This window comes from uncultured Alcanivorax sp. (genome assembly GCF_947258575.1).
Classification (GTDB): Bacteria; Pseudomonadota; Gammaproteobacteria; order Pseudomonadales; family Alcanivoracaceae; genus Alcanivorax.
Genome location: NZ_CAMYIV010000011.1, coordinates 57672 through 287232 on the forward strand (window position 1 = coordinate 57672; position 229561 = coordinate 287232).

Annotated in this window: 208 protein-coding genes and 2 tRNA genes (2 of these 210 only partly in view); 139 read left to right on the plus strand and 71 right to left on the minus strand. The window is 59.1% G+C overall.

The features are described 5' to 3' along the window. Together Q0Y02_RS11365 and Q0Y02_RS11370 are read right to left on the minus strand one after the other, a co-directional pair. Nucleotides 1-747, minus strand: partial view of an aldehyde dehydrogenase family protein gene (locus Q0Y02_RS11365; RefSeq protein WP_297768241.1) — the 5' portion only. The gene continues 687 nt to the left of window position 1, outside the view; only the first 747 of its 1434 coding nucleotides appear in the window; it begins with the start codon at nucleotides 745-747; its stop codon lies off the left edge, out of view. 117 nt (nucleotides 748-864) lie between these two features. Then, nucleotides 865-2505, minus strand: a complete 1641-nt coding sequence (locus Q0Y02_RS11370; protein WP_297768244.1) for an acetolactate synthase large subunit — start codon at nucleotides 2503-2505, stop codon at nucleotides 865-867. Nucleotides 2506-2809: 304 nt separating this feature from the next. Here Q0Y02_RS11370 and Q0Y02_RS11375 point away from each other — a divergent pair, with 304 nt between their 5' ends. Further along, the gene (locus Q0Y02_RS11375) at nucleotides 2810-4519 is read left to right on the plus strand and encodes an amidohydrolase (protein ID WP_297768248.1); all 1710 of its coding nucleotides are present in this window, start codon (nucleotides 2810-2812) and stop codon (nucleotides 4517-4519) included. Nucleotides 4520-4569: 50 nt separating this feature from the next. On the opposite strand, the gene Q0Y02_RS11380 is transcribed toward Q0Y02_RS11375, so the two are convergent. From Q0Y02_RS11380 to Q0Y02_RS11390, 3 genes are all read right to left on the minus strand, one after another. Further along, complete coding sequence (locus Q0Y02_RS11380) at nucleotides 4570-4782, minus strand: hypothetical protein (RefSeq protein ID WP_035248960.1); 213 nt, start codon at nucleotides 4780-4782, stop codon at nucleotides 4570-4572. A 302-nt stretch (nucleotides 4783-5084) separates the two neighbouring features. Continuing rightward, on the minus strand, nucleotides 5085-6374 hold the full coding sequence (locus tag Q0Y02_RS11385; RefSeq protein ID WP_035248944.1) for a ribonucleotide-diphosphate reductase subunit beta: 1290 nt from the start codon (nucleotides 6372-6374) through the stop codon (nucleotides 5085-5087). Between the two features lie 135 nt (nucleotides 6375-6509). After that, the gene (locus Q0Y02_RS11390) at nucleotides 6510-9392 is read right to left on the minus strand and encodes a ribonucleoside-diphosphate reductase subunit alpha (RefSeq protein ID WP_297768261.1); all 2883 of its coding nucleotides are present in this window, start codon (nucleotides 9390-9392) and stop codon (nucleotides 6510-6512) included. 646 nt (nucleotides 9393-10038) lie between these two features. Here Q0Y02_RS11390 and Q0Y02_RS11395 point away from each other — a divergent pair. The 5 genes from Q0Y02_RS11395 (at nucleotide 10039) to Q0Y02_RS11415 (ending at nucleotide 16529) form a co-directional block, all read left to right on the plus strand. Then, entirely contained in the window at nucleotides 10039-10761 is a 723-nt protein-coding gene (locus tag Q0Y02_RS11395) for a response regulator (protein WP_062816885.1), read from the plus strand. A gap of 35 nt (nucleotides 10762-10796) precedes the next feature. Continuing rightward, entirely contained in the window at nucleotides 10797-12413 is a 1617-nt protein-coding gene (locus Q0Y02_RS11400) for an ATP-binding protein (RefSeq protein WP_297768267.1), read from the plus strand. 221 nt (nucleotides 12414-12634) lie between these two features. Next, nucleotides 12635-14125, plus strand: a complete 1491-nt coding sequence (gene glpK, locus Q0Y02_RS11405) for a glycerol kinase GlpK (protein ID WP_297768270.1) — start codon at nucleotides 12635-12637, stop codon at nucleotides 14123-14125. A gap of 173 nt (nucleotides 14126-14298) precedes the next feature. Further along, complete coding sequence (locus Q0Y02_RS11410) at nucleotides 14299-15429, plus strand: GGDEF domain-containing protein (RefSeq protein WP_297768273.1); 1131 nt, start codon at nucleotides 14299-14301, stop codon at nucleotides 15427-15429. Then, complete coding sequence (locus tag Q0Y02_RS11415; protein ID WP_297768276.1) at nucleotides 15426-16529, plus strand: GGDEF domain-containing protein; 1104 nt, start codon at nucleotides 15426-15428, stop codon at nucleotides 16527-16529. Before Q0Y02_RS11410 ends, Q0Y02_RS11415 begins: the two co-directional genes overlap by 4 nt. A 158-nt stretch (nucleotides 16530-16687) precedes the next feature. On the opposite strand, the gene Q0Y02_RS11420 is transcribed toward Q0Y02_RS11415, so the two are convergent. The 3 genes from Q0Y02_RS11420 to Q0Y02_RS11430 form a co-directional block, all read right to left on the minus strand. After that, nucleotides 16688-17740, minus strand: coding sequence for an ABC transporter ATP-binding protein (locus tag Q0Y02_RS11420; RefSeq protein ID WP_297768279.1), 1053 nt, complete (start codon nucleotides 17738-17740; stop codon nucleotides 16688-16690). Nucleotides 17741-17839: 99 nt separating this feature from the next. Then, on the minus strand, nucleotides 17840-18748 hold the full coding sequence (gene argF, locus Q0Y02_RS11425; RefSeq protein ID WP_297768283.1) for an ornithine carbamoyltransferase: 909 nt from the start codon (nucleotides 18746-18748) through the stop codon (nucleotides 17840-17842). Continuing rightward, nucleotides 18745-19926: an aspartate aminotransferase family protein gene (locus Q0Y02_RS11430; RefSeq protein ID WP_297768286.1), complete on the minus strand. Its 1182-nt coding sequence runs from the start codon at nucleotides 19924-19926 to the stop codon at nucleotides 18745-18747. The genes argF and Q0Y02_RS11430 overlap by 4 nt, the downstream gene beginning before the upstream one ends. 226 nt (nucleotides 19927-20152) lie before the next feature. Between Q0Y02_RS11430 and Q0Y02_RS11435 the strand changes: the two genes are divergently transcribed. The 5 genes from Q0Y02_RS11435 to Q0Y02_RS11455 all read left to right on the plus strand — a co-directional run bounded on the left by Q0Y02_RS11435 (nucleotide 20153) and on the right by Q0Y02_RS11455 (nucleotide 26206). Continuing rightward, nucleotides 20153-21703 (plus strand): hydantoinase B/oxoprolinase family protein, encoded by a 1551-nt coding sequence (locus Q0Y02_RS11435; RefSeq protein WP_297768289.1) that lies wholly within the window; start codon nucleotides 20153-20155, stop codon nucleotides 21701-21703. A 96-nt stretch (nucleotides 21704-21799) separates the two neighbouring features. Further along, nucleotides 21800-24016, plus strand: coding sequence for a TonB-dependent receptor (locus Q0Y02_RS11440; RefSeq protein ID WP_297768294.1), 2217 nt, complete (start codon nucleotides 21800-21802; stop codon nucleotides 24014-24016). A gap of 168 nt (nucleotides 24017-24184) precedes the next feature. Next, nucleotides 24185-24523 carry a Grx4 family monothiol glutaredoxin gene (gene grxD, locus Q0Y02_RS11445; protein WP_035248920.1) on the plus strand — a complete coding sequence of 113 codons (339 nt, stop codon included), beginning with the start codon at nucleotides 24185-24187 and terminating at the stop codon, nucleotides 24521-24523. A gap of 171 nt (nucleotides 24524-24694) precedes the next feature. Further along, complete coding sequence (locus tag Q0Y02_RS11450; RefSeq protein ID WP_297768299.1) at nucleotides 24695-25417, plus strand: PepSY-associated TM helix domain-containing protein; 723 nt, start codon at nucleotides 24695-24697, stop codon at nucleotides 25415-25417. Between the two features lie 186 nt (nucleotides 25418-25603). Then, nucleotides 25604-26206 carry a peroxiredoxin gene (locus tag Q0Y02_RS11455; RefSeq protein WP_297768304.1) on the plus strand — a complete coding sequence of 201 codons (603 nt, stop codon included), beginning with the start codon at nucleotides 25604-25606 and terminating at the stop codon, nucleotides 26204-26206. Between the two features lie 245 nt (nucleotides 26207-26451). Here the strand turns inward: Q0Y02_RS11455 and rnt are convergent, their stop codons facing one another. Next, a complete protein-coding gene (gene rnt / locus Q0Y02_RS11460; RefSeq protein WP_297768307.1) occupies nucleotides 26452-27120 on the minus strand; it encodes a ribonuclease T in 669 nt (222 codons plus the stop codon). 201 nt (nucleotides 27121-27321) lie between these two features. Between rnt and Q0Y02_RS11465 the strand changes: the two genes are divergently transcribed. From Q0Y02_RS11465 to Q0Y02_RS11510, 10 genes are all read left to right on the plus strand, one after another. Next, complete coding sequence (locus tag Q0Y02_RS11465) at nucleotides 27322-28545, plus strand: argininosuccinate synthase (protein ID WP_297768310.1); 1224 nt, start codon at nucleotides 27322-27324, stop codon at nucleotides 28543-28545. A 201-nt stretch (nucleotides 28546-28746) separates the two neighbouring features. After that, a complete protein-coding gene (locus Q0Y02_RS11470) occupies nucleotides 28747-30150 on the plus strand; it encodes a serine/threonine protein kinase (RefSeq protein WP_297768312.1) in 1404 nt (467 codons plus the stop codon). Between the two features lie 419 nt (nucleotides 30151-30569). After that, on the plus strand, nucleotides 30570-30953 hold the full coding sequence (gene gloA / locus Q0Y02_RS11475; RefSeq protein WP_272974763.1) for a lactoylglutathione lyase: 384 nt from the start codon (nucleotides 30570-30572) through the stop codon (nucleotides 30951-30953). A gap of 11 nt (nucleotides 30954-30964) precedes the next feature. Continuing rightward, on the plus strand, nucleotides 30965-31402 hold the full coding sequence (locus Q0Y02_RS11480) for an ATP-dependent zinc protease (RefSeq protein WP_297768317.1): 438 nt from the start codon (nucleotides 30965-30967) through the stop codon (nucleotides 31400-31402). After that, nucleotides 31399-32307, plus strand: a complete 909-nt coding sequence (gene rimK, locus Q0Y02_RS11485) for a 30S ribosomal protein S6--L-glutamate ligase (RefSeq protein ID WP_035248902.1) — start codon at nucleotides 31399-31401, stop codon at nucleotides 32305-32307. Before Q0Y02_RS11480 ends, rimK begins: the two co-directional genes overlap by 4 nt. 116 nt (nucleotides 32308-32423) lie before the next feature. After that, the gene (locus Q0Y02_RS11490; RefSeq protein ID WP_035248900.1) at nucleotides 32424-33482 is read left to right on the plus strand and encodes a succinylglutamate desuccinylase/aspartoacylase family protein; all 1059 of its coding nucleotides are present in this window, start codon (nucleotides 32424-32426) and stop codon (nucleotides 33480-33482) included. A 443-nt stretch (nucleotides 33483-33925) separates the two neighbouring features. Further along, a complete protein-coding gene (gene sat, locus Q0Y02_RS11495) occupies nucleotides 33926-35131 on the plus strand; it encodes a sulfate adenylyltransferase (RefSeq protein WP_297768323.1) in 1206 nt (401 codons plus the stop codon). A 332-nt stretch (nucleotides 35132-35463) separates the two neighbouring features. Beyond that, nucleotides 35464-36369, plus strand: coding sequence for an aspartyl/asparaginyl beta-hydroxylase domain-containing protein (locus Q0Y02_RS11500; RefSeq protein ID WP_297768326.1), 906 nt, complete (start codon nucleotides 35464-35466; stop codon nucleotides 36367-36369). A 113-nt stretch (nucleotides 36370-36482) separates the two neighbouring features. Beyond that, the gene (locus tag Q0Y02_RS11505) at nucleotides 36483-37019 is read left to right on the plus strand and encodes an activator protein (protein ID WP_297768329.1); all 537 of its coding nucleotides are present in this window, start codon (nucleotides 36483-36485) and stop codon (nucleotides 37017-37019) included. A gap of 118 nt (nucleotides 37020-37137) precedes the next feature. Further along, a complete protein-coding gene (locus Q0Y02_RS11510; protein WP_297768332.1) occupies nucleotides 37138-37812 on the plus strand; it encodes a hypothetical protein in 675 nt (224 codons plus the stop codon). Nucleotides 37813-37989: 177 nt separating this feature from the next. Here the strand turns inward: Q0Y02_RS11510 and Q0Y02_RS11515 are convergent, their stop codons facing one another. From Q0Y02_RS11515 to Q0Y02_RS11525, 3 genes are all read right to left on the minus strand, one after another. Further along, on the minus strand, nucleotides 37990-39366 hold the full coding sequence (locus tag Q0Y02_RS11515) for a DEAD/DEAH box helicase (RefSeq protein ID WP_297768334.1): 1377 nt from the start codon (nucleotides 39364-39366) through the stop codon (nucleotides 37990-37992). Between the two features lie 111 nt (nucleotides 39367-39477). Then, nucleotides 39478-40200 carry a glycerophosphodiester phosphodiesterase family protein gene (locus tag Q0Y02_RS11520; RefSeq protein WP_297768337.1) on the minus strand — a complete coding sequence of 241 codons (723 nt, stop codon included), beginning with the start codon at nucleotides 40198-40200 and terminating at the stop codon, nucleotides 39478-39480. A gap of 70 nt (nucleotides 40201-40270) precedes the next feature. After that, complete coding sequence (locus Q0Y02_RS11525) at nucleotides 40271-40405, minus strand: hypothetical protein (protein ID WP_297768340.1); 135 nt, start codon at nucleotides 40403-40405, stop codon at nucleotides 40271-40273. Nucleotides 40406-40574: 169 nt separating this feature from the next. Here Q0Y02_RS11525 and Q0Y02_RS11530 point away from each other — a divergent pair, with 169 nt between their 5' ends. Next, nucleotides 40575-41006, plus strand: a complete 432-nt coding sequence (locus Q0Y02_RS11530; protein ID WP_297768342.1) for an MgtC/SapB family protein — start codon at nucleotides 40575-40577, stop codon at nucleotides 41004-41006. 8 nt (nucleotides 41007-41014) lie between these two features. On the opposite strand, the gene recQ is transcribed toward Q0Y02_RS11530, so the two are convergent. Beyond that, nucleotides 41015-43147, minus strand: coding sequence for a DNA helicase RecQ (gene recQ / locus Q0Y02_RS11535; protein ID WP_297768344.1), 2133 nt, complete (start codon nucleotides 43145-43147; stop codon nucleotides 41015-41017). Nucleotides 43148-43243: 96 nt separating this feature from the next. On the opposite strand from recQ, the gene chrA reads away from it, so the two are divergent. From chrA to Q0Y02_RS11550, 3 genes are all read left to right on the plus strand, one after another. After that, a complete protein-coding gene (gene chrA / locus Q0Y02_RS11540; protein WP_297769421.1) occupies nucleotides 43244-44380 on the plus strand; it encodes a chromate efflux transporter in 1137 nt (378 codons plus the stop codon). 229 nt (nucleotides 44381-44609) lie between these two features. Beyond that, on the plus strand, nucleotides 44610-45245 hold the full coding sequence (locus Q0Y02_RS11545; protein WP_297768347.1) for a TetR/AcrR family transcriptional regulator: 636 nt from the start codon (nucleotides 44610-44612) through the stop codon (nucleotides 45243-45245). 19 nt (nucleotides 45246-45264) lie between these two features. Further along, nucleotides 45265-46980 (plus strand): acyl-CoA dehydrogenase family protein, encoded by a 1716-nt coding sequence (locus Q0Y02_RS11550; protein ID WP_297768349.1) that lies wholly within the window; start codon nucleotides 45265-45267, stop codon nucleotides 46978-46980. Between the two features lie 155 nt (nucleotides 46981-47135). On the opposite strand, the gene Q0Y02_RS11555 is transcribed toward Q0Y02_RS11550, so the two are convergent. Beyond that, nucleotides 47136-47882 carry an AAA family ATPase gene (locus Q0Y02_RS11555; RefSeq protein ID WP_297768352.1) on the minus strand — a complete coding sequence of 249 codons (747 nt, stop codon included), beginning with the start codon at nucleotides 47880-47882 and terminating at the stop codon, nucleotides 47136-47138. 232 nt (nucleotides 47883-48114) lie between these two features. Here Q0Y02_RS11555 and Q0Y02_RS11560 point away from each other — a divergent pair, with 232 nt between their 5' ends. Beyond that, a complete protein-coding gene (locus tag Q0Y02_RS11560; protein ID WP_297768354.1) occupies nucleotides 48115-49149 on the plus strand; it encodes a DUF4062 domain-containing protein in 1035 nt (344 codons plus the stop codon). 158 nt (nucleotides 49150-49307) lie between these two features. Here Q0Y02_RS11560 and Q0Y02_RS11565 read toward each other — a convergent pair whose 3' ends face one another. Then, a complete protein-coding gene (locus tag Q0Y02_RS11565; RefSeq protein ID WP_297768358.1) occupies nucleotides 49308-51020 on the minus strand; it encodes a proline--tRNA ligase in 1713 nt (570 codons plus the stop codon). A 152-nt stretch (nucleotides 51021-51172) separates the two neighbouring features. On the opposite strand from Q0Y02_RS11565, the gene Q0Y02_RS11570 reads away from it, so the two are divergent. Beyond that, nucleotides 51173-53518 carry a hypothetical protein gene (locus tag Q0Y02_RS11570; protein WP_297768361.1) on the plus strand — a complete coding sequence of 782 codons (2346 nt, stop codon included), beginning with the start codon at nucleotides 51173-51175 and terminating at the stop codon, nucleotides 53516-53518. Nucleotides 53519-53576: 58 nt separating this feature from the next. After that, nucleotides 53577-53990, plus strand: a complete 414-nt coding sequence (locus Q0Y02_RS11575; protein ID WP_297768364.1) for a PaaI family thioesterase — start codon at nucleotides 53577-53579, stop codon at nucleotides 53988-53990. A gap of 252 nt (nucleotides 53991-54242) precedes the next feature. Here Q0Y02_RS11575 and Q0Y02_RS11580 read toward each other — a convergent pair whose 3' ends face one another. The 8 genes from Q0Y02_RS11580 to Q0Y02_RS11615 all read right to left on the minus strand — a co-directional run bounded on the left by Q0Y02_RS11580 (nucleotide 54243) and on the right by Q0Y02_RS11615 (nucleotide 64577). After that, nucleotides 54243-57710, minus strand: coding sequence for a translocation/assembly module TamB domain-containing protein (locus Q0Y02_RS11580; RefSeq protein ID WP_297768369.1), 3468 nt, complete (start codon nucleotides 57708-57710; stop codon nucleotides 54243-54245). Then, nucleotides 57707-59455 (minus strand): autotransporter assembly complex family protein, encoded by a 1749-nt coding sequence (locus Q0Y02_RS11585; RefSeq protein ID WP_297768371.1) that lies wholly within the window; start codon nucleotides 59453-59455, stop codon nucleotides 57707-57709. Before Q0Y02_RS11585 ends, Q0Y02_RS11580 begins: the two co-directional genes overlap by 4 nt. Nucleotides 59456-59551: 96 nt before the next feature. Beyond that, a complete protein-coding gene (locus tag Q0Y02_RS11590; protein ID WP_297768373.1) occupies nucleotides 59552-60121 on the minus strand; it encodes a response regulator in 570 nt (189 codons plus the stop codon). Next, on the minus strand, nucleotides 60118-61314 hold the full coding sequence (locus Q0Y02_RS11595) for an ATP-binding protein (protein WP_297768376.1): 1197 nt from the start codon (nucleotides 61312-61314) through the stop codon (nucleotides 60118-60120). The genes Q0Y02_RS11590 and Q0Y02_RS11595 overlap by 4 nt, the downstream gene beginning before the upstream one ends. 236 nt (nucleotides 61315-61550) lie before the next feature. Continuing rightward, a complete protein-coding gene (locus Q0Y02_RS11600) occupies nucleotides 61551-62168 on the minus strand; it encodes a methyltransferase domain-containing protein (RefSeq protein ID WP_297768379.1) in 618 nt (205 codons plus the stop codon). Then, nucleotides 62168-63391 (minus strand): hypothetical protein, encoded by a 1224-nt coding sequence (locus Q0Y02_RS11605; RefSeq protein ID WP_297768382.1) that lies wholly within the window; start codon nucleotides 63389-63391, stop codon nucleotides 62168-62170. The genes Q0Y02_RS11600 and Q0Y02_RS11605 overlap by 1 nt, the downstream gene beginning before the upstream one ends. Nucleotides 63392-63698: 307 nt before the next feature. Continuing rightward, the gene (locus tag Q0Y02_RS11610) at nucleotides 63699-64004 is read right to left on the minus strand and encodes a PA4642 family protein (protein ID WP_297768385.1); all 306 of its coding nucleotides are present in this window, start codon (nucleotides 64002-64004) and stop codon (nucleotides 63699-63701) included. 198 nt (nucleotides 64005-64202) lie between these two features. Continuing rightward, nucleotides 64203-64577 carry an HU family DNA-binding protein gene (locus tag Q0Y02_RS11615; protein ID WP_035248851.1) on the minus strand — a complete coding sequence of 125 codons (375 nt, stop codon included), beginning with the start codon at nucleotides 64575-64577 and terminating at the stop codon, nucleotides 64203-64205. A 368-nt stretch (nucleotides 64578-64945) separates the two neighbouring features. Here Q0Y02_RS11615 and aspS point away from each other — a divergent pair, with 368 nt between their 5' ends. The 15 genes from aspS to Q0Y02_RS11690 all read left to right on the plus strand — a co-directional run bounded on the left by aspS (nucleotide 64946) and on the right by Q0Y02_RS11690 (nucleotide 76621). Next, on the plus strand, nucleotides 64946-66709 hold the full coding sequence (gene aspS, locus Q0Y02_RS11620) for an aspartate--tRNA ligase (protein ID WP_297768391.1): 1764 nt from the start codon (nucleotides 64946-64948) through the stop codon (nucleotides 66707-66709). Nucleotides 66710-66775: 66 nt separating this feature from the next. Next, nucleotides 66776-67519, plus strand: a complete 744-nt coding sequence (locus Q0Y02_RS11625; protein WP_297768396.1) for a YebC/PmpR family DNA-binding transcriptional regulator — start codon at nucleotides 66776-66778, stop codon at nucleotides 67517-67519. A 203-nt stretch (nucleotides 67520-67722) separates the two neighbouring features. After that, on the plus strand, nucleotides 67723-68241 hold the full coding sequence (ruvC, locus tag Q0Y02_RS11630; RefSeq protein ID WP_035249006.1) for a crossover junction endodeoxyribonuclease RuvC: 519 nt from the start codon (nucleotides 67723-67725) through the stop codon (nucleotides 68239-68241). Nucleotides 68242-68263: 22 nt separating this feature from the next. After that, nucleotides 68264-68863 (plus strand): Holliday junction branch migration protein RuvA, encoded by a 600-nt coding sequence (gene ruvA / locus Q0Y02_RS11635; protein ID WP_297768399.1) that lies wholly within the window; start codon nucleotides 68264-68266, stop codon nucleotides 68861-68863. A 141-nt stretch (nucleotides 68864-69004) separates the two neighbouring features. Then, nucleotides 69005-70033 carry a Holliday junction branch migration DNA helicase RuvB gene (gene ruvB, locus Q0Y02_RS11640; protein ID WP_297768402.1) on the plus strand — a complete coding sequence of 343 codons (1029 nt, stop codon included), beginning with the start codon at nucleotides 69005-69007 and terminating at the stop codon, nucleotides 70031-70033. Then, nucleotides 70026-70469, plus strand: coding sequence for a tol-pal system-associated acyl-CoA thioesterase (ybgC, locus tag Q0Y02_RS11645; protein WP_297768405.1), 444 nt, complete (start codon nucleotides 70026-70028; stop codon nucleotides 70467-70469). The genes ruvB and ybgC overlap by 8 nt, the downstream gene beginning before the upstream one ends. Then, nucleotides 70462-71148, plus strand: coding sequence for a protein TolQ (gene tolQ / locus Q0Y02_RS11650; protein ID WP_297768409.1), 687 nt, complete (start codon nucleotides 70462-70464; stop codon nucleotides 71146-71148). Before ybgC ends, tolQ begins: the two co-directional genes overlap by 8 nt. A gap of 3 nt (nucleotides 71149-71151) precedes the next feature. Further along, a complete protein-coding gene (gene tolR / locus Q0Y02_RS11655; protein WP_290509022.1) occupies nucleotides 71152-71589 on the plus strand; it encodes a protein TolR in 438 nt (145 codons plus the stop codon). Then, nucleotides 71582-72361 (plus strand): cell envelope integrity protein TolA, encoded by a 780-nt coding sequence (locus Q0Y02_RS11660; protein ID WP_297768415.1) that lies wholly within the window; start codon nucleotides 71582-71584, stop codon nucleotides 72359-72361. Before tolR ends, Q0Y02_RS11660 begins: the two co-directional genes overlap by 8 nt. Beyond that, nucleotides 72358-73662, plus strand: coding sequence for a Tol-Pal system beta propeller repeat protein TolB (gene tolB, locus Q0Y02_RS11665; protein ID WP_297768418.1), 1305 nt, complete (start codon nucleotides 72358-72360; stop codon nucleotides 73660-73662). The genes Q0Y02_RS11660 and tolB overlap by 4 nt, the downstream gene beginning before the upstream one ends. 45 nt (nucleotides 73663-73707) lie before the next feature. Then, the gene (gene pal / locus Q0Y02_RS11670; RefSeq protein ID WP_035248831.1) at nucleotides 73708-74280 is read left to right on the plus strand and encodes a peptidoglycan-associated lipoprotein Pal; all 573 of its coding nucleotides are present in this window, start codon (nucleotides 73708-73710) and stop codon (nucleotides 74278-74280) included. A 3-nt stretch (nucleotides 74281-74283) separates the two neighbouring features. Further along, nucleotides 74284-75045: a tol-pal system protein YbgF gene (gene ybgF / locus Q0Y02_RS11675; protein ID WP_297768421.1), complete on the plus strand. Its 762-nt coding sequence runs from the start codon at nucleotides 74284-74286 to the stop codon at nucleotides 75043-75045. 93 nt (nucleotides 75046-75138) lie between these two features. Next, nucleotides 75139-75780, plus strand: a complete 642-nt coding sequence (queE, locus tag Q0Y02_RS11680; protein WP_297768425.1) for a 7-carboxy-7-deazaguanine synthase QueE — start codon at nucleotides 75139-75141, stop codon at nucleotides 75778-75780. A 24-nt stretch (nucleotides 75781-75804) separates the two neighbouring features. Beyond that, nucleotides 75805-76473: a 7-cyano-7-deazaguanine synthase QueC gene (gene queC, locus Q0Y02_RS11685; protein WP_297768428.1), complete on the plus strand. Its 669-nt coding sequence runs from the start codon at nucleotides 75805-75807 to the stop codon at nucleotides 76471-76473. A 72-nt stretch (nucleotides 76474-76545) separates the two neighbouring features. Continuing rightward, nucleotides 76546-76621: transfer RNA gene (locus Q0Y02_RS11690), tRNA-Lys, on the plus strand. Nucleotides 76622-76843: 222 nt separating this feature from the next. Here Q0Y02_RS11690 and Q0Y02_RS11695 read toward each other — a convergent pair. Next, on the minus strand, nucleotides 76844-77236 hold the full coding sequence (locus tag Q0Y02_RS11695; protein WP_297768432.1) for a DUF2493 domain-containing protein: 393 nt from the start codon (nucleotides 77234-77236) through the stop codon (nucleotides 76844-76846). A 171-nt stretch (nucleotides 77237-77407) separates the two neighbouring features. Between Q0Y02_RS11695 and Q0Y02_RS11700 the strand changes: the two genes are divergently transcribed. From Q0Y02_RS11700 to nadA, 7 genes are all read left to right on the plus strand, one after another. Then, a complete protein-coding gene (locus Q0Y02_RS11700) occupies nucleotides 77408-78361 on the plus strand; it encodes a DUF523 and DUF1722 domain-containing protein (protein WP_297768435.1) in 954 nt (317 codons plus the stop codon). Continuing rightward, nucleotides 78358-79203 carry a MerR family transcriptional regulator gene (locus Q0Y02_RS11705; protein WP_297768437.1) on the plus strand — a complete coding sequence of 282 codons (846 nt, stop codon included), beginning with the start codon at nucleotides 78358-78360 and terminating at the stop codon, nucleotides 79201-79203. The genes Q0Y02_RS11700 and Q0Y02_RS11705 overlap by 4 nt, the downstream gene beginning before the upstream one ends. Then, nucleotides 79200-80660, plus strand: a complete 1461-nt coding sequence (locus tag Q0Y02_RS11710) for a deoxyribodipyrimidine photo-lyase (protein WP_297768440.1) — start codon at nucleotides 79200-79202, stop codon at nucleotides 80658-80660. The genes Q0Y02_RS11705 and Q0Y02_RS11710 overlap by 4 nt, the downstream gene beginning before the upstream one ends. After that, nucleotides 80657-81910: an FAD-dependent oxidoreductase gene (locus Q0Y02_RS11715; RefSeq protein ID WP_297768443.1), complete on the plus strand. Its 1254-nt coding sequence runs from the start codon at nucleotides 80657-80659 to the stop codon at nucleotides 81908-81910. The genes Q0Y02_RS11710 and Q0Y02_RS11715 overlap by 4 nt, the downstream gene beginning before the upstream one ends. After that, entirely contained in the window at nucleotides 81907-82674 is a 768-nt protein-coding gene (locus tag Q0Y02_RS11720) for a DUF1365 domain-containing protein (protein ID WP_297768447.1), read from the plus strand. The genes Q0Y02_RS11715 and Q0Y02_RS11720 overlap by 4 nt, the downstream gene beginning before the upstream one ends. A 73-nt stretch (nucleotides 82675-82747) precedes the next feature. Further along, a complete protein-coding gene (locus tag Q0Y02_RS11725) occupies nucleotides 82748-83938 on the plus strand; it encodes a cyclopropane-fatty-acyl-phospholipid synthase family protein (RefSeq protein ID WP_366516919.1) in 1191 nt (396 codons plus the stop codon). Nucleotides 83939-84085: 147 nt separating this feature from the next. Then, nucleotides 84086-85135 carry a quinolinate synthase NadA gene (gene nadA / locus Q0Y02_RS11730; protein WP_297768453.1) on the plus strand — a complete coding sequence of 350 codons (1050 nt, stop codon included), beginning with the start codon at nucleotides 84086-84088 and terminating at the stop codon, nucleotides 85133-85135. Between the two features lie 177 nt (nucleotides 85136-85312). Here nadA and Q0Y02_RS11735 read toward each other — a convergent pair whose 3' ends face one another. Next, nucleotides 85313-86743 carry a M48 family metalloprotease gene (locus Q0Y02_RS11735; protein ID WP_297768457.1) on the minus strand — a complete coding sequence of 477 codons (1431 nt, stop codon included), beginning with the start codon at nucleotides 86741-86743 and terminating at the stop codon, nucleotides 85313-85315. Nucleotides 86744-86851: 108 nt separating this feature from the next. Here Q0Y02_RS11735 and Q0Y02_RS11740 point away from each other — a divergent pair, with 108 nt between their 5' ends. Together Q0Y02_RS11740 and Q0Y02_RS11745 are read left to right on the plus strand one after the other, a co-directional pair. Further along, on the plus strand, nucleotides 86852-87100 hold the full coding sequence (locus tag Q0Y02_RS11740; protein WP_035248807.1) for a sulfurtransferase TusA family protein: 249 nt from the start codon (nucleotides 86852-86854) through the stop codon (nucleotides 87098-87100). After that, on the plus strand, nucleotides 87100-88191 hold the full coding sequence (locus Q0Y02_RS11745; protein ID WP_297768460.1) for an AI-2E family transporter: 1092 nt from the start codon (nucleotides 87100-87102) through the stop codon (nucleotides 88189-88191). The genes Q0Y02_RS11740 and Q0Y02_RS11745 overlap by 1 nt, the downstream gene beginning before the upstream one ends. Nucleotides 88192-88238: 47 nt before the next feature. Here Q0Y02_RS11745 and bcp read toward each other — a convergent pair whose 3' ends face one another. Both bcp and Q0Y02_RS11755 read right to left on the minus strand, forming a co-directional pair. After that, the gene (bcp, locus tag Q0Y02_RS11750; protein WP_297768463.1) at nucleotides 88239-88715 is read right to left on the minus strand and encodes a thioredoxin-dependent thiol peroxidase; all 477 of its coding nucleotides are present in this window, start codon (nucleotides 88713-88715) and stop codon (nucleotides 88239-88241) included. A gap of 59 nt (nucleotides 88716-88774) precedes the next feature. Next, complete coding sequence (locus tag Q0Y02_RS11755; RefSeq protein ID WP_297768467.1) at nucleotides 88775-89302, minus strand: ACT domain-containing protein; 528 nt, start codon at nucleotides 89300-89302, stop codon at nucleotides 88775-88777. Nucleotides 89303-89682: 380 nt separating this feature from the next. Here Q0Y02_RS11755 and dapA point away from each other — a divergent pair, with 380 nt between their 5' ends. The 6 genes from dapA (at nucleotide 89683) to Q0Y02_RS11785 (ending at nucleotide 93650) form a co-directional block, all read left to right on the plus strand. Then, the gene (gene dapA / locus Q0Y02_RS11760; RefSeq protein WP_297768469.1) at nucleotides 89683-90567 is read left to right on the plus strand and encodes a 4-hydroxy-tetrahydrodipicolinate synthase; all 885 of its coding nucleotides are present in this window, start codon (nucleotides 89683-89685) and stop codon (nucleotides 90565-90567) included. Continuing rightward, a complete protein-coding gene (bamC, locus tag Q0Y02_RS11765) occupies nucleotides 90564-91178 on the plus strand; it encodes an outer membrane protein assembly factor BamC (RefSeq protein WP_297768472.1) in 615 nt (204 codons plus the stop codon). Before dapA ends, bamC begins: the two co-directional genes overlap by 4 nt. A 5-nt stretch (nucleotides 91179-91183) precedes the next feature. Then, entirely contained in the window at nucleotides 91184-91957 is a 774-nt protein-coding gene (locus Q0Y02_RS11770) for an MBL fold metallo-hydrolase (RefSeq protein WP_035247881.1), read from the plus strand. Between the two features lie 25 nt (nucleotides 91958-91982). Then, nucleotides 91983-92699, plus strand: coding sequence for a phosphoribosylaminoimidazolesuccinocarboxamide synthase (gene purC / locus Q0Y02_RS11775; RefSeq protein WP_297768477.1), 717 nt, complete (start codon nucleotides 91983-91985; stop codon nucleotides 92697-92699). A gap of 58 nt (nucleotides 92700-92757) precedes the next feature. Next, nucleotides 92758-92991, plus strand: coding sequence for a DUF6726 family protein (locus Q0Y02_RS11780; protein WP_290508839.1), 234 nt, complete (start codon nucleotides 92758-92760; stop codon nucleotides 92989-92991). 152 nt (nucleotides 92992-93143) lie between these two features. Beyond that, entirely contained in the window at nucleotides 93144-93650 is a 507-nt protein-coding gene (locus Q0Y02_RS11785; RefSeq protein WP_297768481.1) for a hypothetical protein, read from the plus strand. Between the two features lie 414 nt (nucleotides 93651-94064). Here the strand turns inward: Q0Y02_RS11785 and Q0Y02_RS11790 are convergent, their stop codons facing one another. Beyond that, the gene (locus tag Q0Y02_RS11790; RefSeq protein WP_297768485.1) at nucleotides 94065-94610 is read right to left on the minus strand and encodes an HD domain-containing protein; all 546 of its coding nucleotides are present in this window, start codon (nucleotides 94608-94610) and stop codon (nucleotides 94065-94067) included. Nucleotides 94611-94911: 301 nt separating this feature from the next. Between Q0Y02_RS11790 and Q0Y02_RS11795 the strand changes: the two genes are divergently transcribed. The 4 genes from Q0Y02_RS11795 to Q0Y02_RS11810 all read left to right on the plus strand — a co-directional run bounded on the left by Q0Y02_RS11795 (nucleotide 94912) and on the right by Q0Y02_RS11810 (nucleotide 97209). Continuing rightward, nucleotides 94912-95607 (plus strand): GntR family transcriptional regulator, encoded by a 696-nt coding sequence (locus Q0Y02_RS11795; RefSeq protein WP_035247869.1) that lies wholly within the window; start codon nucleotides 94912-94914, stop codon nucleotides 95605-95607. 89 nt (nucleotides 95608-95696) lie between these two features. Further along, nucleotides 95697-95773: transfer RNA gene (locus tag Q0Y02_RS11800), tRNA-Val, on the plus strand. Between the two features lie 114 nt (nucleotides 95774-95887). After that, nucleotides 95888-96367, plus strand: a complete 480-nt coding sequence (locus tag Q0Y02_RS11805) for a hypothetical protein (RefSeq protein WP_297768488.1) — start codon at nucleotides 95888-95890, stop codon at nucleotides 96365-96367. Then, a complete protein-coding gene (locus Q0Y02_RS11810) occupies nucleotides 96364-97209 on the plus strand; it encodes a DUF72 domain-containing protein (protein ID WP_297768491.1) in 846 nt (281 codons plus the stop codon). Before Q0Y02_RS11805 ends, Q0Y02_RS11810 begins: the two co-directional genes overlap by 4 nt. Before the next feature lie 162 nt (nucleotides 97210-97371). On the opposite strand, the gene mltF is transcribed toward Q0Y02_RS11810, so the two are convergent. Further along, nucleotides 97372-98775, minus strand: a complete 1404-nt coding sequence (mltF, locus tag Q0Y02_RS11815) for a membrane-bound lytic murein transglycosylase MltF (protein ID WP_297768493.1) — start codon at nucleotides 98773-98775, stop codon at nucleotides 97372-97374. A gap of 363 nt (nucleotides 98776-99138) precedes the next feature. Between mltF and purL the strand changes: the two genes are divergently transcribed. The 4 genes from purL to Q0Y02_RS11835 all read left to right on the plus strand — a co-directional run bounded on the left by purL (nucleotide 99139) and on the right by Q0Y02_RS11835 (nucleotide 105105). After that, nucleotides 99139-103014: a phosphoribosylformylglycinamidine synthase gene (gene purL, locus Q0Y02_RS11820; RefSeq protein ID WP_297768495.1), complete on the plus strand. Its 3876-nt coding sequence runs from the start codon at nucleotides 99139-99141 to the stop codon at nucleotides 103012-103014. A 203-nt stretch (nucleotides 103015-103217) separates the two neighbouring features. Beyond that, nucleotides 103218-103883 carry a PaaI family thioesterase gene (locus Q0Y02_RS11825; protein WP_297768498.1) on the plus strand — a complete coding sequence of 222 codons (666 nt, stop codon included), beginning with the start codon at nucleotides 103218-103220 and terminating at the stop codon, nucleotides 103881-103883. A gap of 2 nt (nucleotides 103884-103885) precedes the next feature. Beyond that, complete coding sequence (locus Q0Y02_RS11830; protein WP_297768501.1) at nucleotides 103886-104584, plus strand: PaaI family thioesterase; 699 nt, start codon at nucleotides 103886-103888, stop codon at nucleotides 104582-104584. A gap of 185 nt (nucleotides 104585-104769) precedes the next feature. Then, the gene (locus Q0Y02_RS11835) at nucleotides 104770-105105 is read left to right on the plus strand and encodes an NGG1p interacting factor NIF3 (RefSeq protein ID WP_297768504.1); all 336 of its coding nucleotides are present in this window, start codon (nucleotides 104770-104772) and stop codon (nucleotides 105103-105105) included. A gap of 215 nt (nucleotides 105106-105320) precedes the next feature. Here Q0Y02_RS11835 and Q0Y02_RS11840 read toward each other — a convergent pair whose 3' ends face one another. Then, a complete protein-coding gene (locus Q0Y02_RS11840; RefSeq protein ID WP_297768507.1) occupies nucleotides 105321-105884 on the minus strand; it encodes an NUDIX hydrolase in 564 nt (187 codons plus the stop codon). A 160-nt stretch (nucleotides 105885-106044) separates the two neighbouring features. Here Q0Y02_RS11840 and Q0Y02_RS11845 point away from each other — a divergent pair, with 160 nt between their 5' ends. From Q0Y02_RS11845 to rssA, 4 genes are read left to right on the plus strand one after another with little or no spacing between them, the layout of a single operon-like run. Further along, on the plus strand, nucleotides 106045-106620 hold the full coding sequence (locus tag Q0Y02_RS11845) for a CoA pyrophosphatase (protein WP_297768510.1): 576 nt from the start codon (nucleotides 106045-106047) through the stop codon (nucleotides 106618-106620). Between the two features lie 18 nt (nucleotides 106621-106638). Continuing rightward, nucleotides 106639-107175: a gamma carbonic anhydrase family protein gene (locus Q0Y02_RS11850; protein WP_297768513.1), complete on the plus strand. Its 537-nt coding sequence runs from the start codon at nucleotides 106639-106641 to the stop codon at nucleotides 107173-107175. Further along, nucleotides 107172-107378, plus strand: coding sequence for a DUF1289 domain-containing protein (locus tag Q0Y02_RS11855; protein ID WP_297768516.1), 207 nt, complete (start codon nucleotides 107172-107174; stop codon nucleotides 107376-107378). Before Q0Y02_RS11850 ends, Q0Y02_RS11855 begins: the two co-directional genes overlap by 4 nt. Beyond that, nucleotides 107375-108301, plus strand: a complete 927-nt coding sequence (gene rssA / locus Q0Y02_RS11860) for a patatin-like phospholipase RssA (RefSeq protein WP_297768518.1) — start codon at nucleotides 107375-107377, stop codon at nucleotides 108299-108301. Before Q0Y02_RS11855 ends, rssA begins: the two co-directional genes overlap by 4 nt. Before the next feature lie 166 nt (nucleotides 108302-108467). Here the strand turns inward: rssA and Q0Y02_RS11865 are convergent, their stop codons facing one another. Both Q0Y02_RS11865 and ccsA read right to left on the minus strand, forming a co-directional pair. Continuing rightward, complete coding sequence (locus Q0Y02_RS11865) at nucleotides 108468-109724, minus strand: HlyC/CorC family transporter (protein ID WP_297768520.1); 1257 nt, start codon at nucleotides 109722-109724, stop codon at nucleotides 108468-108470. A 382-nt stretch (nucleotides 109725-110106) separates the two neighbouring features. Beyond that, a complete protein-coding gene (gene ccsA / locus Q0Y02_RS11870) occupies nucleotides 110107-110907 on the minus strand; it encodes a cytochrome c biogenesis protein CcsA (protein ID WP_297768522.1) in 801 nt (266 codons plus the stop codon). A gap of 249 nt (nucleotides 110908-111156) precedes the next feature. Here ccsA and ffh point away from each other — a divergent pair, with 249 nt between their 5' ends. The 5 genes from ffh (at nucleotide 111157) to rplS (ending at nucleotide 114920) form a co-directional block, all read left to right on the plus strand. Next, entirely contained in the window at nucleotides 111157-112572 is a 1416-nt protein-coding gene (ffh, locus tag Q0Y02_RS11875) for a signal recognition particle protein (protein WP_297768524.1), read from the plus strand. A gap of 410 nt (nucleotides 112573-112982) precedes the next feature. Then, on the plus strand, nucleotides 112983-113231 hold the full coding sequence (gene rpsP, locus Q0Y02_RS11880; protein ID WP_035247836.1) for a 30S ribosomal protein S16: 249 nt from the start codon (nucleotides 112983-112985) through the stop codon (nucleotides 113229-113231). Between the two features lie 17 nt (nucleotides 113232-113248). Beyond that, nucleotides 113249-113770 (plus strand): ribosome maturation factor RimM, encoded by a 522-nt coding sequence (rimM, locus tag Q0Y02_RS11885; RefSeq protein WP_232222070.1) that lies wholly within the window; start codon nucleotides 113249-113251, stop codon nucleotides 113768-113770. Beyond that, a complete protein-coding gene (trmD, locus tag Q0Y02_RS11890; RefSeq protein ID WP_297768528.1) occupies nucleotides 113771-114553 on the plus strand; it encodes a tRNA (guanosine(37)-N1)-methyltransferase TrmD in 783 nt (260 codons plus the stop codon). A 10-nt stretch (nucleotides 114554-114563) separates the two neighbouring features. Beyond that, the gene (rplS, locus tag Q0Y02_RS11895) at nucleotides 114564-114920 is read left to right on the plus strand and encodes a 50S ribosomal protein L19 (RefSeq protein ID WP_035247826.1); all 357 of its coding nucleotides are present in this window, start codon (nucleotides 114564-114566) and stop codon (nucleotides 114918-114920) included. A 161-nt stretch (nucleotides 114921-115081) separates the two neighbouring features. Here the strand turns inward: rplS and Q0Y02_RS11900 are convergent, their stop codons facing one another. Beyond that, nucleotides 115082-116239, minus strand: a complete 1158-nt coding sequence (locus Q0Y02_RS11900; protein ID WP_297768533.1) for a GGDEF domain-containing protein — start codon at nucleotides 116237-116239, stop codon at nucleotides 115082-115084. Nucleotides 116240-116291: 52 nt separating this feature from the next. Then, on the minus strand, nucleotides 116292-116546 hold the full coding sequence (locus Q0Y02_RS11905; RefSeq protein WP_297768535.1) for a GlsB/YeaQ/YmgE family stress response membrane protein: 255 nt from the start codon (nucleotides 116544-116546) through the stop codon (nucleotides 116292-116294). 184 nt (nucleotides 116547-116730) lie between these two features. On the opposite strand from Q0Y02_RS11905, the gene xerD reads away from it, so the two are divergent. The 8 genes from xerD to Q0Y02_RS11945 all read left to right on the plus strand — a co-directional run bounded on the left by xerD (nucleotide 116731) and on the right by Q0Y02_RS11945 (nucleotide 125972). Further along, nucleotides 116731-117639 (plus strand): site-specific tyrosine recombinase XerD, encoded by a 909-nt coding sequence (gene xerD, locus Q0Y02_RS11910; RefSeq protein WP_297768538.1) that lies wholly within the window; start codon nucleotides 116731-116733, stop codon nucleotides 117637-117639. A 46-nt stretch (nucleotides 117640-117685) separates the two neighbouring features. Continuing rightward, nucleotides 117686-118432 (plus strand): DsbC family protein, encoded by a 747-nt coding sequence (locus tag Q0Y02_RS11915; protein WP_297768541.1) that lies wholly within the window; start codon nucleotides 117686-117688, stop codon nucleotides 118430-118432. A gap of 121 nt (nucleotides 118433-118553) precedes the next feature. Then, on the plus strand, nucleotides 118554-119744 hold the full coding sequence (alaC, locus tag Q0Y02_RS11920) for an alanine transaminase (RefSeq protein ID WP_297768543.1): 1191 nt from the start codon (nucleotides 118554-118556) through the stop codon (nucleotides 119742-119744). A gap of 88 nt (nucleotides 119745-119832) precedes the next feature. Then, nucleotides 119833-121134: a homoserine dehydrogenase gene (locus Q0Y02_RS11925; protein WP_297768545.1), complete on the plus strand. Its 1302-nt coding sequence runs from the start codon at nucleotides 119833-119835 to the stop codon at nucleotides 121132-121134. Between the two features lie 136 nt (nucleotides 121135-121270). Beyond that, entirely contained in the window at nucleotides 121271-122353 is a 1083-nt protein-coding gene (gene thrC, locus Q0Y02_RS11930) for a threonine synthase (RefSeq protein ID WP_297768547.1), read from the plus strand. A gap of 461 nt (nucleotides 122354-122814) precedes the next feature. After that, nucleotides 122815-123951: a hypothetical protein gene (locus Q0Y02_RS11935; protein ID WP_297768550.1), complete on the plus strand. Its 1137-nt coding sequence runs from the start codon at nucleotides 122815-122817 to the stop codon at nucleotides 123949-123951. Between the two features lie 165 nt (nucleotides 123952-124116). Next, the gene (locus tag Q0Y02_RS11940; RefSeq protein ID WP_297768553.1) at nucleotides 124117-125691 is read left to right on the plus strand and encodes a BCCT family transporter; all 1575 of its coding nucleotides are present in this window, start codon (nucleotides 124117-124119) and stop codon (nucleotides 125689-125691) included. Between the two features lie 59 nt (nucleotides 125692-125750). Next, nucleotides 125751-125972, plus strand: coding sequence for a DUF3565 domain-containing protein (locus tag Q0Y02_RS11945; protein WP_297769424.1), 222 nt, complete (start codon nucleotides 125751-125753; stop codon nucleotides 125970-125972). On the opposite strand, the gene Q0Y02_RS11950 is transcribed toward Q0Y02_RS11945, so the two are convergent. Next, nucleotides 125955-127205: a serine hydrolase domain-containing protein gene (locus Q0Y02_RS11950; RefSeq protein ID WP_297768555.1), complete on the minus strand. Its 1251-nt coding sequence runs from the start codon at nucleotides 127203-127205 to the stop codon at nucleotides 125955-125957. The two genes, Q0Y02_RS11945 and Q0Y02_RS11950, sit on opposite strands and share 18 nt — an antisense overlap. 294 nt (nucleotides 127206-127499) lie before the next feature. On the opposite strand from Q0Y02_RS11950, the gene Q0Y02_RS11955 reads away from it, so the two are divergent. Further along, nucleotides 127500-127820, plus strand: a complete 321-nt coding sequence (locus Q0Y02_RS11955; protein WP_297768557.1) for a DUF962 domain-containing protein — start codon at nucleotides 127500-127502, stop codon at nucleotides 127818-127820. A 73-nt stretch (nucleotides 127821-127893) separates the two neighbouring features. Continuing rightward, entirely contained in the window at nucleotides 127894-128328 is a 435-nt protein-coding gene (locus Q0Y02_RS11960; protein WP_297768560.1) for a group III truncated hemoglobin, read from the plus strand. A gap of 269 nt (nucleotides 128329-128597) precedes the next feature. On the opposite strand, the gene Q0Y02_RS11965 is transcribed toward Q0Y02_RS11960, so the two are convergent. Beyond that, complete coding sequence (locus tag Q0Y02_RS11965; RefSeq protein WP_297768563.1) at nucleotides 128598-129806, minus strand: CaiB/BaiF CoA-transferase family protein; 1209 nt, start codon at nucleotides 129804-129806, stop codon at nucleotides 128598-128600. A 309-nt stretch (nucleotides 129807-130115) separates the two neighbouring features. Between Q0Y02_RS11965 and trmH the strand changes: the two genes are divergently transcribed. Continuing rightward, complete coding sequence (trmH, locus tag Q0Y02_RS11970) at nucleotides 130116-130817, plus strand: tRNA (guanosine(18)-2'-O)-methyltransferase TrmH (protein ID WP_297768567.1); 702 nt, start codon at nucleotides 130116-130118, stop codon at nucleotides 130815-130817. Here trmH and Q0Y02_RS11975 read toward each other — a convergent pair. Next, nucleotides 130771-132660, minus strand: a complete 1890-nt coding sequence (locus tag Q0Y02_RS11975) for a hypothetical protein (RefSeq protein WP_297768570.1) — start codon at nucleotides 132658-132660, stop codon at nucleotides 130771-130773. The two genes, trmH and Q0Y02_RS11975, sit on opposite strands and share 47 nt — an antisense overlap. Nucleotides 132661-132709: 49 nt before the next feature. On the opposite strand from Q0Y02_RS11975, the gene Q0Y02_RS11980 reads away from it, so the two are divergent. Together Q0Y02_RS11980 and Q0Y02_RS11985 are read left to right on the plus strand one after the other, a co-directional pair. Next, nucleotides 132710-133387, plus strand: coding sequence for a 50S ribosomal protein L11 methyltransferase (locus Q0Y02_RS11980; protein ID WP_297768573.1), 678 nt, complete (start codon nucleotides 132710-132712; stop codon nucleotides 133385-133387). 132 nt (nucleotides 133388-133519) lie between these two features. Next, on the plus strand, nucleotides 133520-134905 hold the full coding sequence (locus Q0Y02_RS11985) for a DegQ family serine endoprotease (protein ID WP_366516920.1): 1386 nt from the start codon (nucleotides 133520-133522) through the stop codon (nucleotides 134903-134905). 187 nt (nucleotides 134906-135092) lie between these two features. On the opposite strand, the gene Q0Y02_RS11990 is transcribed toward Q0Y02_RS11985, so the two are convergent. Next, entirely contained in the window at nucleotides 135093-135875 is a 783-nt protein-coding gene (locus Q0Y02_RS11990) for a crotonase/enoyl-CoA hydratase family protein (protein WP_297768576.1), read from the minus strand. A gap of 91 nt (nucleotides 135876-135966) precedes the next feature. Then, nucleotides 135967-136608 (minus strand): NAD(P)-dependent oxidoreductase, encoded by a 642-nt coding sequence (locus Q0Y02_RS11995; protein WP_297768579.1) that lies wholly within the window; start codon nucleotides 136606-136608, stop codon nucleotides 135967-135969. Between the two features lie 116 nt (nucleotides 136609-136724). Between Q0Y02_RS11995 and Q0Y02_RS12000 the strand changes: the two genes are divergently transcribed. From Q0Y02_RS12000 to Q0Y02_RS12010, 3 genes are all read left to right on the plus strand, one after another. Further along, on the plus strand, nucleotides 136725-137612 hold the full coding sequence (locus tag Q0Y02_RS12000) for a LysR family transcriptional regulator (RefSeq protein ID WP_297768584.1): 888 nt from the start codon (nucleotides 136725-136727) through the stop codon (nucleotides 137610-137612). A 1-nt stretch (nucleotide 137613) separates the two neighbouring features. Beyond that, nucleotides 137614-137928 carry a thioredoxin family protein gene (locus Q0Y02_RS12005; RefSeq protein WP_297768587.1) on the plus strand — a complete coding sequence of 105 codons (315 nt, stop codon included), beginning with the start codon at nucleotides 137614-137616 and terminating at the stop codon, nucleotides 137926-137928. Nucleotides 137929-138221: 293 nt separating this feature from the next. Beyond that, on the plus strand, nucleotides 138222-138455 hold the full coding sequence (locus Q0Y02_RS12010; protein ID WP_297768590.1) for a hypothetical protein: 234 nt from the start codon (nucleotides 138222-138224) through the stop codon (nucleotides 138453-138455). Between the two features lie 39 nt (nucleotides 138456-138494). Here the strand turns inward: Q0Y02_RS12010 and Q0Y02_RS12015 are convergent, their stop codons facing one another. Further along, nucleotides 138495-139526, minus strand: coding sequence for a zinc-binding dehydrogenase (locus Q0Y02_RS12015; RefSeq protein WP_297768592.1), 1032 nt, complete (start codon nucleotides 139524-139526; stop codon nucleotides 138495-138497). Between the two features lie 59 nt (nucleotides 139527-139585). Next, on the minus strand, nucleotides 139586-140029 hold the full coding sequence (locus Q0Y02_RS12020) for a DoxX family protein (RefSeq protein WP_297768595.1): 444 nt from the start codon (nucleotides 140027-140029) through the stop codon (nucleotides 139586-139588). A 237-nt stretch (nucleotides 140030-140266) separates the two neighbouring features. Between Q0Y02_RS12020 and Q0Y02_RS12025 the strand changes: the two genes are divergently transcribed. Continuing rightward, entirely contained in the window at nucleotides 140267-140653 is a 387-nt protein-coding gene (locus tag Q0Y02_RS12025) for a DoxX family protein (RefSeq protein WP_297768598.1), read from the plus strand. An 80-nt stretch (nucleotides 140654-140733) separates the two neighbouring features. Here the strand turns inward: Q0Y02_RS12025 and Q0Y02_RS12030 are convergent, their stop codons facing one another. The 6 genes from Q0Y02_RS12030 to Q0Y02_RS12055 form a co-directional block, all read right to left on the minus strand. Further along, the gene (locus Q0Y02_RS12030; RefSeq protein ID WP_297768601.1) at nucleotides 140734-141066 is read right to left on the minus strand and encodes a hypothetical protein; all 333 of its coding nucleotides are present in this window, start codon (nucleotides 141064-141066) and stop codon (nucleotides 140734-140736) included. A 329-nt stretch (nucleotides 141067-141395) separates the two neighbouring features. Continuing rightward, on the minus strand, nucleotides 141396-142601 hold the full coding sequence (locus Q0Y02_RS12035; RefSeq protein ID WP_035247762.1) for an acyl-CoA dehydrogenase family protein: 1206 nt from the start codon (nucleotides 142599-142601) through the stop codon (nucleotides 141396-141398). A 14-nt stretch (nucleotides 142602-142615) separates the two neighbouring features. Next, a complete protein-coding gene (locus Q0Y02_RS12040; protein WP_297768613.1) occupies nucleotides 142616-143923 on the minus strand; it encodes an acyl-CoA dehydrogenase family protein in 1308 nt (435 codons plus the stop codon). 478 nt (nucleotides 143924-144401) lie between these two features. Continuing rightward, complete coding sequence (locus tag Q0Y02_RS12045; RefSeq protein WP_297768616.1) at nucleotides 144402-146729, minus strand: fatty acid cis/trans isomerase; 2328 nt, start codon at nucleotides 146727-146729, stop codon at nucleotides 144402-144404. A 111-nt stretch (nucleotides 146730-146840) separates the two neighbouring features. Continuing rightward, complete coding sequence (locus Q0Y02_RS12050; protein ID WP_272962364.1) at nucleotides 146841-147293, minus strand: DUF3429 domain-containing protein; 453 nt, start codon at nucleotides 147291-147293, stop codon at nucleotides 146841-146843. A 67-nt stretch (nucleotides 147294-147360) separates the two neighbouring features. Continuing rightward, nucleotides 147361-147861: a DUF1643 domain-containing protein gene (locus tag Q0Y02_RS12055; RefSeq protein ID WP_297768621.1), complete on the minus strand. Its 501-nt coding sequence runs from the start codon at nucleotides 147859-147861 to the stop codon at nucleotides 147361-147363. A gap of 50 nt (nucleotides 147862-147911) precedes the next feature. Between Q0Y02_RS12055 and Q0Y02_RS12060 the strand changes: the two genes are divergently transcribed. After that, complete coding sequence (locus Q0Y02_RS12060; RefSeq protein WP_297768623.1) at nucleotides 147912-148628, plus strand: nitroreductase family protein; 717 nt, start codon at nucleotides 147912-147914, stop codon at nucleotides 148626-148628. A 3-nt stretch (nucleotides 148629-148631) separates the two neighbouring features. Here the strand turns inward: Q0Y02_RS12060 and Q0Y02_RS12065 are convergent, their stop codons facing one another. From Q0Y02_RS12065 to Q0Y02_RS12075, 3 genes are all read right to left on the minus strand, one after another. After that, nucleotides 148632-149018 carry a hypothetical protein gene (locus Q0Y02_RS12065; protein WP_297768626.1) on the minus strand — a complete coding sequence of 129 codons (387 nt, stop codon included), beginning with the start codon at nucleotides 149016-149018 and terminating at the stop codon, nucleotides 148632-148634. Nucleotides 149019-149028: 10 nt separating this feature from the next. Further along, nucleotides 149029-149784 carry a subclass B1 metallo-beta-lactamase gene (gene bla, locus Q0Y02_RS12070; protein WP_297768629.1) on the minus strand — a complete coding sequence of 252 codons (756 nt, stop codon included), beginning with the start codon at nucleotides 149782-149784 and terminating at the stop codon, nucleotides 149029-149031. 144 nt (nucleotides 149785-149928) lie between these two features. Continuing rightward, complete coding sequence (locus Q0Y02_RS12075) at nucleotides 149929-150444, minus strand: Hsp20/alpha crystallin family protein (protein ID WP_297768632.1); 516 nt, start codon at nucleotides 150442-150444, stop codon at nucleotides 149929-149931. A 173-nt stretch (nucleotides 150445-150617) separates the two neighbouring features. On the opposite strand from Q0Y02_RS12075, the gene Q0Y02_RS12080 reads away from it, so the two are divergent. Beyond that, a complete protein-coding gene (locus Q0Y02_RS12080; protein WP_297768635.1) occupies nucleotides 150618-150833 on the plus strand; it encodes a dodecin in 216 nt (71 codons plus the stop codon). Between the two features lie 101 nt (nucleotides 150834-150934). Here Q0Y02_RS12080 and Q0Y02_RS12085 read toward each other — a convergent pair whose 3' ends face one another. The 3 genes from Q0Y02_RS12085 to Q0Y02_RS12095 form a co-directional block, all read right to left on the minus strand. Then, nucleotides 150935-152593 (minus strand): DEAD/DEAH box helicase, encoded by a 1659-nt coding sequence (locus Q0Y02_RS12085; protein ID WP_297768638.1) that lies wholly within the window; start codon nucleotides 152591-152593, stop codon nucleotides 150935-150937. Nucleotides 152594-152807: 214 nt separating this feature from the next. Next, on the minus strand, nucleotides 152808-154466 hold the full coding sequence (locus Q0Y02_RS12090; RefSeq protein ID WP_297768641.1) for a hypothetical protein: 1659 nt from the start codon (nucleotides 154464-154466) through the stop codon (nucleotides 152808-152810). Nucleotides 154467-154914: 448 nt separating this feature from the next. After that, nucleotides 154915-156510, minus strand: coding sequence for a choline dehydrogenase (locus tag Q0Y02_RS12095; RefSeq protein WP_297768644.1), 1596 nt, complete (start codon nucleotides 156508-156510; stop codon nucleotides 154915-154917). A gap of 152 nt (nucleotides 156511-156662) precedes the next feature. On the opposite strand from Q0Y02_RS12095, the gene Q0Y02_RS12100 reads away from it, so the two are divergent. The 10 genes from Q0Y02_RS12100 to pelG all read left to right on the plus strand — a co-directional run bounded on the left by Q0Y02_RS12100 (nucleotide 156663) and on the right by pelG (nucleotide 170343). Beyond that, nucleotides 156663-157253: a DUF3047 domain-containing protein gene (locus tag Q0Y02_RS12100; protein WP_297768646.1), complete on the plus strand. Its 591-nt coding sequence runs from the start codon at nucleotides 156663-156665 to the stop codon at nucleotides 157251-157253. 304 nt (nucleotides 157254-157557) lie between these two features. Next, nucleotides 157558-158118 (plus strand): HNH endonuclease, encoded by a 561-nt coding sequence (locus tag Q0Y02_RS12105; protein WP_297768649.1) that lies wholly within the window; start codon nucleotides 157558-157560, stop codon nucleotides 158116-158118. A gap of 288 nt (nucleotides 158119-158406) precedes the next feature. Then, complete coding sequence (locus Q0Y02_RS12110; RefSeq protein WP_366516921.1) at nucleotides 158407-161013, plus strand: endo alpha-1,4 polygalactosaminidase; 2607 nt, start codon at nucleotides 158407-158409, stop codon at nucleotides 161011-161013. Then, the gene (locus Q0Y02_RS12115; protein ID WP_297768652.1) at nucleotides 160976-161851 is read left to right on the plus strand and encodes a tetratricopeptide repeat protein; all 876 of its coding nucleotides are present in this window, start codon (nucleotides 160976-160978) and stop codon (nucleotides 161849-161851) included. Before Q0Y02_RS12110 ends, Q0Y02_RS12115 begins: the two co-directional genes overlap by 38 nt. Beyond that, entirely contained in the window at nucleotides 161848-164616 is a 2769-nt protein-coding gene (locus tag Q0Y02_RS12120) for a tetratricopeptide repeat protein (protein ID WP_297768655.1), read from the plus strand. Before Q0Y02_RS12115 ends, Q0Y02_RS12120 begins: the two co-directional genes overlap by 4 nt. A 9-nt stretch (nucleotides 164617-164625) precedes the next feature. Further along, nucleotides 164626-165138 (plus strand): hypothetical protein, encoded by a 513-nt coding sequence (locus tag Q0Y02_RS12125; protein ID WP_297768658.1) that lies wholly within the window; start codon nucleotides 164626-164628, stop codon nucleotides 165136-165138. Further along, entirely contained in the window at nucleotides 165138-166472 is a 1335-nt protein-coding gene (locus Q0Y02_RS12130) for a PelD GGDEF domain-containing protein (protein ID WP_297768662.1), read from the plus strand. Before Q0Y02_RS12125 ends, Q0Y02_RS12130 begins: the two co-directional genes overlap by 1 nt. Then, a complete protein-coding gene (locus Q0Y02_RS12135) occupies nucleotides 166465-167475 on the plus strand; it encodes a hypothetical protein (RefSeq protein ID WP_297768665.1) in 1011 nt (336 codons plus the stop codon). Before Q0Y02_RS12130 ends, Q0Y02_RS12135 begins: the two co-directional genes overlap by 8 nt. Further along, nucleotides 167453-168973 carry a GT4 family glycosyltransferase PelF gene (pelF, locus tag Q0Y02_RS12140; RefSeq protein ID WP_297768668.1) on the plus strand — a complete coding sequence of 507 codons (1521 nt, stop codon included), beginning with the start codon at nucleotides 167453-167455 and terminating at the stop codon, nucleotides 168971-168973. Before Q0Y02_RS12135 ends, pelF begins: the two co-directional genes overlap by 23 nt. Further along, the gene (gene pelG, locus Q0Y02_RS12145) at nucleotides 168973-170343 is read left to right on the plus strand and encodes an exopolysaccharide Pel transporter PelG (protein WP_297768670.1); all 1371 of its coding nucleotides are present in this window, start codon (nucleotides 168973-168975) and stop codon (nucleotides 170341-170343) included. The genes pelF and pelG overlap by 1 nt, the downstream gene beginning before the upstream one ends. Nucleotides 170344-170695: 352 nt before the next feature. Here pelG and Q0Y02_RS12150 read toward each other — a convergent pair whose 3' ends face one another. Then, the gene (locus tag Q0Y02_RS12150; protein ID WP_297769434.1) at nucleotides 170696-171733 is read right to left on the minus strand and encodes a DUF3080 family protein; all 1038 of its coding nucleotides are present in this window, start codon (nucleotides 171731-171733) and stop codon (nucleotides 170696-170698) included. Between the two features lie 131 nt (nucleotides 171734-171864). On the opposite strand from Q0Y02_RS12150, the gene Q0Y02_RS12155 reads away from it, so the two are divergent. Beyond that, nucleotides 171865-177453 carry an MG2 domain-containing protein gene (locus Q0Y02_RS12155; protein WP_297768672.1) on the plus strand — a complete coding sequence of 1863 codons (5589 nt, stop codon included), beginning with the start codon at nucleotides 171865-171867 and terminating at the stop codon, nucleotides 177451-177453. A gap of 419 nt (nucleotides 177454-177872) precedes the next feature. Here the strand turns inward: Q0Y02_RS12155 and Q0Y02_RS12160 are convergent, their stop codons facing one another. Next, on the minus strand, nucleotides 177873-178721 hold the full coding sequence (locus Q0Y02_RS12160; RefSeq protein WP_297768675.1) for a metal-dependent hydrolase: 849 nt from the start codon (nucleotides 178719-178721) through the stop codon (nucleotides 177873-177875). Between the two features lie 412 nt (nucleotides 178722-179133). On the opposite strand from Q0Y02_RS12160, the gene Q0Y02_RS12165 reads away from it, so the two are divergent. After that, complete coding sequence (locus Q0Y02_RS12165; RefSeq protein ID WP_297768677.1) at nucleotides 179134-179535, plus strand: hypothetical protein; 402 nt, start codon at nucleotides 179134-179136, stop codon at nucleotides 179533-179535. Here the strand turns inward: Q0Y02_RS12165 and Q0Y02_RS12170 are convergent. Both Q0Y02_RS12170 and Q0Y02_RS12175 read right to left on the minus strand, forming a co-directional pair. Further along, nucleotides 179513-181072 (minus strand): MFS transporter, encoded by a 1560-nt coding sequence (locus Q0Y02_RS12170; RefSeq protein WP_297768680.1) that lies wholly within the window; start codon nucleotides 181070-181072, stop codon nucleotides 179513-179515. The two genes, Q0Y02_RS12165 and Q0Y02_RS12170, sit on opposite strands and share 23 nt — an antisense overlap. A 444-nt stretch (nucleotides 181073-181516) precedes the next feature. Further along, nucleotides 181517-182485, minus strand: a complete 969-nt coding sequence (locus tag Q0Y02_RS12175) for a triacylglycerol lipase (protein ID WP_297768683.1) — start codon at nucleotides 182483-182485, stop codon at nucleotides 181517-181519. Between the two features lie 272 nt (nucleotides 182486-182757). Here Q0Y02_RS12175 and Q0Y02_RS12180 point away from each other — a divergent pair, with 272 nt between their 5' ends. Both Q0Y02_RS12180 and Q0Y02_RS12185 read left to right on the plus strand, forming a co-directional pair. Beyond that, entirely contained in the window at nucleotides 182758-183432 is a 675-nt protein-coding gene (locus tag Q0Y02_RS12180) for a TetR/AcrR family transcriptional regulator (protein WP_297768686.1), read from the plus strand. 51 nt (nucleotides 183433-183483) lie between these two features. Beyond that, nucleotides 183484-184509, plus strand: a complete 1026-nt coding sequence (locus Q0Y02_RS12185) for a lipase secretion chaperone (protein ID WP_297768689.1) — start codon at nucleotides 183484-183486, stop codon at nucleotides 184507-184509. A 91-nt stretch (nucleotides 184510-184600) separates the two neighbouring features. On the opposite strand, the gene Q0Y02_RS12190 is transcribed toward Q0Y02_RS12185, so the two are convergent. Further along, complete coding sequence (locus Q0Y02_RS12190; RefSeq protein WP_297768692.1) at nucleotides 184601-185116, minus strand: outer membrane beta-barrel protein; 516 nt, start codon at nucleotides 185114-185116, stop codon at nucleotides 184601-184603. Between the two features lie 101 nt (nucleotides 185117-185217). On the opposite strand from Q0Y02_RS12190, the gene Q0Y02_RS12195 reads away from it, so the two are divergent. Continuing rightward, nucleotides 185218-185826, plus strand: coding sequence for an HAD-IA family hydrolase (locus tag Q0Y02_RS12195; protein WP_297768695.1), 609 nt, complete (start codon nucleotides 185218-185220; stop codon nucleotides 185824-185826). On the opposite strand, the gene Q0Y02_RS12200 is transcribed toward Q0Y02_RS12195, so the two are convergent. Next, on the minus strand, nucleotides 185801-187177 hold the full coding sequence (locus Q0Y02_RS12200) for an amino acid carrier protein (protein ID WP_297768697.1): 1377 nt from the start codon (nucleotides 187175-187177) through the stop codon (nucleotides 185801-185803). The genes Q0Y02_RS12195 and Q0Y02_RS12200 overlap by 26 nt on opposite strands. Before the next feature lie 128 nt (nucleotides 187178-187305). Between Q0Y02_RS12200 and Q0Y02_RS12205 the strand changes: the two genes are divergently transcribed. The 11 genes from Q0Y02_RS12205 to Q0Y02_RS12255 all read left to right on the plus strand — a co-directional run bounded on the left by Q0Y02_RS12205 (nucleotide 187306) and on the right by Q0Y02_RS12255 (nucleotide 196698). Further along, the gene (locus tag Q0Y02_RS12205; RefSeq protein WP_297768700.1) at nucleotides 187306-188178 is read left to right on the plus strand and encodes a TraB/GumN family protein; all 873 of its coding nucleotides are present in this window, start codon (nucleotides 187306-187308) and stop codon (nucleotides 188176-188178) included. A gap of 293 nt (nucleotides 188179-188471) precedes the next feature. Continuing rightward, nucleotides 188472-188894, plus strand: a complete 423-nt coding sequence (locus Q0Y02_RS12210; protein ID WP_297768703.1) for a TraR/DksA C4-type zinc finger protein — start codon at nucleotides 188472-188474, stop codon at nucleotides 188892-188894. A gap of 4 nt (nucleotides 188895-188898) precedes the next feature. After that, a complete protein-coding gene (gene zigA, locus Q0Y02_RS12215) occupies nucleotides 188899-190122 on the plus strand; it encodes a zinc metallochaperone GTPase ZigA (protein WP_297768706.1) in 1224 nt (407 codons plus the stop codon). Then, nucleotides 190119-190748 (plus strand): DUF1826 domain-containing protein, encoded by a 630-nt coding sequence (locus Q0Y02_RS12220; RefSeq protein WP_297768709.1) that lies wholly within the window; start codon nucleotides 190119-190121, stop codon nucleotides 190746-190748. The genes zigA and Q0Y02_RS12220 overlap by 4 nt, the downstream gene beginning before the upstream one ends. Nucleotides 190749-190756: 8 nt before the next feature. Further along, the gene (locus Q0Y02_RS12225) at nucleotides 190757-191215 is read left to right on the plus strand and encodes a transcriptional repressor (RefSeq protein ID WP_297768712.1); all 459 of its coding nucleotides are present in this window, start codon (nucleotides 190757-190759) and stop codon (nucleotides 191213-191215) included. A gap of 308 nt (nucleotides 191216-191523) precedes the next feature. Continuing rightward, entirely contained in the window at nucleotides 191524-191928 is a 405-nt protein-coding gene (locus tag Q0Y02_RS12230; RefSeq protein ID WP_297768715.1) for a MerC domain-containing protein, read from the plus strand. After that, on the plus strand, nucleotides 191906-192427 hold the full coding sequence (locus Q0Y02_RS12235) for a DUF2796 domain-containing protein (RefSeq protein WP_297768718.1): 522 nt from the start codon (nucleotides 191906-191908) through the stop codon (nucleotides 192425-192427). The genes Q0Y02_RS12230 and Q0Y02_RS12235 overlap by 23 nt, the downstream gene beginning before the upstream one ends. 2 nt (nucleotides 192428-192429) lie before the next feature. After that, nucleotides 192430-193131 (plus strand): ABC transporter ATP-binding protein, encoded by a 702-nt coding sequence (locus Q0Y02_RS12240; protein WP_297768721.1) that lies wholly within the window; start codon nucleotides 192430-192432, stop codon nucleotides 193129-193131. Next, nucleotides 193121-194359 (plus strand): ABC transporter permease, encoded by a 1239-nt coding sequence (locus Q0Y02_RS12245; protein ID WP_297768724.1) that lies wholly within the window; start codon nucleotides 193121-193123, stop codon nucleotides 194357-194359. Before Q0Y02_RS12240 ends, Q0Y02_RS12245 begins: the two co-directional genes overlap by 11 nt. Before the next feature lies 1 nt (nucleotide 194360). Next, on the plus strand, nucleotides 194361-194894 hold the full coding sequence (locus Q0Y02_RS12250) for a DUF3299 domain-containing protein (protein ID WP_297768728.1): 534 nt from the start codon (nucleotides 194361-194363) through the stop codon (nucleotides 194892-194894). Between the two features lie 214 nt (nucleotides 194895-195108). Next, nucleotides 195109-196698: an ABC-F family ATPase gene (locus Q0Y02_RS12255; RefSeq protein ID WP_297768731.1), complete on the plus strand. Its 1590-nt coding sequence runs from the start codon at nucleotides 195109-195111 to the stop codon at nucleotides 196696-196698. A gap of 133 nt (nucleotides 196699-196831) precedes the next feature. Here the strand turns inward: Q0Y02_RS12255 and Q0Y02_RS12260 are convergent, their stop codons facing one another. Beyond that, nucleotides 196832-197428, minus strand: coding sequence for a GNAT family N-acetyltransferase (locus Q0Y02_RS12260; protein ID WP_297768734.1), 597 nt, complete (start codon nucleotides 197426-197428; stop codon nucleotides 196832-196834). A gap of 192 nt (nucleotides 197429-197620) precedes the next feature. Between Q0Y02_RS12260 and Q0Y02_RS12265 the strand changes: the two genes are divergently transcribed. The 7 genes from Q0Y02_RS12265 to Q0Y02_RS12295 all read left to right on the plus strand — a co-directional run bounded on the left by Q0Y02_RS12265 (nucleotide 197621) and on the right by Q0Y02_RS12295 (nucleotide 205210). Beyond that, the gene (locus Q0Y02_RS12265; RefSeq protein WP_272962400.1) at nucleotides 197621-198499 is read left to right on the plus strand and encodes a branched-chain amino acid ABC transporter permease; all 879 of its coding nucleotides are present in this window, start codon (nucleotides 197621-197623) and stop codon (nucleotides 198497-198499) included. Between the two features lie 3 nt (nucleotides 198500-198502). Continuing rightward, on the plus strand, nucleotides 198503-199600 hold the full coding sequence (locus Q0Y02_RS12270) for a branched-chain amino acid ABC transporter permease (RefSeq protein WP_297768737.1): 1098 nt from the start codon (nucleotides 198503-198505) through the stop codon (nucleotides 199598-199600). Continuing rightward, nucleotides 199597-200367 carry an ABC transporter ATP-binding protein gene (locus Q0Y02_RS12275; protein ID WP_272962402.1) on the plus strand — a complete coding sequence of 257 codons (771 nt, stop codon included), beginning with the start codon at nucleotides 199597-199599 and terminating at the stop codon, nucleotides 200365-200367. The genes Q0Y02_RS12270 and Q0Y02_RS12275 overlap by 4 nt, the downstream gene beginning before the upstream one ends. Further along, nucleotides 200364-201167, plus strand: a complete 804-nt coding sequence (locus tag Q0Y02_RS12280) for an ABC transporter ATP-binding protein (protein WP_297768741.1) — start codon at nucleotides 200364-200366, stop codon at nucleotides 201165-201167. The genes Q0Y02_RS12275 and Q0Y02_RS12280 overlap by 4 nt, the downstream gene beginning before the upstream one ends. After that, entirely contained in the window at nucleotides 201167-202981 is a 1815-nt protein-coding gene (locus Q0Y02_RS12285) for a long-chain fatty acid--CoA ligase (protein ID WP_297768743.1), read from the plus strand. The genes Q0Y02_RS12280 and Q0Y02_RS12285 overlap by 1 nt, the downstream gene beginning before the upstream one ends. A gap of 29 nt (nucleotides 202982-203010) precedes the next feature. After that, on the plus strand, nucleotides 203011-204204 hold the full coding sequence (locus Q0Y02_RS12290) for an ABC transporter substrate-binding protein (protein ID WP_272962406.1): 1194 nt from the start codon (nucleotides 203011-203013) through the stop codon (nucleotides 204202-204204). A gap of 154 nt (nucleotides 204205-204358) precedes the next feature. Continuing rightward, the gene (locus Q0Y02_RS12295) at nucleotides 204359-205210 is read left to right on the plus strand and encodes an ion transporter (protein ID WP_297768747.1); all 852 of its coding nucleotides are present in this window, start codon (nucleotides 204359-204361) and stop codon (nucleotides 205208-205210) included. A 198-nt stretch (nucleotides 205211-205408) separates the two neighbouring features. Here Q0Y02_RS12295 and Q0Y02_RS12300 read toward each other — a convergent pair whose 3' ends face one another. Then, a complete protein-coding gene (locus tag Q0Y02_RS12300; protein ID WP_297768749.1) occupies nucleotides 205409-206107 on the minus strand; it encodes a pirin family protein in 699 nt (232 codons plus the stop codon). A gap of 222 nt (nucleotides 206108-206329) precedes the next feature. Here Q0Y02_RS12300 and Q0Y02_RS12305 point away from each other — a divergent pair, with 222 nt between their 5' ends. The 3 genes from Q0Y02_RS12305 to Q0Y02_RS12315 all read left to right on the plus strand — a co-directional run bounded on the left by Q0Y02_RS12305 (nucleotide 206330) and on the right by Q0Y02_RS12315 (nucleotide 208294). Further along, the gene (locus Q0Y02_RS12305; RefSeq protein WP_366516925.1) at nucleotides 206330-206563 is read left to right on the plus strand and encodes an SRPBCC domain-containing protein; all 234 of its coding nucleotides are present in this window, start codon (nucleotides 206330-206332) and stop codon (nucleotides 206561-206563) included. Nucleotides 206564-206660: 97 nt separating this feature from the next. After that, on the plus strand, nucleotides 206661-207083 hold the full coding sequence (locus Q0Y02_RS12310) for a hypothetical protein (RefSeq protein WP_297768751.1): 423 nt from the start codon (nucleotides 206661-206663) through the stop codon (nucleotides 207081-207083). 146 nt (nucleotides 207084-207229) lie between these two features. Next, a complete protein-coding gene (locus Q0Y02_RS12315) occupies nucleotides 207230-208294 on the plus strand; it encodes an NAD-dependent epimerase/dehydratase family protein (protein WP_297768754.1) in 1065 nt (354 codons plus the stop codon). A 220-nt stretch (nucleotides 208295-208514) separates the two neighbouring features. On the opposite strand, the gene Q0Y02_RS12320 is transcribed toward Q0Y02_RS12315, so the two are convergent. After that, nucleotides 208515-209714, minus strand: coding sequence for an acyl-CoA desaturase (locus tag Q0Y02_RS12320; protein WP_297768757.1), 1200 nt, complete (start codon nucleotides 209712-209714; stop codon nucleotides 208515-208517). Between the two features lie 10 nt (nucleotides 209715-209724). Beyond that, complete coding sequence (locus Q0Y02_RS12325; RefSeq protein ID WP_297768760.1) at nucleotides 209725-210843, minus strand: ferredoxin reductase; 1119 nt, start codon at nucleotides 210841-210843, stop codon at nucleotides 209725-209727. Nucleotides 210844-211477: 634 nt separating this feature from the next. On the opposite strand from Q0Y02_RS12325, the gene dbpA reads away from it, so the two are divergent. After that, nucleotides 211478-212857 (plus strand): ATP-dependent RNA helicase DbpA, encoded by a 1380-nt coding sequence (gene dbpA, locus Q0Y02_RS12330; RefSeq protein WP_297768763.1) that lies wholly within the window; start codon nucleotides 211478-211480, stop codon nucleotides 212855-212857. A 193-nt stretch (nucleotides 212858-213050) separates the two neighbouring features. On the opposite strand, the gene Q0Y02_RS12335 is transcribed toward dbpA, so the two are convergent. The 4 genes from Q0Y02_RS12335 to Q0Y02_RS12350 form a co-directional block, all read right to left on the minus strand. Further along, a complete protein-coding gene (locus Q0Y02_RS12335) occupies nucleotides 213051-213470 on the minus strand; it encodes a CBS domain-containing protein (protein WP_297768766.1) in 420 nt (139 codons plus the stop codon). 394 nt (nucleotides 213471-213864) lie between these two features. Beyond that, nucleotides 213865-214299, minus strand: a complete 435-nt coding sequence (locus Q0Y02_RS12340; RefSeq protein ID WP_297768769.1) for a DUF4442 domain-containing protein — start codon at nucleotides 214297-214299, stop codon at nucleotides 213865-213867. A 109-nt stretch (nucleotides 214300-214408) separates the two neighbouring features. After that, nucleotides 214409-215290: an alpha/beta fold hydrolase gene (locus tag Q0Y02_RS12345; RefSeq protein WP_297768773.1), complete on the minus strand. Its 882-nt coding sequence runs from the start codon at nucleotides 215288-215290 to the stop codon at nucleotides 214409-214411. Further along, nucleotides 215280-215564: a DUF1272 domain-containing protein gene (locus Q0Y02_RS12350; protein WP_366516923.1), complete on the minus strand. Its 285-nt coding sequence runs from the start codon at nucleotides 215562-215564 to the stop codon at nucleotides 215280-215282. The genes Q0Y02_RS12345 and Q0Y02_RS12350 overlap by 11 nt, the downstream gene beginning before the upstream one ends. A gap of 9 nt (nucleotides 215565-215573) precedes the next feature. On the opposite strand from Q0Y02_RS12350, the gene Q0Y02_RS12355 reads away from it, so the two are divergent. Beyond that, a complete protein-coding gene (locus Q0Y02_RS12355; RefSeq protein ID WP_297768775.1) occupies nucleotides 215574-216161 on the plus strand; it encodes a TetR/AcrR family transcriptional regulator in 588 nt (195 codons plus the stop codon). A 222-nt stretch (nucleotides 216162-216383) separates the two neighbouring features. Then, on the plus strand, nucleotides 216384-217052 hold the full coding sequence (locus Q0Y02_RS12360) for a glutathione S-transferase (protein WP_297768777.1): 669 nt from the start codon (nucleotides 216384-216386) through the stop codon (nucleotides 217050-217052). A gap of 46 nt (nucleotides 217053-217098) precedes the next feature. Here Q0Y02_RS12360 and Q0Y02_RS12365 read toward each other — a convergent pair whose 3' ends face one another. The 4 genes from Q0Y02_RS12365 to fadB form a co-directional block, all read right to left on the minus strand. Then, nucleotides 217099-217782, minus strand: coding sequence for a type 1 glutamine amidotransferase (locus tag Q0Y02_RS12365; RefSeq protein WP_297768782.1), 684 nt, complete (start codon nucleotides 217780-217782; stop codon nucleotides 217099-217101). Then, a complete protein-coding gene (locus tag Q0Y02_RS12370; protein WP_297768785.1) occupies nucleotides 217761-218735 on the minus strand; it encodes an amidoligase family protein in 975 nt (324 codons plus the stop codon). Before Q0Y02_RS12370 ends, Q0Y02_RS12365 begins: the two co-directional genes overlap by 22 nt. A gap of 522 nt (nucleotides 218736-219257) precedes the next feature. Then, nucleotides 219258-220433, minus strand: coding sequence for an acetyl-CoA C-acyltransferase FadA (gene fadA, locus Q0Y02_RS12375; RefSeq protein ID WP_297768787.1), 1176 nt, complete (start codon nucleotides 220431-220433; stop codon nucleotides 219258-219260). 26 nt (nucleotides 220434-220459) lie between these two features. Continuing rightward, nucleotides 220460-222607: a fatty acid oxidation complex subunit alpha FadB gene (fadB, locus tag Q0Y02_RS12380; protein ID WP_297768790.1), complete on the minus strand. Its 2148-nt coding sequence runs from the start codon at nucleotides 222605-222607 to the stop codon at nucleotides 220460-220462. Nucleotides 222608-223049: 442 nt separating this feature from the next. On the opposite strand from fadB, the gene recJ reads away from it, so the two are divergent. From recJ to ung, 6 genes are all read left to right on the plus strand, one after another. Beyond that, nucleotides 223050-224774, plus strand: a complete 1725-nt coding sequence (gene recJ, locus Q0Y02_RS12385) for a single-stranded-DNA-specific exonuclease RecJ (protein ID WP_297768793.1) — start codon at nucleotides 223050-223052, stop codon at nucleotides 224772-224774. A gap of 374 nt (nucleotides 224775-225148) precedes the next feature. Then, nucleotides 225149-225433, plus strand: a complete 285-nt coding sequence (locus Q0Y02_RS12390) for a hypothetical protein (RefSeq protein WP_035247581.1) — start codon at nucleotides 225149-225151, stop codon at nucleotides 225431-225433. Nucleotides 225434-225860: 427 nt separating this feature from the next. Beyond that, a protein-coding gene (gene prfB / locus Q0Y02_RS12395) for a peptide chain release factor 2 (protein WP_297768802.1) occupies nucleotides 225861-226977 on the plus strand; the annotation gives its coding sequence in 2 pieces (ribosomal slippage) (nucleotides 225861-225932 and nucleotides 225934-226977; 1116 coding nt in all). 96 nt (nucleotides 226978-227073) lie between these two features. Next, nucleotides 227074-228573 (plus strand): lysine--tRNA ligase, encoded by a 1500-nt coding sequence (gene lysS, locus Q0Y02_RS12400; RefSeq protein WP_297768805.1) that lies wholly within the window; start codon nucleotides 227074-227076, stop codon nucleotides 228571-228573. Nucleotides 228574-228689: 116 nt separating this feature from the next. Beyond that, nucleotides 228690-229358 carry a TetR family transcriptional regulator gene (locus tag Q0Y02_RS12405; RefSeq protein ID WP_297768809.1) on the plus strand — a complete coding sequence of 223 codons (669 nt, stop codon included), beginning with the start codon at nucleotides 228690-228692 and terminating at the stop codon, nucleotides 229356-229358. A gap of 22 nt (nucleotides 229359-229380) precedes the next feature. Continuing rightward, nucleotides 229381-229561, plus strand: partial view of a uracil-DNA glycosylase gene (ung, locus tag Q0Y02_RS12410; RefSeq protein WP_297769442.1) — the 5' portion only. It continues 482 nt past the right edge of the window; only the first 181 of its 663 coding nucleotides appear in the window; its start codon is at nucleotides 229381-229383; its stop codon lies off the right edge, out of view.

Genomic DNA, 229561 nt, shown 5'->3' on the forward strand with positions numbered 1-229561 from the left:
CTCCAGAATCACCGGTTTCTTGCCAGCGCGAGCCTTCAGGTCCCAGCCCACGTCCGGGCTGCCGGTAAAGCTGAGCAGTTTGAAGCGCTCGTCGGTGGTGAACAGGTCGGCGCCTTCGCGATGACAGGGCAAAATAGAAAACGCGCCCTTAGGCAGATCGGTCTCCGCCAACACTTCACCGATGATGATGGCGCCGATGGGCGTGCGGCTGGCCGGCTTGAGCACAAAGGGGCAGCCGGCGGCGATGGCCGGGGCCACTTTGTGAGCCGCCAGGTTCAACGGGAAGTTGAACGGGGAAATAAACGAGCACGGGCCGATGGGTACGCGCTTGACCATGCCGCGATAGCCTTTGGCACGGGCGGAGATTTCCAGGTTGGGCATTTCGCCATCGATGCGCACGGCTTCTTCGGCGGCCACCCGGAAGGTGTCGATCAGGCGGCCTACTTCACCACGGGCATCCTTGATGGGTTTACCCGCTTCAATACACAGGGCCAGGGCCAGCTCTTCGTAGCGTTCTTCAAAACGTTTCACGCAGTGGTAGAGGATCGCCTGGCGCTCGTAGGGAGCCAGTTTTGCCATGGCGCCAGCGGCCTTGTCGGCGGCGTCGATGGCTTTATCAATAGTGGCCGCATCGGCCATGGCCACTCGCGTGGCGACTTCACCGCTGTACTTGTCGGTGACATCCAGATCCTGGTTGGCGAAGACCGCTTCGTTGGCCAGGTAGTAGGGGTAGGCGTCTTTTAGCATGTCGGTTCCTTAATGGTGTTGCAGGCCACTACCATTCGCGATGCAAGCATCGCTTCCCACGGGGTGCAGGTGTTTGTGGGAAGTCATGCTTGCATGACGAAGCCAGTGGCACCTCGATCACAGCTTGCTGCTTAATTCGCGGATTTCCTGATTGAGAATGCGGCTGTTGTCGCGGTAATCCACCATGCAGTCGATCACATGCACGCCGCCGGTCTGGTAGCACTCTTCTACCAGGGGCCCCAGGCCGGCAGTGGATTCCACTCGGTGGCCATAGGCGCCGTAGGAGCGGGCGTAGTCGACGAAATCCGGGTTGCCGAAATCCAGACCGAAGTCCTGAAAATCCATGTCGTTCTGTTTCCACTTGATCATGCCGTAGCCATCATCGCGCAGAATCAGTACCACCAGATCCAGCCTCAGGCGAACAGCGGTTTCCAGTTCCTGGCTGTTCATCATGAAGCCACCGTCACCGACGATAGCCATGACGCGGCGGTCCGGGTTCACCATCTTGGCGGCCATGCCGGAGGGCAGGCCTGCGCCCATGGTGGCCAGGGCATTGTCCAGCAGCACGGTATTGGGTTTGGTGGCCGGGTAGTTACGGGCAAACCAGATTTTGTACATGCCGTTATCCAGGGTGAGGATGCCATCCTCGGGCATGATCTTGCGGATCTCGTCCACCAGCCGCTGGGGGCGGATCGGGAAGCTGTCGTCCACGATGCCTTCGCGGATGTGTTTCTGCAGCGCATCACGAATGCGGTGGAAGTCTGAAAAGCTCCAGTGCTCCTGGGGATCGAGACGTTCCTTGAGCTGCCACAGGCTGTTGGCGATGTCGCCCACCACTTCGATCTGCGGGAAGTACACCGGATCCACCTGGGCGGAGTTGAAGTTGATGTGAACCACTTCGGCGCCACCGGGGCGCATGAAGAAAGGCGGCTTTTCCACCACATCGTGGCCCACGTTGATGATCAGGTCGGCCTGGTCGATGGCGCGGTGTACGAAGTCGCCGTCGGACAGCGCGGTGTTGCCCAGGAAGTGCGGGCCAGTTTCGTCGACGACACCTTTACCCATCTGGGTGGTGATCACCGGAATGCCCAGTTTTTCCACGAACTGGCGCAGCATCTTGCTGGTCAGCTTGCGGTTGGCGCCGGCGCCGGCCAGCAGCAGTGGCTTGCGGGCGCCCTGGATGGCTTCGATGGCCTTGCAGATGGCCTTGTCTTCGGCAATCGGGCGGCGGGTTGAGCTGGGCTCGGTGACCGGCATGGTGGAGTGTTCGCGGGCAATATCTTCCGGCAGCTCCAGGTGAGTGGCGCCGGGTCGCTCTTCCTGGGCCAGGCGGAAGGCCTCGCGGATGCGGGTGGGGATGCTGTCGCCGCTGACCACCTGTTTGGTGAACTTGGTCAGCGGGCGCATCATGTCCACCACATCGATAATCTGGAACTGGCCCTGCTTGCTGGTCTTGATCGGCTTCTGGCCGGTGATCATGACCATGGGCATGGCGCCCAGCTGGGCATAGGCAGCGGCGGTCACGAAGTTGGTGGCGCCGGGGCCCAGGGTGGACATGCAGACACCGGCCTTGCCGGTGAGTCGACCATAGGTGGACGCCATGAAACCGGCGGCCTGCTCATGGCGGGTAATCACCAGTTTGATTTTCGAGCCGCGCAGGGACTCCAGCAGGTCCAGGTTTTCTTCCCCGGGGATGGCGAAGACGTGTTCAACCCCTTCGGCTTCCAGGGCGCGAACGAACAAATCTGATGCTTTCATGGTGCGTTGTCTCCAGTTGATCCCGCTATCGGTTTTGTCTGTTAGTGGGAGTCCACGATGCGTGGCTGTCAAAATTCACCGCGGTTAATGCAAGGATGGTGCCGCATTTTCCTCATGCTGGTGCAGGAAAGTTGCTTTAAGTTGGTGCGCCACCTGCACGACGGGCTTCACTATAGCGCGCCGGGGCCGGGAACAGGTATGGGGTAATCTGATCTGTTTCATTAACAAATGTGATATTCCCGCTTGAGGCCGCAGGCGGGTCACGGCAGAGTCTGCGCTAGCAGGCTGCCAAGGAGCGATCACTATGAAAAAAATCTGGTTTATCGGGGCCGTATCGCTACTGGCGTTGCTGGCAGCGGGGGTAGCGGGTGTGCATCGCTGGTTCAATCCGCCACCGCCACCGGTGCAGCTGTTTACCAACGGTACCATCATGACCATGGATCCGGGCAATCCTCAGGTGGATGCCATGCTGGTCAAGCGCGGCGAGATCGTGGCGCTGGGTGACAGCGATGCCCTGCGTGATCAGGTGAGTCGCGATGTGCGGGTGGTGGATCTGCAGGGTGGGGTGTTGATGCCCGGCTTTATCGAGGCCCACGGCCATTTCCCCGGAGAGGGACTGTCGGCGGTGGCAGTGGATGCCAACAGTCCGCCAATTGGCGACCTGGACAGTATTGCCACCTTGTTGGAGCGGTTGCGCACCCTGGCCCAGCGACGCCCGGACGGAACGCTGATGGCCTTCGGGTTCGACGACACCACCGTGAGCGACCAGCGTTATCCCACCCGGGCGGAACTGGATACCGTCAGCGACAGCCGACCGATCATGGTGATGCACATCTCCGGCCATCTGGGGGTGGTAAACACGGCGGCTCTGAAGGTCATGTCCATCACTGAGAACGTGCAGGATCCGCCCGGTGGCTATTATGGTCGCGACAGTGAAGGCCGCCTCAATGGCTTGCTGGCAGAGACCGCGTTCAACCCGGTGCGTGCCAACCTGTTGAAGCTGTCGGCCATGGATGGCTACCGGGTCATGCGCCGGGCCTCACGGTTGTACCTGTCACGGGGGATTACCTTTGCCCAGAACGGCCTGGCCGATACCACCACCATCAAGGCGTTAGTGCCGGCGTTGCGGTTCGGGCTGATCCCGCTGCGGCTCAGTGTCTGGCCGGATGCGGCCGCCGAGCAGGCAAGGCAGGACGGCCAGTGGACCCTGCCGGAGGGTGAGCGAGTTCATCTGGGGTCGGTGAAGCTGGTCAGTGATGGTTCCTTGCAGGGCTATACCGGTTTTCTCAACGACCCTTATTTTTCCGTGCCCGAGGATCACCCGCCGGAATATTTGGGTTTCCCCAACCAGTCGCCGCAGCAGCTCTCCGATCAGGTGGTGCAGTTCCATTGTGCCGGTCGGCAGACCGCGATCCATGCCAATGGTGATGCGGCCATCAGCATGAGCCTGGATGCGGTGGCGGCGGCCCGCCAGCGGTGCCCGGACGTGACCGTGCAACCGGTACTGATCCATGCCCAGATGGCCACCGGCGAACAACTGACGCGTATGCAGGCGCTGGACGTGATTCCCTCTTTCTTCAACAACCATGTGTACTACTGGGGCGATCGTCACAGGGATATTTTCCTGGGGCCGGAGCGGGCAGCACGCATCAGTCCACTGGCGGAAGCGGCGGATGCGGGGCTGCGCTTTACCCTGCATGCGGATTCACCGGTAGTGCCGTTCCAGCCATTGCAACTGGTATGGAATGCCACCCAGCGTCGCACGGCATCCGGCGCCATGCTGGGGCCGGAGCAGGCGATTGCGGTGGAGCGGGCCCTGCAGGCGGTGACCGTAGACGCCGCCAGTCAGCTGGGCGTGGCAGATCGGGTCGGGCAATTGCGTCTCGGCATGCGCGCGGATCTGGTCTGGCTGGATCGCGATCCGCGAGAATTTATCGGTGACTGGTCGTCTATCCAGGTGCGAGGGACCTGGGTGGATGGGGTACGCCGTTATCCGGAAAGGATCGCGGAGTAGGTGAGAGTGGGGCCATCGATGCGGCCCCTGTCACTTCACACTGAGAGGAACTAGTGCCAGGTGCCTTCCAGGTTCTCGCACTGCTCCAGAAATTCCTCGGCGCTCATTTCAACCGTGTACGGGTCAAGGTGTGAGGCCACCTGTTCCTTTAGCTGCCCGACTACTTTGGACATGACTGTCAGGGTTTCTTCTACCTGCTCAATCGTTTCCAACAGGTCTTCGGCTTCTTGCTGGTAATCATCTCTGTCGTCGTAATCGCTCATGCGAAGCCTCCTGCAGTTAAGGTGAGCCAGTTTGTTGTGCCTTGTCCAAGCTCCACTCCATGTTGCCAACGATGCCGGCACAAAACAAACGGGAAATACCCGGTGTTGGTGAATGTTTCGCCACTCGGGACGGGTGGTCGCAGTTTCTGTCTCAGCGTGTCGATGGTTGATTGCCGCACAGAGAGCAGGAAATACCCGGATTAAAATGGCAGGCCAGATTCACGTTTGGGCTGTTTTCTCTGTGATCTTCTGTGCTGGAAGGCCAAAAAAAAGGGCGCCGAAGCGCCCTTGGTGTACCACGATCACTCCCAGGAGAGCGCGCCGCCCACCTGGTATTCGGTCACCCGCGTTTCGAAGAAGTTTTTCTCCTTGCGCAGGTCCATGATTTCGCTCATCCACGGGAAGGGGTTGTTCACGCCTTTGAACTGCTCCGGCAGGCCCAGCTGGACCAGACGGCGGTTGGCGATGAACTGCAGGTACTCTTCCATCATGGCGGCGTTCATGCCGAGCACGCCGCGGGGCATGGTGTCGCGGGCATATTGAATTTCCAGCTCGGTACCTTCCAGGATCATCTGGGTGGCCTTGTCGCGCATCTGGGAATCCCACAGGTGCGGGTTTTCCAGTTTGATCTGGTTGATCACGTCCACGCCGAAGTTCACGTGCATGGATTCGTCACGCAGGATGTACTGGAACTGCTCGGCCACACCGGTCATCTTGTTGCGCCGGCCCATGGACAGGATCTGGGTGAAGCCGCAGTAGAAGAAGATGCCTTCCAGTACGCAGTAGAAGGCGATCAGGTTTTCCAGCAGCGCCTTGTCGGTTTCCACGGTGCCGGTTTTGAATTCCGGGTCGGACAGGTCGCGGGTGTATTGGATACCCCATTGCGCTTTCTTCGCTACTGAGGGAATCTCCTGGTACATGTTGAAGATTTCGCCTTCATCCATGCCCAGTGACTCGATGCAGTACTGGTAGGCGTGGGTGTGGATGGCTTCTTCAAAGGACTGACGCAGGATGTACTGGCGGCACTCCGGGTTGGTGATCAGGCGGTAGATAGCCAGCACCAGGTTGTTGGCGACCAGGGAATCGGCGGTGGAGAAGAAACCCAGGTTGCGCTTGACGATACGACGCTCGTCGTCAGTCAGGCCGTCGGTTTTCTTCCACAGCGCCAGGTCGGCGTTCATGTTCACTTCCTGGGGCATCCAGTGGTTGGCGCAGCCATCCAGGTATTTCTGCCAGGCCCAGTCGTACTTGAACGGCACCAGCTGGTTCAAGTCGGCGCGGCAGTTGATCATGCGCTTGTCGTCGACTTCCACGCGGCCGGCGGTGCCTTCCAGCTCGGCAACGCCTTCGCTGGCATCCATTTGCGACACAGTGGCGCGGGCGCGAGCTACGGCGTCGGTGGTGTCTCGTTCGGTTCGTCCTTGTCGCTGTTCGTCGGCTCCGCCTGTAATCGGCGCACTTCCCGCTCCCGGTGCTTTAGCTTCAGGTGCCGCTTGGTCAGATACCGTCTCAGGTTGCGGCGGCGTTGCGGGGCTTGGCTGCGGTTTGGCGACAGGCGTCTCTTGCGCATTAAATTCGTCCCAGTTCAGCATGTGCTCTCTCCATATTCTTTCAGGGATGACGCCGTGGCGTCATCGATGGTGCATTGTTTTAAGTGGCTTGGGGCCGGCAGCTGGACGCTTGGCGCTCGAAGAATGGCAAGCGTCGAGCGTCCGGCAGCTGGCACCTTACTGACAAGCCTCGCAATCCGGGTCATCAATGGAGCAGGCCTGCGGTACGTCAGCAGCCTGGTTGAATTCGGCAGGGGCCTGCGGGGCGGCGGAGACCCGGTTGAGCTTGCCGTCATTGATGGTGGATTTTTCCGTTTGGGTTGCCCCGATGGCGCGCAGGTAATAGGTGGTTTTCAAACCCAGCAACCAGGCCATCTTGTACGTCACGTCCAGTTTCTTGCCGTTGGCTTCGGCAATGTACAGGTTCAGCGACTGAGCCTGATCGATCCACTTCTGGCGACGGCTTGCCGCTTCCACCAGCCAGCGCGGTTCCACTTCAAAGGCGGTGCGGAACTGCTCTTTCAGGTCGGCCGGGATCCGTTCGATGGGCTGTGCAGAACCATCGTAGTATTTCAGGTCGTTGACCATTACGTTGTCCCACAGGCCGCGATCTTTCAGTGCCTTCACCAGGTAGGGATTGACCACGGTGAACTCGCCGGACAGGTTCGATTTCACATACAGGTTCTGGTATGTGGGCTCAATGGACTGTGAAACCCCGGTGATGTTGGCGATGGTGGCGGTGGGGGCGATGGCCATGACGTTGGAGTTACGCATGCCTTTCTTTGCCATCTCGCGCACGTTGTTCCAGTCCAGGGACTGGCTGCGATCCACCTTGCAGTATTCCTCGCCACGTTGCTTGACCAGAATGTCGATGGAGTCGATAGGCAGTACGCCCTGGCTCCACAGGGACCCTTCGAAGGTCTGGTAGGCGCCACGCTCTTCGGCCAGTTTGGCGGAGGCCTGGATGGCGTAGTAGCTCACCGCTTCCATGGAATTGTCGGCGAATTTCACCGCGCCTTCGGAGGCGTAGCTGATGCCCTGCTTATACAGCGCGTCCTGGAAGCCCATGATGCCCAGCCCGACCGGACGGTGCTTCATGTTGGAACGTTCTGCCTGGGGCACGCTGTAGTAGTTGATGTCGATCACGTTATCGAGCATGCGCACGGCGGTGTTGATGGTGCCTTGCAGCTTCTCGATATCCAGGCCGTTTTCGTCCACGTGCTGGGCCAGGTTCACGGAACCCAGGTTACACACGGCGATTTCTTCCTGGTTGGTGTTCAGGGTGATCTCGGTGCACAGGTTGGAGGAGTGCACCACGCCCACGTGCTGCTGCGGGCTACGCAGGTTGCACGGATCCTTGAAGGTGAACCAGGGGTGGCCTGTTTCAAACAGCATGGAGAGCATCTTGCGCCACAGGTTGATGGCGGGGACGCGCTTGAACAGCTTCATTTCGCCGCTGCGGGTTTTCGCTTCGTATTCCAGGTACGCCTTCTCGAACGCTTCGCCGTACAGATCGTGCAGGTCCGGGGCGTCGTTGGGGCTGAACAGGGTCCACTCTTCTTCGTTGATTACGCGCTTCATGAACAGGTCGGGAATCCAGTTGGCGCTGTTCATGTCGTGGGTGCGACGGCGGTCGTCACCGGTGTTCTTGCGCAGCTCCAGGAATTCTTCGATATCCATGTGCCAGGTTTCCAGGTAGGCACAGACGGCGCCTTTGCGCTTGCCACCCTGGTTAACGGCAACGGCGGTATCGTTGACCACCTTCAGGAACGGTACCACGCCCTGGGAGCGACCATTGGTGCCCTTGATGTAGGCGCCCAGTGCACGTACCGGGGTCCAGTCGTTACCCAGGCCGCCGGCAAACTTGGACAGCATGGCGTTGTCTTGAATGGCGCCATAAATGCCGTGCAGGTCGTCGGGCACGGTGGTCAGGTAGCAGCTGGACAGCTGCGGGCGCAGGGTGCCGGCGTTGAACAGGGTCGGCGTGGAGCTCATGTAGTCGAAGCTGGACAGCAAGTTGTAGAACTCGATGGCGCGGGCTTCGCGGTTGTCTTCTTCCACGGCCAGGCCCATGGCCACACGCATGAAGAAGCACTGGGGCAGCTCGATGCGGGTGTCGTTGTGGTGGATGAAATAACGGTCGTACAGGGTCTGCAGGCCCAGGTAGGAGAACTGCAGGTCGCGGTTGCCATCCAGAGCGGCGCCCAGCTTGTCCAGGTCAAACTCGGCCAGTTGCGGTGACAGCAGTTCCAGCTCGATGCCTTTGCCGATGTAGGCTTTCAGCGCTTCACCGTAAAGGGCGTTCATTTCATCGTGGCTGGCGCGCTCGGCGACATTCAGAAATTGCAGGGCTTCGGCGCGGATCTTGTCCATCAGCAGGCGTGCAGTGACCTGGGAGTAGTTGGGCTCCACTTCGATCATGGTGCGGGCAGTAATCACCATGGAGGTGTTCACGTCATGGATGGACACACCGTCGTACAGGTTCTTCACCGTTTCGGTGATGATCTTGTCGGCGTTCACGTCTTCCAGGCCGGAGCAGGCCGCGCGAATCAGGTGCTCCAGGCGTGCCATGTCCAGCGGTGCCTTGCTGCCGTCTTCCATGGTGACGCTCATGTCCACCTGATGGGTGGGCTCGGGCAGGTCGTGGCTTTGTTCGGCGCGCTTGGCGGCCTGGCGCTCACGATACAGCACGTAATCACGGGCGACTTTCTGCTCGCCGTTACGCATCAGGGCCAATTCTACCTGGTCCTGAATTTCCTCAATGTGGATGGTGCCACCGGAGGGCATGCGACGCTTGAAGGTGGCGCTGACCTGCTCGGTGAGGCGCGCCACGGTTTCATGGATACGTGAGGAGGCGGCTGCGGTGCCGCCCTCTACCGCCAGAAACGCCTTGCTGATGGCCACGGTGATCTTGTCGTCATCGTAGCCGACCACTTTGCCATTGCGCTTGATAACGCGAAGCTGGCCCGGGGCGGTGCTGGCAATGGACTGGTCCTGGCCGCTGTCGTCGCCTGCCGGGGAGCCGGTGTGGTTGGGGTTTTGGCTCATATCCGTCTGCATGGTGCGCTCTCCGTTGTTTGTGCTGTTCTGTCTGTTGTCGGATTTGTGTGGTGGTGCCGGCGTGGTCTGGTGCCGCGTATGGCAACACCACGCAAAACGCCACAGCCGTCAGGCTATGGCGCAGTAAAATCTGTGTTGGATGGTGCCTGGTGGTCTAATTTGGATGTGGACCACTATATCTTGTGTCTTGTCCATGACGCTGATCTTGCCCCTGGTAGCCCGAAAAGCTCTAAATGGCTGATGTGACTCTATTTTTCGGTACGCTGGATGGTGTTATCCTGGGGTGGCAGCGATTTCACAAAAACCCAATATGTTGGGGTCGCCGCCTGACTTCAGTACAAGTTATAGTTGCGTCCGCGGATTTGCAAGCACTTCGCCTGGGGAAATTTTGTGGATAAGTTGTGGACCATTGTGGGTGCATTTAGCGCGCGCTTTTCCGGGGCAGGCCAGTACTAGATATTGTGTTTGTCAACTGTAAAAACTCTGCCGTGAAGCGGCTTCAGTGTACCTTTGGTATCAGCAAGGTTGCCGTGGACAGTGTCTATGCGTATAAACACCTGATAGGGATACGTTTGTTACAGTTTGCCGCCTTGTGCACTGTGTACGACGACAATAATGATACGAAGTGAAAAAGGATAAGGACGGGATGACAACGGTGCAGGATAACCCGCCAGCAATCATGATCGTGGAAGACGACGAACGACTTGCCGATCTTACCTGTGAATATCTGCAAACCAATGGTCTCAATGTGACGGTTGTCAGCGATGGCGAAGAAGCCATTCGTCGCATTCGTGCCGAGCAACCGGATCTGGTGGTACTGGATTTGATGTTGCCCGGGGCCGACGGCTTGACCGTCTGCCGCGAGGTTCGCAGCGCCTACAAGAATCCCATTCTCATGCTCACCGCCCGCACCGATGATATGGATCAGGTACTGGGCCTGGAGATGGGGGCCGATGATTATGTGGCCAAACCGGTAAAACCCCGGGTACTGCTGGCACGCATTCGTGCCTTGCTGCGCCGGGTGGAAACCGATAGCGAACGTGACAGCTCACCGGCGCGCCTGGAATTTGGCGCCCTGGTGATCGATAACTCTGCCCGGGAAGTAACCCTGGCCGGGGAATCGGTGGACCTGACCAGTGCCGAGTACGATCTGCTCTGGCTGCTGGCGTCCAATGCAGGCACGGTGCTGTCCCGGGAAACCATCTTCGAGAAGCTGCGTGGCATTCAATATGACGGCCAGGATCGTTCTATTGATGTGCGCATTTCCCGTATCCGCCCCAAGGTAGGGGATGACCCGGAAAACCCCAAGCGTATCAAGACGGTGCGATCCAAGGGCTATCTGTTCGTCAAGGAAATCGGCGCGGCCTGAGCGTTTCTGTGCCGTGGCGTGATGCTGGGTGACGCTTGAATAGTATTTTCCTGAGGCTCTACGGAGGCTTGTTGCTGGCGCTGTGTTTTATCGGCGCCATCACCTATGCCGCCGTACAGCTGGTTAACAGCTATCGCTCGGATATCTACCGGGAAGAAATGGCGCGGGGGACCTTCTACCTGATGGCGGAAGGGTTCCAGCGCTATGAACCCGGTGAGCGCGATCGCTGGAGCCAGGTGCTCAGCAAGCTGTTCAGTGCGGATATCCAGTTGCAGTCAGCCGCCGATCTGGAGTTGGGCTACCGGGAAACCCTGCAGCTGGAAGACGGCCTGGTGGTCATGCGCCTCAATGATGAAAAAGGGTATGCCGATATCCTTTTTCAGCTTCCCGGTGAGTCCGAGTACATCACTACCCGCATGACCAAGGTCTCCGAGCAGCAGGCCCGGGCCACTGCGGTGCTGGTGCTCAACCACCTTTCCCATTTCCCCGAAGACGAATGGGAGCAGGCCTTGGGGCGGCTCCAACAGCACTTCGGTTACCCTCTCAGTCTGGTGTCCCGGGACGATGTGCCCCTGGATCCGGAGCAGGAACAGCGCCTCAACCGCCGCGAAGTGGTTATCGGTCTGGATGACAGTACTCGTAGCGACTCCAGCATCCGTATTTATGCGCCGGTGGCGCAGACCGGCAAATTGCTGGTGATTGGCCCGCTCAGTCTTTTCGATCAGTTTCCCATGGAGTTGCTGCTGGTAGCGGGGGCTCTCAGCCTGCTGGCGGTGGCGCTGGCGACCTACCTGCAAGTGAGCCCGCTGCAACGCCGGCTCAAGCAGCTTGACCAGGCGGTAAGTCAGCTGGGCAGTGGTGATCTGGGTGCTTATGCAAACATTGAAGGTAATGATGCCATCGGCCAGGTGGCGGCCACCTTTAACGGTATGACCGCGCACATACGTCGCCTGATCGAATCCCAGCGGGAAATGACCCGGGCGGTGAGCCATGAACTGCGTACCCCGGTGGCGCGGTTGCGTTTTGGTTTGGAGATGCTGGCGGATATCGAGTCGGCGGAATTGCGCCGGGAAAAGCTCAATGCCCTGGATCATGACATCGAGCAGCTGGATAAGTTGATCGACGAAATCCTCACCTATGCCCGTCTGGAGCAGGGTACCCCCAATATCGAATTCAAGCCGGTGCTGCTGGGTGAGCTGTGCGAACAGTTACGCGAAGAGCTGGAAACCATTCGCGGCGACACCGTGATCACCGTGGACTGTGATCAGCCGGCCCTGGAAGTGGAGGCGGAAGAGCGCTACCTGCATCGGGTGCTGCAGAACCTGGTTACCAATGCTCTGCGCTACGCCGGCTCACAGATCGTCATGGTGGTTGGTGGCGACGAGGACCAGGTTGTTATCCATGTGGATGATAACGGCCCGGGGATTCCTGAGCATGAGCGGGAGCGGGTATTCAAACCCTTCGCCCGGCTGGATAAGAGCCGCCACCGCGCCAGCGGGGGCTATGGCCTTGGCCTGTCCATCGTCAAACGGATTGTCGACTGGCATGGTGGAGACATCCGCGTGGACGAGAGCCCCATGGGCGGGGCCCGGTTTACCGTCATTCTGCCGCGCAGCCAGCAGGGCCAGCATGTGCTGGGCCGGGTGAATTGAGCTACGAGCTACGCTCGTTGGATGGCATCGTAGGGTGGATTACGCCTTCGGCTAATCCACCCTAGGTTCAGCGGCTCCTCAATCGCCGATAAGGTCTATTCGGTTGTCCGATATCGTTCAATCTGTCATCCGGCCTTCATGTAAAATACGGTTCTCGACGCATCCCCGGGGATCGTCTGTCTGATCCAGCCACCAATACTGATAACAGGGTTAGCCGAGCCATGTCTTACATCCTTTCCATTGACCAGGGCACCACCAGTTCCCGCGCCATTGTGTTCGACGGCAGTGGCCGGGCCTGCGGGCAGGCGCAGAAAGAGTTCCGCCAGCATTTTCCCCATGACGGCTGGGTGGAACACGATGCCATGGAGATCTGGAACGATACCCTGGCGCTGTGTCAGCAGGCCCTGCGCAATGCCCATTTGGAAGCCCAGCAGTTGGCGGCCATTGGCATCACCAACCAGCGGGAAACCACCGTGCTGTGGGATCGCAAGACCGGTGACCCACTGGCCAAAGCCATCGTCTGGCAGGACCGGCGAACTGCCGGGCTCTGCAAGAGCCTGCGTGATGGTGGCCACGAGGACATGGTGCGCAACAAGACCGGCTTGCTGCTGGATCCCTATTTTTCCGCCACCAAACTGGCCTGGCTGCTGGATAATGTCCCCGGCGCCCGGCCGCGCGCCGAGGCGGGTGAGCTGGCGTTCGGCACCATCGATTGCTGGCTGCTCTGGCAATTGACCCGTGGCAAGGTGCATGCCACCGACGCCACCAATGCCTCACGCACCTTGTTGTTCAATATCCATGAACAGGCCTGGGATACGGCACTGCTGGAGCTTTTTGATATTCCCGCAGCGGTATTGCCGGAGGTGCGTGACAGCGCCGGGGAATTCGGGTCCACCTGCCCCGAGCTGTTGGGCGCCGCGGTCCCTGTGGCCGGCATTGCCGGGGACCAGCAGGCCGCGCTGGTAGGGCAGGCCTGTTTCCAGCCGGGTATGGTGAAAAGCACCTATGGCACTGGCTGCTTCATGGTGATGAATACCGGTGAGGCAGTGCAATCCCATAATCGCCTGCTCACCACGGTGGGTTACCGGCTCAATGGCAAAACCACCTATGCCCTGGAGGGCTCCATCTTTGTGGCCGGTGCAGCCATCCAGTGGCTGCGCGACGGCCTCAATCTGATCCGTGATGCCAGCGAAACCGAAGCGCTGGCACGCCGCGCCGGTTCCGCTGGGGGCGTCTATCTGGTGCCGGCCTTTACCGGACTCGGTGCTCCTTGGTGGGACCCCCACGCCCGGGGTGCCTTATTGGGATTGACCCGCGATACCGGGATTGCCGAAGTGGTAACGGCGGGACTGGAAGCAGTGTGCTACCAGTCCCGGGACTTGCTGGATGCCATGGCAGCGGACTGCGGTGCCCGGCCGACTACCTTGCGGGTGGATGGCGGCATGGTGGTCAATAACTGGCTGAGCCAGACCCTGGCGGATGTGCTGGGTGTTTGCGTGGACCGGCCCATGGTCACCGAAACCACGGCGCTGGGTGCGGCCTATCTGGCGGGGCTGGGGGTGGGTCTGTACGACTCTCTGGATGCGGTGGCCGAACAGTGGCGCTGCGAGCGGGAATTTACGCCGCTACTGGAAGAAGGCGAGCGCCAGCGGCGCTACCAGGGATGGCGTGAGGCGGTGGCACGGGTCTGCCAGAGCCCGGCGAGTGAATAGGCTTTGAGGTAAGTGCCCGAAAAATCAGGGACTTTTGTGCCACTTTTTTCATTGGCATGGCGATGGACGGTCCGGTTTCAGGGATGAAAACTGTGACGCGGTAGACATTTAGGGTTAGAGTTCACCCAACAATAATACTAAATTGCTACCAACGGGTGCGACTGATAGTGGGGATGGTCGCACCGGATCGGGAATCCGGCATGGATCAATCGTTAACGCTTAACCCTGCAGCCTTGCAGTCCCAGCGACTGCGCCGGGTACTGTTCGCCATACTGGCCGGTGGCAGTGCCCACACCCTGTTGTGCTGGATCTCCCTGCAGCTGGACTTCTTCCGTGGCGGCTCCTCCCTGTTTTATGCCTTGTTCGGTGCCATCTGGGTGGGGCATCTGGGCTTCATCCTGTTTATGTTGCTGGGGCTCAATCGTCGTCTTTCCGAACCGTCCATGATCATGCCGCTAATGGTCTGGTCCACCACGGGTATCCTGTTGACGGCCCTGGTGGTGGACCAGGTGCGCCTGTGCGTGATGATGATTTTCTTTGCCATTGTCCAGATGGGGGTGTTGCAGGCGTCATTCCGGCAATTTGCCAGGCTGGCCGCCTACTGCGTATTTGGTTATGCGGTGATTCTCGGTGTCGTCTCCGGGTACTGGCCGGAGGTGGTGGACCTGCGCGGTGAATGGATTCAGTGGGGCCTGTTTTCGGCCATGGTACTGGCGGTGATTCTGCTGGCATCGGAAATCTCCACCATTCGCTCCCAGTTGAGCCGACGCAACCTGCAACTGGCCGACATTGTCGAGCGTATCCACGACATGGCGGTGAAGGACGAGATGACCGGATTTTATCGGCGCCGCCACGCCATGGAGCTATTGGGTAAAGCCTGTGGGCAAGCTGCCCGGGGCGCTTACCAACTGGGCGTGGTGTACCTGGACCTGGATCACTTCAAGCGCATCAACGACCAGTATGGCCATCGGGTGGGGGATCTGGTGCTGGAGCGGTTTGCCGAAGTGTCACGCCGTCATTTGAGTGGCCAGGATTTTGCGGCTCGTCTGGGCGGTGAAGAATTCATGCTGGTCTTGCCGGTCAGTGATCCGGAAGAGGCCAGCAATCTGGCGGAGGGGATCCTGCTGGGCATGCGCAGCCAGCGTTTCAAGGAAGCGCCGGGGCTCAGCGTCACGGTGTCGGCGGGCCTGGCCATGTACCATCGCGAGGAAACACCGGAGCAAGTGGTTCTGCGGGCGGATCGGGCTCTCTATCAGGCCAAGGAATCCGGTCGCGACAAACTGGTGGTGGAGCAGGGCGCATGAATCAGGATTTGCGGCAGGCGGAAAAGCTGACCCTCAGCGAAAAGCGGCTGTTAAAACGACACAGTCGTTCGGCCATGGCGATCATGGCCATGCATACCTTGCTGTGTGTGGTGTATTTCCAGTTCGGTTATTTTGCGGTGGAACTGGAGCAGGGACTGTTGATGCTGTTTGTGGTCTGGGCATCGCTGTTTGCCTACCAGTTACTGCTTGCCACGGGTTGGACCCTGCGCCTCAGTGAGCCCAGTCTGTCGCTGCCCATGGTGCTGCATTTCATGGTCGTCTTCATGGTCTCCGGCTACTACGTGGACGAGTTTCGACTCAGTGTCGTTACCCTGTTCTTCGCCGGTTTGTTGCTGGCGTCGTTCCGGCTTTCCGGCAAGGTGATGATCGGAGTGGCGATGCTGGCCAGCGTCGCCTACGCGATGATGTTGTGGTTGGCCATGAATGACCGCTGGGTGGAGCTGAGCTTTTCCGTGGAGGCCTTGCAGTGGCTGGTGTTCTCCATGATTTCAGTAAGCTTTGCGATCACCGGTGGTGGCATCAATCGTCTGCGCGATGCGCTGGCCGACAAGAATCATCAACTGGCCCGTGCGGTGGAGCAGGTCCGCGAAATGGCGATCCGTGATGACCTGACCGGCTTGTTCAATCGTCGCCACCTGCTGGAAATACTGGAGCGCCAGCGGGCACTGTTCAGCCGCAAGGGCCTGCCCTTTGCCATCTGCTATGTGGATCTGGATCACTTCAAGCAGATCAATGACCGCCATGGCCATGATTGGGGTGACCGGGTATTGCGTCGCTTTTCTGCGCTGGCGCTGGCGGGCATGCGTGACGGGGATTTCTTCGGCCGTCTCGGCGGCGAGGAATTTCTGCTGATCCTGCCGCAAAGCAATGAACAGGGCGCCTTGCGGGTCGCCGAGCGGCTGCGTGAGCGTTGGCGCGAAGAAAGCTTCGGCCAGGAAGGCGGCCCCAACGTCGTGAGTCTCTCCGTCGGCGTTGCCGCCTGCCAGGAAGACGAAACCGTGGACGAATTACTCAATCGGGCGGATCAGGGACTGTACCGGGCCAAGTCCGGGGGGCGGAATCAGAGCCGAGTGGCGTGAAAAGGCAGTGAATAGTTAACAGTGAACAGTTAATAGTTCGCGCCTGACTTTTGTTCTGTCTTCAAACGCATGAGGCCGCGCCCGAAATCTGGGCGCGGCCTCATGCGTTTGAAATTCGCGGTCGTCTTTCTCGTGCGCTGTTCACTGTTCACTGTTAACTATTCACTAACCGTGAACGCTACCAGATGCTTGGTCGCCAACCGCACATGCAACGCATCGCCTTCCACCACATTAGTGTGGCTGTCGGTCTGGCAGAGCAGGGTTTCTGCGGCGCCGACGCGCAGGTGGTAGAGGATGGTGGCGCCGGTGAACTGGCGGCGGGTGACAGGTAGCGCCAGTTGCGCGCTTTCGTCGGCGATCACATCTTCCGGTCGTAACAGTACGTCGACGTTGCCCCCGGGGGTCAGGGTCGTCTTGCTGCGTCCGGTGAGCTCTCCCAGACTGGTCCTGACCGTGTTTTCATCCACTACCTCACCACGCAGAAAAGAACCATAGCCGGCGAACTCCGCCACGAAGCGGTTGGCCGGGGCGTGGTAAATGTTGTACGGCGTGTCCCATTGTTCCAGCTGCCCCTGGTGCATTACGCCCACCCGGTCGGCCAGGGCAAAGGCTTCTTCCTGATCGTGGGTAACCAGCAGGGCGGTGACGTTCTCCTGGCGGAGAATGTCGCCCAGCTCGCGGGCCAGTGCCCGGCGCAGGTCCAGGTCGAGGCTGGCAAAGGGTTCGTCCAGCAGTAGCAGGGCAGGGCGAGGAGCCAGTGCCCGAGCCAGCGCCACACGCTGTTGCTGGCCGCCGGACAGTTCATGGGGGTAACGGTCTTCCATGCCAGACAGTCGCACGCGGTCCAGGCATTCGCTGACCCGCAGGCGCTGTTGCTCACGGGGTTGTTTGCGCAGCCCGAAGGCCACGTTGTCGGCCACGGTCAGGTGGGGGAAAAGAGCGTGTTCCTGGAACACCATGCCCAGTCCGCGTTTTTCCGGGGGGAGCTGGCGACTACGGCTGGACACCTGGCGACCCTGGATATGAATGCTGCCACCGGTGACCGGTTCCAGCCCGGCAATGGCGCGCAGAGTGGTGGTTTTGCCACAGCCGCTGGGCCCCAGCAGACAGGCAATTTCACCGGCTGCCAGTTCCAGGCTCAGATCCTTTACCACGGCCTGCTGGTGGTAGCCGCAGGCCAGGTTGTCGAGGGTAAGCAGCGGCGGGTTCATAGCGTTGGCGCCTCTCGGGATGTTGGAGCCTGGGCTCGCGGGGCAAAAGCCGTAAAGCCTTTGCCTTGCAGGCAAGGCTGCAACGGTTACGGGGGAGTGTCAGTGCTGACCTGTCAGCAGGAACTCCAGCAGGGCCTTCTGGGCATGCAGGCGGTTTTCCGCTTCATCCCACACCACTGAGCGCGGGTCGTCCATCATCTCGTGGCTGACTTCCTCGCCGCGGTGGGCAGGCAGGCAGTGCATGAAGAGGGCGTCCGGATCGGCACGGTCCATCAGTTCCGGGGTGACCTGGTAGCCTTCAAACGCATTAAGACGGGTCTGCTGTTCGTCTTCCTGGCCCATGGATGCCCACACGTCGGTGACCACCAGATGCGCCCCTTTTACCGCTTCGGTGACGTCTGCTTCGAGACTAACCCGTTCCGGGTAACGGTTGAGCAGTTCGCCGTCCGGTTCAAAGCTGGTGGGGCTGCTGATCACCAGTTCGAAGTCAAACTGGTTGGCGGCGTTGATATAGCTGGCACACATGTTGTTGCCGTCGCCGACCCAGACCACTTTCTTGCCCTGAATGCTGCCGCGATGCTCCACAAAGGTCTGCATGTCGGCCAGCAACTGGCAGGGGTGGAAATCGTCGGTGAGCGCATTGATCACCGGCACCGCCGAATGCGCGGCAAAGGTTTCCACGGTGGCGTGGTCGAAGGTGCGGATCATGACCGCGTCCACCATGCGTGACAGCACGCGGGCGGAGTCCTCGATGGGCTCACCACGACCGAGCTGGGTGTCCCGTGGCGACAGGAAGATGCTGGAGCCGCCGAAGTGGGTCATCGCCACTTCAAAGGACACCCGGGTGCGGGTGGAGGATTTCTCGAAGATCATGCCCAGGGTCTTGCCCTGCAGTGGCGTATGGCTCTGGCCATTGCGCAGCATGGTTTTCAGTTCAATGGCGCGCTGGATCAGGTAGCCCAGCTCGTCCCGGCTCAGATCGGTGAGCGTCAGGAAGTGGCGGGTCATGCGACCTCCTGTTCGTTGGCGAAGTCATGAATGATCTGGGAGAGGGTATCTACCAGGTGTTGCATTTCTGTCTGGCTGATCACCAGTGGCGGCAGCAGCCTCACTACAGAACCTGCAGTGACGTTGATCAGTAGCCCGGCTTCCCGAGCCCGGTTGACCAGCTCGGCGCAAGGGCGATCCAATTGGATTCCCATCATCAGTCCACGCTGACGGATTTCGGTAATCATAGGCAGATCGGCAAAAGACCGGGTGAAGGCCTCTTTGAGCCAGGCACCCTTGCCGGCCACGCCATCCACCACGTCGTCGGTGAGGGTGTTGACCACGGTCAGGGCGGTGGCGCAGCCCAGCGGGTTGCCGCCGTAGGTGCTGCCGTGGTTGCCTGGGCCGAACACGCCGTCGGCCTTGCCGGCCACCAGGCAGGCGCCGATAGGGAAACCGTTGCCCAGGCCCTTGGCGGTGGTCAGCACGTCCGGGGTGACCTTGTCGCCCAGGCAGGCGAAGTAATCGCCGGTCCGGCCATTGCCGGACTGGATCTCGTCCAGCATCAGCAGCCAGTCCCGTTCATCGCACAGGGCTCGCAGGCCGGGCAGATAATCGCTGGCAGGGATATTGATGCCGCCTTCGCCCTGTATCGGCTCGACCAATACGGCGACAACATCCGGGTTGTCGGCCAGGGCGCGCACCGCGTCCAGATCGTTAAAGGGCACCCGGACAAAGCCGTCGAGCAACGGCGCAAAGCCTTCCTGCACCTTGGCATTGGCGGTGGCGGACAGGGTGGCCATGGTGCGGCCATGGAAACTGCCTTCCATTACCACCACGGTGGGACGACTGACGCCCTTGCGCTGGCCGAACAGGCGGGCAATCTTGATGGCCGCTTCATTGGCTTCGGCGCCGGAGTTGGAGAAGAACGCACTCTGCATGCCGCTCAATTCGCACAGTCGCTCGGCCAGCGCTTCCTGAGTTGGAATCCGGTAGAGGTTGGAGGTATGCATGAGCTGCCCGGCCTGATCGGCCAGGGTGCGGGTCACCGCTGGATGGCAGTGCCCCAGGTTGCAGACCCCGATACCTGAGATGGCATCCATATATTTGTGGCCGGCTTCATCAAAGAGCCATACCCCTTCACCGCGCACAAACGCCAGTGGCTGCCGTGCGTAGGTGGGAATCAGATATTGCGACATAACAGGCAATTGATAATTGGTAATAGAGAATTGATAACGGGCACCGGACCGTTGATCACAGCACCGTCTGTACGCGTCCCAAATAAAAAACGGCAGCCCAAGGCTGCCGGAACCGCTGATAATAGCGCACAATTCAGTGAATAGTTAACAGTGAATGGTGAACAGCGGTAGGCTGTTGTTCTGTTTTTAGTTATTCACTATTCACTATTAACTGTTAATTGCCTCTATGAATCCTGTCCAGCTCAGTATTTTTGCCAATCGCCTGTCAGGGGTCTGTGATGAGATGGGCGCAGTGCTGAGGCTCAGTGCCCTGTCTCCCAATATCAAGGATCGCCTGGATTTCTCCTGCGCCATTTTCGATGCACAGGGCCGGCTGTGTGCCCAGGCGGCCCATATACCGGTGCATCTGGGGTCCATGGCCTACGCCATGGCGGATTTGGTCAGCGATCGGGATTGGCAGCCGGGTGACCTGCTGGTGGTCAATGATCCGTATCTGGGGGGCACTCACTTGCCGGATGTCACCGTGGTGGCCCCGGTGTTCGGGGCTGCCAGCCTGATCGGCTTTGCCGTGACCCGGGCCCACCACGCCAATATTGGCGCCCACAGCCCAGGCTCCATGCCGGTGTCCACCTGCCTGGACCAGGAAGGGATCGTTATTGCTCCCAGTTGGTTGAAACGGGCGGGCCAGTGGCAGGTGCCCTTGTGCCGGGAGTTGGCCGGGCTGGAGGAGAGCGGGGCTCTGCCGGTGGAGAGTCGCCGCTTCGCCGACTTTGTCGCCCAGGCCAGTGCCTGTGAGGCTGGTGCCCGGCGCCTGACGGAGTTGGCCGGCCAGCAAGCGGATCTGGTCGCCGCCTTTGATGCGCTCAACCGCTATGGCGAAAAGCGCGCCCGGGCCCGTATCGCGGCGTTACCGGATGGCTGTTTCCGGTTCCAGGATTACATGGACGACGATGGTCAGGGCCAGCAGGACATCGTCATTGCCGTCACCCTGACCATCGCCGGGGAGCAGGCAAGTCTGGATTTCTCCGGTACCGCTGACCAGGTGGCAGGCAACATCAACTGCCCGCTGTCGGTGGCGGCAGCCGCGGCCTATTACTGCTTTCGTTGCCTGATGGACGATGATGTGCCGGCGTGCGATGGCTTGTTCCGGCCCATCAGCCTGTCCGCCCCGCAAGGTTCTTTGTTGAATGCCAATCGTCCGGCGGCAGTGGCTGCGGGCAATGTGGAAACCAGCTCGCGGGTGGTGGATGTGGTGCTGGGGGCGCTGGCCCAGGCGGCACCCCAGGCGATCCCCGCCGCCAGCCAGGGCACCATGAACAATGTCGCCATGGGCGCGGCGGGTGACGATGGCTGGGACTATTACGAAACCATGGCTGGCGGCACGGGTGCCCATGCACGCGGAGCGGGGCTATCGGCGGTGCACAGTCATATGACCAATACCCTCAATACTCCCATCGAAAGCCTGGAATCCCATTATCCACTGCGGGTACACCGTTACCAGGTGCGTCGGGGCAGCGGCGGCCACGGCCAGTTTGTGGGCGGTGATGGCCTGGTGCGTGAGCTGGAGTTTCTGGGTGATGCCCAGGTGACTCTGCTCACCGAACGTCGTCGTCATGCTCCCTGGGGGCTGGCTGGCGGAGAGAGCGGTGCGGTGGGGGAAAATCGCCACAATGGCAAGTTAATGCCGCCGAAAATCAGCTTTACTGCTCGCGCCGGTGATCGTTTGCTGGTGGGGTCACCCGGTGGGGGCGGTTATTGCGATACGAAATGTAAATGAGAATGATAGTGGATTGCCATTGATTCTTTTTCATTGTATCTTCCCTGCGCTTACCATCTTTACAATTTTTGCAATTGCGTTGGGAAGGACAAAATCATGCATTTACAGCGTCGCTTGCTTTGCTGTGCCATCGCCTCCGCCGTGGCCTCCGCGGCTGCTCCGGCTTTTGCCGACCAGGCCAATGAGCTGAAACCGGTACAGATCCTCGGGGATCGTCAGGACACCTTCAGTGTCAGTGGCTCAGCCCACGTGATCTCTAACGAAGATCTTGAAGAAAAAGAATATACCGACGTGCACCGTATGCTGCGGGATGTGCCCGGTGTGTACTTCCAGGAAGAGGAAGGCTACGGCCTGCGCCCGAACATCGGTATCCGTGGTTCCGGTCGTGACCGCTCCAACAAGATCTCTCTGATGGAGGACAGCGTACTCATTGCTCCGGCTCCTTATGCTGCTCCGTCTGCCTATTACTTCCCCAGTGCCGGTCGTTTCTACGGTATTGAAGTGCTTAAAGGCCCGGATACCCTGCGCTACGGCCCCTTCACCGTGGGCGGTGCCATTAACTTGCTGTCCACCCCGATTCCTGATCGTGCTTCCGGCATGGTGAATGTGGAAGGTGGTGAAGACGGTGCCCAGCGTGCTCACGCCTACTATGGCGCTACCGAAGGCCAGCTGGGCTTTCTGCTGGAAGCTCACCAGCAGCGCACCCAGGGCTTCAAGGACATCGATCGCTCCAACCGCGATGCGGGTTTCGACAAGCGTGACTACGTCGCCAAGCTGCGCTGGCAGGCGCCGGAAACCGCTGATATCCAGCAGGCGTTTGAACTGAAGCTAGAGCATTCCAGTGAAGTCTCAGACGAAACTTACCTGGGGCTGACCGACCGTGATTTCGCGCGGGATGCCAATCGCCGTTATGGACTGACTGATATCGATCAGATGGATAATGATCGTGATGCAGTTTCCCTGCGCCACACTCTGGCAATTGATGAAAATACCACTTTGAATACCGTGGCTTATCGGAACGAGTTCCAGCGCAACTGGTTCAAGCTGGATAAGATTGGCGGCGTCGGCATTGGCAGTTATGTGAATACAGCGAACACTTCTGGCGGCGTCAATCAGTCTGTGTTGCGTGGTGATACAGATGCCACCGGGTTGGAGTTCAAGAACAACAATCGTGAGTACACGTCTCAAGGTGTTCAGTCGGAGCTGGGCTACGCTTTCTCGACGGGTGATATCAGGCATGACTTGGTTGTGGGCGCCCGTTACCACGAAGATGAAGTGGATCGTTTCCAGCCGGTAGATGTTTATGACCAGATCAATGGAAGCCTGGTTTATCAAAGCACTACGGCCGCCACTGGAAGCAATAACCGGGTAGAAAATGCCGATGCTATTTCCGCCTGGATTGTGGATCACGCCTATATTGGCGATGTGATTGTTACTGGCTCCCTGCGCTACGAGAACGTGGAAACCGATGCCAAGCGCTGGCTTGATGCTGCTCGTAATAATGAAGATGTGAATTGGAGAAAAAGCAATCGTAACGAAGAGCTGATGGCGGGTCTGGGTGCTACCTGGTTGCTGGATGATAATTGGTCCTTGCTGGCCGGTGTTCATCAGGGCTTCGCGCCTGCCGGTGCTTCTGAGTCTCGTGGCACTGAAGCGGAGAAAAGCCTTAACTACGAGGCCGGCTTCCGCTATTGGCAGGAGAGCTTCAGTGCAGATGTGATTGCGTTCTACAGTGACTATGAAAACACCCTGCAGAATTGCTCCGTCGCCAATAGCTGCACACTGGCCGACAGCTCGATTAAAACCTCAGGCTCTGTGAGCCTGGGTGAGAGTGAAATTCAAGGTCTGGAAGTTGGTATCAACAGTGTTGTTTGGGAAGGCGATAGTGGTCTTCGTGCCCCGGTACGTCTTGCCTATACCTACACCGATGGTGAAATCACCAAAGCCTCCGAGGGTGCAGACAGCAGCGTAGAGCGTGGCGATGTACTGCCATATCTGCCCAAGCATCTGGCCAGCCTGACCTTCGGCCTGGAAAAGCCGGCGGCCTGGTCGGCGCTGATGTCCGTCAGCCACACCGAGAATATGTGTGTCGACAACACCTGTGATCGTCCTGGTCAGGTAACTACGTTCAAGCGCACCAGCGATTATGTGATCGCGGATGTAGTGGCCACTTACCACGTGAACAGCGATATGGAAGTGTATGCCAAGGTGGATAACGTGTTTGACGATCAGGAAATCGTCTCCCGCGATCCCGCTGGCGCCCGTCCCAACAAGCCGCGTACCGGCTACCTGGGCATGAAAGTGCGCTTCTGAGGCATTAATCTGTCGCAGCAAGAGGAAAAGGGGGCTTCGGCCCCCTTTTCTGTTGTGGAATACCCTTGAAGCCGCATTGTTCCGGCCCCATCTGGGAGGGGCAGGGCCATCAGTGGTAGAATAGTGGCCAACCACAGCCAATACACCCCAAACCGCCAGGTAGTCAGTATGGATGTTATCCAGGTCATCAAAGACCAGATCGAAAAGAACCCGGTGATCCTCTACATGAAGGGCACCCCGCAGTTCCCCCAGTGCGGTTTCTCCGCTCAGGTGGTGGAAGCCATGACCGCTGTTGGCAAGCCGTTTGCCTATGTGAACATCCTGGAGGCGCCGGAAATCCGTCAGAGCCTGAAGGAATACGCCAACTGGCCGACCTATCCGCAGCTGTGGGTGGGCGGTGAGCTGGTCGGCGGCTGCGATATCATTATGGACATGTACCGTTCCGGTCAGCTCAAGGAGCTGGTTGAAGATGCCGCAGTGGATGCCGATGCGGGCGATAACGCCTGATAGCATCGTCCTCCCGCGTACAAAAGACCCGGCCTCGCGCCGGGTTTTTTTGTGTCCGCCGTTTGTGTGCTCTTGACGGTTTTGTTCAGCGGTCTGGTTGTCCTGGTGTTGGCACGGGTGTTGTGGCGCCTACAATCGAAGCGGATTGTTACCGCTTATTGAGGAAGCCCGGTGAAACAACGCAAACCCACAAGCCAGTGGCGTCGCTGGCATCGCTGGCTGGGCCTGCTGGTCGCCTTGCCGGTGCTGGTACTGTCGGTCACCGGGGTGCTGCTGAATCACATTGAGTTCCTGGACTGGGCCGATGACCCCTTGCCGCCCTGGTTGGCGCGTAGCTATGGCGTGTCGCCAACGGAACAGATTCACGGCAGTCAGGTTGACGGGCACTGGTATGCCCAGGCGGGTGAGCGTCTGTTTATGGATGGCAGTGCCGTGGCGTCTTGTTCGGCGCCGTTTCAGGGGGCGGTAGCGGCGCAAGGTCTGACCGTGGCGGGTTGTGGCGGCGATCTTCTGTTGTTGCAGGGCGACCAACAGGTGGAACGGCTGCGGCCGGGCCAGGGCGTCCCTGTATTTACTCGCCTTGGAGTGACCGGGGGAGCGCTGGTCCTGGAGACAGAAAGCCGGCTGCTACGGTTCGATCTGGAACATCTGAACCGCGTGGTGCTGGCAGTGCCTGACTGGCAGCCTGCTGTAATTGAGCCGTTGCCGGCGGTGCTGCAACCCGGTTTGCAGGCTGCCAGTGTGCCGGCGTCGCTGAACTGGCAACGGCTGTTGCAGGATCTTCATGCCGGCCGTGTATTCGGTTGGGCAGGGCAATGGGCGATGGATCTGGCAGCCTTGTTGCTGGTGGTACTGGCGCTGACCGGGGTGGTTATCTGGTCGCGCAGCCGGTGATTATTTGAGCAGGTATGGTCGATTCCGGCCTCAAAAGCCACCGGGCCATTGAAAGCATGGCCATAATCCCCATGATAGTGCCATGCAGCGCGGCGACAGCCGTTGTATTATCGCTGCTCAGATTCAATGTTGGTTCCGGCATTCTGAATTGCCGGATAGTCAATCAAGTCACAATGGAGAGAAACAATGGGCGTTCTGGTAGGTAAACCGGCACCTGATTTCACGGTTCCCGCAGTACTGGGCGATGGCAGCATCGTTGATGAATTCACCCTGTCCGAAGCCATCAAGGGCAAGTACGGTCTGGTGTTCTTCTACCCGCTGGACTTCACCTTTGTGTGCCCTTCCGAGCTTATCGCTTTGGATCACCGCATGGACGCGTTCAAAGAGCGCAACGTGGAAGTGATCGGTGTGTCCATCGACAGCCACTTCACCCACAACGCATGGCGTAACACCCCGGTCAACGACGGCGGTATCGGTCCGGTGAAATACACCCTGGCCGCCGACATGAACCACGGCATTGCCCAGTCCTACGACGTTGAGTCCGAAGGTGGCATGGCATTCCGCGGTGTGTTCCTGATCGACCAGAACGGCGTGGTGCGCAGCCAGATCGTTAACGATCTGCCCCTGGGCCGTAACATGGACGAGCTGATTCGTCTGGTCGACGCCCTGCAGTTCCACGAAGAGCACGGCGAAGTGTGCCCGGCGGGTTGGCAGAAAGGCGACTCCGGCATGAACGCCTCTCCGGATGGCGTGGCCGAGTACCTGTCTGGTAACGCCGACAAGCTGTAATAAAAAAGCAGCACAAAAAAAGGGCGGCCATTGGGTCGCCCTTTTTTTGTGGTCGCAAACTTTTGCGGCTTTCTAAACGTAGGGTGCACTGAGCCTCGGGCGAACTGCACCGATCCGGCGTTTGATGGTGCAGTTCGCCCGAGGCTCAGTGCACCCTACGCAATCAAAGGTGGCGTTCCGGGATTCAGAGGTGAGGCCCAGTCTTTTCTCGGTGTTCTTAGTGCCCTCTGTGGTAAAAGCGCAGTTCAATCCAACTGCTTTGCCAGCGTCGGTGGCATGTCCCGCGCCGGTGGTGGTGGCCAGCCGCCCAGGTCCTTGAAGCGGTTTACCATGGAGCAGAACAGCTCTGCGGTTCGGGTGGCATCGTAGAGCGCCGAATGTGCCTCGCGCTGGTTGAAGCGGATGCCGGCGGCTTCACAGGCCTTGGCCAGTACCGTCTGGCCATACACCAGCCCTGCCAGGGCGGCAGTGTCAAAGCTGGAGAACGGGTGGAAGGGGTTGCGCTTGATATCGGCGCGTTCCGATGCCGAGTTCAAAAAGCCCTGATCAAAGAAGCTGTTATGGCCCACCAGTACGGCGCGGGTGCAGCCATGGTGTTTGATGGCCTTGCGGACCGGCTCAAACACGCCTTTCAGGGCGGTTTCCTCGGGCACGGCCCCGCGCAGGGGGTTGTCCGGGTCAATGCCGGTAAAATCCAGCGCAGCCTGCTCGATGTTGGCACCCGGGAAGGGGTCCACATGAAACTGGATGCGGGTGGACGGACGCAGGTAGCCCTGGGCGTCCATATCAATCAGGACGGCGGCAATTTCCAGCAGCGCGTCGGTCTGGGCATTAAAGCCCCCGGTTTCCACATCTATCACTACTGGCAAAAAGCCCCGAAACCGCAGCGCCAGGCTGGGGTGCTGATCATTCATGATCACTCCATCAGACACACAAATCCCGTCTGACTGCGCTGGGCAGCCGCGAGAGGGGGCTATGCTACCGGAAAGCCCGCAGGGGCAACAGGCGCGAAAGCGGATCAGAGATGACGCCAGCCGGGCAGGGCGGGTACAATACGCGGCCTCGATTCACCGGGGGGCGCCTGATCCGGGGCCTCTCACATGCGGAGTCTTTCAATGTCCAAGATCAACAAGGTGGTACTGGCCTATTCCGGCGGCCTGGATACCTCGGTTATCGTCAAATGGCTGCAGGATACCTATGACTGTGAGGTGGTGACCTTTACCGCCGATATCGGTCAGGGCGAAGAAGTGGAGCCGGCCCGCGCCAAGGCAGAAGCCATGGGCGTGAAGGAAATCTACATTGAAGACCTGCGCGAAGAATTCGTGCGCGACTACGTATTTCCCATGTTCCGCGCCAATACCATCTATGAAGGTGAGTACCTGCTGGGCACCTCCATTGCCCGTCCGCTGATTGCCAAGCGCTTGGTGGAGATTGCCGAAGAAACCGGTGCTGATGCCATTTCTCACGGCGCCACCGGCAAGGGCAACGATCAGGTCCGCTTCGAGCTGGGTGCCTACGCCCTGGCCCCGGGCATTCAGGTGATTGCTCCCTGGCGGGAGTGGGATCTGAACTCCCGCGAGAAACTGATGGCGTACTGTGAAGAGCGCAATATCCCGGTAGATTTCTCCAGCAAGAAGAAAAAATCCCCGTACTCCATGGATGCCAACCTGCTGCATATCTCTTATGAAGGCGGCAACCTGGAAGATCCCTGGTGGGAAGCGGAAGAAGACATGTGGCGCTGGAGCGTGAGCCCGGAAGCGGCTCCAGACCAGCCCACCTATATCACTCTGACCTATGAGAAGGGTGATATCGTGGCCATCGACGGCGAGAGCCTGAGCCCCGCCGACGTACTGGCCAAGCTTAACAAGCTGGGTGGCGACAACGGCATCGGCCGTCTCGACATCGTCGAGAACCGCTATGTGGGCATGAAGTCCCGTGGCTGTTACGAAACCCCGGGCGGCACCATCATGATGCCGGCCCACCGCGCCATCGAGTCCCTGACGCTGGATCGTGAGTCTGCCCACCTGAAAGACTCAGTGATGCCCAAGTACGCCGAGCTGCTCTATAACGGCTACTGGTGGAGCCCGGAGCGTCTGGCCCTGCAGAAGCTGATCGATGCGACCCAGGAGCACGTTAACGGCGAAGTGCGCATGAAATTGTACAAGGGCAACGCCATTGTGGTCGGTCGTCGCTCTGACAATGACAGCCTGTTCGACGCCTCTATCGCCACGTTTGAAGACGATGCTGGCGCTTACGATCAGAAGGACGCGGAAGGCTTTATCAAGCTGAACGCCCTGCGCCTGCGTATTGCTGCCAAGAATGGCCGCAAGCTGAGCTAAAGAAGAGACGCGGCACGCTTCACGCCGTATGCAACACGAAAAACCGCCGTAGCCGAGAGGCTGCGGCGGTTTTTTTGTGCTCGGTATTCGGTCTTTGCGGTTACATAACGACAAGGAAAATGCATTTAATTTGCACGGTAGTCTCAATTAGCCTGAGGGTAGCAACATACTCACAACAACAGGCTGATCGAGGACCTTGCCATGACTATCGGGCAAAACCGCTTTTCCATTGTTCACTTGGGGATACTGACTCTGCTGACCGCGTCGCTACTGGGTGGCTGTGGCGGCGGGGGCAGTGATTCCGCAACGCCTGCTGCTACCGATGTGGATGAGGCCCAGCGCGAGGCGCCACCACAGGAGGACACCCCGGATGAGGTGGCCGAGGAGGTGCCGGAAGAGACTGAAGATGGCCCCCGGCGGGTGATCTTTGTGGGCAACAACTGGGAAGGTGTGATCGATGTTATCGATGCTAATAGCTATCAGCGCCTTGGCCGTATCAGCGGCATCCCGGATCAGGCGGCAAGAGAGAAGGAAATTGCCCTCAATCCACTGGATCTGTTGTTCTTTCAGGGCATTCGCGTACTGATCGGCGAAGGTAATCACCAGTATGTGGACGATATGTACAGTTCGCCGGACGGCCGTCTGCTGATCGTTTCCCGGCCCAGCTATGCGGATGTGGTGGCCATCGACGTGGTCAGCGGCGAGATCGCCTGGCAATTCCTGGTGGATGGCTACCGCTCGGACCATATGGCCCTGTCGCCGGATGGCACCCAGGTAGCGGTATCCGCTTCCACCGGCAATGTGGTGCACATTCTGGATGTGGAAACCGGCGAGGAGCTCGGCCGCTTCCCGTCCGGGGATTCTCCCCACGAGAATATCTATTCCGAGGACGGTGAGCGTATCTACCACGCCAGTATCGGCACCGTTTACACACCGCTGGATAATCAACTGATCGGTGATCTGACCGACGGCCTGCTGGGGCAGAACCTGCTGGATGCCACCAAGGGCGAGCGGGTGTTCCAGGTGGTGGACGCCAACAGCCTGGAAATCATCAAGCAGCTGGATCTGGAAGCGGATCTGGCAGAGGCAGGTTACGACAACCTCAGTACGGCAGTGCGGCCCATGGCGCATACTGCCGACGAGCGTTATTTCTACTTCCAGCTGTCTTTCCTGCACGGGTTTATTGAGTACGACATGCAGGAAGAAAAAGTCCTGCGTCTGGCCGAGTTGCCGGATTTGACCAACGGACTGCCACGGGAGTTCTACGTCAATGATTCCGCCCATCACGGCATTGCCCTGAGTGCCGACGATTCCACTCTGTGTGTGGCCGGCACCATGAGCGACTACGTGGCGCTGGTGGATCGTGAAGATTTCTCCCACCAGCTGAAAACCGGAATCGGCGAGAAGCCCTACTGGGTGACCACCAGCGCCGACGGCAACCACTGCTATGTGTCCTGGAGCGGTACCGACCAGATGTCTGTGTTCAACTACCAGACCGGCCAGGAAGTGGCCCGTGTGGATGTGGGCGATCACCCCCAGCGTATCCGTGAGGGCAGTGTGCCGGAGGCGTGGGTAGAGGCGCAGGGCAGCCTGTTCTTGCCCTGAGCCACGATGCGATAAAACGCTGCCCGTAGGAGCGTCGCTGGCGGCGCGATCACCGCAAGCCCGCCCGTCTACAACGAAGCCGCTGTAGGAGTTCCTCTCGAGGGACGATCCACGCATGAGCGTGGAAATAGCCCGAAGCGCCGATCCAGGATTCGGTTCGGCGCAGATTCGTCCCTCAAGAGGAACTCCTACAGCGGCTTTGTCGATATAACGGTTAGCGCTGCCAGCAACGCTCCTGCGGCAGGATGGCGCGCAGAGTATCTGCTATGAGTGGCAGTTACCTGGATGTTTTACAGTGTTCACCTGCGCAAACCCCACTTTTTCATTGTCAATCCTGCTTTCTGCCACCACTATTCGCCCTGTAACGAGTCAGGGCTCCCGTGCCCGCTGAAATTGCTGCTATCAGGAGCGAATGACGCATGCGAATCCTGCATACCATGCTGCGCGTGGGTAATCTGGATCGATCCGTGGCCTTTTATACCGAAGTGCTCGGCATGAAGGAGCTGCGTCGTAAGGAGTATCCGGAAGGGCGCTTTACCAATGCCTTTGTCGGCTACCAGCCGGAATCGCAAGGAGCGGTGCTGGAGCTGACCTGGAACTGGGATCAGACCCGCTATGACCTGGGGGATGGCTACGGCCATGTGGCCCTGGCGGTGGACGACGTGTACGCTGCTTGTGAGCGTATTCGCGACCGGGGCGGGCGCATTAGCCGCGAACCCGGCCCCATGAAACACGGCAGTACCATCCTGGCGTTTGCAGAAGATCCGGATGGCTACAAGATCGAATTGCTGGAAAGGGACTGAGGGGTTCTCGATTGGTAAACAAGGTCACCGTCGGTTGGCGGGAATGGGTAGCGTTACCCGAACTGGACATTGAAGCGATCAAGGCCAAGGTGGATACCGGGGCCCGTACTTCTGCGTTGCATGCCTTCCAGGTAGAAAGTTTTCAGCGTGATGACCAGGAATGGGTTCGTTTTTCCATCCACCCGATCCAGGGGCAGGACCAGGTCAGCCATTGCGAGGCAGTGGTGCTGGACCGCCGGGTCGTCACTGATTCCGGTGGCCACAAGGAAGAGCGCCCGGTGATCCTCACCCATATCGAGTTAGGGGGGCGCCGTTGGCCCATCGAAATTACCCTGACTGATCGCGAAAACATGAAATTCCGTATGCTGTTGGGACGAACCGCCATGGGCGAGATTGCTGTCGATCCCACGGCATCTTTTCTTCTAGGTGGAAATAAAGACCAACCATGAAAATTGCCATTCTTTCGAGAAACAAGCGACTGTACTCCACTCGCCGACTGGTGGAGGCGGGCGAGGCGGCCGGCCATGAAATGCATGTCATCGATACCCTGCGTTGCTATATGAGCATGGTGTCTCACAAGCCGGAAATTCACTTCAAGGGTGAAGTACTTGAAGGCTTTGATGCGGTGATTCCGCGGATCGGCGCCTCCATCACCCATTACGGCACGGCAGTCCTGCGCCAGTTCGAGATGATGGGTGTGTTTCCTGTCAATGAATCGGTGGCCATCTCCCGCTCGCGGGACAAGTTGCGTTCGTCGCAGCTGTTGTCGCGCAAAGGGGTTGGCCTGCCGATCACCGGGTTTGCCCACTCCCCGGATGATATTCCCGACCTGATCAACATGGTTCGCGGTGCCCCCCTGGTGATCAAGATGCTGGAAGGTACGCAGGGCATCGGCGTGGTGCTGGCGGAAACCCGCAAGGCGGCAGAATCGGTGATTGAGGCCTTTATGGGGCTGAACGTATCGGTGATGGTGCAGGAATACATCAAGGAAGCTGGCGGCGCCGATATTCGCTGCTTTGTGGTGGGTGGCAAGGTGATCGCCGCCATGAAGCGCCAGGCTCTGCCCGGCGAGTTCCGTTCCAATCTGCACCGCGGCGGCAGTGCCAGCCTGATCCGTATTACTCCGGAAGAGCGCGCCACCGCGGTGCGCGCCGCCCGAATCATGGGGCTGAATGTGGCGGGTGTAGACATCCTGCGTTCCAACCATGGTCCGTTAGTCATGGAAGTCAATTCCTCCCCAGGGCTGGAGGGTATCGAAACCTCCACCAACAAGGATGTGGCGAGCATGGTTATCAATTTCATCGAAAAGGATGCGCGCCCCTACCGGACCCAGACAAAAGGCTCCAAGGGGTAAGGCAGTTAATAGTTAACAGTGAATAGTTAATAGCGAAAACCTCCCAACCTTGTTGGTTTCCCTGCCTGTTGTCGGGGCCATCAGGGGCGGAGCGCCGGTGTTGGCTCGGGTAAAAAATGAAAAACACGAAAGAACCCAAAGTATTGCCGTTTGAACTGGATGGCGTCAGCGTCAAGCCTGGCACCCGTGCCAAGGTGGAGCTGCCGTTGGCGCAGCTCTATACCCAGACGCCCCTGAACGTCCCCATCCATGTGATCCACGGGCGCAAGCCCGGGCCGGTGCTGATGGTCAGCGCGGCGATTCACGGTGACGAGCTCAACGGGGTGGAAATCATCCGTCGCCTGCTGCGACATTCTGCCCTGAAAAGCCTCAGCGGCACGCTGCTGGCGGTGCCGGTGGTCAACGTGTTCGGCTTTATTCACAAGACCCGTTACCTGCCGGACCGCCGGGATCTGAACCGTTGCTTCCCCGGCTCCGAAACCGGCAGCCTGGGCGCGCGCATGGCCTGGCAGTTCAAAAGCCAGGTGCTGGACCGGGCCACCCACGCGGTGGACCTGCATACCGGTGCCGTGCACCGGGCCAACCTGCCGCAGATCCGCGCCGACCTGTCCAACGAGGGCACCGCCGCCATGGCCAACGCCTTTGGCGTGCCGGTGGTGATCAACTCGGTACTGGGCGAGGGTACGCTGCGGGAAGTGGCGGAAGCCCAGGGCATCCCGGTGATTACCTATGAGGCGGGCGAGGCCCTGCGTTTCGACGAGTCCTGCATTCGCGCTGGTGTCAAAGGCGTGCTCAACATCCTTCAGCACCTGGGCATGACTGGCGCTCGTCGCGCCAAGGTGCCCAGCGAGCCCTATATCGCCCGCTCCTCAAGCTGGGTGCGTGCCGAGCGCGATGGCGTTTTCCTGCCACTGGTGGCACTGGGTGCCTGGATCAAGAAAGACGATCTGATCGGCCGTATCTCCAGCCCTTTCGGTGGCGATGACGTCAACATCCACTCTCCGGCCGCCGGCATCCTGGTGGGGCGCAACAACATGCCGCTGGTGAACGAAGGCGAAGCCCTCTACCACATTGCCCGCTTCGAGGAAGTCAGTGAAGTGGCGCAGTCCCTGGAAGTGTTTACCAACGATATCGAAGAGGGGCCGACCCTGTCCGGTGAGCCGCCGATTGTGTAACCCGGTATTGTTTGGCTGAATAATATGCCATTCTGCTCATACGCTCTTGGTTAGAAAAAATTGGCTAGACACAGAAATAATGAGGCCAGATTAGCCTTGAGTCCCTGGTGTCATTCGACAGTCTGAAAGCTTTTGCGTCAGCGGCAGGCAGCTGCTGGATTGCCGATCAAAGGCTGTTGGCCAGGAGTTTTGATTTGGCGGAAAGCGGGTAATACAAAAGGTTGAGTCGACAGAGGCTATGCTTGCTATGCCGATGCATGAGCGAAAAAGTGGGCCGCTGAATATCGCTAATGTTATTGTAACTATTTGATTTTATTGGATTTGTTTTTTTGTTTCCGCTTTTCCCGCTGTTGTCACTCTCTCCGGGCCGACCTGTTGCCGATCCTTTGCTATACTGCGCCGCGATATGGACACCCCGTTGATTGAGCATTTGGAGTAATTAGATGGTCGCTTTGGTCAAGCCGCATGGTGCGGACGCATTGAACCCCTTGTACGTCGCCGATGAAGCTGCGCGCGTTGCCTTGCAGCATGAAGCGGAATCACTGCCTTCAGTGGTGATCAGCTCGGCAGCTGCCGCCAATGCGGTGATGATGGGGGCCGGCTATTTCACCCCGTTGTCCGGCTACATGAACAAGGCTGACATGCTGTCAGTGGCGGAAAACCTGACCACCGCCAATGGCCTGTTCTGGCCCGTGCCGATCGTCAATATGCTGCAGGATGTCAGCGCCATCGCTGGTGCCAAGCGTATTGCCCTGCGTGACCCCAATGTGGACGGCCAGCCGGTGATTGCGGTGATGGATGTCGCCGCCATCGAAGAAGCGTCTGACGCCGAACTGGAGGCAGTGGCCGAGCAGGTTTTTGCCACCAACGACAAGCAGCACCCGGGCGTGGCCAATTTCCTGGCGGCAGGCAACTTTATCGTTTCCGGCGACATCCAGGTGTTGAACTACTCCTACTTTGCGGATGACTTCCCCGATACCTTCCGCACCGCAGTTTCCATTCGTAATGAGTTTGTTGAGCGTGGCTGGAATAATGTGGTCGCCTTCCAGACCCGTAACCCGATGCACCGGGCCCACGAAGAACTGTGCCGCATGGCCCAGGAAGCGCTGAACGCTGACGGCATCCTGATTCATATGCTGCTGGGTAAACTGAAAGCGGGTGACATTCCGGCCGACGTGCGCGATGCCTCCATTCGCAAAATGGTGGAAGTGTATTTCCCGCCCAACACCGTGATGATTACCGGTTACGGTTTTGACATGCTGTACGCCGGTCCGCGTGAAGCTGTCCTGCATGCGGTATTCCGCCAGAACTGCGGTTGCAGCCATTTGATTGTTGGCCGTGACCATGCCGGTGTCGGTGATTATTACGGCGCCTTCGACGCACAAACCATCTTCCAGGAAAAAGTGCCTGCTGACGCGCTGGAAATTAAAATCTTCGAGGCCGACCACACTGCCTATTCGAAGAAGCTCGGTCGCGTGGTGATGATGCGTGACGTGCCTGATCACACCAAGGACGACTTTGTTCTGCTGTCAGGTACCAAGGTGCGAGAGATGCTGGGTCAGGGTATTGCGCCCCCGCAGGAATTCTCCCGCCCGGAAGTGGCACAGATTCTGATGGATTATTACCAGACGCTGGACGCTGGCAAGTAATCTTTCCTGAGCGTTTGTGCGCTCAATGCGCATCGGGAAAAGCCTCTTTTTAGAGGCTTTTTTCGTTTCCGGCCTGTGCCTTTCCTCGATGGCTCGACGTCCCTGTTAAAGGTGCGTCTGCAGGAGGGGTTGCCCCGGTTCGAGGAAGTGTTGCCTGATTCATCACTCCCTGACCCCCTCAAAACGGGCCAGAGGGGCCGAGCAGCGGCAGTAAATTACCGATGTGCCTCCGGTTTTACCGGCTGAATTGAGGTAAAATCACGCCCATTCATTTTCCGGGTGGCCCGTTTTGTGGGCAGTAAAACCCCGTTGGCAGAATAAAGGTACAGGTTATGGCCGTTATTGTGGTCTGTGTGCTGCTCTATGTGGGCTGCATTGTGTTTATCCGGGCGCGCAATCGCAAGCCGCTCGGGCTCAAGCGGCAGCTCTCGGATTTTTCCACTTTCATGGTGCCCTTCAATATCCCGGCCTACCTGCTGTCAAAGGTGCCTACTTCGCCGCGCATCGGCCTGGCCCATTTTCCCGAGCTGCAACTGATCGAGGACAACTGGGAAACCATTCGCGACGAGGCGTTGGCCCTCTACCACGGTGGCAATATCACCGCCAAAGATGATCTGCCGGCAAGCAGTTTCTACAAGGACAATCGCTGGACCAGCTTTTATCTGAAGGTGTACGACAACAAGTTGCCCTCTGCCTACGATCTGGCGCCGAAAACCATGGCTCTGCTGGATCAGCTGCCGTCCATGAACATTGCCCTTTTTGCGGTACTGATGCCGGGCAAGAAACTCAATCGTCACCATGATCCGTTCGCGTACACCCTGCGTTATTCCATGGGGCTGAGCACGCCCAATGATGAAGGCTGTGGCCTGACAGTGAATGAGGATGACTACATCTGGCGCGATGGCGACAGCATCATTTTCGATGAAACCTACATCCACTCTGCCTGGAACCGCACCGATACGCCGCGGATTATCCTGATGACCGACGTGGATCGACCCATGAAATGGAAGTGGGTGCAGAAGGTGTACTGGTACTTTGGCTGGTTCTTCAATCGCTTGTTTTTCATCGATAATCTGGACAGCAGCCATACCGGAGTGGGTAACAAGCTGGGCAAAGGGGTAATTGCCTACAAGGGCTTCCTGAAATCGGTAAAGCGGAAAAACAAGACCTTCTACGTTACAGCCAAGTGGGCTGTGGTGCTGGCGGTGCTGGGCAGTATCGGTTACCAGCTGGTGTAGACCGGCGAAAAGAAAAACTGCCGAGCGGTCGTGGTTTTGCGTCAGGCTGGCTTGGGGCGCACCGCTCCATCATGCCAACATGCCGGTGAACACATCGGTAGGGAATAACAACAATGATAAGGAACATCATTGCCGGGGCGGTTTTGGCCTGGGCGTGTGCCGGGGTGGCCAGCGCAGACGTGAAGGTAGCGCCGGCGGGGGCGTTTTCTGCCAGCGGCAAACTGGCCATGAAGAAAGGCGCTATCCCGGTCAGCTGCCATACCACCTTTAACGGCCAGGTCAGTGAGACGGGCGCCATCCGCGTTACCGAGGTCATCTTCGGAGGCATGAATCCGTTGTGCAAAAGCATCAAGGCGCTGGCGTTGCCCTGGCAAGGCCAGGTGGATCATCCGGACCGGCTTACGGTGGACGATATGCAGGTCAAGGTCAGGGTGCCGTTGCTGGGTGGTATCTGTGGTCCGGGGCCGGTAACGCTGGCCTGGGGCAACAAGGATGGATCGGCCACGTTTGATGCAGTGACCCTGGGCCCGGACTGTGCCATGGACGGTACCATGATCACCTCCCCCCAGGTGGATATCCGTCGTGCCGAACAACCCGCCGTCCCCTCAGAAACGGTCCGCCAACCCGGTGTTACTCAGCACACCAGTTGATCCCGCCTGCGTATAGGCTTTGTTATTCCGGCCCGATCGGCGTTTCCCCTCGGGCCAACGCCCAGCTATCATGAGTTTTTTCAGTGACAGCAACTGTTTGCAAGGCAAGGATATAACAATGCAGAACGTGGTGGCGATTCCCGCTAACCCGGCGCTGGTCAACAGCACCGAAGATTTCCTTCATGCCGTCGAGCACGATCGTAAAGACAGTGCCGAGAAGTTCATTCACATGGTGGATCATCTCACCGACCGGATTCTCAGCCTGTTCCTGGTGGAACCGGCCAACATGACCGAGCTTTCCGGTGGCCAGAAGAAGGTGATCGACTTTGCCGTGTCCACCGCCGGCAAGGCGTCCAGCATGCTCACGCGCCAGATTTTCAAAAAGGTGTCTAACGCGGAATTCGCCCCGGTGGTGAAGAATGTGAAGGACATGTACTGGCAGGCTGGCGACGACAACGACAATCACGCCAGCATTGCTTTCCCGGTGGAAGACAGCTTCGCCGCTGATTTTCGCAAGGCCACCGAACTGTGTGCGGCAGGCAAGGGCACCGAAGACGTTGCCTTGGTGACTCGGGTGATGAGCGCCATGTCGGACAAAATTATCGATGAAGTCTTTGTCGCCAACACCAAGGAAGTGAAAATCGGTTTTGTGACCCAGAAAGCCCTGAATGTGGGGATTGATGGTAGCCGCAAGGCTGTGCACGCGGTGAACAACAAGGTGCTCAAGGATCTGAGCAATGACGAGCTGAAAGGGTATATGGCCCACTATCAGGGGCTGTTGCGGCAGAGATAAACCAATCAGCTGCGAGCTTCTAGCTACGAGCTGTAAGGAAAACCGATGCTGTCGGGGTTGTGCTGCGTTTGCAGCGGCGCACCATTCTGCAAGCTAGAAGCTAGAAGCTAGAAGCTAGAAGCTAGAAGCTAGAAGCTAGAAGCTAAAGAAAAGGCGCCGATTGGCGCCTTTTTTCGTTCAGGACTGCTGGGCTTGCGGCCGGCGGTTGCCTGCCGGGCGACGGCGTCGCTGGCTGTTGCCGCCGGGGCGGCTGTTGTTATTGGCCGGGCGAGCCTGGCGGTTCTGGCCATTGCCACCTCCGCCGTTGCCATTGCGGGCCTGGCCGTTTCCGCCACTGCTGTCTGAACGGGCATGGGCGGGTTTGGCTTTCTTCGGGCGTTTGCGCTTCGGTGGCTGCAGCGCCCCCGCTGCCGGTAACGGCTCGCCAGGCTCGAAGCCGGCCACGATCTTGCGCTCCAGCTGTTGCTGGGTAAGCCGTTCAATATCCTTCAGCTGCTGGGCTTCATCGGCGCTGACCAGGGAAATGGCCTGGCCGGTGGCGCCGGCACGACCGGTGCGGCCGATGCGGTGCACATAGTCTTCCGGCACATTGGGCAGGTCCACGTTTACCACCTGTGGCAACTGCTCGATATCCAGGCCCCGGGCGGCAATGTCGGTGGCGACCAGCGCACGTATCTTGCCGTTCTTGAAGTCTGCCAGGGCACGGGTACGGGCGTTCTGGCTCTTGTTGCCGTGGATAGCGGCGGCTTCGATGCCGTTGCTTTCCAGCTGCTTGGCCAGCTTGTTGGCGCCGTGCTTGGTGCGGCTGAAGACCAGCACCTGGAACCAGTTGTTGTCCTGGATCAGGTGGGTGAGCAGGGCCGCCTTGCGCTGTTTGTCCACCGGGGCGATCCACTGGGTGACCAGCTCGGTGGTGGTGTTGCGCGGGCTCACATCGATTTCCACCGGATCGTTCACCAGGCCCTTGGCCAGGGCGCGGATCTCCGGGGAGAAGGTGGCCGAAAACATCAGGTTCTGCCGTTTTGGTGGCAGCTTGGAGAGAATCTTGCGGATGTCATGGATAAAGCCCATGTCGAGCATGCGATCCGCTTCATCCAGCACCAGTATTTCCAGGTGATCGAATTTCACCGCATTCTGCTGATACAGATCCAGCAAGCGCCCGGGAGTTGCTACCAGGATATCGGCGCCGCCGCGCAGGCGCTGCATCTGAGGATTCACCTTCACACCGCCGAATACTACGGTGGAGGTGAGGGGCAGATGCTTGCCGTAGGTGGCCACACTTTCGGCGACCTGGGCGGCCAGCTCCCGGGTTGGGGTCAGTACCAGAGCGCGTACCTGGTTATTGCTGGCGGCCTTGCCGGCGCGCAGGCGCTCCAGCAGGGGGAGGGTAAACCCGGCAGTTTTGCCGGTGCCGGTCTGGGCAGCTGCCATCACATCACGGCCGCTGAGTACGGCGGGGATGGCCTGGGCCTGGATCGGTGACGGGGTGTGATAACCCTGATCGGCAACAGCGGCCAACAGGTCATCCCCCAGTCCAAGGGAAGTAAAAGGCATGAAATTGGGTCTAACTTAAGAAGGGGCGGCAAGCCTACCCCATCCGCGGCAGGAACACGAGCCCGGTGGTCTGGTTGCCGGTAGCGTTGATGAGCGGCGAAATAAAGGTGATCAGACGAGTGGCGGAGTGTTGCTGAGCACTTCATCAACCCCGGAGCGAAGCGCCTGGCGCTGCTGCTCCTGCCCCTCAGGCAGGAATGCCAGTACCCGACCGCCAAGGTGGTGGTAGGCATCCACCAGTGAGCGCCGGAACAGGGGGAGGCCATGGAAGACCGGTGGCAGTGAGTAAGTGCGCCCGTTGCGGACGGCTGCCAGCGGCCTGAGGCCCATCAACAGGGACAGGCCGGCCCGCCGGCATTCGTTCTGGGGCGCCATGGTAATGGCGGCAGGGAACAGCTTGCGCAACAGTCGTGTGTGCTCCGGGTGCCAGAGTAGAAAGCGTGCCTGGCGGCATAGCCAATCGCCTTTTTGTTGTTGATCCGCCCAGTTGCGCAGGGCGACCAGAGTCCTTTCGGCACTCTCGGGTTTGATATCAAGTACCCAGCGTTGGTCGGTAAAGGTGCGGGCGAAGTCATCGAAGGTGAGCAGGGACTGGCCATCGTTGAGGCGGTGGCCCAGGCAGCGATCCGAATCCATTTCTTCGATGATGGCATCACTGCCGGCGGTGCGAATCAGAGCGGGGTCGTGATGCAGGACGATGAGTCCGTCACGGGTGGTGCGAAGGTCGGTTTCCAGGGTATGAAAGCCGGCTTCGGCGGCGGCCTCGAACGCGTGCAGGCTATTTTCCACATGGCGCTGGTGCAGGCCGCGATGGCTGATCCAGATTACATCCATGGGGACATTGTCTCCCGGAAACTGGCTTGGTTAAAGCACCATAAGTCGGGAGCGTGCTTGGCGGTGACGCTCAGGCGGCGTGGGCGCTGGCCATTTCCGCATCAAAGGATTCCCACTGGCCGGGATAATCCGCATGCGCATCTTCGAAAATACCGTCTACTGCCTCGGGTACCCATTCCAGATCCAGTTGCTCTTCGTATTCCATGAATTACCCCGTTGCTTGTTTTTTAAACAAGGTCAAGACTAGCGTGCCGGGCCTGAATGCTCTGTTGTTGCGCTGTAAGCTTTTGCTTACAGGGTGTGACAAAAAGGATTGCAATAGTTGGCGTAGCCAGGGCCACAATGACAGCTCTGACTGAGAGGGAGGAGGCTTGATGCAAGAGCTGGACTGGAATCAAGTCGTTATCCATCTGTACCAACTGGGTATTGCCTTTTTGTTGGCACTGCCGGTGGCCTGGAACCGGGAGCAGCGAGCCCGTGGCGCGGGGCTGCGCACCTTCCCGCTGGTCTCTGTGGCGGCCTGTGGTTATATGCTGGTGGGCATGCAGGTGTACACGGGCTCGGATGCGGAGGCCCGAGTCATGTACGGAATCATCACGGGAATGGGCTTTATCGGTGGTGGTGCGATTTTAAAGGATGGCGCCAATGTGAGCGGTACCGCCACGGCGGCCAGTTTGTGGAATACCGGCGCCATCGGCATCTCGGTGGCCTACAGCCGGTATGAAATCGCCCTGGTGCTATCGTTGATCAATTTCCTGATCCTGCAGTTTTCCCGTTCTTTAAAGCGGCTGCCGGTGGATGAATGATCCCCGGCTTATACCGTGGCGAGAATGGCCTGGCGTACACAATGCAGCACTCCGGTGGGCCAGTCGTCGGCCAGCAGATCTTTCAACTGCCGGTAGCTGAAGGTGTCTTCGGCCAGGTTGGGCTGGCTGAGCAGGGCATCCTGGATAATGCCGATCTCCATTTCGCTGATCCCCAGTGCCTGCTCCAGGCTGAGTTGGTTGGCGGTGACCAGTTGTGCCAGTTCCCGGTACACGGTTTGCTCGTTCAGGTTCTGCTGGCGGGCAATGGCTGACGGGCTCATGTTGGCCTGGGCCAGGGCAAGGATCTCGTTGCCATTCGGGCCGGCGGGCTCGGCGACACCGGCGGCATCATCACCGTTGAGAATGGCCAGAAACTCATCCCCGTAGCGTTCCAGCTTGCGGTCGCCGACACCGCTGACCGCGGCCATTTCCATACGATTGCGCGGGCGGATCGCGAGCATGTCCATCAAGGTGGCGTCGTGGAAGACAACGTAGGGTGGCACGCCTTCTTCGTCCGCCAGCCGTTTACGGCAGGCACGCAGGGTTTCCCACAGCTCACGGTCGGCATCGGCGATGCTGGAGTGGGTGCGCCGTGTGGTGGCTTTTTTGGCCTTGGCCAGTTCCTTGCGCAGGTGCAGGGGCTGCTCGCCGCGCAGGTAGGGGCGGCACAGGTCGGTGAGTTGCAGGGCGCCGAAGCCGTTCATGTCCACGGTGAGCAGGCCGCGGGCTACCAGTTGCCGGTAAATGCTTTTCCACTGGTTGGCGCTGAATTCATTGCCGATGTTCCAGGTGGACACATGGTCGTGGCCGGCACTGGCCACTTTGTCGGAACGGTTGCCGGTGAGCACATCGATCAGGTGATTGGCGCCGAAGCGCTGGCCGGTGCGGTAGACACAACTCAGGGCTTTCTGTGCGGCTTCGGTGGCATCGAAGGTCTGTGGCGGGTTCAGGCAGGTGTCGCAGTTGCCACAGGGCTTCTCCAGCGTTTCGGCGAAATAGTGCAACAGCGCCTGACGACGGCACTGAGTGATTTCGCACAGCCCCAGCATGGATTCCAGTCGCTGGTTTTCGTTGCGCTTGTGCTGCTCGTTGCCGCTGCTCTGGGCCAGCATTTGCTTGAGTTTGATGGCGTCTTCCAGACCATAGGCCATCCAGGCAGTCGCAGGCTCGCCATCGCGCCCGGCGCGGCCGGTTTCCTGATAGTAGGACTCGATGCTTTTCGGCAAGTCCAGGTGAGCCACGAAGCGCACATCCGGTTTGTCGATGCCCATGCCGAAGGCAATGGTGGCCACCATCACCAGGCCATCTTCTCGCAGGAAACGCTGCTGATGGGTTTCCCGGGTTTGTGCGGGCAGGCCGGCATGGTAGGGCAGGGCTTTCACGCCCTGCTGGCACAGCCATTCTGCCACCCGCTCCACCTTGTTGCGCGACAGGCAGTAAACGATACCGGCGTCGCCGTCGTGCTCGGCACGAATCAGGCGCAGTAGCTGGTTGCGGGCACCGTCCTTGCGTTCGATACGGTACTGGATATTGGGCCGGTCGAAGCTGGAGACAAAATGGCGGGCCCGGGTCAGGTCCAGTCGCTCGGCGATTTCCGTACGGGTGCGTTGATCCGCCGTGGCGGTCAGGGCAATGCGCGGCACATTGGGAAATTCCCGGTGTAGCAGGGACAGTTGCAGGTAATCGTTGCGGAAGTCATGGCCCCATTGGGAGACGCAGTGAGCTTCGTCGATGGCAAACAGGGCAATCTGGGCCTGGTGAAGCAGCGACAGGGTGCGCGGCTGGATCAGTCGCTCCGGAGCGATGTAGAGCATGTCCAGCTCGCCCTTGAGCAGGGCGTCTTCCAGGGCCCGCTGCTGTTCCATGTTCAGCGTGGAATTGAGAAAACCGGCATTGACACCCAGTGCCTTGAGCGCATCTACCTGGTCCTGCATCAGTGCAATCAGCGGGCTGATCACCACCCCGGTGCCGGGGCGCACCAGGGCCGGAATCTGGTAGCACAGGGATTTGCCGCCGCCCGTGGGCATCAACACCAGAGCATCGTCGCCCTGAATCAGGTTGTCGATAATGGTCTGTTGTTCACCGCGGAACTGGTGATAGCCAAAGACGTGCTGGAGAACGGAGTGGGCATCGGATTGCATCGGGCGAGTATACCTGCCGCCGCCCGGCACTGACATCCGCCTGCCAGCAAACTGTGCTAGGTTCAGGTGAAATTTCAGTGGGAATGCTTGTACGTGATAACCGATATCTTTCGTCAGTTTCTGGTGCTGGGGCTGATCAGCTTTGGCGGCCCAGCGGCCCATGTGGGTTACTTCCATCGTCGTTTCGTGGAGGAATTGCAGTGGCTGGATGAGTCGGAGTTCGCTCGCCTGCTGGCATTGACCCAGTTTCTGCCCGGGCCGGCGTCCAGTCAGTTGGGCTTTGCCATCGGTCGGGTGCGTGGCGGTGTACCTGGGGCTTTCGCGGCGTTTGTTGCCTTTACCTTGCCGTCTTTTTTGTTGATGGCCCTCTTGGGGATTTACGCCACGTCTCTGCCGGACTGGCTGCAGGGTGGGGCGATCACCGGGCTCAAGTGGCTGGCGGTGATCGTGGTGGCCGATGCGGTGTGGAATATGGGCCAGCGCTTCTGTGCCCGGGGGCTGACCCGCACGATCGCCGCGCTGGTGGCCATGCTGTTGGTGCTGTGGCCGGCGCTGGCAGGGCAGATGCTGGCCTTGCTGGTGGCCGCCGCCATTGGCTGGCAGCGGTTACGCCCGGAACAGGGGGTGCCAGCCAATGGCAAGCCGGTTTGGCGTCGCTGGCCGTTGGTGACGTTTGTGTTGCTCGCGTTCGTTGCCCTTTTTCCCGCGGCGCGGGGGCTGGGCCTGTGGAATGATTTCTTTGCCGCCGGCTCTCTGGTGTTCGGTGGTGGCCATGTGGTGCTGCCCCTGCTGCAGGAACTGGTTGGGCCACAGATGTCCCCGGATCAATTTCTCACTGGCTATGCCGCTGCCCAGGCAGTGCCCGGGCCCATGTTCTCGCTGGCGTCTTACCTGGGGGCGGTGTTGTTGCCTGCCAGCCCCTGGTGGGGTGCCCTGATCGCCACCCTGGCCATTTTTCTGCCCGGTTTCCTGTTGGTGCTGGGGCTCATGGAGGGCTGGCAATGGCTCTCTTCCCGACCCGCTCTGGCAGGTGCGGTAGCGGGGATCAATGCGGCGGTGGTGGGGCTGCTGCTGGCGGCCCTGTACCAGCCGGTATTTATCTCTGCGGTTCATGATGTGTGGGATCTGTTGATCGTGGTGGCGGGGTTTGTGGTGCTGCGCAGCAAGACGGTGCCGTTGTGGGGGATGGTGCTGGGCATGGCGGCGCTGGGGGTGCTGACCAACCTGCTGTAGGAGCGCCTCTCGAGGCGCGAACCCGAGCCTTGTGCGAGGGAATTGTCATCCGATCTGGCAAATTGCCAATAGATTCGCTGGTGCTATCTGCAGCCGGTCCTTCGCCTGGGCTCAGGTTCGCGCCTCGAGAGGCGCTCCTACGGGGGGCTGGGGTGCGCGATAGGCGGCGCTTGCCTTAAAGTCGGAATCATGATTCACTTCTTTTAAGAAATGAATACGGATTCCGATCATGGCTTACCGGGAAACCGCCAACGTAAAGGCACGCAAGGCGGCCCAGCGCGACCATCTGTTGCACAGTGCCGAGCAATTGGTGCGCGAGGGTGGCTTTGCCAATCTCACCATGCAGACCCTGGCGGAGGAAGCCGGGGTGGGGGTGGGCACCCTGTACCGTTATTTCGACAACAAGGCGGTGCTGGCGGCGGAAGTGTTTCGCGTGGCTACCGAGCGGGAAGTCGCAGCAGTGGCAACAGCGATGGAGCACCCCGGCAGCTTTACCGAACGGCTCAGCCGTGTGCTGCAGATCTTTGTCCAGCGTGCCCAGGCGGCGCCCCGACTGGCCTGGTCGCTGATCGCCGAGCCGGTGGACCCGGCGGTGGACGCCGAGCGCCTTACTTATCGTCAGCGTTATGCAGAGCTTTACCGGCAGTTGCTCAGCGATGGGGTTAGCCAGGGGGCGCTGCCCATTCAGGATACGGCGATCAGTGCGGCGGCCCTGGTAGGCGCGATTGCCGAAGCGCTGGTAGGCCCGTTGTCCGATCCTTTGCCAAAAGCCAATCTGGCGGGATCCCTGACCCAATTTTGTCTGCGAGCCGTGGGGATATCCCCGGCGCAGGCCCAGCTTATTGAGCAGCAACAGACTGCATGATTTTTTCGGGAGAGCGCGAATGAATGCGAAGCACGAGACCCTCCACAGAGGGGCGCAACAGGGGAAAGCAGACCCGTTGGCCCAGACCCATGAGGTCTTCAATCAGGCCAGGGCGCTGGAGGATTACAACGCCTTCGACAATGACACCGCCCTGCGCGAGGCGGTACGCCGTCACGGGGCCGGCTGGGCGGAGGACAGGTTGTCCGCCCATGGTGCTAAAACCGGCAGTGCCGAGGTGATCGAGTGGGGCTTTCTGGCCAATGAACACAAGCCGCAGTTCTTCTCCCATGATCGCCAGGGCTATCGGGTAGACTTCGTGAAGTACCACGAGGCCTACCACCGCCTGATGACCCTGGGGCTGGAATCCGGCATTCACTCCGCTCCCTGGGCAGACCCGAAGCCGGGTGCCCATGTGGCCCGGGCGGCTCAGAGTTATCTGCAGGGCCAGGTGGAGGCCGGCCACGGCTGCCCGTTGACCATGACCTTTGCTTCGGTGCCCTCCATCAAGCTGACCCCGTCGCTGGCAAAGGAATGGTTGCCCAAGATTCTCAATAATGCCTACGACCCGCGCAATGTGCCCCACACCGAAAAGCAGGCTTTGACCATCGGCATGGGCATGACCGAAAAGCAGGGCGGCTCCGATGTGCGCGCCAACACTACCCGGGCGTATCCGGTCGGTGCCGAAGGCCCCGGTGAAGCCTACGAACTGGTGGGCCACAAGTGGTTCACCTCGGCCCCCATGTGTGATGGCTTCCTGGTGCTGGCCCAGACCGACAGCGGCTTGAGCTGTTTCCTGGTGCCGCGCTGGCGTCCGGACGGCAGCAAGAATCCGATCCAGGTACAGCGTCTGAAGAACAAGATGGGCAACGTCTCCAATGCCTCCTCCGAGATCGAATTGCGCGGCGCTCTTGGCTGGATGGTCGGCGAGGAGGGGCGCGGTGTACCGGCCATTATCGAGATGGTGGCCATGACCCGTTTCGACTGCATGGTGGGCTCCACCTCCGGCCAGCGCCAGGCGGTGGCACAGGCGGTGAACCATGCCATGGGCCGTGCCGCTTTCGGCAAGACCCTGATCGATCAGCCGTTGATGCGTAACGTGCTGGCGGACCTGCAATTGGAGGTGGAGGGCTCCCTGGCCATTACCATGCGTATGGGCGAGGCGCTGGATAACACCACCCTGGACCCGAGCAACGAGCACGAGACACTGCTGCTGCGGCTGGGTCTGCCGGCGGGTAAGTACTGGATCTGCAAGCGCACTCCCTTTCATGCCTACGAGGCCATGGAGTGCCTTGGCGGCAACGGCGTCACCGAAGACTTCATCATGGCGCGCCTGTACCGCGAAGCGCCCATCAATGCCATCTGGGAAGGCTCCGGCAATGTGCAGGCCCTGGACATGCTGCGCGCCCTGGCCAAGACCCCGGCGGTGCTGGATGTGTGGTTCGCCGAGCTGGCGAAAACCACCGGCAGTGATCCCCGCCTGGACAAGGCGGTGACTTCGCTCAAGCAGGAATTCGTGGACATGGATGAAGCCGAATACCGGGCCCGGGTTATCGTCGATCGCCTGTCCCTGACCATGCAGGCCAGCCAGCTGGTAGCGGCGGGCAATAGCGCCGTGGCAGACGCCTTTATTGCCTCCCGCCTGGGAGAGCATGGTGATCGTAACTATGGGACCCTGCCGCGGGGGCTGGATCTGGGGGCGATTCTGCGGCGGGCAAACCCTTGGGAGAGCAGTTAGAAAACAGTTAACAGTTAATAGCGGCGCGAAGCGGCGTTATCTGTTCTGAAAGCAAAGAGGCCGCGCCCATCGTTTGGGCGCGGCCTCTTGCGTTTCCGTTGCGAGGGGCTGTAGCGCGTCGCTGTTAACTATTCACTATTAACTGTTCACTGCCTCTACAGTTTCAGTTTGCCCGCGATCTCAAACCACATGGCCCGGAAGGCCTGGGCGGAGGGGGTGTAGGGGGCGAATTCACCGACCGGGGCGCGGTGGTCGCCCATCTGCTCCACATGAGTGGAGTAGGGGATCCAGGTTTTCAGGCCGCCTTTCATGCTCTTGGGGCGCTTGACCAGCATTTCCACATGCAGGTCACGATGCCGATCCACCATGTTGAAAAAAGGCACCACAGTGAGGTTCTTGTAGTTCTTGTTCTCCAGCCAGTTCAGAACCTGTTCAAAGGCGCGTACCGACAGGTGGGTGGGGATCACCGGCACAAACAGGTAGTCCACCGCCGCAAAGATACTTTCCGCCACCGGGCTCAGGGTCGGCGGGCAATCCAGGATTACCAGTTCGTAGCTTTCCCCCAGCGGCGCAATCAGCTGTTTCAGGCGGTTCTTGGCGCCGCCGTTTTCCATCAGTTTGATATCGGCATTGCGCATGGAGATGTCGGCGGGGATGGCATCCAGATTGGCCCAGCGGGTTTCCCGCTTGAGTCGGCCGATGGGTTGTTTCCCCTTGATCAGGTTGCCGGCCTTGTAGCCGTCACCGTCATCCACCCCCAGATAGAAACTGGCGGCCCCCTGGGGGTCCAGGTCCCAGAGCAGGGTACGGTGCTTCCAGCGTGCGGCATGCCAGGCCACATTCACGGCCGAGGCGGTTTTGCCCACGCCACCTTTCAGGTTGTAAAAGGCTATGGTTTGCATGACGTCCCATTCCTGTAAGCTTGCAAAAAGCGCTACGATATTGGTTATTGGCACTGGCGCCGCCGGATAACCGGCACAAAGGCTGGGCTCAGGCTAGCATGAACCGGATGGATGTCCCACGACCAGACTGCCTACAGCGGTCCCCGGGTTGTGATGAGGGCCCACAGGCTGTTTAATAGCCAGCCAAAAACGTGCCCGAGAGGGCCATAACTCGACGCTACAGGTACCCAGGGTGACAGCGACGAAACGCTACCAGGTCTTTATCAGTGCCACCTTTCCCGATATGCAGGGGGCGCGCCAGGCATTGATGTTGCCGATGATTGAGCACGGCATGATACCCACCGGCCTGGACAGTTCTGCCGCAGATGGCAATACCCTGCTGCCGGTGATCCAGAAGCTGATCGAAACCAGCGATTATTTTGTCCTTATTGTGGGTGGGCGCTACGGCACCCTGTCTCCCATGGGGCTCAGCGAGCTGCATCGCGAATATATTTTTGCCGCCACCAAGCGCAAACCCATCGTTGCCTTTATCCATGATAATCCGGCCATGCTGCCTTCTGACCAGCAGGAGCCTACCCGTGATGGTCAGGTGCGCCGCGATGATTTTGTCCGCCTGCTGGAAGAAAAGGTAGCCTGTTTCCGTTGGACCACGGAAAACGGCCTGGCAGAATTGGCACACAAGGTGATTCCCAACCTGATGCGTGAGCATCGCACCGCGGGCTGGGTGCGTGCAGACCAGGCCGCCCTCGGTGGCAGCGGGGCAGAAGTCGAGGCGCTCAAAGCCCGAATCGAGATGCTGGAAAAAGAGCGCGAAGACAGCATGAGCCAGGCCCGGCCAGCACTGAAAACCCTGTCCCGGGGTGGCGATCTGGTGGCACTGGATTACTCCTGCAACGTTTACGAAGGCGGTGATTGCAAACTGGCCATGGTCACCACCCGGATCAGCTGGGATCAGGCGTTTTCCTGTGTGGCTCCGCTGATGCTCAATCCGGCATCCGAACCGGTGATGCAGAAGGCCCTGGAAGACTTCATTGGCCGCAAGGCTCTGGGAGATGTGCAGCAGGACTTCCCCCGTGCCCATGCGGTGCGCAACGTGGTGCTGGCTGCCCATGCGTTCAACCAGATCAAGATCCACTTGCGAGCGCTTGGGTTGATTACCAAATCGTCGGAGAAGGATAACCGCGGCCTGCCGTTGTGGCAGCTGACCGCCCATGGGGACAACACCATGAGCCAGGTGATGGCGGTTAAGCGGAGCGTTAAAATCTAGTTAATAGTGAGCAGTTAATAGTTAACAGCGGCGCGGAACAGCGTTGTCTGTTCTGAAAGCAAAGAGGCCGCGTCCAGGGTTTGGACGCGGCCTCTTGCGTTTCCAGTCACGAGGCGCTGGAGCGCGTCGCTGTTAACTGTTCACTATTAACTGTTAACTCAGCCCAGCTTCGCTTTCAGGAACGCCACAACCTCACCCATGGCCACCTCGGTTTTGTCTGCATCTCCGCGCCCTTTATATTCAAGCACCCCATTGTCCATGCCGCGTTCGGCGATGACGATGCGGTGGGGGATGCCGAGCAGTTCGCTGTCGGCCAGTTTTACGCCGAGGCGTTCCTTTTCGCGGTCGTCGAACAGTACTTCAATACCGGCGCCGGTCAGTTCGGCGTACAGCGTCTCGGCCAGCTCGCGTTCGCGGGGGCTTTTCTTGATGTTCACCGGTACCAGGGCCACCTGGAAGGGGGCGATGGCTTCTGGCCAGATAATGCCGCGGTCGTCATAGTTCTGTTCGATGGCGGCGGCCACCACTCGAGTGACGCCGATACCGTAGCAGCCCATGGGCATGACCACGGACTTGCCGTTCTCATCCAGTACCTTGGCTCCCAGGGCTTCAGAGTACTTGGTACCCAGCTGGAAGATGTGGCCCACTTCGATGCCGCGCTTGATGGTCAGGGTGCCCTTGCCGTCCGGGCTGGGGTCGCCTTCCACCACATTGCGCAGGTCCGCCACCTCTGGCAGCGCCACGTCGCGCTCCCAGTTGATGTTGAAGTGGTGCTTGCCGTCTTCATTGGCGCCGGCGCCGAAGTCACTCATCACTGCCACACTGCGGTCAATGACAACGGGAATCGGAAGGCCCACCGGGCCCAGGGAGCCCGGGCCTGCGCCGATGACCTGACGGATCTCCTCTTCGCTGGCGAATTCCATCGGCGTGGCCACTGATGCCAGTTTTTCCGCCTTGATATCGTTCAGCTCGTGATCGCCGCGTACCAGCAAGGCGACCAGCTGCCCCTCTTCTGCCCCTTTCACCACCAGGGTCTTGACCGTTTTCTCGACGGGCAGATCAAATTGCGCGACCAGTTCTTCGATGGTTTTGGCGTTAGGCGTATCCACCTTTTCCATGGCCGCACCCGGGGCGGGGCGCTCAATGGCAGGAGCCAGGGCTTCGGCCAGCTCCACGTTGGCGGCGTAATCGGAGCTGTCGGAGAAGGCGATGTCATCTTCACCGGAGTCGGCCAGCACATGGAATTCATGGCTGGCGGCGCCACCGATGGCGCCGGTATCCGCTTCCACCGGGCGGTAGTCCAGACCCAGGCGATCAAAGATGGCGCAGTAAGCCTGGTGCATGGTCTGGTAGGTGGCGGCCAGGGATTCCATGTCGGTGTGGAAGGAGTAGGCGTCCTTCATGATAAATTCCCGCGAGCGCATGATGCCGAAGCGCGGACGGATCTCATCGCGGAACTTGGTCTGGATCTGGTAGAAGTTGGCCGGCAGCTGTTTGTAGCTGTGCAGTTCATTACGAACCAGATCGGTAATCACTTCCTCATGGGTGGGGCCCAGGCAGAAAGCATTGTTATGGCGATCTGTGATACGCAGCAGCTCCGGACCGTAGGCCGGCGCCCGGCCGGACTCCTCCCACAGCTCCATGGGTTGGACCACCGGCATCAGCACTTCCTGGGCACCGGCCCGGTCCATCTCCTCGCGGACAATGTTCTCCACCTTGCGCAGCACGCGCAGGCCGGTGGGTAGCCAGTTATACAGGCCGGAGGCCAGCTTGCGGACCATGCCGGCCCTCAGCATGAGCTGATGGCTGATGACAACGGCATCGGCAGGGGTTTCTTTCACGGTGGCAAGCAGGTACTGGGAAGTGCGCATAAGGCTCAATTCGGGCTATTTCAACAGGGAACGGCTGATTCTAGGGATAAAGCGACGGCGACTCCAGCCTTGGCTTTTGTGGTGCAGGTTGTCTAGAATCTGTCTAGGAAAAAAATATCAGAGAAAGTCATATCGCTGGCAATGGGGGAAGCATGGATAGTCGGATCAAGTGGGCACTGGGATGTGCCCTTGGGTTGTGTATTAGTTCGGGGGCACAGGCGACTTTGCTGGATTCTGTCCGGGTGGCTGATGAAGCTTTCCTGCTCTCGGATAGCCATTTATATCGTTATCACTCCGTTTCCGGAAATGTGCAGCAGACAGATCTGAGCTCTCAGGGCTCACCTGTTGCCATGGCACTGGATGACGATGCGGTATTTATCGCGTACAGCAATGGTCGTCTTGAAAAGCGTGATTTGACCGGCGCTCTGGTTCCTGACTCGTCAGGCGGTGATGTGACGCGTAATTTTCAGGATATTACTGACATTGCCTTGCATGGTGAAAAGCTGTTCGTGGCTTTTACAGAGGGTAATGAGCTGCATGTACTGGAAACCTCTGACCTCAGTGCATCCAATGCTTCTTACAGTCTTTCTGAAACTATGCAGAAGCTTGTGCCATATGTATCAGGCAGCAGTGATCTGACTTTCTTTAGCCCTGACGGTGTAGATCTGAATCTCCTGAATTGGCCGCCAACATTGGTGGATGATGAGGTTGAGGTAGCACAGTTTGATATTGCTCAAGGGCATGGCAATTATCTGGAGACCCCCGACGATCTCTTTATCATCGATAACAACGATGGTGCCTTTGTCGTTATGGATAATGGCTCATATTGGAGTATTAACGGACCTTACCTCAGCTGGATTGCTGGTCAGGAGTTTCGTTTTCTGGATCAAGCTGAAGACGGTAAGTGGTCTGTGGTCCGTGGTCGCGTAGCTGCCTGCGAGAGTGGCGATGATCTGAACTGGACTACAGATCTGACGCATTACAGCACGGCTGTGTCCTTTGAAAGTCGCAGCAAACTCGGCTCAGAAGGAGTGATTTATGAAGTGGCCCACCTATGGGGTAGTGATCCGAAGACGCACCTATTCCGCGAAGCCGGATTGGGTAACCTGGTTGTAGATACCGTGATGCGTAGTGAGGGCTTGCCTTTTGATGACGGTAAGCAACCTTACAGTGTGGCAGCCAATGCCCCACTGAGTATTTACCAGCAGGTGCTGGGTGTCAGCAGTCAGCATGTGGCACTGGACGATGAAAGTAACAAGGCCTATGTCTTGCATCAGGGCAATAATCGTTGTGAGGCGGCGATTCGTGTCTTCGATCTGCAAACCAAGACCTGGGCTAGCACCATTCCGTTGCGTTGGCGGCCCCAGGCTATTGCCATGGTAGGCGGTGATAGCCCCGATGCCAGTGATGACAAATTGGCGGTGGTCTATGAACAGTCCTTCAATGCCTATGGACGTAGCCAGATGCTGGTCAGCTATATTGATGTGAATGCTTCCAGTCCACAGGAAGATCCGGCCAAGGATTTCGATGATTATGGTGTTTTCTTCTCCAACTTGAGCACAGTGCAGGCTAGTCGCCATGCCGTACTGTTTCAGATGGAATTCAGTAATGAGGGCAGCGTGATTACCGCCTGGGGGCCTAACGGAGAGCTTGATTTTTATCAGGATTGTGAAGGAAGCGGGACCTGTAGCAACCCCAGAGATATTGAGTTTTGGCAGTCTCGAGCCGCTCCTGGGGAGCAGACCGTTCTGGTACTGAAAGCCGGCGATGATGTTCGTTTGCTCCAGCTGGATGATTTTGCAGGTAATGTTACCTTTCTGGATCCCGGTGCCGGCTGGACGATGACGCTCGCGGATAATTTTACCGACGTCGAGGCTCCGTTGGTGTTTTCCCCCGGCAATAATGAATTTGTTGCCTTGAATCTGAATGATGGCGCAGCGGGCTTTCAGCGTGGAACCCCGAATTTCAATCAGGGTAAGCCTGAGGATTTCCTGCCAGTTTCGCTGCAGGTATCGACCTGGTCAGAGTCAACTCAGGGAGACGAAGATAATTACGTGCTTTACAACCTGAGCGGCGGTGATCCTGATACAGATGCTCCTGCTCTTATTCAACGCTGGTCAATGGTGCTCGGTTCGGATGGCCACTTCGAATTCGACAATGAGGATCAGGTTGAGGTAGCAGGTCGACCGATTATGGTTCGGGTGGTTGATCCGCAGGAGGATAACTTGCTGGTGGCTACTCTCCATCAAGAGCAGGTTCGCTTTACGCCTTTTGATCGGTCGCTGGGTGTCACTCCCGGTGACGATGGCGGAGGGGATTCTGGTGGTGATGGTGACACGGGTGGTGACACGGATGTGGACAATCCTGGCTCGGGTAATGGAAGCGGCGGAGGTTCAAATGGCTTCGGTTCCAGTGGCGGAGGTGCGACGATCTGGATTATTGCCTTGCTTGGCTTGCTGGTTTCCCGGCGCCGCAGTCCAGGAATGAATCATTGCTGATTCAATAAAATAGCGAAGTGGAACGGGCCCAAGGGGCCCGTTTTTGCAGGTGATAAAAATGTTGAATGCACAGGAAGTACAGGACGTGATCTATCAGGGGTTGCCGGCGGCGTCCGAGGAAGGATTGCGGGTTGAAGCAGTGGGTGAGCGGCGTGCACGGGTGCGTAGTCCATTCCGGCCGTCCACCATTCGTCCGGGCGGCACCCTGTCCGGGCCTACTATGATGGGGCTGGCGGATGCCGCCATGTATGCGGCGATTCTCGGCGAGCTGGGTCGAGTGGAAATGGCAGTGACGCAGAATCTCAATATCAATTTCCTGTCCCGTCCGGCCCAGAAGGATCTGATTGCCGACGCCGTGATTCTGCGCTTGGGACGGCGTTCTGCCGTGCTGGAAGTACAATTGTTCAGTGAGGGTAGTGACGAGATGGTGGCCCATGTGACCGGGACGTATGCGCTGCCGATTTCTCCGTAGTCATGCAGGAGCGTCGCTGGCGGCGCGATAACCCAAAACCTGAAAAGGCGGATCTACCACAGAGGGCACAGAGATCGCTGAGGAAAAACAGATTTTTCTCTGTGTGCTCTGTGCCCTCTGTGGTGAAAACGCTTTTTATCCTGATTTGGGTTTATGCACTTCGTGCACCTTGCGGGCCACCTTCGTGGACGTTACCTGCATTTCGTTCCGAATCGCGCCGCCAGCGACGCTCCTACAATAACGGGTTCCTATTCACTGCAACTCTTTCTCCCAGATCAGATCCAGACTGTTCGCCTTGGTGCTGGAACGGGCTTCCAAGTGAAGCTGTCGGGTCAGCGTATAGCGCAGCATGACGGTGGAGACCGCATCGAACAGGCCTACCGCATAGGTCAGATACAGTCGGTCGGAAAGCTGTTTGCCCAGCATCAAGGCCGCGTCGTCGGTTTCCCAGTCGCTGCCCACGGTGATTTCATCCACACCCAGTTTGTCGCCGAGTTTTTCGGTGACGCCGCTGCCTTTCTCCAGTCCGTATAACGCCAGCGCCTGAGCGATGCGGTTGTTGTCGCCTTTCGATCCCCGCTCCAGTGGCCGGCCGGTGAGCAGGTAGGACATGGCCTGGCTTTGCTCCATGCTGGGCTCTGAGAAAAGGGTGGCTTCCGGCTCCTGTAGGGTGCCGCTGAGCTGCACCCCGACCACAACGTTTTCACTGGGGATCTTGCGGATGGCACGGATGTCCAGGCCGGGGTTGTCCGGCGGTCCCTGGAAAATCAGCTGGCCATCACTGATTGCTAGGTTCTGGCCGTAGGCCCGATAGCGGCCTTCACGGATGACCAGCTCGCCGTTGAGTTGCGGGGGGCGTTGCGGCTGTTGTTCTACCTGCAGGGTACCGCCGAGCATGGCGTCCAGGCCAAAGCCCTGGAAGTGCACTTTGTCTCCCAGGCTGACTGTGACATCCATACCCAGTGGCAGACCACTGCGTTGTTCGCTTTCCTGGTGCACCAGCACCTGATCCTGGCTAACAGTGACCGCGCCCTCGGGAAGTTGCGTCGGGCGGATTTCCGCTTCCGGGATCGACAATCGGCCGCCCAGTTGCAGATCACTCAGGTCTCCCTTGAGGCTAAGGGCGGGGTTAAGCAAAACGCGGGCATCGGGCCGGTCTGCCACCAGTAACCGTTCACCCTGCAAAGACAGATCTACCCTGGCCGGCCATTCCCTCGGGTCCAGGCTGCCGGTCAGGGTCATGGTGCCTTCGCCCAGGGTGGCCGATCCGTTGACATCCAGTTTCCCGCGGGGCGACCCCTTTACGTCCACCTGCAGATCGGTAACGGCCACCCCCAGAACGGGGACCAGGGCGCGGCCGTTATCCAGCCGGATGCTGCCTTTCATCAGTGGTTGGCGAAAGGTGCCGCCCAGCGCAACGTCGCCACGAATCTCGCCACTGATCTCGCGCAGATCGGTGGTGAACAACGCCAGTGGAGCAAGACTGGATACCCGTAATGCCACCTCACCGGTCAGGGACGCGTCGGCATCCAGGCCGTGTTCCAGGGTAGCGTCGATGGTGGCCAGGTCGGACATCAGTGTCAGCTCGCTGCTCAGACGACGGTTTTGTAGCGTGCCCTGTAAGGAGAGTTGCTCGATCACAAGCTCCTGGGGGGCATCCGGAGCGCGCACAGCAATTTGTGCCTCCCGGGTTTCCAGCCGGTATTGGCCACGGGGGTTGTCCAGTGAGCCTTGCACCGTAGCCTCGCCGTCCAGGCTGCCCTGCACGGCAAACTCTGGCCCTAGCAGGGCGCCTGCCAACGCCAGTGGCAAAGCCTTGAGGGAGGCGCTGGCGTCGATCTGATCGTTGCTGTTGCGGTTGCCTGTCAGACAAATCCGGCTCGGTGTCTGCTCAAGACAGAAAGGGCTGATGGACTGGGCCGTGGCAGAGAGCTGCACCGCCGTGTCCTCGGCCTGTTGCCAGCGGCCCAGTTGCTGATGAATCAGGCCGGTATCGGATAGGTTGCCCTGCCACTGGGGCGAGTGGTTGAGCCCTTTCAACGTGCCTTGCAGGTTTGTCTCCAGGCTGAGTTCGTCGCGCCGGAAGCTTGCCGTGGCCGTATGGCTGCTCAGGGTGCCCTTGGCGCTGATGCGGGCGGCGGCGAGCTGTTCGATGTTGCCCTGCTGTAGGGCCTCGCTGTTCAGCTCAAGCGACATGGTCTGGTCGCCCATACCGAATGCCTGGAAGCGGGTTTGCAGGGAGGCCAGCGACCACTCCTGCCAGCCGAGCTGCTGCCCGTTCAGGCTGCCGCTCAGCGTGGGAGTGGCGAGGGCGCCGCGCACTTGCAGCTGGCCGCTGACCTGGCCCTGCAGATCCGGATAAAGCTGGGCCAGCTGTTTCAGATCCACGCGGGTGTCCAGGGACCAGTCGGGCAGGATGGCCCCGCGTGCGCTGAGCCGGTTGTCACCCCAGCGGATGTTGCTGTCGAGTCGCAGGCGTTGCTGGTGGCGCTCCAGGGTGGTGGTGGCGGTCAGGGGTTGTTGCCGAACCCGGCCTTCCAGCCGTACCTGGCTGGGGGACAGGGCCCATTGCTCATCCTTGTAGCTGCCGCGGCTGTTGCCCTGCACGCTGAGCAGGCCCGGGAACAACGGATGTAGCAGGCCGGTGTCCAGTTTGCCCGCTACGGTCAGATCCCAGGCCAGGGGGCTGAACAGCAGCTCACCCCGGCCCTCCAGTTGCTGCTCGCCATCATCAAGCTGCAACTGCTGCAGTGCCAGGCCGCTGTCGCTCAAATGGCTATCCAGGGTCAGGTTGACGGTTCTGTCGCCGCTGGTCAGGCTGCTCTGCCCGGCTATTTTCAGGGCCGCCAATGGGCCCTGCGTGGTGAGCTTGCCGTGGCCCAGTGATAGCGGCTGTGGCAACGACAGGGGTAGTGGCTGGGCCGGCCACAGATGTTCCAGGTCCAGTGGCCGCTCCGGGTCGCCCAGTCGCCATTGGCCCTGGCTGTGAATTTCCAGGGGGCTTTGTAGTTGGTGGCGCAGTTGCAGGGCTGCGAGAGAGCCGCTGATATCAAGCTGGCCTGCCAATCGGTCTGCGTTGACCGTATCGCTCTGCGGTAACGGCATGTGCCAGCGGGCCTGCCCCTGAATCTCAATGGGGGCTGCCAGGCTGCCCTGGGCGGTGGCGTCCACGCTGATATCGGCCACCGTGCGGGTGGTCAGGCTGGCCAGTTGGAAACGGCGCCAGGCTGCCAGTTGTCGGGCATCCAGTTCGCTGACCAGAAGGGTGTCGTTGAGATGCAGGGAGGCCAGGCTAAGAGTGTCGATGCGTACACCCAGGGGCAGTGCCAGGCTGTCCGGCAGCTTGCCCGCAGGTGAATCGTCGGACGCCTGGCCGGGCGGCAGAGACAGTCTCAGGTTACCCAGAGACAAGGTGGTGAACTCCAGCCAGCCGCGGGCGAGGGAAGCGGGTACCAGCTCCACTTCCAGGCGATCCAGACTGACTGACAGATCGTCCAGCTGATAGCGCACCCCGGTGGCGCTAACCCGGTCCAGCAGACTGCCTTGCCAGTCATCCACCTGCAGTTCACCGGGTATCAGCCCGCTGACCTGACCAAGCAGCCAGCGGTTGCCGGTGGCGGTGCCCAGCAGCAGCCAGGAGGTGACAGCCACTATCAGTATTACGCTGAACAACAAGCCGAGCAGGCCGATGCTGAAGCGCTTGAGGACTCGTTTGATCACAGGTCCGGCCCCATGCTCAGGTGCAAACGCCAGTCGCGGTGTTCATCCACGGCCCGGGCCAGATCCAGCCGGATCGGCCCCAGCGGGGAGCGCCAGCGGATGCCGAAACCGGCGCTGCGGCGAATTTCGAAATCATCAAAGTCATTGAACGCATTGCCGCCATCGGTGAACACCGCCAGGTGCCATTTCTCGGTGATCGGGTGGTCGTATTCCAGGCTGCCGGTGGCCAGGTGCCGGCCACCAATCACTTCCCCATTGGCTGCCCGTGGGCCCAGGGATTCATAGGCGAAACCGCGCACGCTGGAATCACCGCCGGCAAAGAAACGGATAGAGGCGGGCAGTTCGCGCACATCGGTCACTTCCGTATAGCCCAGATCCCCGCGCATCAGTACTCGTCCGCCGAGTAACGGGAAAAGAATCTTGCCGTTGCCAGTGAGCTGCAAAAAGGAGGCCGTGGAAGACAGATTGCGGTTGGCGAAACGGATCTTGCTGCTCAAACGCCAGCCAAATGACGGGTAGATGGGGTCGTTAGCCTTGACGCGACTGAGCTGGAAACCGGGAATGATCAGCTCGGCCTGATCCACTTCTTCGGCGATTTCATAGGTTTCGCGCAAGTAGGTCAGCGAGGTAGTGGTGACCCAGCGATTCTGCAGCTCGACAATATAATCGGCACCGGTGGTCCAGCGTTCATTGTCCTTGCTGTCGGTGACCTCATTCACGTAACTGGTGTGAAAATCCAGTCGCTCGCGCTGAGGATCTTTCAGCGGAATCTGGTAGCTGGCGCCGGCGCCTTGCTGCACCTGGGATACCTCCGTTTCCGCCCGGAAGCGGTGGCCGGCCTGGTTAACCCGGCGATTTTCCACCCCCAGGCGTACCCGTGGCCCGGTATCGGTGCTGGCGCCGACACCGGCGAGCAGTGACCAGCGATTGTTGTCTGTGAGAGTGATGCTGACGGGAATGGTGCGGGTGCTGTCATCCGGGGTGCCTTTCTGCACCCGAACGGCGCTGAAATAGCCGGCACCGAGAAAGGCCTGCTGGGTTTCCAGCAGCTGTTTGCTGTTAAAGGGCTCACCCTGATTAAAGCCGAGATAGGCATTGATCAGCTTGTCTCGCAATTCGCTGCCGGTAATGGTGACGGCGCCGAAGTCATAGCGGGGGCCGCTGTCCACATGCAATGTCATGGTGGCCTGGCGTTTGCGGGTGTCCACGCTGAGCCGATGCCGGGTCAGTTTGCCCTGCACATAGCCACGGCTGATTAAATTCTGCTGCAGGTTCTTTTTCAGGGCGGTGTACTGGTCGTGTTGCAGGCGCTGGCCAATGGCCAGTTGTGCATTGTCGACCAGCTGGTTGAAGACGGGATCGTTGGCGGCATCGCCGCTGATGCGAATATCGACCCGTTGCAGGATCACCGCAGGCCCGCTATCCACCTCCAGTGTAACTCGCACACACTCGTCTTCCCGGTCGGTACTCAGGGACAGGGTGCTTTCGTAGTAGCCCATGGCCTGCAATGCTTGCTGGCTGTTGGCGAGAATCTGTCGGCGGATCAGGCCATATTGGGCGGTGGGCGGCTCGCAGGGGTAGCGGGACAGGTCTACCAGGGCGCGGATATTAGCGCTGACCGCATCGCTGGCATTGCCGGTGATGCGCAGTTGTGGGGTGTCACCAGCGAAAGCCGGCATGGCGAGCAGCATCAGCAGTAGGGTGGCTAACCAGGTTGTCTGCTGCGGTGCCCTCAAGTCCTGCATCCCTGTGCGCTGTTTCCCGGTAGCAGGCAATTCGTTGCTGCCCCCTGGGGAAGGTAAGTTGTCACTTGTACAACAGTGTAAGGCAAGTTGCGACAGTCAGTCTTCGCGAAAGTGCTTGTCGCGCTGGTAGTCACTGGCAGTGGGGCGTTTTTTCAGTCGTCGTTGCAAGGTGCGGCGATGAATACCCAGCGCGTCGGCGGCACGGGAGATGTTGCCATCATGGGCATCCAGTGTGCGTTGGATATGCTCCCATTCCAGCCGTTGCAAGGATGGTGGCGTAGCGGGTAGAGGTAAGGTCGGATTGGTCGGATCCGCATCCAGTGCCAGCAAGATGTCAGCGGGGCTGGCGGGTTTGGTGAGATAATTACGGGCACCACGGTGGGTGGCGGCTACTGCCGCAGTAATACTGCCATAGCCGGTTAGCAGGATGACCCGGCAATCCGGAAAATGCGCAAGAACAGGTTCGATCAGGTCCAGGCCGTTGTCGTTGCCCAGGTTCTGGTCAAGGATGGCGCCATCAAGATGGTCCAGGCCGCTCAGCGCTGCCAACGCCTGTTCTGCATTATGGGCGACGGCAACCCGGTTGCCGCGCAGCTCCAGGGCGCGGGCGGTCTGTTTGGCCAGTGGCTCGTCGTCCTCCACCAGCAGCAGTTGGCGCTCGCTCATGTCATTGGTTCCGGTAGCTTTGGCCAGTCCATGCGGGCCTGGGTCCAGCGCGGCCCGAATTCCATCTCCAGATTGGCGCCCATTTGTTGCAGCGTGGTGCTGACCAGGGTCAGGCCGATCCCCATGCCTTCCCGTTCCGATGCGGCATGGCCGGGACCGTCGTCGCTGACCTGTAATCGGTAATGCTGTCCCTGATCCTGCAGGGTAATGGCCAGCCGGGTGGCGCCAGCGTCCATGGCGTTATAACCGAGATTACACAGCACCCGAAACCAGCCTTCCGTGTCGGCGACACAGGGGTCGCTGTCCAGCTGTTGGCTGACCGAGAGGGTGGGCGCCAGATGACGAAGGTGCTGTTGTAGCTTTTCCATCAATGCACTGATGGGCAGGTATTCCGGCAGCAGAGGTTCATTGCCCTGTTTCAGGCGCTGGGCCACGTTACGGGCCAGTTGCTCCATCTGGGAGACTTCATCGCGGAGGGCGCCTGGTAGTTGTGGCGCATGCAGCAGGTTATCGGCCAGCATCACCAGGGTACCCAGTGGCGTATTCAGTTCATGGGCCTGATCGGCCAGGGTGGCGGCAATCTGGTACATATGCTCGCGGCGACCGGCCAGATCAATGGCCTGTTCCTGCTGGCGTTGCTGTTGGCGCATCAGGCGCTGAATCACCTGGCCCAGCAGGGTGAGCATGACCAGCAGGGCAATGAAAACAGCAGCCATGCCCATGCCATGCAGGCCGCTGAGCTGGTGGCTTAGCGCATGGAGGGGGCTATCCATGGCTGGCATCTGATACCAGCTCATGGAGACCATGTAACCGCCCAGCGCCAGTGCCGCCACCAGCATGCCGTTTTTCAGTGGAAGGGTCAGGGAAGCCAGCAAGGCAGGCACCAGCAAATAGAACGACAACGGGTTGCCGGCACCGCCGAAGCCCTGGATCAGGCCAGTGAACAGGATCGTGTCCAGGGCCAGTTCCAGCGTCAGTAGCGGTGTGTGGCGCTGATGGGTTACGCGGTGAGACAACAGCGTGATCAGGCTGGGCAATAAGAGCGCCGCCAGCCAGCCCAGTTCATTGAGACGATAGCCACTATGCCCCTGGCTTTGCAGCACCATCAGGGCAAGGGTAATGATCAGCACCAGCAGGCTGCGTAGCCAGATTAGCCGCAGGCGCCAGTTCAGTAAGGGGGGGCGGGTATCCATGGGGGGTATTGTAAAGGCAAAGTCGTGCGAGGGGGTGTGGCAGATTGTCCCGGTTAGGGAGCTACAAGCTTCAAGCTGCTAGCTACAACGCGAATCAGGGATGTGCTAGCCGAAGAGCGCCGACGCCGCGCCGGCCCGTATTTTTGTATATCTTGTTTTTGTCATGGGTTAAACGCTGAGACAGTGGCCTATCGGTTGGCTATAGACCAGTCCGTGTTGCAGCTTGCAGCTGCTCTTCAGGGACGCAGTAGTGCCCCATCAAGCAACTCCCCGGCAAAGGCGGGTAGTTTCGGGTGACGGCGGTGGCTGGCCTTGTGTAGGCGGAAGCCGGCTTCGCGGAAGATGCTGGCGGTGTCACGGGTGAGCTGGCAGCCGCAGGCCAGATGTTTCCAGGCCGGGTTCATGCCTTTTTGCAGCCGCTGTACCCAGCGACGGTCGCTTAGCACGTGCTCGAGCGCCAACAGGGTGCCGCCGGGCTTGAGTACCCGAAAGGCCTCCGCTGCGGCTTGTCGGGGATCTGGAATGGTGCAGAAAACCAGGCAGGCAACCACCGTATCAAAATGGTGGTCAGGGTAGGGGAGTTGCTGGGCATCACCGGTGCGCAGGATAAAACGGCCCGGGTGAGGGCACTGGTCGGCGGCTTCCCGGGCCATGTCCAGCATCGCCTCGACCGGTTCGATACCGTGGATTTCGGTGGCGGAATCACCATAAAAGGCAAAATTGCTGCCGGTACCCACGCCTAACTCCAGAACGCGTCCGTGCGCCTGGCCGACTATCCGGGCACGGTCCCGGTAAACCGGACGGGTTGCCCAATCCAGTAATACCGGGAACAGCCTGTCTTCATAGAGTGACATTAGCCACGCTCAGGGAGGACATATTTTTCCGGGTTATTCAGCATGTCCATGCTCAGCGGTTCGCTGATGATGCTGGTCAGGTTGCGGTCTGTCTGCTTGCTGAACTTGCGACGCAGCTTTTCAAACTTGCGGAAGCTGCGGAAGTTCAGGGCATAAAGCCGTACTTCCTGCAGGCGCTTGTAGGAATACATCACGTCCAGGGCGTCCATGGAGAACTCGGGACGGATCTTCATGGCCTTTTCCAGGTAGCTGATTGCCTCGTTGAGGTCGCGCTTGCGGTTCATGTAAATCAACGCATTGGCGTACTCATAGTTAACAATCGGAATGTCGCCGGCCATTTCCAGTGCTTCGGCGAAGGAATCTTCCACCGTGGTGGTGCGGGCACCGTAGGTCATGCGGCCGGTGAATTTGCCCACCCGACGCATGATGCCGGCATCGACGCCAGCGCGGAAAGCGTGCGCCAGAGGTTGTTCCGGCATCACTTCCACAACTTCTTCGGCGCTGTTCTTGATCTTGCCGATATAGCGGCGAGCCACCACGATGGGCACCGGGGATTCTTCGGCGATGCGGGCGATGGCGTAGGCGTAACCCAGTTTCACGGTGGCCACGATCGGGGCCACTTCCGGGTCATCCTCGGCCTCTTTCATGACTTCGAAGTATTCCTGTGCCTGGTTGGCCACGTCCTGCAGCATCATGTATTTGGTGCTTTGACGGTCCGCCAGGTAGATCGCATACATCAGCTGGGAGAACAGGGAAGGAATCTTGCCAATCGCGCCCAGTTTCAACCCTTCTTCCCGGGCTTGCTGGAAATCACCGGCAAAGAACATTCTCCACACCGCCAGATAACGGCGCTCCAGGCCATCATAGTCCTTGCCGTCCCAGTTCTGGATGTCTTCCGACATGAACGGATATTTCTTGAACTGGGTACGCATGTAGTCTGCGGAGGGGTAGGGCACCTTGAGTCCACGCATCAGGTAATCCCATTTCTCGCGGATCTGCGCGTCGGTGTAGGTGAAGTAGCTCTTCTTGTAGGGAACCTCGTTCCACTTTTCCTGGAAGATGCGTTCATCCACCGGAATCTCCTGCATTTGCAGTTCTTCCGCGGTCACTTCATCCATTTCATCGTCATAGTCATCATCGCGTGCCGCATGGAGTTGCAAGCTCAATGTGCAAAGCGCGACCAGACACAGGGAATGCCAGAATCGTTGAGGGTATGCTGTCATGATGGTTTACAGCTCTTGTTGTTGTTGTGTGTTTTATCAGGGTATGGAATACAACCTGTGATCGCCTTTGCTGCGTATGCCTGCTGGAGGCAGTTGCCACAAAAACGGACAGGAAAGCCGTTTCCGGCTCTCTCAATACCCTGTTATTAGAGGCGACATGGTCGCCGGGCCCCGATAGCCCTTGTAATGGCTTAACAATGCCATGGGCTTGGGCGGTGAACAAGTTCCTGAGGGTATGTATTTTTCTTGGGAAATGTATCTGGCTGGTTGCCGCCCGACAGAAGGTCAGGCGGCGGGGGAGAGGGTCTTAATCCTGGCGTGTGCCACCGGCATCACGCAGTAACTGAGCATAGTCACTGCACTTCGGGTGGCCGTCGATATGGGTCAGCAGCGTGCGGCCCTGGGGGTCGCGGGCATTGATATCCCGGCCCTGTGCCTGGAAGAACCCGATGAAACGACCGAAATCTTCGGACCGCAAGGCACGGTAGGCCTTCTCAAGGACGTGGAAGTCGGCGTCCACACCCTCCTCGCTGGAGAAATCCAGGAAAACCTTGATCTGTTCGTCGGTCATCGGCTCGCCGATTACCTTCTTCTTGTCTTTACGCTCTGCCATGGGCGCGCTCCTTGAATTCCGGTACAGAAGAACGGGGCTGATGCTGGCGCCTAGGATGGCTGCGGTTGGCCAGAGAACAACCAGGGTCAGTCAGCGATATGTCGATGGGCGCGGATTATAGAGGCTGGGGTGGCCAGGGGCCAGTGGAGGAGAGAGAAGGTCAACCGCCGGGCCGGAGCCCGGCGGTGGCAAGCGGCATCAGGATGCCATGTCCTTGAGCTTTTTCAGCGGACGCACTTTTACCATGGTGCGGGCCGGCTTGGCGGCGAAAGTGGTTTCTTCACCAGTGAACGGGTTGATGCCCTTGCGTGCCTTGGTGGCGGGTTTCTTCTGGGTCACGATTTTCATCAGGCCCGGCAGGGTGAACTGGCCAGCACCGCGTTTCTTCAGATGACCTTCCATGATATCTGCCAGCTCATCGAATACGGCGTTGACGTCTTTCTTGGTCAGGCCGGTGGTATCGCTGATCTGGTTGACGATCTGGGTTTTGTTCATCGGTTCGGTGATGGTTTTAACCTTGCGAGCCGCAGTAGCGCTGGTGGCTTTGGCAGCTGTCTTTTTCTTTGCAGCCATGGATTACTTACCCCTTTTTGGTGTCTTCCTGAGAATGTATGTCTCCGCCGAAAGGCGGGGAACCGGTCTTGCTTCCCTGTCAGGTACGCCCCTGGACTGCGCAAACTCAGAGGGCCACTGAATTGGTTCGCATCTGTTATATGCCATGAATTTTCACTGCACAAGCCGTCAAACCACTATTTTTTACGGACTTTCAACAAAAAAGAGGCGGATGTGGCCTGTTTGGCAGGGAATCGCCCCCCGGCATGGCTCGCAGGCGGTGGAATCGCTATACTGTGGCGCCTTTTTCAGCGACCCGGGGACTGGCACTGCCGACAGATGCGGTCGGCTCCGGGTGGCGCCCTCAGAAATACAAGCGGAAGTTAAGCATGCGAAGCCATTATTGCGGTGATTTGCGAGCCTCCCACGATGGAGAAACAGTTGAGCTTTGCGGTTGGGTCAGTCGCCGCCGTGACCACGGTGGGGTGATTTTCCTCGACCTGCGAGACCGTAATGGTCTGGTGCAGGTGGTGTTCGATCCGGACACCGTGGAAGCCTTTGCGCTGGCCGACAAGGTTCGCAGTGAGTACGTGGTCCGCCTGAGCGGCCGGGTGCGTATGCGTGACGAAGCGGTGCGTAACAGCAAGATGTCCACTGGCGATATCGAAGTGCTGGGCAAGGAACTGACCATTCTCAACGAGGCAGAAACGCCGCCGTTCGAGCTCGATGCCCATTCCGCCGCCGGTGAAGAGGTGCGCCTCAAGTACCGCTACATGGACCTGCGCCGGCCTGAAGTGCTGCGCAACTTCCAGTTCCGCTCGCGTCTTACCCATGTGGTCCGCGCCTTCCTGGAAGGCGAAGGCTTCATGGATGTGGAAACGCCGATCCTGACTCGTGCTACCCCCGAGGGCGCGCGCGACTACCTGGTGCCCAGCCGTACCCATCCCGGTAGCTTCTTCGCGTTGCCGCAGTCTCCACAGCTGTTCAAGCAGCTGCTGATGGTGGCCGGGTTCGACCGTTACTACCAGATCGCCAAGTGCTTCCGCGATGAGGACCTGCGCGCGGATCGTCAGCCGGAATTCACCCAGATCGATCTGGAAGCCTCCTTTGTGGAGGAAGAAGACATCATGGGCATCACCGAACGCATGGTCCGCTCGGTGTTCAAGGAGCTGCTTGATGTGGAGCTGCCGGACTTCCCGCGTATGCCGTTTTCCGAAGCCATGCAGCGCTTTGGTTCCGACAAGCCGGATCTGCGCATCCCGCTGGAACTGATCGACATCGCCGACCTGCTGGCCGGTGTGGACTTCAAGGTGTTCTCCGGCCCGGCCAACGATCCGAAAGGCCGGGTGGCGGCCATGAAAGTACCGGGTGGGTGCAGCCTGTCGCGCAAGGATATCGACGGCTATACCAAGTTCGTCAGCATCTACGGTGCCAAGGGTCTGGCCTATATCAAGGTCAACGACCTGGCTGCGGGTGCAGAAGGCCTGCAGTCGCCGATCCTCAAATTCCTCACCGAAGAGGCGATTCAGGGGATCCTTGAGCGCACCGGAGCCGAGACCGGCGACCTGATCTTCTTTGGTGCCGACAAGGCCAAGATTGTCAACGAAGCCCTGGGGGCGCTGCGCGTCAAGGTCGGCCACGACCTGAACCTGGTGCAGGGTGACTGGTCGCCGTTGTGGGTGGTGGATTTCCCCATGTTCGAAGAGGATGACGGCCAGTACTACGCGTTGCATCACCCCTTCACCATGCCCAGCTGCAGCCCGGAAGAACTGAAAAGCAACCCGGAAGGGGCGCTGTCTCGTGCCTATGACATGGTGCTCAACGGCACCGAGCTGGGTGGTGGTTCCATCCGTATCCACAACCCGGCGATGCAGCGCACAGTGTTTGAGGCGCTGGGTATTTCCGATGAAGAGGCTGATGAAAAATTCGGCTTCCTGCTCGACGGCCTGAAATACGGCGCGCCGCCACATGGTGGCCTGGCCTTCGGTCTGGATCGCATGGTCATGCTGATGACCGGCAGCGAGTCGATCCGTGATGTGATTGCCTTCCCGAAGACACAGACTGCAGCCTGCACCATGACCAACGCGCCTTCGCCGGTGGACAACAAGCAGCTGCGTGAAGTTGGTGTACAGGTTCGCAAGGACGATAACTGATTCGATAACAACCGGCGGCGCGACTTATCTCGCGCCGGTCTGTTCGTAGCAATTACGGGAGACACCATGGCAGGACACAGTAAATGGGCCAATATCAAACATCGCAAGGCGGCCCAGGATGCCAAGCGCGGTAAGATCTTTACCAAACTGATTCGCGAAATCACCGTGGCGGCCAGAATGGGCGGCGGCGAGCCGGCCGACAACCCGCGACTGCGGGCAGCGGTGGACAAGGCGCTGGGTCAGAACATGACCCGCGACACCATCGACCGGGCCATCAAGCGTGGTGCTGGCGGTGATGACGATGGCAACATGGAAGAGATCACCTACGAAGGCTACGGCAAGGGTGGCGTGGCGGTACTGGTGGAAACCATGACCGACAACGTGAACCGCACCGTGGCCGAGGTGCGTCATGCGTTCTCCAAGTTTGCCGGTAACCTGGGTACCAGTGGCTCCGTGGCCTTCCTGTTCACCAAGCGCGGCGAGATCTTCTTCGAGCCCGGTGGCGTGGACGAAGACAAGCTGATGGAAGTGGCCCTGGAAGCCGGTGCCGAGGACGTTGAAGAAAACGACGACGGCAGCTTCCTGGTGATCACCACCCCGGACAAGCAGTTCGGTGATGTGATCGATGCCCTGCGTGAAGCCGGTCTGGAGTTTGCTGATGCGGAAGTGACCATGCACCCTTCCACGGAAGCGGAGATGGATACGGATACCGCCGAAACCGTTCATAAGATGATCGACATGCTGGAAGATCTGGACGACGTGCAGAACGTCTATACCAACGCCAGCTGGCCGGCGGAAGAAGAGGGGTAGCTACGAGCTGCTAGCTACCAGAAAAACAAAAACCCCGCAGAGTCGGGGTTTTTTGTTATCTGGCTTGTGTATCTTTCGGTCCGGGCCACAATCCTGTTAGAAGCTAGAAGCTAGAAGCTAGAAGCTAGAAGCTGCTTCAACTGGACATATGGACAGCTGTCAGGTACAACTGGGCCAGCTTTTTATTTTCGGGTCAGCGGCTTATGGCATTACTACTGGGGATCGACCCCGGCTCCCGGCGTACCGGCTACGGGCTGGTGGAGCAGGTGGGGAACCGCAGTCGGGCGGTGGCCTTTGGCACCATTGCCACGACCCACAAGGAGATTCCCCCGCGCCTGGGCGAGATCTTTACCGGCATTCATCAGGTGGTGATGGAATACGGCCCGGCGGAAGTGAGTATTGAAAAGGTGTTCATGGCTCGCAATGCGGATTCTGCCCTGAAACTGGGGCAGGCCCGGGGGGCGGCCATTGCGGCGGTGATGCAGGCCTCGCTGCCGGTGTTTGAATATTCTGCCCGTCAGGTGAAGCAGGCAGTGGTAGGGCGCGGTGGCGCGGAAAAAGGGCAGGTGGCGGAAATGGTCAAATACCTGCTGGGTCTGGAAAAACGCCCTCAGGAAGATGCGGCTGACGCGTTGGCCATCGCCCTGTGTCATGCCCACATGCGCGTGTCGTTGGCGCGTATGGGCGGCGCCACCGCGGTAAGAAACGGACGAATACGGTGAAAAGTACGGTGATGACACAGCCATGATAGGACAATTGCGCGGAACCCTGCTCGAGAAACGCCCGCCAGTGCTGCTGCTGGATGTGAACGGGGTGGGCTACGAAGTGGAAGCCCCCATGACGGTCTTCTACGATCTGCCGGACACCGGTGAGTCTTTGACCCTGCATACCCATTTCGTGGTGCGCGAAGATGCCCAGTTACTGTATGGCTTTGCCGATCGCTATGAGCGGGAACTGTTTCGGGCGCTGATCAAGGTTAATGGCGTGGGGCCGAAAATGGCCCTGGCCATTCTCTCCGGCATCGAGGCAGACCGGCTGGCACAGTGCATTCATGATCAGGACACCACCTCACTGGTGAAGGTGCCGGGTATCGGCAAGAAAACCGCCGAACGACTGGTTATCGAAATGCGCGACCGCCTCGACAAGATTGATGGTGGTCCCACCTCCCTGCCGGGCCAGGTGTCGCTGGCTCAGCCCGACGATGCCCGCTCCGACGCCATTGCCGCCCTGGAAGCGCTGGGGTATCGCAACAAGGATGCCGCTGCTGCCGTTGGCAAGGTGGCGCAAGAAGGTGCCAGCAGTGAGCAACTGATCCGGCAGGCGCTGAAAAGCCTGGCGCGCTGATCGGGTGCTGTCCCGCCTTTCAGCTTTAACCTTTGAACTTTCAACTTTCAACTGTTCGCATCCACCGGGTGACTGCCGGGAACAATCCGTCTACGCTAGCTCAAAATCATTCTCATAACGCTGGGTTTCTCTACTGCAAGCATGGAAAACGACCGTCTGATTTCAGCTGCCGCTGTCGGCACCGGTGAAGAGCAGCAGGACCGGGCTATCCGCCCGGCCAGTCTGGCTGATTACAAAGGCCAGCCAAAAGTCCGCGAGCGCATGGAAATCTTCATTGATGCCGCCCGTGGCCGTCATGAAGCCCTGGACCATACCCTGATTTTTGGCCCCCCCGGTTTGGGCAAGACTACCCTGGCGCACATTATTGCCCGGGAAATGGGCTGCGAACTCAAGTCCACTTCCGGCCCCGTGCTGGAAAAGGCCGGGGATCTGGCCGCCATCCTGACCAACCTGGAAGAGGGTGATGTACTGTTCGTGGATGAAATCCACCGCCTGTCACCGGTGGTGGAGGAAATCCTCTACCCGGCCATGGAGGACTACCAGCTCGATATCATGATCGGCGAGGGGCCGGCGGCCCGCTCCATCAAGCTGGATTTGCCACCCTTCACCCTGGTGGGTGCTACCACTCGGGCGGGCCTGCTTACCGCGCCCTTGCGTGACCGCTTCGGCATTGTTCAGCGGCTGGAATTCTATTCGGTGGAGGATCTCTCCGGGATTGTGATTCGTGCCTGCGACATTCTCTCCATTCCCATTGATGATGCCGGCGCCCTGGAAGTGGCACGCCGCGCCCGCGGCACACCCCGTATCGCCAACCGGTTGTTGCGCCGGGTCCGTGATTACGCGGAAGTAAAAGGCGATGGGCGTATCACCGAAGCCATGGCCCAGCGGGCGCTGGACATGCTGGAGGTGGATAGTTGTGGCCTGGACGGCACCGACCGGCGTCTGCTCGACATGATCATGCACAAATTTGATGGTGGTCCGGTGGGCCTGGAGTCCCTGGCGGCTGCCCTCAATGAAGATGCCGGCACCCTGGAAGAGGTGGTGGAGCCCTATCTGATCCAGCAGGGCTTTATTCAACGTACCCCGAGGGGACGGGCCACCACCAACCATGCCTGGCGTCATTTCGGCTTGCAGCGCCCTCGAAAAGACGGTGATTTGTTTAATGATTGAAAAAAAGCCGAGAAATGGGGAATTTACCCTGCCGGTGCGCGTCTACATCGAAGACACTGATGCCGGTGGCATCGTCTATTACGTGAATTACCTGAAATTCATGGAAAGGGCGCGCACGGAGTTTTTGCGTACTCTGGGCTACCAGCACTATGTACTGGCCGATGAAAATTTTCAGTTCGTGGTCCATTCGGCCAATGTGCAATACCGTCAGCCGGCCCGCATCGACGATGCGCTGGCGGTGACCGCCCGGCTCAAGCAGCTGGGCAAGGCGACGTTGTTTTTCGACCAGCAGGTACGCCGGGGCGACACGCTGCTGTGTCAGGCGGAGATCAAGGTGGCCTGCGTCAGTGCTGATACTCTCAGGCCCACCGGGATACCGGTTGGCCTGTACAACAAATTCAAAGCCGCCAGCGAAGGAGAAGGGCTCAATGGTTGAGGCATCGAGTATGTCTGTCGTCAGTCTGATCAGTAACGCCACCATTGTGGTGCAGCTGGTCATGGTGCTGTTGATAGTGGCGTCGTTGACGTCCTGGTACATGATTGTCAGCCGTTTCCGGGTAATGGGGCGGGCTCACAAGGCGGGACGTACCTTCGAAGAGAAATTCTGGTCCAGCGACGATTTGGCCTCACTGTACAACCAGAGCCGTAAGGACCCGGACGTGGATGCGGGCCCGGAGTCTATCTTTCGCGCCGGCTTCCAGGAGTTTGTGCGGCTCTCCAAGAGCACCCGTGGCGCTGAAGCCGTCATGGATGGCAGCCAGCGGGCCATGCGCGTGGCTTTGCAGCGCGAGCAGACCCGGCTGACCAAGCACCTTCCCTTTCTGGCTACTGTCGGTTCTACCAGCCCGTATGTGGGTCTGTTCGGTACTGTCTGGGGCATCATGAATTCCTTTATGGCCCTGGCCAACGTCAAGCAGGCTACCCTTAGCGTAGTGGCGCCGGGTATTGCCGAGGCGTTGATTGCCACGGCCATCGGTCTGTTTGCGGCGATTCCGGCGGTGATGGCCTACAACCGCTTCTCCGCCCAGAGCGATGCGCTGCTAACCGAAAACGAAATGTTCGCCGAGGAGTTTTCCTCGGTGCTGCACCGTCAGGTTCACGGACGCGAGGGGTAAGCCATGAGCGGCGTGAAGATCAGGGTGCCGCGCAAGCTCGTTGCCGAGATGAACGTGGTGCCCTACATCGATGTGATGCTGGTGCTACTGGTGATTTTCATGGCCACGGCGCCGATGATGACCCAGGGCATCAATGTGGATCTACCCGACAGCAACAGCGAGCCCATTGATACCAACAAGGATGAGCCGGTGATCATTTCGGTGACCGCCGACGGCAGCTACTACATTGATGTGGGCAGCGACAGCCGTAAGTCTGCCAGTCTGGAAACGGTGCAGGGGCATGCGTTGCGTATTCACAAGCAGAAACCGTCCACCTTGTTTCTGGTGGAAGGGGACAGCCAGGTGGCCTACGCCAAGGTGGTCCAGTTGATGGGTGCCTTGCAGGCAGCCGGCATTACTCAGCTGGGTTTGGTGACTGAACCGCAGGGCAGCAATGAGTGATCGTGGCGCCGCGCTGCTTTTTACCGTCCTCATTCACCTGCTGGTGTTTGGGCTGCTGGTGTTCAGCTGGAGCACGGATCCGTCTCTGCACAAGGCGCCGGTGATTCCTCCCCATGTGAAAGCCACCATGGTGGAAACGTCGAAACAGAAGACGGCGCCGGTAAGCAAGCCGAAGCCGGAGCAAAAGCCCGCGCCGAAACCGAAACCGAAACCCAAGCCAAAGCCCAAACCGGAGCCCAAGCCAGAACCCAAAAAGCCTGAGCCCAAACCCAAGCCGAAACCGGAGCCGACCAAAAAGCCGACACCTAAGCCAGAACCGAAACCGGAACCCAAGCCCGATCCCAAACCGGCTATCCCCGATATTGAGGAGCCGAGTCTGGAGGAAATGCTGGCCGAGGAAGAGCTGGAGATGGCAACGCCGACGGAGCCATCACCCCAGGAGTCGCAGGAAGCAGCCAGCAACGCGGATCAGTCGGATGTGGAAGTGGCCAGTTTTACCGATGCCATTTCCGCTCAGGTGGGACAGCGCTGGCGTATTCCCGGGAATTACCGGAACCGGGATGACATCAAGACGCAGGTTCGTATACAGATGATTCCTGGCGGTGAAGTCATTAACGTGTCGGTGGTAAAAAGCAGCGGCTACCCGGATTTTGATGAATCGGTAATGAATGCGGTCAAGCTGGCAAGCCCCTTGCCGGTGCCTGATGGCCCCCTGTTTGATAAACAGTTTCGCTCACTGGTGATCGAATTTGATCCTGGAGTTGCACAATGAAGTTGGAATGTAGGGCACAGAAAATGTGGCGGATCGGTCTGGCGGCCATCCTGGTGTTTGGCGCTGCGATGGCCCGGGCAGAATTGTTGATACGGGTCACCGAAGGGCGTGTTGATGCGGTCCCCATCGCCGTCGTGCCCTTTGAGGGGGCACAGAATGCGCCCGAGGACGTGTCACAGATTGTGCAGGCAGATCTGCATCGCAGTGGCCAGTTCAAGCCGCTACCGGCGGAAGATATGCTCAGCAGGCCGCGTAATGAAAGCGAAGTCATCTACCGGGATTTCCGGGTGCTGGGGGTGGAGTACATCATCACCGGTAGCATGAAAGCCCAGGAAACCGGTGGTTACGAGGTCAGCTATGCCCTGTTCGACGTAAACCGCCAGGTGAAGCTGATGTCGGAAACCTATCGGCCCCCCGTGTCCCAGCTGCGCGATGTGGCCCATGCCATCAGTGACCGGATCTATGAACAGCTCACCGGTATCCCCGGCGCGTTTTCCACCAAGATTCTCTATGTCACGCATAATCGTAATGACAAAAACCCTTATCAGTTGCAATATGCGGACGCTGACGGGCACCGTGTAACGACTATCCTGCGCAGTAAAGAGCCCATCATGAGCCCGACCTGGTCGCCGGATGGCAGGAAAGTTGCTTATGTCTCTTTCGAGGATGATGGCATGCCGGGGGTCTATACCCATGACCTGGCGACCACCAACCGGGAAAAGGTGTCCAGTTTCAGAGGTATCAATGGGGCTCCTGACTGGTCACCGGACGGCCAAAAGCTGGCCCTGACCTTGTCGCGGGACGGAAACCCGGAAATCTACATGCTGGATATCGCCACCAAAAAGTTAACACGGCTGACCCAGCATTATGGTATCGATACGGAGCCGCGCTGGCTGCCGGATGGGGAGCACCTGGTGTTCACCTCCAGCCGTTCCGGCGGGCCACAGATCTACAAACTGAACATAAATGATAAGTCGGTCCGGCGAGTGTCGTTCCAGGGTGCGTATAATGCGCGCCCGGATGTCACACCCGACGGCCGTTATCTTGTTTATGTACACCGACGAAACGGAAATTTTAACGTCGGGGTGCAGGACCTCCAGCGGGGCACATTCAATATTGTGACCCGTACAGACATGGATGAATCGCCCAGTGTTGCGCCCAATGGAAGTATGGTAATTTACGGGACGCAAGATCGGGGGACGGGGGTTCTGGAAGCCGTATCCATCGATGGCAGAGTCAAAGTGAAGCTGCCGTCGAAGGAAGGGGAAGTCAGAGAACCGGCCTGGTCGCCGTTCCTCTGAGTCATTCTCGGAGTCCAATACTAGGAAATTATAGGAGCTTTACGCATGCGTTCATTTCTTAACCCGCTGTTTGCCCTGATGTTGGCAGCTGCCCTGGCAGCCTGTTCCAGCACCCCGACTGAAGACGACAGCTCTGCCACCGACGATATGTCCCAGCAGACTGATACCTCTCCGGTAACTCCGGTTGAGCCGTCTACTCCGTCCAAGCCGGACACCAGCAGCATCCCGCTGACAGCTGACAACTTCTACAACCATCCGTCCAACTACGATGGCACCACCGACAGCCGGGTGATCTACTTCGCATTCGACAGCAACACCGTTCCGGCGGCGGCTTTCGAAACTCTGCGTGCCCACGCTACCTACCTGAAGAACAACTCCAACGCCAAACTGCGTCTGGAAGGTCACGCTGACGAGCGCGGTACCCGTGAGTACAACGTGGCTCTGTCCGAGCGTCGTTCCAAGGCGGTAGAGAAGTTCCTGCGAGTTCAGGGCGTGTCTTCTTCCCAGCTGGAAATCGTTTCCTACGGTGAAGAGAAGCCTGCAGCCTTTGGTCACAGCGAAATGGACTGGGCCAAGAACCGTCGCGTAGAAATCAACTACACTGCCGGCCGTCCGTAAGGCATGAAAGCAGTGAAGCGAACGCGCCTGCTTGCAGGCGTAGTGCTCGGCTCCCTGGTGTTCTGTGCGCAAGCACAGAACACCGGGCCGCTGGCCGTTGAAGAGAGAAGTCTTGCTCAGGCCCGCTCCGGTGGCAGCAGTGCTGGTGCAGCGGCAAGTCAGGATGGGTTGTTGCTACTGATGCAGCAGCAACAACAGTTTGAAGAGCAGATCCAGGATTTACAGGGGCAGCTTGAAGAGTTGCGCCATGAACTACAGGTCATGAAGGACGCCGAGCGTGAGCGTTATCTGGACCTGGATACCCGAATCAATACGCTGGCTGAACAGGGCAAGACCGAGCAGCCAGATGATAGCGCCGATAGTGCGGCGCCCAATGACCCCGAAGCAGACCGTGACGCCTACAGTGCCGCCAAGGACAAGCTGATCAAGCGAGACTTTGATGCGGCGGCAGAAGCCTTCGAGGGTTACCTGAACGATTTCCCCAACGGGCAGTTTCGTGCCCACGCCCACTTCTGGCTTGGCAAGGTTTACAGCAACCTGAAAACCCCGAAGCCGGACAAGGCCCAGGCCCAGTTCCAGTCGGTAGTGGATGACTATCCGGATCACAGCAAGGCGCCCACCAGCCTCTATACCCTGGCGGTGATGCAGGCCCGTGACGAGCAGGTGTCCCAGGCCAAGGTCAATCTGCACAAGCTGATAAAACAGTATCCGGATAGCTCTGAAGCCAGCCAGGCGAAGACGCTGCTGGAACAGCTGAATAAGTAATACCCCTCTATCCGTCTTTTGCCGGCGGCACAGACGCCGGCAAAAGTGATAGAATCCGCCGCATTTCTCCCTCCCGGGTACTCAGGAGATGTTGTGGACCTCCGTCTGACCGAAATTTTTTATTCCCTTCAAGGCGAAGCTCGAACTGTGGGTCGGCCCACGGTATTCGTTCGCCTGACCGGCTGCCCGCAGCGTTGCGTGTGGTGCGATACCGAGTACGCCTTTTCCGGTGGGGAAAAATGGTCGCTAGAGGCGATAGTGGAGCAGGTAGCCAGCTACCAGGCTCATTACGTGACGGTTACGGGTGGCGAACCTCTGGCTCAGCCCAATTGCTTGCCGCTGCTGACTGCCCTGTGTGACCGGGGCCTTGATGTGAGCCTGGAAACCGGTGGCGCCATGGATATAGCGGACGTGGACCCGCGGGTGTCCGTGGTCATGGACCTGAAAGCCCCGGGCTCCGGCGAGCAACACAACAACCGGCTGGAGAATATTCCGCTGCTTCAGCCCCATCATCAGGTCAAATTTGTACTGGCCGACCGCAAGGATTACGACTGGGCCCGCTTCATGCTGGACCAGCACCAGCTGCACCAGCGTGTCAGCGACGTGTTGTTTTCCCCGGTACAGGGGCAGCTGCCACCAGGTGAACTGGCTGACTGGATCGTGGCAGACCGCCTGCCGGTTCGCTTCCAGCTACAACTGCACAAACTACTCTGGAATGACGCCCGCGGGCGCTAGTTAGGGGTTGAAGGAGAGCCATCAATGAAAAAAGCCGTGGTATTGCTGTCTGGTGGCCTGGACTCGGCTACCTGCCTGGCCATCGCCCGGGATCAGGGTTATGAGTGCCATACCATCGCCTTTGACTACGGCCAGCGGACCCGGTCCGAGCTGGATGCGGCGGAGCGGGTCTCCGCTGCCCTGGGAGCGCTCAGCCATCGGGTGATTGAGCTGGGCATGGGTAATATCGGTGGCTCAGCGCTCACAGATCACTCCATTGACGTGCCGGAAGAGGGCGGTGACGGGATTCCGGTGACGTACGTGCCGGCCCGTAACACCGTTTTTCTTTCCCTGGCCCTGGGGTTGGCGGAAGTGGTGGAGGCCGAAGCGATCTACATCGGTGTCAATGCGGTGGACTATTCCGGATATCCGGACTGTCGCCCCGCCTTTATTGAAGCCTTCCAGGCCATGGCCAATCTGGCCACCAAGGCTGGTGTGGAGGGATCCCCGATCAGCGTGGAGACGCCACTGATGCACTTGAGCAAGGCGCAGATAATCCAGCAGGGCACCGCCCTGGAGCTGGATTATGGACTCACGGTGTCTTGCTACCAGGCTGACGAGAATGGCAATGCCTGTGGCAAATGCGACAGTTGCCGCCTTCGCAAGCAAGGCTTTGATGAGGCATTGGTCAAAGATCCAACAAACTATCAGTAAAGGGGAAAAAAAATCGGTTTTCCCCTTGTCTCCCGGAAATAAATCCGTATTATTTGCGCCTCCTTCGGGAGCGGGTCGTTAGCTCAGTTGGTAGAGCAGTTGGCTTTTAACCAATTGGTCGCTGGTTCGAATCCAGCACGACCCACCAAATTTAAAAGGGCTCGCCTACGGCGGGCCCTTTTTCGTTCTGCTGATGCTCTTCCCGCTCTTATTGCCCCCTGATCCCGGCAGGTTTGATCCATAGCCTGGCGAAGCCTGATTTCACCACTGCGCTCACCGAGCACACAGAGAGTGTGTTCTTCCTCCGTGAGCACTATGTCCCCTGGGGTGAAGCCGCTTTCCTCTCCGGCTGTTGCCAACCCCGTGATCCTCAGCGTGCCATCAGCCCCTGCGCTGAGGGAATGCCATCCTCGCCGTCCAGTGCCGGCTGCCAGACTGGCAAGCCGGCGTCTTCAGCCAGTTGAATCATATTGGCGGTGCCCCGCCCGCCAGGAAAGGCCACCACCGCCTGGGGGCGGCCGTGATGGAGCATGCGCCGATTTCGCATGGGGCCGGCGGCGCGACCATGGGCTACCCAGTTGGCCGGGTAGCTGACCTGATCCACACCGCTGTCATGGGCCCACTGGCTGGCCAGTCGATCCGCGCCACTGGCATTGCCGTGGATCAGCAGGCTGAAGGTGTTGTCACGCAGTAGCCGGGCCAGACTGCGGGCCAGTAATGGCTGATCGGCAAAATCGCGCCCGCCACACACAAGAATACGCATTGCACTGTCCATATGATCAGTTTGTTTGGCAGTATAAGCATAGCTGCCCGAGATTGCATCTTCACTGGCCGATGCAGGAAAGTGGCTCGAACGGGAGCTTCACGGCGTGTTGACTGTACATTGGCCTAAACTTGTACAAACATCATTTCTTGTACAGGTATGGGGTGACACATGAACAGCTCCGCAAAAATCCCGGTCGGTATCAGCGCCTGTTTGCTGGGCTTGGAAGTGCGTCACGACAAGGGACACAAGCATTCCCGCTATTGCACTGGCGTTTTGTCCCGCTATTTCGAGTTTCGTTCCCTGTGCCCGGAAATGGGGGCGGGCCTCAGTGCGCCGCGCAAGGCCATGCACCTTGCCGAGCAAGGTGGAGAGCTGCGGCTGATCACCACCGATGGGCGTCGCGACCATACCGACCTGATGGAGGATTTCATCACCCGCACCATGCCTTCTCTGGCGCCGTTGCGCGGTTATATCCTGATGGCCAAATCCCCCAGTTGCGGCATGGAGCGCATCCGCGTCTACAACGATGACGGCAATGTGCAGCACCGTGATGCCAGTGGCCTGTTTGCCGCAGCGCTGCAAACTCATTACCCGCTCATGCCCCTGGAAGAAGAGGGAAGGCTTAACGACGATACCCTGCGGGAAAACTTTATCGAGCGGGTGTTCCTTTACGATGACTGGTGTCAGCTCCGTGAGCAGGGGCTCACCGCCCAGCGGTTGATCGACTTCCACAGCCGACACAAATTCCAGCTACTTGCCCACTGCCAGAAAACCTATCGTCAGTTGGGGCCCCTGCTCAGCGACCTGAAAAGCCGCCCGCTGGAGGAGATCGCCGAGGAATATATCCACGCCTTGATGATCGCCATGAAGAAGCGGGTATCGCGAGGTGCACACGTGAATACCCTGCAACACCTGGCGGGTTTTTTGCGTGAGGGCCTCAGCGATACCGACAGGGCGTTGATCAACGAACAGATTGAGGCTTACCTGCGCGAGGAAGTGCCGCTGGTTGTGCCCATGACCCTGCTGCGTGGCGGCATGCGCAAGGTGCCGCAGCCCTATCTGGAAAAGCAGGGCTACCTGTCGCCGTATCCGGATGATCTGGGGCTGAGAAATCGGGTATGAGCGACGTGCTCACCATCCAGCAGGCCAGTGAGCAGTGTGGCGTCAACCCGGTCACCCTGCGTGCCTGGGAGCGTCGCTACGGCTTGCTGAAGCCGGAGCGCACTGCCAAGGGGCATCGCCGTTACCGATCCGCTGAAGTGGACCAGATACGGCGCATTGTTCATTGGGTGGAAAAGGGCGTGCCCATCAGCCAGGTGGCGTCCTTGCTGTCAGGGGAGCAGGAGCCGCTGCTGTCAGCCGATAACGGTGTGCCCTGGGCCCAGGCACGCCAGGATGCGTTACAGGCGCTGGAGACCATGAATGGACGGCGCCTGGAGCAACTGCTCAACCGGCTGCTGGCCGACTACAGCCATGCGCAGGTGATCCGCGAACTCAGCGATCCCCTGCGTGAGCAGCTTGCCGGTAGCCCGTCCCTGTCTGCCCATCTGGCCTTGCTGGAAGCCGTTCTGACCCAGAAGTGGGCCGCTCGTGCCTTGTCCCTGTCACCCAAGCGGCGGGAGTTTGGCTGGCTACTGGTGCCGGTGGGGGACGTGTTGCCGGCTCTGGAGCTGGCCATGGTGCTGCAGCGACCTCTGTGGTGTTTGCAGCGGGACGTGGACGTGGATGCCTTGAGTGCGCTTGTGGCCGATCGTCAGCCCTGCGGGGTGCTCTGGGTGATTGATCGCTGGCCTACCGCCGGCCAGCGCCAGCGCCTCTGGCCGCAACAGAACCAGCCATGGCCCGTGGCCTGCTGGGGCCGGCTGGCGGAAGCGCCGCCTGCCTGTGTGACCAGGCTCACCGGGGACCGTCAGGCGGTGGCGGAACAATTGTTGACCCTGGAAGGGCATAGAGGCGTTTTATGAATTTGCTCTGGTATCGCAACGACCTACGTATCCACTCGCACCGTGCCCTGCAGCAGGCGCTGGAACGGGATGAACCGGTTATCGCGGTCTATTTTCTCTGTGATCAGCAGTGGGATAGCCACGATGTGGCGCCGCTACGCCGCTGGTATGTGCTGCAAAGCTTGCTTGAATTGGGCGAGGCCCTGGCAGAGCGGGGTGTGGATCTGCATGTGCTGGACGCCGGCGACTTTGCCGCCGTGCCTGCGCTGATGGCTGACTTTGTGCGGGAGCACGGCATTGAACGCCTGTTCTGTAGCCGCGAGTACCCACTTAACGAACTGAACCGTGACCGGGCGGTGGCCCAGGCCATGGAGCCGCTGGGGGTGCAGATAACCGGCTTTGATGACAGCGTGCTGGTGCCTCCGCGCACCCTGAACACCGGCAAGGGAACGCCTTACACGGTCTTCAGCGCCTTCAAAAAACGCTGGGATGTATGGCTCGACAGCCACTTCGAGCCGGTGGCCACATTGCCTGCAGCTCGCGCCGGTAACGGCCGCTTTGTCGGCAAGGGCGTGGTGGAACGTGCCCTCAAAAAGCTGACAGTGCCTGATTCTCTGACCCGTCACTGGCAACCGGGCGAGGCGGCGGCACTGAAACAACTGGATGATTTTACCGAGCATCATCTGGCCGGTTATCGCAAGCATCGGGATTTTCCGTCGCAACCGGCCACCAGTGCCCTGTCCGCCGCTCTTTCTGCGGGCACCCTGTCTCCGGCCAGTTGCTACCGGGCGGCGACTCTGGCCATGGCCGATGCGGGCGCCCGGGACGGGGCTGCCTGCTGGATTGGTGAGCTGGCCTGGCGAGACTTCTATCGCCAGATCATGGCCCGTTTCCCCCGGGTCAGTCGCGGTGGCGCGTTTCGGCCGGAAACCGAGTTGCTGCAGTGGTCCCGAGACCCTGACTTGTTCCAGGCCTGGTGCGAGGGTCGCACCGGCTACCCGCTGGTGGACGCGGCCATGCGGCAATTGGTGGCCACTGGCTGGATGCATAATCGCCTGCGCATGGTCACGGCCATGTTCCTCAGCAAGCATCTGTGGCTGGACTGGCGGATGGGGGAGCGTTTTTTCATGCAACACCTGATCGACGGAGATTTTGCCGCCAACAATGGCGGCTGGCAGTGGAGTGCGTCCTCCGGTACCGACGCGGTGCCGTATTTCCGCGTCTTCAACCCTGTCCGCCAGAGCCAGCGTTTCGATGCGCAGGGCGAGTTTGTCGCCCGCTGGGTGCCGGAATTACGCGAGCTGGATAACAAGACCGTCCACGAGCCCTGGAAACAGCCTTTACTGGCGCCTGACTATCCGCCGCCGGTGGTGCCCCATGCCGGTGTGCGCGAGCGGGTTACCGAGGCTTTCAAGGCCGCCAAGGCCCAGTACGACGACAGTAATCACAGTCCCACTAGCAGAAAGGAACAGGCATGAGTCAGCGTATTGCCATCGTCGGTGCCGGTATCAGCGGTCTCACCGCCGCCTGGTATCTGTCCAGAGATCATCAGGTGGACGTCTTCGAGGCCAACGACTACCTCGGTGGCCACACCTGTACCGTGCCGGTGAGCCGGGAGCACGGTGACTACGCCATTGATGTGGGCTTCATTGTGTTCAATGACCGCACCTACCCCAACTATCTGCGCCTGCTGGATGAGCTGGGTTTGCAGGGCCAGCCCACGGCGATGGGATTTGCCGTCAGTGATAAGCGCAACGGACTGGAATATTCCGGCGATGGCCTAGGCGGGATTTTTGCCCAGAAGCGCAATCTTCTGAGCCCATCCCACTGGCGCTTTATCGGCGACATCCTTCGTTTTAATCGCAATGCGCCCGGGTTGCTGGACACTGAGGCGGGGGAAATGCCGCTGGGTGAATACCTGCGCCGGCATGGTTACGGGGGGCGTTTCTGTCGGGATTATATTCTCGCCATGGGTGGTGCCATCTGGTCCTGCTCCCTGGAACAGATGGAAGTGTTCCCGGCAAAGTTCTTTATCCGCTTTTTCCAGAATCACGGCCTGCTTTCGCTCACCAACCGGCCCCAGTGGTATGTGGTGCCGGGGGGCTCCAATCAGTATGTGAAACCCTTGGTGGAGCAATGTTCAGCCCGTTTTCACACCCGTTCAGCGGTTAGTGCGGTACGCCGCCATGAGCAGGGTGTCACTCTCACGGTGAATGGTGAACAGCGAGAGTTTGATCAGCTGATTCTTGCCTGCCACAGCGATCAGGCCATGGCGCTGCTCGACGACCCGGATAGCCGCGAGACAGAGTGCTTGTCACGGCTCGGTTATCAGGATAATGAGGTGGTGTTGCACACGGATATTCGCTTGCTGCCACGGCGTCAGCGGGTCTGGTCAAGCTGGAATGCCCTGCTTTTCGATGACGATCAAGAGCGTGTACAGGTCACCTATGACATGAATATTCTGCAGGGCATCCAGGCACCGGAAACTTTCTGCGTGACGCTGAATGCGACGGACAAAATTGATCCGGAAAAAATCATTGCCCGCTATCATTTTGCCCATCCACTGTTTACACCGGATACAGTGGCAGCCTGTGAAACGCTACTGGCGGGCAATGGCGAAAGGCGCACCTGGTATGCCGGAGCCTGGTGCCGTAATGGTTTCCATGAAGACGGCGTGGTGTCGGCCTTGAACGTGGTGCGGGCATTGTCCCCGGAGTCTGCCCCGTGATTACCCAGGCGATAGCAAGGGGCAAGGTATGGCACCAGCGCCTGGTGCCGTTCCGTCATGGGTTTCATTACCCCCTGTGGATGGTCTGGTGTGATCTGGCGGAAGTAGACGCCATGCTGGCCCGGCATCCGGCCTGGGGCCGGCGCTGGCGGCCGGTGGTGTTTCGCGATAGCGACTTTGTGGATGCGCGCCCGGATAGCCTGAATGACAAGGTGCGTGAAAAAGCCGTGGAGCTGGGCCTGGATTGGCAGGCGGGCAGGGTAGTGATGCTGGGCCAGTGGCGCACCCTGGGCACGCTGTTCAATCCTCTGGTGCTTTACCTGCATTTCTCCGGGGACAGCGAACAGCCGGACAGTATGCTGGCGGAAGTGCAGAACACCCCCTGGCGGGAGCGGCATTTCTATCCGCTGAACCTGCAAAAAAACGAACAGGGTGGTTGGGTGGTGAGCCACCCCAAGGCCTTTCATGTGTCGCCCTTTCTGCCTATGGCACTGGATTACCACTGGGATCTTCACGTGGCCTTACCCGGTCTGCGCCTAATGTTGGAAGACAGAAAGGAAGATCAGGTCGTGTTTGTGGCTGGGCTGCAGCTGGACCTTAAGAACCCTGGTAAAGGCAACATGGGGTCGGTGATCTTCCGCTTCGGTGCCCAGGGCGTGGCGACAATGCGTGCCATTTACTGGCAGGCATTCCGGCTCTGGCGCAAGGGGGCGAGATTTCATTCTCACCCCGGCAATAACAGTAACAATCGGTACGGAGATTGACCGCATGCTGTCTGGCGAAAAAGCCACAACAAACTCATTACAACACAGTGTGACAATCAGCTGGGCACAGTCCGTGGCTCGCAAATTGGTGCTGGCTCGGCTCAACGCTCTGCCGCATGGCGCTCTTCGTATTCACGAACCCGATGGCAATCAGGTCATGCTCGGCAGCCATTCCCACGGCGAAGCGGCCATTATCCGCCTGCGTGATTGGCGCACCTATACCATGATGATGAGTGGCGGTGCCCTGGGCGCGGCAGAAGCTTACATGGAAAAAGGCTGGGATAGCCCGGACCTGGTGGCAGTCATTCGTTACTTTGCTGCCAACGTAGATGCCATGAAAGCCCTGGAAGGTGGCATGGCATTGTTGTCCAGGCCGGCCCTGAAAATGCTGCACCGCTATAACCGTAATTCCTTGCAGGGCTCACGCCGCAATATCTCTGCGCACTATGACTTGGGCAACGATTTCTTCAGCCTGTTTCTCGATCGCAGCATGATGTACTCCAGCGCGGTGTTTCCCCGTCCGGATGCCCCGCTGGAAGAAGCTTCCGACTACAAGCTGGAAAAAATCTGCCAGTACCTGTCACTGGCTCCAGGTATGACCTTGCTGGAAATCGGCACTGGCTGGGGCGGTCTCGCCATTCATGCGGCCAAGCATCATGGTGTTCAGGTCACCACCACCACCATCTCCCGGGAGCAGGCTCGCCATGCCCGTGAAAGGGTTCAGGCTGAGGGGCTTGAGGGCAGAGTGACGGTGCTGGAAGAGGATTATCGGGAGCTCACCGGTCAGTATGATCGGGTGGTCTCCGTGGAAATGATCGAAGCGGTGGGGGCGGAGTTTCTGCCGAGCTATTTTCAGGTGCTCGGAGAAAGGCTAAAACCGGATGGCAAACTGGTATTGCAGGCCATCACGGTGCCGGATCAGCGCTACGAGCATGCCCGCAATCAGGTCGATTTCATCAAACGCTATATCTTCCCGGGCGGTTTCCTGCCCAGCGTGTCGGTGATGTGCCAGCATCTGACTAAGCATACCCGCATGGTCGCCACGGAGCTTCATGACATCGGCCATGACTACGCCCTGACCCTGAATCACTGGCGTCAGCGTTTTCTGGCGAACTTGCCGAAAGTCCGTGAGTTGGGTTTTGACGAGCGCTTTATCCGTATGTGGGATTACTACCTGTGTTACTGCGAGGGCGCGTTCCTGGAGCGAGCCATCAGTACTGTGCATCTGGTGGCTGCCGGCCCGGACTATCGTCCGGCATCTTGAAAAGCCGCCCGTCCGGGCGCATTTTAACGCTTAAGGGTATCTACGCGGCGCCGCCCCGGCGCCACGTTGTGGTATTATGCCCGCCCTGATTTTCTGGTTATTACCTAAGTTATTGATATCAGGGGGAAACCCCAGGCGGTGAAGCCAATGACTGCAGAGGCACAAGCACTGGTACAGGCCCATCTGGCCAAGGTGGTACACGAAGACTCGCTCAGCGAGGAACAGCGTGCATCCTACCGTCAGCGCATTAAGGAATTGTTACGCCAGCGCGACGCGGTACTGGTGGCCCACTACTATACCGATCCTGAAATTCAGTCCCTGGCGGAAGAAACCGGTGGCTGCGTGTCCGATTCCCTGGAAATGGCCCGCTTCGGCAAGGAGCACCCGGCGTCCACTCTGATCGTGGCCGGGGTCAAGTTCATGGGCGAGACCGCCAAGATTCTCAGCCCGGAAAAACGCGTTTTCATGCCTACCCTGGAAGCGACCTGCTCGCTGGATATCGGCTGTCCTGAGGACGAATTTGCCGATTTCTGTGATCAGCATCCGGATCGCACCGTGGTGGTGTACGCCAATACCTCGGCGGCGGTGAAAGCCCGCGCCGATTGGGTGGTCACCTCCTCTATTGCGGTGGAGCTGATTGAGCATCTGGACCGCAACGGTGAAAAAATCCTCTGGGCCCCGGACAAGCACCTGGGCAGCTATGTGCGCGACAAGTCCGGTGCCGATGTACTGTGCTGGGATGGCGCCTGTATCGTGCACGAGGAATTCAAGGCCAAGGGCCTGCAGGATCTGAAAGCGGCCTACCCGGACGCTGCCATTCTGGTACACCCGGAGTCACCGGCGCCGGTGGTGGAAATGGCGGATGTGGTGGGCTCCACCTCGCAGCTGATCAAGGCTGCCTGCGAGATGGATAACGACACCTTCATCGTCGCTACCGACAAGGGCATCTTCTACAAGATGCAGCAACTGGCTCCGGGTAAAACCTTCCTGGAAGCCCCCACTGCCGGCTCCGGTGCCACCTGCCGCAGCTGTGCCCATTGCCCGTGGATGGCCATGAATGGCCTGCAGAACATGCTGGCGGTGCTGGAAGACGACAATGGCATGGGCCAGGAGATCTTCGTGGATTCGGACCTGGCAGATAAAGCCATGGTGCCGCTCAATCGCATGTTGGATTTCGGCAAGTCGCTGAAGTCGTAATGACACGACAACTGAAAAAGGCGGCACACCACGTTGCCGCCTTTTTTAGGATCTCCCTGTGCTTGTCTCGTTGGAGCTTTGCTTGCAAAGCGAAGATTCCAGAGGGCACCGGGGCTGATAGAACCCTTCGCCTTGCAAGCAAGGCTCCAACGGGTCGGCCTAATCCCCCCCTAAGTCTCAGAACCTCTCTTCCGATAACCTCTTCATGGTTTGCAGCCGGCCATTGAGCTTGCTGTACAGCGCAAAATCATTTTCCGCATCCCGCAAGGCATATTCCATCTGTTGCATCGCCTGCTGGTCCCTGCCACGCAGGAACTGGCTTTCTGCCCGCGCATGCAGGGCACGAACCTTGTCGCCGCTGTTGCCGTAGGCATCGGCGGCCAAATCCCAGATATACGGGTTGTTGGGGCGGTCTCCCAGTAACGGTTTGAGTAGCGGCAAGGCCCTGGCCGGTTGCTCACTGCGCAGCAGTGCCTTGCTCAGCAAAATGGACGCCGGGTAATTGTTCGGTGACAGATCCAGCACCCGCTCCGCCTGGCTAATGGCCACGTCGTAGTCGCCCTCGTCCATGGCAACTTCCACCAGACCCAGCCGGAACCACAGCTGGTCCGGGTGCTCCTCGGCGAGTGCCTGCATGATTTTCCTGGCCTGGTCATAGTGGTCAGCACGCAGATAACTCAGCGCCAGTCCATAGCGGGCGGCCTGCAGGCCCAGGGCATTGCGTTCGTTGCTGTATTGACGGAAATGGTCGATAGCATGATCGTCGCCCTGAATGAAGGCCGCCTGCAGTCGTGCCTGTACCAACAGGAAATGGACAGACGGGGCGAGCCTCGGGGTTGGCAGGGAGCGCGCCCGGGATCGGCTGTCGGAAATACGGCTTTCGGTGACCGGGTGGGTGAGCAGGAACTCGGGCGGATCACCGGAAAAACGCTGGCTGTTGTGCATACGTTCGAAGAAACGAGGCATGGCATCCGGGTCCATACCGGCAGCGACCAGGGTCTGCATGCCCACCCGGTCCGCTTCCCGTTCGTTCTGGCGGGAGTAGGCCAGCTGCGCCTGGATGGCACCGGCCTGGGTGGCGGCGATACCGGCCATGCCGGCTTCACCATCACCGGCAATGGCGACAGCCAGGCTGGCCAGCATGGCGGCCAGCACGGCGGTGTTCATCTTTTTCGAGTCCAGATAACGGCGGGCAAAATGCCGCTGGCTGACGTGGGCAATTTCGTGGGCCACCACGCCGCCCACTTCGTCTTCGTCGCGGGCATTGAGGAACAGCCCGGCGTTAAGCCCGATCACGCCGCCGGGTACCGCAAAGGCGTTAATCTGACGGCTGTTGATGACCACGATGTCCAGATTGGGTTCTTTCAGGTCACTGTAGGAGGCGAGCCGGTAGACCAGGCTTTCCACATATTCCTGCACCAGCGGGTCGGACATGATCGAGGTCTGCCCGCGCAGGCCGCGCAGCCAGCCGCGACCCAGACGGTACTCCTGGTCGGCGGACATCAGTGCGGCGGTGGGATCACCCAGAACCGGCAAGTCGTCATTGGCGCTGGTGGCTGCCAGCGTGCAGCAACTCAACAACAAGACGGTGCGTAACAAAAACTTCAAGTAAGATGCTCCCGTAAGTATTCGTGCAAGTCGGCACAACCCACCCTTATTCCGTTGTCGGGTTGTGACTATAATGCAGCTAGAGCCGCAACGAATGAAGCCGCCTGTATGAGCGACCAGCCTATCGACCTGCAGATTGATGCCTCCAGCCTGCAATGTCCCATGCCGTTGTTGAAGACCCGGCAGGCGCTGAGACATCTCAAACCGGGGCAGCTGCTGGAGGTGATCGCCACCGATGCTGCTTCCGCCGATGACATTCCTGCCTATTTGAGACAATCCTGCCACGAGCTGGTTCGCATGGGCGAAAATAAGGGCCACTATGCCTTTGTGATTCGCCGTGGCGAACAGGAGAGCTGATGTTACGTATTCTCAAAAACTGGTCCGAACGGTACTTTTCCGATGAGGAGGCAGTATATCTTCTTGTGGTATTGCTGACCGCCGGACTGGTCATTCTGTTTTTCGGTGGCATGTTGGCGCCGGTGTTTGCATCAATCGTGATTGCCTACCTGATGCAAGGGCTGGTTTCCGGGCTGGAGCGTCATGGCATGCGCCGTCTACTGGCGGTGAACCTGGTTTTTACTCTCTTCCTTGGCCTGCTGATCGCGACTCTGGTGGTGCTGTTGCCCATGGTCTGGCGACAGACTCTGCTGCTGGTGCAGGACCAGTTGCCGCATCTTCTCAAGAATGGAGAAACCTGGCTCAGACAGTTGCCGGAACATTATCCGGAAGTGATCTCCATGGAGCAGGTGAATTCCATTGTGTCGGTGATTCAGCGCCAGGTGGCGGAAGCAGGGCAGGGGGTGCTGACCCTGTCGCTGGCGTCTATTCCCAACCTGGTGGAGGTGATGGTCTTCCTGGTGTTGCTGCCATTGCTGGTGTTCTTTTTCCTCAAGGATCGGGAAACCATCATCAACTGGCTGATGCGTTTCCTGCCCCGTCGGCGCCGGATTCTGGATCACGTCTGGCATGAGATGGATGATCAGATTGCCAACTATGTGCGCGGCAAGGCCATCGAGATCCTGCTGGTAGGCAGTGCCACCTTTATTGCTTTCCTGCTGCTGGGAATGCACTACACCGTGTTGCTGGCGGTGCTGGTAGGCTTGTCCGTGGTGGTGCCCTATATCGGCGCGACAGTGGTAACACTCCCGGTGGCGGCTGCGGCCTATGTGCAGTTTGGCTGGAGCGGGGATTTTGCCCTGGTGATGGTGATTTACGGCGTCATCCAGTTTATCGATGGCAATATTCTGGTGCCGCTGCTGTTCTCGGAGGCGGTGAACCTTCACCCCGTAGCAATCATTACCGCGATCTTGCTGTTCGGAGGGTTGTGGGGATTGTGGGGTGTGTTCTTTGCCATCCCGCTGGCGACCTTGATCAAGGCGGTGATCAATGCCTGGCCCAGTCAGTCAGATTACCCTGACCCTGAGCAGAAGGTGCAGGAGGATTCATAGCAGCCAGTTAAGGGGCGCGGTGGCGCCCCTTGCCATGCAGAGGTTTTCTAGATTCCCAGCTCGTCCAGCTCAGCCAGCAGATCCTCGTGATGGCTCTTGGTTTTGAACTTGTCCATTACCTTCACCAGTTTGCCGTCCTTGCCGACGATAAAGGTGGTGCGGATGAGCCCCATGAATTCCTTGCCCATGAACTTCTTCATTCCCCAGCAACCGTATTTTTCCGCGATGGCGTGGTCCTCATCGGACAACAGGGTGAAGTTCAGATCATGCTTGTCGATAAATTTGGGCAAGCGGGCAACCGGGTCCGGGCTGATGCCGAATACCACTACGCCGCGTTTTTCCAGCTCAGCCCTGGTATCGCGAATGCCGCAGGCCTGGGTGGTACAACCCGGGGTCAGTGCTTTGGGGTAGAAGAAAATCACCACCGGGTTCTTGCCCTTGAAGGATTTCAGTTCAACCGTATTGCCGTCCTGATCAGGCAGTTTGAAGTTGGGTGCCAGATTACCAATCTTGGGATGTGCCATATGGGGTCCGCTTCTCTTTCATGCTGTTGATGGTTTTGCCATGTTGTGTGCTGCGGTGCTTAGCGCTTCGGTGTCATGGTGGCGTCCAGATTGCGCTCCTCACAGAAGTCCAGGAAAGCCTCGCGTAATTCGGCCACTGATTGTTCCGCGTTCATGCTCAGTACCAGGTGAAGGCTGAACATGCTGGTGCCGGTGTGGGGAGCGGCATAGGTGCCGGTATGCAGATCATCGATGTTGATGCTGCGCCGGGAAAAGAAGTTGGCAATTTCGTGGACGATGCCCGGGTTGTCCATGGCCACCACTTCCACCTCGTAGGGTAGGGCGCGGGCCTGCAGATCACGTGGGCGGGTACGTTTCAGGGTGATCAGCAGGTCCAGTTCACCCGCCAGCTTGTCCCGGTCCGTTTCCAACTGGTCCAGGGTGGCATCGCTGCCGGACACCAGCATCAGCACGGCAAACTCACCGCCCAACACGGTCATGCGAGAGTCGAGGATATTGCCGTTGTGTTCCAGTACTGCCCGGGAAAGGGACTCCACGATGCCCGGGCGGTCTGACCCCAAGGCCGAGATAACGATGAGTTGTTCCATGATGCGCTCCGCAGGCATTGTCTTGTTTGTATTTTGAGAGTTGTGTGATGAGAGTTTAGAGGTTTTCTGCAGAGAGTGCAGAGACCAGAAGACTCATCCTGGGCTGTGGAAATCCTGAAGAAAAACCATGGTAAGGGGTAAGTTACGAGGAGCGAAACGCTGCCGGCGTTGTCTCTAGCCCCGTGACTCGCCTCGCCCTGGTGGTGGGGGAGAGGCTGCCTGGTCCCGCCGGCTCCCTTCCCACAAAGGGAATTGCCGAGTGTCAGGCATCTGGCGTCCAGCGTTTTCGAGGTTTACCATAGCGCCCTTCACCCGACGACAGGGTCCGGTGCACCGGAATAATCGCGATTGCGCCGATTGGCGTAAAACAGGAGACAGGCATGATCCGTGGCAGCATTGTAGCGCTGGTAACCCCCATGCGCGCAGACGGAGCAGTGGACTGGGAGCGTTTACGCGCCCTGGTGGACTGGCATGTGGAGCAGGGCACCCACGCCATTGTGGCGGTGGGCACCACGGGCGAATCCGCCACCCTGGGTTTTGAAGAGCACGACAGCGTGATCCGTGAGGTGGTGGCCGCGGCCAAGGGCCGCATCCCGGTGATCGCCGGTACCGGTGCCAACAACACCGAAGAAGCCATCCGCCTGACCCGTGACGCCAAACGTGACGGCGCTGATGCCTGCCTGTTGGTCACGCCTTACTACAACAAACCGCCCCAGGAAGGCCTCTACCAACATTACCTGGCGGTGGCCCGGGCGGTGGATATTCCGCAGATCCTCTACAACGTGCCCGGCCGTACTGCCTGTGATCTGTTGCCGGAAACCGTGGAGCGGCTGAGCAAGGTGCCCAACATCATTGGCATCAAGGAAGCTACCGGTAACCTGGAGCGGGCCCGTGAAATCCGCGAGCGTTGCGGGGATGACTTCATGCTCTACTCCGGTGACGACGCCACGGCCATGGATTTCATCCTGGCGGGCGGCCATGGCGATATCTCGGTGACCGCAAATGTGGCCCCGGCCAAGATGGCGGCCATGTGTGAAGCGGCCCTGGCGGGTGACGCGGACCAGGCCCGTGTATTAAATGCGGAACTTGAGCCCCTGCATCGTGATCTGTTTATTGAAGCCAGTCCGATCCCGGTGAAATGGGCACTGTATGAAATGGGCCTGATTGATCTTGGTATCCGCCTGCCGTTGGTGTCGCTGTCAGAAGCGGCCCAGCCGCGGTTGCGTGAGACCATGCGTCAATGTGGCCTGCTGGAGGTTAAATGAAGAAAGCGGCGTTAACGCTCGCACTGGTGGTATCCGCAGCATCCGGCTGTAGCTGGTTGCCGGACAGCAGCCTGAATTATCGAAATGCGCAAATGCTGGAGCCTATCCAGGTTCCTGAAGACGGCGTATTCATCGGCGAGCAGCCGCTTTATGCAGTCCCGCGTCAGGAAGAACGCCTGGTGGGCCGTGGTGAAGACGAGAAGCGCTTTGAGGTGCCTAAACCGCCCCAGCTGGTGGTTCTGGGTGGCTCTGACGAGGAAGAGTCACAGCAACCGGCCCCCAAGGATGCGTCCTCGAAGGCGATTCTGGCCCGTGATGGTAATGGCTATCCGATTATCATGATGTCCACCCGCTTTGCCTGGGCCTGGGAGTATGTGGGCGACGCCCTGGGTAACACCGATCTGAAGATCAGCGACCGGGACCGTGAAGTGGGTATTTATTACCTGAAGGTGCCTGAGCGCTACACCCTGGGTGCCAAGACCGCGCAATTGAAGCTGAGCCATACCACCAATGGTATTCAGGTGGCGGTATTGAATGAAGAAGGCTCTGCGCTGGTGGAAAAGACCCCGGGCCAGGCCATCCTTGAACGCATTTTTGAAGAACTGAATTAAGTATTATGAAGCTGGCATCCCTGGGCAGTGGCAGTAAGGGCAACGCCACCCTGGTGGAAGCGGACGACACCCTGGTGTTGATCGACTGCGGGTTTACCGTCAAGGAAACCGAGCAGCGGTTGGCACGACTGGGGCTGGCAGCGGATCAGCTCAGTGCCATTCTGGTAACTCATGAGCACGGCGACCATATCCGTAGTGCCGGAGCGCTGGGCCGCAAGACCGGTTGCCCGGTCTACAGCTCCTTTGGCACCGCCAGCGCGGTGCAGGGCAAGCGCACCAGTCTCAGCGGTGCAAACTGGCAGGAAGTGCGGCCGGGGCGTGCCTTTACCGTAGGGGCATTGCAGATTCTGCCGGTCCTGGTGCCCCATGATGCCCGCGAGCCTTGCCAGTACCGCTTTACCTGGCAGGGCCGCACCCTGGGCGTGCTCACCGACCTGGGGGCCATTACTCCCCATGTGGTAGAGGCTTATCAGGATTGCGATGCACTGGTGCTGGAATGCAATCATGATGCGCAGATGCTGGTTCACGGTCCCTACCCACCGTCGTTGAAACGTCGTGTGGGTGGTATGTTGGGGCATCTGAGCAATGACCAGGCTGCAGCGCTGCTGCGCCAGGCCAATGTGGACCGCCTGCAGCATCTGGTGCTGTCGCACCTGAGTGAGCAAAACAACACGTCCCGGCATGCACTGGATGCCATTGAGCGGGTGGTGACCCGCGGGCGTGAACGAATTGGCGTTGCCAGCCAGACGGAAGGGTTTGGCTGGCTGCAAGTACATTAATACTGACCCGAGTAAAGGCCTTTCCATGGAAAAACGCGACGAGTTGTATGCCGGCAAAGCCAAGTCTGTGTACACCACCGATGACGCGGACAAACTGATCATGCTGTTCCGCGACGACACCTCGGCCTTTGACGGCAAGAAGAAAGAGGCGCTGGCGCGTAAGGGAGCGGTGAACAACCAGTTCAATGCCGCCATCATGGAAAAGCTCAAGGCGGCGGGTATTCCCTGTCACTTCGAGCAGATGCTGTCGCCGGTGGAATCGCTGGTGAAAAAGCTGGAAATGATTCCGGTGGAGTGCGTGGTGCGCAATATTGCCGCTGGCTCCATCTGCCGTCGCCTGGGTGTGGAAGAAGGTCTGGAACTGAATCCGCCCACTTTCGAATTCTTTCTCAAGAATGATGATCTGGGTGACCCCATGGTCAACGACTTCCATATCCGCAGTTTCGGCTGGGCCACCGACGAGCAGGTGGCGCAAATGAAAACCCTGACGTTCCAGGTTAACGAGGTGCTCAAGCAGCTGTTTCTGGACGGGGGCATGTTGCTGGTGGATTACAAACTGGAATTCGGCGTGTTTAATGGTGAGGTGCTGCTGGGCGATGAATTCAGCCCGGACGGCTGCCGGCTGTGGGACAAGGACACCCGCGAAAAGCTGGACAAGGATCGTTTCCGCCAGGGCCTGGGTGGCGTGGTGGAAGCCTATGAGGAAGTGGGGCGTCGATTGGGGATGCAGTTTCAATACTGATTCACGGCGTCTCGGTACACGTGCGGAACAACACTCTGAAGAATAATAAGGAGCAACTATGAAATCGGTAATGCGTCTGGCAGTGGTAGGCCTGCTGGCAGCCACTCTGAGCGGCTGTTTCCTCACCAAACTGGCGACAACGCCCATGCGACTGGTCGGCGCCGCCGGCTCCGTAGTGGGCGCGGTGCTGTCGATTATTCCGGTAGCCGGTAACGCCGCGGATGAAGCGCTGGAAAAAGTGGATGGCGCCATCGACACCACCGCCGACAGCATCGACAAGATCCCGCTGTAATGCTGGCTCCTGGCCCCGCTGACGTCGGGGCCGGGGTTTCCATGCTTGTAATCCGCGAGGGGGTTGTGAAAAATACAGGCTCCCTGGCGCGCTTGCGGCCTGACCAGGCGCAAACAGCCCTGGCTGAATAACAACAATAACCGGAGTTTGCCATGCACCGCTGGCTACTATCCTTCCTTATGCTCATGCCTGTGCCGGCTGTGGCAGATGATCTGCTTATCGGCCTGGGCTACCTCAATGGTCTCGCCGGGTTGAATCTGGAGTGGGCCACCGAGCACAACAGCTTCTACGCCATGCCGGCCCTGTACCTGGATTCCGGTGGCCTCGACACAGATGAACCTCGCTGGGTGGCGGGCTGGCGCCATAAGATGGAGCGTGGCCTGATGTCCGAAAACGGCTTCTACACCGGCCTGATGGCGGGAGATCTGGGTGGTGAGCGCCACTATGAGCGCCTGGGTGTCGGGGTGGAGCTGGGCCACCAGTGGGTGAAACCCTATTCCCGCTGGACCGTTAGTGCGGCGGTAGGAGCCATCGAAGCCCTGGATTGTGACGAGTACAAAGCAGCGTTTCGTTGCGACACCGAAGAAGAGCGCGACAATAATGACCTGGATGTAGAGCCGGTCGTCGTGCTGGGCATCAGCTTCAGCCTGCGGCGCTGATCCCGATCCCCGAACCTTCCTGCGTTTTCCTTTACAAGTGACTGTGGCGGCTTAATAAAGCCGCACGGGCGCTTGCATTTTTCTGTTTGCTCCGATTCAGGGCAAGAGTTTTGCACAGCGTTTAACCGTTTTTCAGGCCTTGTGTGAATGTTCTTGTCTAACTTGTTGATTTGCGGTAAATGATTGATAAGTTATTGTTTTAAAAGAATTTAATAAAACGGCCATTTTTTCATCATTCTGGGGGAAGGGTAGGAAACATCGGTGCTCGCGGCAGTTCCTGACAGTCTATACACAAAGTTATCCACAGATGCTGTGAGTAACTTTTTGTGGTCAATATAGTGGCAGCAAACGGGTTTGCCGTGGCATTTGTCGCGTAATCATATTACAGCGTATACGGCAAACAAGAACCGGGGCTCAGCGTTTCAGCATGGGCAGTGGTCGCCAGGGTTGGCTGAGCAATTGCTGGCCGCTGAGTTTGAGCAGCAGGCGATGAAAGCCCGCGTTGGGGAAGGCCCGTTTGATCAGTCGAACCCGGGCCATGGGGACGCCGAAGCGCATCAGGCCCAGGCTAACATCCATCCAGTCTGCGCGTCGAAACACTTCAGCCAGGTTTGTCGGGTCGTCGTGATAGCGACTGATCTTGTGGTGATTCAGGATCATGGCGCGCACCATGGTGCGATGGTGGCCGAGTTTCTGCTCTTCCAGATAATGTTCCGCCAAGCGGGCAGAGGGCTGGAGATAATCGAACGTGCCGGCCAGCCAGATGCCGGCGTCGTGGAAGAAGGCGGCAATCTCCAGGGCTTCCTGCTCCTGGTCGTCCAGTGTCTTCTGAGCGGCCACCAGATTGATAAGACGGTAGACATGGTTGCGGTAAGGAGTCTGTTGCTTGCCAAAGCGTTCCGTGTACTGATCAAAGAGTGAATCCACACGGGGTAATTGCGTAATCAGGTTTTGGGACATCCTGTGTACCTGGTGATTCTTTATTGTTGTGCCCGCAGGCAGCCTTTCTCTTTCATACTGGCCAGTAATACCACTGAAATCCAGAGGACCGGGGGAAAATTGCGAGCGTGGACACATCTTGTTGCCGGTCATTGTAGGCAATTAGTGTCCAGCTATTGGAGCCCCGTCACCCTTGTTCTATAGTCGGACAAGAATTTTGGGATTGTTCAACAAGCAATGGCGCTGTACCTGTGCCGGCAAGTGCGGTGAGGAAGCAGAGCGTGCTGTTGAACGCTGATAGAGATCCCTCTAAGGAGTACCCGTGAGCTTCAAAGCCAAAGAAAGCCTTTCCGAGCAGATTGCCCAGCACCTGGCCAAGCAGATTATCCATGGTGACATGCTGGCCGGTGATCGTATCCAGGAGTTGCGTGTGGCCGGCGAGCTGGATGTGAGCCGCGGCTCCGTCCGCGAGGCACTGCTGATCCTGCAGCGGCGCCAGCTGATCGATATCCTGCCGCGCCGCGGGGCAGTAGTGAAAGAAATGTCCGAAGCCCATGTGCGCAGCCTCTATGAGGTGATGCAGGTATTGCTGGGGCTGGTGATCCGCAAGGCCATCAAGGTGGTGCGAGAAGAGGATCTGGACGCCTTTATCGAGCTGGTTCATGGTCTGCAGGTGGCAGCGGAAGAGCGGGATCTGGATGCGTTCTTTGTGCTCAGTTTCCAGTTCCTCGAGCATGCTTATCCGTTTGCCCGCAATGTGTTTGTGGAAGATATCCTTATCAACATGCAGCCGGCCATGCAGCGGGCCTATTTTATGGCCCTGCACCTGGAGGCCGACGAAGTGAAGGAATGCCTGTCGTTCTTCAAGGCCCTGGTGGAGACCATCTTCCGCCGGGATGTGCGCTCGGCGCTGGAAATCATCCGTGAGTTCGCCGAGCACCAGTCAGAGCTGGTGGAAGAATCCATCACCCGCGCCCGCCAGATCGAAACCGCCTGGGGATCTCGCCGGCGCAAATAAATTGACCCTTGCCCTGCGCGGCCAAGCTGCATAGAATTGCCACCCTCTTCAGGCACATGGCACCAGCGCGTTGCCCTGAAGGTTGCCATAGAACCGTAGCTCAGTTGGTTAGAGCGCCGCCTTGACATGGCGGAGGTCGGCGGTTCGAATCCGCCCGGTTCTACCAATATTCAGGAAAAAGGGTTTGTCGCAGTGATGCGGCAAACCCTTTTTTCGTTTAGCCCCTTTTCCACGCTGCGCTGTAGAATGCTGACACCCTGGAGCCGACGAGAATGTTGGGATGCCTGACGCCGACTATCTTGGGGCTGCCCGCCCGTCATTAATTCTGTATCTGCCTCACCGGCCGAACGGCCTTGAACGTTTACAGCAATATCCTGACGCTGCCGAATTGATAGCCGCGAACTCCAATCACTGGCGCAAGATCGTCAATTTACTTGCCAAGGTGGCCTGCCCGATGACGCAGGAGTGGCGGCATTACCGGGATACGTCCCTGTTCCAGGAAAACGCTCTCAGCTTTGCGCCGGCGCTGGCGAACGGTGAATGCTGGCACTGGATCGGCGGCAAGGACAATCTGCTGCGGTTTACCGGGTTGCAGCACAGGGCCCGCCTACTGGATCGTGCTCCTGAAGTCTCTGTTGACGCAGAACGGCGCTTGTTGCTGACCCCGTACCCGGATTACCGCCAGCTCAGTAATGCGGTGGTGGCGCAGTTGCGATTGTCCCTTGAGGGGCAGGGTTTCTATGGCAGGGCTCGCTCATGAGGCAGCCATATTTTCTGGGGTGCCCGCAGTGGCAGCACCCGGCCTGGAATGGGCTTCTGCCTGCTGAGCCAACCCCTCTGGCCCGTTATAGCCGTGTGTTTAATAGTGTCGAGGGCAATACCTCCTTCTATGCCATGCCGTCATACAGGCAATGTGAACAATGGCGGGGCCAGGTGTCGGAGGATTTCCGTTTCCTGTTCAAGTTTCCCCGACAGATTACTCACGATTGCCTGTTGAGGGGTGTGGGTGAGCAGGCGAGAGGCTTTCTGGAGGTGCTGGCACCGTTGGCAGATGTGCTAGGCCCCATGTTGCTGCAGCTTCCTGCTGCCTTCGGGCCGGAACGGCTGGGGGACTTGTGGCGCTTTGTGGAGATGCTGCCGGCACCGTTTGGCTGCACGGTAGAAGTGCGTCACCCGGATTTCTTCGCCAAGGGGGAGGCTGAAAAGGCGCTTAACCGCGGCCTGCGTGAGCGCCAAATAGCGCGGGTCTGCTTTGACAGCCGGGCCTTGTTTGCCGCCAGCGCGGAGGATGCGGCCACACGAGAGGCTCAGCGCAAGAAGCCCCGGCTGCCAGTGCATGTGCTGCCCGGTGACGCGTCGCCAGTGATTCGTTACGTGGGGCATCCTGAGCTGCGGGCCAATCGATCGTTTCTGGCGCCCTGGGTGGACCGGGTGGCTGGCTGGATAGCGGCGGGAGAGCGTCCTTACGTGTTTATTCACATGCCGGACAATGGCGATGCCTTGTCATTGGCATTGCTGTGGCATGAATTATTGCAGGGTCGAGTGGAGGGCCTGCCGGATCTGTCCATTGATCCGATGCAGGCCCAGCCGGGTTTGTTCTAATCGCTATCTGTAGTGCGCTGTTGGAAATCCGGTGATTGACTCCGGAGGGTGGGGAGGCTGTCTGCAGCAGAATCGTTCGAGTGCAAGCTACGCTCCTACAGTTTCAACGAAGCACCTGTAGGAGCGCCGCTTGAGGCGCGAACGATGACGGGCGGAAAGGGCTTAATTCAGCGCGATCAGGGTGTCGTCACGACGACGGCTGTTTTCCGCCCACACCAGCAGGTCGTAGTAGCGGCGGATGTGGCGCACGTAGATCACGGCCTGGCCACCGCGGGCATTGCCGTAGCGCAGCTGGCCGGCGTAGGCCGGGTTGGCCAGCATGGGCAGGCGCTGTTTCACATCCTGCCAGTTGTCCGGGTTGCCACCCTGGCTTTGGGTGAGCACGCGAGCGTCTTCCAGGTGACCGAAGCCCACGTTGTAGGCGGCCAGGGCCATCCAGGTGCGGCTCGGCTCGGGAATCCGCGCCGGGATACGATCGTGGGTGTGGCGCAGATAGTCGGCGCCAGCCAGGATGCTCTGGGCCGGGTCGGTGCGATCACTGATGCCCATCTGGCGTGCGGTGTCGTTGGTGAGCATCATCAGGCCCTTTACCCCGGTGGGGGATATGGCGCCCGGATCCCACAGGGATTCCTGGTAAGCCAGGGCGGCCAGCAGGCGCCAGTCGAAACCGCTGTTGCCTTCCGCCTTGCGGAACAGTTCCTCATAGCGGGGCAGGCGATCTTCCAGGTGACGCATGAAGCTGCGTGCCGCATACAGATTGAACTGTTCCACATGGCCGTAGAAACGATCTTCCAGTTTGGCAGTGGTGCCGTTGGCCTTGGCCTGAGTCAGGTAGCGCTGGGCAGCCAGGTACAGGCTCTGGTCATCCTTGGGGTTGAACGCCCAGGCCAGCGGCATGTCGGTGGCGGCGGTGTAATCGGCAATCAGCTCGGGCCACAGGGCGCGCTGCAGAGAATAGTTGTTGGAATGGATCAGGGTGTAATCCACCTGGCCGTCTTCCACCAGAGCCAGCAGCTGTTCCGGGCTGGCGTCTTCCACTTCCTGGAATTCCAGGCCCGGATTCTCCAGTTGCGCCTTTACCAGCAGTTCCGCGTGGCTGGAGCCGGCGGCCACAGCTACTTGCTTGCCAGTCAGGTCTTCCATACCACGGATGCGCGGGGTGTCCAGGCGGCGCACCACCAGGGAGTCCACTTTCTGATAGTCGGTGGTGAAGTGCAGGCTCTCGCTGCGTTCTGCGGTGGCCACCAGGCCGGCTGCTGCCATATCGGCAGTGCCTTTACGAATGGCATAACGGATATAGGAGGGATCGTCGGATTCCAGCATGCGCAGCTCTACGCCCAGGCTGTCGGCAAAGCCCTTGGCCAGCTCGTATTCCATGCCGGTGTAACCGTGCTGGTCCTGATAGTAGGTGGTATTGGATGGACGGGTCATCACCACTAGCTCGCCGCGGGTCATTACCCGTTCCATGGCGGTGGGAGTGGGGCGCATTGCCAGCATCATGCCTAGTACGCTGAACAGGGCCAGCGAGGCCAGTAGATGCTTACTGTGTCGAAAGAAAACCGTCATCCTTGGTGTACCTCTGTCAGGTTGTCCAGACAGGTCGATACTGCTACCGCCGACCGGTTAGGGATTGTTTCATCCCCTGCCTGTGATCTATATCACGTAAAAGTGGCGCAACTCTATCAGTGGCAAATGGCTGTTATGTAAAGCTTTGTCGAACAATTGAGCGTTTTATGCACAAATGCGACAAGTCCGGAAGAGAGCATTAAATTGCTTATAAGACAGGTGGCGTAGGCGATTGCCCCATGGCGTAGGACAGGGCTGACAAGGGTGAAATTGGCTGTTTCCGGAGGCTGCGAGCGGCGGGCAAATCCCGTATCATTGCGACCCTTACTCTCCACCCCCACTGGTAATCATATAAGGCGCACTATGCTGATCCTCTCCGGAAGCCCGGCCCTGTCCGCATTTCGTAAGGAAAAACTGCTGGAGTCCCTGACGGGCATTTCTGCGATCTCTGCCCGCTACGTGCATTTTGTGGCGCTCAAGGCGCCCCTCAGCAATGAACAGCAACAGGTGCTGGAAGGGCTGTTGCAGTACGGTCCCAGCCTGGAAGAGGACGACGTGGACGGGCAGCGCTTTGTGGTAGTGCCGCGTCCGGGCACCATTTCGCCCTGGTCGTCCAAGGCTACGGATATCTGTCACAACGCCGGCCTGACCCAGGTGGAACGCGTGGAACGTGGCATCGAGTACCGGCTCGCCGGTGCAGGGGAGCGATCCGCCCTGGCGTCAGCCCTGCACGATCGCATGGTGGAAGTGGTGCTGGCAGAGCTGGAAGACGCCGAGGCCCTGTTCTCTCATCACGCCCCCCGCGAGCTAACCACGGTGGATGTGATTGGTGGTGGCCGTGAGGCCCTGGCAACGGCCAACAGCGAGCTGGGCCTGGCTCTGGCCGATGACGAAATCGATTACCTGGTGGAGCGTTTCACGGCCCTGGGCCGTAACCCCTCCGATGCGGAACTGATGATGTTTGCCCAGGCGAACTCAGAGCATTGCCGCCACAAGATTTTCAACGCGGACTGGACCATCGACGGTGAAGACCAGGATCTGAGCCTGTTCGGCATGATCCGCAACACCTACAACAATGCCCCCGAGGGCGTATTGAGTGCCTACAAGGACAACTCCTCGGTGGTAGCCGGACCAGTGGCTGACCGGTTCTTCCCGGTAGCCGGCAGTGAAGAGTACCAGTTCGTCAATGAACCGGTGCATCTGCTGATGAAGGTGGAAACCCACAACCATCCCACCGCGATTGCTCCCCATCCGGGCGCGGCTACCGGTTCCGGCGGCGAGATCCGTGATGAGGGCGCCACCGGCCGTGGCTCCAAGCCCAAGGCCGGCCTGAACGGTTTCTCCGTGTCCAACCTGAATATCCCCGGCTTCGAACAGCCCTGGGAAAAGCCCTACGGCAAGCCCGGTCGCATTGCCTCGGCACTGGATATCATGATCGAAGGCCCCATTGGTGCCGCGGCTTTTAATAACGAATTTGGTCGTCCCAACCTGTGTGGTTACTTCCGCACCCTGGAAATCCAGGCACCGGGTGTGAATGGCGATGAACTGCGTGGTTATCACAAGCCGATCATGATTGCTGGTGGCCTGGGCAATATCCGTGAAGGCCATGTGGAAAAGAACCCGATCCCTGCCGGTGCCAAGATCATCGTGCTGGGCGGTCCGGCGATGCTGATCGGCCTGGGCGGCGGTGCAGCAAGCTCCATGGCTTCCGGCGAGTCCGACGAGACCCTGGATTTTGCCTCCGTGCAACGGGACAACCCGGAAATCGAGCGCCGGGTGCAGGAGGTCATCGACCGCTGTTGGGCCCAGGGCGACAACAACCCCATTGTTTCCATCCACGATGTGGGCGCGGGGGGCTTGTCCAATGCCTTGCCGGAACTGGTCCACGATCACGACATGGGTGCCAAGCTGGAACTGCGTGAGATCCCCAGCTCCGAGCCCGGCATGAGCCCGGTGGAGATCTGGTGCAACGAAGCTCAGGAGCGCTATGTGCTGGCGGTGATGCCGGAAGACGTGGATCGTTTCGATGCCATTTGCCAGCGCGAGCGCACTCCCTATGCGGTGCTGGGTGAAGCGACCAGTGAAGAACATCTGACGGTCAGTGACGAGCACTTCGGCAAGGCGCCGGTGGATCTGCCCATGGACCTGTTGTTCGGCAAGCCGCCGAAAATGCAACGCAGCTTCGATCGGGAAGATTTCCTGCGCCAGACCTTCACCACCGACGGCATCGACCTGAAAGAAGCCGGCGAGCGTGTATTGCGTCTGCCCACAGTGGCGTCGAAAAGTTTCCTGATCACCATCGGCGATCGCTCCATCACCGGTCTGGTCCATCGTGACCAGATGGTTGGCCCCTGGCAGATACCGGTGGCTGACTGTGCGGTGACCGCCACCGGTTTCAATCAGAACACGGGTGAAGCCATGGCCATGGGCGAGCGCACCCCGGTGGCCCTGGTGGACGCAGCGGCCTCCGGTCGCATGGCGGTGGCGGAATCTATCACCAATATTGCCAGCGCCCATATCGGTGATCTGGGCCAGATTCGTCTGTCCGCCAACTGGATGGCCGCCGCCGGCCACCCGGGCGAGGACCAGGCCCTGTTCGATACCGTCAAAACCGTGGGCATGGAATTGTGCCCGCAGTTAGGTATCGCCATTCCGGTGGGCAAGGATTCCCTGTCCATGCGCACGGTGTGGAATGAGAAGGGTATCGACAAGAGCGTCACCGCCCCCTTGTCTCTGGTGATCTCGGCATTTTCCACGGTCACCGACATCGACCTGACCGTCACCCCGGAACTGAAAACCGGCGTGGACAGCGAACTTCTGCTGGTGGACCTGGGCCGTGGTCGCAATCGCCTGGCGGGCTCCGCCCTGGCTCAGGTATTCGGCAAGGTTGGCGATGTGCCGCCGGACCTGGATGATGCCAAGGACCTGATCGCCTTCTTCGAGGTGACCCAGCAGCTGCTGGCCGAGCGTAAGCTGCTGGCCTACCACGATCGCTCCGACGGCGGTCTGTTTACTACCCTGGTGGAAATGGCTTTTGCCGGTCGCACCGGCCTGGACATCAGCCTGGATCATATCGCCGGCGACAACCCGGAAGCGGTGGCGGCATTGTTTGCCGAAGAACTGGGTGCGGTATTGCAGATCAGCCCGGCCCATCGGCAGGAGATCCTGGCCCGTTATGCGGAAGCCGGTCTCAGCCAGTGCGTTCACCACCTGGGTCAGCCGGACGGCGACGATGTGATTCGCCTGCGTCTGGGCGGCGGCATCCTGCTGGAAACCCCGCGCCGGGAGCTGCAGCGCATCTGGGCGGAAACCAGCTACCAGATCCAGTCCCTGCGCGATAATCCGGATTGTGCCCGTCAGGAATTCGAGGCCATCCCGGACAATAATAATCCGGGCCTGAATGTGCGCCTGACCTTCGACATGACCGAGAACCCGGCGGCGCCTTACATCAACACTGGCGCCAAGCCGAAGATGGCGATCCTGCGCGAGCAGGGGGTCAACGGTCAGACCGAAATGGCGGCGGCGTTCGACCGTGTTGGCTTCTCTGCCATCGACGTTCACATGAGCGACCTGCTGGCAGGGCGAGTGCAACTGGATGACTTCAAGGGTCTGGTGGCCTGTGGCGGTTTCTCCTACGGGGATGTGCTGGGTGCTGGCGGTGGCTGGGCCAAGACGGTGCTCTACAACCCGGAGCTGCGCGAAGCCTTCAATCGCTTCTTCTTCCGCGTAGACACCTTTGCCCTTGGCGTGTGTAATGGCTGTCAGATGCTGTCCCACCTGAAGGACCTGATCCCCGGTGCCGAGCACTGGCCGCGCTTTGTGCGCAACCTGTCCGAGCAGTTCGAGGCGCGCACCTCCCTGGTGGAAATCCAGGACTCTCCCTCCATTCTGCTCAAGGACATGGCCGGTACCCGCATTCCCATCGCAGTGGCCCACGGCGAAGGCCGGGTGGAACTCGGCGATGAAGCCCTGAATCGCAACATCGAACAGCGTCTGGTGGCCCTGCGCTACGTCAATGGTCAGGGCAACCCGGCGGAACAGTACCCGGCGAACCCTAACGGCTCACCTCAAGGCGTCACCGGCTTCACCACCAACGACGGGCGCGTCACCATCATGATGCCGCACCCGGAGCGGGTGTTCCGCGTACTGCAGAACAGCTGGATCCCGGACGACTGGCGCGGCCACGAAAACGGCCCCTGGCTGCGGATGTTCGCCAATGCACGCAAGTGGGTCGGTTAAAGGCAGTTAACAGTTAATAGTGAACAGTTAACAGCTGGGATCGAAAACTGAAGAGAAAGGCGGAAATAGCTTGGCTATTTCCGCCTTTTTTATGTCCTTTTATGAGCTTGAGCTGAAGAGCGGCTCCCCTCAGAATCAAACGCTTGTTTAGATTTCGCTAATAACTGTTCACTGTTAACTATTCACTACCTACTGGTGTTCCTGTGTCAGAAAAAACCTTCGGCCCTTTCGAGTTGCAAAAGGCCTACAACAACGAGCCTGTGCCTGCGGATTTTGTGCAGCGTCGGCGTATCAGTACGGCCATGCAGACCCTGGCGGAGCGGTTGATTCGGGCCGAGGGCGATATCGACACGCTCAGCGGCTGGGCGGACCAGCTGGAGGCACTGGTGGCAACGGTGGGGGAGCCGGAGCGGCGCGATACCCGCGCGGCTAATCGCAAGCTGTTCACCGGCTCGGCCACTGCCGAGGATATCTTCCACATGATGGACTACGACCCGGTGGGTGGGCCTTCCAACCCCATTGCCCCCCAGGTGGAGTGGCTTCAGGAAGATCAGAATGGCATTGAAGGCGCCCTACGACTGGGCTTGCAATACCAGGGCCCGCCGGGACGGGTGCACGGCGGCGTGATTGCCTGGCTGCTGGATGCGGCCTTGTCCCGGGCCTTGCATGCGGCCTTCCGGTTGGGCGTCACCGGCACCCTGAATATCCGTTATCTGGCAGCCACTCCCATCGAAGACACCATCCACTGCCGGGCGCGTATTACCGGCCAGGAAGGGCGCAAGATCTTTGTGGAAGGCGGCATCTGGCACGGCGAGACCCAGACGGTCAGTGCGGAAGGCATCTGGCTGACTCCGAAGAGTCTGGGGTAACGATGAGTGAGCAACGCTATCACTTCCGCGACATTCTCGTGGCGGAAACGCCGGAACCTTCGCCCCGGGCGCTACTGCACCGGGAACTCGGCCAGGAACTGGTCGGGCTGACCGAGCAGGCCTTACGCCTGGATGCCCCGGACGACAAGCTCCACGAGTACATTGCACATATCCGCCAGCTGCGTGCCGACCTGGCCCAGTATGGCCAACGGGACTATAACGGCATTCTTCAGCGGCTGCTGGCAGGAGAAGGCTCCGCCGATGATGTGACCGATCTGGTGGATTTCGAGATCCTTACCGGCAAGGCCTCCGCCATGTCACCACCGCTGGAATTGTGGCTGGACGGGGACCGGGTGCGTGGCCGCGCCACCTTCGGCTTGGCCTTTCAGGGGCCACCCGGGCGGGTACACGGTGGTGTCCTGTCTCTGGCGCTGGACATGCTGATGGCGAAAACCCAGGATTTCGTACGCCAGATCGGCATGACCGGTACCCTCAATATTCGCTATTTAGCCGGTACCCCCATCAATACACCGGTGGAATTCGAGGCACGGCTGGTCAGCCTGGAGCGGCGTAAGCTGCGTTGCGAAGGCAGTGTCTGGGTCAATGGCCAACAGACCGTCGCCGCCGAAGGTATCTGGATTTCTGCCCACGGCGATTACGCTCTGAAGCCGGAATTTGCCGCGTTGGCTGATAATCTGTAAACCACTAAGTCTCACCACAGAGGGCGCAGAGTTCACAGAGGAAAACGGTTCTTTCCTTTCGGCGTTTGTCGCTGATAAACCGCTCTCTACGCAGTATAGGGGGCTTTTTCTCAGTGAACTCTGTGCCCTCTGTGGCAAAAACCGTTTTACTGAACCGCGAGCAACAATAACCAGGAGGCCAGCCCATGGACGAGCTGTTGTACTACAAACTGTGCTTTTACGTGCCCACCAGCCATGTTGAGCAGGTAAAGAACGCCATCTTTGAAGCCGGGGCCGGGCATATCGGCGATTATGATTGCTGCTGCTTCCAGACTCTGGGGCAAGGGCAGTTCCGTCCCCTGGAGGGCAGTAACCCTTATATCGGTGAGACTGGCGGCGACGTGGAAGTGGTGGAAGAGTATCGGGTGGAGACAATCTGCCCGGCATCGCGGGTGCAGACCGTGATCAGCTCTCTGCGGCTGGCACATCCCTACGAAGAGCCCGCCATTGACCTGTGGCGGCTGGAGCCGTTGCCGGGCTGATCTGGCGAGGGAGCCTCGAAGGCACCCGTAGGAGCTATGCTTGCATGGCGAACCGAGCGTAGCGAGGAAACTGCCCGGCGGGATCAGGAATGTTCGGACGCTATGGCCTCTGCAGTGCGGACAGCGGCAAGCTGTATCGCCTTCCTCCTCGCTGAGGCTCGCGGTTCGCCATGCGAGTACCCGCAGGGCATCTTCGACATGCTCCTAGAGAAGCATTATGCGTCCTTGGTCAGGTGCTTCTTCCCTATCGGCGGCACTTCCTGAATGCGTACCGGGTACTCGTCACGCTTGAGATCATCGATATAGAACTTGAGGGTGCGACCCACCACCGGGAAGGCCAGTTCATCCCAGGGGATTTCATCCAGGCCGAACAGGCCCGCATCGCTGCTTTCCTCGCCTACGTCGTACTTGCCGTCTTCCAGTTTGCCGAGAAAGAACACGTAGACCTGATTGATGTGTGGCAGATTGAATACGGTGTAGAGGTCACCAATAGCCACCGTGGCACAGGCTTCTTCCCATGTTTCCCGGGCGGCGCCTTCCTGCAGGGTTTCCCCGTTTTCCATATAGCCGGCGGGCAGGGTCCAGTAGCCTTTGCGCGGTTCGATGGAGCGTTTGCACAGCAGTACCTTGCCTTCCCACATCGGTACCGCCCCGACCACGATCTTGGGGTTCTGGTAGTGGATAGTCTGGCAATCGGGGCACCAGTAGCGGGGCCGGTTGTCCCCTTCCGGAATGCTGAAACCGATCTGGTCGCTACCGCAGTGACTGCAGAATTTCATGAAACCTCTCGCTCCGGACGCGGCAAAAACCTGATGATACAGGAGAATCCCCGGCGGCCCCATCTGCCCGGCGATGATGTTACTGTCATCACAGGCTTGCCGCCGACGGCCCGGCTGTTCAAACTACCGTTTGAATTGAAATGTACTACAGGAGAAGGCTGTGCTCGATCAGCTCAGGCAGCGACTGCCGGACTACAAACGCACGGAGCTGCCGCTGGCACTGCCGGAGGCGGCGGTGCTGATGCCGCTGATTGATGATCCCGAGCCGCGCCTGATTCTGACCGTGCGCTCCAGCACCATGCCTACCCATGCCGGTGAGGTGGCGTTTCCCGGGGGCAAGCGGGACCCGGGGGACAAGAGCCTGTTGATGACGGCCCTGCGGGAAAGCCAGGAAGAGGTTGGCCTGGACCCCGCCTACGTGGACGTACTCGGCCAGCTGTCGCCGTTGGCATCGCGCTATGGTATGAAGGTGACGCCCTTTGTGGGGATTGTCCGCCCCGAAGCGCCGCTGGTGGCAGAACCGGGTGAAATCGAGACGATTTTCCAGGTGCCGCTGCAATTTTTTCTGGATGAAGTCCCGGAATTATCCAGCCCCATCGATTTTTTTGGCCGGCGTTTCCGCATTCCCAGTTATTACTACGAAGACAAGCGCATCTGGGGGCTGACGGCCTTCATGATTCTGGATCTGATCAACCACGTTTATGATGCGAACATCGAGTTTGAAGTGACGGACTGACAACGAAGGAAAGCACTGATGATTTATAAAATTGGCAGTCGGCAGCTGGAACAACGCGGCGCCGGCCACTGGATCGCTGACAACGCCACCGTGATCGGCTCGGTGATCATGGAAGCCAACACCAGTATCTGGTTCAACGCGGTACTGCGTGCCGACAATGATGTGATCGAGATTGGCGAGAACACCAATATTCAGGACGGCTCCGTGTTGCATGTGGACCCGGGCGTGCCCATGAAAATCGGCCGTGATGTGACCGTGGGCCACAAGGTCATGCTGCACGGTTGCACTATTGGCGATAACAGCTTGATCGGTATTAACGCGGTGGTTCTGAACAAGGCCGTTGTGGGCAAGAATTGCATTGTCGGTGCCAATTCCCTGGTGCCGGAAGGGATGAAGATTCCCGACAATTCCCTGGTGATGGGCTCCCCGGCCAAGGTGGTCAAGGAAATCACCGATGGCCACAAGGCCATGCTGACCATGAGCAGCATGCACTATGTGGCCCACGCCAAAGAATTCGATGAGCATCTGGAAGTGGACGAACGGTTTCCGTCATGAGCCAGTTGATATCCCCCTGCGTTTCCATCTGTGCCCTGGATGAAAATGATATCTGCGTGGGGTGTTTCCGCAGTGGCGGAGAGATTTCCATCTGGGGACTGCTTTCCGATGAGGAAAAGCGGGAAGTGTTCCGTCGTATTGAACAACGCATGAAGGGTGAACCAGCGCCCTGTGTGGTCCGCAAGGAGAGAAATCCATCATGACCGATATCGGTGATCAGGCCCCTCACAAACCCGTTGTCGGTTTGGCTCTGGGCAGTGGCTCTGCTCGCGGCTGGGCACACATTGGCGTCATTCAGGGGTTGGAAGAAATTGGTGTGCGGCCCCAGGTAGTAGCGGGTACCTCCATCGGTGCCCTGGTGGGCGGGGCCTATGTGACAGACACCCTCAACGAGTTTGCCGACTGGGTGCAGTCACTGACGGTCAAGGATGTGTTCGGGTTGCTGGATATCAGCCTCTCCGGGGGTATGGTGAAGGGGGAGAAACTGTTCAATTTCTTCCGTGAGCACCATGACAACCCGGATATTGAAACCCTGGAAAAGAAACTGGTTACCGTGGCCACGGACATGAAAAGTGGCCGAGAAATCTGGATTACCAAAGGCACCATGCTGGATGCCGCTCGCGCCTCCTGTGCACTGCCGGGTCTGTTTTCGCCGGTGAAAATGCAGGGCCGCTGGATGCTGGACGGGGGGCTGGTCAACCCGGTGCCGGTGTCTGCCGCTCGTGCCATGGGGGCGGATGTGGTCATCGCCGTTAACCTCAACGCCCAACTGGTCGGCGCCCACCTGTCCCGGGATACGCGCAGTCAGGCCGAGGGAGAAGACAGCAGCGATGAAGAGCGCAGTATCTGGCACAAGATGATGGGTTACTTCATTTCCGAAGAGGGTGATGATCCGGGCTTTTTTGATGTGGTGGCATCCAGCATCAACATCATGCAGGATCGCATCACCCGCTCACGCATGGCAGGCGACCCGCCGGAGGTGACGCTGGTGCCCATGCTGGAAGATTTCGCCCTGATGGATTTTCACCGCGCCAAAGAGGCCATTGAAGAAGGGCGTGCCCTGGTTAAGCGCTATGAATCGGATATCCTCGCCTGGGTGGGGTCGCCGGTGGCGGATAGAGTTTGAAGGGCAATTGACAGTTGATAGTGGACAGTTGACAGCTACGCGTTCCGAGTTAGCTTGAAACTGAAACGCAAGAGGCCGCGTCCAAAGCATGGGCGCGGCCTCTTGCGTTTCAGTTCAAAGCACCCTTTATCGCGACGCTGTCAACTGTCCACTATCAACTGTCAACTTACCCTGCTCTCCTGGCCTTCACCGCCTTCACCATATTGTCTTTCACCTGCAGGATCTCGATCTGGTATTGATCGATCTTTATCGAGATATTGGCGTCGGGGATGTCTTGCAGGTATTCCAGGATCAGGCCGTTGAGGGTTTTGGGGCCGTCGGTGGGCAGTTCCCAGTCCAGGCTGCGGTTGATTTCGCGCAGGGTGGCAGAACCGTCGATCACGTAGCTGTCGTCATCCTGGGGATGAATGTCCTGACTGCTGGCGGCCAGGTCGGTGGTGAATTCGCCGACGATCTCTTCGAGAATATCTTCCAGGGTAACCAGCCCCAGCACATCGCCGTATTCGTCCACCACGATACCGATACGGCGCTTGGCATTCTGGAAGTTGATCAGCTGTTGGTGGAGGGAGGTGCCTTCCGGGACAAAGTAGGGCTCCACCGTGTGCTGCATCAGCTCCGCCTTGTTGATGTCTTCCTTGAGCAGCAAACGGCTCAGTTTGCGCAGGTGCAGCAGGCCGATCATGTTGTTCGGGTCGCCGTTGAATACCGGTAGGCGAGTGTGCTGGCTGGAACGCAGGGTGGTGAGGATTTCATGCATGTCATCCTCGAGATCAATGCCCACCATTTCGTTACGAGGCACCATGATGTCTTCCACGGTCACCGTTTCCAGGTCGAGGATGTTGAGCAGCATCTTCTGGTGGTTTTCCGGGATCAGACCGCCGGCCTCATTCACGACTGTGCGCAGTTCTTCCGGACTCAGGTGATCGTCGTCCTGATCATTGGGACGGATGCCGCCCAGTCGCAACAACATCATGCTGACGCCGTTGACCATCCACACCAGCGGTGCAAGCAGCACCTGCAAGGGTTTCAGCAACACACTGGCCGGGAAGGCGACCCGTTCCGGTTTCATGGCCGCATAGGTCTTCGGGGTGATTTCGGCAAACACCAGCATGATGATGGTGATTACCACCGGTGCGACGGCGGCGCCGCTGTCGCCGAGCCAGCGGATCGCCAGAATGGCGGCCACGGTGGCGGCGAAGTTGTTAACGAAATTGTTGCCGATCAGGATGACGGATAGCAGCCGGTCGGTACGCTTGAGCAGACCCTCCACCCGGGAGGCGGCCTTGTGGCCCTGACGGGCCAGATGACGCAGACGATAGCGGTTGATCGCCACCATGCCGGTTTCACTGCTGGAGAAGAAGGCAGAGCCAAGAATCAGGGCAATCAGGGCGCCTATCAGCCACCCGTCAGAATAGGTATCCAAAGGAAAAGTCGTTTATCCGCCAGTCGGCCCGCTATTGTTCGGGCTGGGGGTTGGGGGTGTCAAGCAACGAGCTGCGCTTGTTGGGGCAGGAAAGAGTGGAGAATATCACCAACCTCGCCCGCCATTTCTACGAAGCCGCTGTAGGAGTACCTCTTGAGGTGCGAACCGCGCTTGCGCGGAAATCGCCCGCAGGGCGATCAGGAATATCAGAGCTCGACAGGTTTCCCTGCAATGCGTTGCCACAATAAACGACCGAATCGCGCCGCGAGCGACGCTCCTACGGGCCTTTGCTGGTTCGCCTGCAAGCAGCCTCCTACAAAAAACGCGGACGGAGCGCTATTCGATTCGCGCCGCCCAGCCCGCGTTGCAGCTTGTTACTGCCTCACCGCTTGAGAATAAATTCCAGCACCAACTGACTGCCGAAGAAGGCCACCAGCAACACAGCAAAACCACTGAGAGTAAAGCGAATGGCGGTGCGCCCGCGCCAGCCGCGCAGATAGCGGCCGGTGAGCAGGATCGCGAAGACCACCCAGGAGACCAGCGTCAGGATGCTTTTATGGGCCAGGTTCTGCGCAAACAGGTTGTCCACGTAAAGAAAGCCGCTGAAGATCGCCACGGTGAGCAGTATCTGGCCCAGCCAGATCGCCTCGAACAGCATGGATTCCATCACCTGAATGGGTGGGAAAACCCGCATCACGCCACGAATATGGCCACTTTTCAGCTGGCGGTCCTGTACCCACAGCAACACTGCCTGGCAGGCGGCGATGGCCAGCACCGCGTAGGCAAGAATTGAAAACAGCACATGCACACCCAAGCCATGGGCCAGGGGATGAGCAATATAGCCGGTGTTGATCCAGAGCATGGCGGGGATGGTCAGTGCTGCAAACGGATAGACCAGCGCAGAAATCCACTCGAAGGGACGGTAGAGGCTGGAGAGCAGCACCACGATCGCGCCTGCAAACGCCACTGTTGACGCCACCGGGAACACGCCCAGCTGCAGCCCCTGAGGGGTCAGGATGATTTGCCAAAGGCAGAGGCCATGGGCCAGTACGGCCAGGCCGCCAGGTGCCAGTACGGATGCCCGGGAAGGCCGCTGTTGTCCGCGGTACTGTCGGTAAAGGATCAGGCAGGCAACCCCGTACAGGATAAAGGCGGCAAAGCCACTGATCACGGAAAGGTTCATAGGTCGTTGTTATCCGTCGTCATTACCCGAATAAAGTGGCGGGCTGCTGAAGTCTGGCATAGGCATATCTTCACTATCAACAATCATTCTCATTTTCTGGTTCCGGGGGTGGCGCGAGACGTTAGTGTCAGGCGTCAGGCGTTTCAAACCTGCCCCATGACGTTGGCCGCCAAGGAAGGCTATAATCGCGCCCCTGTCCCTGCGGTGGCTGAAGCTGGCCGCAGACACGGTGTATTTGGAGGTAACCCCATGTTCGAGAATCTCACCGACCGGTTGGGATCGTCGCTTAAAAGCCTGGCAGGTCAGGGTGCCCTGACCGAAGACAATATCCGCGACACCCTGCGCGAAGTGCGCAAGGCACTGCTGGAGGCCGATGTGGCCCTGCCGGTAGTGAAAGAGTTTGTCGAACAGGTGAAGGAAAAGGCCCTGGGCCAGGAAGTCCTGAAGAGCCTGAACCCCGGCCAGGCGTTCGTGAAGATCGTCAACGACGAGCTTGTCCATACCATGGGCGACGCCAACGACGGCCTGAATCTGGCTACCAAGCCCCCGGCCATCATTCTGATGGCGGGTTTGCAGGGTGCCGGTAAGACCACCTCCGTGGCCAAGCTCGCCCGTTTCCTGCAGGAGCGGGAAAAGAAGAAGGTCATGGTGGTCTCCGCCGACGTGTATCGCCCGGCGGCGATTGAGCAGCTGAAAACCCTGGCCGGTGAGGTGGAGACCAACTTCTTCCCCTCCACTGGCGACCAGGACCCGGTGGATATCGCCAACGGTGCCCTGGAAGAAGCGCGCCGCCGCTACATGGATGTGCTGATCGTCGATACCGCCGGTCGTCTGCACATTGATGAAGACATGATGGGCGAGATCAAGCGCCTGCACGGGGCGATCAACCCGGTGGAAACCCTGTTCGTGGTTGACGCCATGACCGGTCAGGATGCTGCCAATACCGCCAAGGCTTTTAATGAAGCGCTGCCGCTGACTGGTGTGATCCTCACAAAGGCAGACGGTGATTCCCGTGGTGGTGCCGCCCTGTCGGTTCGCCACCTCACCGGCAAGCCGATCAAGTTCATCGGCATGGGCGAGAAGACCGATGCCCTGGAGCCCTTCCACCCGGATCGTATCGCCAGCCGCATTTTGGGCATGGGCGACGTGCTCTCCCTGGTGGAAGAGGCCGAGCGCAAGCTGGACAAGACCAAAGCCGAGAAAATTGCCAAGAAGTTCAAGAAAGGCAAGGCGATGGACTTCGAGGATCTTAAGGACCAGTTCCAGCAGATGCGCAATATGGGCGGCATGGCCGGCCTGCTCGACAAGTTGCCCGGCATGGGCGGCATGATGCAGGCCGCTCAGGACCCGGCGTCCATGAAGCAGATGAAGCACATGGAGGCGCTGATTGACTCCATGACCCCGAAAGAGCGGCGTAACCCGGATCTCATCAAGGGCTCGCGCAAGAAACGCATCGCCGCGGGTGCCGGCCTGGATATCCCGGCCCTGAATCGTCTGATGAAGCAGCAGAAGATGATGGCCAAGATGATGAAGAAGATGCGCACCAAGGGTGGCATGAAGAACATGATGCGTGGCATGGAAGGGATGATGGGCGGCAATGGTGGCCCCGGTGGCCCTGGCGGCATGGGGGGTATGGGCGGCCCGGGCGGTATGCCGCCTATGTAAAAAGCGGCAAGCTTCAAGCCGCAAGCTGCAACGCGGGCAGAGTGGGTGGTTAAGCCGCCTCTCTGCCCGCGCTTCGTTTGGGGCAGAGGTTGTTGTAGGAGCGGCGCTTGAGCCGCGAATGCGAGCCTGGGTGAGCCTGTCAGCCCGGCAAGCCCAGATTGCCTCCGTATCGAGTCCTGGCAGGCTCTGCGGGCAATTTCCTCGCTGCGCTCGCATTCGCGGCTCAAGCGCCGCTCCTACAGGTGCTTCGCAGGAAATATGGCGGTTGAGGAGGCTTGTTGCCCGCCGCTTCTCTCTGTATAATTCGCGCCCTTCGCGGCCTTCCCTGTGTCAGGGCTGGCTTTCAAGCGGATACGATGGCTTATCAAGAGATAGGCCGGGAAACCGGATTGATAAAAGGTAAATGAACCATGGTAATTATTCGTCTTGCCCGTGGCGGTTCCAAGAAGCGCCCGTTCTACAGCATTGTTGTTGCCGATAGCCGTAACGCACGTGACGGCCGTTTCATCGAGCAGCTGGGTTTCTACAACCCCATCGCCCGCGGCGGTGAAATCCCTCTCAAGCTGAACCTGGAAAGCCTGGACGCCTGGGTTGCCAAGGGCGCTCAGCTGTCTGACCGTGTCAAAACCCTGGCTAAGCAGGCCCGTAAGGAAGCCTGATGGCAAGGGGAGGGCAGGTGTCCTCTGAACTGGAGGTAGTCGGTCGCATCCTCGGGGTGCACGGCGTCCAGGGATGGGTAAAGGTGTATTCCTATACTGACCCCATGGACAACCTCCAGCACTACCAGCCCTGGCACCTGAAACAGGGTGGCCACTGGAAGCCGGTGAAATTGACCGGCTTTCGCCCCCAGGGCAAGGGGCTTATCGCACAGATCGACGGCATTACCGATCGAGATGGGGCGGCAAGCCTGGTGGGGCAGGAAATCGGGATTCCCGGTGATCTGCTGCCCACGTCCGGGGCGGGCGAGTACTACTGGCGCGATCTGGTCGGCCTGCGCGTTCACCACGTGGACGGCATGGATTTGGGCAAGGTGGTGCGAATGCTGGAAACCGGTGCCAACGATGTGTTGGCGGTACGCGGCGACAGCAACAGCCTGGATCGGCGCGAGCGCCTGATTCCCTGGCTGCCGGACGATGTCATCACCGAGGTGAATCTGGCCGAAGGGCGGATGACAGTGGACTGGGATCCGGAGTTTTAGATGCCTTTTTCGGTAACGCTGGTAACTCTGTTCCCGGAAATGGCAAAAGCGATTACTGACTTCGGTGTGACCCGGCGTGCGGTGGAAAACGGCCAACTGCAGTTGGAAACCGTGAATCCCCGGGATTTCACCGAAGATCGTCACCGCACCGTGGATGATCGCCCCTTTGGTGGTGGCCCCGGGATGGTGATGAAGGTGGAGCCGCTGGCGAAAGCCCTGCAGGCTGCCCGCGCTGCCAATCCGGCAGCCACGGTAATCTACCTGTCCCCTCAGGGGCAGCCGCTGACTCAAGCGAAAGCCGTGGAGCTGGCGGAAAAGCCCGGCCTGATATTACTGGCGGGGCGCTATGAAGGCGTGGACGAGCGGTTGCTCGAAGCCGAAGTGGATGAGCAGATCTCCATCGGCGACTACGTGATCAGCGGCGGTGAACTGCCGGCGCTGGTGCTGACCGATGCGGTCAGCCGACTATTACCCGGAGTGCTGGGACACCAGGATTCCGCCGAGCAGGATTCGTTTTCTGGTGAATTCGAACACTTGCTCGATTGCCCCCACTACACCCGCCCGGAGGTGTACAACGGGCAGGCAGTACCGACGGTACTGCTGAGCGGCAATCACGCGCTGATTCGCCGCTGGCGCCTGAAACAGGCGCTGGGACGGACCTGGCAACAGCGTCCTGACCTGCTGGAAGCCCGCCGGGCGCGGGGTTTGAGCAACGAAGAGCAGCAACTGCTGGATGAGTACATCGCCGAGCAGTCGCCGCATACAGCAAAAACGAGAGACTAGGAGCACTGCCATGAGTGGCAAGAACCTGATTATCCAGGGCATTGAAAACGCCCAGCTGAAAACCGAACTTCCGGAATTCGGCGCCGGTGACACCGTTACCGTGCAAGTGAAAGTAAAGGAAGGCACCCGTGAGCGTCTGCAGGCGTTCCAGGGCGTTGTGATTGCACGTCGCAACCGTGGCCTGAACTCTGCCTTCACCGTTCGTAAAATCTCCCACGGTGTGGGCGTTGAGCGTGTATTCCAGCTGCACAGCCCGCTGATCGATTCCATCGAAGTGAATCGTCGTGGTGACGTGAGCCGCGCCAAGCTGTACTACCTGCGCGACCGCTCTGGCAAGTCTGCCCGGATCAAAGAAAAAATCCGGTAAGACGCCACGCTTATCTTCTGTCGCGAGCGAATGTCGGTTTAGCCTTTGCTGTAGGGCATGCGAAATCGACCTCTGGCCAGACAGAATGCTCCATACAAAAAAGCCGCTCCCGAAAGGGGCGGCTTTTTTGTGTCAGCAAGCACGGTGTTTATCGCGCAAGTTCACTGCGGCCGTGAATAGACCACCACCCGATCTCGCCCCTGATGTTTGGCGGTGTACATGGCTCGGTCTGCCTCTTCTATCAGGGTATGCGCGTCCATGGCGGACTGTGCAGACGCGCTGCTGACGCCAAAGCTGGCGGTGAGCTTTATTGCCGGCGAACCGGTGATCGCCATTGCGTTGTGCCGAAGTGCTTCCGCACAGCGCTCTGCGACATTGTGTGCCTGTGACAGCGTGGCCCCGGGGAGCAGCATCAGGAACTCCTCGCCACCATATCGGCCAAGCAAATCATTATCCCGCAAATTATCCTGCAGCGTTTCGGCGACATGAATCAGTGCCTGGTCGCCAGTGGCATGGCCGTATCGGTCATTGATCTGTTTGAAAAAGTCCACATCCATCAGTACCACCGCCAAGCCCTTGCGGGCACGTGTTGGCATGGCCAACTGATGAGTCAGGGTTTGCAGCAGATGTCCGCGATTGGCTACACCGGTTAGCGGGTCGCGAATGGAGCGGTCAAAGGTGGAGGCCTCGCGATGTCGCCAGGTAGACGTCAGGGCGGCGACGGTAAAAGCGTCTTTGATGATGATCAGGCCGGCAGCTATGATCGTCATCAGGTCATACCACACCTGCGCCGGTTGGTAGTCCACAGGTGACAGCAAAGGCCGATACAGGGTGCTATCCAGGCTGATCGCAATGGCATAGGCCAGTATGGCGCCCATTGAGAGGGCGAACACCAGAGTGATCTGGGGTGCCGGGAATAATAGCAGGCCGATTAGTACACAGCCTGTAAGCACAATGCCAGTGACCAGATTAAAAGGCCCTACCAGTAACAGCGAGACGATGCCGCTCAACCCGAAAAACAGGATGGTAAAATTGGCAAAACGGTTTTCCTGGGCGTCTGACATTTGCCGCCGGCTGGCAAACAGGGCGATAGCAAACCATACCAGGCTGGCAATGAGTCCCCAGGCCAGTCCTGCCCATAGCAGCGGATTGTAGACCCCCTCAATGAAGCGGGAAATGATCAGGCCTGAGGCGCATCCCAGGATGATAACCCAGTAAATTGGTTGCCCGATCCAGCATATGAAGATGCCTTTTTCTCGGGGAGTTCCATTAATTTGCCGACCGATGAGCCTGTAGAGTTCTTCTAATTTTTTTATCATGGCTGTCGCGGTTGAGGTGCGGCTCCGCCGGTAGCGAAACCGCACGAAATGTTTATGCCTTCCTGAGCATTCGGTAGAGCGCCAGCAGGATCAGCGCGCCGACGATGGCGGTGACAAAGCTGCCCAGGCTGAAGCTGCCCATGGAGCCGCCAATTCCGGTGATGGAGCCGAGCCAGCCGCCGACAAAGGCACCGGCGATGCCGATCAGGATGGTGACGATAAAGCCGCCGGGATCCTTGCCCGGCATGATCCATTTAGCAATGATGCCGGCGATCAGGCCGAATACAATCCACGATAGAATGCCCATATTTCCTCTCCTTGGTAGTCATTTTGAATTTGCATGGCGCCACCATTGTTGCCGCAAAATACGGCCTCTGTCGTTAACCTGACCCGCTTTCAGACGTAATTTTTGGTAAAAGGCGAACGGGGTTTCGTCTTTGATTTTCGTTTAACTCATTGTTTTTTATTGCTGTTTAGGGCCTTATTCAGAAATGAACGAGTTAAACGATGACCATGGGCGCCTGATTGACAGCTGGCTGGATCAGCAGTGGCTGGAAAAGGGGCTCAGTGAACACAGCCTGGAGAGCTATCGGCGCGATATCCGCCAGTTGGCGGTGTGGCTGCAGGGGCAGCAAGGCTCCTTGCTGCAATGTGAGCGTTACCAGCTGCTGGAATTCCTGGCAGACCGCCATCAGCAGGGGGTGGGGGCTCGCTCGGTGGCCCGGCAATTGTCAGCGGTAAAGAGTTTCTTTCGCTGGTTGAAGCGGGAAGGGCGAATCGAAGAAGATCCGGCACTGCTGATCGAGCGCCCCAAAACCGGTCGCCCGCTGCCGAAAACCCTCACCGAAGCGGACGTGGAGGCGCTGTTGGCGGCGCCGGATGTTTCCACTCCTCTGGGGCTGCGTGACAGGGCCATGCTGGAGCTGATCTATGCCACCGGGTTACGGGTTACCGAGCTGGTCACCCTGACCCAGAGCCAGATCAACCCCCGCCAGGGGCTGGTGCGGGTGATCGGCAAGGGGGACAAGGAGCGACTGGTGCCCCTGGGTGAAGAGTCGCTCCACTGGCTAGCGCGCTATCTTCGTGAGGCACGTCCGCTGCTGTTGGGTAACAATCAGGAGCTGCTGTTTCCCAGCCGACGCGGCACCTGCATGACACGGCAGACCTTCTGGCATCGTATCAAGCAGATGGCCATGGTCGCCGGGGTGGAAAAAAAACTCTCACCCCATACACTGCGTCATGCGTTTGCCACCCACTTGCTGAATCACGGGGCAGACCTGAGGGTGGTGCAGCTGTTGCTTGGGCACAGTGACCTGTCCACTACCCAGATTTATACCCATGTGGCCCAGCAGCGGTTACAGGATCTGTACCAGAAACATCACCCCCGTTCGGGAACCTGAGGCAGGTAATCCGGTTCCAAGTGGGTAAATGAGGAGTAACGACAGAATGAATAAATGGGTTTTGGTGGTACTGACGGGGCTGATGTCCGCTTGCGGGGCGGATTCGAATTCCGAATCAAAGAGCAATCAGCCGGTTAACGGCGACAAGGCCAAGGCGGCTTTCGAGGAAGCGTTTGATGGCATGGAAGTGACCGAGGTAAGTGCTGCGCCGATGCCGGGAATGGTCGAACTGAATGTTAACGGCCGCGAAAGTGTCTACATGACCGAGGATGGCCGCCACATCCTGATCGGCAAGCTGCTGGAGATCAAAGACGGCGAAGTCGTGAATCCGGCGGAGCAGCGCTTTGAGAAAGTCCGCAAAGAGGGCATCAAGACACTGGATCCGGCGGATATGATCACCTACGCGGCGGAAGACGAAAAAGCTGAAGTGTATGTGTTCACTGACATTAGCTGTGGTTTCTGCCGCAAGCTGCATCGCCACATTGATGAGTACAACGCTGAGGGTGTCACCGTCCACTATCTGGCTTTTCCTCGTGGCGGCCCGACCACCGAGGCGGCGGCGGCAATGCGTCACATCTGGTGTGCGGAAGATCGTGCCCAGGCGCTCACCGATGCCAAATTTAAGGACGAGGTAACCCAGGCAGAGCTGACCGAGTGCGCCAAACCGGTGGATGAACAGTACCAGCTGGGCAATACCTTCGGCGTACGCGGCACCCCGGCCATTTATTCCACCGAAGGCGAGCAACTGGGGGGCTATGTGACTCCGGCGCAGCTGCTCGAGCGGCTGGAGTGACAGGCTGAACCCCGCGTAATCCGGCGCTTTGGGGCCGGGAATACAGCGTGAATACATTGACGGCGCAGAGATGCGCCGTTAATGTGTCCGCCTTCATTTTTCCCTCACCCAAGGTGCTGTCGTGGAAACAGATTTCCAGCGCATTCGTCGTCTGCCGCCCTATGTCTTCAATATCGTTGGCGATTTGAAGAAGGCTGCGCGGGCGCGGGGTGAGGACATCATCGATTTCGGCATGGGCAATCCGGATCAGCCCACCCCGAAGCACATTATCGACAAGCTCACTGAGACCGTGCAGCGGGGGGACACCCACCGTTATTCCCAGTCCCGAGGCATTCCGCGCCTGCGCAAGGCGATTGCCGACTGGTACCAGCGCCGCTATGACGTAGATCTGGACCCGGAATCCGAAGCCATTGTCACCATCGGCTCCAAGGAAGGCCTGGCACACCTGGCGCTGGCCACCATGGGCCCCGGGGATACGGTACTGGTGCCCAACCCCAGTTACCCGATCCACCCCTACGGTTTTGTGATCTCCAATGCGGACATCCGCCACGTGCCCATGGTGAAAGGGGTGGATTTTTTCGTGGAGCTGGAGCGGGCCATCAAGGAATCCTGGCCCAAGCCGAAAATGCTGGTGCTTAATTTCCCGGGTAATCCCACTGGCCAGTGCGTCGACCTGGAGTTCTTCGAGAAGGTGGTGGCCATTGCCCGTGAACACCAGATCTGGGTGGTTCACGATCTTGCCTATGCGGATATCGTCTTTGATGGTTACAAAGCGCCTTCCATCCTGGAGGTGGAGGGGGCAAAAGAGGTGGCGGTAGAGTTCTTCTCCCTGTCCAAGAGCTATAACATGCCCGGCTGGCGGGTGGGCTTCTGCTGTGGCAACAAGGACTTGATTCATGCCCTGGCACGTATCAAGTCCTATATGGATTACGGTACCTTTACCCCGATTCAGGTGGCCGCCATCGCTGCCCTGGAAGGGGATCAGACCTGCGTGGCCGACATCTGCGAGATGTACCGAAAACGAAGGGATGTGCTGGTGGACGGCCTGGCGGAGATCGGTTGGCAGGTGGAAAGACCCCGTGCCACCATGTTCGTCTGGGCGGAAATTCCCGAGCCATACCGGGAGATGGGGTCGCTGGAGTTTTCCAAAAAACTGCTCACCGATGCCGGTGTAGCGGTGTCTCCGGGCATCGGCTTTGGTGATTACGGTGACGACCACGTGCGGTTCGGGTTGATCGAAAACGAACAACGGACCCGGCAGGCCATCCGCGGCATCAAGAAGATGTTCCGCCAGGACGGCCTGCTGGGCTGACTTTTGCCTTTGCGGCAGGTCGCAAGGGTAGCGTGAAAAGTTGCGACAGGGCTTTTCAACACACTGATAAATGAAACGAGGATAGGCTGTGGATTCGGTGAAGGTGGGTATTGCTGGTCTGGGCACTGTGGGCTCAGGCACCGTCAACGTTCTCAAGCGCAATGCGCGGGATATTGCCCGCCGCGTGGGACGTCCGATTGAAATTACCCACATTGGTGCGCGCCGGGACAACCCCGCCTGCGATACCCAGGGTATTCGCCTGTCCCGGGATATTTTCGCCGTGGCCACGGACCCGGATATCGATATCCTGGTGGAGCTGATCGGTGGCATTGATACCGCCCGCGAGCTGGTGCTTACCGCCATCAAGAACGGCAAACATATTGTCACCGCCAACAAGGCGCTGATCGCCGAGCACGGCAACGAGATCTTCCAGGCGGCCCAGGACAACGGCGTGGATGTGGCCTTTGAAGCCTCCGTAGCCGGCGGGATTCCCATCCTCAAGTCCCTGGGCGAGGGGCTGGCGGCCAACCACATCAACTGGCTGGCGGGCATCATCAATGGTACCGGCAACTTTATCCTCACCGAGATGGAAGAGGGCGGCCGTGCTTTCGAGGATGTGCTGGACGAAGCCCAGCAGCTGGGTTACGCGGAAGCGGACCCCACCTTCGATGTGGAAGGCATCGATGCGGCCCACAAACTGACCATTCTGGCGTCCATCGCCTTCGGTATTCCGCTGCAGTTCTCCCAGGTCTACACCGAGGGGATCAGCCGCATCACCACTGAAGACGTGGCCAGCGCCGCTCACTTCGGTTACCGCATCAAGCATCTTGGTATCGCCAAGGACACCGGCAAGGGCATCGAACTGCGTGTGCATCCGACCCTGGTGCCCAAGGAAACCATGTTGTCGGCGGTCAACGGGGTGATGAATGCGGTGATGATCCACGGTGATGCCGTGGGCCCGACCATGTTCTACGGCGCCGGTGCCGGCGCCGAGCCCACCGCGTCAGCGGTGGTGGCCGATATCATCGAGCTGGGCCGCGCCCTCACCGTGGACCACGACGAGCGGGTGCCATACCTGGGCTTCCACACTGACCACATGTCCGATGAGCCGATCCTGACCATCGACGATGTGTCCTGCTGTTTCTACCTGCGCCTGCATGTGCAGGACAAGAAAGGCGTGCTGGCAGACGTGACCCGCATCCTCAGTGACAACAATGTCAGCATTGATGCCATGATACAGCGGGAAGTGGATCAGGGGCTGGTGCCCATCGTGATGATGACCCACGAAGTCCGCGAGGGTGACATGAACCTGGCGTTGGCCAAGATCGGTGCCCTTGATACCGTGGATAGCGATATAATGCGCATCCGGGTGGAAACGCTGGACGCTTGATGCCACGCGGCCGGACGCCAGGTTTTCAGCGTCCGGCGACAAGCATCTGGCGTCTGATGCGCCGACTAAAGCGACCAAATTCAAGAACAGCAGAGCCTGCCTCAATGGCTTTGCACTAGCAGCAGAGACCAACACCATGCCTTTTCGTGACCGTTACACCGGCTTGATCAACCGTTACCGCGACCACCTGCCGGTGAATGATGACACGCCCATCATCAGCCTGGGTGAAGGGAATACGCCCCTGATTCGCCTGAAGAACATCCCCAAAATGCTGGGCAAGGACGTGGATATCTACGTCAAATACGAAGGCCTGAACCCCACCGGCTCCTTCAAGGACCGGGGCATGACCATGGCGGTGACCAAGGCGGTGGAAGAGGGTAGCAATGCCATCATCTGCGCCTCCACCGGTAATACCTCTGCGGCTGCCGCGGCCTACGCGGCCCGTGCTGGCATCACCGCTTTTGTGCTGATCCCGGAAGGCAAAATTGCCATGGGCAAGCTGGCCCAGGCGATGATGTATGGTGCGGTGATCATGCAGATCCGTGGCAACTTCGATCAGGGCATGGAGCTGGTCAAGCAGGTGGCGGAAAAGGCGCCGGTGACCATCGTGAACTCTGTGAACCCCTATCGTCTGCAGGGCCAGAAGTCTGCTGCATTTGAAATTGTCGAAGAGCTGGGCCGTGCCCCGGACTTCCACTGCTTGCCAGTGGGGAATGCGGGCAATATCTCTGCTCACTGGATGGGCTACAGCGAATACAAGAAGGCCGGTGTGGTAAACAGTGCACCGAAGATGGTGGGTTATCAGGCAGAAGGGGCTGCCCCCTTCATGCGTGGCGGACCGGTGAAAGACCCGGAAACCGTGGCCACGGCGATCCGTATCGGTAACCCGCAATCCTGGGACAAGGCCTGGGCTCTGCAGGAAGAGTCCGGCGGCTGGTTCGACGAACTGACCGACCAGGAGATTCTGGCTGCCCAGAAGTTGCTGGCCGAGAAGGAAGGTATCTTCTGTGAACCAGCCTCTGCGGCTTCCCTGGGTGGCGCCATGCGCGACATCAAGGCCGGCAAGATTCCGGAAGGTTCTACCATCGTCTGCACCCTCACCGGTAACGGTCTGAAAGACCCGGACACCGCTATCGCCCAGTGCCAAGATAGCCGCATGGTCACCATCGATGCGGACCTGGATGCGGTGAAAGGCGCCATCCTGTCCAATATGTCCTGATCTGTTATACCGGTCGACAAAAAACGGAGCGCATAGCGCTCCGTTTTTTTATCTGCCTGCTGCGCTGTGGGCGCTGCGATCGCAAGGTGAATCCCATCCGCCTCTTTTTATTTATTCGCTTAGTGAATAAAACGTCAACAAAGGAATTGGCCTGAAATTTTTCATTTGTTTTGGTGGCAGGAAAAAATCCCTGGCCAGAATATGTTAGGATACTTTTTCTTTTTGGGAAGAAAGGGAACCGCGACTCCGTGTCGAGATTACTGAAACCGCCTACCTTTATCGTGTCTTTTCCGGGCTGATTACTCGCCCATCTCCTGGCCCTGTGCGGCCACTCCTCTCCATGTATTGTCATTACAACATCCGCAAATACCTTTGTTTCAACACAACAGGTGTCACGCTGTGATTTGACTTTACTTGGTCAATATTTAGTCTGTAAAGAAAATCAGAGAAGGGAGCGTTAGATGAATAAGCGTGCTTTTGCAAAGCGCACTGGCTATCTGAGTTGTTTGCTTGCTGCGTCCATTCCCCTAAACGCCCACGCCGGTGCCGAACTGAGTGCCGGTGTCTGGTGGGTCTATCAATATGTCACTGATTCCGATTTTACCGGTGCATCGTCCGCCTTTGATGAGGATCTGGACAACACCACTGGTGGTAACTTTGCCGACCCGGCATTGATCCTCTACGCCGATGATGATGGCTCCCATGGTCCCTGGCGTTTCAGTGCAGAGGGGCGTCTCGGTACTGGCGGGTTCACCGATACCTCGAACAACAATTCCGGCGATACCTTCACCATGCACAAGGCATGGATCGGTTACGAATTTGATGACGACACCCTGCTGACCGTGGGTAAAAGCCAGGTGCCATTTGGCTGGAAAACCGTCAATTTCTGGCCCGGTGAAGGGGTGTTGGGTGGTTATGGCGATCAGATGGATGTGGGCTTCAAGCTTAGCTCTTCCTTGAATGCCTTCGACTATGACGTGGCCTATTATCACCAGGATGACTGGGGTGAAACCAGCACCGACACCGTAGATGACAATGGTCACTGGGGCAGCGCAACGACTTACCGGAAGATCAAGACCGGTGTCGTCAATGGCGATTGGAATTTTATGGAAGGCCATACTGTAGGGGCCTCTTATCAGAAGGGGCGTCTACAGGACCTGACGGCTGCCGTTGCCAAGGCACGGGATGATGAGGGTGATCATCAATCGGTAAATTTGCATTACACCTTCAACATGAATGACTTCACTGCCCGCTATCAGTTCATTGATGCAGAGCGGGACTTTGGCGGTATGGATGCGTTTTTGCTCGGTGGCACGGCACCCGCCGATGAAGAGGTGAAAACCCAGGTGCACATGGCTCAGCTGATCTATAACCAGAATCGCTGGAGCTATTATCTGGATGCGGGTGTGGCGAGCACTGATACCCGCGGTAACGACGCCGATGATGTGGAATTCTATGCGCCCGGCGTCAGCTACAAGTACGGACCAGGCTGGCTGTACCTGGAGTACCTGTGGTCTGATGGTGACGTGGATCGTAACGGTGATATTTACGAAGCAGACTTCCGTGCAGTCTACGCGTCGTTTGATTTTTATTTCTGATTGCCGGTAGCGGCCCTGCGGGGCCGCCTACTCGGGTTCAGATGATGAAGTGCGTTTTGAGGAGTGCATGTTTCGGGGAAGCGATCCCGACATCGTCCGGACCGACTGGCTGTAAGTTGCGGCATCCACTGCGCACCCTAAAGCAAGACGGATAACGGAGCTAAGATGAGTATTGATTACGAGACCGACTATGATGTCGGCCAGGATAATGTGCAGGTCATGGGGATGGACCTGCACAATCCGGTTTTCTTTATCAGTGCCTTACTGATTATTACTTTTGTGGTTGGCACTCTGGCATTCCCGGAAGCGGCCAACAGTATGCTCAATGGCGCCAAAGCGTGGGCTATCGAGCATTTCGACTGGTTGTTCATGGTCAGCGGCAATATTTTTGTATTGTTCTGCATCGCTCTGGCCGTGATGCCCACCGGTAAAATTCGGTTGGGCGGGCAGAAAGCCAAGCCGGAATTTTCCACTCTTTCCTGGTTCGCGATGCTGTTTGCCGCGGGCATGGGTATTGGCTTGATGTTCTGGAGTGTGGCGGAGCCGGTGGCCTACTACACCGATTGGTATGGCACGCCGCTGAGCGTGGCGCCCAATACTGAAGAAGCCAAGCATCTCGCTATGGGCGCAACCATGTACCACTGGGGGCTTCACCCATGGTCCATTTATGCGGTGGTAGCGCTTTCATTGGCCTTTTTTGCCTATAACAAGGGTATGCCGCTGACGATCCGCTCCGCCTTTTATCCTATTCTGGGTGAGCGTTGCTGGGGCTGGCCAGGTCATATCATTGATACGCTTGCCGTCGTTGCCACCATTTTTGGTCTGGCAACGTCTCTTGGCTTGGGTGCCCAACAGGCTTCCGGTGGCTTGCACTTCCTGTTCGATACGCCAAACGCAATCAATATGCAGCTTGCGGTTATCTTCGGTGTCACCTCCATTGCGGTGATCTCCGTGATGCGAGGGCTTGACGGCGGCGTCAAACTTCTCAGTAACATCAATATGACGTTGGCGCTGTTCCTGTTGTTCTTTGTGATTGTTGCTGGCCCAACCATGCTGATCATTACCGGGTTTGGTACAACAGCAATTGATTACGTGTCCAATATCATTCCGCTGAGTAACTGGATTGGCCGTGAGGATGACACCTGGTTCCACGGTTGGACGGTGTTTTACTGGGCGTGGTGGATTTCCTGGTCTCCGTTTGTCGGCATGTTCATTGCGCGTATTTCCAAAGGCCGCACTGTACGGGAGTTCATTACCGCTGTTCTGCTCGTCCCAACCGTTATCACCATTATCTGGATGTCGACCTTTGGTGGCACCGGTCTGGATCAAGCGGTGAATGGCGTGGGCGAATTGTCCAATGGCATTGGTGATGTGTCCCTGGCATTTTTCCAGATGCTGGAGAACCTGCCGTGGTCCGGCATCATTTCCTTCTTGGCGATCACGTTGGTGCTGGTCTTCTTTGTGACCTCTTCGGATTCCGGGTCATTGGTGATTGACTCCATTACCGCTGGCGGCAAGCTGGATGCACCTGTACCCCAGCGTGTATTTTGGGCCGTGATGGAAGGTGTTATTGCCGGTGCTCTGCTTTACGGCGGGGGTAAGGAAGCGCTGAAAGCCTTGCAGTCTGGCTCTGTGGCGACAGGGTTGCCCTTTACGTTTGTGCTATTGCTGATGTGCGTCAGCCTCTACATGGGGCTCTCCGCAGAGAGTAAGCGGCTCAAGTCTCTAAAGGCCACTTGATTGTCACAGTCAGGAAAGAAAAAATGCCCGCATCAGCGGGCATTTTTTTGGGTGATATCATGACCTGGCAGGCCACGGTTACCGGTTTTACGCAGGATGAGCACCTGGATTGGGTGATGCTGCTGTCATGCGGTCATCGCCAGCATGTTCGCCATCAGCCTCCGTTCATGAACCGTCCCTGGGTTACCAGTGAGGCCGGACGGGCACGGCATCTGGGGATGGTAGTTACCTGTACCCAGTGCCAGCGGGGCATGCCGATCCCTTCAGGCAGTGATTGGTGAGGTCCCCTCGCGTAAACGTGTGTGGCGGTTAATCGTATGCTGAAGCCCGAACAATGCGGGCAGATGGGGACCAATCAAGCCCTTGCCGGTGGTCAGCAGAGCGCCACTCAGTGCCCGTTGCGGGTCCGCCCAGCAGTAGATGCTTATGAAGCCCAAGTGCCCATAAGCCTGAGGTGCCCCCGGTCCATATAGACTCATCCCCCTATTGCCGAGCATAAAGCCGTTAGAAAAATTCAGTGGAAGAACCAGCGTGCGGTCGATACGAGGCCGATGGTAAGCAGGTTGAAGAGCACCGGCCACTGTTTCCGGCTTGAAGATTTGCTGGCCGTTGTAGTGGCCACCGTTGAGCAGCATCTGGAAGAAACGGCTGGCTTCCTCGGCGGTGGCGTAGAGATTGCCCGCCGGCACGATGATGTCCTGAAAGCGGTCATCATTGGTCACTTCCACCACCTCATCGATGCTGCCGCCCACCGCGTAGGTCAGGAACAGGTCGACCAGTTTCATGGGAACGCCGGTAGAGACATCCCGGGCGCGCTCAGCGCCGGTCTGTCCAAAGGTGAAGTATTTCATGCCCATGGGCTGGCGGATCACCCGGTCCAGGGTGGCATTGAGATCTTCGCCGGTAACCGCTTCGACAATGGCGCCGAGGATAAAGCCGGCGGTGATGGCGTGGTAGGCCTGGGTGTTGAGGCCACTGGGTTTCGCCTCGCAAAGTAGATCAATGATCTCCTGGGGGCGGTACAGGATGTCCGGCTCCACCTGAGCGGGCGGGCGGGGAATGCCGGCCTGATGGGTCAGCAGGTGGCGAATGGTGGTGCGTCCCTTGCCGTTCTGGCCGTACTTGGGCAGGTAGCGAGTAACCGGGTCGTCCAGGTCCAATTCGCCGGTTTCCACCAGATGATGGACTAGCATGGCGGATACCGCCTTGGAGGCGGAAAACAGGCAGACCGGGGTGTCCGGCGTCATGATTCGCTGATGCTCCGGGTCCGCATAGCCGATGCTGCGATCCAGCATAATTTCGCCGTGGCGACGCAGGCACAGACTGATGGCCGGGCTCATGCCGCTCCGGTAGAGCTTGCGGGTGGCCCGCCAGATGGCGTCCACCTGTTCAGAGCCCATACCGGTTTTTTCCGGCGGCGCTTCCTGCCCCTGACGGACCAGGCCGTCCAGGCTGCGGGGTATGGGAGTGCCATGTTTGCTGAGCAGGCGGTTGATGCGAGGACGTAAGGCCATAAAAGTCTCTGGTAACAAGTCGTGCCGGACCCGAAATGACGGGATAAGTATCAATATAGTGTTTATTGTGAATGGACGACATTGTCCACGCAGAAGGCTCCCCTGCAATGGTCGCCCGTGCCATCATGATGGCGCCAAATCACAATATTTTGGCCGGACCGGCCGGTGGGGCTGCGTTACACTGTCAGCTAACCGCGTATGACAGCCGCAGGTTACAAGACTTTGTGTCCCGCGCCTTGAATGATCAAGGTGCCCCTACATTCATAATAACAGCGGCATTTTTCAGGAGGTTACGTGAATACCATCAAGCAGTCCGATTTTCAGAGTTTCGCCGAATTCTATCCGTATTACCTGCAGGAGCACGGTAACCCCACCTGCCGCCGCCTGCATGTGGTCGGGACCACGCTACTACTGCTCTTGCTGGCAACCATCATTGCCGGGGTGTTGAGTGCCTGGTGGCTGTTTGCGTTGCCGGTGGTGGGGTATGGTTTTGCCTGGGTAGGCCACTACTTTTTCGAAAAGAACCGTCCCGCCACCTTCCAGCATCCCTGGTACAGCCTGATGGGTGACTTTGTCATGTACAAAGACATCCTCACTCGTCGTATTGATTGGTGAATAACCGCACCACGCAACAGGCTTCACGCTTACCGAGCGTGAAGCCTGTTGCCTGCCAGCACGAAGCGAAGTAATGACCGCAGTTCAGTATTTTCAGCCTGGAAATCACAGACACGATGAGAGCGAGCTTCCCGATCTGGATTGCCGGGAAAATATTGATGCCATGGTGCATGGCTTTTATCGCCGGTTACTGGATGACCCGGTAATGGCGCCGCTGTTTCTGGACGTGGCCGCTATCGATCTGGAAAAGCACCTGCCAACAATCTGTCAGTACTGGTACAAGATGCTGCTGGGTGAGAGTGACTACCGGCGCCACATGATGGCAAAGCATCGCGCACTGGATGACAAGCAGTCCCTGACCGGCGAGCACCATGAGCGCTGGCTGCAGCATTTCATGAACAATCTCGACGGCCGTTTTGCCGGGCCCTATACGGACCGGGCGCGGCATATTGCCTTTCGGGTGATGGATAATCTGTATGCGCAGCTGAGCAAAAGGCGAGGGGAATAGTTGCAAGTTTCAAGTTGAAAGTTGCAACGCGGTTGATGTGCGTTGCCAACCGGAGAGCAGGGTGGCCGCGCTTCATTACAGGTGAAATTTTTCTACGAAGCCACTGTAGGAGCGCCGCTTGAGGCGCGAATCACTGTGGCTGTTCGCGCCTCAAGCGGCGCTCCTACATTCGTTTTTCCTGAAAGCGTCTGAACGCGGCCTTCGCCCTTGTTGTTAGGGAAGGCCGTCACCGTGTTTCAACTTTGAACTTTACACTTTCAACTGCTCTCCTACCCGATCACTCCTTCCGCCTTTAACGCCGCAAACTCCTCGTCACTGAGCCCCAGCTCTTCACGCAATACCACGTCGTTATGGCTGCCCACCTCGCCACCCGGCCAGCGGGTTTCGCCAGGGGTGTCGGCGAGTCGAGGAGTGATGGCGGGCACCTTGAGGGGCTTGCCGTTGATTTCCACCTGTTGGAACAGGCCGCGGGCCTGGAAGTGGGGATCGTTGAACATGTCGGCCACGGAGTAGATGGGGCCCGACGGGACCCGGGCCTTTTCCAGCAGAGTCAGTACTTCCTCGCTGGGCAGACTGCGACACCAGCTGTCCAGGGCGGTGTCGATCTCTGCCTCGTGTTCCACCCGCCCGGCGTTACTGGCCATGGCCGGGTTGTCTGCCATATCCGGGCGGCCGGCGGTGGTCATCAGGCGTTTGAAGATGGAATCGCCATTGCCGCCGATCACCACGAACTTGCCGTCGGCACAGCGGTAGGTATTGGTGGGGACGATGCCGGTGACAGTGGAGCCCGCCGGTTCACGGATCACTCCGGCACCATCGAATTCCGGGATCACGCCCTCCAGCAGGTTGAAGACAGATTCATACAGGGCCACGTCCACCACCTGGCCCTTGTTGCTCTTTTGCCGCTCAAACAGGGCCAGCAGAATCCCCAGGGCCGCGTGCAGGCCGGCAATGGTGTCGCCCAGGGACAGGTTGGGGCGAACCGGGCGCTCGCCGGGGAACCCGTTTACATAACGCAGCCCGCCAATGCCCTCACAGACCGACGCATAGCCGGGCTTGCTGGCATAGGGGCCGGTCTGGCCATAACCGGAGATGCGAGTGTAGATCAGCCCCGGGTTGTCCTCAGCGAAGCTGTCCGGGCCCAGGCCCCAGTTTTCCATGGTGCCGGGGCGGAAGTTCTCGATCACCACGTCGGCGTTGCCCATCAGCTTGCGGACCAACGCCTTGCCCTGATCGGATTTCAGATCCAGGGTCACCGACTTCTTGTTGCGCCCCAGGCTACGCCACCAGTAGGAGGTGCCATCTTCATCCAGTTTGCGCCAACCGCGTATGGGGTCGCCGCCGGGAGGTTCCACCTTCACCACATCGGCACCGAAATAGGCCAGCAGGGTGCCGGTAAAGGGGCCAGCCAGCAGCTGGCCCAGCTCGATAACACGGACACCGTCCAGGGGAAGGCGGCGGGATGAGGTCTCGGGCATGGGGTCTCCGTAGGTTGCGGTTAGCTGGGCCACAAGCCTAGCGGATTGGGTTGCGCAGTGGCAGTGCCTGAAATGCTCGAAACCGATTGTCTGGGGTCAGTTTCCCCGGGGGTAGGGAAAGATCAGAGCGAGCAACGAGGTACGAGTTTCGAATTGCAAAACCCGGTGGCCTTTCGCAACTCGTACCTCGCTTCTTGTGAGTGGATATTCGCGGTTGAACGACCGCTCCCACCGGGCGGTTGTCCGACCGGAGATTTTGCCTGTCTGCCCGCAGGCTATACAATCCGCAGCCTATTATAAGGAAAGCCCATGACCCCGGAACGCTATCGTCGCATCTGCGACACCCTGGACCGCCGCCAGCCTGATCTCACCGTGATCATGGATGGCGTCCACAAGCCCCACAATATCGCCGCCATTGTGCGCACCTGCGACGCGGTGGGCATTCTCGATGTGCATGCCATCTTGCCCAATAACCGGGCGCGGATGGCCGCCGGCACTGCCATGGGCTCCCAGCGCTGGGTGCAGGTGCACAAGCGTGACGAGAGCAGCCGTGTGATTCGTGAATTGCAGGGGCAGGGCGTGCAGGTGTTGGCGGCGCATTTGTCTGATACCGCAGTGCCCTATCGGGAAGTGGATTACACCCGGCCCACGGCTTTGCTGCTAGGCACTGAAAAATTTGGCGTCAGCGATGAAGCCGCGGCGGCGGTGGACCAGCATGTGGTCATCCCAATGATGGGCATGGTGGAATCGTTCAATGTGAGCGTCGCGGCGGCCATCATTCTGGCGGAAGCCTGTGAGCAGCGCCGCGCCAAAGGCTACTATGACCAGCCGCGTATTGATCCGGCCCGTTACCAGGAGTTGCTGTTCCGCTGGGGCCACCAGAAAATTGCCCGCCTGTGTGATGCGGAGGGGGTTCCCTACCCCGCGCTGGACGACGAGGGGCAGGTGAAAGACAGTGCCGCGCTTACGGCACTGTTGCGACGGAGGCACTCACCGGACCCAGAGGTTTAGCACTGGGTGCATGGCTGACCTGCCAGTGGAAATCGGCGGCACCGCCTTCGCCCACCCAGGCCGGGAACCACAGGGTATTGTCCATGGTGGCGTAGCGTAGTCGGGCGATATCGATGTCCCGTTCCTTGGCCAGTGCCACCATGCGCTGCAGCACTTTGCCGTGGTGGACCTGATCCACCTGCTTGGTGGTGTCCAGTATGGCCTGGCGCATCAGGCTATTGAAATCATCGCGAGCGATACCGGAAAAATTCATCCGGTTAAGGTCGGCCAGAAAGGCATCGGCGAGAGCGGCTATCGTGGGAAAACGGCCTTCCTTTTTCAGTTCCCTCAATCGCTGGTTGACCACCTCGTCGTACTTGTCAAAGGCACCGTCTTCCTCCGCATCCGCCAATGCCAGAATGGCTTCGCCAAGGCTGTCCATGTCCAGATAATCCAGTTTGGGAATGGCGCCAAGCAGATCAATGACCGTGCGCGGCATGCCCTCACTCTCAAAACCCAGCCGCGGGGTGGCACCCGGGTGGCGCTCGTATTTGGTGGTGCTTGCCTTGTCGTCCTCGTAGAACATGTTCATGGACATGCCATTGAGAAAGGCATCGAACAGACCATCAGGCACCACCGGCATATGGTTGCTGAAAAACATTTCCCAGCCCTGGTTGGAATCCATATGCAGCCAGTCGCCGGGTAAGCGAGTCGCGCCGAGAGTATGCTCGAAGTCGTTCATCTCACCATCGACGATGCCGTATTGGCCCTTGCCATAGACGGAATCATAGGTGATGCGAGCTCCATCCAGATTGTGAAAATCGATGGCAAAGTGGATGCGGGGTTCGCGCAGGAACATCATGAAAAATTTCAGTACCTTGACGCTGCCAATGGCAAAGCGGGAAGGAATGGTGACCGACTGTTCGTAGAAATCCACCTGGAATTTCTGGCTGAAAAACGTCGGCATAAAAGCGTACCAGATGCGCGCCTTGACCAGGATTGAGGCCCTCACTGCACCGTCCTTCACGGCAATGGGGGTGGCCTTGATGTTTTTGCGGGTATCCAGATCCACGCGCAGGTTCTGGTTGAAAATACCGGTGCTGATGTTGACGTAAATGTTGTCGATGACATTCTCGTCCTTGTGCGGGCCTAGCCGGGGGGACATGGCCCGGATCTGGGTGAAATCCTTGGCGTCGTAGTCCATTTGCATCAGCGTGGTTTCAATGCGGCCGCTTTCCAGATCCACCTGCACATAATCTGCCCGCGAGCGTTCGTTGTTATTGCGCACCAGGTAAATGTAGCGGGGCTGGTTGCGGGGGGAGTCCAGGCGGATTTCCTCCAGCAGGCGGCCTTCTTTCAGCGCATGTTGCTGCGGATCGAAACGGTCCCAGCCGCCGTCACGGAACATGAAGGCCAGCTCGTCGAAATCATCAAAAATACCGGGCTCACCTTCCGGCTTGTGATCATTGTGACCCTCAATCCAGATCAGGCCGGTCTTGTCGAACTCGTCAATCTGGAAGGGAATCGGGATCAGCTTGCCCGCGCGCACGGCCATCAGTGATAGCTCTTCGGTGGGGATGCCGTTATGTTCCGCCAGCTCGAAGCCCTTCATCTCCATGGGGTAGAGGTAAGTGAACTGGGTGGTGTCCAGGGCCTTGAGGGTGCGATCCAGCTGGTCGGTGGAAATATTGCGCAGACCTGAGGCCCAGCGGCCCATGGCGCTGGGGTCCGCCTTGTAGAAATCCAGGAAATGCTCAAAGTAGGGATCGGGGACGCCCTCGGTCCAGATTTCCCGTGCCTGTGATGGGCTCACCAGGGTGAGAAGTAGGGCGGTGAGACCGATCCATGCCTGTCTGCCGGTCATTTTGTTATTCTCTTGGACGATTTGGATTGGCGAAACAAGGCCCTAGGGTATGACAAGCAATCAGGAAAGAGTAGGCCTTGACGCCTTACATGAACGGCTCCAACGCGTATTACCGGCGGTATCCCTAGTCTGCCAGGCACTGCCGAAGACACCACAGATCCGCTTATGGCTGCTGGATGAACTGTTCCCCGAACAGGCCCTGGACCCGCACATCGTCAATGCGATCATGGAAGAGCCGCCGTACTGGTCTTTTTGCTGGGCCTCCGGGCAGGTGTTGGCCGAATACCTGCTCAGCCACCCCGAGTGGGTGAGGGGCCGTTGTGTGGTGGATGTGGGGCCGGGCTCCGGGGTGGTTGCCATTGCCGCCGCCCTGGCAGGGGCGTCACGGGTGATCGCCTGTGATCTGGACCAGGATGCGCTGACCGCCACCGCGCTCAACGCGGCAGAAAACCAGGTTGATATCGAACTGAGCCAGGATCTGGACAGTGCCTTGGCCGCGGCGGATCTGGTAACGGCGGCGGATATCCTCTACGACCGGGAAAACCTGCCGTTGCTGGCTCGCTTCCAGCAGGTCAATCGGGTGCTGCTGGCCGATTCCCGGGTGCCTGACCTGGACCCGCCCGGCTACCAGTTGCTGGGGCAGTGGCAGTCCTGCACCTGGCCGGATCTGGGGGAATCCAGCGAGTACAACGGGGTGAGAGTGTTTGCCTCGGAACCGTCGCCCTGAAGGAATGTCAGAAAAGCAGTACGGCGTTGCTATCCGCCCTGGGTGACCGATGCATCTGCCGTAGGGAGGAGGGAAGGCCTCCACCGATATAACCCGCTTATTGCTTGTTTTCTCAGTACAGGAGGAACGACGTTGTTGAATTCCAAGAATCCGCTGCAACCTGTTGTCTGGATGCTGGCACTGTGTGTCATCGCTTTTTCCCCGGCTCAGGCGGCGTTGCCATCTGTGACGGGCGACGGCCAGGCGCTGCCATCGCTGGCGCCGATGCTGGAAAAAACCTCCCCGGCGGTGGTCAATATCGCCATCGAAACGCGGATCCGTACCGCCCGTAATCCCTTGATGGAAGATCCCTTCTTCCGCCGTTTTTTCAATATCCCCGAGCATCAGCAACGTGAGCGCCGTGCCGCCAGTGCCGGTTCCGGCGTGATTGTGGATGCCAAGGAAGGCTATGTGCTGACCAATGCCCACGTGGTGAAGAACGCGGACTCCATTGAGGTTACCCTCACCGATGGTCGGGAGTTGTCTGCCGAGCTGGTGGGTACCGACGAGGAAGTGGATCTGGCGGTACTCAAGCTGGAATCCGCTGAGGATCTCACCCAGATTGCCATTGCCGATTCCACCGGCTTGCGGGTGGGGGATTTTGTAGTGGCCATTGGTAACCCGTTCGGACTGGGGCAGACCGTGACCAGTGGCATTGTCTCAGCGTTGGGTCGAACCGGCCTGGGCATTGAAGGCTATGAAAGCTTTATCCAGACCGATGCGTCCATCAATCCGGGCAACTCCGGTGGCGCCCTAGTAAACCTGCGCGGCGAACTGGTGGGCATCAACACTGCCATCATCGCTCCCGCCGGCGGCAATGTGGGTATCGGCTTCGCCATCCCCACAGAAATGGCCGAGAACGTGATGCACCAGCTGATCGAGCATGGTGAAGTTCGCCGCGGCGTGCTGGGTGTCACCATTCAGGATCTTACCGCCGAGCTGGCGGAGGCCTTCGGTGTAGAGCGCAAGAACGGGGTAGTGATTACCCAGGTCATGGAGGAAAGCGCGGCGGAAAAAGCCGGCATTAAAAGTGGTGACGTAGTGATTGCCGTGGACGGCCGCCCGGTGAAGCGGGCTGCGGATCTGCGTAACAAGGTTGGCATGGCGCCGGTGGGCGAGAAGGTGACGTTGACGGTCCTGCGCGATGGCAAAAAGCGCGAGATGACAGCGGTCATCAGTGAGTCGACCCAGCAGGCATCCAGCGGCGAGTCGGTTTCCAAGTATCTGCAAGGCGCCAACCTGCGCGACCTGCGCAAAGGTGAGCTGCAGCATGCAGACAGTGGCGTACTGGTGGACGATGTGAAGCAGGGCTCTCCCGCCTGGCGGGCCGGGTTGCGTCGTGGCGATGTGATCATCAACGCCAATCGGCAGGATGTGGTGAACACGGCGGAACTGCGCAATGCCATCGGTGACAAGGATGGCACCCTGTTGTTGCGGGTCAATCGTAATGGCGGTGTGTTCTTTGTGGTGATTCGCTGATTCAGTTGCGTTGAAAGTGGATAAGCGCGGGCGGGCCTGTTGGATCAAACTGTCAGGCGGTGCCCGCGTTTCATTTCTACAGAAGCGCTGATGGCACTGTAGGAGCTATGCTTGCATGGCGAACCTTGGCCCGAGAAACCGGATTGGCTGCTAATATTTCACTGCCGAGATGGTCATTCCACAAAACTCACTCTTCAAATGTCCCATGCCGGCCGGCGCCTTGCCGGAAACGTTCGGCGCCACCGATGGCTTCTTCGAACACCACCGGATAGCCGCCGGCGCCTTCCCGGCGCAGGGCTTCATCCAGGGGCAGATCCCATTGTTGATAGGCAGACAGCCGGTCGGCCTGCAGGCATTGCTGGGGGAAGGCGGCGATTTGCCGGGCCAGGGCAATGGCTTCATCCAGTGCCGTACCGTCGGCAACCACCCGGTTGGCCAGGCCGATCTGCAGGGCTTCATCGGCCGCCACCGGCCTGCCAGTCAGAATCATATCCATGGCGCGGCTGTGGCCGATCAGTCGAGGCAGACGCACGGTGCCGCCATCGATCAGGGGCACGCCCCAGCGCCGGCAGAACACGCCGAACGTGGCGGACGTTTCCGCCACTCGCAAGTCGCACAACAGCGCCAGCTCCAGGCCGCCGGCCACGGCAAAGCCGCTCACGGCGGCAATCACCGGTTTGCCTAGCAGCATGCGAGTGGGGCCCATGGGCCCGGGGCCGCTGCCGGCTTCGTCGATTTCATTGCGTCGTTGCGGATCGGACAGGGCGGACAGATCGGCACCGGCACAGAAGTTGCCGCCGGCGCCGGTGAGAATGGCTACCTTGAGATCGGCGTTCTGCTCAAAGGTCTCGAAAGCGGTACGTAACGCATCCGCCGTGGGGCGATCCACCGCGTTACGCTTTTCGGGGCGGTTGAGGGTGATGATGAAAAGGTCGTCGCGGGTCTCGGTGATTACCGGTTGTTCAGTCACAGGGCTTTCCGTTCTCTGCCGTTTCCCGCATCTAACCATAAAAGAAAGCCGAAAGGGGAGCGGTGGTCGTTACCGCTCCGCTTTTCAGTTTTCAGTAGGCCAGGGTGAAACGCTGACGTTCATGTTGCGGATGGTCCACTTCATCCAGCAGTGCCACGGCATAATCCTGAACAGAAATCCGGCTGTTGCCCTGGTCATCCACCAGCAGATCGTCCTGGCCCAGACGGAACTGGCCGGTACGCTCACCGGGGAAGATTTCCGCCGCCGGCGACAGCATGGTCCAGTTCACCGCCGGCTCTGCCTGCAGCAGGGCCAGGGCATCCTGAGCACCCAGGGCGGTGGGCTTGTACTCCTCCGGGAAAGCCGGGGTGTCGATCAATAGCCTATCCGCCGCCACCCGCAGGGATCCGGCACCGCCCACTATCACCAGGCGGGCCACGTCAGCGGCTTTCACTGCCGCGATAATGGATTTCACGCCCTGCACGTAATAGCCACGGATATCGTCCTGGGCGTGGCCGCTGAAGGCGCTGATAATCACATCCGCGCCGGTGAGCGCCTCAGTCAGTTGCGCGGTGTTCTGTACATCCACCTGTTTGACGCTCAGGTTGGTGGCGGTGGCATTCAACTTGTCCGGCTGACTGACCAGGGCCGTTACCTGATGGCTGCGACGCAGGGCTTCTTCGCGCAGGGAGGAACCGATAAAACCGCTGGCACCAATCAATGCAATTTTCATGGGGGTAACTCCTGATCCAATTCGTTTCGACATGATCAGTATCGGTGTTTGCACTGATCGGAAAAATAGCCTAATAAGTAAATCAGTGTTGTTGATTTCTAAACAGTGAGTCTGATGTGGAAGCCGAATTTGATCTCAATGCCTTGCCCCTGTTTCTGGCCCTGGCCCGGGCTGGCAGCTTCACCGGCGCGGCGGAACGGCTGGGGTGCAACAAGAGCAAGATCAGCCTGTCCATCAAGCGGCTGGAGCAGCGCCTGGGTGTGGCGCTGGTGACTCGCACCACCCGCCAGGTGCAACTCACCGAAGCCGGGGAGCGGCTGCTGGCCGGGCTCACGCCCCTGTTTAGCGAACTGGAAGGTCTGCTGGATCAGGTGGAGACCGACCAGCAGACCCTGCAGGGGGAGCTGCGCATTACCGCCCCGGAAGATTTCGCGGCCCAGATGGTGGCGCCGGCGGTGGTGGCCTTCAGTGAGCGTCACCCGCAATTGGAGATCGAATTACGCACCGGCGATAGCGTGGCAGACATGGTCAAAGAGGGTATCGATCTGGCCATTCGCCTGGGCTGGTTGAAGGACTCGTCCCTGCGCGCCACTCGTCTGGGGGAATTCGAGCAGTTTCTGGTGGCGTCGCCGGCGTTCATGGCAAGCCATGGGCCGGTAAGTCACCCCCGGGATCTGGCCGCCTTGCCCTGGGTGACGTTTACGCCGCTGCCGTCCCCGCTGACCTGGACCTTTTCCCGGGCAGACGAGCGTTGCACAGTACGCATGCAGGGAGCCTTGAAGGCCAATACCACGGCGGTGACCAAACAGTTGTTGCTGCAACAGGCGGGCCTGTCGGTGCTGGCGGATTCCATTGCCGCTGACGAACTGGAGCGGGGTGGTCTGCAGCGAGTTCTGCCAGATTGGGATCTGCCCGGTGGGGGTATTTACGCGGTCTACCCGCCGGGGCGCCATACCCCGGCCAAGGTGCGGGCCTTTGTGGAATTTTTGCGCGAGCGGTTATGAAATGAGTTATGTGAAGACCTATGAAGAGGAAACCCTCAGCCGCGACGCGGTGGCGCAACGGCCGGGCACCTGGGTCCTGGAGTTCGGCGCCAACTGGTGCGGCTACTGCATCGCCGCCCAGAAAGACATCGAAACGGTGCTGTCGCCGATGACCGAGGTGCACCACGAAAAAATTGCCGATGGCCCCGGCCGCCCCCTGGGTCGCAGCTATCGCGTCAAACTGTGGCCCACGCTGATCCTGATTCGTGACGGCAAGGAAGTGGATCGGGTAGTGCGCCCCACCAGTGCCGAACAAATCCGCCAGCTTTTCCCGTAGGCGCGTCGCTGGCGGCGCGATTCCAGACCTGGATCAAAAGAATTTCACCACAGAGGGCACAGAGCACACAGAGAAAAACCTGTCTTTTCCTCAGTGATCTCTGTGACCTCTGTGGTAAATACGGATTTTCAGGAATTTGGGTTTATGCACTTCGTGCACCCTACGGGCCGCCCTAGCGGGCGTTACCTGCACTTCGTTCCGGTTCGCGCCGCCAGTGACGCTCCTATGATAGAAAAATAGATAATATGTACTGAAAATTCATAAAAGACCCAAGGAATGGCAGGGGAGGGAAAGTGAAATCGTTGGCCGCCAGGCAATTTGGCTATTTGGTGATCTCTTTTTTTGGCTTGGTGCAGGGGCTCTATTATTTTAGTGAGCCTGATGAACCATTCTCTCAGAGGAGGAGTTCTCTTTGGATCTTTGAAATGGCCCAAAATATGGGTTTTGGTTGGGTGGCGTTATTTCATTTTATCGCCGTCGGTTTTTTTATTTTCTTGCTGATCGCGGATTCCCGAAAGAACAAATAGTTTCCCTTCTGGTTTCTGTTCGCCATGCAAGCATAGCTCCTACGGTTCAACGGGGTTAGATGCTTCCAGCACAACCTTGCCCACAGACTGCCCTGAGCGCAGCAGCGCTAAAGCTGCGTGGGCGTCTTCAAAAGCAAAGCGATGGCCCACATGGGGCGGTGGCAGGGGGATCGTCTGCAACTCCTCCAGCAGTGCCTGCATCTTGCCTTTCTGTTCCCATAACCAGATCAGGTTGAAGGCCAGCACCGAGCGGTTGCTGCTGATCATCTCCATCACGTCGTAGCGGGGACGGCGCAGGTAGCGCCAGGCGGCTTTCAGGTAGTTGGGGCGGTTGTGGCTGGGGGTGAATTCGGCGGCGCCGAATACTACCAGCCGGCCCATGGGGTTCAAGGCGTCGAAGCTGGCGGTCTGAACCTGGCCGCCGATGGCATCCAGTACCAGGTCGAAGTGCCGTTCGTCTCGTTGCAGTTGTCCGGCAAAGTCGGCCTCGCGGACCAGCACATCCGCAAACCCTTGTTGCCGTAGCCAGGTGGCTTTCTCTTCGCTGCCCACCGTGCCGGTGGGGCGGGCGCCCAGCGCCTGTACCAGTTTCATGGCCTGCAGGCCTACGCCCCCAGCGGCGCTGTGGATCAGCACCTGCTGGTCCGCTTGCAGGGCACCAAGATGGATGAGGGCGTACCAGGCAGTCAGGGTCTGTGCCGGCCAGGCGGCGCCCTGGGCATAGTCCCAGTCTGCGGGTAGGGGGATCAGGTAATCCGCCTCGCTGTCGATAACCGTGGTGTAGCCACCGAAGCGGGTGACGCCCATGACCCGGTCGCCCACGGTAAACCCTTGCGTCTGCTGACCGACTTCCTGTACTTCGCCGGCAAACTCCAGGCCGGGGGTAAAGGCGCCCTGGGGGGTGGCGGAATAGAGGCCAGTGAGGGCAAAGATATCGGCGAAGTTCAGGCCCACCGCATGGACTTTGACGCGCATCTCGCTGTCCTTGAGCGGTGGCAGGGTGTTCGTGTGCAGGGTCAGCCGCGCCATATTGCCCGCGCGGGGTGTCTGCCAGTAACGAAAAGTGCCCATCCCTTACTCCGTCGCAAAAGCGGGAGTATGGGACGGGGAGGGGCAGAGCTCAATGGACCTTATTGCAGGGCCTTGTTGAGCGGCTGGTCGGCGCTGAAACGGCCACCACCGGAAATGGCCAGTGACACACTGGCGGCCAGCAAGGCCAGGCCGAACTCGTAACCGTTGTTGCTCATGAACAGGCCGTTGTCGAGGTGCACGGTGACGATAGCCACGATCATGGTGAAGGCTAGGGCCACGGCGGCCGGGCGGGTGAGCAGGCCGATCAGCAGTGCCAGGCCGCCGAGGAATTCGGCGCTACCGGCGCCCAGAGCCATCAGGTAGCCGGGTTCCAGGCCGATGGAGGCCATCCACTGGCCGGTGCCTTCCAGCCCATAGCCGCCGAACCAGCCGAACAGTTTCTGGGCGCCGTGGGCCATGAAGATGATGGCCACCGGCAGGCGCAGGGCCAGGGGGGCGAAGGTGCTGTCGGTACGGGTCAGAGAGGCAAGCAGGTTTTTCATGGGGGATCCTTTTCAATCAAGTAGCTGGTAGTGACGTGATGGGAGTATTTAATCATCAAATAAAAATGGATAAATCGAGTTTTGTTGCAGGCTTTGTCCTGATAATTCGATATGTTTGGCATGCTATCGATGAGCTTCTTGTGCGAGGGGGTATTGATTCGAGCTTGCTGGCGCTTTTCTTTTACCCGGCTAAACGGTTGAATGACGGGCAATTCGATTTCTTCACTGGGAGCAAAGATGGTCAACAATCCGGATATCGGCAAGCTGGTGCTGCGTTTGACGCTGGGGTTACTGATGCTGCTGCACGGCATTAGTAAGCTGCAACATGGCGTCGGCTGGATTTCAGCGGAGCTGGCCTCTCACAATTTGCCAGGGTTCCTGGCCTATGGGGTCTTTATTGGGGAAATCATCGCCCCTTTGATGGTGATCCTGGGCGTGCATACCCGCATTGGCGCAGTGCTGATTGCCGGCAATATGCTGGTGGCCATTGTGTTGGTGCACATGGGAGAGCTGTTTGCATTGAGCAAAACAGGAGGCTGGGCACTGGAATTACAGGGCTTTTTCCTGTTCACCGCCGTTGCGGTGTTCTTCCTCGGGGCGGGGAAGTATGCCGTCAGGAATTGAGAGCTAAGCGAGTGTAGCCCAGCTAAGCATGTTCCAAGGCCGCCCCCGATCGGGGCGGCCTTTCTTATTAGGGCTGGCGTTCAGGTGCAGTAGCGACCGTACTGGCTTAGTGCCTTGCTGCTGTGCGGGTCCACAAGATCCACCCACACCTGCATGGAAGCCTGATCCCGGGTGTTCTGCAATTTGGTGAAGTCGCCAGCGACGATATTGCCTTTCAGGGTGTCGCCCGCCTCGGGGGTGGCGCCGTCCAGTTGCTTGACCAGCACCATGCCGCCGCGAGTGTTGAGCAGCATGTATTCGCAGCTCTGACTGAGGATGACGGTAGCCTGTTGCTGGTTGGCGTGTGCTGTCTGACCGAGCAACATACAACCCGCCAGACCGGCACCGAGCAGATGCAGTTTGAGTGCTGACATGGTGATCCCTTCCTTTTTTATTGTTACACCTACACCTTACTTCGGCGCACCAGCCCAGCCTGTTGTGCAACGGCAGTAAAGCTGTAACCGGGGTGTAGTGTTTTTTTACATTCCATCGGCCTTCGATGGTGGCACAGACGATGTCACCGCAACATCATCGTTATGTCTCTTTATGCAGTAGGGAATTCGGGCGATTAAAACCGGTTTGAGTAATAGGAAAGACATGGGTGAGTCGGAAGATGCAGGTTGGGCCAGACGTGGGAATCAGAAACAAAAAAGCCGCACCCGAAGGTGCGGCTTTTTTGTTGGCAAGACTGCCAGGAGACGGGTTATTTCAGCTCCTTGGAGCTCAGACCCAGTACCCGACGGGCGATAACCAGTTGCTGGATTTGCTGGGTGCCTTCGAAGATATCCAAAATCTTCGAGTCGCGAGCCCACTTTTCCAGCAGTTCGTCTTCGGTGTAGCCGATACTACCGGCCAGTTCCACGCAGCGCAGGGTGATCTGATTGCCCACTCGCCCGGCCTTGGCCTTGCAGATGGAGGCTTCCAGGGTATTGGCCTTCTTGTTGTCGGCCATCCAGGCGGCTTTCACCGCCAGCCAGTAGGCCGCTTCCCAGTCCGCTTCCATCCGGTAGATTTCGGCTTCCACCGCGGAGCAGTTGTCCACCGGTTTGCCGTAATCATAGGTCATGCTGTCCTTCAGCAATTCCTTGATGCGCTCCAGTGACGCCTTGGCACAGCCGATGGCCATGGCAGCTACCAATGGACGGGTGTTGTCGAACGTCTCCATGACCCCGGCAAAACCCTTCTTGGTATCCACTTCCGGGCTGCCCAGCAGGTTTTCCGCCGGCACACGGCAGTCGATGAAGTTGATGGCGGCGGTGTCGGAAGCGCGAATGCCGAGCTTTTTCTCCAGACGCGCCAGCTCCATGCCCGGGGTGCCCCAATCCACGACAAAGGATTTGATGGCTGCACGGCCCAGTTTTGGATCCAGTGATGCCCACACCACCACACAGTCAGCCCGGGAGCCTGAGGTCACATAGATCTTCTCGCCGTTCAGCACATAGTGATCCCCGTCTTTTTTTGCGGTGGCACGAATGGCCGCAGAATCGGAGCCGCAGCTGGGTTCGGTGATGGCCATGGCGGCCCACTTGCCCTTGAAGCGCTCCAGCTGCTCGTCGTTGGCCACCGCAGCGATAGCCGCATTGCCCAGGCCCTGACGGGGCATAGCCAGTAGGAAGCCGGTATCGCCGTAGCACATTTCCATGGCACCCAGGCAAACGCCCATATTGGCGCCATTTTTGATGCTGCCGTCGTCCTGCACCTTGCCGCTACCGGTGGTGGCGGCGCCGGCGGAGTTGGCCGGGTCACCTTCGTTGAAGCCATCCAGTACCGACGCCAGCATATCCAGCTCTTTCGGATATTCGTGCTCGCCACGGTCGTACTTGCGCGAGATTGGGCGGAGGGTGCTCTGGGCCACCTGATAAGCGTTGTTGATCAGGGGTTTGAACTTCTTGGGAATTTCGATATTCATGGTTGTCTCCCTCCTTACAGGTGCAGGCCGCCAAAGGCGACACCGATGGCACGCAGATCCCGGTACCAGCGCTCCACCGGGTATTCATGGGTGAAGCCGTGACCGCCCAGCAATTGCACGCCGTCGGTGCCGATCTTCATGGCCTTGTCCTTGACCAGGGTGCGGGCCAGGTGCGCCTCGCGCTGGAAGGACTTGCCCTGTTCGGCACGGCTGGCAGCGCGGTAGGTGAGCATGCGCATGGAATCCAGCTCGATGGCGATGTCGGCAATCATGAACGCCACTGCCTGGCGGTAACTGATCGGCTCGCCAAAGGCGGTGCGCTCGTTGCAGTAGGGCACCACATAGTCGAGCACGGACTGACAGGTGCCAATGGCAAGCGCACACCAGGCCAGGGTGCCCAGGTCCACAAAGGCACGGTAATCGAAATCACCGTTACCCAAGCGGTTTTCCACCGGCACGCGAACATTGTCCAGCTTCAACGGACGCTGGCCGCTGGCGCGGACCCCCATGGAGGGATCATCGCCGGCGACCAGGCCGTCGCTGCCACCTTCCACGATGAACACCCCGGGGCCGTCATCGGTCTGGGCGGCCACCAGAAAGATTTCTGCTTCGGCGGCCAGCGGCACCAGGGATTTTTCGCCGTTGAGTACATAGCTGTCACCGTCCTTTTTGGCGGTGGTCTTGAGTGCCATGGGGTCGAACAGCGGATAAGGTTCGCACACAGCGATGGTGGCCTTGGGGGGGCTCTCTTCCGCGAAGCTGCTCAGGTACTTGTCTTGTTGTTGCGCGGTGCCCCACTGGGTGAGGGCATTGGCCACACCCATGGGAGCAAGGATGGCCACGGCCTGGCCCATGTCACCGTGGGCCAGGTCTTCGGCCACCAGCATGCTGGTCACGGTGGAGCGCTCGGTGGCGGCGCCGCCCAGGGATTCCGGTACGGCAAAATAGTTGAGTCCCAGTTCCAGCGCCTGGGCAATCACCTCGTCGCTGGTCTTCTGGGTGGCGTCAGCTTCTTCCGCCTTGTCACGCAATACATCACGGGCAAAGGACTGCACGCTGTCGCGAATCATCTGTTGCTCGTCGGTGATGCTCAGATCGAACAGATCGCGGGTGTGGCCCGGTGCGTTCAGCCGTTCAGGCTTGTTGCCCGGGTTACTGGACTTGAAAGTGCGGGCAGTGGTGGTGAGCACCTGAAAGCCGCTTTTGGTGAGCGTGTAGGCAAGCCGTTCCACGGTCTTGCGCATGCCGATCTTGTCCAGCACTTCCGAGCTGGCCAGACGGTTAAGCGCGGTCAGCGCATAACCAACTGCATCTTTTGCCATGAGAGTTCGCCTCGTTGTTGTGTCTATTTGCACTCGATTATGGACCGGAGGGGCTCAGTCACATTGACCAGTGTGACCGATAGGTCGGGCCAAGTGGCAACCGGGGGGCGCTGTAGACCTAGCCACAGCGGGCAGGAAAGGGTAGAGGCGGTCGGCTAAGAGCTACGCTCGTTTAATAGGGAAAGGCTAAAAAGCTCCTCAAGCTCTGAGATATCTACGAAGCCGCTTGTAGGAGCTATGCTTGCATGGCGAACCGCGCTTGCGCGGAAATCGACCGCAGGGCGATCAGGAACAACAGGGCTCGACAGGTCTTTCCAGGAACAGTGGTGCCTTGGCGTTTATCTCTGTCGGCTCCCTACGCTCGGTTCGCCATGCAAGCATAGCTCCTACAGTGGCTTCCAAGATCAACGTTGCGGGCAGGGCGCTATTCGATTGGCACGGCCCAACCCGCGTTGCAGCTTGTAGCTTGCAGCTGCCTTTACAGATTCTCGTAGCGATTCATATCCAGAACCGCTGCCTCGCTGGGCTGGTGTTCCTCCAGATAACGGGTCAGGTCGTGGAAGTAGGTCCAGAATTGCGGATGGGTACGGCGGATGCCGAAGCGGCCAGTGAGTGCGGTGAAATCCTTTTCCTTTTCCACTGCCTGCATGGCGGCGACAAAGTCACCTACCTCATCCGCCTGCACGTTGAACATGAAGTTGGGGTAGCTGGCCAATACGCCGGGGTAGATGGTCAGGGTATCCAGCGGTGGCTGGTAGCGCAGGGATTCCCCCAGCATGAAGGCCACATTGGTGTGAGCCCGATTGCGAATCAGGGTATAGATTTCCCGCTCGCCGTTTTCATTTTCCACCCGCAGCATGGTGACCTCAGGCATGAAGTTTACGGCTTTCAGATCTTGCGCCATGGTAGAGGCAATACCGACCAGAGTGGTTTCCGGCTCTTTTAACCAGTCAGCAATGTGATTGCGGTGGCAGTCTTCCCCATCGCAACGGTTGATCGGATCCGGACGGGCGTTGATCGCGGCAAAGCGTTTCAGCAGGCCATCGTTGAATTCATTGACCGGAGTATTGGTCTGATAGTCGATGTCGGTAGGGTGTTTGGTGTCCACCGACGCATAGCTCACATACAGGCGTAATTTGCCGGTGTTCTGGTACCAGTTGTCTACCACTGGCTTGCGAAGCTCGCGGGGAAAGTAGCGCAGGGTATTCTGTTCTGCGCCGTTGCGAATCAGGTCGAAGTAGAGACGGGTCTGGGCCTGATGGGACACAGAACCAAATACATTGAAGTTCACCACCAGGTTGTAATAGCTACGCTCAAACAAGGGATAATCCATTACCCAGGTGGTCAGTGGCAGGTCACCGATCAGGCCTTTTCGCACCGAAGCATTATCGTGGTGACGGAAGATGGTCAGCAGGGCATTGCGGTTTTTGCCATCGCCGTCCCAGAGACTTTCCCAGGTGGGTCCCTGAGGGTCTTTTTCTCCATAAGCCTGGTGTCGGGCGTTCAGATATTCATTGCGATTGCCGCTGTATTTGAGCCATTGAGGCCCCAGTGACAGTAAATTGTCTTCCTGGCCGGGCAGGCCGAGGAGGCCACTGACCTTGGCGCGGTAATTGTCATCGGTAATGTAGAGATCGTGATCGGGGTCCTGGAACACGGCCCAGAAGTGGTCGCGTATCACATCGGTGGCTACCTGGCCCCGGCAGACCGGTCCGCGAATAAAGGTGCGCACAAAGTATTCCGCTTCATCCAGCATGAACTGGTAACGGGCCCGCGCGGGAATATCCGCAAAGGTTTGAAAGGGATTGGCGCGTTGTTCGTAGCTGTAGCCCGGTAGTGTTTCCACCTCCCAGTCGCCGGCAAAAAACTGCTCACGGGTTCGGGCCAGTTTTTTGTCGTTGAGTGCAAAGGTGATGTGGGTCTTGTGTGCCAGGCTGCCACGCACTGGCATCAGGCGGTACCAGAAGTGCTCGGGCGGCATATCATTGGGGCGCACGCTGTTCACCGGTTTCAGAGGTTCGCCCGGTGGGGTGCTGGAGCGGTACAGCTTGTAGAAATGATCCGGTTTGTCACTGCCATCGCCGAAATAGAGATGAGCCAGGAACAGGTGTTCGTAGAGCCAGCGAGCCACCAGTTGATGGCGCTTGTCTTGCTGGTTGAGCATTTTTTCCCAGGCCTGGATTTGTCGTTGCTGGTCTTCCGACAGATCGAAGGTCTGGTAGGACAACGGGGCTCCTTGTTTCAGCCACTGGCTGACCGTGGCGAATTCCTGGTCGGTGAGGCCGGTAACGGCCAGGGGCATGCCGCCCATGGGATGTTTGTCGGCGTAGTCGGCAAATTCCTCGGGCTTGGGGCAGGCATTGACTCGCTGCAGCCCCAGGGTGATGTCATCGGGTAATTTTTCGTTGTCGGCAAAACGGTGCTTCCGGCCCAGCTCAAGCATGTTGTAGAGCAGTGATGACTGCATGCCGTCGGTGCTGTCGATGACGGAAAAGAAATCCTTCTCCCGCCATTGCGCGGTGGTCAGCGCGTCCTGAAACAGCCGGGTAGGCGCCACGGATTCGGTGCGGGCTCCATTGTAGACCTTATCTTTGCTGGCGCCACGATCCAGCCCCTCGGGGGCTTCCAGTTTCAGCTGGCAGGGGGCGTCATAGCAGCCGTGGCAAGCCAGACATTTGCTTTCAAAAATGGGCTGGATATCAGTCTGATAACTGAGGGGGCGTTCGGCAGTGACAACAACAGGGAGGAACAGGAACAAAACACTGAGCAGGGGCAATCGGACCCGATAGCGTTGCAACAAGAACATTTCACTGTCTCCCTGTGAATTTGAATCAGTCTAGCTGTGCCTGCCTGGGGTGGCTACGGTTGTGTCGTCGGGTGGAGGTAAACCTTGTAAAAGGACACGTGTCGGGTGTGCTCAGAACATGGGGACCATGGTCGCGGCCCAGCCAATCAGCACAGCGATCACGGCGGCGGCAGTGAGTTGATGTCGCAACTGGCGGTACCAGCCGGGCAAGGCTTCGGTAAAAACCATCTGCTCTGTGCCCCAGACAAACACCAAGCCTGCCGCCAGCATGGGCAGGGAGAATTCCAGGGGTAAAAGTAGCGCAAACCAACCCAGCACCGCCGGCATGATGCCAAACAGCAGGGTGGGGAACTGGTTACCACGATCAAACTGATTCAGTGCCCGCCCCCAGTGCACCGCGCCCAGAAAGGCAATGATTATGGCGGCATAGGCAGCCACCCCTTGCAGGGCCCACTCGCGACAGGTATCCAGCCAGGCCAGCAGCGCCAGGCCGTAAAAGGGAATGAGCCCGCCGTAAGCAAGCCAGCGAGCACGACGAATATTGTTGTCGGTATGAGAGCCCAAGGCGGTCATCCATGACGTGGAGAATTCACACTATTATCTTGCTGCTGGAGTGAAGGTCAGGACAAGGTTATTCAGAGGTTGCCTGGTGCCAGGGCCGGGCGGTCAGGTGTTTGGGCAGGTACAGGGGGTGAGCGGGTTCTCCGGAACCATTCAGGCGTATGCAGTGCATGGCAGGTAACTGGGCTGACACGGCGCTGGCCCGGTCCATGAAACGACCATGATTGCCCCAGGCAGCCACTACCAGATCCGCCTGACGGGCCAGCTTGCGCAGCCACGGGTCGTTTTTCGGACCCACCGGGTCGCTGGCGGCAAACAGGTCATCGGGGTAGGTGGCCCGGTAGGCAAACAGGTTGGCCACGCACAGGCCCGAGTAGCCCCAGTCCCGGGCGAAGCCCATGCAGCGGCGAATGGTAGGGTCATCCTGGCGATGGTCGGCGGTGGAGGGATTGAGGCCGATCAACAGCAGAAAATCATCGCCCGGGCCCCAGTGTCGCCACAGGGCATAGCGGTATTGACGGCAACGGGAGAAATTGGCGCCTCGTCGCAGGGTGGGGTTGGTCTTGGTCATGGCCGGGTATTGTAGGCATCTGCCATGATATGGCCAAACAGGAGTGGATAATGGAATTTCGTGATGTGATTCGCGCACGCCACAGCGTGCGTGCCTTTACTGATCAACCGGTCAGCGATGAGCAGCTGCAAGCCTTGCTCACCACTGCCACCACGGCACCGAGCTGGTCTAACACCCAGCCCTATCAGATTGCCATTGCCAGAGGGGACGTGCTGGAGAGTCTGCGCCAGGAGTTGCCGCCACGGTTTGACAAGCTGGCCGCGCTACAGAAAGCACCCATGACCAAAAAGGTGCTGGCCTGGTTACGCAAGGATGGGGTTCCTGATGGCGATTTTCGCCCGGTGGTGGACTATCCAGATGATCTGCAACCGCGCCGGGTAGCCACCGGCCGGGGGCTTTATGAGCTGCTGGACATCGGCCGACAGGATAAGCAGGCGCGCCACGAACAGATGCGCGACAACTTCCGTTTCTTCAATGCCCCGGTGGCATTGTTTGTCTTCGTCCATGAAGGGCTGGGTGTTTACAGTGCCCTGGATGCGGGGATCTTTTTGCAGAATCTGATGCTGGCGGCCACCGATGCGGGCCTCGGCACCTGTGCCCAGGGGGCGTTAGGCCTGTGGCGTTCGCCGCTGGAGCAGCATTTCCAGTTGCCGGACAACTATAAATTGCTGTGTGGATTGTCGCTGGGCTATGAGGCGGATAACCGCATCAATCAGTTCCGGCCGGAGCGTCAACCGCTCAGCGAGTTGCTGATCAAGGAAAAGTAGCGCTCAGCGTGCGGTGAAGATGCGCAGGATGGGAAAGCGGTGATAGCCGAAAAAAACCATCTTGCGCTGTAGCTCGCCGGCGGCGAAGGAGCCCTCCAGACCGGTAGGGTGGCGCCGTTCGCCATTGGCGAATTCTGCCACCAGATAATTATCCTGCAGGATGCGTTTGCCGCCGTCGTTGTTCTCCAGTGTGACCAGGGCCCAGCGCTCTCCACTGTCACTGCTGAGAGTGTTGGCTTCCCGAATTCGAAAGCTGCTGGCACTGGGTTGCAGCGGGCTGTCCCGATCAAAGCGGGCGTCACCATCGATCTGCACCGGTGTATCGAAACGCAACACGGTGTCATTGTCTGCCAGCGCAGCCACGCTGGCGGCGGTGAGCAAAAGGCCCACTAACACTGACTTACTGATCTGCAAAACCCTGCCGGGCCAGATCGCGTGTATGGGTAAGCAGGCTGGCATCGCCAATTTCTCCATGGCCGGGGACTACGATACTGGCAGCGCCATAACGGGCCAGTACGTTTTCCATGGCAACGGGCCAGTGGTTGGCGTCCGAGCCTTCCACATAGCCGATAGCAGTGGCCGAGCCTCCCTTCACTGCGCACCCCCCGATCAGTACCTCGTCGCGGGCATACCAGACAAGGATGTTGTCAGGGCTGTGCGCCGGGCCCGGGTAATAGAGTTCCAGATTAGCGAACTTGATCCGTGATTGCTCCGTGAAAGCCTCGAGGAGTCGAGGTAGGGGAATGTCCGGATCATAGAAAGTGTCGGGATCGTTGCGGGCGATGGTCAGGGTGGCCGGGTGAGCCCAGGCGGGGACGCCCCGTTCCGCCAGCGTCTGGGCGCCGCCCATGCGGTCGTCGTGGGAGTGGGTGAGAATGGCCAGATCCGGTGCCTTGCCAAACTGCTGTTCCATCCAGTCCAGTAACAACGCTGTGGGGGCTTCGCCCCAGGCGGTGTCGATTAGGGTGAGGGTGTCGTCTTCGATGATGATCAGCCCGTTGGAGGGATAGCGCTTACCCTGAATCACTTCCCAGGAGCGGTGCACCCAGGTGTGCTCGGTCAGCGGATAGACCTGCAGATCATCGCTGAGGCGGATTTCATCGGCCTCCAGCGGCAGGCTGATAAGTAGTAACAGGGCAAGGGCAATACGCATCATGGGTCTCCTGATCAGCGAACCCATGGTACGACGGTTTACCATCGGGCGTGTGACGCGCTTGGCACCGGGAAAGAATTCCTCATTTTCGCAGGGTGCAGTTCGCCTTGGGCTCAGTGCACCCTGCGGTGGTATTGGTGCCGAGCCCTAATGGATCTCGATGGTCTTGCTGCCTTGCCCATGGTGTTCGTGGCGAGGAATGGTCAGAGACAGTACGCCGTTGTGAAACACTGCTTCCATGGCCTCGCCGTCTGCGTCTGCAGGCAGATTGAGCATGCGCCGGAATTGTCCGAAGCGCCGTTCACTATAGTGATAGCCATCCCGCTCGGAGCTCTGCGCCTCCTGCTTATGACCAGCGATGGTCAGGGCATCATGGTGCAGGGTGATTTGCAGATACCGCTTCTCCACACCGGGGAGTTCAGCGGTGATCAGGTAATGATCATCACGCTCGAGAATATCCAGGTTGGGGCGGAACGGGATGCTGGGCTCCGCGTGTGGTGCCGGGGTGGTCCAGGCCATATCACCCAGCATCTGCTCAAACCAGTTATCGAACTCTCGCTCCCAGCGCAGTAGCGGATGCCGTGGTTGTCGCTGGGGCAGGGGGCGTTCGCGGCTGCTTTCCTGGCTCAGCCAGTTCCAGGGAGTCATTTTGTGCATATCCATCGCATTGCCTCCTTCGAGGAAAATTGCCTTTCCTGTTTCCTTTGTGGGGCAAATGACGGCCCCTTTCAATGATTTATTGATGGATATTTGATCAACTTCGTGAGGGCTACCCTTGTAATGCCTGCTCGGTGATGTCACAGATGAAGTCACCGAGGACAGAAAAGGAGAGCGAAATGTCCGATCATCATGTTTACAAGAAAGTGGAACTGGTGGGCTCATCCAAGACCAGTATCGAGGACGCCATCAATAACGCCCTGGCGACTGCCAGTGAAAGCCTGAAAATGATGGACTGGTTCGAAGTTACCGAAACCCGCGGCCATATCGTGGATGGCAAAGTGGGGCATTATCAGGTGAGCCTGAAAGTGGGATTCCGGATTTCCGGCTCTTGAAGTAATGAAAGCTACGAGTTACGAGCTACAAAAAAACCGCACCCTTTCGGGCGCGGTTTTTTTGTTTTGCAGCTAAAAGCGAGAAGCTAGCTGCTAGTCGCTTATACCGCTTCCAGATCCAGGGAGCGCTGGCAGACCCGCGCGGTGCGGATCACGTGGAGCTGACGGGGAGACAGGTCTTCCGGCAGATCTACGGTGCTGTGGTCCTGGTGAATCTTGATCGGTCCGATCAGGCGGCTGGGCAGTTTGGCTTCGTTGGCGATGGCACCAACGATGTTGCCCGGCTTGACGCCATGGTCATGACCGACCTGGATGCGGTAACTGCGCATGACCTTGTCGCTCTTGCCCTTGTTGCCACGGGAAGGACGGTCTTCACGACGGCCGCCTGACGCGTGGGCAGGTTCGCGACGCGAGCGTGTTTCCTTGACCATTTTCGGTTCTTTCAGGATCAGCGGTTCACGTTTGAACATCATCACGGCAAGCGCCGTTGCCATGTCGTTATCGCTGACTTCCATGCTGTCGCGCAGCTGGTTGACCAGTGCACGGGTTTCTTCCTGGCTGTTGCCTTCCAGCAGGGCGGTCAGTTGCTCCTGGAAGCGGGCAATGCGCTTGGCGTTCAGGTCGTCCACGGACGGCAGGGTCATCTTTTCGATGGCCTGGCGAGTGGTGCGTTCGATCTGACGCAGCACATGCTGCTCACGGCGGGAAACGAACAAAATCGCGTCGCCTTCGCGACCGGCACGGCCGGTACGGCCGATACGGTGTACATAGGCTTCCGGGTCACCGGGCATATCGTAGTTGATCACGTGGGTGATGCGTGCCACGTCCAGACCACGAGCCACCACATCGGTGGCGATAAGCAGATCGAAGCGCTTGTCCTTGAGGCGCTGGACAGTCTTTTCACGCTGTTGCTGCGGGATGTCGCCATTCAGGGCTTCAGCACGCAGGTTACGGCGGTTCAACTGTTCAGCCAGCTCCAGGGTAGCCTGCTTGGTGCGCACGAAAACGATGATGGCATCGTGTTCTTCGGCTTCCAGAATACGGCACAGGGCATCCAGTTTGTTCAGCCCGGCCACGGGCCAGTAGCGCTGACGGATGCTGGTGCCGGCAGTGGCGCCGACGCCATTGTCGATGCGCACCAGCTTTGGATTTTTCAGGTGCTGATCAGCAACCTTGCGAATCACCGGTGGCATGGTGGCAGAGAACAGGGCCAGCTGGCAGTCGTCCGGAGTACGTTCGAGTACCCATTTGACGTCATCAATGAAGCCCATGCGAAGCATTTCATCGGCTTCGTCGAGCACCATCGCTTGCAGGTTGTTCAGGTTCAGGGAGCCACGTTCGATGTGGTCCATTACGCGTCCAGGGGTACCGACAATCACCTGGGCGCCGTCACGCAGGCCTTTCAGCTGCGTACGATATTCACCGCCGCCATAAATCGGCAGTACCTTGAGTCCTTTGATGCCCTGGGCAAACTCTTCACAGGCTTTGGCCACCTGGATAGCGAGTTCACGAGTGGGGGCAAGAATCAGCATTTGTGGTTGACGCAGGGATGCATCCAGCCGTGCCAGCAGTGGCAGGGCGAAAGCGGCGGTTTTACCTGTGCCAGTTTGTGCCTGGCCCAGCAGGTCGTGACCATCGAGCAACAGCGGGATGGCTTGCGCCTGAATCGGCGACGGCTCCTGGAAGCCCTGACGGGCAATCGCAGCGAGCAGAACCTCGGGCAGGCCTAAATCGGCGAACCCGGAACGGGAATCTGACATGTGTTACCTATGAATTGGGAGGAGGGGCCGAGCGAGCGTCGGCGAGGACGCGAAAGTATACGCGTGTTACGCGACTATTGCACGTTTTTTCGCCAATGTGGTACGAGGAGGGGCCCCTGTCTCCCGGTAGGCGCCCATCTCCCGTGGCGGGCTCCCTGAGTCTTCAGAGGCCTTTCGCCAGCGCGATCATGGCGCCTATCTATGCCGGGGTGTGTTAGTTCAGAGGATAGGCGGTCCAGCCGTCGGTCCAGTTCTGTACGCTGCCGGGGCGCACTGCGCCGAGATAGGAGGCGGCTTCGTCCCAGAATTCGCCTTGAGGAATGGGGCTGGCGCCATTACGGGCCGGAGAGCGTGAGGTGGGGGCGAAGTCCGGGTGGGAGGCGCTGGTGGCGTCCCGGGTCAGCAGTGGATCTGTGCCAAACTGGGCGGCCACGGCACTGCTCTGGAAGTAACGGCGTTCGTCGAAGTCCCCGTCGTCATCGTTGTCACCGCTTTCGGGTTCAAAGAAGGTCAGCCCGCGGCTGCCGATCCGGTTCACCATCATGCTTTGAAAACTGAGCTCGCCTTGCTGGATACGGGCCACCGTTTCTGTGCCTTTCAGGTCAATGGTTTCTCCGGAGAAGCCGTCGATGATGATGTTGTGGAAGTGGCCCCCGGAGCCGGCTTTGAGGGTCATGGCACGGTGATACTTGTCGTGACTGCGCGGGCTGATCAGCGTCACGTTGTACATGGTCGGCGCGGATAGGGGGCGGGCATCAGGGTTGCCCGCCTGATTGTCGCCTTCGAAGGCATTGTCACCGGCATCGGCATGCTGCTGAATGGCAAGGAACTGGACCCGACCGCGCCAGCCCATGTCCCAGTCCAGGGAATCGTCGCCGGCGCCGGTGATGACGATATGCTGCAAATCCACGGTGCCGCCAAACACTTCGATGCCGTCGTCCAGGGCCCGATGTACCTGAACATGGCGCACAATGGTGCCGTCACCGCAGCCACCCAGGGTCAGGCCGTTCAGTTCGTTGTTGGCATAGACTTCGAAGCCGGCAAATTCGATGCGGGTGTATTCCATCATGCCGCACGAGGAGCCCGGGTCGCTGCCGCCGAAGGCGCCTCGGGCATCGCCATGGGGAACCCCTTCTATCTGGGCGTCAGCCTTGTTGACCGGGGCGTTGCCCAGCATCACCACACCGCCCCAGTCACCGGTGGCGCGGGTGCCTTCGGGCTGATGACTGGTAAAGACGATGGGGGCATTTTCCTGGCCACGGGAAAACAGGGTGGCATCGCGGGTAATGACCAGCGCAGAACCGGGGCGGCCCTCAATGCGGGTGCCCGGTTCTATGGTCAGATTGGCTCCGGCTTCCAGGTAGACGATCCCGTCGAGGATCCAGGTGGTGCCGGCATGCCAGGTCTGGTTGCCAAACAGAGAGCCTTTGACCACCTGTTTGCCGGCAACCAGTTGATGAAGAGGCTGATAAGCAAAGTAGCCAATCACGCCGAGCATCATCGCAGCCAGGCCTAGCCAGGCATACATCCATTGTGATCTTGCGCTCTGCCCGCTACCGGCGGATGCGCTTCCCAGGGTTTCGGCGATATCGGGGTTGGTGAGCGGCAGTGGTGAGCTGTTTGCTGGTGGGCGCTTGTGCAGCAGCATGCCGTCTCGGTTGGCGTCCTGCAGTTTCAGGCCCAGGGCCCGGATTTTTCGGTTGTCGCTATTGACCGCCCGGTTAATGACCTCGGCCCGATAGACCGGATCGTTGAGCAGTGTATTGAAATGCACAAAGCGCAAGCTGCTGTCATTTTCCTGGTCAAAGTTCTGCTTCAATTGCCACAGCAATTCCACCAGCTGCGCACGCGGAGACGATACTGCATCCACCATAAATCCCCCCAATCGGATCAGGCGATATTCGAAAGAGGCAGTGTGTAAAAGAAAGATGACAGGAAGGTGAAAAGCTACGAGCTACGCTCGTTGGTTAGGGAAAGTATGGAAAGCTCCTCGACCCCAATGCTGTCTACGAAGCCTCTGTAGGAGTACCTCTTGAGGTGCGAACCTTGCGGAGCAAGGAAATCGACCGTAGGGCGATCAGGAATGGCAAAGCTCGACAGGTCTCTCCAGAAAAAATAGTGCTTTGACGTTGGCCTCTGTTGCCTCGCTACGCTCGGTTCGCACCTCAAGAGGTGCTCCTACATCATCAACCCTGACCAATGCCCGAATCATGCCGCGAGCGACGCACCTACAGAGCCTCCCATAAAAAACGCGGGCAGGGTGCTATGTGATTAGCACGGCCCGGCCCGCGTTGCAGCTTGTAGCTTAAGGCTTGCAGCGATTACTCGCCGAGGATCGCGTCAGCGCCTTTCTCGGCAATCATCACTGTCGGCGCATTGGTGTTGCCGCCGATCAGGGTTGGCATGATGGAGGCGTCGATCACGCGCAGACCTTCCAGGCCATGGACGCGCAGCTGGCTGTCGACGACGGCCATGTCGTCGCTGCCCATCTTGCAGGTGCCCACCGGGTGGTAGATGTTGTCGCACTTCTGACGCAGGAAGTGACGGATATCCTCGTCGCTTTCCACCTCATTGCCAGGGAAGATTTCATCGCCCCGCCAGTCGTTGAGCGCATCCTGGGCCATGATCTTGCGCATGGCCTTGACGCCGCGGACCATGCCTTCCATGTCATCCGGATGCTCCAGGAAGCGCGGGTCGATCAGCGCCGGAGAGCGTGGGTTGGCATCACGCAGGGTGATGTTGCCGCGGCTCTTGGGACGCAGAATGCAGACGTGACCTGAGTAGCCATAGCCCATGCTGAACAGCAGGTTGAGGCCGTGGTTATCCAGTTTGGCGGCGGTCAGATGCAACTGCAGATCGGGAATCTCTTGCTCCGGCCCGGATTTGATAAAGCCCCCGGCTTCGGCCACGTTGGAGGTCAGCTGACCGGTGCGACGGTAGAAGAAGTCGATAAAGCCTTTCAGGCCGGTAGTGAGCAGGGCGCCCGGCGCCAGGCTCAGGGTGTCCTTGCGCAGGCTCTTGTGTACCACCAGGGCATCCGGGTGGTCCTGCAGGTTCTCGCCCACGCCGGGAAGGTCGTGGACCAGCGGGATGTTGTGCTCGGCCAGTTCCGCTGCCGGGCCCACGCCAGAAAGCTTGAGAATCTGCGGAGAGTTGATGGCGCCGCCGGAGAGGATGACTTCGTTGTCGGCCTTCAGGGTGCGGATCTGACCCTTGTGCTCCACTTCCACGCCGATGGCTCGTTTGCCCTCGAACAGTACCCGATTCACCAAAGCGTCGGTCATGATGGTCAGGTTGGGCCGGTCCATGACCGGGTGCAGATAGGCACGGGAAACACCGCAGCGCTCACCGTCCTTCTGGTTCACCTTGTACATGCCCACGCCTTCCTGGACATCGTTGTTGAAGTCGTCGGTAGCGGGGTGCCCAGCCTGAACGCCCGCTTCAATAAAGGCGTTACTGACAGGGTGAGTGAAACGCAGGTCGGCGATGTTGAGCTTGCCATGGGTGCCGTGGAATTCACTTTCTCCGGGCTCATAGTGCTCGCAGCGTTTGAATACCGGCAACACATCGTCGAAGCTCCAGCCGTCGTTGCCCAGTGACGCCCAGTGGTCGTAATCCCACTTGTGACCACGGGTATAACACATGGCATTCACCGCCGAGGAACCACCCAGTGTCTTGCCCCGGGGGATGTAAATCTGGCGATTGTTCAGGGCTTTTTGCGGTACGGTGTAATAACGCCAGTTTCGCGCATTGGAGCGCATCATCAGAATGATGCCGGCGGGAATGCGGATAAACAGGCTGTTGTCTGCCGGGCCAGCTTCAAGCAGGCAGACACGGTTGTTGGGGTTTTCGGAAAGACGATTGGCAAGTACGCAGCCAGCAGAACCGGCGCCGACAATAATGTAATCAAACTGCATGATGTCTGCCTTGAGCTTGGTTGAGACAGGAAAATCCGGTGAAAGCTCCCCCTCAACAGGAGGAGTAAATATCCGTAAACAGGATGTCTATTCTAGGAAACGCGGCCATGAAAACGAGACCTGTTTGTGACCCGTTGGTCCAATGTATACCGATGCTACTGTTTTTGTCTTTGGCTCTGTTGCCTGTGAGGGCGGTTTCGGCGGCGCCGGACGGCTGGCAAGAGGTGGTTTTCGAGGGCAGGACCGATTATCGCCTCGAAGCCGGTTGTTGGCAAAGTCGGGCCCGGGGTTCTGCCTCCGGCCTGGCCAGGGAAAGCGCGGTGGATGTAACGCGTACGCCCTATTTGCACTGGCAGTGGCGTGCTGACCAGATTGCGGACTGGCCAGAGGTCGATGAGCGGATCAAGGCCGGGGACGATTTCCAGGCCCGGGTCTATGTGGTGAAGAAGGGTTGGCTGCCCTGGCAAACCCGGGCGATTAATTATGTTTGGTCCCGGCAAGCGGCGCCGGGCACGAACTGGCCCAACCCGTTTGCCTCCCAGGCGGTGATGGTGGTGGTGCAGGGGCCGGGCGGTGCCGGACGCTGGCAATCGGTGACTCGAAATGTGCGCGAGGATTTTCGTCGCTTTCATGGCATGGACGTGGATAGCGTGGATGCCGTGGCGATCATGACCGATGGGGATAACACGGGCACGACGGTGGCCAGCTGCTACCGATTGCCTGAATTTCGCGCCAGCCCTTAATGTGTGCAGTTGCAGTGCGGATGCCGCCCTGTTTATTATTTGTTCAATCCGGTGTTTGTGATCAGGCGGTTGCGGCTGTTTGATCAGAGATAACCGGGCAAAGGCACCACCATTGTGTGGACCCTATCCAGAAGACAGTCGTTACGCCTGCTGCAGACACCACAGTCTGTTCGCGCCTCTGTCTTCTTTTCCCGCTGTCGCAGAATCGTCACTGGTTTACGAGATCCTGTTCCGCGCCTCGGCATCGAGCCGTACCAGGAAGGTTGTGCCTATTGGGGGCGCAGCAATGATCGTGAGGTAGCCCATGAGTGAACGCATTCTGCGTCTCGACAAAGCCGGCACTCCGGTGGAATGGCTGGACTGGCAGATGGCCGCCACCCTTTATGCGCGCGGGCTGGTAACCTGGACGCTGGGGGATGTGATCTACCGTCTTCGCGGCGGGACCTGTCGGTTTTCCGGGGAGCGTTCCAGCCTGTCTCTGCACTCCATTATTGCCTGCGATGGTGTGGCCAATCCCCACAAGCGCCCGGCACCGCCATTGACCAACCGGGCGCTTTTCCGCCGTGACCAGCATGTGTGCCTCTATTGTGGCAAGCCTTTCCCGGAACATGTCCTGACCCGTGATCATATTGTCCCCACCTCGAAAGGGGGCCGGGATCGCTGGTCCAATGTGGTATCTGCCTGCCGGCGCTGTAACCAGCGCAAGGGCAGCCGGCGCCTGGAAGAGATCGACATGGATCTACTGGCGCTGCCCTATGTGCCGAACATGGCTGAATATTTGGCATTAATAAACAGCCACCGTATCCGCGGGGACCAGATGGCGTTTTTACGCAGCCAGTTTGGTAAGAACAGTCGGCTTTTGTGAGAGGGAGTTTTTACACAAATGCCCTTTTCGTCGTATTTGGGTTACATCATGTTTCCCCCATTATTCACGCTGCCTTGAATAGGTATATAAGAAGATTCGGTTTTATGTGAATTGGGGAATTCATTGATCCGCTGCTATCTGGCGATTCTGCTGGCTTTTTGGGGTTTTTCTGCATCGGCGCAAGCACCGTCAGGCCTTGCTGCGGCATTTTATTACGGCCCTCACATCCCCTGGCACACTCTCTCTGTCTATGATTTCCCTGTTGTAGAGCCGGATCAGGCCAGTGGCGTGCCCGATACGTTTCGCGAGCAGCGCTTCTATGCCTATGTCAGCCTGGGTGAAGTCCTGGCATCGCGCCCGTATTTCGCAAACCTGAAACCCGAGTGGCTGCTGGGGGAAAACCCGGACTGGGGCTCCCATATTTTCGATCTGTCTTCGCCGGGGTTGCGAGATTTTCTCCTCAAGCAGGTCATTGCGCCGCTGTGGCAGCAAGGCTACCGGGGTTTTTTCTTCGATACCCTGGATAGCTACCAGCTAGTTGCCAAGACACCTGAGCAGCGGGAGCAGCAGCGGCAAGGGTTAGCGGCGTTAATCAACCAGATATCCCAGCGTTATCCCCGGGCACGCTTTATTTTCAATCGCGGCTTTGAACTGATGCCGCTGGTTGAGGCGCCGGTGGATGCCATCGCGGCTGAGTCTCTTTACCAGCGTTGGGAGGCGGGCAAGCAGCGTTATGCGGCGGTTCCCGAGGAAGACCGCCAGTGGTTGCTGAATCAGTTTGCCACTATGCGTGACCAGTACCAGGTCGATACCATTGCCATTGACTACGCGCCGCCTGCTGAGCGTGAGCAAGCCCGAGAGCTTGCCAGGAAAATTGCGGGTCACGGTGTGATTCCCTGGATCACCAATCCGGAGCTGGACATGCTCGGGCTGGGCGTGCGCGAGGTGCTGCCCCGGCAAGTGTTATTGGTTCATGGTGGCAGCAATGAGCGATTCTGGGAGCTTTCCGATGCGGTGCGTTATGGGCTGATGCCACTGCAGTTCCAGGGGCTGGTTCCTGATATCCGTGCCATCAATTCCACCATGCCAGCTGGCACACTGCAGGGACGATACGCCGGTATTGTCGTGTGGCTGGAAGAGGAAGAGCTGGCCGATGCGGATTTTGAGGCCTGGCTGGTGGAACAAAAAGATGCGGGCGTTCCCATTGCCATGCTGGGTTACCCGGCGGTGGACCCGGTGGGGCCCAATGCGCAGACTTTCGGTTTCGAGGGTCGGCCTACACCCTTGTCACCGCCGACGGTTACCCGTCAGCATGAGGCCATGGGGTTTGAGCTGGCACTGCCCAAACTGATAGAGCTGTCGTCGCCATTGCACAATTCGTCCGCCCAGCCCTGGCTGGAATTGCGCGCCGGGGAACATACCTACACGCCAGCGGCGACGACCCCTTGGGGCGGTTATGTCTTCCAGCCCTTCATGATCCGTTCGATATTGCCCGGTGAGAAAGGTGAAGGACTGGATCGCTGGGTGGTCAATCCGCTCACCTTCATTCGCGAGGCATTACAGCTACCGGTCATGCCGATTCCGGATGTGACGACAGAAAATGGTCGGCGCTTGCTCTTCGCGCATATGGATGGTGATGGTTTTCCCAGCCTGGCCGAGGTGAAGGGTTATCAGGGGCAAACCGATGCCCGGGTATTGCTGGAGGAAGTGCTTAAACGTTTTGATGTGCCCACTACCATCTCGGTGATCGAGGGCGAAGTGGCGCCTCATGGCCTCTACCCGAAAATGTCCGCCGAGCTGGAGCAGATCGCCCGGGAAATGTTCGCCTTGCCTCAAGTGGAAGCGGCTACCCACACCTATTCGCATCCTTTTTTCTGGTACGACGCCCAGCAAATGCCAGGGGAGCTGTATGGCCCCGAAGGGCAATTGCGCCTGCCTATCCCCGATTACCAGATGGACCCGGTGCGCGAAGTGGTCGGTTCGGCACAGTACATCAACAACAACCTGCTGGCCGACGGCAAGCGTACAAAAATGGTGCTGTGGAGCGGGGATACCCTTCCCACTCCTGAAGCGCTGGCTGCGGCACGCCGGGGCAACCTGCTGAACATGAACGGTAGCGATACCATCATCACCCACAGTGCACCCACCTGGACCCTGATCAAGGGAATCGGTTTGCCCAAGGGGGACGAATACCAGGTTTATGCACCCAACCAGAACGAAAATATTTATACCAATGAGTGGAGTGGCCCTTTCTACGGTTTTGAGCGGGTACTCGAGACTTTCGAACTGACGGAAAGCCCCCATCGCTTCAAGCCGGTGAACATCTATTACCACACCTACATTGCCAGCAAGACGGCAGCTCTGGAATCCTTGCTAAGGGTCTATCGCTGGGCGCAGTCGCAACCGCTTCATCCGGTATTTGCGTCTGACTATGCCCGCAAGGTGCTGGATTTCAACACTATGGTGATCGCCCGGGATAATGATGGTTGGAGGGTAAAAGGCAATGGCGAACTGCGCACCCTGCGATTACCTGAGGCGCTGCCGCTACCGGCCCTGACCAATAATACCCATGGGGTCGCCGGCTACCGGGAAGACGGTCCCGGCCGCTACCTGCATTTGTCCGGCGCTGACGCTCACTGGCAGCCCGGTTCGGACTCGTTGCCTTACCTGCAACAGGCCAATGGCCGCCTGACCACATTTGCTCGCAATGACGACGGCATGCAATTTTCTCTGGCAGGACACACCAACCTGGAATTTGCCATCGGCAATGCCGATGGTTGCTCGCTCAACCATAACGATGAACCACTGAAACCAGTGCGTCGGGACGGAACCCTCTATCACTACAGGAGTGCGAAGCATGAGCTCGAAGAGCTACGGCTACACTGTTCGCACTGAGCGATTACGGGTTCTCGGCCCCACAGAGTTGTTCGCTTGTCTGTTGTTGATCCTGGTGGTCTGCTGGCTGGCATTTCCCCGGGACTTGGCCGTCACGTTGCGCAATGCGCGCCTGGATGCGGTGACCTTGAGTTATATGCAGGCCTGGCTGAAAGCTAAGCCGGATGATCATGAGCTGCGTTTGTTGATGGCCCGGGAATTGATTGTTCTGGGGCGATTTGACGAAGCTGATGTGCAACTGGACCGGGTAGAAGCCGCCGATGCGGGTTACCAGTCGGAGGTTCGCTGGCTGAGATTGCAGTGGGATTTCAAGCGGCTGATGGCCATGGATCCGGAGCTGCGTGGGTCTTCCCGATTGCAGGCTGAGACCCTGGCAAGTGTGCGCAGCCAGGACTGGTCGACATTGACTACTGAGCAGCGCCGGGAACTGGCGGAAATGGCTCTGGTGCTGGGGGAGGTGCAACAGACTGTGCGCTATTACCGGCTGCTTGCCACTGAGGCCGAGCGGCCCGGCGAATGGTATGAAAAAGCCGGACGGGTTCTGTTAGGGCAGGGTAATTACCTGGCGTCGGGGCTTGCTTATGAGCAAGCCATGGAAGCGTCTGCTGACGCGGCCGTGCGAAAACAGTATTTTCTAGAGACGCTGGCGGCCCTGGAAGCCGGTAGCTTGCATGACGTTGCCTTGCGTTTTGCGTCCCGCCACGAACACCTTTATTTCCAGGACAAGGCTGTGTTGTACCGCCTTATGCGCCTGGCCCAGGCCGGCGGCAACCTGGCCCAGGCCCAGCGCTATGCAGTGCGGTTGTTGCGTCTCAATGGCCGTGGGGAGCAGCGATGAAGCGGTTGCTTCTCACTCTGGTATTACCTTTGCCATTCCTGTCTGGCCTTGTTCTGGCCCAGGCGCCGGAGCCCTATGTGGAGAGCTACTACGACCATAGCTATGAGGTCTTTGTGGCGGCGGGTAATCTGGGACGGGCTCGTCAGGTAGTGGACAACGCTCTTTACTGGCGCCCCGAAGATATTCGCTGGTTGCTGAGGCTGGCGCAGATCGCCGACTGGCAGGGAGATAGCAGTACTGCCCTGAAAGCCTGGTGGAAAGTAGCGGAAAACACTGACGATCCGCAGGCCTGGCAGCAGGTCCGCCAGCGGGCGCCGCTGGCCTACGATTACCAACTGACGTTGCGGGTTTATAAGGAATTGCTGGAAGTGTCTCCCCGTGACCGGGATTTGCTGGCTACCATCGCCAGGCAATATGAGTTGCTCGGCACACCGGATGAAGGCCTGCGCTTCCTGGCTGACTGGCATCGACGCCATCCGGGCCAGGCTGTGCTGTGGGAAATGCAGCGTCTGGCCTGGAATCAGAGTGACAGAGAGCAAGCCGCTCGCTATTCGCGGCAGTACATGAATCGCTACGGCCCGGAACGGGACATGGCATTGCAAGTCTCTCGCTACCATTGGCTTGAGGGCCAGCGAGAGACGGCTTATGCCGATTTGCGCAGTGATGCCGAAAGCCTGCCCTATGACCCGGATTTGACTCGCCGTCTGGCGGTGATGGCCAGCGAGCTGGGGCATTGGCAGCCGGCCATGAGTCATTACCAGACCTTGCTGGATCAGGGTGACGACACCCTGCCGGATCTGTACCAGTACATTACTCTGGCTCGTTATTACGACCGCGACAGAGTCGTGGCGCTGATGGAACGGGCCTGGCAGCGCAATGGCGATCAGGCTTTTGCCATGGGGGCCCTCTATCAGATGCAGGATGCCGGTCGCTGGCAGGCCATTGACGACTTTCTGCAACAGCTGAGTGACGCCCAGCGCCAGCAACTACAGCAGGACCCGGCGTTTCTGCGTTTTTATGCCAATCTGCTGTTGCGCAAGGGCGAGATGGAACGTGCCGCGCAATGGTTGCAGCGGGCGCTGGAACTGGCTCCCGGGGATCGGGAAACCCGCATCGCCTGGTTGTGGCTGTTGGTTGCCAGTGGTGATGATACTCAGCTGGCACAGACCCTTGCCGCCTGGGAGGCCGTTATCCGCCTGGACCGGCGTTATTGGGAAGTGCTGGCCGCCGCGCATATGGCGCTGGGTCATGCCGAGCAGGCGGTGCGTTACGAGAGTCGTCTGCTGCAAACGGCACCCGGAGACTGGGAGCGACAGTGGCAGTACGCCCAGGCACTGATTGCCGCGGGCCGGGATGGTGAGGCCTGGCCAGTGCTGCGCAATCTGCATCAGCGCTTGCCGTTTACGGTCAGTGACGACAAACAGAACCAGTACCGGTATATGCGCCTGGCGCTCAGCCAGCGTTTTGAGGGCGGTGACACTTCCCTGCAACTGGCGCAACAGATTCGCCAGCAGCAGGGTGCAGACGAAGCCCGTGCCGAATGGCTTGCCCAGTGGGCCTTGGGCCATAGCGAGCCGGAGCTGGCACGCGCCTGGTATCTGCGTAAGCAGCAGGCCGCCGGTAGGCTGCATGCCGGGTCGGCGCTGGCCTATGCCATGCTCAATAACGACCGTGATGCCGTGGCCCAGATTCGTGAACGTTATGCCGGCCAATTGACGCTGTCTGAGCAATTAGGAAGCCAGTTGGAACTGGGCGAAGAACGACGCGCCACCGCGACGCTAATGGCCATGCAGGCGGGCTCTCCGGAACTGGCTGGCGCCAACAATCAGCAGGAATCCCTGTTGTTGCCCAGTGCTCGCTCCAGCGCTCTGGCGGTGGAACAGCGCCGCCTGGGTGCCTTGCAAATGACGGACTGGGCCTTTACCCAGAGTCAGCCATTCAGTGACCACAGCACCTTGTCCGCGCGCTACCGGCAACGGCAGTTCGCCAGTAACGATCGGGCCCAGCTGGATGTGGATGAAGCGGAACAGTGGCTGACCCTGGAGTGGCACTATCAGCGCGAACGCTATCGTCACCGTTTTTCACTGGGCCAGCGCCAACTGTTGGATAACAGCGAAACCACCGCGGATCTGGAAGTGGCCGGCAACTGGCACTCCGACTGGTCTGCCAGCTGGCGTTACCAGTGGCAGATGCCGGCGGATGAAACCTCCTTGCTGCTGTTGGGCGGTTCCCGGACCGGTAGCCAGTTCCAGCTGAATTGGTCGCCCCAATCTACCTGGCAGAGCAGTGTAGATTGGGCGGATTACCAGTATCGTGATCTGAATAGTCAAAACCTGGGGGAGGGCAGCATTATCAATGTGCAAAGCACCTGGCGTCCCTGGCTGTCCCGTTTCTCACCCGGCTTGCGCCTGCGCCATACCCGCGCCGATTTTGCCGAAGCCGGGGACAGCATGGCTGAGGTTCGCGCCTTGCTACCCGTCGGCGCGGACACGGCGCCCTTGCCCGAGGATTACCGTGAATCCGGGGCCTCCCTGCTGCTGGGCATGCCGGACGTGCATATTCGCCCGCATCGACTGCAGGGCTGGGGAGAAGTGGGTTACGTGAATAACAGCCTGTCCGGTGATGGTTTTATCGGCCGCTTGGGCCTGGCCGGGCCGCTGATCGGTCGCGATGCCTGGCAGCTGTCTGTGGAGCGCCAACTCAATACCGGTGGTAACGATGAAGATAGTTACCGGGCCGAACTGCAATACAGGATTTACTACTAGGAGCATGAGATGAAACAGGTTGTTGCTTTGTTGCTGGCGCTGATGCTGGCCAGTTGCACCCATGTACGCAGTAGTCAGGGAGTTTCCCTTGACGCGGAAGGTACCTGGCTAGTGTTGCCGCTGGTAAATCGCACCGCCACTCCCCAGGCGGGGCTGCGGGCAGCGGCTATCGTGGAAGCCGTGCTTTACCGACAGGGTGTGACCGCGGTGGAAAGTTATCCGGAAACCGGTAATGACGGCCTGTTGTTCGAGGCGTCTTCCTCCGCTAACCGGGAAAAAATGGATCGCTGGGTGCAGTCGCAATCGGCCCAGTATGTGGTCAGCGGCGTGGTGCATGAATGGCGCTACAAGACAGGTGTGGATGGCGAGCCGGCGGTGGGTGTGATGCTGGAAATCCGCGAACTGCCTTCCGGTAACATCGTCTACAGCGGCACCGGTGCTCGTGCTGGCTGGGCAAGAACGTCGCTCAGCCAGACCGGGCAAAAAGTCATCGACAAGCTGCTGGCTCCGGTCATTCGCTGATGCGGAAGTGGCTGGCTAACACCGTCATCCCCGCCCTGGTGGCTCCGCCGGCAAGACCCTTGTGGGTGGTGCTCGAGGCGGTGCTGTTGACCCTGGCGGCAGTGGCCATGGGCTTGTGGTTGCGTTCCGAGGACCCCTTGGCGCTGGATGCCAACTTCCGTTGGGGCTTGTTCGTGCCCATTCTGGTGTCGCTGCGTTACGGTAGCCTTGCCGGTGTGTTTGGCATGCTGTGTCTGCTGGCCAGCTGGCTGGTACTCCGCAATATGGACTTTTATGCGGACTGGGATTTCCCCGAAGGCACCATGCTGGGCGGTTTTATTCTCAGCCTGGTCTGCGGTGAATTCGCTGACCTGTGGCGGGTGCGTCTGCAGCGGGCGGAAAGCGCCGCCAGTTACGCTCTGGAACGTCTGCAAAACCTGACCCAGCGCCATGTACTGTTGCGTCTTTCCCATGATCGCCTGGAAGAGAATCTGCTGGTCAGGCCCTATACCGTGCGCGATGCCCTGTTCCGTCTGCGCGATCTGACTCTTGATGAAAGCGACAGCACAATCCTGCCGGCGGCGGATGATCTGATCAATTTGCTGGCGGAGTACTGTCAATTGCAGCGCGCCGCTCTCTATCCGGTATTGGACGGCAAGATCAGTGACCAGGCCGCCGCCCTGCTGGGGGAGAACAAGCCCCTGGATCAGCACGATGCTCTACTCGGCCATGCCCTGGATATCAAGATGCTCGCTCATGTGCAGCAGAATACCCAGGATGACGCCTATGTGGGCCGCTATCTGGTGGCCGCACCGGTGACCAACAGTGCCGGGGAAATGATCGGTGTGCTGGTGGTGGAGCGGTTGCCGTTCCTGTCCATGAATTATGAAAACCTGCAGTTGCTATCTGTGCTGCTTAACTTCTATGCGGATGTGGCGCACTACGGGGAAGAAGTGGACAGCCTGCTGGATACCTGGCCCAACCTGCCCACCCGTTTTGCCAGTGAATTGACGGCGCTTTCCCGGTTGCGCGGTGAAGCGCGGGTGGACACCGCCCTGACCCTGTTTGTGGCTGACGACAGCGAACAGGCTGCGCAGATTCTGGAAGCGTTGGCGCGGGGCCTGCGCAGTCTCGATCTGGCCTGGTGGGTTCATGACAACGTGCTGATGATCATGATGCCGATGACAGGTGATTCCAGTCTGGAAGGTTTTGTACTGCGCACGGAGAAATGGCTACAGGAAGATTATGCCTTCTTCAGTCTCCGCCAGGCCGGGGTGAAGTACTACCATCGATTACTGGATGAGCGCGATTCTGGCGACCAGCTCCGCGAGTTGCTGGGGGTGGCCGGTGTCTAGCTGGAAGCTGCTTATCTATGCGATCAGTGCGGAGTTCGGCTCCCTGCTGCTGTTGCTCAGTCAGAACAGCTCGCTGTCGTATTTTCTGCTTTACCTTGTCGCCCATGGTCTGGCGTCGGCCTTGTTATCCGCCGTGGCGTGGACCTTTCTTCCGGCCCGTTTTCGGGAGCCGAAAGTCTTTTCACTGGCACTGATTTTTTCCTTTGCCTTTTTTATCCCGGCGATCGGGCTGCTGACCATTGTCGGTGGTATTGCTCTGGGTGTGATGCTGCCGGCATTGTTCATGCCGCTGCCGTTTTCCCAGGTGGCCAAGCCCTACTTTACGCCGGTGAACAATCAGCAAAGCGCCGGTTTTCGGCAGATTGATCTGAAAACGCTACTCACCAGTGAGACGGCGCCCAACGCTTTGCGTATTCAGGGGATGCTGGTACTCAAGGACATGCCCGGGCGCATTACCGGCCGACTGTTGCGCGATTCGCTGGGGGATTCCTATGAGGATTTGCGTCTGCTTGCCTACGGTATTCTCGATCAGAAGGAAAAGGAAATTACCCGCGATATTGACCGTGTTCTGCAGTTGCTGGAGCGGGCCAGGGAGTCTCGTCGCTACCGGCTTGCCCGGCGCCTTGCCGAGTTGTACTGGGAGCTGAGTTATCAGGACCTGGTTCGCGGCGACATCATGACCCTGACTCTGGAACGGGCAAGCTTCTATGCCGATATGGGGCTGATGGAGTCCCCCGAAGATGCGGGGCTGTGGTTATTGCGCGGGCGTATCAAGATGAGTCAGGGAAACCTGGGGGAATCCCATGAATCCCTGATATTTGCCCGCAGGCTAGGGTTGTCTCCGGCCCAGGTAAATCCCTGGCTGGCGGAAATCGCCCTGCAACGACGGCAACTGCCGATGGTGCGCTTACTAATGGAACAGATTCCGGAGGGCAGTCAGTTTACTGCCCTGAATAAATCCGTGGAGTACTGGAGGGGCTATGGCGCTGCCCAGAGCGGATAAGGCGGACATCTGTCTGTTGCTGGAGGGGACCTTTCCCTATGTCAGCGGCGGGGTGTCGAGCTGGGTAAACCAGATCATTCGCGGTTTTCCTGAATATACGTTTGCCTGCTGTTTCATCGGCAGTCGCCCGGAAGACTATGGCGAGATGAAATACACCCTGCCGGACAACGTGGTGCATCTGGAGGTGCATTATTTGCATAACTTCCAGCGTGGCGCGCAGAAAAAACCGAAAAAAGGGGACGCCGCCGCCTATCATCGGCTGAGCCGTTTCCACGAGCTGATGCGCTCCGGCAAACATTCTTCGGAGCGGCAAGCCCTGCTTGGCGAGACGTTGGATAACCTGGGGGATGGCTGCTGTTATTCTGAGGAGTCATTTCTGTACAGCCGGGCAAGTTGGGATTTCATTTCCGATGCCTACCGGGAGTACAGTCGGGACCCGTCTTTTGTGGATTATTTCTGGACGGTTCGCATCATGCATGCACCGTTGTGGGTGCTCAATGACATCGCTTCGAACCTGATTCCGGCGCGCATGTATCACACCATCTCCACCGGGTATGCCGGTTTTCTGGGCACCATGCTGAAACGGCGCACCGGCAAGCCTTTGCTGCTTTCCGAGCACGGCATCTATACCAAGGAGCGCAAGATTGATCTGTTCCAGAGTGAATGGATCAGCGATAACCGCGGGTTGGTGGAAAAGAACAATGCGGAAATGGCGTACTTCCGCGAGAAGTGGGTGAACTTCTTTACCGAGTTGGGCCGCGAGTGTTACCAGTCATCCAACCGCATCGTGGCCCTTTATGAACGCAACCGGCAACGGCAGGTGGAAGATGGCGCGCCCGCCGAGCGCACGCTCAATATTCCCAATGGCATCGACCTGCCACGCATGGAAAAGGTCCGTGCTGCCCGGGGTGCCGAGATACCCCAGTCGGCCTGCCTGATCGGCCGGGTAGTGCCTATCAAGGACGTCAAAACCTTCCTGCGTGCCATGCGTACTCTGGTTAACGAAATACCGGACGCCAAAGGCTGGATTGCCGGTCCCGAAGATGAAGACAAGGAATACGCCGCAGAGTGCCGCTCTCTGGTAACCAGCCTGGGCCTGGAAAAGAATGTGGAGTTTCTCGGGTTTCAGAAGATCGATGAGTTGCTGCCAAAAGTGGGCGTGGTAGTGCTCAGCTCCATCAGTGAAGCCTTGCCGTTGGTGTTGCTGGAAGGCTTCGCTGCGGGCGTGCCGGCGGTGTCTACGGATGTGGGCTCCTGCCGGCAATTGATTGAAGGGCTCGATGAAGAGGATCGGGCGTTTGGCAAGGCCGGTTCCGTGGTGGGTATTGCTGACCCGGAAGCCCTGGGCAAGGCGGTGGCCAAGTTACTCAGTGACCCGCAGGCCTGGCACGAGGCGCAGCAGGCCGGCATTCGCCGGGTGGAAACCCTGTACACCCAGCAGCAGATGTTTGGCTCCTACCGTGAGCTGTATCAAGGGCTGCTGGAAGGGGAGCGCTAATGGCAGGTATCGGGTTCGAACTGCGAAAACTCCTGCGCAAGGATACCTTGCTGGGTCTGATCCGTGCCTATGCCTATGCCGGTGTGATCAGCTCCGGGCCCTGGGTGTTGTCGATTATCGGCATCCTGATCATCGGTATTTTCAGCCTGGGGGCAGTGGTACCGGATATCGCCGTGTCCCAGTTCCAGGTCACCGTCACCTATCTGATCGCGATCAGCCTGGTGCTCACCGGTACCGTGCAACTGGCCTTTACCCGTTTCTGTGCTGACCGCGCTTTCGAGAAGCGCGAGGACCTGATTCTGCCCAACTATGGCGGCGTGACGCTGCTGGTCACGGTGATTTCCGGGGTGCTGTCGTTAGCGGCGGCGGTGTTCCTGTTCCCGGAACAGAGCATCCTGTTCCGGGTGTTGATGGCGGCCAGCTTTGTGGTGCTGTGCAACATCTGGATTGCCACCGTGTTCCTGTCGGGTATGAAACAGTACAAGGCGATACTGGTGCTGTATGCCCTGGGCTACGGGATTACCGTGGTGGGGGCACTGTTACTGCGATTTCTTGATCTTGAAGGGTTGTTGCTCGGGTTTCTGCTGGGGCAAGTGACCTTGCTGGCCGGCATGCTGGTATTGATCGTGCGTGGTTATCCGGCACTCAGTATGGTGTCCTTCGAGATGTTCGGACTCCGCTACTTGTATCCCAGCCTGATGTTGGTGGGTTTTTTCTACAACGCCGGGGTATGGGCCGACAAGGCCATGTTCTGGTTTTACAGCGGTACCGGTAGTCAGGTGATAGGTCCGTTGCACGCCTCGCTGATCTATGACATCCCGGTGTTCCTGTCCTACCTGTCGCTGATTCCCGGCATGGCCGTGTTTCTGGTGCGTATGGAAACCGACTTTGTGGAGTACTACAGCAATTTCTATGATGCGGTGCGCGAAGGGGGCTCACTGTCCTATATCGAGGACATGCGCAACCAGATGGTGTTCGTGATCCGCCAGGGCATCTTTCAGATCCTCAAGATCCAGGCCATCTCCGCCTTGGTGATCATGGTGGCCGGCGCCCAGATCTTCGCGGCCCTGGGCATCACGGATCTCTACCTGCCTTTGCTCAATGTACAGCTGGTGGCCACCGCCCTACAGGTGGTGTTCCTGGCCATCATCAACGTGTTCTGCTACCTGGACCAGCGCCGCATGCTGGTATTGCTCACCGGCCTGTTCTTCGTGCTGAACGTGATCTTTACCGGCATCAGCCTGTACCTGGGCCCGCAATTCTTCGGCTTCGGTTTCCTGCTGTCGCTAGCGGTGTGTGTGATGCTGGGGTTGTGGCTGGTGAACCGGAAGATGGGGGAACTGGAGTACAGCACATTTATGCTGCATTGAGCTACGAGCTACGCTCGGTTGGATAGGGAAAGGTTGAGACGTTCCCGAGACCTCGTCATTTCTACGAAGCCGCTGTAGGAGCCCATGCTTGCATGGCGAACCGTGCGAAGCACGGCATCGTCCGCAGGACGATCAAAGCTAGAAGCTAGAAGCTAAAAAAAACGGCGCCATAAGGCGCCGTAATAGTTTGGCTCGGGAGAGCTATCACGGAGTAAAACTCCGGAGTCGATGGATGGGACCTCATCGACGCCTGGGATTATGTGGACACTTGTTCGCCGAAACATTCGCTTTGTAGACTTTTTGTTTAGCCCGCCAGGTCAATTTTTGCACGGAAGTGCATATAAACCCCGTATCAGGGCTTTTCTGGCATCAATCCGCAGGCCCGCAAGTGCTCCTGCCACAGGGTTACATGGCGCTCCAGAGCATGCTCCATGCGGCTTTCCACCCCATTCGGGCCGAAGTAATGCTGTCGCCAGCGGGTGAAAGGGGCGGGGGCCGAACCCAGCAGACCGTTCATCTGTTCGAGGCTGTCAGCCAGTGATTGGCGCTGGCGACGGCTTTGCGCCAAGGCCTGCTGCACCTTGGGGCCCCACACCTTGTCCAGCACATTGCGCAAGCGCCGGGCCCGGGTGCTGGCCTGGTTGCGCGGACAAAGACGTTGCGGATCAATGCCCGCCAGGAGTTGGTTACCACGCTCCAGCTCACGCAATGAAAGCGCCATGCGCCGCAGCAGGTAGCCGCCGGATTGATTATGGGCCAGGGTTTCCAGCAGCGGCTCCAGATTCAGCGGCGTCACCGCGCCGCTCTGTTTATGGGCAATCACGGTGTGACTCAGTTGTTGCAGGCTCTGCAAGGCCGCGCTGGTGTCGCCGACACTGGCGGACGGGGACTGACTGAAAAAGCGCCGTATTTCCTCGCTGTTGGCAAGCACATTCCAGTACAGGGCCGGCAACGCGGCTTCCTTTTCGGCCACCACCTGCGACATGACCGTTACCAGCTCCGGGTCGTCCAGGGTGTTTTCCTCCAGGCAGGTGCGTGCCTGTTGAATAAACGCCAGTTCATGACTGAGCCGTAAGGAATCCGCCTGCAGCTTGCCCAGCGAGCTGTTGCGCTGGCTGATCAGTTCCATCAGACCGCAGTGCCGCAGCTCCAGATAGTCGAGCATATCCACCCGGTGTTCCGGTAGCGGCAGCCGCAATTCACGGGCACCGGGGTAGGGCAGGAGGGGGAGCGGGGCACGTTCGGGAAGCGCCTGTCGGCTCAGCCGGGCAATGCGGTCAAGGTAGTCCTCCCAGCGCGCCTCATCCGGGTCCTGGGGGGCCAGCCACCCGATGGCCAGTAGCGACGCCATGGCCAGGGCTGCCAGCCCCCAGCCGGTTTTTTTCTGCATCACGACAGGACTCCGCTTAATCCGGTGTTTCGCTTATGCCAAACCGTTGACACTGTGGTCGATCTGTCCGCGAATTGCAGGACGGTTGTGCTATGTTTGGCCTGATCATCAATTTGCATTGGAAGCGTATTATGTCAACGAGGGGATTGCCGTTTTTTCGGTTACTGATGCTGTGTCTGGCATTATCACTGGGCGCCTGTGATACCGGAGAGAAGGGAGGCAGCGACTCACCACCCAGGCAGGATAAAGCGGACACGCAAACCACGCAGCCCGCGCCTGCACAGCTGGATGACCGCTGGCAGGCTCACCTGGCGTCTGCTCCCTCCGGGGTGATCAGTGCCCGGGCCCCGTTGGTGGTGCGCTTCAATCACCCGGTCATTGCGGCAGAAAAGCTTGATCAGCCGGTCTCCGGTGTCGCCCGGCTGGTGCCGGACATACCGGCAGACATTCGCTTTACTGCTGAAGACCGTCTGGAAATACGCCCCTCAGAGCCGCTACCCGCCGGTGAAAACGTGACCCTGATCCTCTATGCCCAGGGGCTGAACGGCGTGGATGAAACCCTGCCCACCGCACAATTGCCGTTGCAGGTCATGCGTCAGCAACTGAGCCTGACCGTGCAATCCCTGTTGCCCGCGGATGACGGGGAGCAGATGGTGCTAACCGGCAGCCTGGAAACCCGGGATCTGGCAGACGCAGAGAGGGTGGAAAAAAGCCTGCGCGCCAGCCAGGACAATCAGACCCTGCCGATAAGCTGGGAGCACGACAAGGCCGGCCTGCGCCATGGGTTTACCGTATCCGGTATCCGTCGGGGCGACCAGGCCAGCCAGGTGACCCTGGGCTGGGATGGCAGCTCCTTGGGCGTGGAAAATCAGGGTGAGCGCCATTACAACGTCCCTGCGATAGCGGCCTTCGAAGTCACCAATGTGCGGGCCGTGAACTACCCCAAACCCCATGTGGAAGTGAATTTTTCCGAGGCGCTGCAAGGCTCCCAGAACCTCAATGGCCTGGTCACCCTGAACGGCAAGGCGCCACGCCTGGAAGTGGACGGCAGCCGCCTGCGGGTCTATCCCCAGGATGACAAGGAAGAGGATGTAGCGCTGGTGATCGATGCCGGCCTGCGCTCCGCCAGCCATGGCCGGCTGGCGGTGAAACTGGAAAAAACCGTCACCCTGATGATGACCAAGCCCGGTGTGCGCTTTGCCGGCAAGGGCACCATCCTCCCGGACGGCAAGCAGCTCAGCGTCCCCTTTGAAGCCGTCGGTATTCGCTCGGTGAAGGTGCAGGCCTTCCGGGTGTTTGACGACAATATCGGCCGTTATTTGCAGGGCAGTGAGCTGGACGAAGGGGACATGGACACCCGCACCGGTCGCTACCTGTGGCAGAAAACCCTTGAGCTTCCCGCCAACGGCGACGGCTGGCAGCGCTACCATCTGGACCTGACCGAGCTGATGGCCAAACACCCCGATGGCCTGGTGCATCTCACCCTGACCATTGATGGCGACGACATCACCTATGCCTGCCCGGATAATACCCTGACCCGCAACACAACCCTGCCGGACAACTACGAAGGCCCGGGGCAGGAACAGGAGCAACCAGACAGCCTGGCCAACTATTATCGCGATGCCGGCTATCTGAGCTGGTACGAACAGGACAATCCCTGCTCCGATAGCTACTACCGCTATAACGACCTTGCCAGCAGCACTCGCGCCTTCCTGGCCTCTAACCTGGGCCTGATCGCCAAGCGCGGCCAGAACGATATCCTGCACGTGGTGGCCACCACCCTGGACAACAATGAGCCCGCCGCCGAGGTGGTGGTGAAGGCCTACAATTACCAGCAGCAACAGGTGGGCATGGGCCTTACCGATAAAGAGGGCATGGCCAGCCTCAAGCTGGATGGCACGCCTTTCTATCTCCAGGCGGTAAAAGACCGCGACACCGGTTTCCTGAAAGTGGCTCGCAACCGTGCGCTGCCCACCAACCAGTTCAACACCAGCGGCCAGACCGTGCGCGACGGTCTGAAAGGGTTCTTCTACGGGGAAAGGGATGTGTGGCGCCCGGGCGATGACATCCACCTGACCTTTATTCTCGAAGATAAAAACGACGTGCTGCCCGACGACCACCCGCTCACTCTGGACTGGTTCGATCCCCGTGGAAACAAGGTGAAAAGCTACACCCTCGACCAGCCAGTGGGGGACTTCTATGCCTTCACGCTGAGCACCAGTGAAGACGCGCCCACTGGCAACTGGCGCGCGGTGGCCCGGCTGGGGCAGCGCTATTTCGATACCCCGGTGCGGGTGGAAGCGATCAAGCCTAACCGGCTGAAGATCGACCTGGAATTGCCCGAGCAGTTGCCCGCCAATGAAGCCGCCCAGGTGGGCCTGTTTACCCAATGGCTCAACGGCGCCACCGCCGCCAACCTGAAAGCGGATGTGAAAGTGCGGGTGGCGGCGACCACGACTCGTTTCGATGGCCTCAATGCCTACCATTTTGACGACAGCACCCGCGCTCTCAGCAGCGAGCCCTTCACTGCCTTCGAGGCCCATGTGGACGGGCAAGGCAAGGCCAGCTTCCCGCTTACCATTCCGGTGGAACAGACCCCGGGCATGCTGCGCGCTACCCTCACCACCCGGGTGTTCGAGAACAGCGGCGACTACAGCACCCAGATTCGCAGTGTGCCGGTTTACCCCTTCAAACATTGGGTTGGCATGCAGGTGCCGCAGGGCAGCGGCTGGGGCGGCGCCCTGTCCCGCGAGGGCAGGCACCCGATCGACCTGATCAGCGTGAACAGTCAGGGCAAGCCGGTGGCTGGCCGGCCGCTGGATATCACCATCTACGAAATCGACTGGCGCTGGTGGTGGGACCGCTCCGGCGACGACCTGAGCAATTTCATCAGCGACCCCAATACCAAGGTGGTTACCCAGGCACAGCTGACCACGGATGCACAAGGCCGGGGCCAATGGACTCTGGATGGCAACAACTATGACTGGGGTCGTCACCTGATCCGTATCTGCGACCGGCAAAGCGATCATTGCACCTCGCAGACGGTGTATCTGGGCTGGAGCAGCGACCAGGCCAGTGGCAGCCAGGATGCCGCCACCCGCTTGTCCCTGTCCGCCGACAAGGAAAGCTACCAAGTGGGAGACACCGCCCGGGTGGAACTGCCCGCGGTCAGTGAAGGTCGCCTGCTGGTGAGTCTGGAGAACGGCTCCCGGGTGCTGGATCACTACTGGCTGCCGGCCAGTGGCCAGGCGCAGACTTTGGAGATTCCGGTCACCGCCGAGATGGCGCCCAATGTGTATGTGCATGTGGCCCTGCTGCAGCCGCACCAGCGGGACAATGATCGCCCCATCCGCCTGTATGGCATCGTGCCGTTACTGGTGGAAGACCCGGCCACCCGATTGCAGCCGCAGATCAAAGCCCCGCAAAAAGTGAAGCCGGAAGAAAACTTCACCGTGGACGTCAGCGAAAAGCAGGGCAAGGCCATGACCTATACCCTGGCGCTGGTGGACGAAGGCCTGCTGGGACTGACCAACTACCGCACCCCGGACCCCCACAGCGCCTTCTATCGCCGCGAGGCCCTGGGCGTACTCACCTGGGACCTGTTCGACATGGTGGTCGGTGCCTACGGGGCCGAGCTGGACCGATTGTTGGCCCTGGGGGGCTCCGATGGCGCCGATGATGGCCGCGAGAAACAGCGCCGTCGTTTCCCGCCGGTGGTGAAATTCCTCGGCCCCTTCACCCTGGACGCGGGTGACAAGGCCAGCCATGAAATCACCTTGCCGCCCTACATGGGCCAGGTACGGGCCATGGTGGTGGCCGGCGACAACGGCGCCTACGGCAAGGCGGATCAGGACATCACCGTCACCCAGCCGCTGGCCGTGTTGAGCACCTTGCCACGGATCATGGGCCCCGGCGAAACCGTGGATCTGCCGGTGACCGTGTTCGTCACCGACGACACGGTGAAACAGGTCACGCTGTCCGTGCAGGCGGATGATGACCTGTTCAGTGTGGAAACCGGTGCGGCGGAGATGACCTTTACCGGGCCGTCGGACCAGATCGCCATGCTGCGTCTGCGTGCCAACGATCGGGTGGGTACCGGCTCCGTAACGGTGACAGCCACGGGCGGCAAGCATCGCGCCAGCGAAACCGTGCACCTGCCGGTGCGGGCAGCCAACCCGCCCACCACCCGCGACACCTTCAAGGTGCTGGAGAAAGGCGAAGCCTGGGCGCTGGATTACCAGCCCCACGGTATGACCGGCACCAACAGCGCCAATCTCACCGTGAGCGCCTTGCCGGCCATGGGCCTGGAGAGGCGGCTGAACTACCTGCTGCGTTATCCCCACGGCTGTATCGAGCAGACCACCTCGTCGGTGCTGCCGCAGTTGTACCTGAAACAGCTGGTGCAACTGAACGAGCAACAGCAGCAGGAGATCCAGACCAACATTACCGCCGGCATCGAACGGCTCAAACGCTTCCAGCTAGCCAATGGCGGCTTTGGCTACTGGCCCGGTCAGGCACAGGCCAATGACTGGGGTTCTACCTATGCTGGTCACTTCCTGCTGGAGGCAAGAAGGCTGGGGTATGCGGTGCCCGCGGGCATGATGAATGACTGGGTCGACTATCAGACACGTCGCAGTCAGACCCTGGGGGACCGTCCCTGGGAATGGAGCGCGGAAGCCTATCGCCAGTACACCCTGGCTCTGGCCGGCAAGCCCCAAGTGGGTGCCATGAATCGCCTGCGTGAGCGCCTGCAGATGGCGAAGCAGGATTACCCTCGCAGCGCCAGTTACCACAGCGGTCGCTGGTTGTTGGCGGCGGCCTATCAGCAGATGGGGCTCAGCGATGTGGCAGCAGAGCTGACCACATTGAATGTGGATGACCTGGACTATGACGGTGCCAGTTACACCTATGGCTCCTCCCTGCGTGATCAGGCCATTCGCCTGACGGTGGCTCAGGCACAGAATCGGGAGCAGCAGGCCTGGTCGTTGGCCCGCGATATTGCCGATCAGCTATCCGGTCAGAGTTGGTACAGCACCCAGACCACAGCCTGGTCACTGATGGCCATGGCCCGCTATGCGGGCAGTCAGGGGGGCGATCACGGTTACCGCTTTGCTTGGCAGGAAGGCAAACAGGGCTGGCAGGATATCGCCGCCACCTCGCCGCTAACCCGCCAGCCGCTCAATGCCGGCGGCAGGGAAGGGGATGACAAACAGTCGCTGAGTGTGCGCAACGACAGCGACCGCAAGTTGTTCGTCACCCTCAGCCAGACCGGTACCCCGTTGCCGGGCAACGAAGCGCCGGTGAGCGAAGGCCTGAGTCTGACAGTGCGGTTCCTGGTGGGTGACACGCCGATCAATCCGGCCAGCCTGACTCAGGGGCAGGATTTCACTGCGGAAGTGACGGTGACCAACACCGGCTCGCGCACCCTGGACGATGTGGCGCTCACCCAGATCCTGCCCTCCGGCTGGCAGCTCACCAGCAGCCGTCTGGATGGCAGCGCGGACAACAACGAGAAGGTGACGTATCAGGATCTGCGCGATGACCGGGTGATGCATTACTTCGACCTGAAACCCGGTAGCAACAATGCCCTGACCTTGAGGGTGGGCCTGAACGCCTCCTTCGCCGGCCGCTTCTACCTGCCGGCCTGGACCGTGGAAGCCATGTACGACGGACGCCGTCAGGCGCGTAGCAAGGGCCAATGGGTGGAGGTGAAAAAGTAGAGGCCGTAAAGGCAATGGATTTACCACAGAGGTCACAGAGCACACAGAGGAAAACAGGCTCGGTGAACTCTGAATCTCTGTGGTGAAGACCCTGCTTGCGGTTTTTTTCGTGGTCCGAGACACCACCCTCATCGCGTTGATTATGCGTGACAGGGTTGGGTGGTGGATTACGCCTGCGGCTAATTCACCCTACCCAGCTAGCTGGAATTTTCCGGTTATATCGTTCACTAAAGGTCTGTGCCGGTGCAGACCCTTCGCGATGTAAACATCGCTTCCCACAAACCCCAGCGTCAGGGTTTGTGGGAAGTCATGCTCGCCTGACGAAGACGTTGGCACAGTGCTGCTTCTTCAAGAATTTCCTTAAGCAAAAAGCCCCGGAATGTTCCGGGGCTTTTTTGTGGGTGCTTTATCGCGTTGTATCAGGCGGCTTCGTTTTTCTGGTAACCGTCCGCGTCGCCGATCAGGGTATCCATTTCTGCCAGGAACTCCCGGTTGTCGTGGTCCCAGGGGTGGAAGTTGGGTTTGAACCAATCCAGCCAGGGAATCACCACCCGGCGCAGGCCGCCCGGTTTCAGCCACTGGAACTTGAAAGATAGCCACCAGCCTTTCAGGTTAAACAGCTGGCCCACCTTCCAGGTGTTGATTAGGAAAAACGGGTAGAACAGTGCAAAGAAAATGGTGGTGGCCAGGATCAGGCCCACACTGCGCAGGGCCCACGCCTTGATACCGCTACCGAATACCGTCTGGTAAACATCAAAAGCGACCGCCTTGTGCTCGGTTTCTTCCAGGGCGTGCCAGTGCCACAGGCGCTGGTAGGCCTCGTCGGAGTCATCGATCAGGTCCGGCTCACGCAGCAGGATATCGGCGAGAATGGCGGTCAGGTGTTCCAGTGCCACGGTGGCAGACAGTTGCAGGGCATTGGGGGTGTATTTGGAAATCACATCCAGCAGTTTGGAAACAATGGCTTCCTGGGTATCCACCGGCAGGCCGGCCTCTACCATCTTCTGGTTGTAGTCCTCGTGCTCGCGCCCGTGCATGGCTTCCTGGCCGATAAAGGCCCGCACGGCCTCCTGCAGCTCCGGGTCGTCGATGCGGTCGCGATACTTGCGCACGCTATTGATAAAGAAGCGCTCACCTTCCGGGAAAAACAGCGACAGGGTGTTGAAGAACTGGGTCACCGTGGGGCCCCAACTGTGCCAGTTGAGTACCTTTTCATCCGGAACATGGAACTTCAGGTTCCGGCGAATTGGCATGATATGCATTTTCATTGTTATATCACCTTTCTCCAATGGTCCTGCCATCCACTTAACGCCTGTTGGTCGAAAATTACAATTCCACTGTGACAGTAGGGGGCCCCTGCGTAACTCCTTGTATGCTCAGGCTTTCAGGCTGGTTCACAATCTAGGCGCACTTTTGAAGGCATGCTGGTGGCCTGTCGAGGCTTATACCTTCAAAGAACGGCAACAACGAGTGTGGGCCAGCCTGAAAGCCCCGGAGGGCGAGACCTGAAGCGCACATCTGCTGCGCTTTGTCGCTAGGAAAGGGAGCCACCCTGTCCGTCACGACAAAACACAACAGCTGCACACTTCAGGTCTCGCTGAGCATGCAAGGAGTTACGCAGAGGCCCCCCGGAAAACGGAATTGAAACAATGGATTTTAAATCGCTGATAGAGGTCGGCAATGACAGGTAAATGGCGTCTGCTGATAAGCGCTGTGGTGTGTCTGGTGGCGATTGCCAGTGCGTTTCACTTTCTGGTGATGGAGCGTTATGGCGTGCCAGACAGTGGGATCCGGGTGGTGAATCAACGTAGTGATGATGGTGGTCGGGACTGGGTGATTCGCTTGTATCAGAGTGATAGCCGTCACCACTGGCAGGCCAGCGGTGACGGCTATGCCGTGGCCATCGATCGGCTGGGCAGCAACAGCTTTTCGCTGGATATTGCCTACGGCAGCAGTGGTGACGGCCGCCACAGAATTCGCCAGCAGGTGCGTCTTGGCGAAGGCCTTACCCTGGTGGCGGCCTTCGGTGCCGGCCCGGCAGAGGCCGGAGACACCCGGGTTATTGTTGATCGGGTGAAGTAGGCGGCGTCCGCTCGGCGCTTGCTGCATCGTCCGGAGCGCGCTTGTGCAGCATCACGGCCACCAGTACGGCGGTCATCGCCAGAATCCCTGCTCCAATGGCGGAATTGGTATGCAGGGCCAGGCTGAACCCCTCACGGGCGGCGGCCATCACCGACGCACCCAGCTCCGGTCCCAACTGTGCGGCGGCACCGATGGCCCCGCCCAGGGTATCCCCGGCAGCCAGTGACAGCTCGTCAGGCAATCCTGCAGGGAGTTGCTCCAGCATATGTTGCCGGTAGACGGCCGCGCCAATACTGCCGATCACCGCAATCCCCAGTGCCATGCCCAGTTCCGTGGCGGTTTCCGAGGTGGCTGAGGCAGCGCCGGCTTTGCGTGCCGGTGCGGCGCTGACCACCATGTCGGTGCCCAGAATCATCATCGGCATCACGCCCACCCCCATCACCGTCATCCCCAGGATCAGCAAGGGAATCTGGGCCGGGCTGTGCACCAGCAGCAGGATCAGCAGACCGATTGCCGCCATCATCAGCCCGGCGCTGACCAGTTGCCAGTGGGGCAGGTAACGGGTCAGCCGGGGGACCAGTAACGACGCCACGGTCTGCACCAGCGCCGGCGGCAGCATCACCAGCCCGGCCTCCAGCGGCGACAGGTCGAGCACGCCTTGCAGGTACTGGAACACCATCAGCCAGGCACCGGACAGGGCCAGGATAGTGAGCAGCATGGCAGCCACCGAGGTGCTGAAGGTGCGGATAGCAAACAGCGAAAGATCGAACATGGGCTCGGCCAGCCGCCGTTGGCGACGGACAAACAGCACGCCGATAGCGAGCCCCAGCGCGATGGAGAGTAGTGGCATCAATGACACTCCGTTACGGGCCATGTCTTTCAGGCCGTAGATCACCGCCAGTACCGTGACCACGGACAGCAGGGCGCTGGTCCAGTCCTGGGCGCCGGCATCCTCATCGCGGAATTCCGGTAACAGCAGCGGACCGCACACCAGCAACAACAACATCACCGGAACCCCCAGCAGGAACACCGAGCCCCACCAGAAGAACTCCAGCAGCGCACCGCCCACCAACGGGCCAATGGCGCTACCGACGATGAAACCGGTCATCCATACGGTAATCGCCACCGTGCGCTCCTGCTCCACCTGAAACATGTTTCTCAGCAGCGACAGGGTCGACGGCATCAGCGTGGCCCCGGCAATGCCAAGTAACGCGCGGGTGGCAATCAGCATTTCTGCACTGGTGGCAAAGGCCGCCATGGCCGAGGCAATACCGAAGGCGGTGGCCCCGGTAAGCAACAGGCGCCGCCGACCTATACGATCGCCCAGAGTGCCCATGGTCACCAGGAAGCCGGCAATCATGAAGCCATAGATATCCAGTATCCACAGCAGCTCGGCGCTGGTGGGTTGCAGGTCGGCACTGAGATGGGGGGCTGCCAGATGCAGCACGGTCATATCCAGGGCCAGCAACACGGTGGGCAGCATCAGCACCGTCAGTCCCAGCCACTCGCGACGGGTGGCGGCTTGGGGGGTGGGCATGGTGTCTTCCTCGCAACAGGGCATATCAGGTTGTCGTTTCCGATGCCCGTTTTTCGACACGGCAGCGGTTAAAGAACCCTAAAGTCTCAACCTGACTTGAGGTCAAGCTGGCTGCGTAAAAAAAGCAGCCGGCCAGTATCCTTTCTGGATTTCGCAAAAGCTAGTGTCGGTTGCACGACAGTGTGAAGCCTGCCCGGGAAATAGCGGCGAGGACGGGCAGATGGCGTAGGGTGCCACTGAGCCTAAGGCGAACTGCACCGATTCGGCGTTTGATGGTGCAGTTCGCCTTAGGCTCAGTGACACCCTACGTCCTGGGTATCGCAGGTGTTTGCGATCAAAAAGGTCATCGCAGCATTTTCTCTCCGCCGCGAAGAACCAAAGAAAAGGGCGCACTTAGGCGCCCTAAAAAAACACTCTCCCGTTATTTTTCTTGTTTTGCCAGATTCAGAGTCCGCGGTTCTTCAGCCGGTTGGCATGCTGGCGGAACACGGCGGTGGGGTTGGTTTCAAAGGGGCTGACCAGACCCGCGATCTGGTTCACTTCATCCAGGTGGTTCATGCGGTAGTCATCGCGGATCACCAGGCCCAGATGACTGGAGCAGCTGGACACCAGACCGTCGTTCTTCTCGCCCAGGTAGAGCAGGGAGATCAAGCCGATACCGGCGTCGCTGATATCCAGCACATTGGTCAGCGGCTTGGCGCCGGACCAGGAGTAATAACGCACGCCGTTATCTCCCTGTTCCGGTGCGTGGCCGCAGGCATCTTCCGGGAGGCCTTCGGGGTAGTGGTTGTTGAATTCCGTGCTGCCCTGAGTGGACAGGGAATAGAGGGCTGCCAGTGAATCCTGCTCGTAGCCACCACCGGAAATCAGGTCCAGAAATCCGGTTGCCGCATTGACGATACTGCCGAGGAGATTCGCAGCTACAGGCAAGGCTTCTTGCACCCCAAGCAATACATCGGCCATGCGGGCACCGGTATGTGGTCCGGCCACGGCGGTGGCGGATGCCACATAATCCGGGTACACCGACGCCACGTAGCGAACCGTGGGGCCGCCATGGCTGTGGCCCAGCAGGTTGACCTTTTCCGCACCAGTGGCGGCGAGGATGGTCTCTACCTGACGGGCCAGTTGCTCGCCGCGTACTTCCGTGCTGTTGGCGGCAGCCACCTGGGTGACATACACCTCGGCACCACTGCGGCGCAGCTCTTCGGGAATTCGGTACCAGTAGTTGTAGCCGGCAATGTCATCAAAGCCGAACAGGCCATGGCTGAGCACGATGGGATAACGGGTTTCGGTATAGGTATCCTTGAACAGCCAGTCGAACCATCCGGCGTGCGCGGGCAAGCTGAGAGCTGACAGCAGCAGACAAAGGGGTAGACTTAGCGCCCGTAGCGGCGCTCTTCGGGATAAAATCATTGGCATCACCTTGTTGTTTATTGTTATCGGCGGTACTGCCAGGTCTTCGCCGAGCGCTCCCTGGTCAGGAGTGAATCCACCTTAAAGGAATCGCAATCATTAATTAACAGTAGTGTTAATATTTGTTTGTTATAAGCAAGGAAAGGTTCGCTGTTAACTGTGCACGGATTACGAATAAAGTACTGGAGCCAAGAAAGCTGGCCTTCCTTGGGGGGTGACTGGAAAGGTCGGCCAGTTGTAGTAAAGTAACATGAGTGTTAAGGATAAGAGATATGCAGCCTGCTTCAGGGCAAAAGAAGCGGCGGGGAAGGCCTGCCGGAAAAACCGTGGACACCCGGGAACGCATCATCGACGCGGCCCGGGAGGTATACGGGGAGCATGGCACTTATGGCACCACGGTGGCGTTGATTCTCAAGCAGGCGCAGGTGTCCCGGCCAACCTTCTACAAATATTTTTCCTCGGCCGTGGATGTGATCGACGACATTGTTCGCCTCTGTAACGAGGATGTGGAGCGGTTATTCGTAAAAGTCTTCCAGCAACCGCAAAAAGAATTCTATGACTATCTGCCCATGGCCCTGAGTGGCTACCTGAACTGGGGACGATCACAGGGCCTGCTGATGGAGGCGCGGTTTCGCGAGTTGCATGACCTGTCATCACCGGTTTCGCGGTATCGCGATGAACACAACCAGCGCATCGTTGCCATTTTGCACGACAGTATGGTCAAGCATGGCCGGACGCCGCCGGATGATCTGGCGCTGACCTCCCTGGTACAGGGCATCGAGCATCTCGGTTATCAGTTTTGCATGCAGGCGGAACATACCGAGATGCCCCGATATATTGAGGTCATGGGGCGTTTGTGCATTGCCATGCTGGGCAACCGGCACGACTGGCAGGAAATGATGGCGTCACCGTTCTTCAGTCGCCTGCTGGGCCTGGAGGAACGTTGACGAGAGTGATCAAGGCTGAAAAACCCAAAGAACAACAAAAAGGAAAAGGCCATGGGAAAACGTTACCTTGCGGGTGTGGTTCTGCTTGTACTAATGGCGTCATTACTGATCTGGGGCTTGCCGGGACCCTCTGAACCGGATAGTCCAGAAGATCCGTCGACGGGCAGCGTCAGTAACACCGCTACCGGTCCTGCTGCATCAGTGCCTGCCGACACGACTCGCTATGATCATTACCGCCAGCGGGCTACAGAACTGGGGCCGATACCGGCTTCTCTGAGCGGTACCCGGGTGGACGGCAACCTGCAGGTCAATGCCAGTGGTGATCTGCTTATCAATCCTGCCATTCGCCAGGTGTTTGATTATTTTCTGACGGCGTTGGGCGAAGAGTCTCTCGAGGATATTCAGGCGCGCCTGGCAGGACACTTGGCAGAAGAGTTGCCACCGCAAGCCGCGCAGCAAGCCTGGGCGCTCTATGAGCAATACATGGGGTTGCGCGAAGCCATGGCGCAATTACCGGAACACGATGGCAGTGTGACGGCCATGCGCGCGGCCATTCGCCAGCGTCATGATATGCAGCAGGCCTATCTGGGTCCGGAAGTCGCCGATGCCTTTTATGGTCTGGATATGACCTACGACCGTTACATGATTGAACGGCAGGCGCTGCTTGAGAATGAAGGGCTGTCGGCGGAGCAACGTGACAGGCAGTTGAGCAACCTCGAACAGGACCTGCCGCCGGGCATGCAGCAGATGCTTCATGATACCCGCGCACCAGTATGGCTGGAGCAACGCACCCAGAGGTTGAGGGAGCAGGGTGCCAGCGACGCGGAAATCCGGGCACTGCGGGAGCAGACGTTCGGGGCCCAGGCCGTGGCGCGTTTCGAGGCACTGGAACAACAGCGACAGGACTGGCAGGCACGCTATGAGGCGTATCGGCAGCAGCGCCAGCAACTGATCAGCAGCGGCCTGTCGCACACTGATCAGCAGGTGGCCCTGGCACGGCTTCAGCAGCAGTTATTTGAAGACAAGGAACTGGCCCGGGTGCAGGCCCTGGATCGGATCAACACCCAGACACCCTGAAGACGGTACTGGTAGGAGCTTGCCCGCAGTCGGCCAATCAGGTTTGGCTGCAAGCCGGCTCCTGCAAGCTATTTGCTGACCGGGTTTGTCATCAAAAATGGTAACGCAAACCCGCGCCGATCATATCGACGCCGACATCATTATCGAAATGCACGAACTCGCCATACAGGTACAGCTTGTCGAGCAGATCCACGGTGGCACCGACCCCGCCGAAGGCATCCGTGGATGAATCATCATCCTTGCTGGCGCCATTGCTGATATCAAAATCCGTATCTGCCACACCGGCCTTGCCATAAAGGCCTACCGGGCCCAATTCGAAACTCAGCAGCCCGGCTAGGGTAACGGCACCGCCTTCAATTTTGGTGCCGTTGTCAGCTTCCTGCTTGCCGAAGTCGTAATAGCCCACTTCCGCCCCAAGCAATTCAATGGGGCGCCAACCCAGGAAGAGGGCGCCGGTGGTATCGCTATCGTCAAAGTTCAGGCTGTCCACTTTTTCATCTACGGAGGCGTTGTAGAGTCCGGCGCCGATATAGACGCCGCCAGCGCTGGAGAGAGGGGCCAGTGACAACAAGGCCAATCCGCTGAGTGCTTTTGCAAAGCGTTTCATGAGCATCACTCCTAAATAACGTGAGGGTCAGTATCTCCCAGTTTGATCCTTGTGAATAGCAAGCTTGTTGCTGCTTTCACGTTGGCTCGGGGTACACTGCAATGATGAAAATACCTGACACTAATACGCTTTCCTCGATTCAGGGAGTGATCTTCGATCTGGACGGTACCCTGGTGGATTCGCGTCTCGACTTTACCGCCATTCGTAGCGAACTGGCTTGCCCGGAGGGAGTAGGGGTACTTGAATATATTCAGTTACTCCCTGAGAGTGACCGACGTGCTGCCGAGCAGATTGTTCTCGATCATGAGCGCCGTGGTGCCGAGCGTGCCGAATGGATACCCGGTGCTCGCGAATGCCTGCAGTTTTGTTCCCGCCGTAACTTGCCTACCGCCATTCTCACCCGTAATGCCCGTGAAGTCGCAGACCTGACTATGACCCGTCTGGGAATACAGGTGGATATACTGCTGGCGCGGGAAGACTGCCCGCCAAAACCCGCTCCCGACGGCCTGTTACAGATCGCGGCTGCCTGGAGCCTCAGCCCGAAGCGTCTTGTCTATGTGGGCGATTTTCTTTACGACCTGCAGGCGGCGCGGCGCGCCAATATGATCAGCTGTTTCTATGATCCCGCACTAACCGACAGCTACCCCGACGAAACTGATTGGCACCTTGCCGATTTTGAGCAATTTACCGAGATGCTTGCGACGGCTTGAGATATCGCTTGGCCGCTTGATTGACCTTCGGCGCCAACAGCAGGGCAGAGGTCATAGTGGGAATCGCCATCAGCGCGTACATGGAATCGATCAGGCTCACCACCAGCTTCAGTGATGCCACGGCACCCAACACCACCAGCACCAGATACCACCATATGTAATGGTGCTGGTATTTCGCCCCAATCAAAAAGCCCAGGCACTTGCTGCCGTAGTACCAGAAGGTGAAAACCGTACTCAGGCTGAGCAGGGACACCAGCACTGCCAGAATGACGGCGCCGCCATGGGGGAACAGGTCGCCAAAGGCGTTGGCTGTAAGCGTGACCCCGTCGCTTTCCCCGCTTTGCCAGACGCCGCTGATCAGAATGACCAGAGCCGTGCAGGTGCAGACGATGAGTGTATCGATCACCGGCCCGAGCATGGCGACCATGCCTTCACGCACCGGCTCCTTGGTCTGGGCGGCACCATGAGCCATGGCTTCGGTACCAATACCGGCTTCATTGGAAAATGCCGCTCGGCGAATGCCGGTGATTATCACAGCCCCCACCACGCCGCCGGCAACGGCATTGCCGCTGAAGGCATCCTCGAAAATCATCGCAAAGGCAGCAGGAATGTCGCTGGCATGGCTTGCCAGTACCACAGCTGTCAGCATCAGATACCCCACCACCATGGTCGGTACCAGCATGCCGGTAACCTTGCCCAGCCGGGGCAATTTGCCCAGGGCCACAGCCATTACCAGCAGCGCGAGCACCAGGCCCAGCATCAGGTCAAACGTGAAATGGGCATCGGCGCTGGCCAGGCCGGCGGGGATGGCCAGGGTGTCACGCAGCACCTGGACCAGTTGATTGATCTGGAAGATCGGCATGGTGCCCAGCAGCCCGGCCACGGCGAAGAAATAGGCCAGCGGCAGCCATTTCTTACCCAGCCCTTCGCGCACCACATACATGGGGCCGCCCTGCCACTGGCCTTCACTGTCCTGGCCGCGAAACATCACCGCCAGGGTGCAGGTATAGAATTTGGTGGCTATACCCACCAGGGCACTGACCCACATCCAGAAAATCGCCCCGGGGCCCCCCATGGCGATGGCAAGCGCTACACCGGACACATTGCCCATGCCCAGCGTGCCGGAGAGGGCGGTGCTCAGGGCCTGGAAATGGGAGAGCTGACCGGGATCACCGCGGTCTGGTTTACGCCACAGCAGACGCACGCTTTGCGGCAAATAACGATAGGGCAGTAGACGGGAGTAAAGGAGGAAGAACAGGCCGCCGCCCACCAGTAGCACCACCAGCGGTGGCCCCCAGAGAAAGCCGACAATCTGGCCCATGGCCGTTTCGAGTTGTTTGATCGTATCCATGGGGCTTAACCCTAGCATGCCGCTTGCTGCGCGGTCAGGTCTCTGCAAGGGACGTTGTAATCTTTCTTTTTCTGCGCAAGCTGACACACTGAAAGAAAAACAACGGGGGGATGATGATGGGATTGTGGATGATTCGACGGCTTGCTGTGCTGGTGGTGTTGCTGTCTCTGGCGCCCTGGCTACAGGCGGATCCGGTCTGGGAAATCAGTAAGGATGGTAAACGTATCCGGCTGGGAGCCACCGTGCATTTTCTCCGCCCGGCGGATCTGCCGCCACCGTCAGCCATGCAGCAGGCCTATGACCAGGCGCAGCAGGTGTATCTGGAATCCAATCTGGCCGAATCTGCCTCCCCGGCCTTTTCCCGGCGATTGACGCAGATGATGATGCAGCCAGCTGGCCGTACCCTTAAAGAGGATCTGTCCGATCCGGTCTGGCGGCAATTGCAGGATTATGCCGCCCAGGCCAATTTTCCGCTGGCCACCTACCAGAGCTTCAAGCCGGCCATGGTCTCCATGGCCATGACGGTTCATGAACTGGGCCGTCAGGGCTTTGGTCGGGGTGTTGACGAATACTATTTCACCCGGGCCAACCAGCATGGCAAGGCAATGGGGTTTCTGGAATCCAGCGATACCTTGCTGTCCTTCATGGCGCAGCTGAATGAAGAGAACAGCGACGCTCTGATCGAGTCCTCCCTGGAAGGCATCGAGCACATGGATGGCATGATGGAAGAGGCGGTCAACGCCTGGCGAAAAGGCGATATGGATGGCCTCTACACCTTACTGGGTGCCGATGAAATGGAGGCCGAATATCCCAGTATCTACCGGAACCTGATTATCGAGCGTAACCGCCAGTGGTTTCCGAAAATCCAGCAGGCCATGGCGGCCGATACGCCGAATCTGGTGCTGGTCGGCGCCTTGCATCTGGGTGGCCCGGACAGTCTGCAGGTGATGTTCGAAGAGGCGGGCTACCAGGTCGTGCCTTTCAACGCGGGTTCCGAGTAGGGGAACTGTCAGCAAGTTCGTTCAACGCCCGGGTGAACCAGGCCCGGGTCTGTTGCCAGTGGGATTCCCCATACAGGGCGATAAATTTTCGGGTCATGTGATCGTTTGAATTTTCCAGCGCCGCCAGGCGCTGGTGTATGAAGGCGTTTGTCAGCGCCAGTCCGCAAACCTCAGTAATGCAGTGCCGCCATTCGTCATAACTGGCAGGAATCGGGAAGGCCATGGGCGTGATTTCCGGCAGTGATTGCGTCCATTAAATGTTATGTTATAACATAACTTAAAAGGAGGCCATCATGCCGGACGTGCTCAGTGAAAAGGCCCTGCTCGCCATGCCCGAGGCGGACTACATGAATGACGCCCAGCAGGCATTTTTCCGCGCCCTGTTGCTGCGTCTCGCCAGGGACTGTGAACAGGAGCTGGCCAGTGCCAGGCAGGTATTACAGACCCCGCCCCAGTCGGACCCACTGGATGCGGCCGTGGACGAGGAGGCCTGCCGGCATCAATTGCGCTTTCTGGCCCGACGCCAGGGACTGCTGGAAAAAATCCGCCAGTCCCTGCGGCGTCTCAACAGCGGTGATTATGGCTACTGTGAGATCAGTGGTGAGCCCATCGGGCTGCGCCGATTACTGGCCCGCCCGACGGCGCAATATTGCGCCGAGGTGAAAACCCGGCTGGAAGAAAACGAAAGACACTATGCCCATTCACGAACCGGATAATTCCATGACTACCCAGCAAGCTGCTCCCGCACGCCAGCTACCCGTTACCGTGCTGTCGGGTTTCCTCGGCGCAGGGAAAACTACCGTCCTCAACCACATTCTCAACAACCGTGCCGGCCTGCGCGTGGCGGTGATCGTCAACGACATGAGCGAGATCAATATCGACGCGGCGCTGGTCAGCAATGAGGTGTCCCTGAATCGTGCTGAAGAAAAACTGGTAGAAATGAGCAACGGCTGTATCTGTTGCACGCTGCGCGAAGACTTGCTGCTGGAAGTGACCCGGCTGTCCCGGGAAGGGCGCTTTGATTATCTGGTGATCGAATCCACCGGTATTTCCGAACCCTTGCCAGTGGCGGAAACCTTTACCTTTGAAGACGAAAACGGTGACAGTCTGTCCTCGGTGGCGCGGCTGGATACCATGGTCACCGTGGTGGATGCAGTGAATTTCCTGCGCGACTACCGCAGTGCCCGCACCTTGCAGGAAGACGGTGAAAGTCTGGGAGAGGACGATCAGCGCAATGTGGTGGACCTGCTGGTGGAGCAGGTGGAATTCTGTGATGTGTTGCTGATCAGCAAAACCGACTTGGTCAGCGAGGCAGATTTGGACACGCTCACTGCCACACTGCGGCTGCTTAACCCGGAAGCGCGCATTATCCCCATCAAGAATGGCATGGTGCCCCTGGACGCAGTGTTGGATACCGGTCTGTTCGATTTTGAAAAAGCCCAGCAGGCGCCGGGCTGGCTGAAGGAAATGCGTGGTGAACACTTGCCGGAAAGCGAGGAATACGGCATCAGCAGTTTCAGCTATGAAGCCCGTCGTCCTTTCCATCCACAACGGTTCTGGGAATTTCTGCAACAGCCTTGGCCCTACGGCACGCTGCTGCGCTCCAAGGGCTTCTTCTGGCTAGCCAGCCGCCCGCAATTTGCCGGCAACTGGAGCCAGGCCGGCGAGATTGCCCACCATGGCCCGGCGGGTCTGTTCTGGAAAACCGTACCGGACCACAGCTGGCCCACGGACCCGGAATACCGCGCCATGATCATGGAAAAGTGGCAGGAACCCTTCGGCGACATGCGCCAGGAGCTGGTGTTCATCGGCCACAACCTGCAACCGGAAGCTACCCGCCAGGCGCTGGACGCCTGCCTGCTCACGGAAGAGGAAATGCTCGCCGGGAAGGAACTGTGGCAGCAACTGGAAGACCCGTTCCCGCAGTGGGAGATGGCCGGATGATTGACGCAAAGACCTCGCCAAAGGCCTATGCCGCACCGGGCCTGGTGATGCGCGATGATGCCGGGGTGCTCGCCGATGTGATGATGGACCCGGTGCAGGTCTCTGTCTGGGATCGGCGCAGCCCTATCGATCAGCAGCTTGTGCAGCAGGCATGCAGGAAAAAACTGGCGGTAAAAAGCTGGCTGGATGTGAAAGATTTATCAGCTTCCATCGAATGCTCGCTGCCCGGTGAGGATTTCGCGCCACTGCGTGAGGACCTGGTGCTGCTGGCCGACATGATGGCCTGCCTGTTCGGTGCCACTGGTGTGGGCCTGCGGGTGACGGCCCTGGAAAAACCCATGTGCCCGCGCTTCCATGTGGATCGTATTCCCGTGCGTCTGCTGTGTACCTATGGGGGCCCGGGCAGCCAGTGGCTGCCGGCCCCGTCGGTGCCTGCCGGTCTGCTGGTGCCGGGCGTTGAGCAGGAGGGCCGCTATGCGGTTGATAGCGTGCAACAACTGCAGGCCGGTCAGGTGGCCCTGTTCAAAGGCGACACCTGGCGGGATAATCCGGGCTCGGGCGTGGTCCACCGGTCCCCGCCCGTGTCTCCCGGTCAGCAACGCTTGCTGGTCACACTGGATATATAGGAACTGTCATGAGCCGCACCGACCGTATTCTCGCCAGCGCCGAACAGCATTGCCGCGAGCAGGGTGTGCGCATGACTCCGCAACGTCGTCAGGTGATGATGTTGCTGCTGACCCAGTCCGGCCCGCAGAGTGCCTACCAGTTACTGGACCAGTTCAAGACCCAGTACCAGAGCAACGCCCAGCCGCCCACCATCTACCGGGCGCTGGATTTTCTGGTGCAACAGGGGCTGGCCCACCGGCTCAGCTCCACCAACCAGTATCTGGCTTGCGATCACATCACCTGCCATCACGGTCACCAGGGCACCGTGTTCCTGCTCTGTGACGATTGCGGTGCCGTGCAGGAAACCCCCATGGCGGGGTCGGCCATCAGCGAGTTGCAGCAGAGCATCAACAGCCTGGGCTTCGTGACCCAGCAGAACCCCTTGCTGGAGGTTCATGGCCGCTGCGCGAACTGCAACGTGCATTAAAAAAGCAGGCAGCACTTGTTTATAAACCCCCTATGGCGATAGCGGGGCGCGATTGTTTGCAATCTCTACCTTAGGAGCGTCGCTGGCGGCCCGATAAAAGACCAGGATCAAAGGCATTTTCACCACAGAGGGCACAGAGCACACAGAGAAAAAACCGTCTTTTCCTCAGTGATCTCTGTGCCCTCTGTGGTAAATCCGTCTTTAAGATTTTGGATTGAGCGCGTAGCAGTAGAACGGAACATTATCGAGGCGTTTTTTTCGCGTTGCAGCTTGAAGCTTGCTGTTTTTTAGAAAACCGGGAGACAACCATGTCACGTTTACGTCTGGATCAGGCGGCCATCGCCCTGTCCGGTTTGTGTATGATCCATTGTGTGGCCAGCGTCGCCGGGCTGTTTGCCATTGGCTTGCTGTCGGTGGTTGGTGGGGTGGATGAGCTGTTTCATCAGGCACTTCTGGCGTTGATTGTGCCGGTCAGTGTGCTCGCCATGGTGGTTGGCTATCGCCGACATCGTCGGCGTCGGGTGTTGTTGCCCGGCCTGGTGGCGCTGATGGTGCTGTGCCTGCTGACTGTTTTCGAAGCGGCGCTGCACGACACGCTGTGGGAACCGCTGCTCACCAGCCTGGTCGGAATCTGTCTGGTTGCCACCCATGTGGCGAACATCCGGGCCTGCAAGGAATGTGAGAGTCACCATGAAGAAATTCGTACTGCTTGAGAGCCTGGTCGGGTTATTGCTGTTGGCTGGCAATCCGGCTGTCGCCGCCGAGGTACATCAGCACGGCCTGGCCGAGGCGGCGGTGGTGGTGGAAGGGCAAAGCCTGACCGTCAGTTTCCGCGCGCCGCTGATGGATATTCTCGGCACCGAACAGCCGCCAGTGGATGCCGCCGCCCGGGTCCGTTACGAGGATCGTCTGAAACAGGTAAGCGAACCGCAACCGTCCGCCCAGGCCGACTGCACACTCAGCCATGAAACCCGCACCGGAGTAGCAGTGCTGTTTCCGGATAGTCACCAGCACGACCACGATCATGAGCATCATGCGGACGTGGAAGCGGAATGGACCTTTCAGTGTCAGTCCCCGGACAGGCTCACCGATGTCACGCTGCCGTTTCTGGCGACCTTTTCCGGCCTGACCACCGAGGTGATCCTGTTATTGCCGGCCGGGCAGGGCGCTCTGCGCCTGGCCCCCGGCGACACCCGCATTCCCCTGGAGTAACCGTGGTTCTTGAACTGGATAACCTGCGTTACCAGCACCCGGGACAAGCCCGGCCTTTCATCCATATCGACCACTTTGCCCTGCAGGCCGGTGAGCGGGTGCTGCTCCATGGGCCCAGTGGTTGTGGCAAAAGTACCCTGTTGTCACTGGTGACCGGGATTCGCCCGGCCCGAGACGGTGATATCCGGGTGGCAGGCAAACCGTTCTCCGCCCTGTCGCAACGGCAACGGGACGCCTTTCGGGCGGACCATATCGGCGTCATCTTCCAGGCCTTCAATCTGCTGCCGTACCTGAATGCGGTGGACAATGTCTGCCTCAGTGCCGGCTTTTCCCGGCGACGCTGTGAGCGTGAAGGCGCCAGCAACAACCGGCAGCGCAGGATCGCCGCACAGGATCTGCTCAGCCGCCTGGGACTGGATGCGGCCACCTCGGCCTTGCCGGCCTGGCAGTTGTCGTTCGGGCAGCAGCAGCGGGTGGCCGCCGCCCGGGCCCTGTTCGGCAAGCCGGATCTGATCATCGCCGACGAGCCCACCTCCGCCCTGGATGCTGACAGCCGCGATACCCTGCTGGCGTTATTGTGTGAGCAATGCGAACAGGCCGGCAGCGCCTTGCTGATGGTCAGCCATGACAGCCAGGTGGCGGACCGCTTCCATCGCAGCGTGGCGTTTTCCGCACTGAACGGGGGAGAGCATCATGCTGCCTAGGATCATTCTCGCCTCCCTGCGTACCCGTAAAACCTCGGCGTCTCTGATTGTGGTGGCCATCGCCCTGAGCCTGGTGATGATCGTCGGCATCGAGCGTCTGCGCCATCAGGTACGCGCCAACTTCGCCAGCACCGTGTCCGGTATCGATTTGATCGTCAGCGCCCGTGGCGGCCCCATGAATATCCTGCTGTACAGCGTGTTCCGGCTCAGTGACCCCACTGCCGGGATTCGCTGGGACACGGTAGAGCACCTGGCCGACCACCCGGACGTGAAATGGTGGATTCCCATCGCTCTGGGCGATTCCCATCGCGGTTTCCCGGTGGTGGCTACTAACGACAGTTATCTGGCCCATTACCGCTACGGGCGTGATCAGGCCCTGACGCTGGCAAGCGGCGAGTGGTTTGCAGGGGCGGATCAGGTGGTGCTGGGCAGCGCGGTGGCGCAGCGGCTGGGTTATCGGCTCGGTGACGATATGGTGCTGGCCCATGGTGCCAGTGGCCCGGCCATTATCGAGCACGACAATCATCCCTTTACCGTGGTGGGCATACTGGCGCCTACCGGCACCCCGGTGGATCAGAGCGTGCATATCTCCCTGGCCGGCATGGCCGCCATTCACAGCGGTGGCCAATTTCGTTCCGGGTTGCCGCCCCGACCCGGGCAGCAGTCGGACACCCCGGGTTCCGTGAATGCGGTGATGCTCGGCCTGGAGCGACGCATCGCCGTGCTCAGCCTGCAGCGGGAACTGTCCCGTTACAAAGCCGAGCCACTCAGCGCCATTATTCCCGGTGTCCAACTGCAGCGGCTGTGGCGGATGACGGCGGTGGGGGAAAACGCCCTGCGGGCCACCTCCATGGCCGTGTTGCTGGTGGCCCTGCTGGTGCTGGTGTCCACTATCCTTGCCGCTCTGGAAGGGCGCCGCCACGAACTGGCGGTGCTGCGTGCCGCTGGCGCGGGCCGGCTTGCCGTCTATGGCGTGATTGTCGGTGAGAGCCTGTGCCTGACGGTGATCGGCAGCTTGCTGGGGCTGGCGTTGCTGTTTGTGGCACAGTGGGCGCTGGCGCCGCTGGCCCAGGCGGAATGGTCCCTGCGCCTGCCGGACAGCTTCCTGTCCCTGCGCGAATTGCCGACCCTGGCGGCCATTCTGCTGGCAGGCTCCCTGGCCGGCCTGATTCCGGCGGAAAAGGCCTTCCGAAACAGCCTGGCCGATGGCCTGACCCCGAGGAACTGACATGCGTACCCTGATCATTCTTCTCTGCCTGCTGGTCAGCCTGCCTACCTGGGCGGCCCGCGAACTGGAATGGGACGACCTGGTCCCCGCCGATTACGACGCCAATGTGGTGTACGAGCAACTGTTCAGCAAAATCTATGGCGATAAACCGCCGGAAGACGTGGATGATGGCGATGCCCGTGGCGAGCAGATGATGGATGCCATCGACAAGGCCTGGCGCGAAGCGCCCTTGAAGGCCGAACTGGATAACACCGTCGTGCGCCTGCCCGGCTATGGGGTGCCACTGGATGGCGACGAGGAATACGTGCGCGAATTCCTGCTGGTGCCGTACTTCGGCGCCTGCATCCACACGCCACCGCCACCCCGTAACCAGATCATCCTGGTCAAGATGAAAGGGCAGGGCGTGCCCCTGGATCTGGTGTTCGAGGCCCTGTGGCTGGAAGGCACCCTCAAGGTGTCCAGCCAGGACACCGAATACGGTACCGCCGGCTATGTACTGGAAGGCGAATCCGCCGAGCTGTTCACTGGTTATTAGCACCGTTCTACCCCGTAGGGTGCACTGAGCCTAAGGCGAACTGCACCATCCGGCGTCTGATCGGTGCAGTTCGCCTTAGGCTCAGTGCACCCTACACTCGCTTCTGGCTCTGTCCCGGAGGCGGCTGCTGTGCGACAATGCGCGCGCTTCGCGCACTCCGCCGCCGTTGACGCCTGTCAGCGGCGCTTTTCGCTTTTCCAACCGGTACAAAACATTGCTCACAACCGCCAACCTCACCATGCAGTTCGGTGCCAAGCCGCTGTTTGAAAACGTGTCCGTGAAATTCGGCAACGGCAACCGCTACGGCCTGATCGGCGCCAACGGCTGCGGTAAATCCACCTTTATGAAGATTCTGGGGGGTGACCTGGAGCCGTCCGCCGGGAATGTGTCCAAGGACCCGGACGAGCGCATCGGCAAGCTGCGTCAAGATCAGTTCGCCTACGAGCAATACTCGGTGGTGGATACCGTGATCATGGGCAACGAAGCGTTGTGGAAGATCAAGGAAGAGCGCGACGGCATCTACGCCAAGGCGGAAATGAGCGAGGAAGACGGCATCCGCGCCGGTGAGCTGGAAGCAGATTTCGCCGAGCTGGACGGCTACACCGCCGAATCCCGCGCCGGGGAACTGCTGCTAGGGCTGGATATTCCGGTGGAGCAGCATTTCGGCCCCATGAGCGAAATCGCCCCGGGCTGGAAACTGCGTGTGCTGCTGGCCCAGGCCCTGTTCGCCGACCCGGACATCATGTTGCTGGATGAGCCCACCAACAACCTGGACATCAACACCATCCGCTGGCTGGAAGACGTGCTCAACCAGCGTCAGTGCACCATGATCATCATTTCCCACGATCGCCACTTCCTCAACAGCGTCTGCACCCACATGGCGGATCTGGATTACGGCGAGCTGCGCGTTTACCCGGGCAACTATGATGAATACATGACCGCGGCCACCCAGGCCCGCGAGCGCCTGCATTCTGACAATGCCAAGAAGAAACAGCAGATCGCCGAGCTGAAAACCTTTGTCAGCCGCTTCAGCGCCAACGCCTCCAAGTCCAAGCAGGCGACCAGCCGCGCCAAGCAGATCGACAAGATCAAGCTGGATGAAGTGAAACCGTCCAGCCGCCAAAATCCCTACATCATTTTCGAGCAGGACAAGAAGTTGTTCCGCAACGCGCTGGAAGTGAAAGGGCTGGCCAAGACCTTTGACCAGGAACTGTTTTCCGGCCTGGACCTGCGTGTGGAAGTGGGCGAGCGCATCGCCATCATCGGCCCCAACGGTATCGGCAAATCCACCTTGCTGCGCTGTCTGGTGGGGGAGCTGGAGCCCACCGCCGGGGAAGTGAAATGGTCCGAGAACAGTGAGCGGGGCTATTACGCCCAGGATCACGCCCGCGACTTTGCCGACGATATGGACCTGTTTGCCTGGATGAACCAGTGGGGCCAGGAAAAAGACGACGAACAGATCATCCGCGGCACCCTGGGGCGGCTGCTGTTTTCCCAGAAAGACATCGGCAAATCCGTGAAAGTGATCTCCGGTGGCGAGCAGGGGCGTATGCTGTTCGGCAAGATCATGCTGCAACGGCCCAACATCCTGCTGCTGGATGAGCCCACCAACCACATGGACATGGAATGCATCGAGTCCCTGAACCTGGCACTGGAAAACTACCCGGGCACCTTGCTGTTCGTCAGCCACGACCGGGAATTCGTGTCCTCCCTGGCTTCCCGGATCATTGAAATCACCCCCACCGGGATCGTCGACTTCCACGGCAGCTACGACGATTACCTGAAAAGCCAGGGCGTAGGCTGAAAGGCAAAGTCGGGCGAGTTACGAGTAACGAGTCACGAGGAGCGAAAAGCACCCCGCCGAAATCAGTGAGGTGCTATTCCTCCGTAGGGGGTTGCCTTTCGCAACTCGCTCCTCGCAACTCGTAACTCGCTCGTTAGCTTTTTCCCCGCACCATCGCCCAGTGCCGCACATCCGTTCCCGGCATCACTGCCTCATGCACCACCTCAAACCCGAAACGTCGGTACAGCGATACATTGTCCGGGTTATGGGTATCCAGATAGGCCGGCTGTCCTTCCCGGTCCAGCCTCTCCAGCGTCGGCTGCAACAGCCGTGTGGCCAGCCCCTGGCCCTGCTTCTGCGGATCAATCCCCAGCAATAACAGGTAGGCGTGAGGTTTTTGCATCAGTGCGTCATGCACCTTTTGCATGGCGTCGCCGGCATCCAGCTGCCGTTTCACCGCCGCCGGCCCCTGGCGCAACATGGGCAGGGCACCAAAGCGCACCATCTCCAGCACACTGCGATGCAGCGCCCGGGACGGCAGCCACACGGCGGCGCCGTCTACGGTACCCGGTGTGGTGCAGATTTCTCCCCGGTGATGGGCATGGCAGGCCAGAAAGTGGAAGGTATGGCGTGACAGTGCCAGACGGCGCTGGTCATCCGGGAAGAAATAGCAAAAAAGCGGATCCTGATAAAACGCCTGGCTGAGAACCCGGGCGGTGGCATCAATGCGATGGCGGTCATTTACATTCATGGTCTACTGGGGTCTGCTGAACGACAGCCAAGCATACCGGAAGTGGCGGCGAATGCAGGACCAGCAAGCCCCTTCAATCTCATTCTGATCCTGTTACATTTTACATACTGGTGAGAATGTCGGACTTCCGCTAGGCTCGGATCCATTGAATAAAAAAGCAACAGAATAATAACCCCCCGGGAGAGAGGGACCATGGATATACTCCAGCTGCTGGTCAGCGGGATTGCCAATGGCTGTATTTACGGGCTGTTGGCGCTGGGTTTTGTATTGATCTACAAGGCATCCGAAGCGGTCAACTTTGCCCAGGGCGACATGATGATGCTGGGGGCCTTTCTCGGCGTTACCTTCATCAACACCAGCTATGCGGATCTGCCTTTTCTGGTCGGCATTACTCTGGCGGCGTTGATCCTCGGCCTGTTCGGCTACCTCCTCGATCGTTTCGTGTTGCGCGCCATCTTCGGGCAGCCGCAATTCGCCATGGTGATTCTTACCATCGCGCTCGGCTTTCTGATCCGCTTTGTGGCCGGGGTGATCTGGGGCCATGATCCTACCTCCCTGGAAACCCCCTTTATCGGCCTGGTCTGGACGGTGGGAGAACTGATGATCCCGGTGGTGGATGCGGTGATCATCATTACCACCGTGGCGCTTACCGCCATTCTCTATTTCTTCTTTGCCCGCACTCGTCTTGGCGTGGCCATGCAGGCCAGCAGCCAGAACCAGATGGCGGCCTACTACATGGGCATCCCGGTGAAACGCATCAACGCCATTGTCTGGGCCCTGTCCGGGGTGGTGGCGGCGATTGCCGGGGTCATGTTCGCCGCCAAGGGGGCGGTGGAGCCTTCCGTGGGCCTGCTGTTCGGGATCAAGGCCTTCGCCGCGGCGGTCATCGGCGGGCTGGGCTCCTTGCCCGGGGCGCTGCTGGGCGGCCTGCTGGTGGGTATCGTGGAGCCGTTCGCGGGCCGCTATCTGCCTTCCGGCGTGGGCCAGATTGCCCCCTATGTGTTGATGTTGCTGGTGCTGATCCTGCGCCCCGGCGGCCTGTTCGCGCAGATCAGCCAGAAGAAGGTGTAGGCCATGAGCAACCGATTCAAAAGCCGTTACGACGACGATATCAATCTGTTTGAAGGGCGCTGGCACCTGGCTCAGTACGCCATCCTCATGGCATTGCTGCTGGCCGCGCCCTGGCTGCTTGGCACCTATTATCTGGGTGAACTGACGGCTGTGCTGGTGTGGTCCCTGGCGGGGTTGGGGCTGATGCTGATCAGCGGCCATACCGGCCAGGTCAGTCTGGGGCATGCGGCCTTTATGGCCATTGGTGCCTTTACCAACCTGGCGTTGATGTTGCGCGGTTGGCATTTTATTCCCGCCCTGCTGGCCAGCGCGGTCACCTCCGGGATTATCGGCGCCATCATCTCCCGGCCGATTCTGCGCATGAGCGGCATCTATCTGGCTATCGCCACCCTGGCGCTGAGCATTATTATTGAGGACGTGGCGATTATCGCCGAGCCGATTACCGGCGGGGTGGCCGGGGTGTTTGCGCCGCCCATTGCCCTGTTCGGCATGGAGATCGATCGCTATGCCACGCCGCACGCCTTCTACTATCTGTGCCTGGCAGTGTTGGTGATGGTCACCCTGGGTTACCTGAACCTGCTGCGCAGTGCCTCCGGCCGTTCCTTTCTGGCGGTGCGCGACAGTGAAGTGTCCGCCCGGGCCCTGGGGGTCAATGTGGCCCGTGCCAAGACGTTGTCCTTCAGCCTGTCCTGCGCCATCACCGGCTTGGCCGGGGCACTCTATGCGCACCTGGCCCAGGCAGTGAATTACGAAAGCTTCCTGGTGCTGATTTCCATCACTCTGTTGCTGCAGGTGGTGATCGGCGGGCTGGGCTCCGTGCATGGCGCCTTCTTCGGTGCCATTGTAGTGGTGTTGCTGCCCCAGTTGATCGCCATTGCCCGGGATTTTCTGGATAACGCTGCCGGCATCAAGATCGCCGCCTACCCGGGTATGGATACCGCCCTGTTTGCCCTGCTGATTCTGCTTATGGTGATTTACGAACCGCGCGGGCTCTACGGCGTCTGGTTCAAGGTGCGCACCTGGCTGCAGCTGTTCCCGCTGTATCGCAAGGGCATGTTCCGCCGCACCCGCACCTACCTGAAAACGGAGCGCCAACGATGAGTCTGTTACAGGTAAAGGATCTCTCCATTTCCTTCGGCGGCGTTAAAGCGGTGGACGGTGTCAGCTTCACCGTGGAGCCCGGCGAAGTGTTCACCCTGGTTGGCCCTAACGGGGCAGGCAAATCCACCATCTTCAATCTGATCAGTCGCCTCTATGAACCGAGCGCCGGGCAGATCGTATTCGATGGTCAGGACATTACCTCCCTGCCGGCTCACAAGGTGGCAGGGCTGGGTATCGCCCGCACCTTCCAGAATATTGAACTGTTCGATCACTCCTCGGTACTGCAGAACCTGTTGATCGGCCGCCATTGCCGCCGCAATACCCGCTGGTTCGAGGAGCTGTTGTTTCTGCCCAAGGTACGGCGCAGTGAACGGCAGCATCGTCTGTTGGTGGAGGAGGTGATCGACTTCCTCGACCTGGCCGCCTACCGGGACAAGCTGATTGCCGGCCTGCCTTACGGGGTGCGCAAGGTGGTGGAAATTGCCCGCGCCCTGTCCAGCGAGCCGAAGCTGATCCTGCTCGATGAGCCGGCCTCCGGCCTGAGCGTGGAAGAAACCCAGAACATGGCCTGGTGGATCGAAGACATGCAGAAAGACCTGGGCCTGACGGTATTGATGGTGGAGCACGACATGAGCCTGGTATCGCGGGTATCCAACCGGGTGCTGGCGGTGTCGGAAGGCCGGCCGCTGGCCATGGGCACCGCCGCCGAAGTGCAGGCGGACCCCAAGGTAATCGAAGCCTATCTGGGCACGGAGGCAACCTCATGAGTGCAGTGCAGAAAGACGCCATGAATGATGCCCAGCCGCTATTGCAGGTCAAAAACCTGGAAGCCTTCTACGGACCGGTGATGGCCCTGCGCGGGGTGTCGATTGATGTGTTCGAGGGCAAGGTGGTTGCCATCCTCGGCGCCAACGGCGCCGGCAAGACCACCCTGATGAAAACCATTTCCGGGGCGCTGGCACCGCGCAAGGGCAGCATTACCCTGGCTGGCGAAGCCATCGAAGGGCGCGAACCGGATGCCCTGGTGCGTCAGGGCATCGCCCACGTACCGGAAGGCCGGGAAGTGTTTCCGTTTCTGACCGTGGAAGAAAACCTGACCATGGGCGCCTATATCCGCCGTGACAAGGCGGGCATCCGTCAGGACATGGAGATGGTGTATGACTATTTCCCGATCCTGCTGGAGCGCCGCAATCAGCCCGCCGGCACCCTGTCTGGTGGCCAGCAACAGATGCTGGCCATCGGCCGCGGGCTCATGTCACGGCCGTCGCTGATGTTGCTGGATGAGCCGTCCCTGGGCTTGTCGCCGCTTTTGGTGCAGGAAATCTTCGCCATCGTTCGCCGGCTCAACAAGGAGCAGGGCGTGACCCTGCTGCTGGTGGAGCAGAATGCCCAGGTGGCGCTGAATACGGCGGACCATGGCTATGTGCTGGAAACCGGCCGCATCGTCATGGACGGTAGCGCCGAGGAGTTGCTCGCCAGCGACGATATTCGCGAGTTCTATCTGGGCCAGTCGGCGGGGGATGACCGACCGGAAAAACGCTGGAAACGAAAGAAGACCTGGCGCTGATGATGACAACAACCAACAACGCACCGACCCTTCTCCACGGTTGCGACACCGTGGTCAAACTGTGGCGCCAGCAATGCCTGGAGCGAGGAGCGCAAATCGCTCACCGTGAAAAGGACCTGGGCATCTGGCAGAGCTACAGCTGGCAGGACTATTACGAAAAGGCCCGCGCCATCGGCGTGGCGCTGTTGTCTCTGGGCCTGGAACGGGGGCAGCCGGTCTCCATTCTCAGTGAAGACAACAAGGAATGGCTGTACTGCGATCTGGGCATTGCCGGCGCGGGCGGCATCAGCAATGGTGTCTACACCACCGACAGTGCCGAGCAGCTGGCCTACCTGGTCAATGACAGTGGCTCCGCCTTCCTGTTCGTGGAAAATGATGAACAGCTGGACAAGTATCTGACCGTGCGTGATCAGGTGCCCACCCTGAAAAAAGTGATCGTGTTCGATCGCAAGGGGCTGCGGGATTTTGACGATCCCATGGTCATGTTCCTGGATGAGCTGTACGCCCTGGGCGAACAGGTCCCCGATGCGGAAGCCCAGTTCAGCGCCAGCATTGCGCACAGTGAGCCCGATGATATCCGCATGCTGATCTACACCTCCGGTACCACCGGTGCCCCCAAGGGTGCCATGATCAGTCACCGCAATGTGCTGTTTCAGCTGGCCGCCGGCGAGCAGGTGCTGGAAGCCCACGAGGATGACGACCAGCTCTGCTTCCTGCCCCTGTGTCATATCCTGGAGCGGCTGGTGTCGGTGGAAGTACCCATCTACAAAGGCTGTACCGTGAACTTTGCGGAAAGCCCGGAAACCGTATTCGAGAACCTGCGCGAAGTGTCGCCCAATACTTTTGCCGCGGTGCCGCGACTCTGGGAAAAGATCTACAGCTCCATGATGACCCTGCGAGATGAAGCCACCGGTTTCGGCCGCTGGTGTTTCGACCGGGCGCTTGCCGCCGGGGATGGCTGGCACTGTGAGCGCAAACGCTCACCGTTTTCCTGGCTGCATTACCAGTTCTGGAATCTGCTGGTGCTGCGCAATGTACGCGACCTTATCGGCATGGCCCGTCTGCGTCGGGGCACTACCGGCGCGGCGCCGATCTCGCCGGACCTGATTCGCTGGTTCCAGGCCCTGGGCGTGCCGCTCTATGAAGGCTACGGCATGACCGAAACCACCGGGGTGGTATCGCTCAACAGCAAGGACCGGGCAACGATCGGCTCCGTGGGTGAGCCGTTACCCGATACCCAGGTGCGCATTGCCGACAATGGGGAAGTGCTGGTGCATGGCGACCATGTGTTCGCCGGTTACTGGCGCAAGCCGGAAAAAACCGCCGAGGACATCCGCGACGGCTGGCTGCACACCGGCGATGTGGGGCGTCTGGAAGATGGCATGCTCACCATCACCGGCCGTTTGAAAGACATCATCATCACTGCCGGCGGCAAGAATATCACGCCGGCGGAAATCGAAAGTCGGATGAAGTTTTCCCCGTATATTTCTGATGCAGTGGTGATTGGTGATCAGCGCAAGTATCTCACCTGCCTGATCATGATCGATCAGGAAAACGTGGAGAAATATGCCCAGGACCGCCAGGTGCCGTTTTCCAACTTCGCCTCCCTGTGTCGTGCCAAAGAGGTGGTGGACCTGATCGACAGCATCATTACCGATGTGAACAAACAGTTCGCCCAGGTGGAACAGATCAAGTATTTCCGCCTGATCGACGTGCTGCTCACCGCCGAAGATGAGGAGCTGACTGCCACCATGAAGCTGAAGCGTTCCTTCGTGGAGAAAAAACACAAGCACCTGATTGATTCCATGTACTGATTGCAATGAATTCGAGAGGAGAGTGCATCATGAAGAAGCTTTGCCTGGCGGCTCTCGCCGCAGCCACCCTGATCGGGTGCAGTGATAACAAGGAAGAAGAGAGCGCCGCCGCCGAGTCGGTGCGTGGCGTCAGTGATACCGAAATCAAACTGGGTGGCATGCACGATTTGTCCGGCGTGTTTGCGGCGTTTTCCTCACCGGCGGTGCAGGTGGCCAACGACATGTTTGCCGAAGTGAATGCCGACGGCGGTATTCATGGGCGCAAGATTCGTTACATCGTCGAGGATCATGCCTACCAGGTGCCCAAGGCCACCCAGGCCACCAACAAGCTGATCAGCCGCGATGAAATCTTCGCCATGGTGATGAGCCTGGGGACGCCCCATAACCTGGCAGCTTTCCCTCTGATGGACCGCAATAACGTGCCCAGCATTCTTCCCCTGGCCCTGTCCCGGCAGATGGAAGAAGAGGGCGACTTTTCCCATCGTTTCGTTTTCGGTCCCAGCTACCACGAAGGGGTACTGAAAGGCGTTAACTGGATGACCGATGAGTACGGCATCGAGAAAATCTGTGTGATGTACATTCCCTCGGATTTCGGCGAGGAAGTGAACCAGGCCATCACCGATGCTGCCGCCGGCAAAGAGACTCTGACCCTGGCGGAAAGCACCTCTCACCGTCCGGACGAGAGCGATTTCACCGGCACCCTGGCGCGCCTGAAGGATGCCGGCTGTCAGCTGGTCGCCGTGGCCCTGCCGGTTCGGCCGATCATTTCCGTGGTGGCTACCGCCAAGGAAATGGGTTGGGATGATGTGAAATTCGTGGTCTCCCAGGCCGGCTTCCATTCCGCAGTGGCGGCGGCGCCCGGCGGTGTCACAGAAGGACTCTACGGTGTCTCCCCCTGGCAGGATATTGTCAGCCGCATGAAGGATGTGCCGGAAGCGAAACAATGGGCAGATGAGTACCAGGCGCAGTATGGCTCGGTACCCAGTGGTGGTGCGGTGCTGGGGCGTGTCGGTGCCATGGTGACCATAGAGGCATTGCGCGAGGCCGGACCGGACCTGACCACCGATTCCTTCCTGGCGGCCATGGAGTCCCTGGATTTCAGTGATCCGGTCACCGGGGTGGATATCAAGATGAGCGCCACCAATCATCGTGCCGGTAACGATATGATCCTCTCCAAAGTCACCGACGGTGTCTGGGAGCCCGTGGTGACCCTGGAAGACTGACCGCGTACTTTCCCGTTGGAGCTTTGCTCGCAAAGCGAATGGCTCGGGGTCTGATTCCGGCTTTTCGCCATGCAAGCATGGCTCCAACGACCCTATCAATCCCCCCTCCCGTATCAGGTATACTCGCGCCTCCTGGATTATTCGGTGATTGTCCATGCAGGCCTCTTCAACTTCCGTATCCTCCGATGGCTGGCGACAGCGCCTGGCCACCTGGCTCAATACCCCGTTCTTCGGTCACACCATTACCGCTCTGATCCTGCTCAATGCGATTATTCTGGGTGTGGAAACCTCCGCGGTGGCACAGGAGCGGGCAGGGCAGTGGTTGAACCTGCTCAACCAGATAGTGCTGGCGGTTTTCGTACTGGAAATTGTGCTCAAGCTGGTCGCCTTCGGGCCGCGCTTTTTCCGCTCCGGCTGGAATGTGTTCGACTTTCTGATCGTCGCTATTTCCCTGGCACCGGCATCCGGGCCCCTGGCGATTCTGCGGAGCCTGCGTATCTTGCGGGTGTTGCGGCTGCTGTCATCGGTGAAACGGCTGCGCATGCTGGTGGAATCCCTGATGCAGGCGTTACCCGGCATCGGCTGGACCGCAGCGCTGTTGCTGATGATGTTCTACATCTTTGCGGTAATGGGCACCGAGCTGTTTGGTGAGGCGTTCCCGCAGTGGTTCGGCACTCTGGGAGCGAGCATTTACAGCCTGTTCCAGATCATGACCCTGGAAAGCTGGTCCATGGGCATTGCCCGGCCGGTGATGGCCGTCTATCCCATGGCCTGGATCTTCTTCGTGCCGTTCATTCTGATCTCCAGCTTCATGGTGCTGAACCTGTTCATCGCCATCATCGTCAGTGCCACTCAGGAAGTGCACGAAAGCGAACAGCGTGCCGAACGGGACGCCAACAACCAGATCGCCCACGACGAGCGCCAGGAAATGCTCGACCTGATGCGCACCATGCATGAAAAGATTGCCTGCCTGGAAACAGCGCTGCAGAAAAAGTCGGATCAGTAGTGGAATAGCCGTTGGCTGGCTTTGTTGGAGCCTTGCTTGCAAGGCGAAAGGCCCGGAAACACTCCGTGCCTTCTTCTGGGAGGTAGGGTGGATTAGCCGCAGGCGTTATCCACCCTGTCGTTCGGCAGGTTTGGGTGACCGCAAGGAAGGTGGATTACGCCTGCGGCTAATCCACCCTACGCATCGATCACGGCTTTCCTAGACGGTTTCCACCAGCACGATCTCGCTGTCTGATTCTGCCACCACAGACAGCCGGGCTTCGTCACTGATGGCCAGGCCATCGCCAGTTTCGGCCAGCACCCCATTCACCCGCACCCGTCCCTTGGCAGGCACCAGGTAGACCTTGCGAGTCGGGTCGAGCACGTATTCGATGTCCTGACCATGACTCAGCGTGGCCGCTACCACCCGCGCATCCGCCTGAATCGCCAGGGCGTCCGCGTCTTCCGGGTAACCACTGGCCAGCACCTCAAAGTGCCCGTCGCGGGAGGCCTTCGGGAACGGCTTGCTGCCCCAGGTGGGCGGCAGCCCGGTGGCGTTCGGAATAATCCAGATCTGGAAGATCTGTGTCTCCGTATCCTCCAAGTTTTGCTCACTATGAGTAATCCCGGTGCCTGCGGACATCACCTGCACATCCCCAGCCTCGGTACGGCCACTGTTACCCAGGCTGTCCTGGTGGGTGATCGCCCCCTTGCGCACATAGGTGATGATTTCCATCTCCCGGTGGGAATGTGCAGGGAAACCGGTCTGTGGGGCGATGGTGTCATCGTTCCACACACGCAAATCTCCCCAATGCACCCGTTGTGAGTCATGGTAGTTAGCAAAGGAAAAGTGATGCCGGGTATCCAGCCAGCCGTGCCGGGCATGGCCCAGTTCATTGCGTGTGCGAAGCTCGATCATGGCGTCCTCCTGTAACAGGCTCTATTACCTGTCCCTCGATGGAGTGACTATATGATCTGAAATAATGATTAAAAATAGCGCTTTTTCGTTTAATAAGACCAATAAAGTGGATGTATTCCTGTTGGAGCCATGCTCGCATGGCGAACTGTCGAATCCCCCTCTCCGTATTCGATAAACCCGTGCCCTCCCTGAAGAGAGGCGCCACATCCAACAAGGAGAATCATCATGTCCGGTAATACCGCCCGTCTTCATCTTGTCCTGCGCGCCACCCCCAACCTGCCCGGCGAAATGCAGGTAACCATCACGTTGAAAGAGGTGCTGTGTGGCACCGATCTGACCATCACCCAGGAAGGGGTGCCGGAGGTGATACCGGTGGAATTCTGCTATCAGGGCTGGCAAGAATCCCTGGAAATGCTGGCGCAACTGGTGACACCGGAAATTCCGGACGACGGCTGAACGGATCTTGCTCCTGGTCTGTTCACGCGCAGAGGAGGGTGATGGTGTAGAGTTGCCGGGTAATCATTTACCAACACCTCTCAACGTCGGAGTGACCATGTCCAACTCGCCACAACAATGGTTGCAGGCCTTCACCGGGGGCTTCATTGCTACCCTGCTGTTTCACCAGGGGGTATTGGCGCTGTTCTGGCTGGCGGGCCTTATCCCGGCGGCGCCCTGGAACATGACCCCGGTACCGCCCCTGGGCATTCCCCAGGTTTTGTCACTGGCATTCTGGGGCGGGGTCTGGGGTATTCCGGTCTGGTGGCTGATCCGCCGCTGGCAGGGTATCCGGCACTGGCTGGGGGCGCTGATTCTCGGTGCCATCGGCCCGACACTGGTGGCCATGCTGCTGGTGTTCCCCTTAAAAGGTCTGGACGTGAACGCCACCAAGGTGGTCGGTGGCCTGATCGTCAATGGCGCCTGGGGGCTGGGGCTGGCCGCGTGGATGTGGCTTAACCGGTCGCGTTGGCAGAATTGATTCTTTTCCCTGGAAACAGGCGCCGCTGGCGCCTGTTTTCGTTGTAATTTCTATTGGCCGCACAGTCATGGAATGGCACGAACAGCCCTAGTCTTGTTTTGCCATCATGGTAGCGTTGGCCTTCTTTTTATCGGCGGGAGCCAAGCATGCCCAGTAACACTCATACCGTGATGGTCACCGGCGCTTCCGGCTACATTGCCGGCTGGATCGTCAAATACCTGTTGGAAGCGGGCCATACCGTGCATGCCACGGTGCGTGATCCCAACAAGGCCAAGAGCGTGGATCATCTGAAACGCATCGCCGACGCTGCCCCCGGCACCCTGAAACTGTTCAAGGCTGACCTGCTGGATGCGCAGAGTTTCGATGCGCCCATGCAGGGCTGCGACATTCTCATGCACACCGCCTCGCCATTCGTGCTGGATGGCTTTACCGATGCCAACGAGGCTCTGGTGCGCCCGGCCGTGGAAGGCACCCGCAATGTGCTCAATGCCGCTAACCGCTGCGACACCCTCAAGCGCGTGGTGCTCACCAGCAGCGTGGCCTCGGTATACGGTGATGCCACCGACATGAAGGGCAAAAGCGCCTTCACCGAAGCGGACTGGAATACCACCAGCAGCGTCGACCACAACCCCTACCAGTATTCCAAGGTGGCCGCCGAGCGCGAAGCCTGGAAGATCCACGATGGCCAGGGGGGCAGTGTAGAAAGCCGCTGGGACCTGGTGACCATCAATCCGGGCATGGTCTATGGCCCCTCACTGACCAACGCCAGCAACTCCGCCAGCATTGGCACCCTGCTGGACATGGGGCGCGGCAAACTGAAAACCGGCGTGCCGGCGCTGGAGTACGGCATGGTGGATGTGCGTGAAGTGGCCCAGGCTCACCTTTTAGGTGCATTCAATCCGGAAGCGGAAGGTCGTTACATCCTGGTCAGCCAGTCCGTGTCCATGCTCGACATCGCCGGCATCCTGCGCAAGCAATTCGGCAAGCAATACCCCTTCCCGATGATGAAGGTACCGAAACCAGTGGTGTGGGCTGTTGGTCCGTTCATGGGCCCGGTCACCCGCAAGTTCATCAGCCGCAACGTGGGCTACCCGCTGCGCTTCGACAACAGCCGCAGCAAAGCGCTGGGCGTTAACTACCGCCCGGCGGCCGACACCCTGAAAGATCACTTCGAGCAGGTGCTGGAAGACGGGCTGGTAAGACGGCGCTAAAAGCGGTGGCTTGCTGAGAGAACCTTCGCCTTGCGAGCAAGGCTCCAATAGCTCCTCTTGTCCGTTGGAGCTTTGCTCGCAAAGCGAAGGTTTGGACTAGGAAAAGCCTACTCCGATCACCAAAACGTAGGGTGGATTAGCCGGAAGGCGTAATTCACCTTTTGAAGCGTTGGAGGGGAGGGTGGATTACGCCTTAGGCTAATCCACCCTACGGTTTACGTCAGGACTGGCTGGCTTCCTCACGGCGTGGCTCGTAGGGTTCGCCGCCGCCGGGGAAGGCCAGGCGCAGGTTGTTCAGCCAGGTGGTGCCAAACTGGCGGAACAGGGAGGCGCTGTTGTACGGAATGCCGTAGCGGTCAGCCAGCGCCCGTACTCGCGGTGCCACTTCCTTGTAGCGGTTGCTGCACATGTCCGGGAACAGGTGATGCTCAATCTGGTGTGACAGGTTGCCGGACAGAATGTGGAACAGCTTGCTGCCCTCGATGTTGCAAGAGCCCAGCATCTGGCGCAGATACCAGCGCCCGCGGGTTTCGCCTTCCACCTGCTCCAGGGTGAAGTTGTGGGCGCCGGCGGGGAAGTGCCCGCAGAAGATAATGGTGAATGCCCAGATGTTGCGGATCAGGTTGGCCACCGCATTGGCGCCGGCCACCATGCCGAACACCAGCAGGGGCGAGAAGGGCACATAGAAGGAAATCGGGATCGCTACCAGCGCCGCGGCCAGCGGCCAGGCAATATAATCCTTGGCCACTTGCCGCCATACCTTGTAGCCAATACGTTTTAACAGCGGCGTGAAGTCCTTCAGCTTGTTCTTGCCTTTCAGGTGGTCATCAATGGCCTGCTCATGAATGGCCACGCCTTCCTCGAATAACAGCATCAGCAGAATGAAATAGATCGGCTGCAGCAGAAACGCCGGCTTCCATTTCTGCATGGGCGTCACCCGCATGATGCCGTAGCCCACATCCAGATCTTTTTCCAGCACATTGGTCCAGGTGTGGTGCACCACATTGTGCGAATGCATCCAGCGGTCCGACGGGCTCATGGTGTCCCATTCCCAGGTGTTGGACTGGATCTCCGGGTCCTTCATCCAGTCCCACTGGGCATGCAGCACGTTATGGGCGATTTCCATGTTCTCCAGGATCTTGGCGATGCCGAGCGCGAAGACGCCCAGGCCCATAATGGTGAGCGCCACCGGCCAGGTTGCCAGCGCGTGCCCCCAGGCGGGAATAAAAAACAGTGACAGGTAAATCACAAAGCGGGAGCTCACCGCCATGGTGCGCTGGGTCTTGATCACCTTGAGGATGTAGGCGCGATCCCGGTCGCCCCGGGAATCAAACACCTCGTTGCGAATGGCTTCCAGCTCGCGGCCGAATTCTTCGATCTGTTCATCGGTCAGGTCGACCGGGTATTGATGGGTTTTCATTATTATTCCCTCACAAATCCAGTTCGCAGTCGCCGGCGGCGGCGCAGATGCAGGTCTGTACAATGCTGCCTGCCTCGTTCAGTACCTCACCGGTACGCAGGTCTCGCACACACCCGGATACCAGGGTGGTGTTGCAGGTATGGCAGATGCCCATGCGGCAGCCGTGGGGCGGGTTCATGCCTGCCTCTTCGGCCACTTTCAGCAGTGGCGTCTCGCTGTCGCCATCCGTTTCTACATCGCTCTGGGCAAAGCGCACTCGGCCACCCACCGCATCGTCGGGAATGTCGGTAAAGGGTGCACGGAAGCGCTCCACATGGAGCTGGCGACTACAGCCGGCGTCTTCCATGCATTGCTCAATGGCTTCCAGCAGGGAAGGGGGGCCGCAGGCATACACATCCCGTTCTTTCCAGTCCGGGCAGAGCGCATCCAGCTGGGCCGACGAAAAGCGGTTGCGGCTGGGGTCGTCGCCCTCGCGGCTATACATCAGGTGCAAGTGATAGCGATCGTTGTAGCGATCCATCGCCTTCAATTCCTTGCCCAGCACCACATCAAACTCATGGGGTGCATAGTGAATATGGCAGGTGTCCGGCAGGCGACCCTGGGCAATCAGGCTGTTGATCATGCTGAACGCAGGCGTGATGCCGCTGCCCGCAGTAATGAACAGCGGCTGAATCGGCTGCGCGTCGGGCAGATAGAAATCCCCCTGCGGCAGCCCGATGGGCAGGTAATCGCCCACCTTGATATTGCGCACGATGTGATGAGAGATGGTGCCCTTGTCGATGGCCTTTACGGTGATGGTAAAGCAGTCGTCTTCCCGCTCCGGCGGGGAGGAGATGGTGTAGGTGCGGGTGTAATGCTTGCCGTTGGCGGGAATCCCCACTCGCACATGCTGTCCTGCACGGTGGCCGCGCCAGTTCAAGCCGGGGCGTAGGGTAAGAGTGCGCGCATCCTTGGTTTCATCCCAGACTTTGACGACGCGGGCCTGCATCTTGTGAGTGGTCCACAGCGGGTTCACCAGCTCCAGGTAATGAGAGGTGCGCAAGGGCCAGGCGAAATAATCGGTGATAGTACTCAGGCGAGACCAGATGGAGGGTGATGCACCTGGCTCAGGCTGGGCGGGTTGACGCATAACGGTTCCTCGATCGTTGTCATTATTTGAGGTGAAGCTCGCCTGGCGTGCCAGGCTGGCGGCGGGCAGCCGGGGCGGCTCGCCATAATCCGTTTAGTCACTGTTGTTGTAGCTGTCTCATGTCAGGTTCGGATTTCAGTATCCGCTTGTGCGGGGCGCTGTGACCAACCCCTTTTACCGAATCCCTACGCAATACCCATGCAGACACACAATTGGGGGCAGCGCAGCAAGTGCACATCTGTATGTGTACAAGTGTTTACAAGACTAGAATGAGTATGGCCCGATTGTCCAGCCTGTTTTCACTTACATGCCTCATCGTTGTGACCGTCAACGATGTTGATAGCGAATACATCCAGATGTTGAGTTACCCGAAGCCTAACTGGAGAGTCCCCTCTCCCTTGAGGGGAGAGGGTGATGCTACGAAGCTGCTTAAGCACAGAGCGCCATCTCTGCTCCGGATTTGTTAGTCTGCCTGGGGGTCGTAACAGGCAAAGTCGGTTACTAATCGCCCCGCCCACCACGTTTTTTCACGCTATAGAAACGAGCTCCAGATAGTCCCCCTGCAAAATCCATCGCCCCCGGCCCAACAGTTGGTACACTGCACGCCTGATTTCCTGCCACCCGGGCCCGTTACGTGACTGATACCCTGTTTTCTTCCTTGCCTCTCAGCGGCGACATGCTCGCCAACCTGGACACCCTGGGCTACACCGCTATGACGCCGGTGCAGGCGGCCAGCCTGCCGCCCCTGTTGCAGGGCCGGGATGTGATCGCCCAGGCCAGCACCGGTAGCGGCAAGACCGCCGCCTTCGGCATCGGCCTGCTGCACCCGCTGAACCTGCGCTATTACGGCTGCCAGGCACTGGTGCTGTGCCCCACGCGGGAACTGGCCGACCAGGTGGCCGCAGAGATCCGTCGCCTGGCCCGGGGCGCCGGCAACATCAAGGTGCTGACCCTCTGTGGCGGCCAGCCCATCGGTCCGCAGATCGGTTCCCTGGAGCATGGCGCCCAGGTGGTGGTGGGCACCCCGGGGCGGATACTCAAGCACCTGAGCAAAGGCACTCTCAGCCTCGACGGGCTCAACACCCTGGTGCTGGACGAAGCGGATCGCATGCTCGACATGGGCTTCTTCGACGACATTGCCGAGGTGATCCGTCAGACCCCGTCCCGTCGCCAGACTCTGCTGTTCTCCGCCACCTATCCCGCCGGCATCAAGCAGCTGGCAGAAACCTTCATGCGCGATCCGGAGCATGTGGAAGTGGAGGCGATGCACGACAACACCCGCATCGAGCAGCGCTTCTACGAAGTGGAGCCCCTGCAACGCTACGAAGCCGTGGCCGAGGCCATCGCCTGTTTCCGGCCCACCAGCTGCGTGGTGTTCTGCGTCACCAAACAACAATGCCAGGATGTGGTCAGTCAGCTATGTCGGCAGCGATTGTCCGCCAGAGCCCTGAACAGCGACCTGGAGCAGCGCGAACGCGACGAGGTGCTCACCCTGTTCGCCAACCGTAGCCTGTCAGTGCTGGTCGCCACGGACGTGGCCGCACGGGGGCTGGATATCGACAGCCTGGATATGGTCATCAACGCGGAACTGTCCCACGACCCGCAGACCCACATTCACCGGGTAGGCCGCACCGGCCGGGCAGGGGAGAAGGGCCTGGCCATCAACCTGGTGGCCCCCCGCGAAAGCCGCCGGGCCATGGCGATCGAAGAACTGCAGGGCGAAAAGCTCAACTGGCACCCGGTCTCCAGCCTCAAGCCCCGTGCCGGCGACACCATGTTGCCGCCCACGGTAACCCTGTGCATCGGTGCCGGCCGCAAGGACAAACTGCGCCCCGGCGATATCCTTGGAGCCCTCACCGGTGACGCCGGTATCCCCGGCAACCAGGTCGGCAAGATCACCGTCACCGACTACCAGGCCTACGTGGCCATAGAACGCGACAGCGCCGACCTGGCACTACAGCGGTTACTGGATGGCAAGATCAAGGGCAAGAACCGGCGGGTAAAGAAGCTGTAGCAGGCCCGCCAGCCAGGGCTCTGCCTTGTCTTTTGTGGGAGCTATGCTTGCATGGCGAATACGGCGGTGACGAACGGGCAAATCCTGCCAGTCACCGAAACCGCCCAAGGTAGCCGCCCAAAAAATTTTGCACGCATCTGGTGCAAAAAAAAGGGTCATCATGGCGCCCTGAAAACGAGCAAAAACAGCCAGATTACCCAGCCTTCCTGCTCAACTCAGCCAGCTTCTGATCCAGCATATTCAGAATATGACGGCGGCTGATCACGCCAACCACCTTGTTTGCGCTATCCACCACCGGGTAGATCTTGGGCTTGGCGTTGAGCATCTGCTGGGCCAGGTTCAGCACATCGTCTTCCAGCGACACCGTCAGCACTTCGCTCTGCATCAGGTCCTTTACCGTCGCCACGCGCTGGTTGTGATACACCACCTGCAGCGCGGCCTGCAGGCACTCGCGCTCACTGATCCAGCCCACCAGAGTGCCGGCGGCGTCGGTGACCGGGCTGCCCAGCATGTCCAGCTTGATCAGGTTGCTGGACGCTTCCACCACCGGCATCTCCGGGTGGATCGTCGCAAAACGGGTGCACATCAGGTCTTTGATGGATACAGAATCCATGGGGCTACCTCTCTTTCCCTGTCAGGGGCAACAAAACAGTTCTGCCGGCTTTTGGCCGGCCGCTGAACCTGATTACTGCGGGAACCGTGCCAACTATGGATTAGTCAGGACTCGTAGGAGCAGCGCTTGAGCCGCGAACCAAATTGGCGTGTGCCACAAACAGCAAGTGCAGGTCGAACCGGGGAGGTGCCTGTTATCTTCTATGGTCATCACTTGATAGATATAGAGATTTGCGGCATACCTTGAGATATATGCCCACTACTAACTGCATAAGGTTGAAAGAACAGGACACCCATCCATTCAGCCATTGGCAGCCTTGATTCTCCATGCATGGGTGTCCGGTAGGTTTTCGATGAATGGGTGTCCGGTAGGTTTTCGTCGATGTGGCGTGATGTCACTTGGGCGAAACCCGCCAGCGATGTTCCGCCTTGGCAACCGTATCACCCTGTTCATCGAAGATACGGGTTTCTCCCCGAACCTCGTGGCTGCTTGACCAGTCCTGCCCCCCCAGGATCGTTTCTGCAATCAGCACGCCGCGTGCCTTCTTTTGGTATTCGATATCCATGCCGGTAACGATCCAGCGCCCATTATCGGGGGTGATGCTCATCAGGGCGAGATTGCCCGTTGTCTCGGCAAGGGTAAACAGGGCGCCCGCATGAATCGAGGAGAGGTGGTTGCGGACGGCGCGTCGGTCACGCATTCGCCCGCGAGTATGGCCTGGTGCCAGAATCTCCAGCTCCGGTTTTATGCTGGCAGAGAAGGGCACCATCCAGCGCATGGCCAGCTGAATGAACTGCTTCCCGAATGGCCATTGTTCGGTTTTTTGCATGGTGCTTACCATGTTCGACATCGTATAACCCCTTGGTATGTTTAAGGCCGGGGAATCCCTCGGCATTCATTGTTCCGCTCTTTGAGGCAAGCCCTGCACCGCAAGACCGCTAACCGCTGTGGCTGGCGATGGCGGGTTCCTTGTTGGCCATCCAGGCCAGTTGTTCTTCCCAGAAAGGGTGACCACAGCTCTCACGAAAGAACCCCATATGACCGATTACCGGTCTGCCCGCCGGCTTGCGCCGCACGTCGATCTGCAGGCTCGGGTAGCTGTCATATAGTTTCCGTGTCGCCGCTTTGGGAGCAATGTGATCATCCGCGAATTCAAACGCCAGGGCGGGAAGACTCAGTTCGCTGTAGGCCTGTTTGGCATTGAGATGAAAGCGTGGGGATAACAGATAGTCTTTCTGCGAGGCCCACTCGGCCCAGTCTCTAAGCAACCGGCTAGGCATATCGGCATTGGAAAGCCCCAGTGCGCGAGCAGGGAAGGGCTCGCGCAGGCGGCCAAGTATCGGCACCAGGCAGTAATAAAAACTCAATAGTTTGAGACGATACGCGAGAGGCCCGCGGCTCCAGTAAGGGAACGATGCGCCGACAAAGATCACTGCGCTCAACTGCGCCGCGCGCTTTGCAAGACCTACCAGTTGCCCGCCAATACTGTGGCCGACCAGATAGACGGGTTGGCTGCCCGCGATCTTCGTTGCCTTGCCGATCATGGTGTCGAGATCCTGGCTGCCCCACTGTGCCAGGCGGATTACATCGGGATCCGCCTGTTGGCCAGAGAGTCCGATACCTCGATAGTTAAAACTGAGGACAGTAAAACCCTTCATGGCCATGAAATTGGCATACGCGCGATAGAACCTGGCGGGCACGCCGAGTGCGCTGGCAATCAGGATGACGCCTTGGTATGGCGCTGCCCGGTCCGCGCTGTGTTCGACATATTCCAGCGCGGTACCGTCGGGGCAATGTTCCCACCGGGAGCTAGCGGACACGGTTTCCGCCTCCTGTAAGACGTTTTGTCAGCGCCTGTATGGGCGTAATGACACGGGGAGGGCGCAGGTGCAGTTCGCCGCCACATTTTGGGCAGATGTGATCCATCTCAGCGCTACACTCCGCGCAAAAACTGCATTCGAACGAGCAAATCAGAGCCTCTCCGTCCAAAGGCAGCGGCGCGGTGCAGCGCTCACATTTTTTCTTCATCTTCAGCATGGTTGGGCCTCGCTGGGCATTCGAATGAGAGTTACATACCGACGGTATGTATGACATACTATTGGTATGTCAGTCAAATCACCCACACCAAAATTCGCGGAAGAAACACGCGATACCCTCATTCAAGAGGCTCTTGAACTGTTTGCCAGACACGGCTATGCAGGGACGTCTATTGACCGTATTGCTGAAAAAGTCAGCATGACTAAAGGCGCGGTTTACTACTATTTCAGCAGCAAGAAAGAGGTGTTAATCGCGTGTTATCAGCTCCAGGCACAGTGGGTCGCAGAGGCGGTGGGGGCGGTTCCTGAAACCGATAACCCCTGGGATGACACCTTGCTGCTTTGCGACACCTTCCTCGATTTTGTGGTGAGCAATGGACGCCACACCATGCCACTGCAAGAGGTGATTACCTTTCTTGGCTGGGAGACATGGCGTGATATTGATAGTGGCTACACGATGGGTACGCTGGCTCGCACCATCTCACGCTTACAGGACGGCGGGTGGCTCAAACCCTATCCCCGCAATCTGCTTATCAGCATGATTTATGGTGTCCTGGTTGAGGCCGCCATCAATCTGGCGTCCTCGCCGGATGACTACACCTTGCAAGATATGAAGACATTGATCGCGGACTTTCTGGGGGGGATGCGGGCATAGGGGCGTTATGACAGTACACCCCTTTTTAGCCAGTACCCAGACTGGCGCACAAGACGACATTGTGATGCATCGAGGCTCCCGGGACGGGGCGCCGCTTCAATAGCATCCTTTCCCTGCGCGCACTCTGTGGGTTGCGTTCATCGATACCCCTTTTGGCGGTGAGCAGAAATATCGGTTCCCCGTTGCGCAAATACACCCCTGGTTCAGTTGTGAAGTATCGCTATGACGGCCTCATTTGATTGTCTGTATTCCTTTCGGCGCTGCCCCTATGCCATGCGCGCCCGCCTGGGCGTGTTGTTCGCTGGGTTGCAGGTCGAGCTGCGGGAGGTGACCCTGAAAAACAAGCCCGCGCCAATGTTGGCGATAAGCCCTAAAGGGACCGTGCCTGTTTTGCGGCTTGCCGATGGGACTGTCATTGATGAAAGCCGGGACATCATGGTTTGGGCGCTAGAGCAGCAGGATCCACAGGGGCTGTTAGACGCAACGGTCCTGGATCAGGCGAATGCGCTGATTGAGCAAAACGATAATGAGTTCAAGTATTGGCTGGACCGCTATAAATACGCCGACCGCCATGTGGAGATGACTCAGGCAGAGTATCGGCAACGGGGAGAGGCCTTTCTTCAGGTTCTGGAGTCGTTGCTGAAGAGCCGCACTTACCTGCTTGGGGATGATCCGACCATCGCGGATATTGGTGTGATGCCCTTTGTCCGCCAATTCGCCCATGTCGATCGCGATGTATTTAGCCAGCTGCCTTACCCGAATCTGCAGCGGTGGTTACAGGGCTGGTTAGAGCATTCACTCTTCCTGCAAACCATGATCAAGGTGCCGGTATGGCAGGAGGGCGATGAGGTGGTGGTGTTTCCTTCTCAAGACTGTGCGTCAATCCTCTAGCAACGAGAGTGCAGCTCCGGCCCAGTGTTCACCCTGTATTTTCTTATCAAGGCTGGGGTAATCGATACCGTGCATTGTCCACCAACCAGTGGAAGATCCTGAATTGTGACTGCAGGTAGATCATGTATTCAGGGTGCCACTGAACGCCGAGGACGGGAATATTGCCGATGGGCTCAATGGCCTGGGTGATCTTGTCCAGATCCCAGCCGGTGCGGCGCAGGGGCTCGGCCGGGCGCTTTACGGCCTGATGGTGCAGGCTGTTAACGCGGAGTTTGGTTTTGCCGGTTATGTGGGCGAGTCGGGAATCGGGTTCGAGCCAGACTTGTTTGGTCGGCAGCAGCCCGGGCCGGTTGTAGGTCAGACGGCGAATATGGCGGATGTCATTGTGCAGGGTGCCGCCGAGGACGGTGTTGATCAGTTGCGCCCCGCGGCATATGCCAATCATGGGGATATCGTGTTTCAGCGCGTGCCGAATCCATTCGATTTCCAGTGTGTCTCGTTCTGGATCGAGCTTGACCCGGGCATCGACTTCACCGCCGTAATGCTCCGGGCTGATATCGTTACCGCCACCGATCACCAGGGCATCCGGTGGCGCCCCCTGCCACGGGTGATGAACCGAAATGCGTTGGGGAACCGCACCACACAGGCGTAACGCCAGCGCCGTGCACCACCAGGCCGGCGCCCAGCGGCGGTGGTTGCCGGTAACGCCTATGTGTGGTCGTCCAGCCATCGGGATATCCTTTTTCCCCAGGCACCACGATCCACACCAATCAGCGGCCTGTCCGCCGCCAGGAATTCGTCGCCCAGCTGCTGGAGCGAGGCGTCGTCGTTGGCGAGTTGTTCAACCCGGCACCAGCGTATCCAGGAGGATGCGAGGCTCCATTGCGGGTCGTCAATCTGGCAATTGGGCAATCGGTAATGAAAGGTCGGCCGTGATTTAATCTTCGCGTCATCGACAGTGGCGCGAACACGGTCAGCATCGATTTCGGCAAACAGGGGCAGCATGTCCAGCGCGCGGTTGCGGCTGGGGTTATGCTCAAGATAATCGTCGATCAGGGTATTGATATCTGGCGCTTCTCGCGTCAGCAGGACCTTGATATATGACTCCTCGAACAAGTCGATGTAAGGGCTGATCCGTCGTGCCAGGTTGACATCGTTGGCCTCCACCTGCCACCACTGCAGCAGCACGAACGCGCGCAGGTAACGGTGAATGGTGGGCGCATCCAGTGCCGGAATTTCCGTATTGATATGCACGCCGTAGGCCGCAATCAATGATTCTTCGGTACCGTTTGCGCCGGCCTCGCGCAGCGCCTCGACCAGATCGTCAAGTATATGCAGTGATGTGACGGGCAGTGGCGGGCACACCACTTCGACGGGTACCAGGAGCTCTGCCGCCTTTGACAACGGATGCAGCAGCTCATCCACGGCCTTACCCGCGTTGGCCGCCATGGTCTTGAGAAAATCCCAGTCGAGCTCGACATTGAAATCACCGTGATCGGTTTGCACACACACTTCCGCGGCGGTTTCGTCTGTCATCTTTCCGTTAAGCGTATCGCACACCACGCGGGCGGTATCGCGGAATGCAATACCGGAGAACTCAAGCTCGAAGCCCACAGTGCGGACTTTACCTGCGGTATTTTTGAGTGCATTCAGTGATTCCAACCGGGAACTGTAAGCATCCATTGATGAACGACCTCGCTGCTTGTTCAGGGGGACCTTTCCTCGAGTTGGGTTCACTGACTCGATGCGTTTTGATAACACTACGCTGCCTGCCGAGGGAACAACAACCACGAACAGCGAACATCAGGACGCCTACATCTTGGCAGGCCACCTACGGATCTATTAATGGATAGTCTGCATGAGGCGGTGTATGGCTAAGGTGAAGAAGAGCATTACGGTGACAGATCAGCAGGCTAGTTGGATCAAGGCCCAGATCAGGAACGGACATTATGGTGATGAGAGTGAAGAGGTGTGTGAGCTTATCCGTATGGAGATACGGCAGAGATCATGCGGGTGCCAGATCGTCAGGATATGATGGCAATGTATAAATCCCGCACAAAGAAAAACCCCGGCGGGTAGCCGGGGTTTTTTGTTTCCAATCCCGCCCTTGTGAGGCAGGGCCGGAAATTGGTGTGGGAGCAGGGCGGTTGTCAAAAGCGCCCTCTCCCCAAACCCCTCTCCCGCAAGCGGGAGAGGGGCTTAAGATCACACCCGCTCGATCACGGTAGCAATACCCTGACCCAGGCCGATACACATGGTGGCCAGGCCGAGCTTGCCGCCTTTCCATTCCAGTACGTTCAGCAGGGTGCCGGTGATACGCGCACCGGAGCAGCCCAGCGGGTGACCCAGGGCGATGGCGCCGCCGTTCAGGTTCACTTTCTGGTCGGCTACGTCCAGCAGCTTCAGGTCCTTCATGACGGGCAGGGACTGGGCGGCGAACGCTTCGTTCAGCTCCACGTAGTCGATGTCGTCGATGGTCAGACCCGCGCGGGCCAGGGCCTTCTGGGTGGCCGGTACGGGACCGTAACCCATGATGGCGGCGTCGCAACCAGCCACGGCCATGGAGACGATCCTGGCGCGGGGCTTGAGACCCATTGCTTCGGCCTTGGCGGCGCTCATGACCAGCATGGCGGAGGCGCCATCGGACAGGGCAGAGGAGGTACCGGCAGTCACCGTACCGTTGGCCGGGTCGAATACCGGACGCAGTTTCTGCATGTCTTCCAGGGTAGCACCGGGGCGGATCACTTCGTCGATCTCGCACAGGACCTTGTTGCCTTCCTGATCGTGACCTTCGATGGGAACGATCTCGTTCTTCCAGCGACCTTCCTGAGTGGCTTCCCAGGCCAGGCGGTGGGAACGCACACCGAATTCGTCCTGCTTCTCACGGCTGATGCCGTGCATCTTGCCCAGCATTTCCGCAGTCAGGCCCATCATGTTGGAGGCCTTGGCGGTCACTTTGGACATTTCCGGGTTCAGGTCGATGCCGTGATCCATGGCCACGTGGCCCATGTGCTCCACACCACCGATGACGAACACGTCGCCGTTGCCGGTCTGGATGGCCTGGGCGGCGGAGTGCAGGGCCTGCATGGAAGAACCGCACAGACGGTTCACGGTCTGCGCAGCGCTGGTGCGCGGTAGGCCGGCCAGCATGGAGATGTTACGGGCGATGTTCATGCCCTGTTCTTTGGTCTGGTTTACGCAGCCCCAGATCACGTCTTCGGTCTGCTGGATGTCCCAGTTGGGGTTACGCTCCATGAGCGCTTCCACCAGCAGGGCAGACAGTTTTTCGGCACGCACATTACGGAACTGGCCATTACGGCTCTTGCCCATGGGGGTACGGACCGCATCGACGATGACTACGTCATTAGGATTCAAACTCATTTCTCTAACTCCTTTCAGTCCGTGGCTTAGGCGAAGAAAGACTCGCCCTTGGCGGCCATGTCTTTGAGCATCTGCGGTGCTTCGTAGATGCCACCCAGGTGCGCGTACTTGTCACACAGCGCGACGAATTCTTTCACGCCGAGGCTGTCGATGTAGCGCAGCGGACCACCACGGAAGGGAGGGAAGCCGATGCCGTAGATCATGGCCATGTCGGCCTCGGCAGCGGAACCTACGATGTTGTCTTCCAGGCAGCGAACGGTTTCGGTGCACATGGGAATCATCATGCGGGCGATGATTTCTTCCGCATCGAATTCCTGGGTGTCGGCGACGTGGGGCTTGATCAGTTCGTAGGTCTTTTCGTCGACCACTTTCTGAGTCTTGCCTTTCTTGTCCTGCTCGTACTTGTAGAAACCAACGCCGTTCTTCTGGCCATAACGCTCGTTTTCGAACATCACGGTGGAGACGTCTTTGAAGTCGTACTGCATACGCTCGGGGAAGCCGTCTGCCATTACCTGGGCGGCGTGAACACCGGTGTCGATGCCGACCACGTCCATCAGGTAGGCGGGGCCCATGGGCCAGCCGAACTTCTGCATCACTTTATCAACGGCCTGGAAATCGGCACCGTCGCGCATCAGCATGCCGAAGCCGCCGAAGTAGGGGAACAGTACGCGGTTAACCAGGAAGCCGGGGCAGTCGTTGACCACGATGGGGGTTTTGCCCATTTTCTGGGCGTAGGCCACCAGGGTGCCAACGGTTTCGTCGGAGGTCTTCTCGCCACGGATCACTTCCACCAGCGGCATCATGTGTACCGGGTTGAAGAAGTGCATACCGGCGAAGTTTTCCGGCTTCTTCAGGGCTTCGGCCAGCTTGGTGATGGAGATGGTGGAGGTGTTGGACGCCAGGATAGTGCCGTCTTCCACTTTCTCTTCGGTTTCGGCCAGAACGGACTGCTTGATCTTCTGGTTCTCGACCACCGCTTCCACGATCACGCCAACGTTACCGAAGTCGCCGTAGTTCAGGGTGGGGCGGATGTTGGACAGCACTTTGCCCATGCCGGCCGCATCCAGTTTGCCTTTGCTGACGCGCTTGGCGAGCAGCTTGGAGGCTTCGTTCATGCCCAGGTCCAGCGCCTTGTCGGCGATGTCCTTCATGATGATGGGGGTGCCTTTCAGGGCGGACTGGAAGGCGATACCGCCACCCATGATGCCGGCGCCCAGTACGGCGGCCTGCTCAAAGCCTTTGGAGGCCTTGGCGGTTTTGCCGTTGACCTTCTTCACCTGCTGGTCTGCCAGGAACAGGCCGACCATGGCGGTGGCTTGCGGGGTCTTGGCCACTTTGGCGAAGCCTTTGGCTTCCACTTCCAGCGCCTGGTCGCGGTTCATGCCGGCGTGAGCCTGCATGGTTTTGACGGCAGCGACGGGAGCGGGGTAGTTCTTGCCAGCCTGACCCTGGACCATGGCCATGCAGGTCTGGAAGGCCATCATGTTTTCCATGGGCGGCAGCTTCAGGGGCTCGAGCTTTTCCTGACGCTTGGCGCGGAAATCGATCTTGCCGGCCAGGCACTGCTTGACCAGGTCGATGGCAGCGTCGTTGACCTTGTCGTGAGCAACCACGGCATCGGCAACACCCACTTTCAGGGCCTTGTCGGCGCGATGCTGACCGCCAGCGGCGATCCACTCAACGGCGTTGTCCACACCGATAACACGGGGCAGACGCACGGTGCCGCCGAAGCCCGGGTACAGGCCCAGCTTCACTTCCGGCAGTCCCACCTGGGCTTTTTCGCTCAGTACACGGAAGTCTGCGGCCAGGCACATTTCCAGGCCGCCACCCAGGGCGATGCCGTTAACGGCAACCACTTTGGGGATGTCCAGATCTTCAAAGGCATTGAAGACCTGGTTGGATTTCAGACACCAGCCGGCGATTTCGTCTTCCGGCAGTTTGAACATGTCTGTGAATTCGGTGATGTCGGCGCCAACGATGAAAACCGACTTGCCGGAGGTCACGACCAGGCCCTTGATGTCGCTGTTGCCTTTAATGGCATCGACGGCCTTACCGAGATCTTCCACGGTTTCCTGATTGAACTTGTTAACGGACTCGCCCTGAAGGTCAAACTTCAGTTCGGCGATGCCGTCGTCAAGCAGTTGTACGCTTACGGCGTTGCCTTGATAGATCATAGCTTCTGCTCTCCAGTCCCAAAGTACGCGGCTAACTTGGCCGCTTTGGTATTGCCCCGGTCCCCGAAAATGGGGGAGGCGGCGTCATTCATGTGAGTGTTTGCTTACATAAACAACGAAACTCGTAGGCCCGCAAGTATAGGGAAGGTGAATGACTTTTTTAGCCCCAATTTGTGACTAATTAGTCGTGGGGCCGGTGGATGGGTGGCGGTTGGTGAAAAAAACATCACTTGCGACCTGTGATAGTGCTGTTCCGGGTGCGGCGTGGCAGACTGCCTGCCTTGATGGTCAACCCCGTTCTCGTAGGAGCTATGCTTGCATGGCGAACCGTTGAGGCATGTTTCCTGTCACGTAGCTACTAACCTGAAAGCCTTTCGCCATGCGAGCATGGCTCCTACAGCGTGCGTGATAGCACCGAGCCCATACCGAGCCTTATATACCGATGCCCGTAGACAAACTCAGCCTGCCCGCCATTACCCGCCGCCCACGGCACACCCCGGATTGGCCGGATGTGCCGCCGTTGCTGGCGCGGATTCTGGCCGGGCGGGGGGTGGATGACCCGGCGCAGCTGGACCTGGCGCTCAAGCGCTTACCGCATCCGTCTTCCTTCACAGGACTGCGTGGGGCCGTGGAGCTGCTGTTACAAGGCCGATCCGACCACTGGCGTATCTGTATTGTCGGCGACTACGACGCCGATGGCGCCACCGCCACCACCCTGATGGTGCGCGGGCTGGAACTGCTGGGCTTCCCGCGCCCGGAGTTCCTGGTGCCGGATCGTTTCGAATACGGCTACGGCCTGTCGCCGGCCATCGTTGAGCTGGCCCAGCAGCAGTACCAGCCGGACCTGATAGTTACCGTGGATAACGGCATCGCCAGCGTGGATGGCGTGGCTGCTGCCCGGGCCCGGGGCATCAAGGTGCTGATCACCGATCACCACCTGCCCGGTGACACCCTGCCGGACGCCGATGCACTGGTGAACCCGCGCCTGCCGGGCTGTGAGGATTTCCCCGCCGCCAACCTGGCCGGTGTCGGTGTCGCCTTCTATTTATTGATGGATCTGCAACGGGCCCTGCGCGAGCAGGGTTTTACGCCTACGGCACCGATCACCGATCTGCTGGACCTGGTAGCGCTGGGGACGGTGGCGGATGTGGTGTCCCTGGACGATGCCAACCGGGTTCTGGTGGAGCAGGGCCTGCGCCGTATCCGCGCCGGCAAGGGCTGCCCGGGCATCCGCGCCCTGTTGCAGGTGGCCGGGCGCGACCCGAACCGGGCCCTGGCGGCGGACATGGGCTTTGCCGTGGGCCCGCGTCTGAACGCGGCGGGGCGCCTGTCGGACATGACCCACGGCATCGCCTGCCTGCTGGCGGAGACCGACGCTGAGGCTCTGGAGATGGCCCAGGAGCTGGACACCATCAACCGCGAGCGCCGCTCCATCGAGCACGGCATGCGCGATGCGGCCATGGTGGAAGTGTCGCGGCTGAACCCGGAAAACCTGCCGGCAGGGCTGTGCCTGTATGGCAAGGAATGGCACGAAGGGGTGGTGGGGATTCTCGCCTCGCGGGTGAAGGAAGCCATTCACCGGCCGGTGATCGCCTTTGCCCCGGCCCAGCAGCCCGGTACCTTGAAGGGCTCTGGCCGCTCGATCCCCGGCCTGCATCTGCGTGATGCCCTGGATGCGGTGGCCACCGCCAACCCGGGACTGCTGAGCAAGTTCGGCGGCCACGCCATGGCGGCTGGGCTGTCCCTGGAGCGAGACAAGCTGGACCAGTTCAAGGTGGCCTTTGAAAAAGCGGTCAGCGAGCTGTTGTCGCCCAAGGCACTGGAAAAGGTGGTGGAGACCGATGGCGAGCTGGATGACCACGAGCTGTCATTGAGCAATGCCGAGCTGCTCAGTCATCGCTTTCCCTGGGGGCAGGGCTTCCCGGCCCCAAGCTTCGATGGCGAGTTCGAGGTGCTCAAGCACCGCATCGTCGGCGAGCGTCACCTTAAACTGACCCTGGGCCTGCCCGGCGTCAGCGGCATCATCGATGCCATCCACTTCAATGTACCGGTGGAAACCCTGCCCAAGCGGATCAGCCGGGTGCGCGGCGTCTATCGGCTGGAAGTGAACGAATTCCGCGGCCAGCGTAACCCGCAGTTGCTGTTCGAGCATTTGATTCCGCTGTAACGCCGTCCCGTCACTACATCGCCCCTGTAGGAGCGGCGCTTGAGCCGCGAACCGGTCACCGGATAACACCGAAAATTCCGGGGGGCTTGGTGATCTCTGCGCCCTCTGTGATGTCATTGTGGTAAATCGAACTTGGGGTTCGCGGCTCAAGCGCCGCTCCTACGGGGGAGGGAGGTAGGGAGGTGTGAAAGTAGCTGTTTCGTAAAATTGTCGACAATGCTGTCGGCGGCCCGGGTTTTTGCTAGCATTGCGCCTCGCGCTCACCATCGGGCGCCTGTTTTACCAGGGTGCGGCCCAAAAGGCCGTGCCGGCATTGACTGCGCGGGGTGGCTATCGTCCACCGTCGTGTTGTGTCCTTAACGGAGGGGACTCAAATGAAGACCATACACAAGCACCGCCTGAAGGTGGTCAACGAGGTGCAGGAGCTGCGCCTGCCCGAAGAAGGCAAGGTACTGCGGGTGGATTACATCCCCCAGGAAGCGGTGATTTTCATGTGGGTGGAAGTGGACGCGGACACCGTGATCGACACCCCGAAAGAAGTGCGCACCTTCAAGGTGTTCACCACCGGTTCCGGTATTCCCAATAATGCCCGCTATATCGGTACCACCATTGATAACATGAAGGGCGAGGCTCACCACGTCTACGAGTTGAGAGACTGATCTGGCCGCGTCGTTGGCGGCACGATCCGTGACATCTTCAAAGCCGCTGTAGGAACGGAGCGTAGCGGAGTAAAGCACGCATTTCCGTGCGGCCCGAAGGGTGAGCGAAGCGAATAACTCCTCTTGAGGGACGAATCCGAGCCCTGGCGAGGAGACAGCCGATGTGGGCGTCACCTGATCCTTCTGGAGGCCCGGGTTGCTCTGCTACTCCGAACCGAATCTGGGGTAGGCTCTGCGGACGATTTCCACGCTGATGCGTGGTTCGTCCCTCAAGAGGAACTCCTACAGCGGCTTCGTTATAAACGTGCGGGCCGCGCTCCTGCGGCGAAGGCGGAGGTGCCGCCCCTCGTCAGTTAACCCGCAAACCGTTAGACTGCGCTGTTTTCCGCGTATCAATTCTGCCAAGCACTGATTCTAGAGAGACGTAATGGAAGTCAATCCGCTGCGAACCCATCTTTCCGACCTGTCTGAGCGTGTCGAAGCGCTTAGGGGGTATCTTTGACTACGATCAGAAGAGTGAACGTCTGACCGAAGTCGAGCGCGAGCTTGAAAACCCGGATGTCTGGAGCGACCCGGACTATGCCCGGGGCCTGGGCAAGGAACGCGCCCAGCTGGAGCTGGTCGTCAACACCATCAACAACGCCTCCCAGGGGGTGGAAGACACCTCCGGCCTGCTGGAGCTGGTGGTGGAAGAGGGCGATGAAGACAGCCTGCCGGAAGTAGAAAGCGAGCTGGCGCGGCTGGAGAAGATGGTGGCAGATCTGGAATTCCGCCGCATGTTCTCCGGGCAGATGGATGCCTGTAGCGCCTACCTGGATATCCAGGCCGGCTCCGGTGGCACCGAGGCCCAGGATTGGGGCGAAATGATGCTGCGCATGTACCTGCGCTGGGGCGAGGCCCACGGTTTCAAGACCGAGCTGGTGGAAGCCTCTGCCGGTGATGTGGCCGGTATCAAGTCTGCCACGGTGCGTTTTGAAGGTGAGTACGCCTACGGCTGGCTGCGTACCGAAACCGGCGTGCACCGACTGGTGCGCAAGAGCCCGTTCGATTCCGGCGGCCGCCGCCATACCTCGTTCAGCTCGGTGTTTGTGTCCCCGGAAGTGGACGACGATATCGACGTGAATATCGACGTGGGCAGCATGCGGGTGGACACCTACCGAGCCTCCGGCGCCGGTGGCCAGCACGTTAACCGAACCGATTCCGCGGTGCGCCTGACCTATGATTACACCGACGAAGGTGGCGAGAAGCACACCCTGGTGACCCAGTGCCAGAGCGGGCGAAGCCAGCACCAGAACAAGGACCAGGCCCTGAAGATGATGCAGGCCAAGGTCTATGAAGTGGAAATGCAGCGCCGCAACGCGGAAAAGCAGGTCCAGGAAAGCAACAAGTCGGATATTGGCTGGGGCAGCCAGATCCGCTCCTATGTACTGGATGATGGCCGCATCAAGGATCTGCGCACCGGCGTAGAGAGCCACAATACCCAGCAAGTATTGGACGGTGCGCTGGATCAGTTTATTGAAGCGTCCCTGAAAGCAGGATTGTAATTCCGGGAAGCGGGGACCCCTGGCGGCCCCCGCTGTATTAACAAGCAGCATCAGCCTTGCCAGCAGGCAGGCGAGAGACCGAATTAAGGTAACCCGATGGCCGACGAGCAACAGACACAGACTGATCCCCAGGAAACGTCTCAGGACGAAAACCGCCTGATCGCCGAGCGCCGCGCCAAACTGGCCGACCTGCGTGAGGCGGGCAACGCCTTCCCCAATCACTTCCGTCGCGATTTCCTGGCCGCTGACCTGCAGGCGCAGTATGGCGAGTTCAGCAAGGAAGAGCTGGCTGAGAAGAACATTCAGGTCGCTGTTGCCGGCCGTATGATGCTCGATCGCAAGGCTTTCAAGGTGCTGCAGGACATGTCCGGGCGCATTCAGGTTTATGCCTCCAAGGACGTGCAGAAAGACACCAAACACTGGGATCTGGGCGATATCGTTGGTGTGAAAGGCATCCTGTGCAAATCGGGCAAGGGTGACCTGTACGTGATGATGGATGAATACCTGCTGCTCACCAAGGCACTGCGTCCGCTGCCGGAAAAGCACAAGGGCCTCACCGATACCGAAGCTCGCTACCGTCAGCGCTACGTGGATCTGATCGTTAACGAAGAGACCCGCAAGGCCTTCCAGATCCGCTCGAAGATGGTGGCGGGTATCCGCAACTTCCTGGTAGAGAAAGACTTCGTGGAAGCGGAAACCCCCATGCTGCAGGTGATTCCTGGTGGTGCCACCGCACGGCCCTTCATTACCCACCACAACAGCCTGGACATGGACATGTACCTGCGCATCGCGCCGGAACTGTACCTCAAGCGTCTGGTGGTAGGCGGTTTCGAGAAGGTGTTCGAGATCAACCGCAACTTCCGCAACGAAGGACTTTCCACCCGTCATAATCCGGAATTCACCATGCTGGAGTTCTACCAGGCATTCGGTGATTACCACGATCTGATGAACCTGACCGAGGAAATGCTGCGCAAGCTGGCCCAGGACGTGCTGGGTACCACGGAGGTGAGTTATCAGGGTGATGTGTACGATTTTGGTAAACCCTTTACCCGGATAACGGTTTTCGATTCGATTTTGCATTTTAATCCGGATATCGACCCGGCGAAGCTGGCGGATCTGGACGGGGCCCGCGCCATCGCCGAGTCACTGGGGATTGCGCTGAAGGACGGTTACGGCCTGGGTAAGGTGCAGATCGAGATCTTCGAGAAGACGGTGGAGCACCGCCTGAAAGATCCGACCTTCATCACCGAGTACCCCACGGAAGTGTCGCCGCTGGCCCGTCGTATGGACGATAATCCGTTTGTGACCGAGCGCTTCGAGTTCTTCGTGGGTGGCCGCGAAATCGCCAACGGCTTCTCGGAGCTGAACGATGCGGAAGATCAGGCTGAACGTTTCCGTCAGCAGGTAGCGGAAAAGGATGCCGGCGATGATGAAGCCATGTTCTACGACGAGGACTATGTGATCGCGTTGGAACATGGTCTGCCGCCGACAGCCGGTGAGGGCATTGGCATCGATCGGCTGGTAATGTTGTTTACGGATTCACCGTCCATTCGGGACGTGATCCTGTTCCCGCACATGCGCCCCCAGGGGCGCTGAGGCTGAATTGGGGCACGGTTTGTGCCCCGGCTTGCGGTTAAGAAAGTGGGAGAGCGACACAACACATCCCCTCAGGGGGGAGTACCGGGCTGAATCAACAAAGGCTGACTGTGTCCATGAGTAGTGCAATTCAATACCAAGGAAGAAAAGCGCGTCGCGCCGGCAGTGAACAGCGTCGCCAGGCAATTCTCGAAGCCGCGCTGAATATTATTGTCAAAGAGGGTATCCGTGCAGTACGTCACCGGGCGGTGGCCCGTGAGGCGGAGGTGCCCCTGTCGGCAACCACCTACTACTTCAAAGATATCTCCGACCTGATCGCCGATACCTTCACCCTGTTCGCCGAACGGGCGCTCAAGGATGTCATCGAGCCGTTCAAGGAACGGGCCTTTGCCCTGTTGTCGCAATTTTCCCGTGACAGTCTTGCCGATGCGCAAGAGCGCCAGCGCCTGATCGATATGATGGGCAAAATGATGGCGGCCTTTATCGTCGACGAGCTGAATACCCGCCGTGGTCACCTGGTGGCGGAGCAGGCGTTCATGCAGGAAGCGATCATGGATAGCCGCCTGCGTGAGTTGGCGGATCTGTACCTGCACCAGCAGCTGGAAAGCCTGATGATCGCCACGGAACTGTTCGGCAGCAGCAATCCGCGCCTGGATGCGGAGCTGATTCTCATGGCGATGATGTCCATCGAACAGCGTCTGCTGGTACACCCGGAGAAAATCTCCGAGGAGTTCGTCGAGGTACGTATGTGTAACCTGCTGGACAAGTTGTTGCCCCGTGGCTGACAGCAGCGCAGAGAACGTACAACTGGAGCCTGGCTGGAAGCAGCACCTGGCCGGGGAGTTCGAACAGGACTATATGGCCCGGCTGCGGGCTTTCCTGGCCGATGAAAAGCGGGCCGGGAAAACCGTGTTTCCGCCCGGCCCGGATATCTTCAATGCCTTCAACCTGACGCCCTTCGACAAGGTGGAGGTGGTGATCCTGGGCC

Bases quoted from the DNA above. Each gene is read 5' to 3' on its own strand.
- Q0Y02_RS11370 (WP_297768244.1), bottom strand. From the start codon at position 2,505: ATGAAAGCATCAGATTTGTTCGTTCGCGCCCTGGAAGCCGAAGGGGTT.
- Q0Y02_RS11375 (WP_297768248.1), top strand. From the start codon at position 2,810: ATGAAAAAAATCTGGTTTATCGGGGCCGTATCGCTACTGGCGTTGCTG.
- Q0Y02_RS11380 (WP_035248960.1), bottom strand. From the start codon at position 4,782: ATGAGCGATTACGACGACAGAGATGATTACCAGCAAGAAGCCGAAGAC.
- Q0Y02_RS11385 (WP_035248944.1), bottom strand. From the start codon at position 6,374: ATGCTGAACTGGGACGAATTTAATGCGCAAGAGACGCCTGTCGCCAAA.
- Q0Y02_RS11390 (WP_297768261.1), bottom strand. From the start codon at position 9,392: ATGCAGACGGATATGAGCCAAAACCCCAACCACACCGGCTCCCCGGCA.
- Q0Y02_RS11395 (WP_062816885.1), top strand. From the start codon at position 10,039: ATGACAACGGTGCAGGATAACCCGCCAGCAATCATGATCGTGGAAGAC.
- glpK (WP_297768270.1), top strand. From the start codon at position 12,635: ATGTCTTACATCCTTTCCATTGACCAGGGCACCACCAGTTCCCGCGCC.
- Q0Y02_RS11410 (WP_297768273.1), top strand. From the start codon at position 14,299: ATGGTCGCACCGGATCGGGAATCCGGCATGGATCAATCGTTAACGCTT.
- Q0Y02_RS11415 (WP_297768276.1), top strand. From the start codon at position 15,426: ATGAATCAGGATTTGCGGCAGGCGGAAAAGCTGACCCTCAGCGAAAAG.
- Q0Y02_RS11420 (WP_297768279.1), bottom strand. From the start codon at position 17,740: ATGAACCCGCCGCTGCTTACCCTCGACAACCTGGCCTGCGGCTACCAC.
- argF (WP_297768283.1), bottom strand. From the start codon at position 18,748: ATGACCCGCCACTTCCTGACGCTCACCGATCTGAGCCGGGACGAGCTG.
- Q0Y02_RS11430 (WP_297768286.1), bottom strand. From the start codon at position 19,926: ATGTCGCAATATCTGATTCCCACCTACGCACGGCAGCCACTGGCGTTT.
- Q0Y02_RS11435 (WP_297768289.1), top strand. From the start codon at position 20,153: ATGAATCCTGTCCAGCTCAGTATTTTTGCCAATCGCCTGTCAGGGGTC.
- Q0Y02_RS11440 (WP_297768294.1), top strand. From the start codon at position 21,800: ATGCATTTACAGCGTCGCTTGCTTTGCTGTGCCATCGCCTCCGCCGTG.
- grxD (WP_035248920.1), top strand. From the start codon at position 24,185: ATGGATGTTATCCAGGTCATCAAAGACCAGATCGAAAAGAACCCGGTG.
- Q0Y02_RS11455 (WP_297768304.1), top strand. From the start codon at position 25,604: ATGGGCGTTCTGGTAGGTAAACCGGCACCTGATTTCACGGTTCCCGCA.
- rnt (WP_297768307.1), bottom strand. From the start codon at position 27,120: ATGAATGATCAGCACCCCAGCCTGGCGCTGCGGTTTCGGGGCTTTTTG.
- Q0Y02_RS11465 (WP_297768310.1), top strand. From the start codon at position 27,322: ATGTCCAAGATCAACAAGGTGGTACTGGCCTATTCCGGCGGCCTGGAT.
- Q0Y02_RS11470 (WP_297768312.1), top strand. From the start codon at position 28,747: ATGACTATCGGGCAAAACCGCTTTTCCATTGTTCACTTGGGGATACTG.
- gloA (WP_272974763.1), top strand. From the start codon at position 30,570: ATGCGAATCCTGCATACCATGCTGCGCGTGGGTAATCTGGATCGATCC.
- rimK (WP_035248902.1), top strand. From the start codon at position 31,399: ATGAAAATTGCCATTCTTTCGAGAAACAAGCGACTGTACTCCACTCGC.
- Q0Y02_RS11490 (WP_035248900.1), top strand. From the start codon at position 32,424: ATGAAAAACACGAAAGAACCCAAAGTATTGCCGTTTGAACTGGATGGC.
- sat (WP_297768323.1), top strand. From the start codon at position 33,926: ATGGTCGCTTTGGTCAAGCCGCATGGTGCGGACGCATTGAACCCCTTG.
- Q0Y02_RS11500 (WP_297768326.1), top strand. From the start codon at position 35,464: ATGGCCGTTATTGTGGTCTGTGTGCTGCTCTATGTGGGCTGCATTGTG.
- Q0Y02_RS11505 (WP_297768329.1), top strand. From the start codon at position 36,483: ATGATAAGGAACATCATTGCCGGGGCGGTTTTGGCCTGGGCGTGTGCC.
- Q0Y02_RS11510 (WP_297768332.1), top strand. From the start codon at position 37,138: ATGCAGAACGTGGTGGCGATTCCCGCTAACCCGGCGCTGGTCAACAGC.
- Q0Y02_RS11515 (WP_297768334.1), bottom strand. From the start codon at position 39,366: ATGCCTTTTACTTCCCTTGGACTGGGGGATGACCTGTTGGCCGCTGTT.
- Q0Y02_RS11520 (WP_297768337.1), bottom strand. From the start codon at position 40,200: ATGGATGTAATCTGGATCAGCCATCGCGGCCTGCACCAGCGCCATGTG.
- Q0Y02_RS11525 (WP_297768340.1), bottom strand. From the start codon at position 40,405: ATGGAATACGAAGAGCAACTGGATCTGGAATGGGTACCCGAGGCAGTA.
- Q0Y02_RS11530 (WP_297768342.1), top strand. From the start codon at position 40,575: ATGCAAGAGCTGGACTGGAATCAAGTCGTTATCCATCTGTACCAACTG.
- recQ (WP_297768344.1), bottom strand. From the start codon at position 43,147: ATGCAATCCGATGCCCACTCCGTTCTCCAGCACGTCTTTGGCTATCAC.
- Q0Y02_RS11545 (WP_297768347.1), top strand. From the start codon at position 44,610: ATGGCTTACCGGGAAACCGCCAACGTAAAGGCACGCAAGGCGGCCCAG.
- Q0Y02_RS11550 (WP_297768349.1), top strand. From the start codon at position 45,265: ATGAATGCGAAGCACGAGACCCTCCACAGAGGGGCGCAACAGGGGAAA.
- Q0Y02_RS11555 (WP_297768352.1), bottom strand. From the start codon at position 47,882: ATGCAAACCATAGCCTTTTACAACCTGAAAGGTGGCGTGGGCAAAACC.
- Q0Y02_RS11565 (WP_297768358.1), bottom strand. From the start codon at position 51,020: ATGCGCACTTCCCAGTACCTGCTTGCCACCGTGAAAGAAACCCCTGCC.
- Q0Y02_RS11570 (WP_297768361.1), top strand. From the start codon at position 51,173: ATGGATAGTCGGATCAAGTGGGCACTGGGATGTGCCCTTGGGTTGTGT.
- Q0Y02_RS11575 (WP_297768364.1), top strand. From the start codon at position 53,577: ATGTTGAATGCACAGGAAGTACAGGACGTGATCTATCAGGGGTTGCCG.
- Q0Y02_RS11585 (WP_297768371.1), bottom strand. From the start codon at position 59,455: ATGCAGGACTTGAGGGCACCGCAGCAGACAACCTGGTTAGCCACCCTA.
- Q0Y02_RS11590 (WP_297768373.1), bottom strand. From the start codon at position 60,121: ATGAGCGAGCGCCAACTGCTGCTGGTGGAGGACGACGAGCCACTGGCC.
- Q0Y02_RS11595 (WP_297768376.1), bottom strand. From the start codon at position 61,314: ATGGATACCCGCCCCCCCTTACTGAACTGGCGCCTGCGGCTAATCTGG.
- Q0Y02_RS11600 (WP_297768379.1), bottom strand. From the start codon at position 62,168: ATGTCACTCTATGAAGACAGGCTGTTCCCGGTATTACTGGATTGGGCA.
- Q0Y02_RS11605 (WP_297768382.1), bottom strand. From the start codon at position 63,391: ATGACAGCATACCCTCAACGATTCTGGCATTCCCTGTGTCTGGTCGCG.
- Q0Y02_RS11610 (WP_297768385.1), bottom strand. From the start codon at position 64,004: ATGGCAGAGCGTAAAGACAAGAAGAAGGTAATCGGCGAGCCGATGACC.
- Q0Y02_RS11615 (WP_035248851.1), bottom strand. From the start codon at position 64,577: ATGGCTGCAAAGAAAAAGACAGCTGCCAAAGCCACCAGCGCTACTGCG.
- aspS (WP_297768391.1), top strand. From the start codon at position 64,946: ATGCGAAGCCATTATTGCGGTGATTTGCGAGCCTCCCACGATGGAGAA.
- Q0Y02_RS11625 (WP_297768396.1), top strand. From the start codon at position 66,776: ATGGCAGGACACAGTAAATGGGCCAATATCAAACATCGCAAGGCGGCC.
- ruvC (WP_035249006.1), top strand. From the start codon at position 67,723: ATGGCATTACTACTGGGGATCGACCCCGGCTCCCGGCGTACCGGCTAC.
- ruvA (WP_297768399.1), top strand. From the start codon at position 68,264: ATGATAGGACAATTGCGCGGAACCCTGCTCGAGAAACGCCCGCCAGTG.
- ruvB (WP_297768402.1), top strand. From the start codon at position 69,005: ATGGAAAACGACCGTCTGATTTCAGCTGCCGCTGTCGGCACCGGTGAA.
- ybgC (WP_297768405.1), top strand. From the start codon at position 70,026: ATGATTGAAAAAAAGCCGAGAAATGGGGAATTTACCCTGCCGGTGCGC.
- tolQ (WP_297768409.1), top strand. From the start codon at position 70,462: ATGGTTGAGGCATCGAGTATGTCTGTCGTCAGTCTGATCAGTAACGCC.
- tolR (WP_290509022.1), top strand. From the start codon at position 71,152: ATGAGCGGCGTGAAGATCAGGGTGCCGCGCAAGCTCGTTGCCGAGATG.
- Q0Y02_RS11660 (WP_297768415.1), top strand. From the start codon at position 71,582: ATGAGTGATCGTGGCGCCGCGCTGCTTTTTACCGTCCTCATTCACCTG.
- tolB (WP_297768418.1), top strand. From the start codon at position 72,358: ATGAAGTTGGAATGTAGGGCACAGAAAATGTGGCGGATCGGTCTGGCG.
- pal (WP_035248831.1), top strand. From the start codon at position 73,708: ATGCGTTCATTTCTTAACCCGCTGTTTGCCCTGATGTTGGCAGCTGCC.
- ybgF (WP_297768421.1), top strand. From the start codon at position 74,284: ATGAAAGCAGTGAAGCGAACGCGCCTGCTTGCAGGCGTAGTGCTCGGC.
- queC (WP_297768428.1), top strand. From the start codon at position 75,805: ATGAAAAAAGCCGTGGTATTGCTGTCTGGTGGCCTGGACTCGGCTACC.
- Q0Y02_RS11695 (WP_297768432.1), bottom strand. From the start codon at position 77,236: ATGCGTATTCTTGTGTGTGGCGGGCGCGATTTTGCCGATCAGCCATTA.
- Q0Y02_RS11700 (WP_297768435.1), top strand. From the start codon at position 77,408: ATGAACAGCTCCGCAAAAATCCCGGTCGGTATCAGCGCCTGTTTGCTG.
- Q0Y02_RS11705 (WP_297768437.1), top strand. From the start codon at position 78,358: ATGAGCGACGTGCTCACCATCCAGCAGGCCAGTGAGCAGTGTGGCGTC.
- Q0Y02_RS11710 (WP_297768440.1), top strand. From the start codon at position 79,200: ATGAATTTGCTCTGGTATCGCAACGACCTACGTATCCACTCGCACCGT.
- Q0Y02_RS11715 (WP_297768443.1), top strand. From the start codon at position 80,657: ATGAGTCAGCGTATTGCCATCGTCGGTGCCGGTATCAGCGGTCTCACC.
- nadA (WP_297768453.1), top strand. From the start codon at position 84,086: ATGACTGCAGAGGCACAAGCACTGGTACAGGCCCATCTGGCCAAGGTG.
- Q0Y02_RS11740 (WP_035248807.1), top strand. From the start codon at position 86,852: ATGAGCGACCAGCCTATCGACCTGCAGATTGATGCCTCCAGCCTGCAA.
- Q0Y02_RS11745 (WP_297768460.1), top strand. From the start codon at position 87,100: ATGTTACGTATTCTCAAAAACTGGTCCGAACGGTACTTTTCCGATGAG.
- bcp (WP_297768463.1), bottom strand. From the start codon at position 88,715: ATGGCACATCCCAAGATTGGTAATCTGGCACCCAACTTCAAACTGCCT.
- Q0Y02_RS11755 (WP_297768467.1), bottom strand. From the start codon at position 89,302: ATGGAACAACTCATCGTTATCTCGGCCTTGGGGTCAGACCGCCCGGGC.
- dapA (WP_297768469.1), top strand. From the start codon at position 89,683: ATGATCCGTGGCAGCATTGTAGCGCTGGTAACCCCCATGCGCGCAGAC.
- bamC (WP_297768472.1), top strand. From the start codon at position 90,564: ATGAAGAAAGCGGCGTTAACGCTCGCACTGGTGGTATCCGCAGCATCC.
- Q0Y02_RS11770 (WP_035247881.1), top strand. From the start codon at position 91,184: ATGAAGCTGGCATCCCTGGGCAGTGGCAGTAAGGGCAACGCCACCCTG.
- purC (WP_297768477.1), top strand. From the start codon at position 91,983: ATGGAAAAACGCGACGAGTTGTATGCCGGCAAAGCCAAGTCTGTGTAC.
- Q0Y02_RS11780 (WP_290508839.1), top strand. From the start codon at position 92,758: ATGAAATCGGTAATGCGTCTGGCAGTGGTAGGCCTGCTGGCAGCCACT.
- Q0Y02_RS11785 (WP_297768481.1), top strand. From the start codon at position 93,144: ATGCACCGCTGGCTACTATCCTTCCTTATGCTCATGCCTGTGCCGGCT.
- Q0Y02_RS11790 (WP_297768485.1), bottom strand. From the start codon at position 94,610: ATGTCCCAAAACCTGATTACGCAATTACCCCGTGTGGATTCACTCTTT.
- Q0Y02_RS11805 (WP_297768488.1), top strand. From the start codon at position 95,888: ATGCCTGACGCCGACTATCTTGGGGCTGCCCGCCCGTCATTAATTCTG.
- Q0Y02_RS11810 (WP_297768491.1), top strand. From the start codon at position 96,364: ATGAGGCAGCCATATTTTCTGGGGTGCCCGCAGTGGCAGCACCCGGCC.
- mltF (WP_297768493.1), bottom strand. From the start codon at position 98,775: ATGACGGTTTTCTTTCGACACAGTAAGCATCTACTGGCCTCGCTGGCC.
- purL (WP_297768495.1), top strand. From the start codon at position 99,139: ATGCTGATCCTCTCCGGAAGCCCGGCCCTGTCCGCATTTCGTAAGGAA.
- Q0Y02_RS11830 (WP_297768501.1), top strand. From the start codon at position 103,886: ATGAGTGAGCAACGCTATCACTTCCGCGACATTCTCGTGGCGGAAACG.
- Q0Y02_RS11835 (WP_297768504.1), top strand. From the start codon at position 104,770: ATGGACGAGCTGTTGTACTACAAACTGTGCTTTTACGTGCCCACCAGC.
- Q0Y02_RS11840 (WP_297768507.1), bottom strand. From the start codon at position 105,884: ATGAAATTCTGCAGTCACTGCGGTAGCGACCAGATCGGTTTCAGCATT.
- Q0Y02_RS11850 (WP_297768513.1), top strand. From the start codon at position 106,639: ATGATTTATAAAATTGGCAGTCGGCAGCTGGAACAACGCGGCGCCGGC.
- Q0Y02_RS11855 (WP_297768516.1), top strand. From the start codon at position 107,172: ATGAGCCAGTTGATATCCCCCTGCGTTTCCATCTGTGCCCTGGATGAA.
- rssA (WP_297768518.1), top strand. From the start codon at position 107,375: ATGACCGATATCGGTGATCAGGCCCCTCACAAACCCGTTGTCGGTTTG.
- ccsA (WP_297768522.1), bottom strand. From the start codon at position 110,907: ATGAACCTTTCCGTGATCAGTGGCTTTGCCGCCTTTATCCTGTACGGG.
- ffh (WP_297768524.1), top strand. From the start codon at position 111,157: ATGTTCGAGAATCTCACCGACCGGTTGGGATCGTCGCTTAAAAGCCTG.
- rpsP (WP_035247836.1), top strand. From the start codon at position 112,983: ATGGTAATTATTCGTCTTGCCCGTGGCGGTTCCAAGAAGCGCCCGTTC.
- trmD (WP_297768528.1), top strand. From the start codon at position 113,771: ATGCCTTTTTCGGTAACGCTGGTAACTCTGTTCCCGGAAATGGCAAAA.
- rplS (WP_035247826.1), top strand. From the start codon at position 114,564: ATGAGTGGCAAGAACCTGATTATCCAGGGCATTGAAAACGCCCAGCTG.
- Q0Y02_RS11900 (WP_297768533.1), bottom strand. From the start codon at position 116,239: ATGATAAAAAAATTAGAAGAACTCTACAGGCTCATCGGTCGGCAAATT.
- Q0Y02_RS11905 (WP_297768535.1), bottom strand. From the start codon at position 116,546: ATGGGCATTCTATCGTGGATTGTATTCGGCCTGATCGCCGGCATCATT.
- xerD (WP_297768538.1), top strand. From the start codon at position 116,731: ATGAACGAGTTAAACGATGACCATGGGCGCCTGATTGACAGCTGGCTG.
- Q0Y02_RS11915 (WP_297768541.1), top strand. From the start codon at position 117,686: ATGAATAAATGGGTTTTGGTGGTACTGACGGGGCTGATGTCCGCTTGC.
- thrC (WP_297768547.1), top strand. From the start codon at position 121,271: ATGCCTTTTCGTGACCGTTACACCGGCTTGATCAACCGTTACCGCGAC.
- Q0Y02_RS11935 (WP_297768550.1), top strand. From the start codon at position 122,815: ATGAATAAGCGTGCTTTTGCAAAGCGCACTGGCTATCTGAGTTGTTTG.
- Q0Y02_RS11940 (WP_297768553.1), top strand. From the start codon at position 124,117: ATGAGTATTGATTACGAGACCGACTATGATGTCGGCCAGGATAATGTG.
- Q0Y02_RS11945 (WP_297769424.1), top strand. From the start codon at position 125,751: ATGACCTGGCAGGCCACGGTTACCGGTTTTACGCAGGATGAGCACCTG.
- Q0Y02_RS11950 (WP_297768555.1), bottom strand. From the start codon at position 127,205: ATGGCCTTACGTCCTCGCATCAACCGCCTGCTCAGCAAACATGGCACT.
- Q0Y02_RS11960 (WP_297768560.1), top strand. From the start codon at position 127,894: ATGACCGCAGTTCAGTATTTTCAGCCTGGAAATCACAGACACGATGAG.
- Q0Y02_RS11965 (WP_297768563.1), bottom strand. From the start codon at position 129,806: ATGCCCGAGACCTCATCCCGCCGCCTTCCCCTGGACGGTGTCCGTGTT.
- trmH (WP_297768567.1), top strand. From the start codon at position 130,116: ATGACCCCGGAACGCTATCGTCGCATCTGCGACACCCTGGACCGCCGC.
- Q0Y02_RS11975 (WP_297768570.1), bottom strand. From the start codon at position 132,660: ATGACCGGCAGACAGGCATGGATCGGTCTCACCGCCCTACTTCTCACC.
- Q0Y02_RS11980 (WP_297768573.1), top strand. From the start codon at position 132,710: ATGACAAGCAATCAGGAAAGAGTAGGCCTTGACGCCTTACATGAACGG.
- Q0Y02_RS11995 (WP_297768579.1), bottom strand. From the start codon at position 136,608: ATGAAAATTGCATTGATTGGTGCCAGCGGTTTTATCGGTTCCTCCCTG.
- Q0Y02_RS12005 (WP_297768587.1), top strand. From the start codon at position 137,614: ATGAGTTATGTGAAGACCTATGAAGAGGAAACCCTCAGCCGCGACGCG.
- Q0Y02_RS12015 (WP_297768592.1), bottom strand. From the start codon at position 139,526: ATGGGCACTTTTCGTTACTGGCAGACACCCCGCGCGGGCAATATGGCG.
- Q0Y02_RS12020 (WP_297768595.1), bottom strand. From the start codon at position 140,029: ATGAAAAACCTGCTTGCCTCTCTGACCCGTACCGACAGCACCTTCGCC.
- Q0Y02_RS12025 (WP_297768598.1), top strand. From the start codon at position 140,267: ATGGTCAACAATCCGGATATCGGCAAGCTGGTGCTGCGTTTGACGCTG.
- Q0Y02_RS12030 (WP_297768601.1), bottom strand. From the start codon at position 141,066: ATGTCAGCACTCAAACTGCATCTGCTCGGTGCCGGTCTGGCGGGTTGT.
- Q0Y02_RS12035 (WP_035247762.1), bottom strand. From the start codon at position 142,601: ATGAATATCGAAATTCCCAAGAAGTTCAAACCCCTGATCAACAACGCT.
- Q0Y02_RS12040 (WP_297768613.1), bottom strand. From the start codon at position 143,923: ATGGCAAAAGATGCAGTTGGTTATGCGCTGACCGCGCTTAACCGTCTG.
- Q0Y02_RS12045 (WP_297768616.1), bottom strand. From the start codon at position 146,729: ATGTTCTTGTTGCAACGCTATCGGGTCCGATTGCCCCTGCTCAGTGTT.
- Q0Y02_RS12055 (WP_297768621.1), bottom strand. From the start codon at position 147,861: ATGACCAAGACCAACCCCACCCTGCGACGAGGCGCCAATTTCTCCCGT.
- Q0Y02_RS12060 (WP_297768623.1), top strand. From the start codon at position 147,912: ATGGAATTTCGTGATGTGATTCGCGCACGCCACAGCGTGCGTGCCTTT.
- bla (WP_297768629.1), bottom strand. From the start codon at position 149,784: ATGATGCGTATTGCCCTTGCCCTGTTACTACTTATCAGCCTGCCGCTG.
- Q0Y02_RS12075 (WP_297768632.1), bottom strand. From the start codon at position 150,444: ATGGATATGCACAAAATGACTCCCTGGAACTGGCTGAGCCAGGAAAGC.
- Q0Y02_RS12080 (WP_297768635.1), top strand. From the start codon at position 150,618: ATGTCCGATCATCATGTTTACAAGAAAGTGGAACTGGTGGGCTCATCC.
- Q0Y02_RS12085 (WP_297768638.1), bottom strand. From the start codon at position 152,593: ATGTCAGATTCCCGTTCCGGGTTCGCCGATTTAGGCCTGCCCGAGGTT.
- Q0Y02_RS12090 (WP_297768641.1), bottom strand. From the start codon at position 154,466: ATGGTGGATGCAGTATCGTCTCCGCGTGCGCAGCTGGTGGAATTGCTG.
- Q0Y02_RS12095 (WP_297768644.1), bottom strand. From the start codon at position 156,510: ATGCAGTTTGATTACATTATTGTCGGCGCCGGTTCTGCTGGCTGCGTA.
- Q0Y02_RS12100 (WP_297768646.1), top strand. From the start codon at position 156,663: ATGCTACTGTTTTTGTCTTTGGCTCTGTTGCCTGTGAGGGCGGTTTCG.
- Q0Y02_RS12105 (WP_297768649.1), top strand. From the start codon at position 157,558: ATGAGTGAACGCATTCTGCGTCTCGACAAAGCCGGCACTCCGGTGGAA.
- Q0Y02_RS12115 (WP_297768652.1), top strand. From the start codon at position 160,976: ATGAGCTCGAAGAGCTACGGCTACACTGTTCGCACTGAGCGATTACGG.
- Q0Y02_RS12120 (WP_297768655.1), top strand. From the start codon at position 161,848: ATGAAGCGGTTGCTTCTCACTCTGGTATTACCTTTGCCATTCCTGTCT.
- Q0Y02_RS12125 (WP_297768658.1), top strand. From the start codon at position 164,626: ATGAAACAGGTTGTTGCTTTGTTGCTGGCGCTGATGCTGGCCAGTTGC.
- Q0Y02_RS12130 (WP_297768662.1), top strand. From the start codon at position 165,138: ATGCGGAAGTGGCTGGCTAACACCGTCATCCCCGCCCTGGTGGCTCCG.
- pelF (WP_297768668.1), top strand. From the start codon at position 167,453: ATGGCGCTGCCCAGAGCGGATAAGGCGGACATCTGTCTGTTGCTGGAG.
- pelG (WP_297768670.1), top strand. From the start codon at position 168,973: ATGGCAGGTATCGGGTTCGAACTGCGAAAACTCCTGCGCAAGGATACC.
- Q0Y02_RS12150 (WP_297769434.1), bottom strand. From the start codon at position 171,733: ATGCAGAAAAAAACCGGCTGGGGGCTGGCAGCCCTGGCCATGGCGTCG.
- Q0Y02_RS12155 (WP_297768672.1), top strand. From the start codon at position 171,865: ATGTCAACGAGGGGATTGCCGTTTTTTCGGTTACTGATGCTGTGTCTG.
- Q0Y02_RS12160 (WP_297768675.1), bottom strand. From the start codon at position 178,721: ATGAAAATGCATATCATGCCAATTCGCCGGAACCTGAAGTTCCATGTT.
- Q0Y02_RS12165 (WP_297768677.1), top strand. From the start codon at position 179,134: ATGACAGGTAAATGGCGTCTGCTGATAAGCGCTGTGGTGTGTCTGGTG.
- Q0Y02_RS12170 (WP_297768680.1), bottom strand. From the start codon at position 181,072: ATGCCCACCCCCCAAGCCGCCACCCGTCGCGAGTGGCTGGGACTGACG.
- Q0Y02_RS12175 (WP_297768683.1), bottom strand. From the start codon at position 182,485: ATGATTTTATCCCGAAGAGCGCCGCTACGGGCGCTAAGTCTACCCCTT.
- Q0Y02_RS12180 (WP_297768686.1), top strand. From the start codon at position 182,758: ATGCAGCCTGCTTCAGGGCAAAAGAAGCGGCGGGGAAGGCCTGCCGGA.
- Q0Y02_RS12185 (WP_297768689.1), top strand. From the start codon at position 183,484: ATGGGAAAACGTTACCTTGCGGGTGTGGTTCTGCTTGTACTAATGGCG.
- Q0Y02_RS12190 (WP_297768692.1), bottom strand. From the start codon at position 185,116: ATGAAACGCTTTGCAAAAGCACTCAGCGGATTGGCCTTGTTGTCACTG.
- Q0Y02_RS12195 (WP_297768695.1), top strand. From the start codon at position 185,218: ATGATGAAAATACCTGACACTAATACGCTTTCCTCGATTCAGGGAGTG.
- Q0Y02_RS12200 (WP_297768697.1), bottom strand. From the start codon at position 187,177: ATGGATACGATCAAACAACTCGAAACGGCCATGGGCCAGATTGTCGGC.
- Q0Y02_RS12205 (WP_297768700.1), top strand. From the start codon at position 187,306: ATGATTCGACGGCTTGCTGTGCTGGTGGTGTTGCTGTCTCTGGCGCCC.
- Q0Y02_RS12210 (WP_297768703.1), top strand. From the start codon at position 188,472: ATGCCGGACGTGCTCAGTGAAAAGGCCCTGCTCGCCATGCCCGAGGCG.
- zigA (WP_297768706.1), top strand. From the start codon at position 188,899: ATGACTACCCAGCAAGCTGCTCCCGCACGCCAGCTACCCGTTACCGTG.
- Q0Y02_RS12220 (WP_297768709.1), top strand. From the start codon at position 190,119: ATGATTGACGCAAAGACCTCGCCAAAGGCCTATGCCGCACCGGGCCTG.
- Q0Y02_RS12225 (WP_297768712.1), top strand. From the start codon at position 190,757: ATGAGCCGCACCGACCGTATTCTCGCCAGCGCCGAACAGCATTGCCGC.
- Q0Y02_RS12230 (WP_297768715.1), top strand. From the start codon at position 191,524: ATGTCACGTTTACGTCTGGATCAGGCGGCCATCGCCCTGTCCGGTTTG.
- Q0Y02_RS12235 (WP_297768718.1), top strand. From the start codon at position 191,906: ATGAAGAAATTCGTACTGCTTGAGAGCCTGGTCGGGTTATTGCTGTTG.
- Q0Y02_RS12245 (WP_297768724.1), top strand. From the start codon at position 193,121: ATGCTGCCTAGGATCATTCTCGCCTCCCTGCGTACCCGTAAAACCTCG.
- Q0Y02_RS12250 (WP_297768728.1), top strand. From the start codon at position 194,361: ATGCGTACCCTGATCATTCTTCTCTGCCTGCTGGTCAGCCTGCCTACC.
- Q0Y02_RS12260 (WP_297768734.1), bottom strand. From the start codon at position 197,428: ATGAATGTAAATGACCGCCATCGCATTGATGCCACCGCCCGGGTTCTC.
- Q0Y02_RS12265 (WP_272962400.1), top strand. From the start codon at position 197,621: ATGGATATACTCCAGCTGCTGGTCAGCGGGATTGCCAATGGCTGTATT.
- Q0Y02_RS12270 (WP_297768737.1), top strand. From the start codon at position 198,503: ATGAGCAACCGATTCAAAAGCCGTTACGACGACGATATCAATCTGTTT.
- Q0Y02_RS12275 (WP_272962402.1), top strand. From the start codon at position 199,597: ATGAGTCTGTTACAGGTAAAGGATCTCTCCATTTCCTTCGGCGGCGTT.
- Q0Y02_RS12280 (WP_297768741.1), top strand. From the start codon at position 200,364: ATGAGTGCAGTGCAGAAAGACGCCATGAATGATGCCCAGCCGCTATTG.
- Q0Y02_RS12285 (WP_297768743.1), top strand. From the start codon at position 201,167: ATGATGACAACAACCAACAACGCACCGACCCTTCTCCACGGTTGCGAC.
- Q0Y02_RS12290 (WP_272962406.1), top strand. From the start codon at position 203,011: ATGAAGAAGCTTTGCCTGGCGGCTCTCGCCGCAGCCACCCTGATCGGG.
- Q0Y02_RS12295 (WP_297768747.1), top strand. From the start codon at position 204,359: ATGCAGGCCTCTTCAACTTCCGTATCCTCCGATGGCTGGCGACAGCGC.
- Q0Y02_RS12300 (WP_297768749.1), bottom strand. From the start codon at position 206,107: ATGATCGAGCTTCGCACACGCAATGAACTGGGCCATGCCCGGCACGGC.
- Q0Y02_RS12310 (WP_297768751.1), top strand. From the start codon at position 206,661: ATGTCCAACTCGCCACAACAATGGTTGCAGGCCTTCACCGGGGGCTTC.
- Q0Y02_RS12315 (WP_297768754.1), top strand. From the start codon at position 207,230: ATGCCCAGTAACACTCATACCGTGATGGTCACCGGCGCTTCCGGCTAC.
- Q0Y02_RS12320 (WP_297768757.1), bottom strand. From the start codon at position 209,714: ATGAAAACCCATCAATACCCGGTCGACCTGACCGATGAACAGATCGAA.
- Q0Y02_RS12325 (WP_297768760.1), bottom strand. From the start codon at position 210,843: ATGCGTCAACCCGCCCAGCCTGAGCCAGGTGCATCACCCTCCATCTGG.
- Q0Y02_RS12335 (WP_297768766.1), bottom strand. From the start codon at position 213,470: ATGGATTCTGTATCCATCAAAGACCTGATGTGCACCCGTTTTGCGACG.
- Q0Y02_RS12340 (WP_297768769.1), bottom strand. From the start codon at position 214,299: ATGCAAAAAACCGAACAATGGCCATTCGGGAAGCAGTTCATTCAGCTG.
- Q0Y02_RS12350 (WP_366516923.1), bottom strand. From the start codon at position 215,564: ATGTCATACATACCGTCGGTATGTAACTCTCATTCGAATGCCCAGCGA.
- Q0Y02_RS12355 (WP_297768775.1), top strand. From the start codon at position 215,574: ATGTCAGTCAAATCACCCACACCAAAATTCGCGGAAGAAACACGCGAT.
- Q0Y02_RS12360 (WP_297768777.1), top strand. From the start codon at position 216,384: ATGACGGCCTCATTTGATTGTCTGTATTCCTTTCGGCGCTGCCCCTAT.
- Q0Y02_RS12365 (WP_297768782.1), bottom strand. From the start codon at position 217,782: ATGGCTGGACGACCACACATAGGCGTTACCGGCAACCACCGCCGCTGG.
- Q0Y02_RS12370 (WP_297768785.1), bottom strand. From the start codon at position 218,735: ATGGATGCTTACAGTTCCCGGTTGGAATCACTGAATGCACTCAAAAAT.
- fadA (WP_297768787.1), bottom strand. From the start codon at position 220,433: ATGAGTTTGAATCCTAATGACGTAGTCATCGTCGATGCGGTCCGTACC.
- fadB (WP_297768790.1), bottom strand. From the start codon at position 222,607: ATGATCTATCAAGGCAACGCCGTAAGCGTACAACTGCTTGACGACGGC.
- recJ (WP_297768793.1), top strand. From the start codon at position 223,050: ATGCCCGTAGACAAACTCAGCCTGCCCGCCATTACCCGCCGCCCACGG.
- Q0Y02_RS12390 (WP_035247581.1), top strand. From the start codon at position 225,149: ATGAAGACCATACACAAGCACCGCCTGAAGGTGGTCAACGAGGTGCAG.
- lysS (WP_297768805.1), top strand. From the start codon at position 227,074: ATGGCCGACGAGCAACAGACACAGACTGATCCCCAGGAAACGTCTCAG.
- Q0Y02_RS12405 (WP_297768809.1), top strand. From the start codon at position 228,690: ATGAGTAGTGCAATTCAATACCAAGGAAGAAAAGCGCGTCGCGCCGGC.